Below are 230686 nucleotides of genomic sequence, written 5' to 3' on the forward strand. Positions count from 1 at the left end.
TTTGGCGGTCAGGGCGAAGATCTTGCCGTCCGTGCGGACATAGCCCAGCTCCACGAGGGTGTGCAGGAACCGCCGGGCCGTAGCCCGGGTCAGTTCCGTCCGGGCAGCCACCTCGGTCAGCGTCATCTTGGGGTGTTCCGTGTCGAAGGCACGGATCACCGCGAGCCCACGCGCCAGCGACTGCACGTACTGGTCGCTGGCCGCGGGCGCGCCGCCGCTCCTGGCTGGCTCAATCATTTCTCGCCTTTCGGTCCCGCATCACTTTATCCGGGCGCAGGCCGGCCGGGGGCAGGCTGTCAGCTTCCGTCCGCCGCCGCACGCAGCGGCACCGGGACCATGGCCTGGAGTTCCTCGAGGGTGCAGCCGAAGGTTTCGCGGACCTGGACGCCGTCGGGTCCGGTCAGGAAGACTGCCTTGTCCGTGTAGACCCGGGTCACGCAGCCGATCCCGGTGAGCGGGTAGGTGCAGGCCTCGACGATCTTGGACGCGCCGTCGCGGGTCAGGAGGGTCATCATGACGAAGACGTCCTTGGCGCCGGTGGCGAGGTCCATGGCGCCGCCGACGGCGGGGATCGCGTCCGGGGCGCCGGTGTGCCAGTTGGCGAGGTCTCCCGTGGCGGAGACCTGGAAGGCGCCGAGCACGCAGATGTCCAGGTGCCCGCCGCGCATGATCGCGAAGGAGTCCGCGTGATGGAAGTAGGACGCCCCCGGCAGTTCCGTCACCGGGATCTTGCCGGCGTTGATGAGGTCGCCGTCGATCTGGTCCCCGGCGGCTTCCGGGCCCATGCCGAGCATGCCGTTCTCGGTGTGCAGCGTGATGTTCTGCCCGGGTTCGAGGTAGTTCGAGACTAGGGTGGGCTGGCCGATGCCCAGGTTCACGAAGGATCCGGGCTCGATGTCGCGCGCCACGAGGCGGGCGAGATCGTCACGGCCCAGGGGTTTGTCGGAGGTCTGGATCGTCGTTTGGATGCTCATCTCAGGCCACGCTTTCTGTGTTCACACGGACGATGCTGTTGACGTAGATTCCGGGGGTCACGATGACTTCCGGGTCCAGGCCGCCGGTCGGGACGATCCCGGAGACCTGGGCGATGGTGTGTTTCGCGGCGGCGGCCATGATGGGACCGAAGTTCCGGGCGGTCTTGCGGTAGACGAGGTTGCCCGCCCCGTCGGCCGTGAGGGCCTTGATGAGGGCGACGTCGGCGTGGATGGGGGTTTCGAAGACCTGCCACTTGCCGTCCAGGAAGCGGGTTTCTTTGCCCTCGGCGAGCATGGTGCCGTAGCCGGTGGGCGTGAAGAAACCGCCGATCCCGGCGCCCGCGGCCCGGATCCGCTCGGCCAGGTTGCCTTGCGGGACGAGTTCGAGCTCGATATCCCCGGCCTTGTACTTGGCGTCGAAGTGCCAGGAGTCGGACTGCCGCGGGAAGGAGCAGATCATCTTCCTCACCCGGCCCTCCTTGATCAGCAGGGCCAGGCCCTGGTCGCCCTGGCCGGCGTTGTTGTTCACCACGGTCAGGTCGGTGGCGCCGCACTCCAGCAGCGCGTCGATCAGTTCGAACGGCTGGCCGGCGTTGCCGAACCCGCCGATCATCACGGTGGAGCCGTCCTTGATCCCGGCGACGGCCTCGCCCACGGTGTCGATGAAATTCAGCATCTTTCCTAACCCTTCACGCCGGCAGTGACGTTTTCGAGGACAACGGCCAGGCCCTGGCCCACGCCGATGCAGATCGCGGCAACACCCCAGCGTTCGCCGGAGGCCTGCAGGCTCCGGGCCAGGGTGCCCAGGATCCGCCCGCCGGAGGCGCCGAGCGGGTGGCCCATCGCGATCGCGCCGCCGTGCCGGTTCACGATCGAAGGGTCGATGCCCCAGGCATTGATGCAGGCCAGGGACTGCGCGGCGAACGCCTCGTTCAGTTCGACGGCGCCCACCTGGTCCCAGCCGATGCCGGCCTTCGCGAGGGCCTTGTTCGCGGCCTCCACCGGGGCGTAGCCGAAGTACTGGGGGTCATTGGCGTGTGCGCCGCGGCCCGCGATGCGGGCCAGCGGGTCCAGGCCCAGCAGCCCGGCGGCGGCCTCGGACCCCAGCCAGGCCGCGGAGGCGCCGTCGGAGAGCGGGGAGGCGTTCCCGGCGGTGACGGTGCCGTTCGCGGTCCGGAACACGGTCTTGAGCCCGGCGAGCTTCTCCGCCGAGGAACCGGGCCGGATGCCTTCATCGCGGACCAGGTCCGTGCCCGGGACGGGGGCGACGAGGGTGTCGTAGAACCCCTCGTCCCAGGCTGCGGCGGCGAGGTTGTGCGAGTTCGCGGCGAATTCGTCCTGCGCCGCGCGGGTCACGCCGTACTTCTCCGCCAGCCGTTCGGTGGCCTCGCCCAGGGAAATCGTCCAGTCCTTCGGCATGGCCTTGTTCACCAGGCGCCAGCCCAGCGTGGTGGAGGCCAGGGTCAGGTCCCCGGCCGGGTAGGGCTTCTCGGTCTTGGGCAGCACCCAGGGGGCCCGGGACATGGACTCAGCGCCGCCGATCAGCATGAGTTCGGCGTCGCCGGTGCTGATCTGCCGGGAGCCGATGATCGCCGCGTCCAGCGAGGAGCCGCAGAGCCGGTTGACCGTGGTGCCGGGGATCGAGACGGGCAGCCCGGCCAGCAGGGTGCCCATCCGGGCGATGTTGCGGTTTTCCTCACCCGCGCCGTTGGCGTTGCCGAACACCACCTCGTCGATGCGTTCGGCGTCGAGGTCCGGGGCGCGCTTCACGATTTCGCGGATCACGTGGGCGGCGAGGTCGTCCGGGCGGACGGCGGCGAGGCCGGAACCGAACTTGCCAAAAGGCGTCCTCACGGCGTCGTAGATGAAAGCCTGGTTCATGCGTTTGAATCCATTTCTGTGTTGTCCATGGAATGGAACACCTGCTGGGCGGTCTTGAACGCGGTGTTGGCCGAGGGGACCCCGCAGTAGATGGCGGTCTGGAGCAGGATTTCCTTGATCTCGTCCCGGCTCAGGCCGTTGGTGATGGCGGCGCGAATGTGCATGGCCAGTTCTTCCCAGTGCCCGTGCGCCACCATGGCGGTCAGGGTGACGGCCGAGCGCATCTGGCGGCTGATCCCGGGCCGGGTCCAGATGCCGCCCCAGGCGATCCGGGTGATCATGTCCTGGAAGTCCTCGGTGAAGGAATCCTTGTTGGCGTTGGCGCGGTCCACATGCGCGGCGCCGAGGACCTCGCGGCGGACTTTCATGCCGCCGTCGTAGATCTCCTGGCTTGTGGCGCCGGGCTGGACTACCCCGTTCCGCTCGGGGCCGGTCCGCTCGGGGCCGGTCATTCGCCCGCTCCCTGCGACTCGGTCCAGGTGATGAGGCTCTTCAGCAGTTCGGCGATGTGGCCCGGCGCCTCGAACGGCGCCAGGTGTGCCACGCCCTCCAGGCTGACGGCCGTGGCCGTGCCGCCGCCGGAGGTGATGCCGGCGGCGACCTCCTGGGCCATCGACGGCGGCGCTACGGCGTCCAGGACGCCGGCAACAACCTGGGTGGGGACGCGGATGGTGCCGAGCTGGTCCCGCACGTCGAAGCCGGCCAGGGCCTCGCAGCAGAAGGCGTAGCTGAAGCGGTCGGCGTCCCGGAGCGTGTGGAGCAGCCGGCTGCTGAGCTCCGGCTGGCTGTCCATGAATCCCGGGGCGAACCAGCGCTGCGCGGAGCCCTGGATCATCACGGGGGTTCCCTGGGTGCGCACGGTTTCGGCGCGCTCCAGCCAGCCATCGGGGGTGCCGATCTTCGCGCCGGAGCACTGCACGGAAAGGCTCTTGAGCCGGTCGCCGTGCTTGATGCCGAGCTGCAGGCCGGTTGCGCCGCCGAGGGACACCCCGGCGTAGTGGAAGCGCGCACCCGGGGCGATCGAGTCGACCAGGCCGATCACGGCATCCGCGAGGTCAGCGACCGTGAAGGCCTCCTGGGCCGCCGGCGAGACGCCGTGCCCGGGCAGGTCCCAGGCAACGACGTCGACGTCGCCGCCGAGCGCGGCGCCGGCCTGGCTCCACACCAGGGAGGATGTTCCGAGCGAGGGCCCGACGATGAGGAGGGGCTTCTCTCCCAGCGCGCGCTGGGGCGAGAGCAGGACTGCTTTGACGGTGGGTCTAGCCACGGGAAGCTCCGTTCTGGAGTTGGTGGGCGGCGGCACGGCCGTATTCTGATGAGGCCGGGCCGGCGGTGTATTCCGGATACGCCGCGAGGATGCGGCGGGAGATGTCGGAGGCCTGGCCGAGGTAGTTGGCCGGGTCCAGAAGCTCCTCGAGCCGGGCATCGGTGAGGAGGTCTTCCGGGACGGCCGCGCGGAGCAGTGTCCGGTAGGTGGCCGCCTGCTCCGCGGCCGGGGCCCGGAGCGTTGTGTCCACAACGGCCTGCAGACGCTGTTTCCCGTTCCCGCCCGATCCTGTCCCGGCGCTGTGCTCGTTCAAAATGTGCGTGTCCAAAAGCGGCGCGACGGCGGAGTTGACGGCTTCGGAGAGCAGCAGCGGGCCGGCGAGATCCAGGTTGCGGCGCATCGCCGAGGGGAAGACCTCCAGGCCTTCGGCCAATTCGCGCAGCTGCGCCGCGGCGCCGAGAGCCAGGCGCAGCAGCTCGCGCAGGGCCGCCCATTCGCTGTGCCACGCGCCGTCGGGACGTTCGTCGTTGAAATTGGCGGCCGCGAGGTGCAGCTGTGCGGCCAGCGCCGGGGACTGCAGGGCCGCGCTGCGGATCAGCACGGACAGCACGGGGTTCTGCTTCTGCGGCATGGCCGAGGACACGCCCCGCCCCGCCGCGCGCGGCTCCGCGAGCTCCGCCACTTCCGGCCGGCTCAGGAACAGGACGTCCGCGGCCATCTTGCCGGCCGCGTCCGTCACTGACGCCAGCGCGTCGCCGAGCGAGGTCACGGCCAGCCGGTTGGTGTGCCAGGGGGCCGGGACGGTCGCGAGACCCAGGCGGCTGGCCAGCCGGTCCGCGAGGTCCAGGGGAGTCAGTGCACCGCCGGCAGTCAACCCACCGCCGGCAGTCAACACAGTCCCCGCGGCCAGCGTTCCGGCGGCGCCTCCGGTCTGCACGGGCAGTTCGAGAGCTTCGAGCCGGCGGGCCGCGGCGGCCAGCCCGTTGAACCACTGCGCCGCCCGAAGCCCGAAGCTGTACGGCAGCGAGTGCTGGGTCAGGCTGCGGGCCACACACAGCGTGTGCGCATGGGCTTCGGCAAGACCGGCGAGGGCAAACGTTGCCGCCTTGAGCTCGGCAAGCAGCTTGCGCACAGCCCCGGCAGCCAGCAGCATCAAGGCCGAATCCAGCACGTCCTGGCTGGTCAGCGACGCGTGAACTGCCTGGACCGCGCCCAGCCGCGCGACGTCGAGGTCCCTGACCTGTTCACGGAGGTCCGCAAGCAGCGGGATGACGGGATTGCCGCCGCCCTGGGCGCGGACGGCGATGCCCGCGACGTCGTACCGCCGCACATCCGCGGCGGCCGCCACCACCGCGGCGGACCCGGCCGGGACGAGGCCGGCGTCGTCCAAGACCGCCGCCCAGGCGGCCTCCACCTGGAGGATGGCCGCGAGCACTGCACGATCCCCGGTGAACGCTGCCACAAGGGGCGACGCCGACACGGGACTCAGCAGGCCAACGTCACCGTGCAGGCCGGTGTTGCCGTCGACCTCGCCGTCAGTCTCGAAGGAAGTCACGTCGAGGCACCTGCGGCGTCGCTGAAATCCAGGAACACTGTTTCGCCGTCCCCCTGCAGGCGGATGTCCCAGTTCAGGCCGCCGTCCGGATCCCGCCGCGCGATCAGCGTCCGGCGCCGGTCCGGGTCCAGCGAGCTGAGCAGCCGGTCCTGGGCCAGCGCGGCCTCGTCCTCGGGCAGGTAGACCCTGGTGAACAGGCGGTTCATGAGGCCGCGGGCGAACACGGCCACCGCGATGAACGGCGCCGCCCCGGCCTCGGTGGGTCCGGGGTTGACGGTGGTGAACGTGAACGTGCCGGTGTTCCCCACGGCTGTGCGGCCGAAGCCCGTGAAGGTGTAGCCGTCGCGGACCAGCGAGCCGGTACGCTGCGGGACGTTGCCATCCCCGTCTGCCTGCCAGATTTCCAGGATCGCGTCGGGGATGGGGTGACCGGCGCCGTCGTAAACGGTGCCCTGGAGCCGGATGGAACCGGGGGATCCGGGCGACAGGAGCTCGCGGTCCTTCGCGTAGGGCAGGGCGTAGCCGAAGAACGGGCCGACGGTCTGCCCGGGGGTCGGGGCCAGCTGGGTGGGCTTATTCATGGCGCTCCTATTCATTTTCGTCGCCTCCTGCGCCCAGGGCCTCGTTTTCCGTCCAGGTCCGCTTGGATCCGGTCAGGACGATGTCCCAGTTGTAGGCCATGGCCCATTCAGGTTTGGTCTGCTCGTGGTTGTAGGTGGCCACGAGGCGGTCGCGGGCTTCCTGGTCCACGATCGACTGGTAGATCGGATCCAGCGGGAACAGCTGGTCACCGGGGAAGTACATCTGGGTGATGATCCGCTGGGTGAATTCCGTGCCGAACAGCGAGAAATGGATGTGCGCCGGCCGCCAGGCGTTGAGGTGGTTCTTCCACGGGTAGGCGCCGGGTTTGATGGTGGTAAAGCTGTAGCTGCCGTCCGCCGCGGTGATGCAGCGGCCGACGCCGGTGAAGTTGGGGTCGATCGGCGCCGGGTGCTGGTCGCGCTTGTGGATGTAGCGGCCGGCGGAGTTGGCCTGCCAGATTTCGACGAGCTGGCCCGCGACGGGGCGTCCGTCACCGTCGAGCACGCGGCCGGAGACCACGATGCGTTCGCCCAGGGGCTCGCCGTTGTGCTGGATGGTGAGGTCCGACTCGAGCGCGTGGACGTCCATGTGCCCGAACGCCGGCGAGTACAGCTCAATGGTTTCCGGGTCCGCGTGGTGCAGGCTCTTTGTCGGATGGCGCAGGACGCTGCTGCGGTACGGGGCGTAGTCGAGCCGCGGCTGGACCTCGGCCGGGGCTCCGTCTTTGAGGGCCCGCGCATAGGCCTCGCCGATTGCCTTCATCTCGGCGCTGAGGTCCGCCTGGGACTCCGCAGCGGCGTCGAGCGGCGCGTACGTCTTTGGTGCGGCCTCCGTGGCGGCGTCGGACACGTCCTCGGTGATCGGGTCAGCGTTGAATATCTCGAGGTTGATTTCTTCAGGCACAGCAGCCTCCTTTCGGTGGTGTGATTGTTGTTCGGGTGGGGTTCAGGAACGGCGGGTCAGCTCGTGCTCATGGTCGTACTGGACGGCGTGCCGCACGGGGGCGTTTGGAGCGCCATAGCCGTCGTAACTGCCGCGGCGCTCGACCATTTCGAAGAACACGCTGCCGACGGTGGCGGTGTAGAAATGCAGGAATTCTCCGTCGGCGTCACGGTCATAGAGCAGGTTGAGTTCGCGGAGTGTCGCGAGGAATTCGGGGTCCAGCGCGAACCGGGCATCGAGGTCCTCGTAGTAGTTCGCGGGGATCTGCAGGAAGTCCAGGCCGCGGTCCCGTGCTGCCCGGGCCGTCGCCACGAGGTCATCCACGGCGAACGCCACGTGTTCCTGGTAGGTGCGGCGCTGACCCGTTGCCGCCGTCGTAGTCCCCGACATTCCGGCGGGGGCTTCCTGCTGCAGCAGCGGGGCCAGGTTCAGCACCAGGCGGACGCCCCGGTCCTGCGTCAGCATCACCTGCGACCGGACCAGCCCGGTGGGACTGGCCACCTCGGCATAGGGCTGCGGTTCCAGAGCGAGGGCGCTGGTGTAGAACAGCACGGCCTCGTCAAAGTGCTGCCACGGCTGGGCCAGGTTCACGTGGTCGATCACGGCACCGGCACCGCCCCCGGCAAGATCCGCCGCGGTGGCCTCCAGGCCGTCGCCGAATTCCCGGGTCCACGCGGCGGTGCCGCCGGGGTTGCCCTGGCACAGGAAGATCTCGGTGGAGTCTGGGGCGGCAAAGCCCTGGAATATCTCCTCATTGGCCTGGCTCTTGCGCGGCACGGCCGGGGCCTTGAGCTGCTGGGCGCGGGCGGCGGCAATGACGGGGGAATCGACGTCGAAACCCAATGCGGAAATAGACGCAGAAACAGCAGGCGCGGCGGCGGTTCCGGCGCCGGCCGTCGCTACTGTGCCGGAAGCGGCGGGTTCTTCGTTGATGATCACCCGGGCGTGGCCCATGGTCCACAATTGCACGTTCTTGGTCCGGTGCCGGCCGTTGGACGTGAAACCGAGCTGGCCGAGCAAGGTCTCGAGCGCGGCCGTGTCCGTTGCCCTGACCTCGGCGAAGTTGAAGCCGGCGGGCTCGGCCACCCGGGGAAGCGTGGCGAGTTCCATGGGATAGCGGCGGCGGCCCGGCGTGCCGGCCGCCTGCCCCGCTACGCCGCCGGCGGCGGGGACGGGGTTGGCCTCAAGCCATGCGGCGCTCTGTTCTTCGAGCCAGATCAGCGACCGCATCGCGTCCACGGCGGTGCGTTCGACGTCGGACTGGCGGAAGACGTCGTTGAACACCTCCAGCGACACGGGGCCGGTGTAGCCGGCGCGGACCACGTGGCCCATGAACTGGGCGAGCTCGAACTGGCCCTCGCCGGGAAACACCCGGTAGTGCCTGCTCCAGGACAACACGTCCATCGACAGCTTGGGGGCGTCGGCCACCTGGACGAAGAAGATCTTTTCCGGGTTGAAGGCCTCGATCGGCGCGGTGTCCCAGTCGCGGGAGAGGATGTGGAAGGAGTCCAGGCAGGTGCCAAGGTTGGGGTGGTCCACCAGGTCCACGAGCCGGTGGGAGTGCTCGTAGTCGTTGACGTACTTGCCCCAGGCAAGGGCCTCATAGGCGACCTTGACGCCGTGGTCACCCGCGAGGTGCGCGAGCCGGGAGAGCTGGGCGGCCCGGAGCTCGTCGTCGTCGATCGTGGCCGTGCCCACGTTGGAACAGAGCAGCATGGTGTCCATGCCCAGCCGGGACATGAGCCGGAATTTGGCGTCCGCGCGGCGAAGGTTGGCGGCGAGCAAATCCTCGGGAACACTGTCGAAGTCGCGGAACGGCTGGTAGAGGTCCAGGGTCAGGCCAAGGTCGGCCGCCAGCTTCCGGACGTCCTCCGGGCTCAGCGGGGACGTCACGAGGTCCTGTTCGAAAATTTCTATCCCGTCGAAGCCGGCCGCGGCGCAGGCCTGCATTTTCTCCCGCAGGGTCCCGGCGAGGCAGACGGTGGCGATTCCGGTGCGCATCAGGCGGCCACCCCTTCCGCGGCGACGAGCTCAAGAAAGTGGGAGCGCATCCGCTCGGCGTCGGCCTGGCGCCCAGTGAAGATCCGGAAGGCGTCCGCCGCCTGGCCCACGGCCATCCGGCCGCCGTCGAGCACGTCACAACCCTTGGCGCGGGCCTCCCGGACCAGCTCGGTTTCGATCGGCCGGTACACGATGTCGGCCACCCAGTGCCGGGACTCCACGAGGGACATGTCCAGTGGAACGCCGGGATGGGCGGCCATGCCCACGGGGGTGCAGTGCACCAGGCCGTCGGCCTGAGGCATGAGCCGCGGCAGCTCCGCCGTCGTCCGGGCGGTGACGGTCTGGTCCGGGAAGAGTCCGGCGAGTTCGGCCGCCCGGGCGGCGCAGCGGGCGGCGTCGGTGTCCACGAGGTCCAGCTGGCGGACTCCCGCGGTGAGCAGGGCATAGGCGACGGCGGATCCGGCGCCGCCAGCCCCCAGCTGCACCACTCGGTCCAGGGTGGCGCCGGGGAGGCCGGAGGCCAGCGCCGCCGCGAAGCCGGAAAAGTCGGTGTTATGGCCGATGAAGCGGCCGTCGCGGATGACCACGGTGTTGACGGCGCCGAGGCGCCGGGCGTCGGCTGAGACCTCGTCGAGGTAGTCGAGCACCAGCTGCTTGCAGGGATGCGTGATGTTCAATCCGTTGAATCCGAGGTTCCGGGCGCCTGCCAGCAGCTCCCCCACGGCTTTGCCCGGCAGGCCGAGTTCGGTCAGGTCGATGGGGCGGTAGAGGTACCGGAGGCCCTGGACGTCCCCTTCCCGTTCATGCATGTAGGGCGTGAGGGAGGGCATGACGCCGTCTCCCACGAGGCCTACGAGGAAGGACTCTGCTCGATTGCTCATCCGGTTAGCTCCTTTGACAACGGCACTCGGCGGGCTGGGACGTTTTCGGCGTCTCCGACGGACCGGGTGACAGGGATTACATTACAGACTTTGTTCATATGTTGCACTGTTGTTCGAATCACGAACTTATTATTACGACGACGCCTTTGCCGTCGGCTTGAGCCGGCGGCAGGGTGTCACTGCTGGGGGAGCCTGGCCGACAGCTCGGCGGCGGCCGCCTGAAGCAGCGGCACGAGGGCCACGAGGGCCTCCATGCTGAGCCGGAAGACGGGGACCGCCGTGGCCAGGGAGGCGAAGGCATGCCCCTGGGAGTTGAACACCGGGACGGCGACGGCCCGCATCCCGAGCTCGTTCTCCTCGTCCATCGTGGCGTAGCCCTGGCGCCGGATCTGCTCGATTTCCGCCCGGAATGCCTCCCGGTCCGTAATGGAGAGCGCCGTCAGCGGCTCGAGCGGCAGCTCCTCGACGAGCTGTGCGCGCGTGGCGTCATCGGCGAACGCCACGAGCGCCTTGCCCACCGAGGTGGTGTGCAGCGCGCCGAGATGCCCGGGGTCGCTCGTGACCCGGAAGGTCTGCGGGCCATCCACCTTGTTCACCGTCAGATGGTGGATGCCGTCCCGCACGGAGAGGATGGTCGCCTCGCCCGATTCCTCGGTCACCCGCCGCAGGATGGGCAGCGCTGTGCCCGCGAAGCCATGGTGGTTGGAGACCCGCTGGCCGAGCTGGAAGACCCGCAGTCCCAGGTGGTAGCGGCGGCCGTCCGGCTCATAGTCCACAAAGCCGTCCCGGGTCAGGGAGCCGAGCAGACGGTACGTGGTGCTGAACGGCAGTTCGGCCCGCCGGGAGATCTCCGCGGCGCTGGCGCCGCGCGGCTCGTCGCCCAGGAGGACCAGCAGGCCCAGGGCCTTGCCCACCATGTCCGTCCGCGAGTCCTCCTTCGCGGCCTTGGCAGGCTTTGCGGGGGCTTCCTGGCTTGAAAGGGCCTCGCCCGGGTGTCCGGAAGCGGCCGCCGCATCTGTGGTTTGATTCACACTCATGTATCGATGCTCCCACATAGTGAGAGCTATTTCTAGATGGTGATTATTTTTCTTGACAAGTGACTGCGCTCACAGTCATGATTGCTACATCGCACAAGTAGCTTCCACCATGTGGCTACTAGTCCGGGTCTTTCCACGGACCTCCGGCTGCACCACACTTAAACGAGTGGCAGCCGAGACCTTCCTGATCCATCCGCGACAACGTCGTCACACCAAAGGAACACCATGAGCCACACTGTCCCGTCCACGACGCCGGGTATAACCACAGGAGGGACGCCGAAGAAGGCGGCCCTTGCCAGCTTCCTGGGCAGCGCCGTCGAATATTACGACTTCTTCATCTTCGGCTCCGCGGCGGCGCTGATCTTCCCGCACGTCTTCTTCCCGGACGCGGACACCAACGCGGCCATCATGTCGTTCGCGACCTTCGGCTTCGCGTACGTCGCCCGTCCGATCGGCGCCGTAATCCTTGGCCACTTCGGCGACAGGATTGGACGCCGGAAGGTCCTCATGTTCACCCTGCTGCTGATGGGTGCCGCTACTTTCGTTATCGGCTGCCTTCCGGACTTCAAGACGGTCGGCTGGTGGGCTCCGGCACTGCTGGTGCTGGCACGGCTCTGCCAGGGCCTGTCCGCAGCCGGCGAGCAGGCCGGCGCCTCCTCCATGACGCTCGAGCACGCCCCGGACAACCGCCGCTCCTTCTTCACCTCCTGGACCCTGACCGGAACCCAAGGCGGCCAGATCCTCGCCGCACTCGTCTTCATCCCGGTCCTGGCCCTGCCCGATGAGGTCAAGTACACCATCGGCTGGCGCATCCCCTTCTGGCTCAGCGCCGTGGTTGTGCTGATCGCATTCTTCATCCGCCGCACCCTCCACGAGCCGCCGGCGTTCGAGGAAGCCAAGAAGACTGCGCAGATCTCCAAGCTCCCGGTTGCCGACCTTCTCAAGGACCACTGGCGCGATGTCCTCCGCGTCATCGCCTGCGCCTTCATCGCCGCCGTGTCCACCGTGTTCGGCACCCTGGCCATCAGCTACGCCAAGAACGTCGCCGGCGTGGACGGCACCACCACCCTCTGGCTCGTGGTGGGCGCCAACTTCATGGCCCTGGGCACCCAGCCGCTCTTCGGCAAGCTCGCGGACAAGATCGGCCGCAAGCCCGTCTTCATCTACGGCGCACTCTCCAGCGCGGTCCTGACCCCGGTCTTCCTGCTGAGCCTCGAATCCGGCAGCGTCCCGCTGATGTTCCTGGCAGCCATCGGGTTCTTCTCGTTTGGCTACGCCGCAGCCAACGCCGTCTGGCCCTCCTTCTACGCCGAGATGTTCAGCACCAACGTCCGCTTCTCCGGCCTCGCAATCGGCACCCAGCTGGGCTTCCTGATGGCCGGGTTCGCCCCGGCGATCGTCGCGGCCATGGGCGGCATCCAGGCCGGCGGTTGGGTCCAGATCTCCATCTTCACGGCCGTCATCTGCCTGATCGCCACCGTGGCGGCCCTGACAGCCAAGGAAACCTTCAAGGTCCCCACCCGGGAGCTCGGCCAGCGCTAGCTTCCGGCGCGGCTCAGCCCGCAGTTCCCACCGTCCGACGGCGGCCCGCCCCTTCCCGGGGCGGGTCGCCGTCGTCGTCTTAGGTGCGGCCGTTGGTCCGTCTAGGGTGTCGCGTCCAGCACCGCGGCGAGATCGAACTTCACCGGCTCCTCCAGCTGGCCATAGGTGCAGGAGCTTGGTTCCCGGTCCGGGCGCCAGCGCACGAACTGCGCGGTGTGGCGGAACCGGTCGCCCTCCATGTGGTCGTACTTTACTTCCACCACGCGCTCGGGCCGCAGCGGGGTGAAGGACAGGTCCTTGCCGCCGCTCCACCGGCTCCCCTCAGCATTGCGCGGCGTCCGCGCCCCCTCCTCCTGCCGGCCCCAGGCCCAGGGGTGGTCCTCAAACCCGGTGACCAGCTCCTGCAGTTCGGCAAACAGCTCCTGGCGCCGTGCCATCGGGAAGGCGCCCACCACCCCGACACTCGCCAGCACCCCTGCGTCGTCGTACAGCCCCAGCAGCAGCGAACCGATCCGGTCCGGGCCCGAGGTGTGCAGACGGTAGCCGGCGAGCACGCAGTCTGCGGTGCGTTCGTGCTTGACCTTGACCATTGCGCGCTTGTCCGGCTGGTACGTACCCTCCAGCGTCTTGGCCACAATGCCGTCGAGTCCGGCACCCTCGAACTGCCGGAACCAGCGCTGCGCCGTGTCCCGGTCTGACGTCGCGGCCGTGACGTGGACGGGGGCCCCGCTTGCCGCGAGTGCGCGTTCGAGTTCGCGGCGGCGCTCGGCAAAGGGTTTGCCCGTCAGGTCCTCATCGCCGAGGGCCAGCAGGTCAAAGGCCACGAACCTCGCCGGGGTCTGCTCCGCGAGCAGCTTCACGCGGCTGGCGGCCGGATGGATGCGCTGCTGCAGCGCATCGAAGTCGAGCCGGTCCCCCGAGGCCGCCACCAGGATGATTTCGCCGTCCACCACGCAGCGTTCGGGCAGCTCCGCCTTCAGCGCCTCCACGAGTTCGGGGAAGTAGCGCGTCATCGGCTTGCCGTTCCGGCTGCCGATCTCCACCTCGTCTCCGTCGCGGAAGATGATGGAGCGGAAGCCGTCCCATTTCGGTTCGAACAGCCAGCCCGTTCCGGCGTCCGTCACCGGCAGGGCGGGGAGTGCTTTGGCCAGCATGGGCGCGATGGGAGGCATCAAGGGCAGTCGCATAGCGCCCATTCTTGCGCCGCGGACCCGGTACCGCCACCCCCACGCAGTGGTTCCTCGACGAAGGAGGTTTCCGCACCGGTTTCCTCAACGAAAGGTTCCTCGACACAACCCCGCCCCCGCGGTAGACATGGGTGATGGCCACCATCGGGTTCCACGCCTCGCATGAACAGATCAGCCCCGGCCGTCTGCTGAAGGACGTCCAGATGGCGGAGCAGGCCGGCTTCGATGCGGCCATGTGCTCGGACCATATCGAGCCGTGGTCCGTCCGGCAGGGCCACTCCGGGTTCGCCTGGTCCTGGCTCGGCGCCGCACTGGCCACCACGGGGCTGCGCTTGGGTGTGGTGACGGCGCCGGGCCAGCGTTACCACCCCGCGATCATCGCGCACGCCTCGGCCACCCTGGCAGACATGTTTCCCGGCCGCTTCTGGCTGGCCCCGGGCAGCGGCGAGTACATGAACGAGCACGTCACAGGCGGGGCGTGGCCGCCAAAGGAGACGCGGCAGCGCCGGCTGGAGGAGTGTGTCGACATCATCCGCCGGCTCCACGCCGGGGAAGTGGTCACGCACCATGGGCTCGTCACGGTGGAGCAGGCCCGGCTGTGGGACATTCCGGAGACCAAACCGCAGCTCATTGCCCCGGCCATCAGCGTGGAAACAGCGCGCCGGGCGGCAGCCTGGGCGGACGGGCTCGTCACCGTGAACCAGCCGCCCGGCAGGCTGAAGGACATGCTGGCGGCGTACCGGGACGCCGGCGGCCGCGGGAAGGCTGTCCTTCAGGTCCACCTGTCCTGGGCGCAGACGGAGACCGACGCCGTCGGGATCGCCATGGACCAGTGGCGCACCAACGTCTTCGCGCCGCCGATTCCCTGGGACCTGCCGACGGCGGCCCACTTCGATGGCGTGAGCGCCGGTGTGCACGAGGACCAGGTGCGGGCGGCCGTCAACATCTCCGCCGACACCGGGCAGCATGCCCGGTGGCTCGCCTCCTACCTGGAACTCGGTTTCGAGGAGCTGTACCTGCATTTCGTCGGACAGGAGCAGGCGCCCTTTATCGACGCCTTCGCCGCGCACGTCCTCCCCCAGCTTCGCCCGGCTGGACAAGCCCCGACCGGAACGGAGCGTGCGCTGTGAGAATCGCCGAAACCTCGGACCTCTGGTGGAAAAACGCGGTGATCTACTGCCTGGACCCGGAGACGTTCTTCGACGCCGACGGCGACGGCACCGGGGACTTCGACGGCCTGATCCAACGCGTTGACTACCTGGCCGCGCTCGGAGTGACGTGCATCTGGCTGATGCCGTTCTACCCCTCCCCGGACCGCGACGACGGCTACGACGTCACCGACATGTACGGCGTCGATCCCCGGCTCGGGAACCTGGGCGACCTGGTGGAATTCATCCGCACCGCCAACGACCGGGGCATCAGGGTGATCGCCGACTTTGTCATCAACCACACCTCCGACCGGCACCCCTGGTTCGTCCAGGCCCGGAAGTCCAAGAACAACCCCTACCGCGACTACTACGTCTGGCGGAAGGACACGCCGCCGGACACCTCCGACCAGGTAGTGTTCCCCGGCGAGGAAACGTCCATCTGGACCCAGGACAAGGCCACCGGCGAGTGGTATCTGCACATGTTCTCCAAACACCAGCCGGACCTGAACGTGATGAACTCCAAGGTGCGGGACGAGATCGCAAAGTCGATGGGGTTCTGGCTGCAGCTGGGCCTGGACGGCTTCCGGCTGGACGCCGTGCCGTTTTTCCTGGAGTTGCTCGGCGAGCCCAAGGACGAAGCCGCGAAAATCGATCCGCACCAGTACTTGAGCGCCCTGCGCAGCTTCCTCAACCGCCGCCACGGCAGCGCCGTGCTGCTGGGCGAGGTCAACCTCCCGTACAAGGACCAGTTGAAGTATTTCGGCGGCCCCGCCGGCAACGAACTGAACATGCAGTTTGATTTCCTCTCGATGCAGAACATGTACCTTTCGCTGGCCCGGCAGGACGCCCGGCCGCTCGCCCGGACGCTCAGCAGCCGTCCGAAAATCAATCCCGACAACCAATGGGCCATGTTCGTCCGGAACCACGACGAGCTCACGCTGGACAAACTCAGCGATGCCGAGCGCCAGGAAGTCTTCGCCGCCTTCGGCCCGGATCCGGATATGCAGATGTACGGCCGTGGACTGCGGCGGCGGCTTCCCACCATGCTGGGTGGCGATCCGGCCAGGATCCGCATGGTCTACTCGTTGATGTTCTCGCTGCCGGGCACGCCGGTGCTCTTCTATGGCGAGGAAATCGGGATGGGCGAAGACCTGCGGGCGAAGGGCCGCTCGGCCGTCCGCTCCCCCATGCAATGGGACGACGCCGGGAACGGCGGCTTCTCGACCGCCCCGCCCGGGGACCTCGTCGCCCAACTGGTGGACGGACCCTTTGGACCGGCGCACATCAACGCGGCAGCCGCGAAACGGGATCCCGACTCGCTGTGGAACTTCATCGCTACGTTGATCCAGAGGTACCGGGAGTGCCCGGAGCTCGGCTGGGGCAGGTTCGAACTCATCAAGCACGCCGCACCCGCCGTGCTGCTGCACCGCTGCACATGGGACGGATCCACGGTGATTGCCGCCCACAATTTCGGCGCCGAACCGGCCACGGTGACGGCCACGGCGGCCTCGCCGGAGAAGGGAGACGGCCCGGAACAGGAAGCCGAGCCGGCGGGGACGGACGAAACGCCCGGCCCTGACGCTTCGTACGCCGGGGCGGTGCTCCGGGACCTGCTCGGCGGCGAGGACATCCCGCTCGCCGACGACGGCGTCTTTGAACTGCCGCTGGACCGCTACGGGTATCGGTGGTTCCGGGTCCGGCTGCCCGGGGACCGCCACCTCCCCTGAGCGCATTCGCCCGCAGGAAGTGTGCGGGTAACCGCGGCGCCGTCGAAAACTAACCGGCCCCTTACCGTGCTGAAACGCGGACGCAACATTGCCCCGGCACACTGGAAGTGCAGGCAAGAGCAGGCACCAGCTCCAGTCCAGGAGGCCCCGCCATGTTGAAGGAAGCCAAAGCCCATGTAACCCGTATCCGTGCCCTCGACCAGCTGCACCGCGGCGATGAGATCGAGGCCCGCCTCAGCGTGGGCCCGAATTACGACGACGTCGTCATCCGCCGCGGCAGCGTCCAGGAAACGGCCCCTGGAATCGGCGTCGTCTGGATCATGGACCGCCATACCGGCATGCGCAAGGCCATCAACGCGGACGAATGCACCGTCTGGCGGGTCGCCTGAGGCTCAGCCTCCCGCCACTGACTGGATGATGAGGACTTCCTGGCCCGGTGCCACGGCAGTCACCAGGCCCTGCAGCCGCCGGATCTCATTCCCGTTGACGTATATATTCACGTAACGGCGAACTGTTCCGGTCTCGTCCCGCAAACGCCGCGACAGCGCCGGGTAGTCCCCGGTCACGGTATCCAGCAACCACTCCACCGTCACCGCAGCCTCAGCGGGCGTAGTCAGGATCGACTGCCCGCCGGCGAGCGGTTGGAGAACGCTCGGCAGGACCACACTGATCGCGGACCCGGCCGGCATGGAGCCGCCGTCGGCCATGTCGCCGGTCATGCCGTCGCCGTTCATGCGCCTGGTCCTCCCCTCACGGATGCGCCGGCACCAGGGCCGCGGAAACCACGGCGGCGCGCACGCACAGCACGTCCGGCAGGTGCGAGGCGATTTCGGTGAAGTGTTCCCCCTCGTCAGCGCTGGCGTAGACACTCCCGCCCCGCGTCCCGAAGTAGACGCCCGTGGGTTCGGCGCCGTCGACGCTGGCAGCATCGCGCAGCACGGCGTTGTACTCCGCGCCAGGGAGCCCGGCGTCGAGCCGTTTCCAGCTGGCGCCGGCGTCGTCCGTCCGGTGCACGGCCAGCTTCCCGTCCGGCGGAATACGCTCGCCGTCGGCCTTCAGCGGGATCACCCACGCCGTGCCGGCCCGGCGCGGATGCGTCAGCATCACAAAACCGAAGTCTGCCGGCAGCCCTTCGGCGATCGACTCCCACGACTCGGCGTCGTCGTCGCTGCGGTACACGCCGTGGTGGTTCTGCGCGTACAGGCGGCCATCGACGGCGGCGTCGGCCGCGATCTTGTGGACGCACTGGCCGAATTCCGGGTTGGGATCCGGCATGAAGTAGGCGGAAATCCCTTTGTTGCGCGGCTCCCAGGAGGCGCCGCCGTCGAGCGAGCGGTACACCCCTCCCGTGCTCATGGCCACGTGGACTTTCTCGCCCGTGGGATCCACGACAATCGAGTGCGCCGCGGCGCCGCCGTAGCCTGCACCCCATTCACTGCGGTGCGGATGGTCCCAGAGGCCGCGGTTGAGCTCGAAGTGCTCGCCGCCGTCGGTCGATTTCCAGACGGAGATCGGTTCGCAGCCTGCCCACACGACGCCAGGGCGGGAGTCGGCGTCGGGGTGGATCTGCCAGATCCGTTCCAGGGCGGCGTCGGTGCCGTCGGGGAACGTGATGGCGCCGTTTTCGGGTTCGCTCCAGGTTCCGCCCAGGTCATCCGAGTGGAAAACCGTGGGGCCCCAGTGCTCGGAGCGGACGCCCACCAGGATCCGTGTCCTGCCATCGCGGGTGTCGATGCCGATGCTGGGCACCTCGCTCATGAGGAAATGCGGCCCGGACAGGGACCAATCCTTCCGGTCGGGGCTGGTGGCCAGCCAAAGGCCTTTTTTGGTCCCGATCGCCAGGACATAACTCTCTGCAGTAGCCATGCCACCCATGCAACCATCCAGCCCCGAAGGCCGCAATGGTTTTCTGCCTGCGGCGACCGGCAGCCGGCGGCGCCGGTGTCAGTCGACGAACTCCGACTGCGTCTCGATGAAGTCCCAATCCGCAGCCGTCAAAAGTGCGAGGACCTCCGCGGACGATTCAGCGGGCCGGGGTCCGCCGGCGTCGGCGATACCCTGCAGCACGGACTCGGGCAGTTCGATGGTCCGGAGGTTTTCCCGGAGCCATTCCTTGCTCGCCAAATCCAGATCCAACCACCACATGTAGATCTCCACGGGGACCTCCTCCTCCTGTTTCTTCAACCGTAGGCCCCGGCCCCGGGGTGTTCAAGGGGCGGGGTCAAACGGCGCCTGCACCGTCCCGAACTGCGGGAACGGACAGTAGGCCCCTGTTCAGGGCGGCGCCCCGGCGCCAGAATGAAGTATGCCTGACGACTCCGCCAACGGTCCGGCGCCCCTCGTGGTGGGCGTGGTACCGGGGCAGCATCCCGAGGTGCTGCAGACGGCGGCATTCCTTGCCAAGAGCCTCGCCGCGCCCCTGATCTTCGCCTACGTGGACGAGGCAAGCTACCTCGTGGAGTGGGACCCGGCGCGGTCGGCGCACCGCTTGTCGCTGCACCCGGACACGGACACCGCCCGGATCCGGGAGACAACCCAGGAGTTGCGTTCCGTCCTTGAGGCACGCTGCGCAGACCTGGGGATCGAGTGGAGCCTGCGCACCCTGGCCGGAGACCCCGCGCGGGCGATCGGCAGGCTGGCCGCGGACGCCAACGCGCGCATCATCGTGGTGGGTACCTCCGAACGCGGCTTCGGCCACCGCATTTCCGCGGCGCTCAACGGCTCCGTGGCGGCATGGTTGAGCCACCATCAGGAGCGTCCAATCCTGGTCGTTCCTGCGGCCGCTCCGGCCGAACGAAAATAAAGCGAAAGTACTTATTCGGAGTGCTGGCGCATCCCACTACCGCCAAGTAAGCTCGATGTGTAGGCCGGATGAGCCGCCTACCCCAAAGCTGCTCCGGAGTGCGTATCCCCCAATAACGCACTCCGGAGCTCTTTAATGTGCGCAGCGCCCCGGCTTTCGGCGCAGGCCCGTCCCCGGACGCTTGAATCATACCCCTAGGGGGTATATGTTGGGGGCATGAGCGAGTCAGAAGTTACGCCTTTGGATTCCGCGCCCCTCCATTCCATGGCCCTGGATTCCGCGCCCCACGAGCAGCACGGCTACAGCTCCAACAAAGATGCCTACCTGCGCCGGCTCAAGCGGATCGAAGGGCAGGTCCGCGGTATCGCACGGATGGTTGACGAGGACAAATACTGCATCGACATCCTCACCCAGGTTGCCGCCGTCAACAAGGCCCTGCACGCTGTCAGCCTCGGACTCGTCGAGGAACACATCGGCCATTGCGTCGTCGGTGCGGCGTCCGAGCCGGATCCGGAGCTGCGGGCGGAGGCCATCGATTTCAAAGTCAAAGAGGCCACCGATGCCATCGGGCGCCTCCTGCGCTAAGACCTGCACCACCCACCACACCACCGGGCCGGGGGTCCACCCCCGCCCAGCGACAAGGAGCACGCCATGGCTACCGTTTCCACCACCGTCAACGTTTCCGGCATGACCTGCGGCCACTGCGTGTCCTCCGTCAGTGAAGAACTCGAGGCGCTCTCCGGCGTCGAAAAGGTCGACGTCGAACTCAACGCCGGAGGCATCTCCACCGTCACGATCACCTCCAGCGAATCGCTGTCGAACTCCGAAATCGGCGAGGCCGTCGCCGAGGCCGGCTACCTCGTGGTCGCCAGCGAAGCCTGAGCGCCGCTCCCGGCAGCGGAGGGCACACCCACCGAATCCAGCAGAAACAGGAAGGCGCCGTGAGCAGCGAGCAGTTGTTGGACCAGGCCAGAAGCCGCGTCATTGACCTCGACATCGAGGGCATGACCTGCGCCTCCTGTGTCAACCGGGTCGAGCGCAAGCTCGGAAAGCTCGACGGCGTCGAGGCCAGCGTCAACCTGCCGCTGGAGTCCGCCCGCGTCAGCGTGCCGGCGGATATTTCCGACGAACAAATCACCGCCACGGTCGCGGCCGCGGGCTACAAGGCCACAGTCCGGCCCCCCAGGTTCCCGGACACGGTGATTGGGCCCGCGGAACCCGTCGGCGCCCGTACCGACGCTGGTGCCGAAACTGGTCCCGCGGTTGGCGCCGAAGCTGGCGACCACCCGGCGTCGAACGCGGCGGCCAAGCTCCGCCCGCGGCTCGTCGTGGCAGCTGTGCTCACGGTCCCGGTGTTCGCGATCTCGATGATCCCGGCGTTGCGGTTCCCGGACTGGGGCTGGGTGGCCGCCGCCCTCGCCCTGCCGGTGGTCGCGTGGGCGGCGTGGCCGTTTCACCGGGCTGCGGCCATCAACGCCCGGCACTTGGCCTCGACCATGGACACCCTGGTTTCCATCGGCGTAATTGCCGCCTATGCGTTCTCACTCGGGCAGCTCCTTGCGGACCCAAGCATGACCGCACACCCCGCAGCGGAGGGCATGGGCTCGGGCGGGCTCTACTTCGAGGTCGCCTCCGTGGTCACCACCTTCCTGCTGCTGGGCCGCTACCTGGAGGCCACAGCCAAACTGAAGGCAGGCGACGCCCTCAGGGCCCTGCTCAGCCTCGGCGCCAAGGATGCCACCGTGCTGCGCAACGGCGGCGAGCAGAAGATTCCCGCCGGTCAGCTGATGGCGGGAGACGTGATCGTGGTCCGCCCGGGCGAAAAGATCGGCGCGGACGGCGTGGTCCTGGACGGCTCCTCGGCCGTGGACGCGTCCCTGGTGACCGGAGAATCGGTGCCGGTGGAAGTCGGCCCCGGCAGCCAGGTCACCGGGGCCACCATCAACACCTCCGGCCGCCTCCTGGTCCGTGCCACCCGCGTCGGGTCCGAGACCACCCTGGCCCAAATGGGACGCCTCGTCTCCGCGGCGCAGACCGGGAAGGCACCCATCGCCCGGCTCGCCGACCGCATCAGCGCCGTCTTCGTCCCGGTGGTCCTGGTGATCGCGGCCCTCACCTTCGGGGCCTGGCTCCTTGCCGCCGCGCCCGCCGTGGGCCCCGACGAGGTCCGCGCCGCCTTCACCGCCGCGGTAGCGGTCCTGGTCATCGCGTGCCCCTGCGCCCTGGGACTGGCGACGCCGGTGGGCCTGCTGGCCGGAACCGGACGCGGCGCCCAGCTCGGCATTCTCATCAAGGGGCCGCAGGTCCTCGAGGACACCCGGACCGTGGACACGATCCTGCTGGACAAGACCGGCACCGTCACCACCGGCCGCCTTGCCGTGGACGGCGTCCAGAGCTTCGGAGCGTACACCGAAGCCGAGGTCCTGAACCTTGCGGGAGCGGTGGAAAACGCCTCCGAGCACCCGATCGCCCGCGCCATCGCCGCCGCGGCACTGGCCGCGGAGCCGGGGCACGACGGCGCCGGCCTGGCCGCCGTCGCCGGCTTCCGTTCCGCGCCCGGCGGCGGGGTCCTGGGCACCGTGGAGGGCCGGCTGGTTGCCGCGGGGCGCACCGGCTGGCTGCTGGAAAACGGCATCGTGCCGGACCCGGCGCAGCAGGAGGCACTCGGTGCCGCCGAGGACTCCGGCGCCACGGCCATCTGGGTCGCCGTGGACGGCGAAACCGCCGGAATCATCCGGCTGCGCGACACCCTCAAGCCTGGCTCCCGGGCCGCGGTGGACCGGCTCCGCCGGCTCGGGCTGAGGCCCCTCCTCCTGACCGGAGACAACGCCGCGGTGGCCGCGCAGGTGGCGGCCGCCGTCGGGATTCACCCGGATGACGTGCTTGCCGGCGTGCTGCCGGAAGGCAAGGTCGAGGCTGTAAAGAGGCTGCAGGCCGCGGGCGCCACCGTGGCGATGGCCGGCGACGGCGTCAACGACGCCGCGGCGCTGGCCCAGGCGGATTTGGGGGTCGCCATGGGCTCGGGGGCGGACGTCGCCATCGAAGCGGCGGACCTGACAGTCATGGGCAACGATCTGGGGCACGTGGCGCAGGCGATCGAACTTTCGCGCCGGACGCTGGCCACCATCAAGGCCAACCTCTTCTGGGCCTTCTTCTACAACGCCGTGGGCATTCCCGTGGCGGCCTTGGGGCTCCTGAACCCGATGATCGCCGGGGCAGCCATGGCCGCGAGTTCGGTGCTTGTGGTGGCCAACTCGCTGCGGCTGCGCAGTTTCGGCAGGTAGGCTGCTGGCGCCCCGCCGATCCGCCTCCGTTGGCCCCGCCCCTAATCCGCTCCCTTAGGGCGAACCCTCAGGCCCCGGTCTCAGGCCGCGCCAAAGCGCACGGCAGCCCTGGCCCTGGCCTTGGCGGCTTCCTCGTCGCGGTCCTTGGCCGGGGCGTGCGTGACCAGGGAGTCGAGCAGGTGCTGCGTGGCGTGCGCGATCTCATGCACAGCCCGGTTGAAGGCCTCTTCGTTCGCCTTGGACGGCTTGGTGCTGCCACTGATCTTGCGGACGTATTGCAGCGCGGCGGCCTCCACCTCGGCGGTGGTCGCGTGGGGCTCAAAATTGTGGAGGGTCCGGATATTTCGGCACATATCCCCATGGTAGGTGCCTTCCGGCCCGGGAACGAGGGCCCTGGGCGCAAAAGTGGCACCCGGCAGGTGGGACTGCCGGGTGCCGCCGTGCGTGGCTTAGGGCACGGGCTCGCAGTCGTTCGCGTGGTCCAGCGCCGCCGCATCGGCTCCGGACACGGCGGCGCGCAGCTCGTCCAGGCGGACCAGGACCACGCCGCCAACAATCAGGAGCCCGCCCAGCAGCTGGATGGGTCCGGGCAGCTCGCCGAGCAACAGCCAGGCCCAGATGACGGCGAACAGCACTTCGGTCAGCGATACGAATGACGCCACCTTCGATCCGAGCGCCCGTGCGGCGACGATTCCGGACACGTACGCCAGGACGGTGGCCAGGACCACGAGGCCGCCAAGCGCCACCCACCACGGTGTGACCCACGGTCCCAGCCGGGTGTCGGCCGTGCTGAAGGCCATCGGCAGCAGCCCGGTTGCCGCAGTCAGCCACATGACGATTGCGCCCACCATGAGCCCGCCGGAGGCCAGGACGATTGGCGGGAGGGTGTCGTTTTCCTTGGCCGTGATGAAGAAGTAGATGGCGAGGCAGACGGCGGCCGCGATCCCCCAGAGCACGCCGATGGGGTCGACCTTGACGGCGCCCGTGAGGTCCAGGACCAGGACCAGCCCGCCGAGGGACAGGAGGGTGCCGGCGATGGTCAGCGGCCGCGGCCGCTTCCGGCTGGCCGCCCACAGCCAGAGGACAATGAGGACCGGCGCAAGATACTCCAGCAGGAGCGCGACGCCGACCGAGAGCCGGGACACGGCGTTGAAGTAGAACAGCTGGCAGGCGGCGACACCGATGAATCCGAAAAGCAGCACGGTCAGCCAGTTGTCGCGGAGCTGGTGCCACCGCCCGCGCAGCGCAAAAATGGCGGGGATGGCCAGAATCAGGGCCGCACCGGTGAGTCGGGCAGTGACGGCGGCGCCGGGGGTCCAGCCCGTTTCCAGGAGCGCCTTGGCGAACGATCCGGAGAGTCCGAACACCGCGGACGAAAACAAGGCGACACCCAGGCCCGAGGCCATGAAGCCCGACGAGGCGCCCGCCCGGCCGGCACGCTGCGTGGTGTCCTGCCTGGTCACCTGCGGGGTGCCCTGCCTGCCGTCCCGCGTGGCGCCGAGCGGTTCGGAGGCGGCCCGCTGGGCGGCAAGGTCTCGTACCGGGGCGGCGGCGGAGCGGTGGGGGGCAGACACGGCATTCTCCTGTCAGGAGTAAAGTAGGGTTATGGTCATGACATTACGCCCCGCCGAGGTAAGGAGTCAAGATGGTTTTTGCCCCTGACACGGAGGTTGCCCTGCGGTCTGTGGTCAACCTGATTAACACGGCCGCCAATGAAGAGGAGCATTTGGCCACCGCCATGGATTTGGACGATTTCCTGGAGGCCGAGGGCTTCACCGGGTCCCGGACCCGGGACGATGCCGAGTTGGCAAGCGTGCGGCGCCTGCGCGGCGAACTAGCCGAGCTCTGGCTGGCGGACGAGGCCACGGCCGCAGAGACCGTCAACCGGCTGCTGCGGGAGGCCCGGGCGCTGCCGCAGCTGGTCAAGCATGATCCGTGGGACTGGCACCTGCATGCCACAACGCCGGAGGCGCCCCTGGCCGACCGCATGAGCACGGAGGCCGCCATGGCCATCGTTGACGTGATTCGCAGCAAGGAAATGGACCGCCTCCTGGTGTGCGCGGCGGACGACTGCGACGCCGTCGTGCTGGATCTGAGCCGCAACCGTTCGAAACGCTACTGCGACACCGGAAACTGTGCCAACCGCGCCCACGTCGCCGCGTACCGGGCCCGGAAAGCCGCGTCCTGACGGCGACGGCCGCGGGCCATTTTTGCGGGGTGAGGCCTGCGGCGCTAGACCTGCGCCGCTAGGCCTGCGGCCCGTCGTCGCGGGTATCGGCGGGGCCTGCCTCGGGGCGGGACTGCCCTGACGACCCGCCATGTCCGGAGGGCGTCCGCTTGGAACTGAGGTTGACGCCGGAACCCTTCCCGAGGTCCTCGGGGTTGTCCTTGTGGCTCATGGCGAGCATGGCCGCCACCACCAGGATCACAATGAAGGCGATCCCGGCGCCGATGAGCGCAAGGTCGAAGCGGGGCGAGCGGGCGCTGCCGCCCGAGGCGAAGATCAGGACGCCGAAGAACACCACCACGGCCCAGAACGCGGAGAACATGAGCGGCCCCTTGACCGAGGTCCGCAGGCTGCGGGGCGCTCCGGGTTTCTGCTGTGCCAAGGTGATTTCCTCCTGCAGCCCGCGCGGGGAAGCGTGGCTGTCTTGTTACCGCAATTGTTCTACGCCGGGTAGAACCTGTCGGTACTAGTTTACGGCCTTTGCGGAATCGCCCCGAGCATCGTGCCGCAGGGTCAGGCCGGACAGCACCCAGAGGACGCCGCTGATGATGGCGCCGCCGCCCGCAACGCCGAGGAGGGCGTGCGCGCCGAGGCCGATGAAGAACGGCAGCGCGATCGCGGTGCCCAGTCCGATCACGCCTGAGGTGATCCAGTCGCGGGCCAGCACGGACCGGCCGCGGCCAAGAACGCCCGCGAACAGCTCAGCGGCACCGGCCACACCCAAACCCAGGGCGGCGATTGTTCCGAAGACGTGGGCGGCGGGAATCAGGGCCACGGCCGCTCCCGCGCCCGCCAGGGCTGCCCCTCCCGCGGAGAGGATCCGGCCGGCACCTTCCCTCGGGGAGAACCCCGTCCTGGGCACGGTCCAGATGATGACCACACCGGTGGCCAGCAGGTAGAGTCCGCCGGCCCAGCCCATGCCCGCCTCGGGCGGCGCGGCCCAGAACACGGTTACCGCGCCGAACACGAGCGCCACGGCGGCCCTGACAAGCACGGGTTTCCATAGGTCGGCCGCGGCGCGGATGGCAGGGGTCGCGTCAGGCGCTGCGGGAAGAGTCACGCGTCCAGTTTAGTGCGAAGCCGCCACGGCGCGCGCCGGGCGGCCGGTGCCGGTGGCCCCTCCGGCGGTTCCGGCTCAGCGCACGCCGAGGACCATCCACTTCTCCGTCCTGGCCCGGAGGCCCAGCGTCAGCGCGCGGGCCGCCATGTAACCCAGGGAGAAGGCGGCCCACAGCCAGAGCAGACCCGCGCCGGCACCGGCGCCGGAATACCGCACCGCCAGCAGCAGCGGCAGGTAGGCCGCGAGATTGACGACGCCGGCGATCGCCAGATAGCGGGCGTCGCCGGCCCCGATGAGGACGCCGTCGAGGACGAAGACGTATCCGGCGAGCGGCTGCCCTGCGGCGAGGACCCACAGGGCGAGCGTCAGCGCCGCCCGGACGTCGACGTCGGAGGTGAACAGGGCGCCCGCCCACGGCGCCGCCGCCGCGAGGAGGATCCCGGTCAGGACGCCGAAGCCGATCCCCCACCGGGTCATGGTGCGGGTCAGCGCGCGGGCCGCCCCGGGCCGGGCCGCGCCAAGTTCCTTGCCGATCAGGGCCTGGGCCGCGATCGCGAGGGCGTCCAGGGCGAAGGCGAAGAACGTGAAGATGGTCATGGCCAGCTGGTGCGCCGCAAGGTTGACGGGCCCTTGGGCCGTGACCACCACGACGGTGGCGAGGATCGCGATGCGCAGGCTGAGCGTGCGCAGCATCAGCCAGGAGCCCACCCGGGTCAGGGCGCGGATGCCGCGCCAGTCCGGCCGCAGGGGCACCCCGTGCTGGCGGGCATTGCGCCGGACGATCAGCACGTAGACAGCCGCCATGGCGCATTGCGCGATGCTGGTGCCGATCGCCGAACCGGCGACGGAGAGCTGGAGCCCGTAGACCAGGACGACGTTCAGCGCGATGTTCAGCGTGAACCCGGCGGCGGCGACGATCAGCGGGGTCCTGGTGTCCTGCAGCCCCCGCAACACCCCGGTGCCCGCGAAGATCAGCAGCATCGCGACGAGTCCGGGCATCGAGAAGCGCAGGTAGTCCACCGCGAACGCCAGCACCTCGCCGCGGGCGCCCATCAGTTCCAGGAGCGACCCGGCGGACAGGAACCCGGCCACGGCGAGGGCAATCCCGAGCAGCAGGGCCAGCCAGACGCCGTCGCGGCCGGCCGCGAGGGCCTTGGGCAGCTGGCCGTTGCCGATCGCCCGCGCCACGGCCGGGGTGGTGGAGTAGGCGAGGAAGACCATGAGGCCCACCACCGTATGCAGCACCGCGGAGGCCAGTCCGACGCCGGCGAGCTGGGCCACGCCGAGGTGGCCGACGATCGCCGAATCGGCCAGCAGGAACAGCGGTTCGGCGATCAGGGCGCCGAAGGCGGGGACGGCAAGGCGGAGGATTTCCCGGTTCCGGCGCGCGGCGGCCGGCAGGGTGGCGGAGGTCGGGGACAAGGCGGGCACGGATCCACCCTAGCGGCACTCCCGGCGTCGCACATTTCGATATTACTTGACATTTCAACTAAAAATCGGGAAGACTTGACCTTGAACGCAACCGAAGTCGCGGCGGCACACGGCCGCGACGCCTCCTCTTACGAAACGGTATTTCCCATGAACCAGCCCGCCCTCACCACCTCGGCCCGCACCATCCTGCGCATCGTGACCGGATTCCTCTTCGCCGCCCACGGCTGGCAGAAGTTCTACGAGTTCACCATTCCCGGCACCCAGGCCGCTTTCACCCAGATGGGCGTTCCGGCCGCACAGGTTGCCGCCCCGGTCATCGCGACCCTGGAGCTGGCAGGCGGCATCGCCCTGATCCTGGGCGTCCTGACCCGCGTGTTCGCCGTCCTGCTCGCCGTGGACATGCTGGGCGCCCTGTTCCTGGTCCACGCCTCCGCCGGAGTGTTCGCCGCCACCGGCGGCTACGAACTGGTGCTGCTGCTGGCCGCCGCCGCCCTGGCCGTGGCCCTCGTCGGCGCGGGCAAGGTCTCCGTGGACAAGGTGCTGTTCGGCCGCGCCAATTCCAAGCTCAGCGTCCTGGCCTAATCACCACTTCCTCAAGCGCAACTTTTTCAGCGCACTTGTTCAGCGTGCGACGGCGGGCGGTCACCTTAAGGTGGCCGCCCGCCGTCGTATGCCACCGGGTTATGGCGTCCCGGACAGCGATTGTGTCACCGGCCCGCGGCACCTGCAGGGCCTTTCAGTAAACTCGCAGCATGAGCGAGAACGCGCCCAATGCCGTGACCCTGCGCTTCCTGGCGGCCCCCACCGATGTCGGCCACAGCGGCTCGGTCGACGCCGGCACCGTGCTCGAGTGGGTTGACAAGGCGGCCTATGCCGCCGCCGTCGGCTGGGCAAAGTCCTACTGTGTGACGGCCTATGTGGGCAACATCCACTTCGCGGACCCGGTGAACAGCGGCGACATGGTGGAGGTCGAGGCCACCATCGTCTACACCGGGCGGTCCTCGATGCATATCCGCACGGTCGTGTCCTCCGGCGATCCGAAGGGCGGGCCCGCCACCATGCGCAGCCAGTGCATCGTGATTTTCGTAGCCGTCGGCGCGGACGGCAAACCCATCCCGGTACCGCAGTTTGAACCCGTAACGCCGGAAGAAATCGAACAGCGGGATGACGCACTGGCCCGGATCAAGGTCCGCGAAGACATCGTGGAGGCCATGAGCGGTCAGGAATATACCGACGCCGGCACGGCAGAGAGCGTGGTGCTGCGGTTCATGGCGGCGCCGACGGACGTGAACTGGGGCGGCAAGGTCCACGGCGGCATCGTCATGAAGTGGATCGACGAGGCCGCCTACGTGTGCGCCTCCCGTTACTGCGGGAAGGACACCGTGGCCGTGTTCTCCGGCGGCGTGCGGTTCTACCGGCCGCTGCTGATCGGCCACGTCGTGGAGGTGGAGGCCCGGCTGGTCTACACCGGCACCAAGGGCATGCACATCGCCGTCCATGTCCGCTCCGGGGACCCCAAGGGGCGCGAACTGAACCTCACCACCTACTGCCTGACGGTCATGGTGGCCCGCGACGAGACCGGCACGTCGGTCCCGATCCCGCAGTGGGTGCCGGTCTCCGCCGAGGACGTCCGGCTCCACGCCCACGCCCGCGAACTGCTGGAAATCCGCGGCCGGGCGCCGGGAAACCGGCTGCCCAACCACCTGCTCGCGGCCGGCTAGGGAAGGACTAGGGTCAGGGCGGCTAGAATCCGCCGCCACCGCCGGCGTCCGCCGCCATGTTGGCGAACCGCGAGTAGTGGCCCTGGAAGGCCACAACAATGTCCTTGGTGGGGCCGTTACGGTGCTTGGCGATCAGGATGTCCGCCTCGCCGGCGCGCGGGGACTCCTTGTCGTAGACGTCTTCGCGGTGCAGCAGGATCACCATGTCGGCGTCCTGCTCGATGGAACCGGATTCTCGCAGGTCCGAGACCATGGGCCGCTTGTCCTGGCGCTGCTCGGAGCCACGGTTCAGCTGCGACAGCGCGATCACGGGCACCTGGAGCTCCTTGGCGAGCAGTTTCAGTGCGCGGGAGAACTCCGAGACTTCCTGCTGGCGGGATTCGACCTTCTTGCCCGAGCTCATGAGCTGCAGATAGTCCAGGATCACGAGCTTGAGGTCATGCTGCTGCTTCAGCCGGCGGCACTTGGCCCGGATTTCCATCAGCGACATGTTGGGGCTGTCATCGATGAACAGCGGGGCATCGTTCATGCGGCCCATGGTGGTGGCGATCTTGGACCACTGCTCATCCTTGATGGTGCCCTTGCGGAGGTCCTGGAGGCCGATGGTGGCCTCGGCGGACAGCAGGCGCATCGCGATCTCATTGCGGCCCATTTCGAGCGAAAACATGACCGTGGCGAGGTTGTTCTTGATGGCGGCCGAACGGGCGAAGTCCAGCGCGAACGTGGACTTACCGACGGCCGGTCGGGCGGCGATGACGATCATCTGGCCGGGGTGCAGGCCGTGGGTCAGCTCATCGAGCTCATAGAAGCCGGTGGGGACGCCCACCATGCCCTCCCCGCGGTGCCCCGAGGCCTCGATCTCGTCGACCGTGGACTCCATGACGTCCTTGAGGACCACATAGTCCTCGGCGGTGCGGCGTTCGGCGACGGCGTAGACCTCGGCCTGGGCCTGGTTGACCAGGTCTTCGACCTCGCCGTCCTGTCCGTAGCCGAGCTGGACAATCTTGGTGCCGGCATTGACAAGGCGGCGCAGGACCGCGCGTTCGGCCACGATTTCGGCGTAGTAGCCGGCATTGGCGGCTGTGGGGACGGTCTGGATGAGTTCGTGCAGGTACGCAGGCCCGCCGATCCTGTTGATTTCGCCGCGCTTGGTCAGCTCGTCCGAGACCGTCACTGCGTCCGCGGGCTCGCCACGGCCGTAGAGGTCGATGATGGCCTCGTAGATGGTTTCGTGGGCCGGACGGTAGAAGTCCTGGCCACGCAGGATCTCGACGACGTCGGCAATGGCGTCCTTGGAGAGCATCATGCCGCCCAGGACTGACTGCTCCGCGGGAATGTCCTGCGGGGGCTTGCGGCTGCCCTCGGCTCCCCGCGTACCCTCGACTGAGTCCAGATGCGTAACTGACAAAACTGCCGTCCTCCATTGTGAGCCGCGGCGGATATCCGTTCGCCGCGGCGCGTAAAAACTGTGCCTCGAGGCCCAGCCGCTGTAATGCCAAACTGCCGTGACGCCAAACTGCGGTGACGCCCAGCGGCAAACCCGGCGAATGCCGGCCGCTCAATTCTTATCAGTCGGCTCCGACAGTTCCCGCCGGTCCGCAGCGCTGCCGTTATCCACAGCGTCGGTGCGGGTGTAAAGCCACCGGGATCCGGGGACGGGTTCCTTGCGGGCACCACCCGGCGGCCAGGGGAATTCCGCTTCCAGGGCCCGATACCCTGCAACGTTATCCGTCGATCGGGCAGGCACCAACCCGGCCGTCCCGCTCCCCTGTGGATAACCTGTGCACTAGTGCCTGATGCTTGTGCACAGTCTGTGGGCAGGGCTGTGGATAGAAAAAAACTTGAGTCCGCAATCCACTCTTGACCTGCGGAAACATTGGATTCATGTTGTGGACACAAAAGATTTTCCGCCAAGCTTCATCCACAACCTGCACCTTGCGGCTGGGGATTCAGTGCCGCGCCGGAGGCCACATTTGCCATCCAATGCACGAATTTTGTGGCCGGATTCACGCCGGGGCGCCGAACTGACGCCGAACGCGGGGGCACTGTACGTGAGGTGCGGAATATGCTGTGGATAACCGCAATCTGGCATAAGCTCTAAGCATGGGCGATGTACTGGTAGTCATGTTGCCTGCCATCATTCTTGCGGCGGTGCTCTGGGCGATGACCACGGCCCTGAAACCACGGAATTTCGGCATCTCCGACGCCGAGCGATACCAGCGGGAACTGGCCGTAAAGTCCCAGGCGCACTACGCCGCGCAGGTCCAGGCAGCGGTTGCGGCCCGCGCCAAGATCGAAGCGACCACCCGCCCCAGCCAGAACTCCGCGCAGCAGTCGCAACAGGCCGACCACGCCCGCTCCGCCCTGCTGGCCCACAGCGCCGCGACCTTTGCGGGGAACCGCCCCGGGCACCAGGACGACCTGCTCGCCTTCGGACAGCTCAGTCCCCAACTCTTCCTGCAGCTTCAGTCGATGGCCCGCAGCGGCCACAAGATCAAGGCCACCCGGTTGCTGCAGCAGGTGACCGACTCGGACCACAAGTCCGCCAAGAATTACATAGATCGGCTCTAGCACATGGACTCCCTGCTCATTCCCGTACTGATCCTGGTGCTTGTGGCCGCCGGTGTGCTGATGGTGGTCCGGGCCTGGAGCCGCCGCGGCAAACGCCCCAGGCCGTCGTCCGCGCCGCAGCCGGCCCCCGATTCCGCGGAGCTGGCCCGCACGGCGGCGGCCAGGCTCACCCAGGAGCAGCACCGGCGACTTTACGCACTGATCGCGCAGGGGCAGGCCATGGCGGCCATCAAGGTGTACCTCGAGGCCACCGGGGAGGGCCTCCGGGCGTCCCGCGACGCCGTCGCGGCCCTGGCGGCGCACCCCCAGCCGTTCCGGGCCCCTGAGGCCGCGCCGGAAGCCGTTCCGGACGAGGAGGACGTGCCGCAGCGGTTCCCGTACCGCTACCGCGCGATCGCCAGCAAGGGAGATGTCACGCGAGAGGTGAGCAGCAACATGCTCAATGATGAGATCTACGGGAGGATCCGCACCCTCGCCAGGAGCGGCGACACCGAGGCCGCAGCGACGGCATTGACCCGCCACTCGGATATTTCCATGAAGCAGGCCCGGGAATTCATCGCGTTGCTCGGCGACTGAACACAGAAAACGCGGGCCGGCCGTGGGTTCCGCGGGCGGGGTGCTACCGTGGGCCCGAGATGCCGGCGAGCAGCTGCTCAAACGGCAGGGATTCCAGCGCGGCCGGCTTCTGCTGCGGCCCTGAGTCCTGCAGCAGGCGGACGAACTCCCCTGCCGCCCGGTCCACCCGCGCCGAGAGCGGCGAGCCGCCGTCGTCGTTGTTTCCCCAGTCCTGCGGCCCGGCGAAGACCGCGGTGGCCGCGGTCCGGGTGCGCAGGTAGGTGAAGAGCGGCCGCATCGCAAAGTCCAGCACCATCTGGTGCCGGTCCGTGCCGGCGGTGGCCCCCAGCAGGACGGCCTTGCCCTCCAGCGACTTGGGATCGAGCACGTCGATGAAGGATTTGAAAAGCCCGCTGTAGGAGGCGCTGAACACGGGGCTGACGGCGATGATGCCGTCGGAGGCGTCAACGCCGGCGATCACTTCGGCCAGCCGCGGGGCCGCATAGCCGGTCACGAAGTTGTTGGCGATGTCCACGGCAAGGTCCCGGAGTTCCACCACCTCGACGTCCACGGCGTAGCCGGCCGCGGCAAGCTGCCGCTCTGCGGCCCCCGCCAGCTGGTCGGCCAGCAGGCGGCTCGACGACGGGACGCCGAGTCCGGCGGAAATAACGGTGATACGGCGGGTTTCCACGGAGTGCTCCTAAGTTGAATCCAGTCAGCAAAAACAATACATGCGTTTGCATCTACCTCTTCAAGAAGCGGTGGCGTGGATTTATTCCCGACCCTCCGTTGCTCCACCGGCCGCGCCGCCTGACAGGAAGTCCGCGCTCTGCCAGACTGCCCTCATGGCTGATAACAAAACCCAGGCAACCGGCGCGTCGGTCGAGGAGTTCCTGGCCGCCGTCGAGCCCCCGGTCCGGCGCGGCGACGGGCTGCGGCTGCTCGCGCTGATGTCCGAAATCACGGGGGAACCGGCGGAAATGTGGGGTCCGAGCATTGTGGGCTTCGGCCGATACCACTACAAGTACGCGAGCGGCAGGGAGGGAGATGCCCCTGCGGTCGGATTCTCGCCCAGGAAATCCAGCCTGTCGCTCTACGGGCTCACGTACGGCCCTGAGGCCGCCGATCTGCTTGGCACGCTCGGCAAGCACAAGCTGGGGGCCGGCTGCCTGTACGTCAACAAACTCGACGACGTCGACGAGGCCGTGCTGGCGGAGCTGATCCGGCTCGGCTACCGGCACGTCACCACGGTGCTGCACCACGGCTAGCCACAAGTCCCAAGGTTGGAGTTAACGGCGGAAGGCCCCCGCATCCGGTCCCTCAGAGGGGTCCGGAGGCGGGGGCCTTCCAGCAGTTCAGGACTGCCAGGCCGGTGAGGCCGGGTGTCGAAAGACTACTTGCCTGCGACGACGTCGAGTTCGATCACAGCGGAAACGTCGTCGTGCAGACGGACGTTTGCCTGGTAGGAACCGGTCGACTTGATGTGAGCCGGCAGTTCAACCTTGCGCTTGTCGATGCGGCCCAGGCCTGCGGCCTCAACAGCGTCGGCCACGTCGCCCTGCTTGACGGTGCCGAACAGGCGTCCGGTTGCGCCAGCCTTGACGACCAGCTTGACCGGCTTGGCGGAGAGTGCAGCAGCCTGCTTCTGAGCGTCTTCCAGGGAAGCGTGCTCGCGGGCAACGCGGGCAGCCTTGATGGACTCAACCTGCTTCTCGCCACCCTTGGACCAGGTCAGGGCGAAGTTGCGGGGCAGCAGGTAGTTACGTGCGTAACCGTCCTTGACCTCGACAACATCGCCAGCAGCACCGAGACCGGTTACTTCGTGGGTCAGAATGAGCTTTGCCATTTTAGTTAATCCCTTCCTTAGCCGCGGCCAGCGCCGGAGTAAGGCAGCAGAGCAACTTCGCGGGCGTTCTTGATTGCCTGGGCGATTTTGCGCTGTTCCTGCACCGTGACGCCAGTGACGCGACGGGCGCGGATCTTTCCGCGGTCGGAGATGAACTTGCGCAGCAATGCTACGTCCTTGTAGTCGATGACAGTGATGTCAGCGGCCTTCAAGGGGTTGGACTTTGGTTTGGGCTTACGGAGTTCAGCCTTAGCCATCGTGGAGCTCCTATTCGATGGAGCCCGTGGATATTGATCCACGGGATGGTGGTGATCCGGCGCTGTCTGCCCCCGGGCGCCTTGCGGCATCCTGGCGGTTTTCGTTGCCGGACCTTAGATGTTGTTTAGAAGGGAGGTTCGGAATCCGGGCCATTGCCCCAGCCGCCGCCGGCATTGCTGACCCCGGGCGTGGCCCACGGGTCTTCCTGCGCGGCGGGCTGGTTGCCGCCCCATTGTCCGCCGGTGTTGCCGCCCTGGTTTGCACCCTGGCCGCCACCGAAGCCACCGCTGTTGCCGCCGCCGAAGCCACCCTGTCCACCCTGACCGCCGGAGCGCTGGGTGCGGTTGACCTTGGCATTGGCATACCGCAGGCTCGGGCCGATCTCGTCGACCTCGAGCTCGATAACGGTGCGCTTCTCGCCTTCTTTTGTTTCGTAGGAACGGCTCTTCAGCCGGCCGGAAACGATCACCCGCATGCCCTTGGTCAGGGATTCAGCGACGTTTTCGGCTGCTTCGCGCCAGACCGACGCGCGGAGGAACAGGGTTTCCCCGTCCTTCCACTCATTGGACTGCCGGTCGAAGGTGCGGGGAGTAGAAGCGATGGTGAAATTCGCTACGGCCGAACCGGACGGTGTGAACCTGAGTTCGGGGTCATTGGTGAGGTTACCGACAACCGTGATAGTGGTTTCGCCTGCCATCTACTGCCTCCTTGTGCGTTCCTGCGGGGATGAAGATTGAAAATTTGCCGCTGAATTACTCAGCAACAACTTTCTGCTCTTCGGGGCGGGTGATCTTGGTGCGCATGATGGTCTCGTTGAGACCCAGCTGGCGGTCAAGTTCCTTGGCGGTAGCCGGCTCAGCGGTGAAGTTCACCACGGCGTAGATACCTTCGGACTTCTTCTGGATTTCGTAAGCCAGGCGACGACGGCCCCAGATGTCAACCTTTTCGATGGTTCCACCATCGTTGGTGATGACGTTCAGGAACTTCTGAAGCGACGGCTCAACGGCACGCTCTTCGACCTCGGGGTCGATGATTACCATCAATTCGTAAGGACGCATATGTGAACCCACCTCCTTTGGGCTAAGCGGTTACGGCATTTCCGTAACAGGAGGTTCATTTGCGGTGCCATGCAATGCCCGGCCACCGGATCGGCGGCAGGGCGCAGCACAGACTTCAATATCCTAGTGCATCAGGGCTGGTTTCGACGATTCCTGATGGGCCCACGCTAGCCCCAGGCGGGCCGGCGGCAGAACCTGGCGGGACGCCCATGTGGAAAACCGCCGCGCGGCCGGTGGACGGGTAGCGGACATACGGTCTGTGCCATGATCTGAACGTGGACACCGACACCCCCGCCCTGCCGCCACCGGTCCGCCGCAGCCGGCTCCGCTTCGCCGTCATGGTGCTGGTCGGGCTGTTCGCCGCCGCGGCAACCGGCATGTCCGGGCACTGGGTGGAGGCCCCGGCCGTCGGCTGGGGTTGCGCCGCGGCCTGCTACATCGTCTGGGTCTGGCTGGTTGTGGGCAGCCTGGACCCTGCCGAAACGCAGGCCCACGCCACGGCGGAGGACCCCTCCCGCAGTGTCACCGACCTGCTGATTCTGGCCACGAATGCGGCGAGCCTCGTTGCCGTGGTCGCCGTCGTCATCGATTCGCACAGCAGCGACAACGCCGCCCGCCTCGGCGGCGGGGTGCTGGCGCTGGCCTCGGTGGGCCTGTCCTGGCTGCTGGTCCAGACCCTATTCACGCTGCGGTATGCCGAGCTCTACTACAGCACCGAGGCCCGTGCGGGAGCGGCGGTTGGCGGAATCAACTTCAACCAGTCCGGCCCTCCGCAGTACACGGATTTCGCCTATCTGGCCACGAGCCTCGGCATGACGTACCAGGTCTCGGACACCGCACTGGAAAACCATGTGGTGCGTGCCGAGGCGCTAAAGCACAGCCTGCTCTCGTACATCTTCGGCACCATCATCCTGGCCGCCACGCTCAACCTCGTGGTCGGGCTGACGGTCTAGGGCTGGTCGGGGCACCCAGGGCTTCCGGACTGTTTAGGGCCCCCGGGGCTCCCTGGGTCCCGGGGGCGCCGTCGGCGTCAGGCCGCTGTCCGGAAGAACGTCCGGGTGACGGTGGCCAGGCGGTGCGGGTCCTGGACGCCGCAGAGCTCGCGTGCCGAGTGCATCGAGAGCAGGGGCACGCCGACATCGACCGTCCGGATTCCCAGCCGGGTAGCGGTCAGCGGCCCGATTGTCGAGCCGCACGGCATCACGTTGTTGGAGACGAATTCCTGGTACGGAATACCGGCGTCGGTGCATAGCCGCGCCCAGAGGGCCGCCCCGGGGGCGTCGGTTGCGTAGCGCTGGTTGGCGTTGATCTTCAGCAGCGGCCCGCCATTGAGGACCGGCCGGTTGGCGGGATCATGCCGCTCCGGATAGTTCGGGTGCACGGCATGGCCCGCGTCCGCCGAGACGCAGAACGACGCCGCGAAGGCCTGCCGACGCTGGCTGGCTGAAGCGCCGAGCCCGTCGGAGATCCGCACAAGGACGTCTTCGAGGATGGGCCCGCACGCACCGGATCGGGACGCCGAGCCGATTTCCTCGTGGTCGAACGCGGCCAGCACGGCGATCGGCGCACCGTCCGGCAGCGGCGTACCGGCGTGGGCGATCAGCGCTGTGAGCCCGGCATGCGTCGCGGAGAGGTTGTCCAGCCGGCCGGAGGCGAAGAATTCGCCGCGCGCGCCGAACACGGCCGGGGCCTGGGTGTCCGCAATGACGACGTCGTACCCGCCGATCTGCGCCGGATCAACGCTGGCGCCGGCTACCCGGTCCGCGAGGAGCCCGAGCAGGTCCTCGCCGGCAGGATCGCCCAGGCCATAGACCGGATTCATGTGCTGCTGCTTGTCCAGGGCCAGGCCGTCGTTCACGGCCCGGTCCAGGTGGATGGCGAGCTGCGGGAAGCGCAGCAGCGGGCCCGTGGCCGTCAGGTGCTGCGTGCCGTCGCGCATGACCAGGCGGCCGGCGAGCTGGAGTTCGCGGTCCAGCCAGGAGTTCAGGAGCGGTCCGCCATAGACCTCGACGCCGGCTTGCAGCCAGCCGAACTTGCCCGTGGTGGGCTTCGGCTTGAGTTTGAAGGACGGCGAATCGGTGTGGGCGCCAAGGATGTTGAAGCCCGTGGCCGGCCCGGCGCCGGGCGGCACCACCCAGGCGATCAGGGCGCCGTCGCGGATCACATAGAACTTGCCGGCCGTCGCGGCCGTGGCGGCCCCGGGTTCCGGCCACGACTGCAGTTCGTCCAGCCCCGTGAAGTCCGCTGCATCCAGCCGGCGCGCGGCCTCGTGGACGGTGTGGAAGCTCGACGGCGACGCGCTGACGTACGCGCCGAGGTCCTGGATGTGCTCTGCGGCGGTGCTCGGTGTTGGCATGGCTCCGAGTCTAGCCCGGCGCGCCAGCGGCCCCGGGCGCGCCGGGACTGCGCCGCGGTTCCTCAGGCGCGCCACGGTGCCGATGCTGCGCCGCTGTGCCTAGACAGTGACGTTGAGCCCCGCGGCGTACCCCGCGGCTATCGAGCCGCTCATGGTGGCCAGCTGGTAGATGCCGCCGTCGTCGCCGAAGACGTTGTCGGATTTCAGCGTGGTGCGGGGGAAGTTCTGGGCGCTGGTTTCGTAGCCGGCCGACGCGTAGACCTCTTTGCAGGCCGTCTCGGTCAGCGCGATCTGGGACACGGCCAGGACCTGGCCGGCCGCCGTCGCATTGCTCATGGACTCGAAGACTTCAAAGTGGATGTGCGGCCAGCGACCGCTGTAGGCGCCGGGGTAGATGGTCTTGAACGTGACCTGCCCGTTGGCGTCGGCCTCCTGGACGCCGCGGAGGTAGTTCTCGTTCTGGAGCCCGGAATCGTACATCGAGTATTTGCCGTCGCGGTCGCAGTGCCAGGCGTAGACGGCGGCCCCGGCCAGCGGGGTGCAGCCGTTGGCGTTGTCGAGCAGGGTCAACGTGACGGTCAGCGGCACGCCCTCGGCCGTGCTGCTGGCAGTGCCGAAACTGGAGGTGATGTCCTGGCGGACCACGCCGGAGGTCTCAAGGACGTTGGGGCCGTTGGAACCGTCACCGGGGTAGGGGCCGGCAGTTTCCTGCGGGATTTCTGCGCCGCACTCGGCGATGGCGCGGGTCAGCGTCGGAGTGGCCGAGGACGAAGCCGACGGCGTTGCTGCCGCTGCGGCCGACGTCGCCGGCGCGGTTGCCGCCGGAGTCGGGGAGGACGAGGCCGACGTCGAACCGCCGCTTGTGCCGGCCGGGCTGCAGGCTGCCAGGGCGGCTGCGGTTCCCGCACCGAGGAACATGCCCAGCGAGCGGCGGCTCATGAGCGTGGAGAGATCGAACTCCAGGCCGCGGTCGTGGTTGGGGTGCGGCTCGTGCGGGGGCTGGGGCGTTGTTGTCATGACCCCATGGAACCCGGCGGCACTATGGGCTGGCTAGCCCCTTCCTGTGAAGCGGCTGTGGCTTGGCTGGACATGCCCCTTCGAGAAAGCAGCGACTGGACATGCCCCTTCGAGAAAGCAGCGACTGGACATGCCCCACGGCGCCCCGCGGACATGCCCACGCCTCGGGCCCAAGACCGGACATGTCCCCCGTTCCTCACGGACATGCGCTCCCGACGTGCCAGGGAATGGACATGATGGCATTATGTCCACTCTCGGCAGCCGGGAGAGGGCATGTCCGGATTTCATTGCGCGGAAAATTGATCTCCGGCTGGGGCAAAGACCGGACATGTCCCGCGTCGGTACTGAATTGTTCCCCTGGAGTCGGACCTGAATTTCTCCGACCAACTTCCGGGACCAGTGCATACCGCTGGACATGTGCTCCCCTCCGCCCCGAGAAGGGACATGTTCCGTGGTGTGCACGGACATGCCCTCCCCTGGTGCCGAAGCATGGACATAGTGCCACTATGTCCACTGGTGGGCGCCCGGCGAGGGCATGTCCGGGGGTGCGGTGGTGCGGGGGTGCTGTGGTGCGGGGATCTGATGGTGGGGCTTAGGACCCCGGGCGGGCGCCCACCGCGGCGTCCTCGGCGTCAACCACGGGAGCCTCGGCGGCGCCAGCGCCGGCGATATCGGCGTCACCGGCTGCGGGGACGGTGGCCTGGGCGCCGTTCCTGCGGTAGCGGACGACTCCGATTCCCACCACGACGGCGGCGAGAGCGAGCGAGAGCAGCAGCGATTCCCGCGTGGATTCCAGGAGCACCATGCCGATCAGGAGGGCGACGATGCTGACGATGGACACCCAGGTCAGGTAGGGGAAGAGCCACATTTTCAGCTGGAGGTCCTTGGCGGCGGCGCCCATGCGGCGGCGCAGGATCAGCTGGGAGGAGGCGATCACGAGCCACACGAACAGCGCGATGGCACCGGAGGTGTTGACCAGGAACAGGAAGACCGTGTCCGGAGCGATGTAGTTCAGGCCCACGGTGATGAAGCCGACCACCGTGGAGGCCAGCACTGCGGCAGCAGGCACGCCGCGCTTGGAAATCCGCGTCCATGACTTGGGGGCGTCGCCACGGCGGGAGAGTGAGAACAGCATGCGGCTGGCGGTGTAGAGGCCCGAGTTCAGGCAGGAGAGCACCGAGGTCAGGACCACAACATCCATGATGGTTCCGGCGCCGGGGATGCCGAACAGCTCGATGACAGCAACGTAAGGGCTCTTGGCGACGGACGCGGAGTTCCACGGCAGCAGGGTGACCACAATGGCGATGGAGCCGATGTAGAAGACGAGGATGCGCCAGACGGTGGACTTCACGGCCTTCTTGACGGCGTCGACAGGGTTCTCGGACTCGCCGGCGGCGATGGTGGCGATTTCCGCCCCGAAGAAGGAGAACACGACCACGAGGATGCCGGCCAGGACGGCACCCGGGCCGTTGGGCATGAACCCGCCGTTGCCGATCAGGTTGTCCAGTCCGGGGGCGGGGACTCCGGGGATCAAGCCGAGGATCGCGGCGACACCGAAGAGCAGGAACAGCACGATTGCCGCGACCTTGATGGAAGCGAACCAGAACTCGAACTCGCCGTAGGATTTCACGGACCCGAGGTTGGTCAGTGTCAGCAGCACCATCAGGGCAAGGGCCCACACCCACTGGTCGATGCCCGGGACCCAGCGGTGCATGATGGCCGCGCCGGCCGTGGCCTCGATGCCGAGGACGATGATCCAGAACCAGGCGTAGAGCCAGCCGATGCTAAAGCCTGCCCAGCGGCCCAGTGCCTTGTCAGCGTACGTGGAAAACGAGCCGGTTTCCGGGTTGGCCGCAGCCATTTCGCCCAGCATGCGCATGACGAGAATGACGACGAGTCCCGCCGCGGCGTAGGCAACCAGGATGCCCGGGCCGGCCTGCTGGATCGCCGCACCGGAGCCGACAAACAGTCCGGCGCCGATCACGCCGGCGATGGCAATCATGGACAGATGCCTGGGTTTCAGGGATTTTGAGAGCTGTTGGTCAGCGGGCATGGAAGCGCCGTCCTTCGTGGGGGGTTTAGGCCCGCTCTTTGCCGGCAGGGAAGCGAATCCATGCTGTGCGGCGGACCACAGTGTCGTTTCACACTAGACCGCCCGGCGCACGCTCCGTCTTGTGCACTCCCACAATTCACCCTCAAACAGACCGGGCCATCTCCCAAGAGGAAGGCCTCAAATGCAACTAAAGTTGCCTAATAGGCAATTCGGCAATGTGCCTGAAACCACTGCTTCAGAGACTACCCGCCGGTAGCCCCCCGGTAGCCTCCCGCTCTGGCAGTCGGAATGCTTCCGCCGCGAGGCTTCCGTCAGGTGGCCTCCGTCAGTAGTCCGCGTTGCTCGGCACCACGAGGCCGGACTCGTACGCGTAGACGACGGCCTGGACGCGGTCCCGGAGATGCAGCTTGGTCAGGATCCGGCGCACGTGCGTCTTGACTGTGGCCTCGGACAGGAAGTATCTGTGCGCGATTTCGGCGTTGGAGAGCCCCTCCGCCATCGCTCCGAGCATCTCATTTTCGCGGGGCGTCAGGTCCTCCAACAAGGGATCCCTCGCGGGGCGGGCCGGGCTGCCGGCCGCACAGTCGTCCGAGCCGGCCGGCTGGCCGCCGTCGTCCGCGCCATTAGGCGGACCTCCAGTGTGCTGGCCGCCGGCGCCGCCGGCAGGACCGTCGCCCCCTGCAGGACCACTACCGCCGGCAGGACCGGCACCCCCGTCGGGATGGGTGCCCACGGCTCCGGCACCCCGGACGTAGGTCTCCAGCAGCCGCTGCGTAACGCGCGGCGCCACAACGGCGTCGCCGCTGGCCACGACCCGCACCGCGCTGATCAGTTCCGCCGGCGCCACGTCCTTGAGCAGGAAGGCCGAGGCCCCGGCCCGCAGTCCGGCAAAGGCGTATTCATCGAGGTCAAAGGTGGTCAGGATGATGATCTTGGCGTCGGAACCCGAGTCCGCGATGGCCCGGGTGGCCTCGATCCCGTCCAGGACGGGCATCCGCACGTCCATCAGGACGACGTCGGGCGCGAGCTCCCGGGCGTGCCGGACCGCTTCGGCGCCATTGGACGCCTCGCCCACGATGCACAAATCATCCTCACCCTCCAGGATGAGGCGGAAGCCCATCCGGAGCAGCGGCTGGTCATCCACCAGCAGAACGCGTACCGGTCCTTTGTCGACCATTGTCCCCCCTTGTTTCCGTTGCATTGTCCCCGTTGCAGTTCAGTTCCGCATGCACCCGCCAGCCGCGGTCACCGGTGCGCCCGGCGTGCACTGTGCCTGCGTAGATCCTGGCCCGCTCCCGCATCCCGTCGATTCCGTGCCCGGTGCCGAGGGAATCCGGGGAATCGGTCGTGCCCTGCGGACCGGGCCCGTGACCGCCGAAGTCAACGGTGCCCCTGCCGTCGTCGACCACTTCGATGATCACGCGGGAACCATCGCGGACAATGCTGACGTCCACGCGGCTGAGCGCACGGCCATAGCGCAGCACGTTGGTCAGCGACTCCTGCACGATCCTGTATACGGTCAGCTGGAACGCCGCATCGCCGGGCAGGGACGGGCCGGTGTGCGTGTAATGCAGCGGCAGCCCTGCTGTGCGGAAGCCCTCGAGCAGCTTGGCGAGGTCGCCTCCGGCCACCAGCGGCTCGCGCGGGGCGTTGCCCGCGGCGGAATCGTCGCGCAGCACGCCGAGGACGCGCCGCATGTCGGCCAGCGCGGTGCGTCCTGTCCGGGAGAGTTCCTCGAGGACGCCGGCGGCGCGCGCCGGATCCTTCTTGATGACGACGGCGGCGCCGTCGGACAGGCTGATCATGACCGTCAGGGAGTGCGCCACGACGTCGTGCATTTCGCGCGCGATCCGGTTCCGTTCCGTGACCGAACCCAGCTGCTGGGCCCGGGCGGCCCAGGCGGCAATCTCGTGCTCGTGCTCACGGCGCTGCCGGACCGAAATCCCGATCCCCGTGGCAATAAAGTTGGAGAGCGCGATGCCGAGGCCGGCGGCGATGCTCGTGATCAGCTGGAAATTCTCGGGCGTGCGGACCGCCATGTCCGGGAGCCGCCCGTCCAGCGGACCCACGGCCAGCACGAAGTACAGGAGCACCAGCGGGGCGGTGGTCAGGGCAAGGGCCGTCAGGGCGAACCGCCGCGAGCGGACCACGGCGACCGCGTACAGCGAAAACCAGAGCCCGGCGGAAACATTGGATCCCCAGGGGTGCAGGAACGTGACGGCCAGCTCCAATACCCCCACGGCCACCGCCACCTGCACGGGGTAGGCCCGCCGGAAGAGCAGGACGGGCGCGGCCGCGGCCAGAAGGACGGCAACCGGCCAATCGCCGTGGATGACGGATTCGACCGCGGTGGGCGTGACCAGGACCAGGTAGCAGAGCACCACCAGAACGTCCATGACCCGCGGGTTGGCCAGCAGGTAGCGCCGGAGCCGCCCGCGGCGGCGGGCGGTGAGTTCGGCGAGGGAGGCGTCAGCCGAACCGGCTGACGCCTCCCTTACAGGCACTGCATCGATCATGCTCCGAGCCTAGGCGCTGGGCGCGTGCCGCCGGCCTAGACGTCCCGCTTCTTGAGCAGGAAACCGGCGAGGAGCAGCGGGATGACCACCCAGGCGCCCAGCACCAGGCCGGCCTGCCAGGCTTCCAGGGTGTCCGGGAGATGGTCGACGGCGGTCAGCGGATCCACGGTGTTGCCGGGCAGGTACTTGCGGGCCTCCACGAAAAAGTCGCTCGGAATGAGCTGGAAGGCGATGGGCGCCACGAAGAACAGGCCGACCAGGCTCATGATGCCGCCCGCGGAGTTGCGGACCAGTGTGCCCAGCGCCATGCCGATCGCCGCGACCGCTGCCACGTAGAGGCTGTTGACGACGAGCAGCTTGACCGACTGCGCGCTGCCCAGGTCCAGGCCGAGGCCGTAGTTGTCCAGGATCGGCACGGACACGAATCCGGCGGCCAGGGTGGACGCGGCGGTGATGACGAACGAGGTCACTACCACCACTACGAGCTTGGCCGCGAACGCCGGAAGGCGTTTGGGCACTGCCGCGAACGTGGACCGGGCCATGCCCGTGGTGAACTCCGAGCTCATCAGCAGCACGCCGAGGGAGCCCAGGATCAGCTGGGCGAACACGATGCCGGACGTGGGTACGCTGACGGCGAGGTCACCGCCCTGCGCCGCGATCCTGGCGCCCGCCTCCGGGTCCCGGGCCGCGGCCTCGGAAAACTGTCCGGTCCCCCAGGCGGAGAGCGCCCCGAAACCGACCATGACCACCACCGTGGAGCCGAGCAGGATCAGGGTGGAAAGCAGGGTGCGGTACTTGATGAATTCGGAGTTGAGGACGCGCAGGAAGCCGGGTCCGGGGCCGGAACTGGTGCTGTTCCCGGACCGCTGCGTGAACGTTTGGGCGCCGCGCGGCGAGGGCGTGGATTCAACGGTTGTGGAGCTCATGGCTTAGTTGCCTCCGGCTTCGACGGGAACGGCGCCCGTGGTGATCAGCGAGTGGTATTCGACCTCATCCTTGGTCAGTTCCATGTAGGCCTCCTCGAGGCTGGCCTGCAGCGGGGTGAGTTCGTAGATCATGACGTGGTTCTCCAGCGCAGCGGTGGCGATCTGCCGCGGATCCAGCCCCGTGACTTCGAGGAGTTCCCGCTCCTGGACCTCCACCGAGACGCCGGCGCCGGCCAGCAGCTGCATGAGCCGGTCCGGCTGGTCGGTGCGGACCCGCGCGCGGCTCTGGCCCTTCCCGGCGATGATTTCCTGGATCGGGGCGTCCGCGATGATCTTGCCGCGGCCGATCACGATCAGGTGGTCCGCCGTGACGGCCATTTCGCTCATGAGGTGGCTTGAGAGGAAGACCGTGCGCCCCTCAGAGGCCAGGTACTTCGCCAGATTGCGGACCCACACCACGCCCTCGGGGTCAAGACCGTTGACGGGCTCGTCCAGGATGACGGTCTGCGGGTCGCCCAGGAGGGCGGCAGCGATTCCCAGGCGCTGGCCCATGCCCAGCGAGAAGCCCCGGACCTTCTTCCGGGCCACCTCGGCCAGCCCCGTCATCTCAATGACGTCGTGGACCCGTTTCTTGGGGATGCTGTGCGTCGCGGCCATGGCGAGCAGGTGGTTGTAGGCGGAGCGGCTTGTGTGCACGGCCTTTGCGTCGAGCAGCGCCCCGACGTCGCGCAGCGGCGCTGTGTGGCCGGTCAGCGGCGACCCGTTGACGGTCACCGAGCCCGACGTCGGCCGGTCCAGCCCCATGATCATGCGCATGGTGGTGGATTTTCCGGCCCCGTTCGGCCCCAGGAAGCCGGTGACCCGGCCGGCTTCGACGGTGAAGTTGACACCGGCGACGGCGGTCTTGTCGCCGTATACCTTGGTCAGGCCTCGTGCTTCGATCATGGAAGCGTTTCCTTTGCGTAGCGGGAGATTGTCCGGGGCACCGCGATCACGGGCCCGTCTGCACCCCACGCTACCGACACCGCCAGGGGTTTTCGCCGGTCTCAGGGATGATTCAGGGGTCATTCAGGGTAGTCCGGGAGGATGACGCCCCGGTTCCGCCCTCGCCTCCCGCCGCGTCTGCCCCGGCTCAGCCGAGCGGCGAGTAGTAGGTCAGCGCGCCGCCGCGGACCGTGAACTCGACGCTCCGCACCCCGGGCATGACCTCCCCGTCAACGGCGAGGACCATGGGACCGTTCCCCGGCTCCACGGTGATCCGGTCCGTCTCGCTGAGATGGGTGATCCCGGACGTGGCCACGGTGCCGGTGAGCACGGCCCAGAGCAGACGCAGGCGGGCGAACGGCTCATCGGCGGTGATCATCCGCAGGTCCAGGACTCCGTCCGAGAGCACGGGCCGCACCAGCGGCGCGTGGTCGCGGGGATAGTAGCGGCCGCGGCCGATATAGAGAATCCACAGCCGGTGCCGGACGCCGTTGACGACCAGGCTGGTGGGGGTGCCGGCCGCGAAGGTCCGGAACATCGCCACGATACCGGCCAGGGGCTTTCCGAGTGCCGGCTGGAGCTGTTCGCGCCGGCGGACCAGGTTCGGGTAGAGGCCGATGCTGGCCGTGTTGAGCATGGTCAGTTCGACGTGCTCCGGACTGGCGGGGAGCCCGCGTTCGGCCTTCACGTGGCCGACGTCGGCCACTGCCGCCTCGCCGCGCGAGGCTGCCCGCACCGCCGCCGCCAAGGTAGGCGTCCCGGCGTCGCGGGCGAAGTGGTTGAGCGTCCCGCCGGGCAGCACCAGCAGGGGAAGGGAATGTTCGACGGCGGCGGCCGCCGCGGCTCCCACAGTGCCGTCGCCGCCCCAAACGCCCAGGGCCGCAATGCCCGGCCGGGCCGCGATCCGCGCGATTCCGGCCTCGACGGTCTCCTCCTGCCCGATTTCCGTTATATACGCTTTGGGGAATGTTTTCTGCAGGGCGTCGACGGTCTCGTCCGCGTAGGACCCGCCGAGGGTGTTCACCGCGATGCAGAGTCCCTGGCCGTCCGGGAGTTCCGCGGCCCGGACGGCGCTGCGGCGGGTTTCCGGGAACGGCGGCCGGACAGGCCACCACTTCCGCGTCACCAGGGCCGCCCCGGCGCCGATCGCCGAGCCGAAGAACACATCCGAGGGCCAGTGGGCCCCGGTGTGGACCCGGGAGTAGGCCACCCCGGCTGCGACAGGGGCCAGCGCCGCCCCCAGCGCCGGGCGGACCATGCCAACTCCCAGCGCGAAGGCAACCGCCGAGGCGGAATGCCCCGAGGGCATGGACGAACTGGTCGGCTGGGGGTTGACGAAGCGGAACACCGGAAGATGCTCGGGCAGGGGTCGCCTCCGGGGCAGGAGGGTCTTGAACACCAGGTTTGTCACTGCCGATGCCGCGCCCTGCGCCAGCAGCCCGTGCAGGGCTGCCCGCCGCGTCTTCCCGGGCACCAGCGCCATCACTCCGGCAACGCCGAACCAGAGTTTGCCCTTGTTGGCTGCCGCGGACAGGCGGCGGAAGAACTCATCGTGACCGCCACTTGGGAGATTGGAGACGGCGCGCACCAGTTTCCGGTCGAGTGTCGACAGGCGGCCTGGAGCCTTCCTCAGCATCGTTCGCATCTGACCACCATACTGCCGGACACGGCCTGCCGGAGGCGGGGGACACTGCGGAAACAGAGGCGAGGATGACAGCGGAAACTCGGCGGGGGACACAGGAGGAGCGCAGCGAGGACGAGCGGGCCTCGCCGGGGCTCTTACTTACCTCGAGGGCAGAGGCTTCGCGGCCCCGGCGAGCAGCAGGGCCACGAGGATCGGAATTCCGATCGCCAGCAAGGCGGTCCGGATGCCGGTGAGATCGCCGAGGTAACCCAACAGGGGCGGCCCGGCGAGGAATGCGATGTAGCCCAGGGTGGACACGACGGAAACCCGGGCGGCCGCCTTCCTGGGGTCATCCGCCGCCGCGGACATTCCGATCGGAAAGGCCAGGGCGGCGCCCACGCCCCAGAGCACTGCACCAGCCGCTGCCAGCCAGATGGTTCCCGCGAACACGAAGAGGCAGAGTCCCGCGGTCGCCGCGGCCATGCTGGCGCGGAGCACAGCCACGCGGCCGTAGACGTCGATCGCGCGGCCGCCGAAGAAGCGCATGGCGGTCATGGCCAGCACAAAGGCGGCGAACAGCAGCGCCCCCGTGGAATGTTCGGCGCCCAGGCCGTCAACCGCGGCTTTGGCAATCCAGTCGTTGCCCGCGCCCTCAGTCAGGGTGGCGCCGAGAACGACGACGCCGATCAGCAGCGTGCGGCCGTCCCGCCAGGCCGAACCGCCCTTGCCGGGCTCCGGGTCCCCTGCCGCGGGAGCGTCGGCTGGCACATGGGGCAGGAAGTACCGCGGGGCCACCGTGGTCAGGACGGCAACGACGGCGGCAATGACCAACAGGTGCGCCGGGAGCCCGACGCCCAGGGTGGACAGGCCGGCGCCGATCAGGGCGCCCACGAATGCGCCGCCGCTGAAGGCCGCGTGGAACTGCGGCATGATGGTGCGCCCGAGCTGGTGTTCGACGTCGGCACCTTCAATGTTCTGGGAAACATCCCAAAGCCCGACGCCGATTCCGAAGAAGAACAGGGCAATCGCCGTCCCCGGGACGGAGGCCGCCATCAGGGACAGGGCCACGGCGACGCCGGCCGCCGCAGCCACAAGCCCGGCGCTCCGCACGGTGTTCGCGGTGCCGATCCGGCCGACGACGAATCCGGCCGTGGGCAGGGCGATCAGCGATCCGACCGCCAGGCACAGCAGCAGCGTTCCCATCTGCCCGGCGGTGATCTGCAGGATCTCCGTCACCGCGGGGATCCGGGCGGCCCAGCTGGCGAAGACTAAGCCGTTGATGCCGAAGACAAGGAAGGTGGCCCCGGCGGCAGCCTTCAGTTGCGGGACGGTTGCGGTACTGGTCATACGATCACTGCTTCCACCGAGTGTTGTGCGAGTTGGTCACGTTCTTCAGGACTGAGCTGGCGGTCGGTCACGATTGTGTCCACGGCGTCCAGGGGCGCAACGAGGGCGACGGCGCTGGCGTTCCATTTGGATCCTGCGCAGGCGACGATCACCCTGGCCGCGGATTCCAGACCGGCGCGCTTCACTGCGGCGTCGTCGAGGTCGTGGGCCAGCAGCCCGTCCTTGAGGTTCAGAGCGCAGGGCGTGATGACGGCGGCATCGAAGCGCAGGGATCGGATGTTGGATTCCGTCATCGGTCCGCGGAAGGACAGCTCACCGGGGATGAGGCTGCCGCCGGGCATCAGGATGTCGGGACGCCGGCCTGCTGCCGCATCGTCAGGGGACAGTGCGGTGACGGCCCGCAGCGACATCGGCATGATCGTCATCTCGCGCTGGCGCAACTGCCGGGCGATTTCCGTGGCCGTGGTGCCGCTGTCCAGCCAGAGGTGCCCGCGGTCCGGGAGGAGGGCCGCCACACCGGCGGCGATCCGCGCTTTGGCGGCGTGGTCCTCCAGCTCGCGCTGCCCGTACGCCGGGTTCTCGCCGCCGAAAACCAGGCTCTTGGCTCCGCCGTGGACCCTCCGCAGCACGCCGTGCAGGGCCAGGACGTCCAGGTCGCGCCTGATTGTGGCGCCGGAGGCGCCACAGGCGGCCATCAGCTCGTCCACCGTGACCTCTTCACGGCTGCGAAGCAGTCCGCCGATCAGGCGGTGCCGCTCATCAGTGTTCATGCTCAAATGCTAACGCTTTTTGATCATTTAATCATTTGTTGCGCGGGGGCAACAGCAACGCGGGGTCACTTAGCGCCCATGAAACCCACCGGAAGGGGCCGGATCTGACCCCGCGTTGCTGTGTGGATGACGTCGTGGCTCTAGCGGGCGCGCTCGACGCGCTTTTCGTCCCAGACGGGTTCTGCGGATTCATAGACCCTGCCGTCGGAGCCGAAGACAAGGAAGCGGTCGAAGGTGCGGGCAAACCAGCGGTCGTGCGTGACCGCCAGGACGGTGCCCTCGAAGTGGTCGATCGCCCGTTCCAGCGCCTCGGCCGAGTGCAGGTCCAGGTTGTCCGTGGGCTCATCCAGCAGCAGCAGCGTGGCGCCGGAGAGCTGCAACAGAAGGATCTGGAACCGGGCCTGCTGGCCGCCCGAAAGGGATTCGTACTTCTGCTCCGATTGCGCCGCCAGTCCGTAGCCGTCCAGCGCGCCGGCGGCGGCTTCGCGGCCCAGCCCGGAGCGGTGCTCGTCGCCGCGGTGCAGGATTTCGAGCAGGGTCTTGCCCAGCAGGTCGGGGCGGACGTGGGTCTGGGCGAAGAAGCCGGGCCGGATCCGGGCGCCGAGTTTCACGGTGCCCTCGTGCGGGACTTCGGCGATCTCGACGTCGGACACCGGCAGGTGCTCCCGCTCCGGATCGGTGCCGCCGGTGGCAAGCAGGCGCAGGAAGTGGCTCTTGCCGGAGCCGTTGGATCCCAGCACGCCGACGCGGTCGCCGAACCAGACCTCGGTGGAGAACGGCTTCATCAGGCCCGTCAGTTCCAGCCTCTCCGCCACGATGGCGCGTTTGGCGGTGCGGCCGCCCTTGAGCCGCATCTGCACGTTCTGCTCGATGGGTAGGGCCTCGGGCGGCCCGGCCTCCAAGAACTTCGCCAGCCGGGTCTGCGCGGCGTGGTACCGGTTGGCCATGTCGGAGCGGAACGCTGCCTTGTTCTTGTACATGTTGACTAGTTCCTTGAGCTTCACGTGCTCCTCGTCCCAGCGTTTGCGCAGCTCCTCGAAGCGCGCGTTCCGGTCCGCGCGGGCGTCCACGTAGGAACCGAAGCCGCCGCCGTGGATCCAGGCGCCGGCACCGTTGATGCCCGGCTCCAGGGTGACGATGCGGCCGGCGGCGTTGTTGAGCAGCTCGCGGTCGTGGCTGATGAAGAACACGGTCTTCTTCGACTCGTTCAGCTTGGCCTCGAGCCAGCGCTTGCCCGGCACGTCGAGGTAGTTGTCCGGTTCGTCGAGGAGCAGCAGCTCGTCGGGGCCGGCGAAGAGGGCTTCGAGGACCAGCCGCTTCTGCTCGCCGCCGGAGAGGCTCGACGCCGGGCGGTGCTGCGCCCGGTCGAACGGCAGGCCGAGGGCGGCCATGCAGACCTCGTCCCAGACGGTCTCGACGTCGTACCCGCCGGCGTCGCCCCAGTCCACGATCGCCTGGGCGTAGGCCATCTGGGTGGGCTCGTCGTCGTGCTCCAGCATGGCGAGTTCCGCCTCGTCGACGGCACGCGCGGCGGCGGCCAGCGCCGGGGGAGCCGCGGAAACGAGCAGGTCCCGGACCGTGGAGTCGTCCCGGACCTGGCCCACGAACTGGCGCATGATCCCCATGTTGCCGGAGCGGCCGATCACGCCTTCGTCCGGGACCAGGTCACCGGAAATGATCCGGAACAGTGTGGTCTTGCCGGTTCCGTTGGGCCCGATCAGCGCCGTCTTGGTGCCGTCAGGGACCTTGAAGGTCACGCCGTTGAGCAGCTGGGTGCCGTCGGAGAGGAAGTAATCGATGTTGGAAACGTCAATATGAGCCACGCGTTCAATCTTCCCACGGTCTTTCCGCAGACTCCCCGTGGCCTCCCCACACGCACTTCCCGCCGGCCGGCGGCACAGGTTCCTTCCGGTGGGGCTCACCCGGCCTGGGTGAGGAACTCCTTGAGCAGCGGGCCGGAAGTGGTGGCCCCAAGGCCGCCGTCCTCTACGAAGACCGCGACGGCCAGGTCACCGTGCACGGCCACGATCCAGGCGTGGGTCTTGGGCGGGCTGTCGTTGCCGAACTCGGCCGTTCCGGTCTTCGCGCCCACGGGCTCGCCCGGGACGGACGCCAGGAACCCGGCGTGCCCGCTGGTCACGACGGCACGCATCATGTCAGCCAGCGAGGCGGCCTCCGCTGCCGTTACCGGCGTTTCGGCGGCCGTGGCGGGTGCGGCAGCCGGCGTCGTCGCGTCACCGGACGGCGGGGCTGCCGGTGACGTGCCGTTCGTTTCGGTGCCGGCGGTGGCGGTGCCTGTGGCCGTGCTCCCGGCGTCGGGGGACGTGACGCCCTCGTTCGGATTCAGCACCAGCTGGGCTGCCACCGGGGCTCCCTTGGCCACGGAGCCGGCCATGATGGCGGCGGCCAGCGGGGACAGGAGCACCTTGCCCTGGCCGATCATGGAGGCTGCGTGTTCGGTGCCTTCGGCGTTGCCGGGGACGGAGCCGAGGAACGCGGCGGCACCGAGCGCTGGCGCTTCGACGGCCACGCCGAGGGAGGTCGCGGCTGATTCAAGCTGGGACTGGCTGACGGTGTCCCGGGCGTTGATGAAGGCAGTGTTGCAGGAGTGCGCAAAGGCGTCGCGCAGCGTCACGGAGCCCAGGGACGACGCCGGATATCCCTCGGCATTCTTGAACGTGCGGCCGTCCACGGTGAGGGTGGCCGGGCAGTCCACCTTGGAGTCGGGGGTCATGCCGTTGCGGAACATGGCCAGGGAATCGACCATCTTGAAGATCGATCCGGGGGCGTACTGGCCGAGCATCGCGGTGTCATAGCCGTTGCTGCCCGGTCCGGAGGCGGCGGCCAGGACGGCGCCGCTGGAGGGCCGGAGCGCCACGATGGCCGACGCCGGGCCGACCTTGCCGAGGACGTCCTCCGCGAGTTGCTGCAGCTTCGGGTCCAGGGTGGTCTTCAGCGGGGTTCCGACCTTTAGCTCCGTCTGGAACAGCACGCGGCGTCCCTCGTTGGGCAAAGCCTGCTTTTCTTCGGTTGTGAGGCCTGCCTTCTCGGCGAAGACCTGCATGCCGTCGCTGCCGCGAAGCTGGGCGTCGTATTGCTGCTGGAGCCCGCCGGTGCCCGTGGTGTCGCCGGGTTTGAGGGCCCCGTTCGATTTTTCGATCTGCTCGGCATTCGCCTCGGCTGCGGTCCCGAGCAGGGCGCGGGCGAAGGTGCGGGTGGGTGCCAGCGGGAGGAAATCCCGAATGGCCCGGGCGCCGGAGATCTCGCCGATCTGGCCGTCGGTGATGGTCCGTCCCTCCTCGCGGAGGGTGATGGCGGCAACGAACGCCTCGGGGCCGGACGCCTGGACCTGTTGAGCGTAGGCCGCGGGGTCGACGCCGACCAGTTGGGCAAGCTTGGTGGCGGAGTCAGCAGGGTCCGCGCCGCCGAGTGCCGGTTTGTCGATGCCGACGTTGACCACCTGCCGGTACGTGACCAGGGGGACGCCGCCGGCGCCCAGGATGTCAGCCCGCTGTGGGGTATGGGTGCTCGAGTAGACAATTTCGCCTTCGGCCAGCTCGGGGACCAGGGTGGCCGGGTTCCAGACCGTCAGCCATTGGTCGCCGGACTTCTTGAACTGAGCGAAGGTGGTGTACTTCCACTCGCCGGTGCCGATCTTCCAGCTGTAGTTGAGCGGGACCGTGGCCGTGGAGGATTCCAGCGTCAGCTGCCCGCTGTCGACTGCCGGCTTGACCGGGTCCATTCCCTTGAAGATTTCCTTCAGCTGGTCGTTGGCGGCACCAGACTCCTTGCCCTCAAAGGCGACGGATCCGACGTCGAGCGCGGACACCGCGGAGGCAAGCTGCTTGGCGGCGCTTTCCGCGCCGGCGCGTCCGTCGTCGCAGGCAACCAGCGAGCCGCCAAGGACAAGACCCACCAGGGCCAGTGCAAGTTTTGATTTCCCCATGGCCATATTATGCCCCGGACCACTGACTATCCCGTTGTCACATAACAGCCACCTGACGCAGTCACAGAGCGCAGGTCAGGGCCGCCGGATGATTCTGCGCTGCGCGGCCACGGCGATTGCAGCGGTGCGGTTGTCCACGCCCAGCTTGGCGAAGATGTGCACCAAGTGCGTTTTGACCGTTGCCTCGGAGATGAACAGCTGCTTCGCGATCGCCCGGTTTCCCATACCGGTGGCCAGCAGTTCCAGCAGCTGGATTTCGCGGGCGGACAGGGCAGGCTCGGGGTTCCGGATCCGGCCCATCAGCCGGGCCGCGACCTCCGGTGCCAGCGCCGTTCGGCCGGCCGCGGCGGAGAGCACCGCCTGGCGGATCTGGTCGGGCGGGGCGTCCTTGAGCATGTAGCCGCTGGCGCCGGCCTCGACGGCGGCGAGGATATCGGCGTCGGAGTCGTAGGTGGTCAGGATCAGCACCGGCGGCGCAGGCTGGCCGGCCTCTCCCGCTTTGATCCGCCCGGTGGCGGTGACGCCGTCCATGCCGGCGCCCATCTGCAGATCCATGAGCACCACGTCCGCGGGTTCGCCCAGGGTATGGAGCTTGGCCAGTCCGGCCAGTGCGGCGGCGCCGTCGCCGGCCTCGGCCACCACGGTGATGCCCTGCAGATCGCCCAACATGGCCCGCAACCCGGCGCGGACCACCGGGTGATCGTCCACCAGGAATACCCGGATGTTGTTCATGCCAGTTCCTTGCCGGCTTGGGCCAGCGCGGCGGAGGAACCCGGTTGTTTGCCCAGCGGCAGCCGGATGGCCACCACGGTGCCATCGCCCGGGACAGATTCGATGTCCAGCTGGCCGTTGAGGGCGGCCACGCGTTCGCGCAGCAACGTCAGGCCGTAGCCGGAGCCGTCAGGGCGGGCGGCCACGGCTGCCGGATCGAACCCGCCGCCGTCGTCGTAGATGTCCATGGCCACTTCCGGGCCCAGGAAGGACAGGGTGACGACGGCGGCGCTTGCCTCTGCATGAATCCGGACGTTCGCCAGGCTCGCCTGGGCGGCCCGGAGCAGGGTGCTCTGGTGGACCGCAGGCAGCTCCGCCGGCGGGCCTTCGACGTCGAGCCGGCAGCGCAGCCCGGCGCCGCGCGCGCCGGCTTCCGCTTCGGTTTGTTCGCACAGCCGGTGGAGGCTGGCCACGAGGGAACCGTCCTCGAGGTCGGGGGATTGGAGGGCGCGAACGAAGTTGCGGGCCTCTGCAAGATTGGCGGCCGCCGTGTCCTGGACAATGCGGAGCCTTTCCCGTGCCACGGCGGAGTTGCCGTCGTCCAGGGCCTTCTCGGCCGCGCGGCCCATCAGCACAATGCTGGACAGGCCCTGGGCGAGGGTGTCGTGGATTTCGCGCGCCAGCCGGGTGCGTTCGGCCAGGGTGCCTGCGTTGTGCTGGGTCCGGGCGAGTTCGGCACGGGTCCGGCGGAGCTCAACGGCTGCCAGCCGCTGGTTTTCCGCCTCCAGGAACAGCGCCCGGTAGGCGAGCCCCGTGACAACGGCGAAAGCCGCGCCGAAGACAGGGCCCAGCACCGCGGGCAGCTCCAGCGCCACGCCGGTCAATCCCGCGCCGGCCATACTGCCGCCGTGGAACCAGAGGGCCGCGATGACCAGCAGTGTGCTCAGTGCGATCGCCGGCAGCGCCAGACGCCGCCGCAGCACGTGGAGCTGCAGGAAGAACAGCGGGAAGGCCAGCCAGACGAAGTCTGCGCTGGCCCAAACCAGCAGCAGCCAGAGGAGGCTGACGCCGCCCAGCCACCAGCTGGCGTAGGGCCGCGGATCGAAGCGGGTCCGGTCCGACGCGTGCCGCTTCTCCAGGACAGTGCCAATGAGGTAGACGGCGGCCAGGAGCGGTGCCAGCAACAGGGCGGCCCAGCCAGGGCCGTTGACGCCGCCGGTGAGGAACCGGACGAGCGCCACGAGAAGCAGCACCGCGAAGCCGACATGAAGGCTCACGCGGAGGACGCGCAGAATGACGGCCGCCCCGGTGGGCTCCGTGCCCGTTTGCGGCGTGCGTCGGCGGACCGTACCTCGGTGGACCGTGCCGCCGTGAACTGTTCCGTCGATGACCAAGTTCCCGGCGTCGCCCTCCATGCTTCCAGCCTAGCGCCGGGCAGGACACCGTTTGCGCGGAAATCGGTCCGTTGCACGTGGAATCAACCTATTGGTTGACCGTTCGGACATCCGTCCGGCGGCGGCGGTCCAGCCGGTCGACCGATGCCTCAGAGCCTGGCAGGCGAAAGGCTTGAAGCCAGGCCACCAATGTCACGAAGAAGGACAACCATGTATCTCGCCATCCGCGATATCCGCTTCGCCAAAGGGCGCTTTGCCCTCATGGGAGCGGCCGTCGCCCTCATCACGCTGCTGCTCGTCATGCTCTCCGGGCTCACCGCCGGACTCGGCAACCAGTCGACGTCGGCCCTCGCCGCCCTCCCGGCCGACCAGCTGGTCTTCAGCGCGCCGGCCGGGAGCGCGCCCAAAGCTTCCTTCACTGAGTCCGAAGTCACGCGCGCCCAACAGGCCCAGTGGGCGGCACGCGAGGGCGTCGCCCGGGCCGATGCGCTGGGGATCAGCCAAAGCCGATTCCAGGCGCTGGGCGGCGGAGGCGTCCCGGCACGCACGGCAAGCGTTGCGGTCTTCGGCACTGAGCCCGGCACCGGGCTGGCTCCCGCCCCACTGTCCGAGGGAACGGTCGCAGTCGGGACGGGCCTCGCGGCGGACCTGGACCTCAGCGTTGGCAGCCGAGCCTCGGTTGGCGGTTCGGACCTGGTGGTGACGGCCATCGTTCCGGACCAGTGGTACTCGCACACCGGCGTTGTGTGGACCACCCTGGCCGACTGGCAGCAGCTGGCACACATCCCCGACGCCGGCGTTGCGACGGTGCTCGCCGTGAGTTTTGACGGCGGGAAGTTCGACGGCGACGCCGGCACCGGGGTCGATATCACAGCCGCCAACACCGCCGCGGGAACCGTCAGCACCACCGTCGAGGGATCCTTCCAGGCCCTCGGCTCCTACAAGAGCGAGAACGGCTCGCTGCTGCTCATGCAGGCGTTCCTGTACGGCATCTCAGCCCTCGTTATTGTCGCCTTCCTGACCGTCTGGACGGTCCAGCGCACCCGCGACATCGCCGTCCTCAAGGCCCTGGGCGGGTCTGCCCGCTACGTCCTGCGGGACGCCATGGCGCAGGCAGCCCTGGTCCTTGTGGCCGGCGCTGCGGCGGGCGGGCTGGCCGGCCTGGCCGGCGGAACCCTCGCCTCCCGGGCCGCGCCGTGCCTCCTGACCCCCGGGACAACGCTGCTTCCCATCGCCGGCATTGTGCTCCTGGGCGTGGCCGGCGCAGCCTTGGCGGTCCGCAGCGTCGCGCGCGTCGATCCGCTCATCGCCCTCGGCGGCAACTGATCGGCCCGCCTCCGGCATCCTACATTCCCCGAAAGGCATATCTCATGAACTCCGCACTGAACAAATCCGCCCGAAACCAGTCCGCCCCGCACCAGCCCGCCCTGAACCTCGTCAACGTCACGCTGGAGTACCCGGACGGAGAGGGCACCCTCAAGGCCCTGGACGACGTCAGCCTCAAGGTTCACCGGGGGGAGTTTGTGTCCCTCATCGGCCCCTCGGGGTCGGGAAAGTCCTCCCTGCTGGCCGTCGCCGCCACTCTCGTGCGGCCCTCGTCCGGTCTGGTGATGATCGACGGACAGGACGCGGGCGGGCTGTCCGATGCCGGCCGTACGGCACTGCGCCGTGACGAGATCGGCATCATTTTCCAGCAGCCGAACCTGCTGCCGTCCCTCACCGCCGTGGAACAGCTGGTGATGACCCAGCGCCTCCGCGGCGGGGCCGTCCGGGCCGCAGAGAAGCGCGCCGCGGAACTGCTGGACCTCGTGGGCCTGCGGCAGGTCCTGGCGAAGCGGCCGCACCAGCTGTCCGGCGGGCAGCGCCAGCGCGTCAACATTGCGCGGGCGCTGATGGCGAGCCCTGCCGTGCTGCTCGTGGACGAGCCGACGGCGGCCCTTGACCATGACCGCAGTGAGACGATCGTCCGGCTGCTGCGGCAGGTCACGGACGAGTTCCGCGCCGCTACCGTGATGGTCACGCACGACACCGATTTTGTCCCGTTCACTGATGCCGTGGCGGGCATGCGCGACGGACGGCTCTCGGCCACGGCTGCACCCGCCGCTGCAGCCCCGCGGCTGGGCTAGGTGGCGCCGATCCGGAGATCCGGGACGGCAAGGCCGAATATGTCCCGAAGGGCATATTTCGCGGCATGGAAGCCGGGCATCCCGGTGACACCGGGACCCGGCGGTGTGGACGACGAGCACAAGTACACGCCGGGCAGCGGCGTCCGCCACGGAACCGGGCTCAGTACGGGCCGCCGCAGCATGCCCCAAAGGTCCATGCGCCCGGCACCAAAGTCCCCGCCGACGTAGTTCTCACTGTAGGCCGCCAGCCCTGCGGCCGTGGTCACCTTGAATTCGACCACGACGTCCCGGAACCCTGGGGCGAAGCGCTCCAGCTGGGCGATGACAGCCTCGCCCATGTCCACAGTGGACCCCGCCGGAACGTGGCAGTACGTCCAAAGGATGTGCCGGCCGGCCGGAGCGCGGCCGGCGTCGAAGCGTGAGGGCTGCGAGAGGAGCACGTACGGCCGGTCAGGATGCCGTCCCGCGGCGACCAGCCGCTCCGCTTCGGCGGTCTCGGCCCGGGTGCCGCCCACATGGACGGTCCCGGCGTCGGCAAGGCCCCCTGCCGCCCACGGCACCGGACCGGAGAGGATGAAGTCGACCTTGCAGGCGGCGTTCCCGAAGCGGAAGGACTCCAGCATGTGCCGGTAGCGTGCCGGGAGCCTGGCCTCCGCCAAGTGGAGCAGCGCGGGAGGCGCCACGTCCAGCAGGGTGGCCCGGGCCGCCGGCAGTTCAGCGAGCGACGCGATCCGCCGGCCGGTCTCGATCACCCCGCCATGGGCCTCGATGTCGGCGGTCAACGCCCGGGCAATCGCGGCCGATCCGCCGCGCGGGATAGGCCAGCCGCCGGCGTGCCCCAGGGCGCCCAGCATCAGGCCGGCGCCGGCGGCGGTGACTGAGGGCAGCGGCGCCACGGCATGCGCGGCAACGCCGCTGAGCAGTGCGGGAGCCAGGTCCTGGCTGAACCTCGCGTTCCACAGCGGCGAGCCTTGTTCAAGGGTCCGGAGGCCGAAGGCGGCGGCCGCCGCCGGGTTCCCCGGAATCCGCAGCAGCTGGTTCAGGGTGAGGTCTGCGACGCCCTCGATCCGCCGGACGAGAGGTTCCATGAGCCGGCGGTAGGCGGCGCCGTCGCGCCCGAGTTCCGCGGCAGTGCGGTCCAGGGACCGGTAGGCCAGTGCCGCACGGCCGCCGTCGAGCGGGGATCCGTAGGAGAGATCCGGCACTTCCAGGGGGACGCGCCGGGACAGCTCGAACTGGCGGAAGAAGGGTGAGGCCAGCGCCATGGGGTGCACGGCCGAGCACACGTCGTGGAAGTGCCCCGGTTCCATCAGTTCTGCGGTGCGCAGCCCGCCGCCAACGGTGGCGGCCGCCTCGAACACGTGGACTTTGAGTCCCGCCCGCGCCATAGTCACCGCCGCGGCCAGCGCGTTGGGGCCGGAACCGACGACGGCGACATCGGTCATGCGCGGCGGTCCTCCGCCACAGCACTTCTACGCCACGGCCCAAGGGACGCCGCCGGCCGGCGGAGATCAATCCGCAGCCAGTCCGGGGCGCCGTCGAAGGGCCCGCCGTGCGGATCATCCACGCGGTTGCGGCGGATCACGTCGTAGGACGGATCCCAGATGTCCCAGGCCACGCGCGCCATCAGGTAGGCGGTGGCAAGCATATGGGCCACCACTGCCAGGACGTAGTAGGGCATATCGATGTTGTGCTGGGTGGAACCGCCGCTGGTCGCTTGCCCGAGGTACATCCAAATGGCACCCCAGTGCAGTGCCTCGATGGTCTGCCAAATGAGGAAGTCACGCCAGCGCGGCCGGGCGAGGGCGATCAGGGGGATCAGCCACAGCACAAACTGCGGCGAGTACACCTTGTTGGTCAGAATGAAGGCGGCCACGATCAGGAATGCCAACTGGGCGATCCTCGGCCGCCGGGGTGCCGTCAGCGCGAGGACACCAATCAGGATGCAGGCCAGGAGGAACAGGTCCAAGGCGAGGGAGTTGATGGCCTCGGCCTCAAGCGGGTTCCAGCCCAGCCGGCCAGCCACCAGATTGTAGGCGAACCAGGGTGAGCTGTAGCCCGCGGGCCGCTCCTGCGTGAACTGGTAGAAGTACTTCCAGCCGTCCGGATTCGCCGCGGCTACCGGGACGTTGACCGCCAGCCAGGCCGCCGTGGCGGCACCGGCAGTGATCAGCAGCGCCCGGATCCGCCCGCTCCGGAGCGCCAGCAGCAGGACGGCACCGAGGATCAACAGGGGGTAGAGCTTGGTGGCGGTACCCAGGCCGATGAAAATTCCGGCGAGGACAAGCTTGTTGCGCGAAAAGAAGTACATGCCAAGGGCCAGCAGGCACACGGCCCACATGTCCCAGTTGATGACGCCCGCAAGGACAATACCGGGGGCGAGGGCAACCATCGCCGCGTCCCAGGACCGCCGCCGGTACGTTCGTGCCGTGGCCAGCACGGTGACAATCCAGACGGCGGCGATCAGGGTGGCGTTCACGTCGAAGTAGCCCAGGACGCGGGGGTCCCCGGTGCCGGCGCCGGGCACCAGAAGTGCTGTGGCGCCCGCAATGAATCCCATCAACACGGGGTACTCAAAGAGAGTTCCCTGGGTGATGAAGGGGAACGCGCCATCACCGAGGCCGCGGTTACGGAACAGCTCCGGAAAGTCCGAGTAGCACGTGGCGTAGAACTGTCCGGGGGTTTCCCAGCCGTTGGTGCGGCAGAAATTCTTGAGGAGGATCCCGGCCAGGGCGGCGACGACTGTGAGGATCACCAGAACGCGCTCCACACTAAAGAACCCTGGCGAGACGATCCCGGGCGCGGAGCGCTGGCCCAGGGGACCGCCTATCAGTTCCGTGAAGTTTCGGAGAAAAGGGTCGCTGCGGCTCGGGATGACCAATCGAACCCGTTTGCGGTCCGCCGGCGGCTTTGTCTCCTGCATGATCTCGAGCTTACCGGCGCCATTGCCCGCGCTTAACAAACTGCGGACTTAACGACGGCAGGCTTGACCAACAGCAGGCTAAACAACGGCGGGCTTACCGACTGCGCGGCTTAAACAGGGGAGAGCCCGTGCGTCGCCGCACGGGCTCTCTGGGTTCCAGGGGCAGTCATGAGGTCTCCTTCGCTGTGGACAGTCCTGCCGGCACGGGAATCGTCCCTGCGCCGGTGGCTGAAGTGCCCATGTTTCAGCTCATCGGGGTTCAGCGAATCAGGCCGGCTTGGTGCATGGCGAGGAACGTGTCGTCGCGCTTTTCGTCCAGGAGCCGGCCGTTGAAGCGGGTTGACTCCCTGCGTGCGGACTTCCGGAACAGGACCGTATAGAGCTTGTTCAGCATGGTTGATACCTCCTCTCGGTGACTTGATCGGCGCGGATTGGTGGGATTAGTGGCGGGTGCGGCGGTGCGGCGGGTTGGAGCAGTAGTCACAGGGACCTTTCGTTGGTGGGGATAGCGGGCCGGTCCGGGATCGCCAGGAATGGCCGGGAGAAAGCAAACGGAGCCTTTTAGGCATGACAAATAGAGCCATAAATGCAATGAATTCGAACAACCGATTCCAGGCGCGACAATTAGGCGCGAAATTCCGTGGCTTTCATTAATCAGGAACTCCGGATGCGGAGAGATATTCGATGGCGAATGGCCCCTGGACGCGGTAGCGCCGAAGACCCCAACAAGAAGCTGGGTTCCGAACTATGGGGGAGTCTGCGCAACCGCGTGGTTCCGCCTGTTCAGGCTGCCGTTACCTGGCTTTCCGCGGGGGAAGCCAATTACCGCCGGTCCCGGGTTGAATTACCGGGACGGGAAGAAGGTCAGGAAACAGTCAGCCCAACATTTGGGCGCGGCTCAGCGAACGAGGCCGGGTTGGCGGTGGTGGAATGCATCCATCCGCTAGTCAAAGTAATCATCATCTTCCCAACCTCCTTTTCCGTTCTGCCGTGGCTCCGGCTGACGGGCCGGGCGACGCGCGCCGTGACCCCGGCAAGTCGCTCTGGGGTCAGAAATAAAAATACCCTATGAATGCGTCAGTTGCCTACCGAATTCACAAAATTTTTTTGGACTTTATTTTACAAACCGGATTTAGAGTCCCCAACGCACGATTGCCGGCGTCCTCTTGTCCCATCCCAGGGTGCAGACTTTTGCGGTTCCCAACACGAAATGCCTGCCCTCATGCGGGTCAAGTCCGAGCCATCGGGCGGTGAGGATGCGGGAGAAATGTCCGTGCGCGACGACCAGCACGTTGTCCAGGCCCGACTCCAGCACGCGGGCGACGATCTTGTCCGCCCGGGCGGCGACGTCGTCGAGCGCTTCACCGTTCGGCACGCCGTGCGTCCAGATCAGGTATTCGGGGTTGTCCTTGCGGATGAGGTCCGAGCTGATGCCCTCGTAGTCGCCGTAGTCCCATTCCACGGCCAGCGGCTCCAGCTGGGCGTCGGGGTAGCCGGCGAGTTCGGCGGTCCGGCGGGCGCGGCGCAGGGGCGAGGTCAGCACGAGGTCGAAGTCGACAGTCTCGAGCACCCTGCGCGCCTCCACAGCCTGCTGCTCGCCTTCCACCGTCAGGGGCAGATCGGTGAGACCGGTGTACTGCCCGCTCTTGGACCACTCTGTTTCACCGTGGCGCAGGATCCACAGTTGGGGTCGGGGGCCGTTGGCTGGTGCAATCACTTAGGACTCCTCTGTGGGGGAAGGCTCGACGCCGGCGGGCGCCGCCTCGGGCTGGGCCGCCCACCAGTCCCGCAGGCGGGATTCGGCGACGGCGGGATCGAGCGGACCGTGCTCCATGCGTTCTTCCAGCAGGAACTTGTAGGCGCGTCCGACGACGGGGCCGGGCTTGAGGCCCAGCATGGCCATGATCTGGCCACCGTCCAGGTCCGGGCGCACGGCGTCGAGGGATTCCTGCTCGCGCAGCGCCGCGATCCTTTCCTCGAGGTCGTCGTAGGCGAAGGACAGCCGGTCGGCCTTGCGCTGGTTCCTGGTGGTGACATCGGAGCGGGTGAGCCGGTGCAGGCGCTCAAGGAGCGGCCCGGCGTCCGTGATGTAGCGGCGGACCGCGGAATCGCTCCAGCCGGCCTCGCCGTAGCCGTAGAAGCGCATGTGCAGCTCCACAAGCCTGGCGACAGCCTTGATGGTGTCGTTGTCGAAGCGGAGCGCCTTCATGCGCTTGGCGGTCAGCTTCGCGCCCACCATGTCGTGGTGGCGGAAGCTCACCGCACCGCCGGGTTCGAAGCGGCGCGTGGCCGGCTTGCCGACGTCGTGCATGAGAGCGGCGAACCGCAACACAAAGTCCGGGCCGGGCACCGGGCCGTCCGCCGTGGTTTCCAGGGCGGCGGCCTGTTCCAGGACCTGGAGCGAGTGCTGGTAGACGTCTTTGTGGCGGTGGTGTTCATCGGATTCGAGCCGCAGGGCCGAGACTTCAGGCAGCACCAGATCCGCGAGCCCGGTGTCCACCAGCAGGTCCACGCCCGCGCGCGGATACGCGGCGCAAATGAGCTTGGTGAGTTCATCGCGCACGCGTTCGGCCGAGATGATGCTGATCCGTTCCGCCATCCTCACCATTGCTTCGCGGACGTCGGCATGCAGCGACACTCCGAGCTGGGCCGCGAACCTTGCCGCGCGCATCATGCGGAGGGGATCGTCAGAGAAAGACGTTTCCGGCGGGCCGGGCGTGTTGAGGATCGAGGCGTGCAGGTCGCGGACACCGCCGAATGGATCGACGAGCTCCAGCATGGGCAGCCGCAGCGCCATGGCGTTGATCGTGAAGTCTCGCCGGAGCAGGTCATCCGTGAGCGATGTTCCGAAGGCCACCACCGGCTTGCGGGATTCAGGATCGTAGGCGTCGGCACGGTACGTCGTGATTTCGATCTGGAAGCCGCCCTTGCGCATCCCGATGGTGCCGAAGGCCCGGCCGATTTCCCAGTAGTTGTCCGCCCATTTCTTGATCAGGGCAACCGTCTGGTCCGGATTGGCGTCGGTGGTGAAGTCGAGGTCGGGCGAGTTCCGGCCAAGGAAGAGGTCACGGACGGGGCCGCCCACGAGGGACAGTTCGTGGCCGGCGTCGACAAAGCGCTGCCCAAGCTCCAGAACCACCGGATCCACCTGGAAGGAAACGGTGTGGGAGTCAGTCTTGTGATGTGCGTGCGCCATAGTTACTTAAGCTTGTCAGAAAACCGCGCCAGCACCACACCGGAACCCGCCACGATCCGCCCGGTTCGTCACGATTGCCGACGAACCGCCGCGGTCCTACTTTCCCGGCCGTCCACTTTCCGGCCATGTTTAGGTCATCAACAGCGGGCAAGAGTCGTTAGAGTGGACATCATGGCCCATCCCGTACCGAGCGCTCCCGGCAGGAGGACAAACGCACCGTTGCCGTCGGCAATAGGTGCCAACGTCGCGCCCGTCCAGCACACGGGCCACGCTTCCCTCCCCACCGTCGAGGAAATCTCTGCCGGGGGCGTCGTGGTGGACATGTCCGATTCCGACCTGCGGGTAGCGATCATCGCCCGCCTCAATCGCGGCGGCCGCCTTGAGTGGTGCCTGCCGAAGGGACACCCGGAAGGCAAGGAAAGCAACGAAGAAGCTGCCGTCCGCGAAATCGCCGAGGAAACCGGGATCGAAGGCAAGATCCTTGCGCCCCTGGGAAGCATCGACTACTGGTTCACCGTGAGCGGCCACCGCGTCCACAAGACCGTGCACCACTACTTGTTGCGGGCCACGGGCGGGGAACTCACCATCGAAAATGATCCGGACAAGGAAGCCGTGGATGTCGCCTGGGTTCCCATCCAGGAGCTGGCCCGCAAGCTGTCCTTTCCGAATGAGCGCCGCATAGCGGACTTGGCCAGGGAAGTCCTCCCGGAAGACCGCTGAAGGCCGCCTGAGCGCCCCGTCACGGCCCCCGATAGCGACTTATGCCCCGCCCGGGTGAGACGATGAAGACGATGTCATCAGCCAAACCCGCCCCCGTCCCCTCCGGTCCCGCCGATTCCAAAGCTGTCCAGTCCGGAGAAGCCCGTTCCAGCGCCATCATGGCCGCCGGCACGCTCGTGTCGCGTTTCCTGGGCTTCGCCAAAACCTGGATGCTGGCGGCCGCCCTGGGCCTGGGCTCGACGGTCAACGACACATTCATCAACGCCAACAACCTCCCGAACCTGATCTTCCTGCTGGTGGCGGGCGGGGTGTTCAACGCCGTTCTGGTGCCGCAGATCATCAAGGCCAGCAAGGCGCCGGACAAGGGCGCGGACTACATCAGCCGGCTGCTGACGCTGGCGGTGCTGGTGCTGCTGGCGCTCACGCTGCTGGTCACGCTGATGGCGCCGTCGGTCATTCAACTGACCACCCAGGGCTACTCTCCCCAACAGAAGGCCCTCGCGGTGACGTTCGCCTTCTGGTGCCTTCCGCAGATTTTCTTCTACGGCCTGTATGCCCTGCTGACCCAGGTCCTGAACGCCCATGGAGCCTTTGGGCCAGCTATGTGGGCGCCGATCGTCAACAACATCGTGGCGATTGCCGGGCTGGGCATGTTCATCGCCATCATGGGCGCCAACGCCGTCAATCCCCACACGATCGACAACTGGGGGTCCACCCAGACCATCCTCGTGGCCGGGTTCTCCACGATCGGCGTCATCACCCAGACCGCTGTCCTGCTCATTCCCGTCTTCCGGCTCCGGTTGGGGCTGCGGCCGCGCTTCGGCTGGCGGGGTGTTGGCCTGGGCCACGCCGCCAAGCTGAGCGTCTGGACGCTGGCAACAGCCGCCGTCGGGCAGTTGGCTTTCCTTTATGTCATGCGCATCGCGACGATCCCCGGCGCTGAACGCCTCCGCCTGCAGGAGGCCGGGGACCCGGCAGCCAGCACCATGCCGGGCAACGCCGTGCTGGAGGTGGCCAGCCAGCTGTATCTGCTGCCGCACTCCATCATTGCCCTCTCCCTGGCCACCGTGCTGTTCAACCGGATGACCCGGGCGTCGCAGGAGGGAGACCGGGTTGCACTGCGCAACGCGCTCTCCCACGGGCTGCGGACCATGGCCGTGGCCACAGTCTTCGGCGCGCTGGCGCTGTTCGCACTGGCCGGACCGCTGGGCATGTTTTTCTCCGGCAACGTGCGCCAGGACGGCGTCATGCTGGCCCAAACCCTCACCATCCTGGCCCTCAGCACGCCCTTCATGAGCGCCAACTTCATGATGTCGCGGGTGTTCTACGCCAACGAGGACGCCCGGACGCCGTTCTTCATCCAGCTGGTGCTGGCCCTGGTCAACGTGGTGGCCGCGTTCGCCATCCAGTTCCTGGCGTTCGATCAGATCATCTTCGCGATCGCCATCCTCTACACCGGAGGCAATATCCTCTCCGTGATCGTCAGCGCGTTCTTCCTGCGCCGGCTCCTGGGCCACCTGGACGGACCACGCATCGCCAGCTCCTACATCCGCATGGGGTACGCGGCGCTGGGGTCCGCCTTGGCCGGGGCCGTGGCCCTGTGGCTGCTGGGCAGCTACAACCCGGACGGCTACGCCTGGAGCGACCGGATTGCCGCCTTCGTGACAATCGTCGTCGTCGGCCCGGTGATGCTGGCCGCCTACATCCTGCTGCTGAAGGTCTTCCGGGTGACCGAGCTGCAGGACCTCCTGCAGCCGCTGCTTGGCCGGCTCCGCCGCAGGGCCGCTGAGCCGGTTCCCGAGGACCGTGCCGGCGCACCGGAGGTGCGGCGGGTGCCGGAGCGGGCCACCATCTCGGTGGACACCGGACTGATTCCGCGAATTTCCGGTGGGTTCGACGCCGAGTCGTTCCGCGCCGGTCCCGACATCCGTGAAGAGGACTCGTTCGCCTACGGCCGTCCGGCCGGTCCGGAGGGCGGCTACCTGCCGGCCGAAGACCTGCCAAGCACCGCACAGGGCGGCTTGGGCCGGGGCGATGTCCCCTTGCCGGGACGGCGCACCTACCAGGGTCCGGCCGGCCACAACCCGTATTTCCCGTTTGGCCGGAAGAAGAAAAAATAAGCCCGGCTCCGTTTCGAACAGCCGTGCTCACGCGGCGCGGACAGAGCATCGGCTAGGATCGAAGACTAACAAGGGGAGTTGCAGACCAGCGGTCAACCGGCTTACCGGAGGGCACACGGTCTCTTGCAGAGTGACCACGTCGGCAGGTCCCGGACAGTCTAGGAGGAGCCCGTGTCCCACCCGATCGATGTCGGTTCAGTACTCGGTGGCCGCTACAAGGTCACTGCCACCGTGCTGACCTCACATGACGAGGATCTGGTGCTGGACGGTGTGGACCAGGTTCTCAACCGTCCCGTAAGCATCCTCGTCGCCGGGCCCGGCAATGCCGACCAGGTGGCCCAGAGCGCCCGTGAAGTGGCCACGGGCGAACGGCCGGGAAATGTGCAGATCCTCGACCTTGGCGTCAGCGATTCCACAACCTACCTGATCACGAACCACACTTCCGCGGCAGACCTGCTCGATCTTGTGGTGTCCTCCAACCCGCCGTACGTCGAACCGTTCTTCACCGACACCCTGGGCAGCGAGATCTTCGGACAGGCCCGCTCCCACGAACCCGAAACCTACGACGGTCTCTACGACGACGAGGAAGTCGACGCCGGGTACATCGACTACGGGAAGACCCAGCCCGCAGCCGGCCAGCAGCCCGTGTCCCCGACGGCGCCGCCCGCCGGAGTACCCTCCCGGCCCACGTCCGCACCGACGGCCGTAACGGGTGCGGCGGCAGCAGCAGGTGCCGCAGCCGGGGCCGCCAGGGCCCCCAAAGCGCCTACAACCGCGCCTCAAGAGACCGCGGCACACACAACGGCGCCGCAGCCCGTCCAGGAGGGCACAGCGCCCCGCCAGGCCGAGCCGGCAGCACCGCAGCCTGCGACAGCCGCGGCACCCAAGGTTTCCCTGTGGTCCGAGGACGACTACACCGGTGAGGACTACGCCGACGCCGATCAGCACGGTGGCGGAGACCGCCACGGAGGCGCAGCTGCCGCAGGACTGGCTGGAGCCGGTTACGCCGCAGCGGATCGGGCTCCGGGCCAATTCCCCGCGTCAGCCCGTGCCACGGTCGACGAGGACGAGTATGAGTACGAAGAGGAACCGCCCAAGGAGCCGCGTTCCATGCGCTGGCTGGTGGGCGGCCTGCTCGCCGCCGTCCTGGTGGTGGGACTCATCTTCGCCGTCACCAACCTTGGCAGCCTCTTCAAGAGCAGCTCTCAGACAACCGCCGCGTCCTCCGCGCAGTCCAGCGCGCCGGAACAGTCGACCGGGGAACCGTCGTCGACCGCCAGTGAGGCACCGGCCGCCGGGCCGCCCGTCATCGATGAAGTGACGCGACTGGGCAACTTCGACTTCGCCGGAAACTACGACTCCGACCTCGTCAAGACCTTTGACGGTAACGGCGCGAGCTACTGGTCGGACATGGAATTCGCCACGGACGACTGGGGTGGCCTCGCCTCCGAGGTTCCGCTGGTGGTCAAGCTGAAGGACCCCTCCAAGGTTTCCTCCGTCACCCTGAGCCAGCTGGGGGCCTCCGGCGGCAGCATCAGCGTCTTCACCAACGACAAGCCGTCCCTGGACGGCGCGAAGCAGATTGGCAGCAACAGCTTCACCTCGCCGGACCTGACCATGCCGCTGGCCGAACCGGTCAACGCGGAATACGTGATCGTGTCCATCAAGAAGCTTCCGAAGCTTGCCGCTCCCAAGACCCGCTACGGCTACGGCCTGCGCCTGGCCGAGATCAAGGTTCAATAGCGGACACAGTTCAGTAGCCGCCTGGCGCATTGGCGGACCCGTAACGCGGGTCCGTGTCCGGCTCCTGCGTGTACAAACCGGTACCCTGAGTAGTGGTGTTGCTCCGTGACGCCCATTTCCCACCCGGAATATTCAGTGCCCGGCAAGAGTTGTGCCATGTGGCCGGCCATGAAGGCGGCCGCATCGACAAAGGAAGAGGTTCACCGTTCAGTGAGCAACGCAGAAAACACTGCCTCCGAAGTACGTGATGTCATCATCGTCGGCTCCGGCCCGGCGGGCTACACCGCAGCGGTGTACACGGCTCGCGCGAACCTGAAGCCGCTGCTCCTGGCAGGCTCGGTCACCGCTGGCGGCGAACTGATGAACACCACGGATGTGGAGAACTACCCGGGGTTCCCCGACGGCATCATGGGGCCGGACCTCATGGAGAACTTCGAGAAGCAGGCCGCCCGCTTCGGCACGGAAATCCAGTTTGAGGATGTCACCGAGCTGGACCTCGACGGCGACGTCAAGACTGTCACCATCGGCACGGGAGAGACCTTCAAGGCCCGCTCCATCATCCTCTCCACCGGCTCGGCCTACCGTGAGCTCGGATTGCCGAACGAGAAGCGGCTGTCAGGACACGGCGTCAGCTGGTGTGCAACTTGCGACGGTTTCTTCTTCAAAGACCAGGACATCGCGGTGATCGGTGGCGGCGACTCGGCAATGGAAGAGGCGCTGTTCCTCACCAAGTTCGCCAGGTCCGTCACCGTGGTGCACCGCCGCGACACCCTTCGGGCTTCGAAGATCATGGCTGACCGCGCCCTGGCCCACGAGAAAATCAACTTCGTGTGGAACTCCGGCGTGGAAGACGTGCTGGGACAGGACAAAGTCACCGGATTGCGGTTGAAGAACCTCGTGAATGGCGAGGAGACTGAACTGGCCGTGACCGGTGTGTTCGTCGCAATCGGCAACGATCCCCGCACCGATCTGGTCAAGGGCAAGCTTGAGCTCACCCCAGAGGGAACCATCGCAGTGGACGGCCGCACCTCGAAAACCAGCGTCCAGGGTGTTTTCGCCGCCGGCGACGTCATTGATCCGACGTACCGCCAAGCCATCACCGCGTCGGGTTCCGGATGTGTAGCGGCTCTCGACGTCGAACACTACCTCGCAGATTTCCACGCCTAAACGGGCGCGCAACAAACCACCGAAGAGAGAGACAAGGGTTATGAGCAACGCAAAAGATGTAACTGACGCAAGCTTCAGCACTGACGTGCTGGCCTCCGACAAGCCTGTCATCGTCGATTTCTGGGCCGAATGGTGCGGCCCCTGCCGCAAGCTGGGACCGATCCTTGACGAGATTTCGGTCGAATACAGCGAAAAGGTTGATGTCGTGAAGGTGAACGTTGACGACAACCCGGCAATCGCCGCCGAATACGGCATCACCTCCATCCCGGCCGTTTACTTGTTCCAGGGCGGCGAGGTCAAGAGCACGGTGATCGGCGCCCGGCCCAAGCAATTCTTCGAAAAGGAATTCGCGGACGTCCTGTCCTAATTCCTGCTGGATTCAGTCTGGTTCTGGCTGACTGAAAGTGGCTCCCGCTTCGCGCGGGGGCCACTTTTTTGTTCTGGTCGGTTGCTGGCAGGAGCCCTCAGGGGGCGCATAGGGGCCTCATAGGGGAGTGGCCCGGTACGTGGCCTCACCGAGATCACCTCGCACTAATGTGGATCCGCCCGGCATGCCGCATCGGTTGCCTTTGTGGACGGTTTTCCGTGGGCGGCCTGTTCTTGCTGTTACGTTGGAATCTGGGCTGGGGACGACTTTGGTCTTGAATCGCAAACCGCATGCCCGGAAGGTGCCTACCCTGATTGCGTCACCTGTCGTCGCGTTTCACGTGAAACATGAAGGGCTTCCGAGTTCTCATCACCGGGGACACCGTCGATGATCGGTGTTGGTGACCGTGTTGATGCTCGGTACAGACGATCGTGCTGATATCGGGGGCGCGCTCGCGCCCCTGGCGCTGGCCGTCCGCCAAGGCGAGATCAGGCGGGGTTTAGGAAGTTTGTGATTTTTGGGCGGCGGTGGCATCTTCGCGGAATTCGGGCAGCACCTTGGCCCGCCCCCCTGAGCCGAGTAAGTGAGCCCACCCCCGCCGCGGCTACGGCTCAGGTCACCACGGTCCCCGTTTCACGTGAAACATTCAATTTTTCGGCTCGATCCAATTGAACAGATCAATACAGTTCACTGCTGTTTGTAATGCGGCTGCCGCGGAAGAGGTTACAGGTCCGTGCCGATGTGAAGCACTGCCGCCGATGTTATGCACGCCGGCCGGTTCCGCCATACGCTCCCTTCGGATGATTCCGCCATGCGCTCCGTTTGGATGCGGACGCGGTGTGTATGGGACTGAAGGGCCCGGAGACCGGGCTTTGGCTACCGAATGCGGATTGAACGTTACGACCGCGCGCCTTCGTCCCGTTCGCCCGCAAGTGACTCCCACAGTTTGGGGTTGAGGCCCACGACCCGCGCTGGACAGACCAGGCTACTCTCGGCCGTGCGGGGAAGTTGAGGGCAAATGGACTACATGACGGGAATTCAGGTCGCGTGTCCCACCAAAAATCACTGCCACTATTTCCGACGGCCGGCCCCGACATTCGGCTCAAGTCGCTGACGGCGTTTCACGTGAAACGCTCGGGCGCACGCGTGCAGGCTGGGCGAAGAATCGGGGAGCTCGGGCATTCCATGTTTCACGTGAAACACTGCGGCCGACTACTGCGAATTTCTGTGAACTGCCACACTAATTGACAGTCAACTCTTAGATAACTATCCGGTGATCTTCCATGCGCTGTTGTCCACACGATTTTGGCGGGGGCGGGAAACTCGGAACCCGTCAAATCTTCCCAATCCTCTCCTCTTCCGTGACGGACCAGGGACGACATGCGCGGAAGTGCCCTCGCGGCAACCCTCAGCAGGGAAGCACCAGAGCAGCACGAGTGAAGTCGAAGCGCGACAGCCGATCTCTCACAGGGCAATTTCCTACGCTTCAGTGACACCGATCCTCTCATTCCTGGATCGGGCACACGCTGATCCGCGTCGGAATCGCGCTCTTCCACAAAAGATCCCGTGCGGAAGGTTGGCATTGGTCCGTTTCACGTGAAACATGGCGACCGATTCGGCGCGACCAGATCGTACGCCATGGCGATGCATCCTGCCCGCGCGTCGGGGGTGTCATCGACCTCTGGCCGCTGGTGCCAGGGGTTAGCTTTGCGAGCCCGGGGAGATTTGAGGAACCTTCGGAGTCTCGTCAGGCCACCCGGGGGACCGGTCAGCGAGGACTCAGGCCCTGCGCAAACCGACAGCACCAGCCTCTTCCGCGGCATAGTCGTTGCCAGTCGGTCAGTGCAACTCCGCATCTGAGCTCAGTCCCAATAGGATCGACGTGGATGGGCCGGACCCGCCTGGTAGGACTATATGAGGCCGTCGGGTACTCCAAGGGCATCGTGCTCCGTCCAGCGCTCATGGGCGGCAAACAGCTGGCCTTCCACCATAGTTCACTAGGAACCACCCTTACTCCCCGCCGCATCACACCGTCAGGGTCCAGACACCAGCGCCCGGCGATTCCGCCGATCATGGTGCCGACGACTCCGCGACTTCAAAGCCGGACCAGACCAGTGTGTCGGCATCCGAACGACCGTCATCTAGGGAGCCACATCGCCTGCAATCGTCCCGAGCGAGGTCTGCAGCAGGTCCACCCCCGGCGTCTCGGCAAAGAACTCAGCCAAGCATGCCAGCCAGTTCAACCCCGACTCATCCACCAAGTGCGCGGCCTGAGTTCCCATCCAGTTCGTCAATCATCGGTGTGGCTCACGGTTAGTCCATCCGGGCATCACTTCCCAGAGCTGGGTCACTGGCGGCTCGATCCCCACCCCACTCGAGCTTCCTGTCGATCCACATGAGCTCATGCTCACCTTAGTCGCTAGCAGCGGAGTTGTTGAGGCGACCAGTCCCGTCTGCTGATCCTGCCTCGGTCCGGCGCTTGAAGTTCTTATGCCGAGGTCAGAGGAGACCGGGTCTCGTTTTCAGCTGCCGGGGCACGTCCATGGTTTCCTGCGAAGTGCACTCACTATGTGCTCTTCGACAATACCCCGCGGGATCAGGTCTTACCGCGGCCCTCCAATCTGCAGGGAACGTTGTCTCCCTGGAGGGGAGGTTCCCCATCCCTAAGTGTCCAACCGCGAAGCACCGCGGGCCTTGGAGGCAGCGAGGTCGGGTCCCACAGTCACCGTCTGCGCCACCGCCCCTGTCCACCGGCGTGGAAAGTGCGTGACCCAGAAAGACCCTAACCAGGCTCGCCACACGCGTCCAGACGAGGTCGGTGTCCACGTAGTCGCCGATTTCCACCGCGTTCTCCACAGAAGTTATTCACATGGTTATCCACAGGGCCTGAGAGATTATTCACACCCACTCCTGACTCGGCGGGGGATCAGTGGATCGGCAGTCGGACGCCGCTGTCTGCTCGAACGTCGGCGACGACGAAGAACGGTCCGGAGGGACCGCTAGGCGCCCGAGCGGTTTCGCTGCGGCAACAGGCCCAGTAGAGCTGGTATTTAACCCTAGGACGGCGATTTAATGCGTGCTGTCCAGTGTTTCTCACGCGGCCGCTGCGGTCGAAGACTTTGTTTCACGTGAAACATGTCACCGACATGGAAATCAAACCCTGGCCCACTCGCCTCGCCCTAGGGTCAAGTTCCAGCATGGCAGTCCGCGCGAGTCTGAACATGCCTGGGCCTGTGGGTAATCCACAAAGTTATCCACAGCGATATCCACCGCTGTTTCCACCGCTCAATCTTCCCGCTCCAGACAAAGGCGGACGCCCTGAACTATCCTTCGGCACTCACCTGAAGGCTCCGTCCAAGCACCATGGCACGTTCAAAGAGACACCGCCGAGACACCCCACGTTGGCACCGTCGACTGCAGCACACGCACCTCGTCGCACCAGAAGCCGACATGGGCGGCCGTCTGCCCGACCTGATTCGTGGAGCGGCGCGCACCGAGTTCGCGCAGCGTCCAACGGTGCCCGGCATCAGGGGAGCGAGCAGCTTGGGCCTGAACGCCGAACTCATGTGTACCCAGCTCCTGAACTCAGAAGACCGGGACTCCGCCTTTGGTGACGCAGCGGTCCGACGTAGGTTCAGGCGTCATCCGCGATCTCTCACGCTGAACTACTCCAATACGGTCTCGTCGCTGACGGGCGGGAAGTGCGACGAGACTCCAAGGAGTGGCGGCAGCGCCGTTGGCCACACTGTCGACCGGCCGCAGCGACGGCACGTTGACGTGAGGGGAGTGCCACCCCTGGCAGGGGCGCGGGGAGCCCGTAGCAGTCTGCCTGCCGGTGTCGTCGGGCGCTGGCTCGTAGTCATCTGCGAAGGCTCCCGTAGCCGAGGAGTGCCCGTTGGTGAAAAGCCTGGAATAACCACTTCACCTCTTCATCTCTTCATCTTTGCGCAGAGCCACGGTGGCTCCGTGAAGCGGATGCCCGCACTGACGGCCGGCGAGTCACCCGCCGGACCGATCCACAGCAGTTCCCCGGCGCGGCATCCATCATTGCCGGGCCGGCTCTCCCGCAGGTATGACCCACGCGACACAGTTATGAAGCCTCACGTCAGCGCCCTGCCGGATCTGCGGGGGAACGACGTGCCATGACTCCTCGAGTGTCCTACCTGCTCGGCAGCTCGGCTTCCCATGGAGGAGTCGCCCGTCGACTCGTTGTGTTCAAAGCTGCCAGCACGTAACGAGGGTGGTCCTCCCTGCCGCATCGCCTCACGGATTCTCCTGGCACGCTGATCGTACGAAGTCGCCGGCCGACATCATGGAGTGCCGTGCGCCGACGGCCAACCGACCCTTGTGTCGCGATCGGCCAACTGGACCAGGGCGCCAACTTGAGTGGGCCACGAGCTAAGGACGAGGGCGCGCTCGGCGACCCAGCTGGGGGAGTCCGGCGGCCAGCAATTCCATCCAGGCGTTCCGGTTCAGAGCATCAGGCAAGGCTCAACGCCAGAACCGTCAGGGATGAACATCTCCCGAGACCTCGTAGGCATCGCCTTGGCGTCTCCATCGAGGCTCATATCCAGCTAACCAATACCGGCGTCCCAGACCTACAGTTGGAACCACCCGAAGACTTCAGTAAGAAGATCCGAACCATCACGAAATACCACACCATTGCCGGCCTCAGGCATCTGAGGGTGGCGTGGCGGGCGGGTAGGGCCTCGGCGATGACCAGGTTGGCGAGAGCTCGGTATGGATTGAATCCTCGCTTGTTGGCACGGGGTCGAGGATTGGGATCGTTGGGTGCGCCGAGGGGCCAGAGCAGGGCACGTTGGCGAACACCCAGTGTTCTGCGCCGTTCTCGCGGCTCAGGTCCAGTTGCGACTCTAGGCAAGTGGCAGAGAGTCGTTGACGCGGGGCGCGGCTGCGGACCGGCGTTGGCCACGTTGGGGCGGCAACACGGGGCACATTGGCGAGAGCCTGTGTGTCGGGGAAGGAAGCGTGACCCTTGGGGGGAGCTGTCCCTGGTCCGCCGCACGATCAAGCACATAGCTCCACCACTCCACGGCCCCGAGACTGCCGCACTCCAAGACCCCAAGACCCCAAGACTCCAAGACTCCAAGGGCAGTGTCGGAAAACAACGGAACCCTACTCGCTCAGTCTGCTCGGGACAGTGGGGTTCACATCAATCCAATTGCAGCTCATAGGGGCATTTCCACAAGCATGCATCGGCAGCGGAGAATGCTGGAGGGCTCGGAGGGAAGACCGGCCGGTGCCCGCTCCTGTGCCCTCCAGGCAAACCGTCGTTCCCTGGCCCGCAGGATTGCACAGTATCCCCGCGATTCGCAGCGCGGTCCACAGGCCCAGTGCAGTGCAGTCCCATCCTGTCCCGTCCTGTCCCGTCCTGTTCTTTCCTGTCCTGTCCTGTGCAGTGCAGTGCTGGGCAGTGCAATCCAGTTCGCTACATTGCATTGCTTTGCTTTTGCTTTGCTCTGCCTTGTGACCACGCAAGGGCGAACGATGATGCTGTGGAAGGCACCATGAGAGCATCACTCCGCGCGCCGACTCAGCCTTCCCGAGTTGGTCACTTCTGCAGACGCCCTGCGGCAACTCCATGCATCTATCGTGGCCATTGGACTGCGCGTATCCGTGTCGGCTGGGGTGAAGAAGGACTTGTGTACGAGGGGAGGTAGCTGGAGTCCCGTATGTGCGCGATGTAGTTTGCACGCCGTCCGTCAACCCCACCCTTGTGGGGCCAAAGCTCCTATCTCAGCCAGCAAACGCATGGTTGACGACCCAAAGGATTACATCCCAAAGGCGGTGGATTTCAAGACGTGCCTCGCCCGCCGGAATTGCAGGAAATCATTCAGGTCGGTACGTACCCTCCGAGGCAGGTCGCTGACACTTGGGGGAACTTTCGGAGGCTAACTTACGGCCAGTCACGGACGGACCACCCGGTTATCCAGTCAGGAATTTCTGCGAGCGACGGATTACGTCGGCCGGCCGCCCATCTGGTCCGCGCCGTTCACTAAGGTCTGCGGGAGTGGAGATGCCCGCCCGTTTCACGTGAAACGGCGCCGATCCTTGTTTCACGTGAAACGGCACCGTCATGTTTCACGTGAAACACGGGTTCCAAGACTCCAGAACGCGCGTATCAGACGCCGGATAGGGAAGCCCGGTTACGCCGGCGAAGCCCGACCGTGCCGAAGCGGTCTCCACATATTCGTTCCAGATTCGTTCCAGACAAGCCAACTCCTTGCCTCTCCCGCCCACATCGACGCGCACAAGGACTCCGTGACACCTCGGAGCCGGCTGCGGGTACGCGCAGTGAGCGCCGGGGCCCGAAGCAAGCCCTGGCCCACCTCGTCGAAATGCTGGCGATCAGTCCGGGCGCTTCGCGGCCATTGTTAGCCACCCAGCGCGTCCGTCGACAGGGACGGTCGGCCATTCACGGGAACACGAGCACATTCAGCTTCGATTCCGAACTGCCAACAGGCCTCCACAGCATCGTGGGGGTCAGCGCGCCAACACCATAGGTTCTGCTCCGAACCCCGTAAAGAAATACAGCAAAGCGCTTGCTTCCACAATCGAGACGGGATGCCGCGCGGCGCGGCCAAGAGCAACGCAAAGGCAAAGCCAAAGCCAAAGCCAAAGAGAGAGTGCTCCAAGGAACCCGGAGGCGCCACTAGCACCACCAGCCAGCACATCAACAGCCCGGCTGCACCGGCAAGAGCGTCCGTACTCACAAAAAAAGGAGGGTCTGTTTCACGTGAAACAGACCCTCCCGAAACTACTCAATAATCGATGACCTAGCTGGGCGTCCCGGGCGTCAGGACATCCATGATGCGGTTCAGGTCCTCGACGCTCGCGAACTCAATGCTGACCCGCCCCTTGCGGGCACCGAGGGAGATCTTTACGTTGGTATCAAGGCGATCGGAGAGCGACGATGCCAGGTAGTCCAGTCGCTCGTGGCGGGCACCCGGACGCGGGATGTTGTTCTTGGCCGGAGAGGCGGGGCTCTGATACAAAGTCACGGCCTCTTCGGTCGCCCGGACCGACATGCCCTCCGACACAATCTTCTGCGCCAGCCGTTCCATGGCGGCAGCGTCGGGAAGCGCCAGCAGGGCCCGCGCGTGGCCGGCCGAGATCACGTTTGCGGCAACACGACGCTGGACCAGCGGGGGAAGCTTCAGAAGTCGGAGGGTGTTGGACACCTGGGGCCTCGAACGTCCGATCCGGTCCGCCAGCTGCTCGTGTGTGGTTCCGAAGTCTTCCAGGAGCTGCTGGTACGCGGCTGCTTCTTCGAGGGGATTCAGCTGGCTGCGGTGCAGGTTCTCCAGTAGCGCATCGCGCAGAAGGTCATCATCGGTGGTGTCACGGACAATCGCGGGGATAGTTTCCAGCCCCGCAGCCTGAACGGCCCGCCACCGGCGTTCACCCATGACGAGCTCATAGGGCTCGCCACCTTCTTCGGTTGAGGTACGGACCACAATTGGCTGGAGGACGCCGATTTCCCGTACGGAGTGAACCAGCTCCGCCATGTCGTCCTCATCGAAGACGGAGCGGGGCTGTTTGCGGTTGGGGTGGATGTCCGTGACCGGAATTTCGGCAAACCTGACACCGGGCACGTCCACGAGTTCAACGCCGTCCGTATCGCCCTGCTCGGACGCTGCGTCGGACGGCAACGGCGCGTCGGCGTCGGCCCCTGCAGATTTGGCAGCCGCCGGCGACGACTTCGGCGCAGCCGCCTTGCGTGCAGGTGCCTTCTTGGACGCAGCGGATCCGGCGCCAGCACCGGTCGCGCCAGCGGCTTCAGCCGCGGAAGCGCCCGCGGCACCGTCAGTCACGTCGCCGGCGGCAGCTTCAACGGCAGCACCAGATGAAGCGCCGGCCTTGGCGGCGGACCCGGACTCTGAAACCTCAGGGACTGGAGTGTCCTGGATCGGCTCGGCGTCGGAGGTCTTCTTGCGGGCTTCGGGAAAGAATAGATCCACAGGCCGGGATGGGGCCGCACCGTTTCCGGAGGCGTTGGCCGCGGCGGAACTTGGAATGAGTGCGCCAAGTCCACGGCCGAGGCCGCGTCGCTTATCGCTCATGGATAAATCCCTCCAGTGGAAGAGCCGGGATTCACCTAGCTCTGGTTAGTGCAATTCTTGAAAAGATTCTAACGTTCCGCGATTTCCGCTGCGGCTTCCAGATAGGACAAGGCACCGCTGGAAGAAGGATCATACGTCATGACAGTCTGCTGGTAACTCGGCGCTTCGGAAATGCGAACCGAGCGCGGCACCACGGCACCGAGCACCTGCTGCGGGAAGTGCTCCCGGACCTCAGCGGCCACCTGGGCGGCGAGGTTGGTGCGTCCGTCATACATAGTCAGGAGAATCGTGGAGACAACCAGATCGGCATTCAGGTGCTTCTGGATCATCTCAATGTTCTTCAGAAGCTGGCTAAGCCCCTCGAGGGCGTAGTACTCGCACTGGATCGGGATGAGGACTTCGCCGGCGGCGCAGAAGGCATTCACCGTCAGGAGCCCAAGGCTCGGCGGGCAGTCAATGAAGATGTAGTCCAGCCGCTCCTCGCCATTCTTGGCGCGCTCCTTGGAGTACACATCAATGGCGCGGCGGAGCCGCTGCTCCCGGGCCACCAGGCTGACGAGTTCGATTTCGGCGCCGGCAAGGTGGATGGTGGCCGGAGCACAGATCAGGTTGTCAATGTCGGGGCACGGGGCCACAACGTCCTTCAGCGGGATGTCATTTATCAGGACATCGTAAATGCTGTCGACATCGGCGTGGTGCTCGATTCCCAGGGCAGTCGAGGCGTTGCCCTGCGGATCGATGTCGATCACGAGCACGTTCAGGCCGGCAGCCGCCAAGGCAGCGGCGATGTTGACGGTCGTCGTCGTCTTGCCGACGCCGCCCTTCTGGTTGGAAACAGTGAAGATGCGAGTTTTCTCCGGCTTGGGCAGCTGCCTGCCGAGCAACCGTTCGCGGCGCTTGTTTTCGTGAGCGAGCTCCCGGGCGATCGGGCTGGAATCGTCGATGGAGTCCAGGACGTTCCCCGTGTGGGGAAGGGAGGTTTCACGTGAAACACCGGCCATCCCAGTAGCTTTTGCAACCGAAGACGTGTGATTTCCGCCGAAGTCAAAAGCCATTGAAGGAGCGGTAAACGCCCGCGCGGACCCCAGGGACATAAACGGCGGGATCCGTTGTGTGGAGGCCTCGCTACTGCTCACTATGACACGCTCACTCTCATTCGGCTTTGACTGCCGGTTACTAGCCTAACCTCTTCCCCTCAGACTCCCCGGGCACCGGGGCCGTTGCTAGGCAATCTTTTGAGGCTTGTTCACTACTATTCGGACAACGGTAGTGGGTTCCTCGAGCAAGTCTTCACCCACCACGACCACGGAGGTCTCAATGCCGCCCAGCTTGCGGATAACTTTGGCGGCCTTTTCGATTTCCCCGCCGGCGCTGCGTCCCTTGATGGCGACAACTTCGCCCTTGCCGCCCAGCAGGGGAATGGTCAGTCCTGCCAGATTGGACAGCGCGGATACCGCGCGGGCCGTCACGACGTCGGCATTCACGAGTCCCACGGCAAGTTCCGCGCGGGTGCGCATGATGGTGACGTTCTCGAGGCCGAGATCATCCACAACCTCCTGGAGCCAAATGACACGGCGTTCCAGCGGTTCGATCAGGGTCAGTTCCAGGTCCGGCCGGGCGATGGCCAGGCACAGGCCCGGAAGTCCGGCCCCGCTTCCGACGTCGGCGACATGGCTTCCGTGGGCAATCTGGCTCTCGATGACGGCGCAGTTGAGAACGTGCCGGCTCCACAGCCGCGGAACTTCGCGGGGACCGATCAGTCCCCGCTCGGTGCCGGAGGTCGCCAGGTGCTCGACGTAGCGCTTCGCCAGTTCCAGGCGGTCACCAAAGATGGACTCTGCTGCCGTGAGTTCGGGCGCGGTAATTTCAACCATCAAGCTAGTCAACGGTTCAGTCTGCGGAGACAACGATGTGCCGGTCTGCGCCTTCGCCTTCAGACTCGCTGACCAACCCCAAATCGGCGACGGCGTCGTGAACGATCTTGCGCTCGTAGGCACTCATCGGAGCCAGGGCAACAGCCTCACCGGATTCCTTGACCGCGGCGACGGCGTCTTCCGCGATCTTCTGCAGGTCGCCGGCGCGCTCCGCGCGGTAGCCGTTGATGTCCAGCACCAGCCGGGACCGGTTCTCGGTTGCGGACAGGACGGCGAGCCTCGTCAGCTCCTGGAGTGCCTCAAGGACTTCTCCGTCGCGGCCCACAAGGCCTTCCAGCCCGGCTGATTCCTCTTCGGCGACGATCGAAATGTAGGTGCGGCCGTTGCGGACCTCGATATCGATGTCGCCGTCGATGTCAGCAATGTCCAGCAGTTCTTCGAGGTAGTCCGCGGCGACGTCGCCCTCCTCTTCGAGACGGCTGGCGGTGACGCCCTTGCCGGTGCCGGCCTCCGCACCCTTCGACGAGTCCTGTGACGCGTCCTGGACTGCCTCCTGGGCGTCGTCCCGGTCGTCCTCAAACTCAGCGGAAATAGCGTGTTCGGTGCTCTCGGCGGACATTACTTCCTCTTCCTGTTCTTACGTTGCGGCTGGACGCGCTGGGTCTTGGCTTCCACGGCGGTCGCGGCGGAAGCCTCGGCTGCCTCGGCGTCGGCCTTCTTTCCACCCAAGAGGGGCAGTGCGGGCAGGCCCCTGGCTGCCCGGCGCTCGGCAAGAGCCTTGGCGGCGGGGGAACCCGGCGTAGGCATCCGGCGGATCACGAAGAACTGCTGTCCCATGGTCCAGAGGTTGGTGGTGGTCCAGTAGATCAGGACGCCGATGGGGAAGTTGATGCCACCCACACCGAACACGATCGGCAGGATGTAGAGCATCATCTTCTGCTGGCGCATGAACGGGCTGGCCAAGGCCTCTTCGGACATGTTCTTGGCCATGATCTGCTTCTGCGTGATGAACTGCGAGGCCGTCATGGCCAGGATCATCACGATGGAGAGAATCCACACCGACGTTTGGTTGCCGCCGCCGCCGTGCAGCAGCGATGCCGAAAGCGGTGCGCCGAAAATGGTGGACTCGTCGAACTGCTTGACCTGTTCCGGGCTCATGGCACCGATGCCCTGGCCGCCGGCCTTGGCCGTGCTGATGCCCGACAGCACCTGGAAGAGCGCGAAGAAGAACGGCATCTGGATCAGCATGGGCAGGCAGGCAGAGAACGGGTTGGTGCCGTGCTTCTTGTACAGCGCCATCTGTTCCTGCGCCATGGCCTGGCGGGAGAGCTGGTCGGTCTTGCCCTTGTACTTGTCCTGCATCTTCTTCAGGTCAGGCTGCAGGAGCTGCATGCCGCGCTGGGCCTTGATCTGCTTGACGAAGACGGGGATCAGTGCGGCGCGGATGACCAGCACGAGCCCGATGATGGACAGCGTCCACGTCCAGCCGTTGGCCGCCGGCATGCCGAGGGTGCTGAGTCCGTCATGGAAGCCCACCATGATGGCTGAGACCAGCCATTTGAATGGGGCCATGATTGTTCCAAAGAAGTCCATACGATATCCCTATTCGTCAGGCCGCAGAACGGCCTTCTCCATCAGGCTGAGCAGCCAGGTACTTGTCCGGATTGTTCAGCACAACAATTGTGGGGGTGCGGTCGGCCGGCCATTCCCGGTGACCGGCGGGGACATGGTCCACACCGCCGGCATTCCATGGGTGGCAGCGCAACAGGCGCCTGGCAGCCAGCCAGCTTCCTTTCACGGCACCGTGCACCGTGATCGCCTCAAGGGCATAGGCCGAGCATGAGGGAAAGAAGCGGCAGACCTGGCCGTACAAGGGTGAAATCACCTTGCGGTAAGCCATCAGCAGCAGGATGAGGATGTTGCGGGGCAGGTTCCAGACGGCAGTGGCCAGTCGGCTCAGCACCGACCCGGGCACCGCGAAGAACAGGCGGGGGACGACGGCGGCAGTTGAGTTACGCACGCGGGGTCCCTTCCTGTGTTGTCTCGTTAGAACCTGGTGATGCAGCCTGTGGAAGGCGGTTGCCCAGCCGTTTCATTGTCGTTTCCAACGCGGCGTCATAGTCGGCTAGCAACTGGTCCCAGCTGGCCGCCGCCGAGGCGGGCAGTGCCCGTACCACGATGGCGAACCCGCTGCCGTATTTCTGCAACGACAATGCACCGGCTTCTCTCAGTCTCCTCTTAACGAGGTTCCTGACAACAGCGTTCCCGACACTCTTGGAAACGATGAATCCGATCCGGCTTGGTTCATCGGCAGCGAGAGCTGCCGTATATAACACTACGTTCCGGCGTCCATTGCGGACACCGGAACGTACAGTTGTTGAAAAATCGGTTGATGTCCGCAGACGGTTCCTGGTGGCTAGCACCGTTCAACTCGCACAGGGATACGGACCGACGAGTCAGTTATTTAGGCCGACAGTTCGGTGCGGCCCTTGCCACGACGGGCTGCCAGGATGGCGCGGCCGGCACGGGTACGCATACGAAGGCGGAAGCCGTGCTTCTTGGCTCGACGGCGGTTATTCGGCTGAAAAGTCCGCTTGCTCACGTTAGTTACTCCAGTGGATCAAAGGTGCGCCCACCCGATCAAGGGGAAGAACTGGCCGACGCTAAGTTTTGTATGTGCCACAGCTCCATCTCACACGACGCGGGGCGTCGGGAGGTTCAAATGAAAGCGAAAAGCGGACACAAAGGACTTCACAACGTTAGGCCAAATCAGCCATGGGAGTCAAACCGGCAGGGGTTCGGCAACCTTTCCCCAGCTGTGGCTAACCCATCCGCCAGCCTGTGGATGAGCCCCGTCACAGGCCCCGTTTGAGAACCACAACGGTGTAATTATCCACAGGACAGAACCCAGCTATCTTCTAGCGTTTTCATCCCCTACAGTGTCTCAGTAACCCCTTATCCACGGACTGTGCATAACCCTGTGGATTGAGCCGGGCCGGCGTACAGCTCCGGACCGCGTGGATGCACGTAATGCAGGCCAGCAAGTTTGAGGAACTGATTGATGACAGTAGACGAAGCCAACCAAGCCAACACTGTCGGAAGTTCCTGGCGGCGGGTTGTGAGCCTTCTGGAGAACGACCACCGTGTCTCTCCCCGGCAGCGCGGCTTCGTCATCCTCGCCCAGGCCCAGGGCCTGATCGGTTCCACCCTCCTGGTGGCCGTCCCCAATGAGCTCACCCGCGAAGTGCTGCAGACCCAGGTCAAGGAAGCCCTCGACGACGCGCTCCGCAGCGTGTTCTCCGACGAAATCCGCTGCGCGATCGACGTCGACACCGATCTGGTGCCGCTGCACACGGAGCCTGAACCCGCCGTCGACCTCTCTCTGGCCGCCGACCCGACCGTGGAGCTGAAGCCGCAGCCGATGCTGCCGAGCACATCCCACGAATTCGGCCGGCTCAACCCGAAGTACGTCTTCGACACCTTCGTGATCGGCTCCTCCAACCGGTTCGCCCATGCGGCGGCCGTGGCTGTGGCGGAAGCGCCGGCGAAGGCCTACAACCCTCTGTTCATCTACGGCGACTCCGGACTGGGCAAAACCCACCTGCTGCACGCGATCGGCCACTATGCCCGGCGGCTCTACAGCGGGATCCGGGTCCGCTACGTCAACTCCGAGGAATTCACCAACGACTTCATCAACTCCATCCGCGACGATGAAGGAACCAGCTTCAAGACCACGTACCGCAACGTGGACGTGCTGCTGATCGATGACATCCAGTTCCTGGCCGGCAAGGACCGGACGCTGGAGGAGTTCTTCCACACGTTCAATGCTCTGCACAACAACAACAAGCAGGTGGTCATCACCTCGGACCAGCCGCCAAAGCTGCTCGCCGGCTTTGAAGACCGCATGAAATCGCGTTTCGAGTGGGGCCTGCTGACCGACATCCAGCCGCCCGAACTGGAAACCCGCATCGCGATCCTCCGGAAGAAGGCCCTCAGTGAAGGCCTCTCCGCCCCGGATGATGCCCTCGAGTACATCGCCTCGAAGATCTCCAGCAACATCCGCGAGCTTGAGGGGGCCCTCATCCGCGTCACGGCCTTCGCCAGCCTGAACCGGCAGCCGGTGGATGTGGCCCTGGCCGAGATGGTGCTCAAGGACCTCATCACCGACGACGGTGCCCAGGAGATCACGTCGGCGCAGATCCTCACGCAGACGGCGGACTACTTCAAGCTCAGCATGGAAGAACTCTGCAGCAAGTCGCGCACCCGCACGCTGGTGACGGCGCGGCAGATCGCCATGTACCTGTGCCGGGAACTCACCGACATGTCCCTGCCCAAGATCGGGCAGGAGCTGGGCGGCCGCGACCACACCACCGTGATCCACGCCGACCGCAAGATCCGCGAACTGATGGCCGAGCGCCGGGTCATCTACAACCAGGTGACCGAGCTGACCAACCGGATCAAGCAGCAGCAGCGCAATTCCTGAGCCGTCGCTCGGCGCACTCTTACCTTATTAACAGGGCCCTGTGGACAACCCTGTGGATAGTTAAGGGGACAACCGCGGTTAATGGGCTTAAAACCCTTAAGGCGCCTGTGGATCGCCGAATCGGCCAAAAATCTTGTCCCCATCCACACCCTGTTTAAAACCTGCTCCGCCCACAATCCATGAACAGGGCTTAACCGCGGATTCGCGAGGCCGGAGCGAGTTATCCACAGTTTCCACAGCAGTTATTAACACTACTAATCCCAAGAAAATGAAATTCCCTCAAACAACAATCTCGTTCCCACCCCCGGGCAGCGCCCAGGCCCGTTCCGGACCGGCGCAGGAGAGCGGCCCCGCGAACAACACTGATGTAAGCCGGGGATGGGAGAAACGCTCGCCTTGGGGCTAAGCTGTCTGCAGTGCGTCCGTCCCGGACACTTTTTGTGGTTCCCTTCCGGGCCATGAGACCCGGGGTGGGCGGGCGGTTCCCTTGTTGACGGATTTCGGCATCCCTGCCGGGGTCCGCGGCAGCTTGAGCAGTTCCAGCGATTTTCAGCACTAGCAGCAGCAATGAAAGGCGGCACCCTTCCGTGAAGTTCAGAGTCGAACGGGACGTCCTGGCAGAAGCCGTGACATGGACCGCCCGGTCGTTGTCTCCGCGGCCGCCCGTTCCCGTACTTTCAGGCCTGCTCCTGAAAGCTGAAGCCGGTACCGTCAGCCTCTCGAGCTTCGATTACGAGACCTCTGCACGGCTCGAAATCCCTGCTGACATCAGCACCGAGGGCACCATCCTGGTCTCCGGCCGGCTGCTCGCGGACATCTGCCGCAGCCTGCCCTCTGCCCCCGTCGAGGTCGAAACCGACGGCAACAAGGTGACTCTCACCTGCCGCCGAAGCAGCTTCCACCTGGCCACGATGCCCGAGGCCGAATACCCGCCGCTGCCGGCCCTGCCGACCATCAGCGGCACCGTTCCCGGCGATTCATTCGCCCAGGCGGTATCCCAGGTGATCATCGCGGCCAGCAAGGACGACACCCTGCCGATCCTGACCGGCGTGCGGATGGAAATCGAGGACGATCTCATCACCCTCCTGGCCACCGACCGCTACCGCCTGGCCATGCGCGAAGTCCCCTGGAAGCCGGTGACCCCGGGCATCTCCACGAGCGCCCTGGTCAAGGCCAAAACACTGAACGAAGTAGCCAAAACACTCGGCAGCAGCGGCGACATCAACATCGCCCTCGCCGACGACGACAGCCGGCTGATCGGTTTCGAGAGCGGCGGCAGGACCACCACATCGCTCCTGGTCGACGGGGACTACCCCAAGATCCGCTCGCTCTTCCCGGATTCCACACCCATCCATGCCACCGTGCAGACCCAGGAACTGGTGGAAGCCGTGCGCCGCGTTTCCCTCGTGGCCGAGCGCAACACCCCTGTCCGGCTCGCCTTCACCCAGGGCCAGCTGCACCTGGACGCCGGCACCGGCGAGGACGCCCAGGCCTCCGAAGAGCTCGAAGCCCAGTTGTCCGGTGAGGACATCACAGTGGCCTTCAACCCGCACTACCTGATCGAGGGCCTGAGCGTCATCGAAACCAAGTTCGTGCGCTTCTCCTTCACCACCGCGCCCAAACCGGCCATGATCACGGCCCAGCAGGACGCCGAGGGCGAGGACCAAGGCGACTACCGCTACCTCGTCATGCCCGTCCGGCTGCCCAACTAGCCCGCCACCGCTGCTTTCCGGGGGCTCCCGGATTGCGGCACAAGCGGACCGTTCAGGCGCCGTCACCACAGCGAAGCACCCAGCGCAGAAAAGAGTTCATCCAGTGCACATCGGACTAATCGGCCTTGGAAAAATGGGCTTCAACATGCGCGAACGCCTGCGCAACGGCGGGATCGAAGTCACCGGTTTTGACCGCAACCCCGAGGTCACCGACGTCTCCAGCGTGGACGAACTCATCGCCGCGGTCCCTGCTCCGCGGGTCATCTGGGTCATGGTCCCCTCGGGTGACATCACCGACGCCGTGATCACCGAACTCGGCAACAAGCTCGACGCCGGCGACCTCGTGATCGACGGCGGCAACTCCCGGTTCACCGAGGACCAGAAGCACGGCGCTGCGCTGGCCGATAAGGGAATCCGCTTTGCGGACTGCGGCGTGTCCGGCGGAGTCTGGGGCCTCCAGAACGGCTACGGCCTCATGGCCGGCGGCGATGCCGCGGATATCGAGCGGGCCCTTCCCGTCTTCGATGCACTCCGTCCCGCTGGCGAGCGGGCCGACAGCTTTGTGCACGTGGGCGGCATCGGCGCGGGCCACTACGCCAAGATGGTCCACAACGGGATCGAATACGGCCTCATGCAGGCCTACGCGGAGGGGTACGAACTCCTGGCCGCCAAGGAGATCGTCGCAGATCTTCCCGGGACCTTCCGGGCCTGGCAAAAAGGCACGGTTGTCCGCTCCTGGCTCCTGGACCTCATGGTCAAGGCCCTCGACGAGGATCCCGGCCTGGAATCAATCTCCGACTATGTCGAGGATTCCGGCGAGGGCCGCTGGACCGTCGAGGAGGCGATTGCCAATGCCGTGCCCGCACCGGCGATCACGGCTGCACTGTTCGCCAGGTTCTCCTCCCGCGAGGACAACTCCCCGGCCATGAAGATGGTGTCGGCCCTGCGTCACCAGTTCGGCGGCCACGCGACCCGGCCGGCCAAGTAATCCTGCCCGGCCAATTAATCTTGCCTGCGAAGTCCTGAATCCCGCGTGTACCTAGAAAAACTCTCGCTGACAGATTTCCGCAGCTACGCGCAGGTAGATCTCAGTTTTGAGCCCGGAGTCACCGTCCTGGTGGGCTCCAATGGCATCGGCAAGACCAACCTGATGGAAGCGATCGGCTATCTGGCCACGCTCAACTCGCACCGGGTCAGCACGGACGCACCGCTGCTGCGTTTTGGCGCCGAGCGGGCGATGATCCGGGCCAAGCTGGTCCGTGGCGAGCAATCCACCGTGCTGGAACTGGAAATCAATGCGACGCGGGCCAACCGTGGGCGGATCAACCGGAGCAATCCGGTCCGTGCCCGGGACCTGCTTGGCATCTGCCAGACCGTGCTCTTCGCCCCGGAAGATCTGGCGCTGGTCAAGGGAGATCCCTCCAACCGCCGCCGGTTCCTTGACGAGCTCCTGGTCAGCCTCATGCCGCGCCACGCCGCGACCAGGAGTGACTACGACCGGGTCCTGAAACAGCGCAACGCACTGCTCAAGTCGGCCCGGGCCGGAAAATTCAGCGCCGGGCATGAGGCAACGCTCGATGTCTGGGACCAACACATGGCGCGGGCCGGGGCCGAGCTGCTCCATGCACGCCTCGATCTCGTGGACCGCCTGCAACCGCACCTGAACAAGGCCTATGCCCAGCTCACCGACGGCTCCAAGGAGGCCGCCGCGGTGTACCGTTCCACGCTGCAGGACATCCTGGACGACGACGGCGCCACGGCCAAGCCCGCAGTCGGAGCCGCGCCGGCAGAGTCTGGCGACGGGGCAGGAACGGGCAGCGGCTCCGCGCCGGCAGAGAACCTGCGGCTGCTCTCGGTCGATCAGCTCGCCGACCGCTACATCCAGGCCTTCGCCGCAGCACGCCGCAAGGAACTGGAACGGGGAATCTCGCTGGTGGGCCCGCACCGAGATGAGCTTGAGCTCGTGCTGGGGTCGGCACCGGCCAAGGGCTACGCCTCGCACGGAGAAACGTGGTCCATGTGCCTGTCCTTGCGCCTGGCCTCCTATTACGTCATGCTCGACGACGCCCGTACCGGCGGGTCGCCTCCGATCCTGATCCTGGACGACGTGTTTGCCGAACTGGACGTCCAGCGGCGGCGTAAACTGGCCGCAATAGTATCCGGCGCCGAGCAAGTGCTGGTCACTGCCGCCGTCGAGGCCGACATCCCGGCGGAACTGACCGGACGGCGGGTGAAGGTCATCCCGGGAGGAATCGATGAGCAGGAAAATCGATGAATAAGGATACCGACGGCGGCCTGCAGCCGGGCCGTGATCCCGACGCCATAGACGCCGCGCAGGCCGCCCTGAACAGGATGCGCGACGCTGCCGCCGCCCGCGGCGAAATCCGGCGCGCGGTGCCGCGCTCCGGAACCAGCGCACAGAAACCTGCCCGCGCCGCGCGGGGAACCCGCGGGTTCTCCCAGTTCCATGGCACCGGCAGGGATCCGCTGGGCCTGGGAAAGGTCGTGGGGCGTCTCGTGGCCGAGCGCGGCTGGAGCTCGCCGGTGGCCGTCGGCTCCGTGATGGCGCAGTGGCCTGTCCTGGTGGGCCCGGAAATCTCTGCGCACTGCACGCCGGAGAGTTTTACGGACACCACCTTGCACGTGCGTACCGATTCCACGGCCTGGGCCACCCAGCTGCGGCTGCTCAGCAACAGCCTGCTGGAAAAATTCCGGACCGAGCTCGGCGACGGCGTCGTCACCAGCATCCAGGTCCTCGGACCCGCCGCACCGAGCTGGCGCAAGGGCCTCCGGACCGTCAACGGCCGCGGCCCGCGCGACACCTACGGATAACCATAAGGCCCGGCCCGCGCACCGGATATGAAGCACTTCTTGCAAAAACCCTTGAAATATCCGCAAACGGCGTGTAGGGCGCTTGAACGCCCCGGAGCCGTATAGGAACCCTAGGGCTGGACCCCGAATGCCTTGCAGGGGGAGCCAGCGGCCTCCCAGCGGCACTTTCCCGCCCGTTTGGGACCCTGGAATGCGGGTTTGGGTCCTATAACACGATAGAATCGATGTAGATAACTGGGCGCCGGTGAAGCGTTGACTGAGTCCGTTTCCGACGCAATTTTTGCGTGCGGCGGGCGGGACCCCCAAGTCAGCGGAACAACCGGCGCCATCAGTGACGTGCCTGTTGGCAGGACCCTTTTCCACGGAAGAGGCAAGGGCCGGCCTTCAACGAACATAGAGGAGTCGAAAGCGCCTGTGGCTAACGACAATGCAGAGATCCCGGCAATGGAAGACGTAGCGGAAGTCGCAGTGCAAGCGGCAGCGGCGTCGTCCGGGACCGCGACATCGCGCGAATACGGTGCGAGCGACATCACCGTGCTTGAAGGCCTGGAAGCCGTCCGGAAACGTCCCGGCATGTACATCGGCTCCACCGGGCCCCGCGGCCTGCACCACCTGGTCTACGAGGTGGTGGACAACTCGGTGGACGAGGCCCTGGCCGGGTACTGCGACCACATCGAAATCGTGCTGCAGGCCGACGGCGGGGTCAAAGTGGTCGACAACGGCCGCGGCATCCCCGTGGACATGCACCCCACCGAGCTCAAGCCCACGGTGGAAGTCGTCATGACGATCCTGCACGCAGGCGGCAAATTCGGCGGCGGCGGTTACGCCGTTTCCGGTGGCCTCCACGGCGTCGGCATCTCCGTGGTCAACGCGCTCTCCAGCCGCGTCGACACCGAGGTCCGCCGCCAGGGACACGTCTGGCGGATGTCCTTCGCCGACGGCGGCAAGCCCCAGGGCGACCTGGTCCAGGGTGAAGAGACTTCAGAGACCGGCACCACGCAGACGTTCTACCCCGATGCCAGCATCTTCGAGACCACGGAATTCGACTTCGAAACCCTGCGGGCCCGCTTCCAGCAGATGGCCTTCCTCAACAAGGGGCTGCGCATCACTTTGACGGACGAGCGCCGCGCTCCGGCCGAACCGTCCGGGGACGACGACCTGGACCTGGACACCGTCCCCACCGAAGGCGAAGTCGCCGCAGAATTCCACACCGTTGTGTACCAGTACGACGACGGCCTGCTGGACTATGTCAAGCACCTGAACTCCGGCAAGAAGGTCGATGTGGTCCACGAGGACGTCATCGCCTTCGAGACCGAGGACACGGAACGGCACATTGCGCTGGAAATGGCGATGCAGTGGACCAATGCGTACTCCGAGAGCGTCCACACCTACGCCAACACCATCAACACCCACGAGGGCGGCACCCACGAAGAGGGTTTCCGCGCCGCGATGACCTCGCTCATCAACCGCTATGCGCGGGAGAAGAACATCATCAAGGAAAAGGAAGACAACCTCACGGGCGATGACATCCGTGAAGGCCTGACAGCCGTCATTTCCGTGAAGCTCTCCGAACCGCAGTTCGAGGGCCAGACCAAAACCAAACTCGGCAACTCCGAGGTCAAGGGCTTCGTCCAGCGCGTTGTCACCGACGGCCTGGGCGACTGGCTCGAGCGCAACCCCGGGCCCGCCCGGGACGTTATCCGCAAGGCCATCTCGGCTGCCCAGGCGCGCATGGCCGCGCGGAAGGCCCGGGACAACGCCCGCCGCAAGAGCCCGCTGGAATCCTTCGGCATGCCCGGCAAGCTCTCCGACTGTTCCTCGAAGAACCCGGAGAACTGCGAGGTCTACATCGTGGAGGGTGACTCGGCCGGCGGTTCCGCCAAGCGCGGCCGCAACCCCGAGACCCAGGCCATCCTGCCGCTCCGCGGCAAAATCCTGAACGTGGAACGGGCCCGCCTGGACAAGGCACTGGGCAATGCCGAGGTCCAGTCCATGATCACGGCCTTCGGCACCGGGATCGGTGAGGACTTTGACCTCGCCAAGCTGCGTTACCACAAGATCGTGCTCATGGCCGATGCCGACGTCGACGGCCAGCACATCACGACCCTGCTGATGACGCTGCTGTTCCGCTACATGCGACCGCTGATCGAAAACGGCTACGTCTACCTCGCGCAGCCGCCGCTGTACCGCATCAAGTGGTCCAACGCCCCGCACGACTACGTCTACAGCGACCGGGAACGCGATGCGAAGCTGCTCTCCGGCCAGGCCGCCGGCCGCCGCATCCCCAAGGACAACGGCATCCAGCGCTACAAGGGTCTCGGTGAAATGGACTACACGGAACTGTGGGACACCACCATGGATCCTGACCACCGGACACTCCTGCAGGTCACGATGGACGATGCCCTCGCGGCAGACCAGATCTTCTCCGTCCTGATGGGCGAGGACGTTGAATCGCGCCGAAACTTCATTCAGCAGAACGCCAAGGACGTTCGGTTCCTGGATATCTAGGGGCGAAAGCCCGCCTAATATTCCAGAGCTGATATATACCTGAAACGGAAAATATAGACTATGAGTGACGAAACACCCGAGGTGCCGGCCGGCTCCGAGCCCGTCCTTGAAGGCGCCATCCTCGACGGCGACGTGCTGACCGACCGCGTCGAGCAGGTGGACCTGCAGACCGAAATGCAGCGCTCCTACCTCGACTACGCCATGGCCGTGATCGTGGGCCGCGCCCTGCCGGACGTCCGTGACGGCCTCAAGCCTGTCCACCGCCGCGTGCTCTACGCGATGTTCGACGGCGGCTACCGCCCGGACCGCTCGTTCAATAAATGCGCCCGCGTGGTGGGCGAGGTCATGGGCCAGTACCACCCGCACGGTGACACCGCGATCTACGATGCCCTGGTCCGCCTCATCCAGGACTGGACTATGCGCTACCCACTGGCGCTCGGCCAGGGAAACTTCGGCTCGCCCGGCAACGACGGCGCAGCCGCCCCGCGGTACACCGAAACCAAGATGGCGCCGCTGGCCATGGAGATGGTCAGGGACATCGACGAGGAAACCGTCGACTTCCAGGACAACTACGACGGCAAGAACCAGGAGCCGACCATCCTGCCGGCCCGGTTCCCCAACCTGCTGGTCAACGGTTCCTCGGGCATCGCCGTCGGCATGGCCACCAACATCCCGCCGCATAACCTCCGCGAAGTCGCCGACGGCGTCCAGTGGTATCTGGCGAACCCGACGGCCACCCGGGAGGAACTGCTCGAAGAGCTCCTCCTGCGCATCAAGGGACCCGATTTCCCGACCGGCGCCACCATCCTCGGCCACAAGGGCATCGAGGACGCCTACCGCACCGGCCGCGGTTCCATCACGATGCGCGCGGTGGTCAACGTCGAGGAACTCCAGGGCCGCACGTGCCTGGTGGTCACCGAACTGCCCTACCAGGCCAACCCGGACAACCTGGCCATTAAGATCGCCGAACTGGTCAGGGACGGCAAGATCTCCGGCATCGCCGACCTCCGCGATGAGACGTCGGGCCGCACCGGCCAGCGCCTGGTGATTGTGCTCAAGCGCGACGCCGTGGCCAAGGTGGTGCTGAACAACCTCTACAAGCACACCCAGCTGCAGGACAACTTCGCCGCCAACATGCTGGCCATCGTTGACGGCGTGCCGCGCACGCTCAGTCTCGACGCGTTCATCCGCCACTGGGTCACCCACCAGATGGACGTCATAGCACGCCGCACGCGCTACCGCCTGCGCAAGGCCGAGGAGGAAGCACACATCCTCCGCGCCCTGCTCAAGGCGCTGGACATGCTCGACGAGGTCATCGCCCTCATCCGCGCCTCCAACACCACCGAGGCCGCACGCGACGGGCTCATGGAACTGCTGGACATCGATGAGGGGCAGGCCCGGGCCATCCTGGACATGCAGCTGCGCCGGCTCGCTGCCCTGGAACGCCAGAAGATCCAGGACCGGCATGCCGAGCTTGAGGCCCTGATCGCCGAGTACAACGCGATCCTGGCCTCGGAGGAGCGCCAGCGCGAGATCATCAGCACCGAACTGGCCGAAATCGTGGCCAAGCATGGCGATGACCGCCGCACCAAGGTGCTCATGGGCTTCGACGGCGACATGTCGATGGAGGACCTGATCCCCGAAGAGGAAATGGTGGTCACCATTACCCGCGGCGGCTACGTCAAGCGCACCCGCAGCGACAACTACCGTTCCCAGCAGCGCGGCGGCAAGGGTATCAAGGGTGCCCAGCTGCGCGGCGACGACGTCGTGGAGCATTTCTTCGTCACCACGACGCACCACTGGCTGCTCTTCTTCACGAACCTCGGACGCGTCTACCGGGCCAAGGCCTATGAGCTCGCCGAAGCCGGACGCGACGCCAAGGGCCAGCACGTGGCCAACCTGCTCGCGTTCCAGCCGGATGAGCACATCGCCCAGGTGCTGGACCTGCGGGACTACCAGCACGCCCCTTACCTGGTGCTCGCCACCAAGCGCGGCCTGGTCAAGAAAACCCGGCTGGAAGACTACGACACCAACCGGTCCGCCGGCGTGATCGCGATCAACCTGCGCGACGGCGACGAGCTCGTCTCGGCCCAGCTGGTCTCCGAGACCGACGACCTCATGCTGGTCTCCCGCAAGGGCCAGTCCGTCCGCTTCACCGCGACAGACGACGCGCTGCGCCCGATGGGCCGCGCCACCTCCGGCGTGACCGGAATGAAGTTCCGGGAGGACGACGAACTGCTCGCGGCCGACGTCGTCAAGGACGGCTCATTCGTCTTCATCGTCACCGAAGGCGGCTTCGCCAAGCGGACCGCAGTAGAGGAATACCGGCTCCAGGGCCGCGGCGGGCTAGGCATCAAGGTCGGCAAGTACCAGGAGGAGCGCGGGCACCTCGTGGGTGCCCTCATTGTCCAGGAAGAGGATGAAGTCCTGGTGGTCATGGAGGGCGGCAAAGTGGTCCGCTCCTCGGTCACGGGTGTGCCGGCCAAGGGCCGCGACACCATGGGCGTGATCTTTGCCAAACCGGACAAGAACGACCGCATCATCGCCGTGGCACGCAACAGCGAACGCGGGCTGGAAAGCGACGACTCGGCCGAAGGTGAGGAGGCGGGTGAGGACGCACAAAGTCGGGCTTCCGCGCCGGATGACGTAACGTTGGCTGAAGATGGCGGACAGCAGGATGGGTCCGCAGCGGCAGAATCAGTACCGGCCCCGGAGTCAGATGAGTCATCAGGCAATGCCGAGCTGGACGAAGACAACACCGGAGGTAACGAGTGAGTAATTCCGACTCATATCCCAAGCCGAGCAGCGGCGCGCCGGGCGGCGTGCGGCAGCCCGCCGCCGCTCCGCGCGTGGGCGCCCCCACGCGTCCCCAGCAGCGACCCGGAGTGTCCGGCGCGGCCACAGGAACGTCACAGCGTCCCCCCGCCCCCGGACAGCGCCCCATGGTCCCTGGACAGCGCCCCGCTGCCCCGGGCCAGCGGAGCGCCCAGGCCGGACAGGGCGGCCTGATCAAGCCAGCACCCAAGGCCAAGGTGCGCCGCGCCAGGCTGCTGGTCAGCAAGGTAGACCCGTGGTCCGTGCTGAAGATGGCCTTCCTGCTCTCGGTGGCATTGGGCATCGTCACTGTCGTGGCGGCGATCGTGCTCTGGACCGTCCTGGACCTGACCGGGATCTTTGACCAGGTGGACAGCCTGCTGGGGACCCTCGCCGGCTCCGAGGGCGGCGGCTTTGAATTGAAGAAGGTGGCATCCCTGGGGCAGGTGGCGTCCTTCGCGACTATCATCGCCGTGATCAACGTGGTGCTGCTGACGGCCCTGTCGATGCTTTCCGCGGTGCTGTACAACATTGCCGCGACGCTCGTGGGCGGCATTGGCGTGACCCTCACGGACGACTAAATCCCGTCCTTTTCCCCTGATTTCCGCGGGAAAAAGCCTCGATTTGAGATCGGGCCGGGATGTGCTGTACAGTCATATCTCGGCCCGATGAGGCATCGGGGCGTATAGCTCAGGCGGTTAGAGCGCTTCGCTGATAACGAAGAGGTCCCAGGTTCAAGTCCTGGTACGCCCACGGAACCTGTACTGGTTCTGGCAGAGGTTAGTGAAGGTTCGTCGAAGACTGAACCGGAACGGGGTGCATGTGAAGAAGTTGCTGGTTATCGCAGCCACGGTCGCAGGCGTCCTCCTCTACAGAAAAGTGCAGGAATCCGAAGCCCGGAAAGTGATCTGGAGCAATTCAACCGATACGGTTGACTAGCCCGGAGCCCGGGGATGGAAGCTGGAAATCAGCGCTCCGGTCCTAGGGTATGATTGACGGGTTGCTTCTTATGGGGGCATGGCGCAATTGGTAGCGCACCTGCTTTGCAAGCAGGGGGTTCGGGGTTCGAGTCCCCGTGCCTCCACCATAGGAAAAGCCCCGGATCGCGGAAACGCGGTCCGGGGCTTTTTTGCATGCCCTTCCCTCACTCAATCCTTCGGCTTGGCGTAGTCGGCCATCCCCTGCCAGTCGATAAACACGTACGGCTCGTCGCCGAGCACCCAGGCGTCATGCCCCGGCGGAATGACGCCGAAGTCGCCGGGACCGAATTCGAGTTCTTCGCCGTCGTCCATGACCACTTTGATGCGGCCGGAAATGGTATAGCCGGTGTGGCTGGCCATGCAGCTGTCCGTTTTGGCGATCGGCTTGACGTGATCCGACCACTTCCAGCCCGGAAGGAAAGTGGCCCGCCCAACCGGGCCGGAGTCGAGGTTGACGAGGTCCACCCGGCCCATGCCCTGGGCAACAGGACGTGATTCTTCTGGATCGTCCAGGCTCTTGCGAATCATTGACGCCATGATGGTCTCCTTCTTCGATGATGGCGAGATCGGGATGTGAGACCGCGACTTAAGATTGGCACCGCGCCATAGAACGGTCAAGGCACGGGTAAGGCCCGCGGTAAGTGCCGCCGAGGTTCGTCCCATTAGTGTTGGATGGTGAACTTCTTCCTTGCAGCCGTAGGGGTACTGGGTGTGGCCTCGTCCGGTCCCCTCATCGCCGCCACGCTGGGCGCCACGTCCGTCAGCGCCCTCGCCATCGCCTTCTGGCGCAACGCCATTGGAGCAGTTGTGATGGCCGGCCCGGTGGTGGTCCGCAACCCGCGTCAGTTCACTAGCGTGACCGGAGCAGAATTCCGCTGGTCGCTAGCTGCGGCGGTGGCCCTGGCCCTGCACTTTGCCTGCTTCATTACCTCCCTGCAGCTGACGTCGGTCGCGGCGGCGACGGCACTGGTGTGCCTGCAGTCCGGCTGGATTGCTATCTTCCAGCTCTTCCGGGGAGTCCGGCTCCGCTGGCCGGTCCTAGTGGGCCTGGGGCTCGCATTCGGCGGTGTCGTGACAATCACCGGGTTTGATATGGGCACCTCGCCCGGGGCGCTCCTGGGCGATCTCCTCGCGGTGGCGGGAGGCGCCCTGGCGGGCATCTACACGCTCGCGGGAGGCAAGGCGCGGCAGAGCATGGGCACGGGCGTCTACACCACGCTGTGCTACGGCATGTGCGCCGCGATCGTGGCAGTGCTGGCGCTGTTCGGTGGGGCGCCGCTGGCAGGGTTCGACGCCGCCGGCTGGCTGGGGATCCTCGCCATCACCGTGTGTGCACAGCTCGTGGGGCACACCGCCTTCAACCATCTCCTGGCGACCATGAGCCCGTTGCTCGTGTCCATGATCATCCTGCTGGAAATCCCGGGCGCCGCGCTCCTGGCGGCGGCGTTCCTGGGCGAGACGCTGCCGGCGGGAACCTATGCGGGACTGGCGATGATCCTGGTGGGGCTCGCCGTCGTGCTTCTGGGGCAGCGCGGCTCAGGATCTGCCCCGGGCGCTGCAGAGGGGCGCCCAGCGGAGGGAGCCGGTCCAGAGCGGCTGGCTGAGCTCGGTACCGACTAAGCCGCGCCTGGACGCCGTGTACAGGTGCGGTGACTATTGGCCGCCGCGGCGGGCCGGCTGGGCAGCGTTGACCGTGTGGATGGCGCGTAGAAGCTTCGCCGGGAAATAGACCGAGAAGAAGACAACCATGGGTGCCTTCAGTGCCATCTTCTTGACGTTGTGGGCCTTGTAGGTGCGGTCAAAGCGCGTCACGTAGTACCGGTAGTCCCGCGGCGAGTCCTCCAGCCGCCGGGCCGACATCCCCGAGACCATCTGCGGCCAGTACTGGATCCGCAGCTCGTGCTCGGCCAAATGCAGCGATAGATCGATGTCTTCGTGCATTTCGTCCCGCTCGTCCCGGCAGGCTTCTGCCCGGATGGTTTCCCAGGCGGAGCGGCGGAGCGCCATGTTGGAGCCGAAGAGGAAGTGATACTGGTGCTTTGCCAGCCTAAGCATCAGCTGGCGCATCTTGTCGTCTGCTTTGAGCCCGAACCGGCGCATGGGCATGTCGTAATAGACCACCGGGCCCGTCGCAGCGTGGACGGATTGGTCCGCGAACGCTTCCTGGACTTGTTCCACCCAGTCCGGTTCCAGCACGGAGTCGGCGTCGATCCGGCCGAGGATATCGCCCGTGGCGTGGTCCAGACCGAAATCGCGCGTGGGGATGAGCCCCTGCTCACGGTCCTGGCTGAGCAGGATGATGCGACTGTCCGGGTACTCCAGCTGCATCTGCCGCACGATCTCCGCCGTGCGGTCCTTGGACATGTTGTCCACGACAATGATTTCGTGGGCTGGCACCGACTGGTAGACCGCAGCGATCAGACACTGCCGGATGACGCTTTCCTCGTTGTACGCCGGGATCACAACAGAAACAGCCGGCGGCGGAGCAACGAGCAAGGCATCCTGGGGTGATCTATGGGGTGACATCACCACAAATTTAGCATCAAGCCTCCCGTTTCAAGCCGGACCGCGGCGCGGCCCCGGCCGGTCCAGATGAACAAAAAGGAGGGATCCCGCACCGTGGCGGAATCCCTCCCTGGGAGAGTTGCAGGACACCTGCCGGCGGCCGGCCGGCCTTTGACAGGGCCCGACGCGGCCGGCGGGTGCCAGCCGGAGTTACTTGCCCGGCTTGTCGGTGCCGTTGTTCAGGCTGGCCGCGATGTTGCGGACGGCCGTCTTGGCATCGGTGGCAACCTTGGCGGCGGCGTCGGCGGCGTTGCCGGCAGCGTCCTTGGCCGCTTCCGACGCCTTGTCCGCCGCGTCAGCTACGGAACCGGCTGCGTCCTTGGAAGCATCGGCCGCGGAGTCCGCTGCCGCGACGGCTGCGGAACCGGCCTTGTCGGCGGTGTCCTTCAGCGTCTCGTTGACCGTAGCGGCCGTAGGGGCGGGCGTTACCGGCGTCGGTACCTTCCAGGGGTCCTCCACCGGCCGGGACGCCTTCCAGGCGGCGACGCCGGCGGCAACTGCGGCAGCGATAACGCCGAAGATCAGCAGGCCGCGGTGCTTGGGCTTCTGCTGCTTGGCGAGCTTGACATTAGCCGTCTTGCTGACCTCGCTGGCGGCGGCCTTGATGTTCTTGCCCGCCTTCTTTGCGTGTCCCTTGGCAGTCTCGGCCTGCGCCTGGACGGTGTGCACAACGCCGGAATCAACAAGCTTCTGTGCGACGGCGTCCACGTGGGCCGGGGCATTTTCGAGGGTGCGGTGGACCACCACGGAAGCCTGCCCGATCTGGTCGGACAGCCTGGGAAGGTACTCCACGACCACCCGGTCGCGTGCGTTGAGGATCACCGGGGCTGCCTTGTCCACAGCCTCGTGCAGGCGCGGAGGGGCGCTTTCCGCGACTTCGTGGATCTTCGGCGCAAGCTGGGCCAGGCCATCCTGAAGGCGGGGAGTGACGGTGGCAACGCTACCGGCCAGATTGTGGGCCGCCGACTTGAGCCCCTCCTGGATTTTGGGAGAGGCAGTGTCCAGCCCATGCTGCAGGCGGGGAACAGCCCAATTCACGGCAGCCTCAACCCGCGGGCTGGCCCAATCCTTGGCTGTGTCTACTCCGGCGCTGACTGACTGCTCCAGGTCACGGGCAATACGATCCGTTTTCTTCACAACTACCTCCCGATTAATGTGACGGTTCTGCTGTTAGCCTACGTGTCTAGGAACTCACCGGCTATTCTTCAGACCAATTTCCAGTGGATTTCACCCAGCGCGGAACTGACTGTGCGGCCCTATACGGGAAGAGCCGCCATGGAAGAATAGGCCCTATGACTGCCAACGCAACCGCAAAAGCCACCATCCACACGAGCCTCGGCGACATCGTCGTCAACCTCTACGGCAACCACGCGCCGAAGACCGTCGACAACTTCGTCGGGCTGGCCACCGGTGAGAAGGCCTGGACCCACCCGGAAACGGGTGAGGACAAGACGGGTACCCCGCTCTACAACGGCACCATCTTCCACCGCATCATCAAGGACTTCATGATCCAGGCCGGCGATCCCCTGGGCCGCGGCACGGGCGGACCCGGCTACAAGTTCGACGACGAAATCCACCCGGACCTGACGTTCAACGAGCCCTACAAGCTGGCCATGGCCAACGCCGGCATCCAGATGGGCCGCGGCACCAACGGGTCGCAGTTCTTCATCACCACCATCCCCACCGGCTGGCTGCAGGGCAAGCACAGCATCTTCGGTGAAGTCGCGGACGACGATTCCAAGAAGGTGGTCGACGCGATCGAGGGCGTCCGCACCGGCATGGGCGATCGTCCCGTCGAGGATGTCACCATCAACAGCATTGATATCGAAAAGCTCTAACCCCACACCATGAGCTACGGAATTCCGGCGGCTGAGCCGTCCGCGGAGGTCCCGGTATGCCCCAGGCACCCGGACCGGCCCGCCTATGTGCGCTGCCAGCGGTGCGGGCGCCCGGCGTGCCCCGACTGCCAGCGGGCGGCCGCCGTCGGATTCCAATGCGTTGACTGTGTCAACGAAACCAAACGCACGACGCCGGCCGTCAGGACCGTCTATGGCGGCGCCGTCACTGCCGGCAAGCCCGTGGTCACTTACGTGATCATCGGGCTGTGCGCCCTTGTCTATGCACTGCAATGGATAGTTCCCAATGACGGGATCTACCAGCAACTGGCCTACGCGCCGGCCCTGACGGACAGTGAACCGTGGCGGATGCTCACTTCGGCATTCCTGCACTCTCAGGGATTCCTGCTCCACATTGTCCTGAACATGTATACGTTGTGGATCTTCGGCCAAATCCTGGAGCCATTGCTCGGCCACGCCCGCTTCCTGGCGATCTACCTGCTCTCGGCCGTCGGCGGTTCGGTCGGCTTCCTTCTGCTGACCCCGGTGTATCCCCTTAACGGCCCCGTGGGCCTTGTCGGCGCCTCCGGCGCCATCTTTGGACTGTTCGGCGCCCTGCTGGTGGTGCAGCGTCAACGCGGCGGCGATGTGCGCCAACTCCTGGTCCTGATCGCCATCAACGGCGTCGTCGGCTTCATGGTGCCCCAAATCGCATGGCAGGCCCATCTCGGCGGCCTCGTTACCGGTGCCCTGAGCGCCGCCGTCATTGCCTACACCCCCCGCGGCCCCCGGCAGACCCTGCTGCAGGCCATCGGCCTCGCCGGAGTCCTTGCCGTGGTGATCGCCGTGTCTGTCGTCCGAATGGCCGGCGCCGCCGCTTAACCCGCTCCTGGACAACCTCCCGCGAGATCTTCCCGCCGCAGGCCGCTGCCTGGCAACCCCTCACCCTTCTTCCTTGTTCCCGCGGGGCGTGCTAGCGTCTTGCCTATCGTGACCCGTCGGCAGGAGGTGAGACCCATGAACGCAGTATCCGCAATGGGTGCTCCCCTGCAATCCACGATCGCGCGACTGAAGTAGTCGCCACCGGGAGCGCCCGCCAGGCAACTCGCGAAAGGCGACTCCCATGATCACAACACCTTCTTCAACCCCGCACTCCGCCTCGACGACGGGCTCCGACCGGCCGAGGTCCGGCCAGGATCAGCCGCAGGTCGACCCCACCAAGCCGGTGCGCGCCGCGGCCGGGCGGGCGTTGGTCCTCGGTGGCGGCGGATCGACAGGCAACGCGTGGCTGATCGGCGTCATCGCCGGCCTGTTCGATGCCGGACTGGATGTAACCGAGGCTGATCTTGTCATCGGGACATCGGCCGGATCGACAGCCGCGGCCCAGATAGCTGGCGCGACCCCGACCGAACTGCTTGCCGCCATCCTGGCCGCGGCGCCCCCGCAACGGACCGGCCCGGTCGGATCCGGCGGTGGACGCGCTCCCGTCAGGGCGGCGGCGGACCACATGGAGAGAACCGGCAAGATCATCGCCGCCGCTGTGGATGCGGCCGACATGCGCCGCAGAATGGGCGCGGCGGCCCTCGACATGGATGCGGCGTCGGATGGTTCCGGGCAAGCGAGGTGGCGCGCGACCGTCGCCGCGCGGCTGCCCAGCCAGCGCTGGCCGCAACGAACGGTGTTCGTCACGGCGGTCGATGCCCTCACCGGTGAACCGGTCGTGTTCGATCGCGACAGCGGGGTCGACCTGGTGGACGCCGTCGCCGCCAGCTGTGCCAGCGGCTTCGCCTACAGGATCGGGGACAACCGATATATCGACGGCGGCTACCGACGCAACGAGAACGCCGATCTGGCCGCGGGATTCGGGCGGGTGCTGGTGCTCTCGCCATTTGGTGGCAGAACACGGACGCCGTTGGAGTGGGGCCTGCAGCTGGCAGCACAGGTGGACGAGCTACGCGCAGGCGGAAGCGGAGTCGAAACGATTTTCCCGGACAACAGTTCCGAGCACATGTTCGGCTCCAACGCGATGGATTTGTCGCTGCGTCCGCCCGCCGCTCGGGCTGGTTACAAACAAGGCAGAGCCCTTGCCGGGCAGCTCACCGAATTCTGGCGCTGACGCCTTCGAATTCAGGCGACCCGGTTCCAGAGTTTTCCACAAGGGTTATCCACATTGTTAATAACTTACAAGCGTGTAGTTCACGACCGCCTCCCCGATCTGACGGCCCGAGCTGGCGATTTTGCAGTGAAACGGCGATGCGGCCAGCCTGATCTCCACACCTGTGGAAAACTTCTGTGGGTTGGCCTGTGAGTAAGTGGACAACTTCAAGCGCCGAGTTCGAAGGTGGAATCCGACTGTGGCGTGCGATCGTTGCGCCCGTAACTGAACGTCGTCCTGCCGCTGCAACCCCGACTTCACCGCGAACTTGCGGCTGTCTAGGGCTGGAGTGCGCCCGCAGGGCTGCGCTGGCCGCACGGGAGCGCAGCAGCCGGCCTGGGTTTCAAGCAGCCGGCCTGTGTTTCAACAGGGTTGTTCACAGTGTTAATAACTTGATGGTCCAAGTGTCACCGCGAATTAACCCCGCCCCGGGCGGCACAGCAGGGTTCGCGGCCCAGGGACCTGGGGCGTTATCCCCAGCTGTGGATAACGTGTGGGTAGCGCAGTGTTATTAAGTGGATAACTTCTCCGGCGCCTTTCCTCCCGCGTCGGGCCGCTTCGTTCGTGGGCCGGGCCGGCGCCAGAGCGGCGTTCGGCGCCCAACAGGAGTCCGAGGGCCGCCGTAAAGGACTTGTCCACAGGCAATCCACACTGTTAATAACTTACAGCCCTGTAATTCAAGGCCGGACGGGAGGCTCATCATCGCCCGTGCGCCCCGCTGCGGCCTTTGAACCGGTCCGAATCACGCGTTTGGGCAGAAACTTATGAACAATGTGGATAAGTTTCCCCAGACTTGTGCGCAGCTGTGGATAACGGCGACGGCCCGCGAAGCCGGCGCGCCATGGTGCAGGTGTCAGTGCGGCCAGACGCCAGAAGTGCCGCGCCGGTGGCTGTCCGCCAAATGAGTGTCCACCATTCCGATAGCCTCCATGAGGGCGAACATCGTGGTGGGCCCGACGAATGCGAAGCCCTTCTTGCGCAGCGCCTTGGACAGCGCAACGGACTCGGCCGACGTAGTGGGGACCTCATCCAGGGAGTTGGGCCGCGGTGTGGTGGTCGGCTGGAACGACCACACGAAGTCAACCAGGCCGCCGTCGTCCCTCATCGCCAGCGTGGCCCGGGCGTTGGTGATGGTTGCCTGGATCTTCAGCCGGTTCCGGACGATTCCGGCATCGAGCATGAGCCGTTCCACGTCGGCGTCCGTGAAGCGGGCGACCAGTTCCGGGTCGAAGTTCTGGAAGGCCGCGCGGAAAGCTGGCCGCTTGCGCAGGATAGTCGCCCAGGACAGGCCCGCCTGGAACCCCTCGAGGCTGATCCGCTCGTAGAGGCCCTGCTCGTCGCGGACGGGCATGCCCCATTCCGTGTCGTAGTACTCGCGCAGCATGGGATCCACAGATGCCCACACGGGCCGTGCCAGTCCGTCGTCGCCAATTGTAGAGCCGCTTACTGCCGGGGTCATCTGGATTCCTTCGCTGGGGTAAAGCCTCTCCCAGCATTATCGGTCACATGACCTGGCCGGTCGGCGCAGGACCAGCCGGACGCCGGCGTGCCGGGGATGGGTGCCGGGGTTAACGACGACGGGCCGGCACACCGTGTGTGCCGGCCCGTCAGGGAATAGCTTCGCTGCGACTGGGTTCAGGAACGCCAGCGCGTGGTCATCAGGAAGCCGATAATCGCGATGCCGAATCCGGCGACGATGTTCCACGAGGCCCATGCCTGCACCGGGAAGGCGCCCTCGGTGATGTAGAACGTGATAATCCACAGCAGGCCGATGATCATCAGGCCGAACATGACGGGCTTGAACCAGACCGGGTTGGGCTTGTAGGCCTGCGCAGCAGAAGTCTGCGGGGCCACACGGGCAGTCCTTTTACGCGGCTTCGACTCGGGCACTGATCCTCCTTGGCGGGCTGGAACAAGAGCGGCAGCGTTGCTTGATATCCTGCAGGAACTGAGCCCCGGCGGCCAACACGCTCTTGGTCGAGTTTGAATTCTTTTGTCGCACAATTCTAGCTGTAGTTCAGGCCGCATCGTCGGACCCCGCCTTCGCCCCCGAGGAGAACCCGCAGTGTCGCATGCTGAGCAGGGACCCGGACCGTCCCGCAGCAGCCTGTTCCCGCGCGGCGGGCTGTTCCGGCGCGGCGTCCAGGTCGCGGGTGAGCTGCTGATGAGCGTGGGCGTCATTCTCCTGCTCTTTGTGGCGTGGCAGTTGTGGTGGACGAACGTGGACGCCGATGCCCGGCAGCGCGACGTCGTCGAGGATTTTGCTCGTGGCATCGCTGTGACAGTTACCCCAGGCCAGGCGGCCGTTGCCCCGAAACCGGCCGTTGCTACCGAACCGGCCGAGGGCGCGACAATCGGCATCCTGTATGTCCCCCGGTTCGGCGCCGGATACACGCGTCCGATTGTTCAGGGAACCACCCCGGCCGTGTTGGACACGCTGGGCATCGGACATTATCAGGGCACGGCAATGCCGGGGGCGGCGGGAAACTTCGCCGTGGCCGGGCACCGGCAGACTCACGGCGCCGTCCTGGACAACATCGACGCCTTGGTGCCCGGGGACCGGATCTACGTCCAGACCCGCGAAGGCTATTATGTCTACGTGTTCCGGAACAGCCAGATAGTCCTCCCCTCGCGGACTGATGTGCTGTTGCCGGTGCCGACGCGGCCGGGCGCCGCGCCGACGGAGAGCTACCTGACCATGACGAGCTGTAATCCGCGGTTTGGTTCCCAGGAACGTTTTGTCGCCTACGCCCTGCTGGAGCGATGGCAATCCTCCTCTGCGGGGCCGCCGGCTGAAATCGCATCCCAGGTGGCCCGCGCTGGCGGGGACGGTTAAGGGATGTACGCCTGGCTTTTCCGCCACCTTCCAGGCCCCTTATGGCTCAGGATTGCGACTGCGCTGGTGCTGGCGGTCGGAGCACTGGTATTGATGGTTCAGTTCCTTTTTCCCTGGCTGGCGCAATTCACCCAGTTAACAGATTCAACGATTGGTTCAGCAAGGCACCCATGAGCACAACCAAGATCTTGGTCGTAGACAACTACGACAGCTTCGTCTACACCCTGGTGGGCTATCTCCAGGAGCTCGGTGCGGAAACCACCGTGGTCCGCAACGACGACGTCACGCTCGCCGAGGCGATCGAAATGGCCGAGGCACGGGACGGAGTCCTCATCTCTCCCGGTCCGGGGAATCCGGCCGGGGCCGGCGTCTGCATTGAACTGATCAAGTGGTGCGGCAGCCATGACAAGCCCATGCTGGGGGTGTGCCTGGGCCACCAGGCGCTGGCCGAGGCCTACGGCGGAACGGTCACGCACGCTCCCGAGCTGATGCACGGCAAAACCTCCCTGGTCGAACACCGCGGAACCAGTATGTTTGCCGGGCTCCCCTCGCCCCTCACGGCCACCCGGTACCATTCACTGGCCGCTGTCCGGGAGAGCATCCCGGAGGTCCTGGAGATCACCGCGGAAACGGGCACGGGTGTGGTGATGGGCCTGCAGCACCGCACCGCGCCGCTGTGCGGTGTGCAGTTCCACCCCGAATCCGTCCTGACCGAAGGCGGCTACCAGATGCTGGGCAACTGGCTGGAGTCCCTCGGCATGGCCGGCGCCGCTGAACGGGCAGCGGACCTGAGCCCGCTCATTAAGCACTGACCCTCCTCATCAAGCACTGACCCGCCTGATCAAGCACTGAGCCCGCTCATCAGGCACCGGCCCGGACTGGACTAGGGCAGGAACCCGTCCAGGACCGCGTCCTCCTTGGACGTGGTCTTGCTCGGAGTCGGCGTGGGCGTGGGCGAGGGCGGCGGTGCCGGCGCCTTTGCCACCGTCACGGTGATGGTCTTGCCCTGCTCCACGAGGGAGTCCGCGGCGTCGCCCTGGCCGGTGACCTTTCCCGGTCCGACCTGCGAATTTTCCACCTCGGTGGCGTTGAGCTTCAGCCCCTGCTCGGCCAGCTTTGCCTCCGCCTCCGCCTTCGGCAGGCCGATCAGCTGCGGCACGGCAACCTTTCCGGTGGACACGACGATTTCGACGGCGTCAGCCACGGCCACCACCTGGCCGGGGGCCGGATTCGTGGTGATGACGATGCCGACCGGGACCGTGGGGTTGTTGGACATCTTGGTGGTGAGGGGGCCGGTCAGTCCCGTTTGGTGCAGCAGATCCCTGGCCGCCGCCTCCGTCCGGCCGGGCAGGTCGGTCGGAATGGTGATGGCGCTGGGGCCTTCGGAAATGTTCAGGATGATGTCCGAATTGGCGTCCATCGAGCTTCCCGACGTCGGCACCGTACCAATGGCGGTGCCCTTCGGGATGGTCTGGTGCTGCAGCCGGTTCAGCTGCGGCTTGAATCCGGCGTTGTAGAGCCTTTGCAGGGCCTCAGACTCCGTCAAGGATGTCACGCTGGGCACCAGGACCTTGGCTGCCTGCGGCGGCGCCTGGTTGGTGAGGTTGTACAGCCACAGACCGCCGCCGGCCAGCACCAGCAGTGTGAGGACCACCAGCGTCGCGATCCAGGTGCGGCGGCGCGACTTCTGCCCCGGCGTGTGGTCGCGTTCGGCCGGCAGCGCCAGGGGCAGGCTGCCGGTGTCCGCGGTTCCGTAGAGCTCGGTGTCGGCGGGCAAGAGGAACGGGTCGTCGTCGGGCGTTTCTTCCTCCGCGGGCCGCAGCCGGCCGCCGGGGGTATCGTCGAGGAACTTGGCCCCGGTCAGCGAGAAGACCGACGTAGGTGCCGAGGGGTCATGGCGGGGGACGGCGTTCGTGGGGTCGGTGGGGGCCTCACTGGCGGCCGGTGCGGCCACCGGGACGCCGCTGCGGGCTGCCCGCAGCGCACGGCGGAAGGCAGCCGCGTCCTGGAACCGGTCCGCCCGGTTCTTCTGCAGGGCCTTCATCAGCACGCTGTCCAGCGCCGCCGAGACTTCAGGGTTGAGGCTGCTGGCCGGCTCGGGGATCTCACGGACGTGCTGATATGCCACGGAGACCGGGCTGTCCCCAATGAAGGGGGGCCGTCCGGCGAGCATCTCATACAGGAGGCATCCGGCGGAGTAGAGATCGCTCCGTGCGTCGACGGCCTCGCCCCGCGCCTGTTCCGGGGACAGGTACTGGGCGGTCCCCACCACGGCTTGTGTCTGCGTCATGGTGGCCGAGGAGTCAGCGATGGCACGGGCGATCCCGAAGTCCATGACCTTGACGCTGTTCGAATCCGGGCAGAACATCACGTTGGCGGGCTTGATGTCGCGGTGCACAATCCCGGCCTTGTGGCTGTAATCCAGCGCGGAAAGCACGCCCAGCGTGAAATCGATCGACTGGTCGATCGTGACGTCCTTAGCCCTGACCATGTCGCGGATGGTCTTGCCGGAAACGTATTCCATCACGATATACGGCACCCGGACGCTGTCGTCGTGGTCACCGGGGACCGCGTGGTCCCCGGTGTCGAAGACAGCCACAATCGAGGGATGGTTGAGCGCGGCGACAGCCTGGGCCTCGCGCTTGAACCGGGCCTGGAACTGGGGATCCCTGGCCAGGTCCGGGCGGAGCAGTTTGATGGCTACCGTGCGTCCCAGTCTCGTGTCGACACCGCGGAACACGTCCGCCATGCCGCCTCGGCCGATCAGCTCACCCAGCTCATAGCGCCCGCTGAGGACGCGCTGCGTGTTCACAGGGCGGTCCTCCCTGTGCGAGGGTGTGCGGGGTGTATTGCTCATAATTGCTTAGGGTCCGGACTTGGTAGGGGAAGGAGTTGTGGCCGAAGCCTTGGCGAGATGATAGGTCACGACGCTGCCGGAGGCCACCTTGCTCCCCGAAGAAGGCTCCGAGCTTACGAAAGTGCCCGGATCTTCCTTCTTGTTCGTGGGATTGACATCGGCTCCCTTGGCCCAGCGGAGTCCGGCGTCCTGGATGGCCTGCTGGACCTCACCCTCGCTTGCGCCCGCCTTGATGGACGGAACGGAAACCATTTCCGGCCCCTTGGAGTAGCTCACCGTGATGGTGGTCCCGGGCTGGACCGGACCGGACGGGTCAATGTTGGTGACGGTGCCAGGTGTCGCGTCGTTGACCACCTCGACGCCGGTGACTTGCAACCCCTCGCCGATCAGTTCGTTGCGGACCTCGTTGAATGGGCGCCCAAGGTAGGCATCCGGGATCAGGTTGACGGCTGCCGGCGTGGATTCCGTGGGTGTCGCGGAGCTGGGGCTGGGAGTGGGCGTCTCCGACGGCGACGCGGACGACGCCGTCGGGGTGGCGCTGCTCGGCCTCGCGGAGGTGGACGTGGCACCGGTCGTGGCCGGAGCCTGGGAGGGAAAGAGGTTGCCGGCCTGGCTCAGGACCACACCGGCGAGCACGAACACGACCAGCAGGATCAGGGCAATCAGGGGCCAGGTCCACGGGCTGCGGCCGCGGCGCTTCGGCTCCTCCTCCGGCTCGTCGTAGTCTGCCTCTTCCTCTTCCTGTACCCAGGTGCGCTCGGCCGCCAGGGCATCGGCGCGGTTGAGCGCGTTGCGTGCGCCGTAGCCGCTGGCGGCGGCAGCACCGGCGGCCAGGCCTGCCGCCGCGCCGGCGCCGGCAGCGCCGACGACGGGCAGCGCGGACGTTGCCGACGTCGACCTGTCCTCCGCGGCGCTGGATCCAATGACGCTGGTGGCTGCGGTGGGGACATCCACGGGGGCCGTGATGGGTCCGGTGGCCGCCTCGAAGAGCAGCATGCCCGGCACTGCCGCGTGTGCCGCGGCGATGTCACCGTTGCGGATCGCCTCGGCCGCTTCGGAGAGCTTGATGGCGTCGGCCGGGCGGTTCTTCGGATCCTTGGCGAGCATGGACATCAGCAGGGCGCGGACGGGCCTGGGCAGCGTGTCCGGCAGCGGCGGCGGCGCGTCGTTGACCTGGGCCAGCGCGATGGCGATCTGGGATTCCCCGGAGAACGGCCGGTGGCCGGTGAGGCACTCGTAGCCGATCACGCCGAGGGAGTAGATGTCCGAGGCTCCGGTGGCAGTCTGGCCCGTGGCCTGTTCCGGTGCCAGGTACTGGGCGGTGCCCATCACCTGGCCGGTCTGGGTCAGCGGAACCTGGTCGGCCAGGCGGGCGATGCCGAAGTCGGTGACCTTGACGCGGCCGTCCGGGGTGATGAGCAGGTTTCCGGGTTTGATGTCACGGTGCACGAGGCCCTGGGCGTGGGCGACGGCCAGGGCACGGGCCGTCTGCGCGATCATCGAGAGGGTACGGTCCGGGGAAAGGACCTGCTCGTGCTCGATGATGCTGCTCAGCGGCTGGCCCGGAACCAGTTCCATGACGAGGTAGGCCGAACCCTCTTCCTCGCCGTAGTCGAAGACGTTGGCGATGCCCACGTGGTTCAGGAGGGCGGTATGGCGGGCCTCGGCGCGGAAGCGCTGCAGGAATCCGGGGTCACCCGTGTATTCCTCCTTGAGCACCTTGATGGCGACAATGCGGCCAAGGATCAGGTCTTTGGCTTTCCAGACTTCTCCCATGCCGCCGATCGCAATGCGCGTGGTCAGCTGGAATCTGCCGCCGAGGGTGATTCCCGAAGTAGGCCTCACTTATTCAACACCGCCTCAAAAATCTTCTTCGCGTTCGGACTGGTTAGGTTTGCGCCAGTGGTGATGTCTACGCCTTCCATGACGATCGTGACAGCCACTTGCGGGTCATTTGCCGGGGCAAACCCGGTAAACCATGAGTTGTTCAGGCCGTCGCCGAGTTCCGCGGTACCGGTCTTGCCGGCCACCTGGACCCCGGGCACTGCCGCCCTGCTGGCGATGCCGTCGTCGACGACGCTGACCATCCACTCGTTGATCTGCCGTGCGATCTCCGGACTCGTGGCGGTGCGCAGGGCCTGGGGCTTGGGTTCGCTGATCGTGCGAAGATCGGGGGCGCGGATGGCCTTGATCAGGTTCGGCTGCATCTGCACCCCGTCGTTGGCGATCGCGGCCGTCATCGTGTTGATCTGGAGCGGGGTGGCGCGGACGTCGCGCTGACCGATCGAGGACTGCGCCAGCCCGGCGTCGTCGAGCGGCTCGCTTGGGAAGAAGCTCGGCGCGCTGTCCAGCTTGAGCTGGTCACCGAAGTCCTGCCCGAAGCCGAACTTCTCCGCCTGGTCCCCGACGGCCTTCTGTCCCAGGTCCAGGGCGATGCTGGCGAACGGGGTGTTGCAGGACTGCTGCAGGGCAAACGCGAACGACGCCGAGGTACGCGTGTAGCAGTTGCCTCCAGCGTAGTTGGGAAGCTTGTAGTCGATGCCCGGGAACGACATCTCCGCCGGGTTGGGCAGGACGCTGTCCTTGTTGTACTTGCCCGAGTTGAGGGCGGCAGCCGTGTCGATGAGCTTGAACACCGATCCGGGCGCCAGCAAGGCGCCCGTGGGTCCGCTGACATTCTGGTTCAGGTTGATCCCGGGGATCTGGTTCAGCTCGTTGTAATTGGCCTGTTCGGCGGCTGCATCCTGGGTGGCAATCAGGTTGGGGTCATAGGAGGGTTTGGAGACCATGGCCAGGACCGCGCCGGTCTTCGGGTTGGTCACCACAATGGAACCGCGCTGGCCGTCCGGAATGAGATCGTAGGCAAGCTTCTGGATCTTGGGGTCCAGGGTCAGCTCCACGGACGCACCCTTGGGCTGGTTGCCGAGGAACAACTGGCCCACGCGGTCCAGGAACTGCTGGTCCGAACTGCCGGCCAGCACGTCGTTCATCGACTTCTCGAGTCCGGTCAGGCCGTAGTTCTTGGAGAAGTAGCCGGTAATGCCGGCGTAGAGCTCGGGCTGGGAGTAGGTCCGCTGGAATTTGCAGCTCTCGGTGGCAGGAACGGACTCTGCCACCGGGGTGCCGCCGACGATGATTGCGCCGCGGTCGTTGCAGTAGTTCTGCAGAATGGCGCGTCTGTTCCAGGCGTTGGCTTTGAGCTCGTCGGCGCCGACCACCTGCACGTAGCTGAGCGCGCCGAAGACCAGCACGAACATCGCGATCGCGGCGATCCATGAGTTGCGGATGGCCTGGTTCACAGCTGTTTCACCGCCTCGGTGGGTGCGTCGGGAGTGGTTTGGGGGGCCGGGGCCGGCTTGGACGGAATTGCGGGCAGTTTCCTGCCGGCGCCGGTGCCCTGGCCGGGCGGCAGCGGCGTCGTGTCCACCGGGCCGCGGGCAGTGTGCGAAATCATCAGGAGCAAGCCCACAATGATCCAGTTCGCCAGGAGCGAGGACCCGCCAGCGGCGAGGAACGGCGTCGTGAGTCCGGTCAGCGGGATCAGCCGGGTCACACCGCCGATCACCACAAAGCACTGCAGCGCAATCGCGAAGGAGAGCCCGGTGGCGAGCAGCTTGCCGAACGCGTCGCGCGTGCCCAGCGCGGCGCGGAAGCCGCGGGTGAACAGCAGCAGGTACATCAGCACGATCGCGAAGACGCCGATCAGCCCGAGTTCCTCACCGAATGAGGCGATGATCATGTCGCTGTTGGCGAAGGGGACAAGGTTCGGGCGGCCTTGGCCCAGGCCGGTGCCGACCAGGCCGCCGTTGGCCATGCCGAACAGGCCCTCGACAATTTGAAGGCTGCCGCCGAACTGCCGGCCATAGACCTCATCGGTGAAGGCGTTGAGCCAGCCGTCGATCCGCAGGGCCACGTGCGAGAACACGCGGGCCGCCACGAAGCCGCCCACCACGATCAGGACCAGGCCGATGATCACCCAGCTGATGCGGCTCGTGGCGACGTAGATCATGACCAGGAACAAGCCGAAGAACAGGATCGAGGAGCCGAGGTCGCGCTGGAAGACCAGCACGCCGATGCTCACGAGCCAGGCGGTGATCATGGGGCCCATGTCCTTGAACCGCGGGAACTGCACCGGGCCGATCTTGCGGCCGGCGAGCAGGATCAGGTCCCGGTTCGAGGACAGATACCCGGCGAAGAAGATGGCCAGCGTGATCTTGGCGATTTCACCGGGCTGGAAGGTCATGGAACCGATCTTGATCCAGACGCTGGCGCCCAGGACTTCCCCGGCGGAAATGCCGGGAACGAGGGGCAGGATCAGGAGCACGGCACTGATGGCCAGCGAAATGTAGGTGAAGCGCCGCAGGATCCGATGGTCCTTGAGGAACCAGATGACCGCGATCGCGACCGCCATGGCCACGACTGTCCAGCGCAGTTGGTTGTTGCCGGTGTCCTCGCCCACCCGGTCCAGCCGGTGGATCATGGCCAGGCCCAGCCCGTTGAGGGCCACCACCAGCGGAAGTATTACCGGATCGGCATATTTTGCGCGGATCCGCAGCACCACGTGGAAGGCCAGGGCGGCGGCTGCCAGGAGGCTGGACTGGAACCAGAAGTCGGTATCGAAGGCTTTTTGCCGGTCCACGCCCACGAGGGCCTGGGCGCCAATCCCGACAGCGAGGGCCAGGACCAGAAGGACCAGCTCCACGTTCCGTCGTGGCCTGGGCACGGGGTCGATGGCTGTCATTTGGCCCCCTCGCAATTCGTAGTCGGGGTGGCGGATGGTGACGGCTTGGCCGGTGTGGGGGAGGGTGTGGCACCCGGGCTCGCGGTGGCGCCGGGGGACGGGGTGGCTCCGGCGGCCGTGGCGGTGGGTGATGCCGTGAGGCATTCATCGGCCGGGGCGGTGGTGCCCGTGCGCTCGAGGTTCTTGACGATCCGCTGCGCGTCGTAGAGATCGCGGGCTGGCACCGTCTGGCGCACCCGCTGCTGCGAAAATTCGGGGAGGTCGGACATCTTGATATCGGTCACCGCTTCGAGGGTGGAAAGCTGGATGGGCCCGAGCCGCTGGGAGACGCCGTTAAAGATGGCCACATGCTGATCGTGCTCGCCGATGTAGTAGCGAGTCTGGGTCCAGGCGTAGCCAAGCCACAGCCCGACACCGAGCAGCGCAACAATCGCAGCGGCGATGGACACCGTGAGCCACCGGCGCGGGCGGCCTGTGGGCCGGAAGTCTTCGGTGTCCTCACGGGCCTGTTCCGACTTGTGCGTCAGGACGGTGGCCGCGCGCCGGGCGACGGTGCGTCCGGCGATCGTCGGAATGGACCCTGAATCCGCTGCTGCGGCGGCGGCCCCGACAAGTTCGTGGGGGCGGGTGGAGAGTTCTTCACGCAGGACTTCGGCCGAGAGGTGTTCGCCCAAATGCGGATCGGTGCTGGTCTCGGGTTCTTGGTTTCCGGCCTCCCCGGAGGCAGCGGCCGGCGTGCCGCCGGCCGGAGAGCCCGGGGCAGTGTTGGCGGATGACTGGCCCGCCGCAGCCCCAGAAGAGGCTCCGGTGGCGCTACCGGCGTCGTCCGTCTTTCGTGGCCCGCCGGGGGGCTTCGCGGAACTAACCGTGTTGCCGGTCAGCGCCGCGGCTGACGCGGGCGGCGATGCCGCCGCGGCGGGAGTTGCCGGCGCGGGGACGACGTCGACGGCGGCGGTCCGGACGTCGTCGCGCGTCTCTTCGGCGATGTCGAGGACCACCACAGTGACGTTGTCCGGGGCACCGGCCTCCAGGGTCAGGTCAACGAGCACCTCGGCGCATTCCGCCAGGTCCTTCGTCTCCCGCACTGTGCGTTCCACGACGTGGCCGGCCACATAGTTCAGGCCGTCGGAGCACAGGAGCCAGCGTTCCCCGGCGTGCACAGCCAGCGTGTCGAGATCCAGCTCCGGACTGGCATCCACGTCCCCCAGCACGCGCATGAGGACGTTCTTGTGCGGATGCGTTTCGGCCTCTTCGGGGCGCAGTCGGCCTTCGTCGATGAGCCGTTGGACAAAGGTGTGGTCGATGCTGACCTGTTCGAACTCACCATCGCGCAGGCGGTAGGCCCGTGAGTCGCCGATATGGGCGAAGTGGAGCTTGCCCTCGGCGAGCAGCAGCGCCGTGACCGTGGTGCCCATCCCGGCCAGTTTGGGATTGATGTGCACCAGCTCGGACAGCAGGGAGTTGGCCGTCTGGATTTCGTCCGCGAGGACGGTGCCGGCGTCGCCGTCGTAGTCATCATGATCCAAGTGGATCATGTCCAGAACGGTCGCGGCGGAGGCGACGTCGCCGCCGGCATGGCCACCCATGCCGTCCGCAACGACGGCGAGGTGCCGGCCCACGTAGGCGGAGTCGTCATTCTTGGCACGCACGCGGCCGACGTCCGAGCGTGCGGCATAACGCATGATGAGCGGCCGCTTCGGGGCAGTTGTCTTGCCTTCGGCCCTGTCTGCGGGAATATCCGGGGCAGCCATGGCTACGGCCTCAATTCGATGACCGTCTTGCCGATTCTCACGGGGACGCCCAGCTCCACCGGGAGTGCCCGGGTCAGCTGCTGGTCTGCCAGGTATGTGCCATTAGTCGAGCCGAGGTCCTCGATGAACCAGCGGCTGCCCTGCGGAAACAGGCGGGCGTGGCGGCCCGAGGCGTAGTCGTCCTCCAGGACAAGGGTGGCTTCCTGCGCCCGGCCAAGGAGGATGGGGCTCGCCGCGAGGGGGATTGTGGTGCCCTTGAGCGGACCCTCGGTCACCACCAGCTGGCGGGCCTGCTGTCTGACGGGCGCCGGCGGCGGCTCGGCGAGAGACGGATTCTTACGGACCTGGCGCGCTGTGGGGGCCCCGGCGGCCGCCTTGCGGCCGATCATCAGATCGCGGCGCATGGCGGAGACGATGCTGAAGATCAGCACCCAAAGAAGGATAAGGAACCCGAAACGCAGGGCCGTGATGGTCAGTTCGCTCATGCGCGGCCGCCTGTGTTGGCGGTCAGTAGGCGGAAGATGATTTTGGTCCGTCCCATCGTGATCGTGGCGCCGTCAGTAAGTTCCGAACTGCCCACGATCTTTTGGCCGTTGACGTAGCTGCCGTTCGTGGAGCCGAGATCGATCGCCTGGGCTGTGCCCGGCCCGGTCCGGATTTCCAGATGGCGGCGCGAAACGCCGGTGTCGTCAATGAGGATGTCTGCTTCCGAGGACCGCCCGAGGACGATCGATGGCGCGTTCAGCGAGTAGCGCTGTCCGTCGATGTCCAAAACTGGTTGCAGCTGTGCCGGCTGGCGCGTCGGCGCCGCCGGTACGTTGCCGTGACCTGTCGGCTGGGCCGGGGCGGAAGGGGCGGAGGCTTTCTCGGTCCGCGAGGTGATGTCGAAATCCCCGGCGCGGTGCTCTTCGTCGCGGCGGAAACTGATCCGGACCGGCCCCTGGAGGGTGTAGCCCTGGCTGCGGACGTGGTTGATGACGACGTCGCACAGTTCTTCCGCCAGCGGTGTGCCCCATTCCTGGGCGCGCTGGAAGTCGTCACTGCTAAGGAGTACGTCAAAAACGTTTGGGGCAAGGGTGCGTCCCGCGGCTATGGTGATGGCTTTGTTGTCCACCTCGCTGCGGAGACGGCTCGCGATCTCGACAGGCTCAACCTGGGCGCGAGAACCGGTGGAGAAGACTCCGCGGACGGCCTTTTCGATGCCGCGCTCGACTTTGTCCAGCAATCCCATGGTCCTTCTCCTTTCCTGATGGCTGCGTGGGCAGCGTTCGTTCCGGAACTCGGTTTCCAACTTTTGCGAGCCCGCGATCAGCAGACACTCCTACATCAGATACTACTGGGCGTGTCTGGGAATGGCCTCAACGGGCACCGCCGGGCCGGTGCCGAAATACGGGCAGACCGCGCCCTGACGTGCGCGGACATCCCCTGCGCGGCCGCGTCGCAGGGGCCCGACGTAACGTTCGGCAACCGGGCCCGGCTGGCCGGAAAACTGCCCGGATCCGGGACCCCGCCTGCCCGATTGGTGTTTTCCGGTAATTGTCCGTTATGCTTGATCTCGCTGCTTTTACGAGGTTGGCGGTCCGGGAAACCGGCCCTGTCCGAGTGGAAGAAGTTGCGCGCGAGTGGCGGAACGGCAGACGCGCTGGCTTCAGGTGCCAGTGTCCGAAAGGGCGTGGGGGTTCAAATCCCCCCTCGCGCACGCATATGGAAAGAACCCCGGTCTTCGGACCGGGGTTCTTTTGTTTAACCCAAAATCTTAACCCAGGCTTTTCCCGGGCCGCCGGCAAGCCAAGGCCTCTCAGGCCGCCCGCAGCGCACCCAGCCCGGCGAGGAGTGCCTCCAGTCCCAGGCTGAAGGCGACGTCGGCCGGCTTTTGAGGGCTGTCCTCGGCTAGGCGGTTGACGGCGGAGGTGAAATTCGGCGTCGACGCCGCCATGCTGCCGGAATCGAAGATGTCCGGCGGTGCCGTGACGTCGTAGGCGGAGCCAAAGATGAAGGATTCGAAGGCAACGATGGCCGGGACGATGCGCTCCTGGGGAAAACCGGCGCGGCTAAAGCCGGCACTGACGGCCTCGTACATGGCCAGGGTCTTCGGTGCATCCGCCACGGGGAGGACGGCGATGACGGGGATCAGCGGCGTGTGCTTGGAGAACACATCCCGGTAGCTCCAGGCCCAATCCCGCACGGCTTGCTCCCAGGGTCCGTTCTCGAAGGCGGTGACGTCCACGAACGAGGTCAAGTGGTCCTGGACGAGAACCAAAACGTCCCGCTTGGAGGAGACGTGGTTGTACAGCGCCGACGGCGCCACATTCAGGGTCCGCGCCAGCGCAGCCATGGTGAAACCGTCGTAGCCGCTCTTGCCGATCAGCTGCAGCGCGGCCGCGGTGATGCCGTCCTGGTCCAGCACGGCCGCGGCGGGCCTGCCCACGCGGCGGCGCGGCCCGGCAGCCGGGCTGTGCTGGTCTGCCGGGCTGTGCGGGCCGGCGGGGACGCTGGTTGATGCCGTCATTCCGGGACTTTCTACTAGCTCTGCGGGCGGTTTCTGGGTCTTCCCATTCTGCCCCTACTTTACGGGCCAAATTCCCTGGACGGGGGTCTTCCCCGAAGCGGATGGAGGGTCTATCATTCTAAATGAACGGCATTCATTTAGTGGTTCGCATCACTTCAGCGGCCACGGAGAGGACATCATGCTGGAACTTGAACGCGACGTCGTAATCGTAGGGGCCGGCCCCTCGGGACTGACCGCTGCCCGGCAGCTGAAGAAGGCAGGGCTGAGTGTGTCGGTGCTCGAAGCGCGGGACCGCGTGGGCGGCCGCACTTGGACCGACACGATTGACGGGGCCATGCTCGAAATCGGCGGCCAGTGGGTCTCCCCGGACCAGACGGCGCTCCTGGGGCTCCTGGATGACCTCGGGCTGCAGACATATTCCCGCTACCGCGACGGTGAATCCGTCTACATCGGCGCAGACGGCAAGCGCACCTTGTACACCGGCGACACCTTCCCGGTCAGCGAAACCACCGCGGCCGAGATGGACAAGCTCACGGCCCTGCTCGATGCCCTGGCCGCGGAGATCGGCCCCGAGGAGCCGTGGGCACACCCCAAGGCCCGCGAACTGGACACGATTTCCTTCCACCACTGGCTGCGGCAGAACTCAACAGACGAGCAAGCCTGCAACAACATCGGCCTGTTCATCGCCGGCGGCATGCTGACCAAGCCCGCCCACGCCTTCTCCGCCCTGCAGGCCGTCCTGATGGCCGCCTCCGCCGGGTCCTTCACCAATCTCACGAATGAGGACTTCATCCTGGACAAGCGGGTCGTCGGCGGGATGCAGCAGGTTTCGCTGCTGCAGGCCGCGGAACTGGGCGAGGACGTCGTCCTGGACAGCCCGGTCCGCACCATCAACTGGGCCCAGGACGCCAGCGGGGTATACCGCGTCACCGCAGTCTCCGAACGGGCCACCGTGAACGCCCGCTTCGTCATCATGGCCGTGCCGCCGAACCTGTACTCCCGGGTGTCCTTCAACCCCCCGTTGCCCCGCCGCCAGCACCAGATGCACCAGCACCAGTCCCTTGGCCTGGTCATCAAGGTCCACGCCGTGTACAGCACGCCGTTCTGGCGCGAGGACGGCCTGTCCGGAACCGCCTTCGGCGCCGGCGCCATTGTGCAGGAGGTCTATGACAACACGAACTACGAGGACCCGCGCGGCACGCTGGTGGGTTTCGTCTCGGACGAGAAGGCCGACGCCATGTTCGAGCTCAGTGCAGAGGACCGCCGCCGGGCCATCCTCGAGTCGATCGCGTCCTTCCTCGGCGAAAAGGCCCTGGATCCCGAGGTCTACTACGAGTCCGACTGGGGCTCCGAGGAATGGACCCGTGGAGCCTACGCCGCCAGCTACGACCTCGGCGGGCTGCACCGGTACGGCAAGGACCAGCTGGCGCCGGTAGGCCCCATCTACTGGTCCTGCTCCGATCTCGCGGCCGAGGGCTACCAGCACGTCGACGGCGCCGTGCGGATGGGGCAGGCCACAGCGGCCCGGATCGTCGCCGCTGCGGACCGCGCGTCCGTCGCCTCGTAGATGTAGAAACCCCAGCAGTTCCAGTCAATTCAGTTAGGAGAGCGGCCAGATGCGTTACGTAGTAGGGTACTCAGCCAATGCCAGGGGCCACGATGCCGTCAATCTGGCCGTCTCCCTGGCGCTTGGGCGTGGAGCGAGCCTGGATCTGGTGCTCGTGGTCCCCGAGGTGCAGCAGTTCGGGGCCGCCCACGCACCCAAGGCCGGATTCGAAACCCTTCTCACCGAGCAGGCCCAGGAGTGGCTCGACCAGGCACTCTCGCTCGTTCCGCCCGGTGTCCCGGCCGAGGCCCACATCCGCATTGGTGATTCGGACGCCCACGCGCTGATTGAAGCGGCCGAAGAGCTCGGCGCGGACATGCTCATTATCGGCGCGACCAGCTACGGGATCTTCAAACGCTTCACGATCGGGTCCGTCGCCGGAGCCCTGCTCCACGCCTCGACCGTTCCGGTGGCACTGGCACCTCATGGCTACAGCCGGCAGGAAGCCTTGACCCGGATCAGCTGCGGTCTCGGGACCCGGGCAGGCGCCGAGAAGCTGCTCGATTTTGCCGTCGGCATGGCTGCGAACCGGGAGGTTCCGCTGCGCGTGGTGTCGCTCCTGGCGCTCGACGGCGGCGATGCGGCCGGCGCGGCCGAGGCGGCCCGGGAGTATGCGGCCAGGCACCTTGCCGCGGCCCTGCCGGGAAGCGAACAGGAAGTCCGCGCGGAGGCGAAGGCGGAGGTCGTCGTCGCGCACGGCCGCAGCATCGAGGAAGCGGTGGACCGCCTGGACTGGGAGGCCGGCGAGGTCCTGTTGATCGGTTCCAGCCGGCTTGCCAAGGGCCGGTCCATCTTCCTTGGCAGCACGGCCAACCGCATCCTGCGCGCCCTGCCCGTGCCGATGATCGTGGTCCCCAGCGACTATGAACTCAAGACCCTCAATCATTCAGCGTCGAATGACGTCCCCCGAGAGGCACAACAATGAGTACTGACCATGCGATGTCCCAGGCCTCGCACCCCGGACAGCAGCCCGGCCAGAAGCACGACCAACACGGGCTCAGTGAGAAGGGCCTGAAGGCCGGATCGGTGGGGCTCATTGGCGCCGTCGTCATCGGCATTTCCTGCATCGCCCCGGCGTACACTCTCACGGCGGCGCTGGGCCCCACCGTGGCCGAGGTCGGCGTGCATCTGCCCGCGATCTTCCTGGTGGGTTTTATCCCCATGCTGCTGGTGGCGCTCGGCTACCGTGAACTGAACAACGCCATGCCTGACGCCGGCACCTCCTTCACCTGGTCCTCGCGGGCCTTTGGCCCCTGGATCGGCTGGATGGGCGGATGGGGGCTGATTGCTGCGACCATCATCGTGCTCTCGAACCTGGCCGCCGTCGCGGTGGACTTCTTCTACCTCATGCTGGCGCAGCTCACCGGCAACCCGGACCTCGCAGACCTCACCACGAACCTGCCGCTGAACATCGCCACCACACTGGTGTTCATTGCCCTCGCCTGCTGGATCTCCTACCGCGGCATGGAAACCACCAAGAGCGTCCAGTACGTCCTGGTGGGATTCCAGCTGCTGGTCCTTGGCTGGTTCTCGGTGGCGGCGTTCAGCCACGTCGCCAACGGAACGGCCTTTGACGCCACTGCCATTGCCCCGGACTGGTTCAACCCCTTCGCGGTCGGATCCTTCTCCGCCTTCGCCGCCGGCGTTTCGCTGTCCATCTTCATCTACTGGGGCTGGGACGTCACGCTGACCATGAACGAGGAGACCAAGAACCCGGAGAAAACCCCGGGCCGTGCCGCCACAGTCACTGTGCTGGTCATCGTGATCATCTACATGACCGTTGCGCTGGCCACGCTGTCCTTCGCCGGCGTCGGCGACACCGGCCTGGGGGCCGGCAACCCGGAGAACCAGGGCAGCATTTTCGCGGTCCTTGCCGGGCCGGTGATGGGCCCCTTCGCCATCCTGATGTCGCTGGCCATCCTGAGCAGCTCCGCCGCGTCGCTGCAATCCACGTTCGTGTCGCCGGCGCGCACCCTGCTGTCCATGGGCCATTACAAGGCCCTGCCGCAAAAGTTCGGCAGGATCAGCCCCACGTACAAGTCGCCGAGCTATGCCACGATCGCCTCGGCTGCGGCAGCCGCAGCGTTCTACGTCATTACCCGCACGACGTCGGAGAACGCGCTGTGGGACACCATCACGGCACTGGGCATGATGATCTGCTTCTACTACGGCATCACCGCGTTGGCCTGTGTCTGGTTCTTCCGGGCCGAGGCGTTCAGCGGGGCGAAGGCGTTCTTCTTCAAGTTCCTTGCGCCCCTCCTTGGCGGCGTCATCCTGCTGGTCATGTTCGTCAAGACCGCCTATGACTCCATGGATCCGGCGTACGGTTCCGGTTCTTCAATCGGTGGTGTGGGCCTGGTCTTCATCCTGGGCATGGGCGTCATCCTGCTCGGCGTCGTGCTCATGCTGGTCATGGCCCGGATCCGCCCCGAGTTCTTCAAGGGCAAGGTCCTCTCCCGCGGGGTCTGAGCCCGCCGCCGGGTCCGGGAAGGTCCCCGTCCGGCAGCCATTGGAAAGTCACCACACTTACCAATTGGCTGTCCGGACGGGGACCTTTCTCCGTTGCTGGGCTGGCTCCGCGTGAAGGGCGAGCTCCGCTCCGGAAAGCCCAGTGATTCCAAAGGTCTCCAACCCATCATGAGGGGGTCAGCGGCGGAGGGCTAAGCCAAGCTGAGCCCACAAGGTAGGGAGATTCCTCGTGATCACTTCTCGTTGCAAGGAACGATTCGCAGGGGTTGGCGTCCGAGGGTCGCAGGCCGCCCCCTCGGCCCCACTCGAAGGGGACGGGGACTCGTGATGGATAAGGCTCCAGACACAGGCGGCGTGTCCCGCCGAACGCTTTTGAGGTTGGGGGCGGCCGGGGGTGCAGGCGCCGCGCTGGTTGCCGCGAAGGGCTTGGGGGTGCCGTTTCTCGCCCAGAGGGGCCTGCTCACGGCCGACGGCGCGTTCGCCGCCACGTCGGCCGCGCTAAGTGACGCGTTGTTCTACATTGAAAAGTTCCCGACGAGCCCGCTGATCCTCTCGCCGTTCAGCGACGAGCTGACGATCCCGAAGGCGCTCGCCCCGGTGCCGAAGTCGGTGTACAGCGCCTGGCCGAAACCGCCGGGACCCGGAGTGGGTCAGCAGAACTCGCTGGGCAACGAACGGCATCAGATCTGGCCGAGCCAGATCGGCTATCCGGACCCTATCGTCTACAAGATTGACGTGCTGCTCCGGACCCATTCCTTCACCAAATCGAAAGTGCTGCCGATCGATTCGGAAGGACAGCCGACAGTCTCGTACGACTCATCCGGCAAGACCTTCGCGGCCGGCACGACGCGGACATTGCCGCCCAGCACGATCTACGGCTTCAACGGCACCATACCCGGGCCGATGATCAACGCCGAGTACGGGAAACCGGCGCTCGTCCGCTTCGAGAACCATCTGGACGAGAACCCGCTCCACCTCGATCGCCAGGATTTTGGCTCCCCGGACTGGTCCTTCCTGACCCACCTGCACAACGGCCACACCGCGCCGGAGAGTGACGGCAACCCGCACTACTCGATGGTGTCCGGGCCCAAGCACCCGGGCTTCAGGCCGCAGATGTTCGTCGACAACCTGTACCTGAACTGGCCGGCCGGTGGAGACGACCGGGAGAAGCAGAGCTTCTTCTGGTTCCACGACCACACGATGGACCACACGGGCTCGAACGTCTACAAGGGCATGGTGGGCCTGTACCCGATCTACGACCCCAAGAACGGTCTGGACATGGGAGACGAGCGGCGGGGCCTCCGGCTGCCCGGTGTCCGCAAAAACAACTCGGACGGGTCCTTCGACGTCAAGTACGACATCCCGCTGGCCTTCTCCGACATCCGCCTTGACGACGGCGACACGGTGCACAAGGACATCCACGACGTGCAGGGCGAGTTCCCGGCGGCCAAGAACCCGGCCAAGCACCCCGAGTGGTGGGGCAAGACGTTCTACAAGCACTTCCCCAACCACGGTTTCGTGGGCGATATCTTCGCAGTCAACGGCACGGCCTTCCCGGTACTGGAGGTGAAGCGGCGCAAGTACCGCTTCCGGTTCCTCGACGCCTCGGTCTCGAGGATCTACGAATTCAAGCTGATGAGCTCGACGCAGGGGCCCAAGTCGTCGGCGTCACTCGGCTACATCCAAGACGAACTGGAGGGCCAGTACCGCATCCCGGACGCCCAGCAGTGCATGCAGTTCACCCAGATCGCCTCGGACGGTGGGCTCCTGCCGTTCCCGGTCAAGCGGGACTCGTTCGAACTGTGGCCGGCCAAGCGGCGCGAGGTCATTGTCGATTTCACCAGGTACCAGGACGGCACGCCGACCACCAAGGGTGACGTCATCTACCTCACCAACGTCATGAAGATGCCCAACGGTCGGATGTGGTCAAACTCGTCACGCTTCTTCCCCGATCCGGCCTACAGGGTGCCGGTGCTGAAGTTCGTGATCGGCGACACCGCGCAGGATGACAGCCGGATCCCGGCGCCCCTGACCCCCCTGCGTCCGCTTCCGCCGCTGCCGAGCAACTGGCGGAACCTGTTGGACAACCGCCTGATCTTCGAGGTGAAGCGGGGCGCCCTGGGCGGCGAGATCGAATGGCTCATCAACGGCAAACCCTTCGACCCGACGACCGTGGCGACGAGCCTAAGAAACAAGGCCGGCGCAACGCCGCTGGCCGCGCCCAAGAAGAACAGCTTCAACCTCTGGGAGATCCGCAACGGCGGCGGCGGCTGGGTGCACCCCTTCCACCTCCACATGGAGGAGCACCGCACCGTCATGCGCAACGGCAAGGACGTGACTCTCGCAGGAGACAGCGGGCATCCCGACGACGTCTCAAAAGAAGACCTGGCGGCGCTCGATCCCAACGAGTCGGTGATCCTTTACCGGGGATTCCGGGACTTCGTCGGGCCATACGTAGCGCACTGCCACAACCTTGCGCACGAGGACCACTCCATGATGTTTGGCTGGGAGATCAGGCCATGAGGCAGCGGGAGATGATCGGGAACCCAAAGCCCGCCGGCGCCGACATCGAACACAGCGGCCCGAACCCTGGCCGGGAAGCCGTTCCGTGGCTGACGGTCGCATCCCTCGCTGTTGTGATGGCCTACGCCGACGGCTTCTGGATGATGTCGCTGCGCGGTGCCGTGGGGGCCATTGAACGCACGCAGGAGCCCTTCGTCGGCTGGCTGCGTGAGTCCACCCTGGTTCTGCCGGTTTTCGTTGTCGCGGTGCTGGGGGCCCTGACGCTGGCGCTCCATCTGTTCGGGCCGGAGCCGCGCAAGTGGAGCGCTGTCCTGACGGCGCTGCTGGTTGTCGCCGCCGGAACCGGCGTCGGCATTGCGCTCATCGCGGTCAGCTCGGCCTATGACTACCGGCTGCAGTCCGATCAGCTGCAGCTGATCGGCTCGATGAGCCATACCTGTGCGCAGCACGGGTGCGTGACGCTGCAAGAGCAGGCGTCGCTCGGGCTCCAGATGCGTGCCGTGGGCTATGGCAGCGGGATGCTCCTGGTCACCAACCTCGTCCTCGTCGGCTGGGTGGTGGCGATCCGGGGCGGCCGATTGGACGTCAGCAGCATCCGACGGCGAACTGCCCCCGGCACCGGAAGTGACCACCGGCGGCTTTTCCTGGCTGCAGCGCTGTTCGGCAGCGCGGCCATCCACGCCGCCGTCGTACCGGAGCATCTCAGAGAGTGGGCCGCAGCCGGTGTCTTCTTCGCGATTCTCGCGGCAGCCCAGCTTGCCCTTGGTCTCTTGCTGCTGGGCAGGCGGCGCCGCGCCGTGCTCCTGGCTGTCGCGGCAGCCTCGGTTGTTCCGCTGGCACTGTGGTTGGGCTCCCGGACCGTCGGACTGCCTTTCGGGCCGACCGCCGGTGCCCCCGAACTGGCCGGTCTGGCGGACATTGCTGCAGGCGTCCTGGAGCTGGGCGCACTGGTGGCTGCCGTTGGCCTGCTCCGTGACAAAGGCCAGCACCCCAGACGCCCCCCAGCGTCAGCCCATATCCGTTCGCTCCCGGTTGTGGCCGCGATCGCCGTAGGCGTCCTGGGTCTCGCCGGAACCGCCCCGGCCTGGTTCGGCAACCCGGATGGCTCCGGGAACGCGGCGGTGACGGCCCCCCACGATTGACCTGCGGGGCCGGCCGGTTTGTGAGGCGCGACGCTAGTCGATGATTTTCAGGCCGGTGCCCCAATTAAAGGTCGGATACGCGGGGTTGGCCTGCAGCGCCATGACCAGCAGCTCGAAGCCCTCGAGTTCGCGGGCGTGGCGCAGTCCGCCCACCTGGAGCGGACGCAGCCCTGCGGCTTCGGCGAAGGCGGCGACGTCGTTGCGGGCCTCTTCGGAGTCCGAGGCGATGAAGACATCCACCGGCAGGCCGCCGGCCGCCCCGGCTCCGAGCGGGCCGGCGAAGGTGGTGTTGAAGGCCTTCACCACCCGTGCGCCCGGCAGCAGCGCCGCAATTTCTTCGGCCGCCGACGTTCCCGGGGCGACAACCAGCGAGTCAAAGGTTTCCGTGTCGATCGGATTGCTGATCTCCACCACCGTCTTGCCGCTGAGCGTATCGCCGAAATGCGTGGCAACCTCCTTGGCCGGTCCGAAGTAGAGCGCCAGGACCACGATGTCGCCCTCGGGAACTTCACTCAGGCCGCCGGAGCTGGTGTTGCCGCCAAGGTCAGCCGCGAGCTTGGCGGCATTGTCCGGCGTCCGGTTCAGCACCTGGACGGAACGACCGGCGGCGACTGCTCGGGTGCCGATTGCCCGTGCCATGTTGCCGCTGCCGATGATCGTGATGTCAGTCATGATGGAACCTTTCCGAGGTGGCTGGTAACTGCCGGGATCAGCAATTGCGGGAATCAGCTGTGCGCGTGGCCCGGGCCAGGCAGCGCTGCGGGGTTGACGCCGGCCGCGCGTTCGGCGGCAGCCAGCGCACGTTCAAGCCGGTCCACGGCCGGGGCGTAGGCGGCGTCCGAACACGGCCGCTCCGTTGGGCCGCCGAGACGCTCGGCGGCCTTGATGGCCCGGATCAGTGCGGCCGTTTCCGGCTGCCGGGTATCGCTCATGGCGGGGTAGTCAATCGAGAACCGCGGATCCAGCTCGTACCGTTGCCACCTGGCGAGGGCGTCCCGGTGTCGGGCGGCCGCCGCCGCATTCATGAGCCGGGTCTCCCGGCTGGCCCGGCGGGCTTCCTGCCGGCGGAGCAGCCGGGGTGCCGCCGCCACTGCCGCCAGGGCCGACCCCGCGGCCAGCACTCCGAGGGCCAGTCCTGCCCACGGCCACGTGAAGGACGCCAGGACGATGGCGGGCACAACGACGGCGAGTCCAGCGAACACGTCCCAAAACGCGCCGTCCGCGCCCTCCGAACGTCCGTCCTCGGCCGCCAGATGCTTGCGGGCGAAGTAGACCGAGACGAACGCCGCCCCGGCAACGACGACGGCGAGGGCGAGGAACTGCCAGACCGCAAGGGCACCGGACTCTGAAAGCGACGTCATTGCACACCTCCGGCGGAACCGTCCCCGGGCGGGCGCTGTTCCGCTAGTTCCATTGGAATCCCTGGCGGCGGGGCCGTCAATGCCCTGCGTCGGACGTTCCGTCACGGATCGTCCCGGCGTAGCCTAGGGGCCATGCGACTGAAAATGTGCAGTATCCACGTCAAGGATCCGGCCTCGGCCCATGAGTTCTACACGGGAATTCTGGGTTTCGAGACCCTGATGGCCATGCCGGAGTACAACCTCTTCATCCTCAAGGATCCGGGCAGTGCCGGTGGCGCCGGGCTCCTGCTGGAGCCCAGCGACAACCCGATCGGAGCGGCCTACATGAACGGACTGCACGACGCCGGAATCCCGGCGATCGTGTTTGGCGTGCCGGATGTGCGTGCCGAATATGACCGGCTGGCGGCCAAGGGCGTGATGTTCCAGGGCGAGCCGTCCGAGGGGCCCGGCGGGACGTCCGTGGTGATGGATGACGGCTGCGGGAACTTCGTGCAGCTGCACCAGGACTAGCCGCGGGCCGGGTCGCGCCCGGCGCTAAACGGGCGGGGGCCTAGCGGGTTACTTTGTCCTTGTCCGAAACGAGGACTGCATCACGGCGGTGCCGATGCCGCCGGGGGAGGCGCCGATGATTCCGGTGGGCTTGCGGGCGAAGGAGTTGGTGCCCCAGGGCCGGGATCCCCAGTCGATGGCGTTCTTAAGGGCCCCGGTTGATGGAAGTGCTGGAGAGGCTCCCGACGAAATACCCGATCTTGTAGGCGATGGCCTGTTCCTTCCCGGTGCTCCGCCGGAGGCTGGTGGATTGGGATACGGCGGGATCGGGCCGGCGGCCCCGACTCACCCCGCGAGCATAGCCCTGCGTCCGCGGGATGAGAATAGGGGCCGGTAAGGAGGCTGGCTTCTATTCGGCCTTGGCGCGGGCTTTCTTGGCGTCCTTCTTGGCGGCCTCGTCCTTGACCCGCTGGGCCTCTGCGCGGACGGCGGCGTGGGTGGCGCGCTCGGCGACCAGCCATGCCGGGGGAGCCTGCAGCAGCGCGGTGATTTCCGCCGTCGTGAGCGCTTCCTCAACACCGCCGCGGGCCAGGCCGCTGATGGAGACGTTGAGCTTTTGCGCCACCACGGGCCGGGGGTGCGGGCCGTTGCGGCGCAGTTCCGCGAGCCACTCCGGCGGGTTGGCCTGGAGCTCGGCGAAATCAGCGCGGGTGATGGCCGAATCCTGGAACTCCTGGGGTGTCGCCGGCAGGTAGATGCCAAGCTTCTTGGCAACGGTGGCCGGCTTCATGGACTGGGAGTTTGCAGAGGTCATGGTTCAAGGGTATCCGGCCACAGCGAGGCGGGTCACCATGCAGGCTCCGTGCAACGGAACCGGACGACGGCGGTGGCGGTACTGTGAACGTGTGTCCGCCGCAGAAGAAACACCCCAAAACGCCACACCGTCCGAGCCCGAGGTCCGCGAGCTGCGCTTTGCGTACGCTGCCGGCGTGACGCCCGGAAAATGGATCCGGCGCTGGGAAGAGCGGATGCCGGACGTGCCGCTGCACTCCTTCATGTCCGACGACGGCGCGCAGCTTTCCGTGCTCCGCGACGGGTCCGCGGACCTCAGCTTTGTCCGGCTCCCGGTGGACCGCGAAGGCCTCAGCGTCATCCCGCTCTACGAGGAACAGCCCGTGGTGGTGGCACCCAAGGGGCACGAGGTGTCCCTGTTCGAGGAAGTGGACCTGGCGGACCTGTCCGCGGAGACCTTCCTTGACGTGCAGGAGCTCGGCGGCCCCGCAATGGCCCTGCAGGTGGTGGCGTCCGGGGCCGGGCTTGTGATCCTGCCGATGTCCGTGGCCCGGCACTTCAACGTCAAGGACACCGTGGCCCGGAAACTCACGGGCGCGCCCGGCACGGAGATCGCCCTTGCATGGCCGAGCGAGGCCACGGACGAGGTGATCGAGGAATTCATCGGGATTGTCCGCGGGCGCACCGCGGCGAGCTCGCGCCAGCCCTCCGCGAAGCAGGAGAAACCCAAGCGGGAGCCGAAGCCGGACCGGCGCGGCACCGGATCGGCCACCAAGAAGCCCAAAGTGGCGCAGCGTTACGCGCCGAACCCGGACAAGGGCCGCGGCAAGGGATCCCGAAAAAAGGGCAAACGCTAGGCTTGGGTTTCATGCGAGTAGCCGCTGTGTGGTCACCAACCGCGGGCCGCGCCGTCACGCACGGCAGACTTTCGGCGGCTGTCAGTCCGTACGACGCCGGAAATCCGCCTCAGTGCGTGGATGACTCTGCCAGGACTCTGCTCTGCGTGACGCCGTCCCGCAGAGCACGCCGATTCCATATCCATTGTTGGGCGTAGCCGGTGAGCGCCGGCACGCATAGGCTCGGTTCGTGGACATCGTCGAGTTCTTGACCGCACGCATTACAGAAGACGAAGCCGCCGCCCTGAAGCTGCTCGGCGACCCCACGCTTGCCGTAGCAGGCGAGTGGTACGAACGCCGCCTGCTCCGCGAGTGCGAGGCCAAGCGCCAGCTCATCGGCATCATTGAATCGGCCCGCCAGTCCGTGCTGGCAGCCCTGGTCAGCCAGGAGCCCGCCGACGCCGGATGGGTGCCTGACGTTATCGAGTGGACCACGCAGTCCCTGCACACCCTCGCCCTGCCATACGCCGACCACCCCGAGTTCCAGTCCAGGTGGCGGATCACCGGATAGCAGATAACGGTGAACGCAGCAGCCGTTCACGGACACCGGAAACCTGCAGGAAATCTGCCGGGCCTACGCTGGTCACACCGCAGCGTCTGCGGTCCGCCAGCCGGTGCGGTTCTCGAAGGGATTCCACCATGCACCTCTTGCCCCGCGAGCAGGAAAAGCTCATGATCGTGGTCGCGGCGGACCTCGCCCGCCGGCGCCAGGCCCGCGGACTGAAACTGAACTTTCCCGAGGCCGTCGCAGTCATTAGCTACGAACTGATCGAGGGCGCAAGGGACGGCCGGAGCGTGGCGGAACTCATGAGTTACGGAACCACCCTCCTTGGCCGCGAAGACGTCATGGAGGGCGTGCCGGAAATGATCCACGACGTCCAGGTCGAAGCCACCTTCCCGGACGGCACCAAGCTCGTCACCGTCCACGACCCCATCCGCTAGGGAGTTTCGATGATTCCGGGAGAATACGTCCTTAGTGCCACGCCGCTGGTGATCAACGCCGGCCGTGAGGCAGTGGAGGTCGCCGTGACGAACACCGGCGACCGGCCAGTCCAGGTGGGCTCGCACTATCACTTCGCCGAAGCGAACCCCGCGCTGCACTTTGACCGGCAGGCCGCCTATGGCCGGCGCCTGGACATTCCGGCCGGCACCGCCGCACGGTTCGAACCGGGAGACAGCAGGACTGTCCGGCTGATCGAACTCGCGGGCAGCCGTGAAGTCTACGGACTCAGTAACGCCGTCAACGGAACACTCCACGAGGCTGAACTCCATGGTTCCGATGTCCACGTTTCCGAAGGGAAGGGCGACGCACAGTGAGTTTCGAGCTATCCCGCAGGCAATACGCAGACCTCTACGGCCCGACGACGGGCGACGCCATCCGCCTGGCCGACACGGACCTGTTCCTTGAGATCGAGCACGACTTCACCGTCTACGGCGAGGAAGTGGTGTTCGGCGGCGGCAAAGTGATCCGCGACGGCATGGGCCAGAACGGCCAGTTGACCAGGGACGGGGACGACCAGGGGGAGGCCATCCCGGACACCGTGATCACCAACGTCGTGGTCCTGGACTACACCGGCATCTACAAGGCCGACGTCGCGCTCCGGGACGGCCACATCTTCCGGATCGGCAAGGCCGGCAACCCGCAGATCACCGACGGCGTGGACATCGTGATCGGGGCGAGCACCGAGATCATTGCCGGTGAGCGGAAAATCCTGACGGCCGGCGGCGTGGACTCCCACATCCATTTCATCTCCCCGGACCAGGTCTCCGCCGCCCTGTGCAGCGGCGTGACCACCATGGTGGGCGGCGGCACCGGCCCCGCCGAAGGCACCAAGGCCACCACCGTCACCCCCGGCGCGTGGCACATCCAGCGGATGCTGCAGGCCGCGGAAGGGCTCCCTATTAACATCGGCCTGTTCGGCAAGGGGCACGCCTCGGCCGTCGAACCGCTCGCCGAACAGATCCGCGCCGGCGCAATCGGGCTCAAAGTCCATGAGGACTGGGGATCCACCACGTCCTCGATCGACACCTCCCTGAAGGTCGCGGACGAATACGACGTCCAGGTGGCCATCCACACCGACACCCTGAATGAGTGCGGCTTCGTGGAGGACACCATCCGGGCGATCGATGGCCGCGTGATCCACACCTTCCACACCGAGGGCGCCGGTGGCGGCCACGCCCCGGACATCATCAAAATCGCCGGGCTGCCCAACGTCCTGCCGGCGTCCACCAACCCCACCCTGCCGTACACGCGCAACACGATCGAAGAGCACCTGGACATGCTCATGGTGTGCCACCACCTGAACCCGGACATCCCGGAGGACGTGGCGTTCGCCGACTCCCGAATCCGCGCCGAGACTATCGCGGCCGAAGACGTCCTGCAGGACTTGGGAATTTTCGCGATCACGTCCTCGGACTCCCAGGCCATGGGCCGTGTGGGCGAAGTGATCATCCGCACCTGGCAGGTGGCGGACAAGATGAAGAAGCAGCGCGGCGTGCTCAAAGACCCCCAGAGGGACGGCGCTGGGGACAGCACAGGCGGCCGGGTGCACGGCGCGGCCGACGGTTTGGGCGCGGAGAGCGATAACTTCCGGCTCAAGCGCTACGTGGCGAAATACACCATCAATCCGGCCATCGCGCAGGGGATGGCCGACTCGATCGGTTCGGTGGAAGTCGGAAAATTCGCTGACCTCGTGCTCTGGGATCCGGCGTTCTTCGGCGTGAAGCCGGAGCTGGTGCTCAAGGGCGGCCAGATCGCCTACGCCCTCATGGGCGACGCCAACGCCTCCATTCCCACCCCTCAGCCGCGCACCATGCGGCCGATGTTCGCCGCCTACGGCAAGGCACTGCAGCAGTCCTCCATCACTTTCCTCTCGCAGGCCGCCATCGAGGCCGGGGTCCCGGAAGAGCTCGGGCTGGAGAAGGTCATTCGGCCGGTGTCCGGCATCCGGAGCCTCACGAAGGCTGACCTCAAGTACAACGGCGCCACCCCGCACATTGAGGTGGACCCGGAAACTTATCAGGTGACGGTCGACGGCGAGGACGTGACCTGTGAACCGTCGGACGTGCTGCCCATGGCCCAGCGCTACTTCCTTTTCTAGGCTTCCCGAGGAGACGAACATGATCATCGAAAAGGTTCTCGGCAACACGCACGACGTTCCTCCCGGGCCGGACCCCTATCTCGGGCTCCACCGCGAAAAGGTGGTGCTGCCCAGCGCCCAGCTGGTCAAACGCATCCAGCGGGTCACCACCGATCACGGCAAGGAGCTGGGCATCCGCCTGCCCTCGGGTTCGGCGGACCTGCGCGACGGCGACATCCTGCACGTGGCCGAGAGCAACATGATCGTGGTCTCCGTGCTGCCCACCGACGTCCTGGTGATCGCCCCGCGGTCCATCCACGAGATGGGCGTGGTGGCGCACTCCCTGGGCAACCGGCATTTGCAGGCCCAGTTCTTCGACGCCGCTTCGGAGTATGGGGCCGAGGTGATGGTGTGCCAGTACGACCACACTGTGGAGGACTATCTCAAACACGTCGGAGCGCCGTACGACCGCCAGGAGCGCGTGATGCCCGTCCCCTTCCGCCATGCCGAACATTCGCACTAGTTTTCTCTTCCGCGGCTGGGGCGCCGCCCCGGATTTGGGGCCGTGCCCGTCCCCAGCCGCTCCCAACTCTCGCAAGCTCGAGTCGGGGCCCTCGCGGCAGTGGGCCCACCGCGGTGCCCGCCACGCCGCGGCCCCAAAATCCGGGTCGGCGGCTTGCAAGCTCGCTTCTTGGAGGAAGCCATGACATACCAGTTGGCACTGCAGCAGTTGACGGATTCCGCCTTGCCTACCGGGGCGTTTGCTCACTCGCTGGGGTTTGAGACTTACATTGAGCGCGGGCTGGTGCGGGATGAGGCTAGCTTTGGGGTGTGGCTGGGTGCTTTTATTTCCCAGCAGCTGACGTATTCGGACGCTTTGGCCATCCGCTTTCATTATGAGGGCGTTGCTGTTGGCGAACTGGATGCTCTGTTGACGGCCCAGCTTTTGCCGCGGCAGGTGCGGGAGGCGAGCACCAAGATGGGGAACCGGCTGCTGGAGATCGGGTCCGAGATTTTTCCGTCCCCTGCGCTGGCTGAGTACCGGGAGCTGGTGGCTTCCGGGCATGCCGCCGGGCACCAGCCGCTGGCGTTCGCGGTGATCGCCCGCTCCCTCGATGTGCCGCTGCCCGAGGTCCTGGTTGCCTACTTGTTCGCGACAGTCACGTCCTTGACGCAGAATGCCGTGCGGGCAATTCCGCTGGGACAGAACGCCGGCCAGCGGCTCCTGCGGAAGGCGGCCGACGACGTCGCTGCCGCCGCCGTCCGGGCCGGCCACCTCACGCCTGACGACTTTGGGGCGGTCAGCCCCGGACTCGAAATTTCGCAGATGCGGCACGAACGCCAGCGCGCCCGCATGTTCATGAGCTAAAAGGAGTCATCAAGAAATATGTCTGGAGAAGAATATGTCTGAGCCCGTCATCATCGGCATCGGCGGCCCTGTGGGTGCCGGCAAGACCCAGCTCGTGGAGCGCCTCACCCGCCACATGAGCCGGGACATCTCCATGGCGGCCATCACCAACGACATCTACACGATCGAGGACGCCAAGATCCTCGCCGCCAACGGGATCCTGCCGCTGGACCGGATCATCGGCGTCGAAACCGGTGGCTGCCCGCACACGGCCATCCGCGAAGACACCTCCATGAACACGGCGGCCATCGAGGAGCTGAAGAAGCGGCACCCGGATCTGCAGGTGATCTTTGTGGAATCCGGCGGCGACAACCTCTCCGCGACGTTCAGTCCCGAGCTGGCAGACTTCTCCATCTACATCATCGACGTGGCCCAGGGCGAGAAAATCCCGCGCAAGGCTGGCCAGGGCATGATTAAGTCCGACCTCTTCATCATCAACAAGACCGACCTCGCGCCCCACGTGGGCGCAGACCTCTCCGTCATGGAGCGGGACTCCCGCGAATTCAGGGGCGAGAAGCCGTTCTGCTTCACGAACCTCAAGACCGACGAAGGGCTGGAGCGCGTCATCGAATGGGTGCGGCGCGATGTCCTGATGCTCGACCTGGCGTCATGAGCTCTCTTGGTCTGATTCCTGGTGACTTAACCGCTGAGGCGGCGAGGCCGGATCTTGGGGCCGCGGCGTGGCGGGCACCGCGAAGCGGGCACGGCCCCAAATCCGGCGAAGCCGCCGGAGCCAACCAGAGCGTCCGGGAACCCATGGGGGAGCTCGAACTCGTCGTCACTGACCGTGCGGGAAAATCTGTGGCGTCGCAGCAGTACCATCGCGGGGCTTTGAAGGTTTTGCGGCCGCATTACCTGGATGACTCCGGGCAGGTTTGTTATGTGATCGTGAATCCGGGCGGGGCCTATTTGGGGGCTGACCTTTATGTGATTGACGTGGAGGTGGCGGACGGGGCGAGGCTGCTGCTTGCGACGCAGTCGGCCACCAAGATCTACCGGACTCCGGGGTCCTTCGCTGAGCAGCGGATGCGGCTGCGGCTTGGGGAGGGGGCACGGTTGGAGCTCGCCCCGGACCAGGTGATCGCCTACCGGGAGGCCAGCTACCGGCAGAATACCCACGTGACGGTGCGGCCTTCGTCGAGCCTCATCATGGCCGAAATTGTCACGCCCGGGTGGTCGCCGGACGGGGCCTCGTTCCGCTACGAGGAGCTGCGGCTGCGGACCGAAATACGGGTCGAAACCGGGGAAACGGCCGGGCTGCTGGCCCTGGACAACGTGCTGATCCGCCCGCCGCTGGGCGATGTCACGGGCCTGGCGTTCATGGAGGGCTACAGTCATCTGGGCTCGGTGGTGGTGGTGGACCCGCGGGTGGACCAGGAACTTGCCGATGAACTGCACGAGGTCACGGCCGGTTATGTAGCCCACACCGGCATTTCGCTGACGGCCAGCGTGCGGGGAACGGCCGGGCTGGTGCTGAGGTCGCTCTCCAACAGCACGGAGGAATTGAGGCGGGTTGCGGGAGCCGTCACCACCTTGCTGCGAAAGCGCTGGTACGGCCAGGAGCCGCTGGACTTGAGGAAATACTGATGGCCACGATCGAGCAGGTGGCGGCGCTGAACCGGCTCTACCGCCGCCGGGCGCACCTGCCGCTGCGGACCCGGCTCCTGGTGACTTTCGGTGCTGTGGCCGCGCTGCACGCTGCCGCCGTCGTGCTCCTGGGCGCTGGGGCGGCCGGCGGCGGACAGCCGCTGGGGATCGGGCTGGTCCTGACGGCGTACCTGGCCGGAGTGAAGCACAGCTACGACTGGGACCACCTCGCCGCAATCGATAACTCCACCCGGAAGTTCGCGGCCGAACACCGCGATCCGGTCAGTGTGGGCTTTGCCTTCAGCCTGGGCCACAGCTCCGTGGTGGTCCTCGCCGGGGTGCTCGTGGTGGCGGGGGCCTCGCTGGTGGGCGGCTTCATGGAGGAGGGGACCGCCGGAAACCTGCTGCTGGGGATCATCGGCAGCGGGGTGTCGGGGCTGTTCCTTCTGGCCATGGGCGCCTTCAACGGCTCGGCGTTCCTCCGGACGCTGAAGGTCTACCGCAGTGTGCGGAACGGGGCCGCGATCTCCCACCACGATCTTGCCGCGAGGGGCTTCGTGGCCCGGCTGCTCGCACGTCCTCTGGCCCGGGTCCGGCATCCGCGGAACATCTACGTGATCGGTTTCCTCTTCGGACTGGGTTTCGACACGGCCACCACCATCGGGCTGCTGGTCATGACGACGGCGGCATCCCTGGCCGGGGTCTCACCGCTTGCCCTGCTGGCACTTCCGCTGGCGTTCACCGCCGCCATGACGCTGTGCGACACCGTCAACGGCGTGGCCATGATGCGGATGTACCGCTCGGCCCTGACGGATCCGCGGCGCAAGCTCGGCTTCAACGCGGCCATCACGGGCATTTCAGCGGTGTCCGCCCTCTTCATCTCGCTCATCACCCTGGGCGGGGTCCTTCATGAGGTGTTCGGTCTCGAAGATCCGCTGACCAGTTGGTTCGGGTCCGGGGACCTGGGCGACGCCGGCCTGCTGCTGGTGGCGCTGCTGATGTCCGTCTGGGCCGCGGCCTGGCTGTACGGGCGGCGGAACGCCTCAGTCCGGGGGAGCTAGCCAGCCAGCGGCCCGGACAGGGATCACGACGCAGATACGTGCCCACGATGCGCTGATTTCCTGCCGATGCCGGAATACACGTAGCGGCAGGAAATCAGCGTCGCGGGGGATAGGGCGCGGAGGATAGAAGGCGCGGCGAACCCTCGCGTGTGCGGCTATTCACAGCCGCCGCGCCCCCTCTGCCGGCAGGACGGCGAAGACGTCCGGAGCCGGCAGCCCTCGGGCGGCGAAGCTGGCACGGACCGCGGACCGGGCCCGATCGGCGTCGTCCACCGGAACCAGGGCGATGGCCGAGCCGCCGAACCCGCCGCCAGTCATCCGTGCACCGATCGCCCCGTTGGCGCGGGCGGTCTCAACGGCCAGGTTCAGTTCAGGGCAGGAGATCTCGAAGTCGTCCCGCATGGAGCGGTGGCTGGAGTCCAGCAGTTCCCCGATGGCCAGCGGCCCGCTGGTCCCGAGCAGCTCCGCCGTCCGGGCGACCCGTTCGTTCTCGGTGACGATGTGCCGGACCCGGCGGAAGGTCACGTCGTCGAGGACGCGCTCGGCCCTGGGCAGGTCTTCGGCGCCGAGATCGCGAAGGGCGCCCACGCCCATTGCCCGGGCGCCCCGGACGCATGAGGCCCGGCGCTCGGCATACCCGCCGCTGGCATGGGCGTGCGAGACCTTGGTGTCAATGACCAGGCAGAGAAGCCCGGCCTGCGCCAGGCCCAGGGGCACCGGGCGGGAGCTGAGGTCCCGGCAGTCCAGGTAGACGGCGCAGTCCTTGGTGCCGAGCATCGAGGCCGACTGGTCCATGATGCCCGTGGGGGCGCCGACCACGTTGTTTTCGGCACGCCGCCCGATGTCCGCCAGTTCGGCGCGGCCCAGGCCTGCTCCGGTGAGGTCGGACAGGGCCAGGGCGACGGCGCACTCCAGGGCGGCGGAGGAGGACAGCCCGGCCCCGACCGGCACATCGGAGGACACGAATAGGTCAAAGCCCGGGACCGCGATGCCCGCGCGCTCCAGCTCCCAGGCCACGCCAGCCGGATAGGCGGACCAGCCGGCGGCCTGGTCGGGGGTGAACGTGTCGAGATCGAATTCGACCGGTTCCGCGCCCGGGAATCCCGAGGTGAGCCGGACTGTGCGGTCAGCCCGGGCTGCCAAGGCCACGGTGGTGCTGCGGTTGATGGCGAAGGGCAGGACGAGGCCGGCGTTGTAGTCGGTGTGCTCGCCGATCAGGTTGACCCGACCCGGCGCCTGCCACACGCCGTCGGGGTGGCGGCCGAAGTGGCTGGCGAAGGCTCCGGTCAGCGCTTCGGCCGGGGCCGTCCCTGTGCTGTCGGTGATGGTCATGCCGTTCCTGTTCTGGCGTCCCGGAGCCGTGCGGCGACCTCTTCGGGCGTGGTGTCGTTGATGAAGGCGCCCATGGCGGCCTCTGAGCCGGCCAGGAACTTGAGTTTGTCGGCGGCCCGGCGGGGCGAGGTGAGCTGCAGGTGCAGGTAGCCGGACCGGCGCAGCACCGCGTCAACGGGGGCCTGGTGCCAGGCGCTGATGTACGGTGTCGGGCTGCCGTAGAGCGCGTCAAGGCGGCCCAGCAGGTCCGGGTACAGCACGGAGAGTTCGTCGCGCTCGGCACCGGTCAGCGCTGCCAGGTCCGGCACCTGGCGGTGCGGGACCAGATGGACTTCCAGCGGCCAGCGCGCGGCGAACGGCACGTAGGCGCTGAAGAACTCGCCCTCCACCACCATCCGCGCGCCGTCGGCACGTTCGCTGGCCACGATGCTTCCGGTCAGCGTGGCCGTGCGACCCGATGCCTCGTGGAACCGGCCGGCGGCCGCGGCCATCACCGCGGCCCGCGGCGTGACGTACGGGTAGGCGTAGATCTGGCCGTGCGGGTGGTGCAGGGTCACGCCGATGTCCTGGCCCCGGTTTTCGAAGCAGAACACCTGCGCCACCCCCGGCAGCGCGCTGAGCGCCTCGGTCCGGTGGGCCCAGGCGTCGATCACGGTGCGCACGCGCCGGGTGCTGAGTGCGGCGAACGTGCCCGCGTGCTCGGGCGTGAAGGCGACCACCTCGCACCGGCCGCCGGCCACGCCGCGGCTGCCCCAGCCCGGGCCCGCCGGGGCCGCGGCGGTATCCGGGCCGAGGGAGGGGAAGCGGTTTTCAAACACGGCGACGTCGTAATCCGCCGCCGGGATCTCCGAGGGCCGCGCGCCGCTGCTCGGGCACAGCGGGCACTCGTCCGCCGGGGGCAGGTGGGTCCGGTGCTGCCGGTGGGCGGCGACCGCCACCCATTCTCCGGTCAGGGCGTCGTACCGGATTTCCCCGGCGGGTCCGCGTTCGAGGAGTTCGCGGCGGTCCCTGGACGGGCGCTGCACGGGATGGGCGGCGTCGTCGAAATACAGGAGTTCGCGCCCGTCGGCGAGCCGCGTGCTGGTGACCGCGGACACCGACGCCGGGGCGGCAACGCTGCTAATGATGCTGGTCATGGGTTCCTTCAGGGAGGTGGGGGCCGGCCGTCAGAGGGCCTGGACGTGGAGGAGCAGGGCGTGCTCCGGATTCAGTACCGGCAGGGGCAGGCCGACATGCTGGAGGAAGGCGCCGGTGGCAACGGCCCCGTCTTCCAGCCAGGCCGGCGGCTGGATCTGGGTGAACGTGTGCGCATAGTCGCCGTCGAGGGGCGTGGGCAGTTCGACCCGGACGCGGTAGTTCCGCTTCGGGTCAAGACCCGGCAGCGAGGCCTGCCCGGGGACCTCGGCCGGCGCGGACGCCAGGGACACGGCAGCGAACAGGGCCTCGCCGGCGTCGTGTGCGACCACGCCGTGGACACTCAAGGTGGGCTCCGCCGTGTCCGCGTGGACGCGTTTGCCGGAGTGGATCAATGCGCGGTGGCGCTTGTACAGCGCAATCGCGCGGCGCAGCGTTGCCCGCTCCTCGTCCGTGGCGGCGCGGATGTCCCACTCCATGCCGAAGTGGCCAAAGAGCGCGGTGATGGCGCGGAACGAGATGTCGTGGGTGCGAGCCGTGGTGTGCGAGGTGGTGGGTCCAATATGCGCTCCGACGAGTTCCGGCGGGAGGACCGCCTGCGTCCAGCGCTGGATGGTCTGGCGTTCCAGGGCGTCGTTGCAGTCCGAGGCCCACACGCGGTCGGTCCGCTGCAGGATGCCGAGGTCCACGCGTGCCCCGCCGGAAGAGCAGCTTTCGATCTCCACGTCCGGGTGCGCCGCCTTGAGCGCGTCGAAGAGCCGGTAGGCCGCGAGCGTCTGCTGGTGGACCGACGGGCGGCCGCCGCGGCCGTGCTCGGTGAGGTCGCGGTTCTGGTCCCACTTGAGGTAGGCGATGTCGTTTTCGCGCAGCAGGGCGTCGAGACGGCCGAAGATGTACTGCCAGGCCTCCGGGTTGGCGAGGTCCAGGACGTGCTGGTGGCGCCAAGTGTGCGGAAGCCGGCCGCCGTCCTTGTAGGAAAGCACCGACGGGCCCACCATCCAGTCCGGGTGCTCGCGGGCGACGTCGGAATCCAGGTTGACCATCTCCGGCTCCACCCACAGGCCAAACTCCATGCCGTGCCCGGTGACCGCGTCGATCAGCGGCGTGAGGCCCCCGGGCCACACACCCTCGTCGACGAACCAGTCGCCCAGGCCGGCGTGGTCGTCGCGGCGGCCGCGGAACCAGCCGTCGTCGAGGACGAAGCGTTCGACGCCGATGTCGGCCGCCGATTCGGCGAGCTCCAGCAGCGGCTCGAGGCGGTGGTCAAAGTAGACCGCCTCCCAGGTGTTGAGCACCACGGGGCGCAGCCGCCCGGAGGTGGTGTCCACGTGCTGCGGCCGGGCGCGGAACCAGTCGTAGAAGGCCGCGGTGATGCCGTCCAGGCCTTCGCCGGAATAGGCGGCAAAGAGCGACGGCGTCCGGTAGCTGCCGCCGGGGAGGAGCACCACCTCGCCGGAGCCCAGCAGTTCGGTGGCGCCGAGCATGCGCCGGCCGTCGGCGAGGCTGTCGAGGTACTGCTCGTGGTTGCCGCTCCAGCCCCAGTGCGTGGCCCAGACCTGGCCCCGGCGGTTGGAGAAGCCGGCGGTCCCGGCCGCCACCAGCAGGGACGAATCGTGGCCGGTCCGGCCGTGCCGGCCGGTGCGGACCCAGGTTCCCTGCTGGACGGTGTGCCGCTGCGGGTGGTTTTCGCGGCACCAGCGGCCGGTCAGGTCGAGCAGCTCCGTGGCGGCCCGCGGCACCGGCAGCACCGCGGCGAGTTCCTCGAGCTGGTACTCGGCCGTGCCGCCGTTGGTCAGGGTGTGCGCCAGTTCCAGGAGGCCGCCGGGGTGGAGGGTGAGCTCGGAGCTGACGTCCAGTCCGGCGTCGGGATCCCGGTGGATGATCAGCACCGCGCGGCCGCCGTCCTGCACCTGGGCGGAAACCACGCGCAGGGCCGGCGAGAAGTCCCGGCCGGGGGCGCCGTCGGCGGTCCGGTGCCCGCGCAGCCCCGGCCGTCCGGCCCAGCCGGAGGAGGCCTGGGGGAGCAGCCCGGCGGTGACAGGGATGTCGAGGGCGGAGTTTGTTACGGGCCCGCGGAGGATCGCCAGATCGGGGAGGTGTTCCCCGAGGTCGGCGCCCCAGTGGACGATCTCGGCCTCGCCGGAGTCGAAGGCCAGCAGGAGGCTGGTGCCGGCAGAACGCAGGTGCACGGGGTGCATGGGATTCGCTTTCAGTTGTGCGGAAGTCAGGTGCTGGTGCGCGGGATCCCGGCTGGGGACCCCGCGCACCGGGCGCCGCCGTTGCCGGCGGCGATGGCTTCAGAGGCCTACTTGAACAGGGCGTTGACCTGGTCGTTGGCTTCGGTGAGGGAGCTGGCAGGCTTCTTGCCGGAGAGGACGGCGTCCATGGCCGGCTTCATGATGCCGTCCACCTTGGCTGCCTTATCCGCGATCGGGAACAGGAACGTGGTTCCGTCCTTGACGTGGGTGGTGAAGGCGGAGACGTCGGTGCCCTTGGCCTTGAACGCTTCGGCCGCCTTCTCGGAGGAGGTCGTGAGAGCCGGGAACACGACGGCCTTGGAGGCGACGACGTCCTGGCAGGCGGTGGAGGCGAGGTATTCGACCCACTTGACCGAGGCGGCCGGGTTCTTGGTGCCGGCCCAGACGGAGTCGGCCAGGCCGTTGAACATGCTGGCGCGCTTGCCTTCGGGGCCCTTCGGGGTGGGGGCGAACGCGGTCTTCACGCCCTTGTAGCTCTGGTACTGGCCGATCAGCCAGTCACCGGTGGTGTTGATGGCAGCCTTGCCGGCGCCGAAGTTGTCCGCCAGGCTGGCGCCGACGGTGGTTTCGAGCTTGGGCATGTAGCCCTTCTCGGTCAGTCCGGCCCACCAGGCGATGGTCTCCTGGAACTTGGGGTCGTCGTAGTTGAACTTGGTGCCCCAGGGATTCTTGTCCGTGGCGTTCCAGCCGGTGGTGGCGCTGAGGAAGCTCCACTCGGTCTGGCCCTGCCCGGAGCCGCTGCCGGCCAGGCCGAGGCCGTAGACGGCCACGTTGTTTTTGTCGAAACCGGCCTCGTCGCCGCGCACGCCGTTCTTGTCCACGGTCAGGTGCGCGATTGCCTTCTCGTAGCTGCCGCCGTCCTGCGGGTTCCAGTCCAGGTTGGCCATCTGCTCCGCTGTCAGGCCCGCGGAGTCCGTCATGGCCTTGTTGTAGAAGAGACCCACGGTGTCCCAGTCCTTGGGCAGTCCGTAGCGCTTGCCGTCCTGGCCCACCCAGAGCTCGGGGAGTCCCTTGGTGTAGCTGTCCAGCTTGATGCCGTCCTTGGCCACTGCCTCGTCGAGGGAGAGCAGCTGCTTCTTCGCGGCGTACTCGGGGTACTTCGAGAGGTGGTTGGTGAAGACGTCGGGGGCGGTGCCGGCGACGAAGCCGTTGGTCAGCGTGGTCCAGTAGTCGTCCCAGCCGCGCTGGGTGATCCTGACCTTGATATCCGGGTTGGCCTTGGTGAAATCGTTCGCGCACTGCTGGTAGGCCGGGAGCTGGTTGGCGTCCCAGAGCCAGTAGTTGATTTCGCCCTTGGCCTCGGTGGAGGCCGGGGCGGACCCGCCGCAGGCGGAGAGGGAGATGGCGATGGCTGCAGCGGCAGCGACGGCGCCGAGGGTCTTCTTCATGGTGGACCTTTCATGGAAGGGCTTCATTGAGGGGAACGCTTGTTGAGGGGGAGTGCGTGTTGGGCCGGGGTTACTTGATGCCTGAGAAGCCGATGGAGTTGACCACCCGCTTGCCGAAGGCGATGAAGAGCAGGAGGACGGGCAGGGCCGCGATCAGTGTTGCGGCCATTAGGCCGGACCAGTCGGGGGCGCCCTGCGGGGACTGGGACTTGAAGACGCCCAGGCCCACCGTGAGGACGCGGACGTTCTCGTCCTGGCCCACCAGCAGCGGCCAGAAGTACTCGTTCCACTGGCCGATGATGGTCAGCAGCGCCAAGGTGGCCAGCGGGGCCGCGGCGTTCGGAAGCACGATCTGGAAGAAGATCCGCACGTTCTTGGCGCCGTCGAGCATGGCGGCCTCTTCCACCTCGCGGGACATGGAGAGGAAGAACTGGCGCAGGAAGAAGATGGCGAAGGGGGTCATGAACAGGAACGGCAGGGCCATGCCGGCGAAGGTGTTGAGCAGGCCGAGGTTCTTGATCATCAGGAAGTTGGGCAGGGCTGTGAAGATCGGCGGGACCATCATGGTGGCCAGGAACAGGCCGAACACCACGTTCCGGCCCGGCCAGCGGAGCCGGGAGAAGGCGTAGGCGGCCATCGCGCTGAAGAAGACCTGCCCGGCGGTGGTGACGGTGGCGAAGATGATGGAGTTCCGCAGGTACAGCCAGAAGTTGATGGCGGCGCCGGAGCCGCCCTCGGCGATGGCTTCCTCGGGGCTCTGCAGCCCCAGGACCCGCTTGAAGGCGCCGAGGCTGAAGTCGGCCGGCAGCAGGTTGCTGGCGTTTGAGGCCAGGGAGGCGTTGCTGGACAGTGCGGTGCGGAGCATCCACAGGAACGGCGCGATCGTCACGGCGACGGCGACGGCGACGAGGGTCCAGGCGCCGACGCGGCGCCAGTTGACCGGCTTCCTGGGATCGGAAGCGGTGCTGGCGGGCTTCTTGCGGGAAGGGGCGGAGGTAGTCATGGCTGGGGTTCCTTAGTCCAGATCCGATTCGTTGCCCTTGAGGAACTTCATCTGGACGAAGGCCACAAGAGCGAGAATGACGAAGAGAATGACGGACAGGGCCGAGGCGTAGCCGAAGTCGGATTCACCGAAGGCCTTCTGGTAGATGTACATCTGGATGACGCGGGAGGCATTGATCGGACCGCCGCCGGTGGTCACTGCCACGGTGTCGAAGACCTGGAAGGAGCCGATCACGGTGACCACCAGGACCAGTACCAGCACGGGGCGCAGGAGCGGCATCGTGATGCTCCAGAAGGTCCGGGTCGGGGAGGCGCCGTCGAGCGAGGCGACCTCATACACGTGCTTGGGGATGGACTGCAGGCCGGCGAAGATCAGCAGGGCCGTGTATCCCATGTGGCGCCAGACGTTGACGCCGGCGATGGTGGGGATGGCCCATTGCTCACTGCCGAAGAAGGCGATGCGCGGAAGGCCCATCCAGTTGATGACCTCGTTGACGATGCCGAGCTGGTAGTCGAGCATCCAGAACCACAGCAGTGCGACGATCACGTTCGCCACCAGGAAGGGCAGCAGCAGGGCGCCGCGAATGAAGGTGGACTTGGCGACGTTGTGCATCAGGAGCGCCAGGCCGAGAGCGATCACGGTCTGGAAGCCGATGTTCAGTGCCACGTACTGGACCGTCACGGCCATGGCGTTCCAGAACAGATCGTCCGCGAAGATCGCGGTGTAGTTTTTAGTGCCGATCCAGGTGGGATCCCCCAGGACGCTGTACTCGGTGAAGCTGAGGTAGACGCCGCGAATGCTCGGCACAAGGTAGAAGGCAACGAAGCCCAGCAGGGCCGGTGCGATGAAGAGCAGGGCGACCTTCAGGTCGGTCCGGGGTCGGCGCCGGCGGCGGGGGGCAGCATTGCCCGTTCCCGTACCGGTCGCCTTGCGGGCCGGGGCGGCTCCGCGGGCAGTTGTGGTGGTCATTTGTGGTTCCTCCGCAGTTACGTGGATGCTGTGACGTGGATTACAACTGAGGCATGAATCTACACGAGTAACTTTCCAATGCGCAACCGTTTCCTAAATGTTTCCGGGCAGAAAACATTCCCTCATCACTTGCTATTGACTCGAGTAGAAACTGATGTGAAACTTGCGTGCATGACGTTCTCACTAGGCATTGTTGGCGCCGGCCAGTTCGCAGGCGCCTTCGCCAAACTCTTCGACGCCCACCCCGCAATTTCAGAAGTCCACGTCACCGACGTCCTGCCGGAACGGGCCGGGGCCCTCCGGGAGCGACTCGGCCTGGCCGGGACCTATCCAAGCTTCGAGGCCATGCTCGACGGCGGCGTGGACGCCGTGGCGATCTTCACCCAGCGCTGGACGCACGGGCCGCTGGTGCTGCAGGCGCTCCGCGCCGGCAAGCACGTCTATTCGGCCGTGCCGATGGCCATCAGCGAGGACGAGATCGCACGGATCATCGACGCCGTCCGCGAGACGGGCCTGACCTACATGATGGGCGAGACAAGCTACTACAACCCCGCCACCGTGTACGCCCGCAAGCGCCGGACCGAAGGGGCGTTCGGCCGCATCTTCTACGCCGAGGGCGACTATGTGCACGACATGGACCTGGGCTTCTACGAGGCCTACCAGTACAGCGGCGGGGAGGACTGGAAGCGCACCGCCAGCTACCCGCCCATGCTGTACCCGACCCATTCCACCGGCGGCGTGCTGGGCGCAATCGGCGGCCATGCCGTCAGCGTCAGCTGCATCGGCGTCCCCGACGAGCGCGGCGACGGCGTGTTCGACAAGGACGTCAGCATGTTCGGCAACGACTTCTCCAATGCCACCGCGCTGTTCGAGCTCTCAACCGGCGGGTCCATGCGCATCAACGAGATGCGCCGCGTCGGCTACCCCTCCCACCTGCGCGAAAGCCGCTTCCGGTACTTCGGCACCGAAGCCAGCTTCGAACAGCTGGCCACGGTCAGCGTGTGGCAGGACAGGGAGTCCGTGACCGATGTCAGCGCCGAGCTGGCCACCGCAGCCACGCTCGCGGCGGACGATCCGTCGCTGGCCGACGTCGCGCCGGCCCTGCGGGATGCCTTCACCTCGGGCCTGGCGCCCGTGCACGACGCCGGCCGGCTTCCCGCCGAGTTCCGCGGACTTCACAACGGGCACGAGGGCAGCCACCACTTCCTGGTGGACGACTTCGCCACCGCCGTCGACACCGGGACGCTGCCGCCGGTGAACGCCTGGGAAGCCGCCCGCTACACCCTCCCGGGGATCGTGGCGCACGAGTCCGCCCTCCGCGGCGGAGAGCGGTTGCCCGTGCCGGACCACGGCGATGCCCCGGCGCGGCTGCCTGCCCCGGGATCCGGCCGCGAAGCAGCTGATCGGGAAGGCTTGGCCCGGCAAGTCCGGCGGTAGCATGGTCACTGTGCCACACTCGCCAGCCGCCAACAGGCCCACGATCACCCGCAAAGACGTGGCCCGGCTGGCCGGTGTCAGCACCGCCGTCGTCAGCTATGTGGTGAACGGCGGCCCCAAGCGGGTCTCCCCGGTGACGGCCGCGAAAGTGCGCGAGGCCATCAGCGCCCTGGGGTACCGGCCGAACGCCGCGGCGAGGGCACTGAAACTGGGCTCCAGCGAGATGCTCGGCATGGTGGTTCCGGACACCACCAATCCCTTCTTCGCCACCCTGGCCCGCGCCGTGGAGGAAGCCGCAGCGGCGCGCGGCTACGCGCTGCTGCTGGCCAACTCGGGCGGCTCGGCCGCCAGCGAACGCCGCCAGGTCAGAAACCTTGCGAGCCGCCGCGTGGATGGGGTGTTCCTCTCCAGCGTGCTGTTCGAGCCCGATCTGACCGAGCTTGAGCACTCGGAGATCCCCGCCGTGCTGCTGAACCACAGCAGTGAGGTGCCGGGCTTCAATTCGGTGGGCGTGGAGCTGCTCGAAGGCTCCCGGCGTGCCGTTGAGCACCTGGTGGGCCACGGCCACCGCAGGATCGCGCTGGTCATGGGCATGAACGCCGGCAACGATCTGGACGGGCGCGAGATCGGGTGGCAGCAGGGGCTGGCGGAGGCCGGGCTCCCGGAGGGGCCCATTGTGCGCTGCGACTTCGACCGCCAGGGCGGCTACCGTGCCGGCCAGCGGCTGCTCGCTGCCGCCGACCGGCCCACCGCCGTGTTTGTCAGTTCCGACCTGCAGGCCGTCGGCCTGTTGCGCGCCGTGTATGAGGCCGGCCTGCGGGTACCCGAGGACCTGGCTGTCTTCTCCTTCGACGGCTCGGCCGAGGCGGAGTACAGCTGGCCGCCGCTGAGCACGGTCGCCCAGCCCGTGCAGGCCATGGCCGAGGCCGCCGTCGAGGCACTCATCGACTCCGACAGCGGTTCACCCACCAGGAACAGGACCTTCCCCGTGGACCTGGTCCTGCGGGCGTCCTGCGGTTGCGTGCCGGCGCCCGCCGTGCCGGCAGCGGCCGGACCGTAACGCGGGATAGCGCAAGACTGCTGCGACCCGGGTTGGCCTCCAGAGGCCAACCCGGGTCGTTCTTTATTCCGGGGGTCTTCGCCGCGCTGCTAGCGGACGGCCGCCGGCTGGTCCTCCGCGGCAGCTGCCGGCTTGCCTGCGATGATGGCGTCGACCTCTGCCTTCTCCTTGGCGCCCCAGGTTTCGCGGGTGTTCAGCACGCCGATCAGGCCAATGACGCCCACCAGGACGTAGAGCGAGGCGCCGCCGGCCCACCCGAATATGGAGGCCAGGAGCACGGCCAGGAAGGGCGCGAATCCGGAAATGGAGGCGGCCACCTGGTACCCGATGGAGGCGCCGGATGTCCTGGTGTTGGTCCGGAACAGCTCCGCGAACCAGGCGCCCTGCGTGCCGGTGAACGTGGCGTGGATGATGCCGATGCCGATCACGAACGCCAGGACGATCAGGAACGGGTTGCCAGTGTTGCTGAGCAGGAACATCGGGAAGCCGAAGACAATGACGGCGATGGTTCCGCCGAGGTAGAGCTTGCGGCGGCCGATGCGGTCGGTGAGCGCGCCCGCAACCAGCGTGACCGGGATGGCCAGGAGGCTGGCGATCACAATGCCGGTCAGGCCGATGGCCCGGTCGTCGGGGTTGTTCTTCGTGATGTAGGAGAGCAGGTAGGTGGCCGTGACGTAGTACGCGCAGCTCTCCACGATCCGCAGGGAGATCACCCGCAGGATGTTCCGCCAGTCGTTCTTGACCACGGTGGCCAGCGGGTTCTTGACGATCGCGCCCATGGCCTTGGTGTGTTCGAACTCGGGGGATTCCTCAAGCCTCATCCGGACCACCAGGCCGACGACGATCAGGACGGAGCTGGCCAGGAACGGCAGGCGCCAGGCCCAGTCGGTCTGCAGGGAGGCGGAGAGCAGGAACGCGGCGTTGGCCAGGGTGATGCCCAGCGGGTTGCCCGCCTGCGGGATGGCCGCGAAGCGGCCGCGCTTCTTCCACGGTGCGTGCTCGAACGTCATCATAACGGCGCCGCCCCATTCCGCGCCGAAGGCGAGGCCCTGGATCATCCGGATGATGACCAGCAGGATGGGTGCGGCGATGCCGACCTGCGCGTACGTGGGGAGGCAGCCGATCAGGACGGTGGCGATGCCCATGGTCAGCAGTGCGCCGACCAGCACGGGCTTGCGACCGTACTTGTCGCCGAGGTACCCGCCGACAGCTCCGCCGATGGGCCGCATCAGGAAGCCCACCGCCAGGGTGGCGAAGGCCAAAAGCGTTCCGACCACGGGGTCCGTGTTGGGGAAGAAGACCTTGCCGAAGTACAGGGCCGCGGCCGTGCCATAGGCGACGAAGTCGTAGTTTTCCACGCACGTGCCGGCGGCCGAAGCCATGGCGGTCTTGATCTTTCCGGGTGAACCGTGGGCGGCCTGGCGCGGCCGGTCCGTGATTGCTGCCGTCATGTTCTATATCTCCCTTGATATTGCTGGACAGCCCTGGGCAGTATGCCGAAGGCCAGATAAACGTTTGTGCTGTGGGGGTGGTGCCGGCCGGGTCAGATTTCGGCGGCGAGTTCCCGTGCCCCCTGAAGCTCCATTTCGCGCAGCTTCTGGACCCGCCGGAGGGTGTCCTCGTCGTTGTCGAATTTCGCGTCAAGGAAGGACTGGAGGACTTCCTTGGCCGTGGCCCGGCCGATCAGCCAGGCACCCATGGCGATCGCGTTCGCGTCGTCGTGCTCCACGCTTTGGTGGGCGGAATAGACGTCGTGCCCCAGGGTGCAGCGAATGCCCGGAATCTTGTTGGCCGCCATCACCGCGCCGACCCCGGTGCCGCAGACCAGGACGGCCCGCTCAGCCTCGCCGGTGCGGACCAGGTCGCAGGTGGCCCGGGTGATGTCCGGGAAATCGACCGGAGCCTCGCTGGGCGCCCCGCAGTCGATGACCTCATGGCCGAGGCCCTCCAGGACTGACTGGACAAAGGACTTCAGGGGGAAGCCGGCGTGATCGTTGCCGAGTGCGATTTTCATGGATCTCCTTAGTTCGGGACGACGAGGCTGGACGTTGCGGGGTTCGGAATTGTGGGGTTCGGAATTGTGGGGTTCGGCGCGGGGGCCGCTATTTCGTGCACCCATGGAATCGATTCCATGGCGCCGGTGCGCGTCACTGCGACAGCCGATGCGTGGGTGGCGTGGATCATGGCGGCAGGAAGGTCGCTGGGATTGCGGGCCAGGGACGCGGCGAGGTAGCCCACAAACGTGTCGCCGGCTCCCGTGGTGTCCTTGGCGGCCACCTTGGCCGCCGGCACGTGCACCAGGCTGCCGTGGAGGACAGTGAAGGACCCGTCCGCACCGGCGGTGCACACGATGGCCGGACCCAGGGCTGGCGGGAGCGTCTGGACGAGTTCCCGGTGGTTTCCGGGTATCCCGGCGAGTCCCGCGAGGGCCTGGATTTCCTGTTCGTTCACCACGAGGAGGTCGACGTCGTCGAGCAGGCCGTCGATCTGGCGGGGAGCAGGGGCGGCGTTGAGAATGACGAACGCCCCGCGGCTCCGTGCGGACCTCGCGGCGTGCCGGACCAGCGGTGTCGGCACCTCCAGCTGCAGGACCAGGACATCGCCGGCCTGGACGGCGGCGAGCCCCGCGTCGACGTCGGCGGCGGTCAGCTCGGCGTTTGCGCCCGGGCTGACGATGATCTGGTTTTCGCCCTTATCGTCGACGGCGATGACCGCCGTTCCGGTGGCGGCGGTGCCGCTGACCAGCACGTGGTGGGCGTCGATGCGGGCCTCGGAGAGGATCTCAAGGATCCGCCGGCCGTGGGCGTCGTCGCCGACGGCGCCGGTGAATTTCACCGTGGCGCCGGCCCGGGCCGCCGCGACGGCCTGGTTGCCGCCTTTGCCGCCGGGGCTGAACGACGCGTCCGAGCCCCGGACGGTTTCGCCCGCCCGAGGCAGGGACTGGACGCGGATGTTCTGGTCGATATTGAGGCTTCCGACCACAAAAACCGTGCTCATTGGACCTGCTCCTTCGGTGGTGCGGAACGGTGCCCCAGGCCGCAAAACATGGGGGCGGAATCGAGGGGCGCCGATCTCACGGCTGCCCCAGGCTGGGGTCCGCGGTGCCCGAGGACGAGCGGACAATCAGTTCACTCGGGAGGACAACGGACTCCGGGTTCTGCCCGTCGATGACCTCCAGCAGGAGCCGGACCGCCGTGCGGCCCATCGCCTCCACATCATGGGAGATGACGGTCAGCGGCGGATCAAGCAGGGAAAACCACTCGATGTCGTCGAAGGCAATAAGGGCCATGTCCCCGCCGATGCGCAGGCCCTTCCGGTTCAAGGTGGCCAGCGCCCCGACGGCCATGGGGCTGTCCGCGGCGAGCAGTGCTGTGGGCGGCTGCGCGAGACCCAGCAGGTGGTGCGCGCCGGCAGAGCCGCTGGCGGATTGGAAATCGCCGAAATACGTCAGGGCGGGGTCGGTGCTGAGCCCGAATTCCCGGGCCGCGCGGGAGAACGACTTGAGCCGGTCGCGGCCCGTGGACGTACTCTGCGGCCCGGCGATATAACCGACGCGCTCATGACCCTGCCGGACAAGATGCTCCACGGCCTGGCGGATGCCCGAATCACTGTCAGTGGTCACGCTCGGGACCTCGACGCCGTCGACGGTCCGGTCGACGAACACCGTGGGGATGTCCCGTTCCAGCAGGGCGTGCAGGCTGGAGCTCCCCTCGCCCTGCGGCGCGGCGATCACCCCGTCCACCCGCTGGGAAATGAAGGTGTCCAGATACCGGTCCTGCTGCGCCGGGCTCTCGTTGGCGTTTCCCAGCAGGGTCACAAGCCCCTCCGCGAGGGCCGCCTGCTCGGCGGCGTGGGCCAGATCGGCGAAGAACGGGTTGCGGACGTCCGAAAGCAGAAGTCCGATGACGTTGGTCCTTGTGGAACGGAGTGCGCGCGCCTGGGCGTTGGGGTGAAAATCCAGCTCGGCGACGGCGGCGGCCACCTTCTGCCGGGACTGCGCGGAGGTCGCCGGGTTTCCGGAGAGCACCCTGGACGCCGTCGCGGCGGAGACGCCGGCGAGTGCCGCCACGTCCTTGATGGTGATGGAAGATCCCGTCACTGCTGTGCCTTTCGCCCTCGAACCGCTCCGCCACTGGTCCTGCCCCTGTGGAATCGATTCCATGGAATCGGTTCCACAAGTATGTGACGGTGGCTACATTCTGTCAATACGTGGATCCGAGTGGATGCAGGCCCCGGCCCGCTCAAGCCCCGCCGCGCGGAGCGTCGGGGTGTCTTATGACGCGCAAAATCTCCCCGGATGCTGGAGATTCTTTGCGACGCGGGAATTCCGGCAGCGGGAGGGAATCAGCGCGTCGCGTGGCGGAATGCGGGTCGCTGACCCGCGTCGCGTGGCGGAATGCGGGTCGCGGAGCGTGCGAGACCCGCGGGCTCACTCCCCGTGGACGGCGGCCTGCCGGACCTCTGACCGGTCCAAATAGGCCAGCAGCAGCTCCCCGGCGCGGTCCAGTTCTCCGGCTTCGAGGGCGTTGCAGATTTTCTCGTTGTCCGGCAGCCAGCCCCGGTAGAAGTGCGCATCCAGGGTGGCCTTGTGGAAGAAGAGCCGCATCTCGGCCAGGACCTGGGCCATGATCGTGTCCAGCCGCCGGCTGCCCGCCAGGGCCACGATCGCTCCATGGAAATGCTGGTTGGCGCTGCCCAGAGCCTCCTCGTCGCCGGCGGCGGCCGCGGCCTTGCCCTCTTCGACGGCGGCGCGGACCGCGGCCACGCGCTCGGGGCTGCCGCCTCCACGGATGGCACTGACTTCAATGGCGCGCCGCACTGTGTAGACATCGTGGATGTCGCCGGCCTCCAGGCTGGCCACGAAGACGCCCCGGTTCGGGTGTCGCACCACCAGGCGCTCGGCCGCAAGCTCGGCGAAGGCCTCGCGGACCGTGTTGCGGGAGACGCCCAGGTCTTCGGCGATGGTCGATTCCGTGAGCCGGGTGCCCGGCAGCAGAATCCCCTCCGCCAGCTGCAGCCGCAGTTCGGTCGCCACCCGGTCCGCCACGGAGGGAACAGCCACGCGCAGCCGTGCCGCAGCCGTGCCGAGGGCCGATCCGGCAGCTGCATCGGGAGTCGTCATAGTGCCGAATCTACACGATTGTTCCAATATTGAATCGTCGGATTGTTGAACAATCGGTGAAAGTGGTGCATCCTTAGTAGGGGGCTATCATGAGACGAGGATCACAAATGGCAACCATTGACCTAAACAGCGACGTTGGCGAATCTTTCGGACGCTGGACCTTGGGCGACGACACGGCGATGTTCCGCTCGGTGTCCAGCGCAAACGTGGCCTGCGGATTCCACGCGGGTGACCCCCGTGTCATCCGCCGGACCTGCCGGGAGGCGGTGGCTGCCGGCGTCGTGATCGGCGCCCACGTCGGCTACCGCGATCTCGCCGGCTTCGGCCGCCGGTTCCTGGACATCGATCCGATCGAACTGGCGGACGACGTCGTCTACCAGATCGGCGCGCTGCAGGCGCTGGCCGCCGTCGAGGGCGGCACGGTCCGGTACGTGAAGCCGCACGGCGGGCTCTACAACGCGATTGTCGCGCACACCGGCCAGGCGCAGGCCGTCGTCGACGCCGTGAAGTCCGTTGACCCGCACCTGCCGATCCTGGGCCTGCCGGGCTCCGAAGTGCTGCGTCTCGCCGAGGCCGCCGGCCTGCGCGCCGTCACGGAAGCCTTCGCCGACCGCGCCTACAACCCGGACGGAACTCTTGTGTCCCGTACGCTCCCCGGAGCCGTGCTGGAGGACCCCGCTCTGGTCACCGAGCATGTCCTCCGGATGGCCACCGATTCCGCCGTCCGCACGATCGACGGTTCCATCCTGAAAATCCGCGCCGAAAGCATCTGCGTGCACGGTGACTCCCCGGGCGCGGTCACCATGGCCACCGCAGTACGCGAGGCGCTCAACGCCGCCGGAATCGAAACCGCCGCGTTCGTCTAAGCCGCGTTCGTCTGGGCAGACGCGTCGCCGCTTCACACCCCGGGCCCGCCGGGACCACCCGCACTTACACCCACGCAACAGGCAGCACCCCGCACACCTGGAGGAAAACCATGACTGCACAGCACCAGGCCACCCCGGCCGCCGGCAAGAGGAAGCTGCCGCCCGGCGCCTTCAAGGCCTACATCGCAAGCCTCACCGGCACTTCGCTGGAGTACTACGACTTCGCGATCTACTCGGTGGCCTCCGCCCTGGTGTTCCCCAAGGTCTTCTTCCCCGGCAATGACGAATACGTCGGGCTGCTGCTGTCCTTCTCGACCTTTGCGGTGGGCTACCTCGCCCGTCCAATCGGCGGCGTGATCTTCGGCCGCCTCGGTGACAAGATCGGCCGCAAGCACGTCCTCGTGACCACCCTGCTGCTGATCGGCATCGCAACAGTGGTGATCGGCGCGCTTCCGGGCTACGCCACCATCGGCCTGGCTGCCCCCGTCATCCTGGTGCTGCTGCGCCTGGCGCAGGGCATCGGCGTCGGCGGCGAATGGGGCGGTGCCGTCCTGCTCTCGAGCGAATTCGGTGACGCCAAGCGGCGCGGCTTCTGGTCCTCCGCCGCGCAGATCGGACCGCCCGCCGGCAACCTGATGGCCAACGGCGTCCTGGCGGTGCTCGCCGCGACCCTCAGCAACGAAGACTTCCTCTCCTGGGGCTGGCGTGTGGCCTTCCTCGCCTCGGCCCTCTTGGTGGGCTTCGGCCTGCTGATCCGGCTGAAGCTGGAGGAAACCCCCATCTTCAAGGCCATCCAGGCCCACGGCGAACAGCCCAAGGCCCCCATCAAGGAGGTCTTCACCAAGGAGCCGCGCGCCCTCGTGGCCGCCGCCCTGTCCCGCATCAGCCCGGACGTGCTGTACTCCCTGCTCACCGTCTTCATGGCCGTCTACGCCACCAAGCAACTGGGCATGAGCACCAGCAACGTACTGACCGCCATCCTGATCGGCTCCGCCTTCCAGCTGGTCCTGATCCCCGCGGCGGGCGCCCTCACGGACCGCGTCAACCGCCGCCTCGTCTACGGCATCGCCGCCGTCGGAACCGCCGTTTACATCCCGCTGTTCTTCCTCATGATCCAGGACAAGTCGGTCCTTACGCTCACCGTCGGCATCGTGATCGGACTTGCGTTCCACGCCTTCATGTATGGCCCGCAGGCCGCCTACATCACCGAACAGTTCCCGGCCCGGCTGCGCTACGCAGGCAGCTCTCTGGCCTACACGCTGGCCGGCGTGATCGGCGGCGCCGTCGCGCCTCTGGTCTTCACTGCCCTCTTCGCCGCCAGCGGCAACTGGTTCCTGATCGCCGGCTACCTCGCGGTCGCCTCGATCGTGACGGTGATCGGGCTGGCCATCGGGCGCAACCCGCATACCGACGAAGAAGAGCGGCTCCTGCAGGAAGCCCGCGCCTGAGCCCTTCGGATCCGGTTCAGTGGAACCTGTCCACCGGCACAATTTCACCGGCATTTTTCACCGGCACAATGAGTGAGGCACCTCGTGATTGAGACAGCAGGGGAAACCCAGAAGCTAGAGAACGCAACCGTTCAAAGGAACACGGTTCGCAAGGTCCGCTCCGTGCGGGCCGTGGGAACGCGTGCGGTCCTCGCCGAGCTCTCCGGCACCCCGGACGTGCTTGCCCTGCAGGCGCTGCTGCTGGAGAAGCCGCTGCCGGGCCAGCAGGACGTGCTGGCCGCGGCCGAGACCGTCCTGGTCACGTCCGATTCCCCCGCCTCGGCCCGGCGAATCGCCACCCGTCTGCTGCAGCTGGACCTCACCGCACCGGTGCAGCGCGACGGCGAGCTGGTGGTCATCGACACCGTGTACGACGGCGAGGACCTCGCCGAAGTCGGGCAGCTCACCGGACTGGGAACCGAGGGCGTGATCGCCGCCCATTCCGGCCAGGTCTGGACAGTGGCCTTCGCCGGCTTCGCGCCCGGCTTCGGGTACATGGTGGGGGAGAACCAGCAGCTGGAGGTGCCCCGGCGCAGCTCGCCGCGCACCGCTGTTCCCGCAGGTTCCGTGGCGCTGGCCGGAAACTACTCGGCCGTGTACCCGCGCCGTTCCCCGGGCGGCTGGCAGCTGATCGGGCGCACCAACGCCAGGATGTGGGACCTGGACCGGGCGCAGCCCGCCCTGGCAGCGCCGGGACACCGGGTGCAGTTCCGGCCGGTCCGGGACGCGGTCACGCTCGGTACCGAGCCCGCCGCTGAGACCGTGGCCGCCGGCACTGCGCCGGAACCGGCCGTCGCAAGGGACGTCACCTGCGGTCTCCGGATCCTTGCTCCGGGCCTGCAGAGCCTGGTCCAGGACCTCGGCCGGCACGGCCACTCCGGCCTGGGCGTCTCCGCCGCCGGCGCGCTGGACCGGGCCTCGCTGCGCCGGGCCAACCGCCTCGTCGGCAACGCCCCCGGCGCAGCCGGCATCGAGACTGTCGCCGGCGGGCTCACAGTCCAGGCCGTGGGGGACCAGGTCCTCGCGGTCACCGGGGCGCCGTCAGCACTGAACATCGAATCGGTGCCGGACGACGCCGGCGACACTTGGCAACGCGCAGCGCTGATGGCCACCCCGTTCGCGCTGCTCGACGGCGAAACGCTCAGCCTTGGCGCGCCGCACAGCGGCTTCCGCAGCTATCTCGCGGTCCGCGGCGGCGTGGATGCGGCTCCGGTGCTGGGCAGCCGCTCCACGGACACCATGTCCGGGATCGGCCCTGCACCCCTGGCCGCAGGACAGGTTGTGGCTGCCGGCGGAGAGGCCGAATCCGGCGTCGTCGGGGCCCCCGAACTGCAGCCGGACTACCCGGGCGCCGGGGTGACCGTCCTCGACGTAGTCCCCGGCCCCCGCGCCGACTGGTTCGATCAGGCGGCCCTGGACTCTTTCGCCGCCCAGGACTGGGAGGTGAAAGCCCAGTCCAACCGCGTCGGCATGCGGCTGGACGGGACGCCGCTGCAGCGCAGCCGCCAGGGCGAGCTGGCCAGCGAGGGCACCGTGGCGGGCGCCCTGCAGGTCCCGCCGGAGGGCCTGCCCGTGCTCTTCCTTGCCGACCATCCCATCACCGGCGGCTACCCGGTGATCGGCGTGGTGGTCGACTCCCAGCTGGACCTCGCCGCGCAGGTCCCCATCGGCGGCAAGATCCGCTTCCGCTGGGCCGAACACGGTCCCACTGAACGCACCGCCACTGACCACACCCCTAACGAACACACCACCACCGACGAAGAAGCGAGTAACTGATGCGCAAGGTCCTGATCGCCAACCGTGGAGAAATCGCGGTCCGCATAGCCCGGGCCTGCGACGACGCGCAGCTGGCGTCCGTCGCCGTCTACGCCGACATCGACGCCGACGCCCTGCATGTTTCCGCCGCGGATGAGGCGTTCAGCCTGGACGGCAACTCGCCCGCCGACACCTACCTGAACATCCCCAAGCTCCTGGCAGTGGCGGCCGAGTCCGGAGCGGACGCCGTCCACCCCGGCTACGGCTTCCTCTCCGAGAACGCCGACTTCGCCCAGGCCGTCATCGACGCCGGACTGACCTGGATCGGACCGAGGCCGGATGCGATCCGGCTGCTCGGCAACAAGATCACAGCCCGCGACGCCGCCGTCCGGGCCGGCGCGCCGCTGGTCGCCGGCAGCGACGGACCTGTGGACACCGCCGCCGAGGCCCGGGCCTTCGCCGAACAGCACGGCCTGCCCATCGCCATCAAGGCCGCTTTCGGCGGCGGCGGCCGCGGCATGAAGGTGGTCCGGGTCCTTGACGAGGTTGAGGAAGCCTTCGACTCCGCCGTCCGTGAGGCAGTTGCCGCGTTCGGCCGGGGCGAATGCTTCGTGGAGCGTTACCTGGACCGTCCGCGCCACGTCGAGGCCCAGGTCCTGGCGGACGCGCACGGCAACGTCGTCGTCGTCGGAACCCGCGACTGCTCCCTGCAGCGCCGGCACCAGAAGCTCCTGGAAGAGGCGCCCGCGCCGTTCCTGAGCGAGGAACAGACCACAATGATTTACGACGCCGCCAAGGCGGTCTGCCGGGAAGCCGGCTACACCGGCGCCGGCACGGTGGAGTTCCTGGTCGCGGCGGACGGCACCGTCGCCTTCCTCGAAGTGAACACCCGGCTCCAGGTGGAGCACCCGATCACGGAGGAAACCACGGGGATCGACCTGGTCCAGGAACAGTTCCGGATCGCCGCGGGGGAGCCGCTGCGCCTGGCCGAGGACCCGGCGCCGCGCGGACACGCCTTCGAATTCCGGCTCAACGCCGAGGACGTGGGCCGCGGCTTCCTGCCCTCGCCCGGCACCATCGGAGAATTCGCCGGGCCCACCGGCCCGGGCATTCGGCTCGACACCGGGGTCCGTTCCGGTTCCTTCGTGGCGCCGCAGTTCGATTCCCTGCTCGCGAAGCTGATCGTCACCGGCGCGGACCGCCAGCAGGCCCTGCGCCGCGCACGCCGTGCCCTCGCCGAAATGCGCATCACCGGGGTGGCCACCGTGCTGCCGTTCCACCGGGCCGTCCTGGAGTCTCCGGACTTCACCTCCGAGAACGGGCTCGGGATCCACACCCGCTGGATCGAAACCGACTTCGCGGACAAGATCCCGGCTGACCCCGGCTACAGCACCACCGCTCCCGACGGTGAACGCCGCACCATCACCGTCGACGTGGACGGGCGCCGCCTCGCCGTCGGCCTTCCGGCCGATTTGCTGGACGGCTGGGCACTGTCTGGTCGGACGATGTCCGGAGGCCCGCTGCCTGCTGGCGTGTCCGTGGAAACAGCGTCCGACGGCGCTGCTGCCGCCGCCGATCCGGGCGAGCTGCGCGCCGACATGGCCGGGACCGTGGTGAAGTGGCTCGTCGAGCCGGGCGCCGAGGTGTCGGCCGGGGACCCGGTGGTTGTCCTTGAAGCCATGAAGATGGAAACCCAGATCGCCGCGCACCGGGACGGGACTGTCACCGACGTCCGCACGGGAGCCGGGGGAGTTGTGGCGGCAGGGGCCGTGCTCGCGCTGATCGGCTAGGTTCCCGGAAGGCCGGCTGGGCCGTCTCGCCGGCGCCGGCAGTCACCCCCAGTTCCTAAGAACAGTCGCACGAATGTAGCGTCGCCAGAGCTGAATTGTCCCGTCACCGTCGAGGCAGTTGAGTTGCACCCAACCGTCGTACCCCAGCCGGACACTGATGACGGATCAGGTGTTGCGCCGCGGCCATTCAACGGTGCCAGGTTGAGGTCTAAGAGCGTCTCGAGCAAATGTCAGAGATGATGAAGTCGGACCCTATTCTGACAGCGATTCGGTGGGTGCCTGACGTCAGATTGGGGTGTGGCTCAGGCCGACAGGTATGCGCGGCTACGCACCGTCCAAGTTCACTTTTCTGCTGTGGCACTTCACAACTGCTGAGGAAAGCTGAAAGGACTGGGCACGTGACTTACCGCGCTCAGTCCCTTCAGCCCTGGATCCTCGCCAGCTTGTCGGATCGACGCTACTTATACTCTTGTGGAGAGGAACATAACCTTTTCTAGTCGAGTAACCGTCAGCGTTTTGCGCCGAGTTGTGCCGCCTTCGTGATGACGGTCGTGTCGCTGGTCTCGGTGGCAAATGCTGCTCAAACTGAAAGAGCCAAGGCCTCGTCCAGTTCGGCGGCTGTCGGTGGGTTGGCTCCGTGCCGGGTAACCGTGATTGCTGCGGCTGCCGCGGCCACTGTACCCAGCCGCTCAAGTTGTTGCCTGTCGAAGTCTTGCTCCGGGCATTCCAGAAGGCTGGCAATGATAGAGGCCATGAAGGAGTCGCCAGCACCCACGGTGTCCGCTACCGTGACCGCGGGGGCGGGGACGGACACGTGGTCTAGATCTGAATAGAGGTTTGCGCCCTCAGCACCCGCTGTGACTACGACGGCCTTCACACCGAGCCCCAGGATGTGCCGGGCGACATCCCCAATCGCAAGACCTGGATAGAGCCAGGCGGCATCCTCGTCGCTTAGTTTGACCAGAGTGGCGAGAGAGGCGGTTCGCTCGAATGTCCGTTGTGCCTTGTCGTGGTCTCCGATGATGCCCGGGCGGATGTTGGGATCGTAGGTGATGAGGCACCTGCCGTTGAAGAATGCCAGTAGGGAGCGGACCTGTGTCGCGCCGGGCTCCAGGAAGGTAGCCAGGGAACAGGCATGAAGCACCCGCGGGGCGAACGTTGGCGCAACCGGGGGCAGGTTCCACTCGATGTCGAAGGTGTAGTGTGCCGCACCCCAGCTGTCGAGGGTGGCCTTCGCGGTGGACGTCCGTTTCAGGCGTACGGCACCTGGCAGGAGCTCGACGCCGGCGGAATCGAGGTGCTGCCGTATTGCTTGGCCGCGCTGGTCTGCGCCCAGCACCGTTAGCAGAGCGGTGGCCCTGCCCAGCCGTCCCAGTCCGAACGCCACGTTCAGGCCTGAGCCGCCAGCGTACTCCACCGGCCCGGTTACAGTGCTGATGATGTCGATCAATGATTCGCCCACGACGACGACTTCCGGGTGGACACTTCCCGGAGCTGGTGCCCCGGTCATGGCTGTCCCGACACCACGGCTTGGAGGATCCCATCTGTCCTGCCCTTCGGCGTTGAGATCTTGCGCAGCTGCGGCTTTGACGGCGCGCCCTCAACGGCTAACGTTGCTGGGGAATCGAGGATCGGCAGCGGGACAGCCAAGATGCCCTGCCGGGCGGAGATCTCGAGTACGCCGGAGTCAGTGAGAACCCGGATATCGGCCGCGTTATCTGCCGGGAAGAACACGCCGGCGAAGTCAGGATTCCCCGGTGCGGTGACTTCAAAGCCGTCCCCGTTGTGCCGGAGGCTGACCAGCGGCCCCTCCGGGGCGGCCAGGCTGATGATCGTTCCGTCAGTGACGCTGCAGAGGAGGTCCGCGCCGCCGTCAAGCACGGCTTCAAAAGCTCCGTCCACCTGCTCCAGGCGCCCCGGCTCCATGTACTGATTGAGGTCGGCGTGCGGCGTGGCGACCAGTGTGTCCCCGTCCAGGGTGAGCGTGTGCGGGACGCTAAGTGCGCTGGCCCATTGTCCTTCGGGGCTGATGACGCCTCGGACCCAGAAGATCAGCGACGGTGCGCCGTCCTTGTCGCGGAAGAATGAGGGGGCGTAGTAGCTCTTGCCGTAGCTCAGTTGCCCCCAGGACCTGGCGGTGAACCTGCCGTCCGCGTAGCTGCCCACACCGTAGGCCACGTAGTGCAGCACGTCGTCCTCCCAGATGGACGTGACGAGGACGTGCGAGCCGTCGATGTCGAACAGCTGCGGGCATTCCCACATGGTGCCGGTCCACACCGGTTCCGTTTCGGTGCCGGCGCGCTGTGCGGCAATCCCGTCCAGGGCCCATTGGGTCAGGTCCGGGGAGCTGTAGGAGACGGCCGCTGCGGTGCCGCCTTCCAGCCCGGCACCCACGAACATCCGCCATTGGCCGGCGTCCCGGAACACGAAGGGGTCCCGGTACGCCACCACGCCGAGGTCGGGTGAGGTCATCAGCTTCTGACCCTTGGTCCAGTTGTTCCAGGAGGCGTCGTCCGGGGTTGCTGTGCGTACGGTGCCGATGCCGATGTCCGGTTCGGTGACCGAGGTGTAGAACATGGTGGCGACCTTATCCGTGTCCGTGACGATGGACCCTGACCAGATGCCGTCATCCCCGTCCCCCGGAGCGACGGCGACGCCCTGCTCGGTCCAGGCGATCATATCCGGAGAGGTGGCGTGGCCCCAGTGACAGTTGGGCGCCCAGGTGGTGCGGCCGGGAACGTATTGGTAGAAGAGGTGGTACTGGCCGTCCTTCCAGGTGACGCCCAAGGGGTCGTTGATCCACCCCTCGGCAGCCGTGAAGTGGAAGGCGGGCCGTGAATCGTGTGCGTTCATGCTGGTCCTTTGTTATGGCTGGCTGCGTGGTCAGGAGACGGGGACGGTGTTGGCGGCCAGATAACGTTGGCGGATCTCCCGGGCCTGCTCGGCGTTCGCCTTTTCCCAATGGTCGATCTCGGCGCGTCGTTCGTTCCGGACGGCGTCGCGGGCTTCGGTGAACTTCCGCATCCGTTCGGCGGAGGCGTCCCGGGCGGCCTGCTGGGCCGGTGTCAGGTCCGGCAGCGGGAGTTCTTCCACCTGGTCGCGGGGCCGCAGCGGGAGCCGGTCTTCGACGGCGTCGATGTCCAGGACGGGGGAGGGGAGGGTCTGGTACCAGTAAGCGGTGGAGGACCAGTCATCTGAGAGATGGTTGGCGTGGCCGTGTTCGAACGTGACCTTGATGCGCTTCTGGAAACGGATGGGATCGGTCATGTGGAAGCGGTAACTGTGGTGGAAGCCGGGCACGTTTTCCTCGTGGACCATTGTGCCGTTCATCAGGAAGGCGTTGTGCTGCATGCCCCAGGCGTGGCCGAAGTAGTCTTCCATACCGGTGCCGTGGAGGCTGGGGGGCCACGTGTCGTCGTCGATGAAGATCATGTCGTCACCTTCGCCCCACCAGGAGCCCTGGAAGTGACGGACAGCGAGGTTGCAGCCCACATAGTGGCCCTGGCCCTCGGTTTCCAGGACCACGTAGTTGTCTTCGCCGGTGAGGTTGGGGATGGCCACCTCAATGCTGTTCGTCTGCAGGTCGGGGCCCCAGCCGGCGTTCGGCTTTTGCCGGCGCCAGTGGGCGTGGAAGTAGGCGGTGTCTTCCGGCAGGGGCTCGGTGTAGAGCTCGTAGTCGATGTAGAAGTACTGCAGGTACGGGATGTCGTTCTGGTTTTCGACGACGATGCGGGCCCGGGAGTTGAAGGGCATCTCGAAATAGCTGTTGAACGCCGCGCTGCCGCCGAAGGTGTTCAGTTCCGGTTCCTTGGCCGAAACAGAGAGTGGCAGGGAGTCGTAGGAGCCGGACAGCGAGTTCAGCAGGCCGAAGAAATCGCCCAGGGGCGCAATGACGCTGGGGGTCTCCTGGTCATCCCAGTACATCTTCAAAACAACCTTGCGGTAGTAGTCCGGGTCCACCACCTCCCAGCTGACGCCCAGCGCGTTGTGGATTTCCAGCATGGGGACGCCCACCAGTTCGGGAGAGATCTGGCCCGGGCCGGGCTGGATGCGGCAGGACTGGGTCATCCAGATATGGGTGATGGCCCCGGGTCCCTCAAGGTCTGCCAGGACGCGTTCCTCGCCGGGCATGATGATCCAGTTGTCGCGGTTTCGACCGGTCTGGTCCCAGCTGGAGGCGCGGGCGGTGCGGGCGGTGGAGAGTTTGGTGAGGCTGGAGAGCAGGCCGGAGCGCGGCGATGTTGCCATGGTGGTTGTACCTTTCGGGAAAGAGTTGTTGATTAGCCCTTGACGGCCGACTGCGTGAGGCTGGCGATGATCCATCGCTGGGCCACAAGGAAGACGATCAGTGCCGGGGCGATGGCGATGGTGGTTGCGGCCATCACCTGGGCCACGTTGCCGGCGCCGTACGGGCCGAGCATCAGGACCAGGCCCAGCGGCAGGGTGGCGGTGTCCGTGCTGTTGAGGAAGATGGAGGGGGCGAAGTAGGCGTTCCAGCTGCCCAGGAACGTGATGACGCCCAGGGTGCTGACAGCGTTCTTGGCCAGCGGCAGCGCGATCAGCCGGTAGGTCTGCCAGGCGGTGGCGCCATCCATGCGGGCGGCGTCGATGATTTCCTGCGGCAGGCCCAGGAAGAACTGCCGCAGCAGGAACACACCCAGCGCCCCAGTGATGCCGGGGAGGATCAGGCTGAGCGGGTTGTCCAGCAGGCCGAGGGCCCGCATCAGGAGGAACAGCGGAATGATGGTCACCTGGGCCGGCACCATCAGCGAGGACAGCAGGCCCACAAAGATAAAGTTCCGGCCGGGGAACTGCAGTTTGGCAAACGCGTAGCCGGCCATCGGCGCTGTGATGATCATGCCGACGCTGACGGCGATGGCGATAACCGCGCTGTTGAACATGTTCCGCAGGATGGGTACCGGCCCGTTCACGGCCGCGGCGTAGTTGGACCAGCCCCACTCCGTGGGCAACCACTGCGGCGGCAGGTCGTACGCGTGGCTGGCGTCCCGGAGCGAGGTGGTGAACATCCACAGGAACGGGGCGACCATCCCGATGGCGCCCAGGACCAGCAGCGCCACGGAAACACTCTTCCCGACGCCGGGGCGGGGCCGCCGGCGCTGCACGGAGCTGCGGCTCGCACTGATCGCGGCATTGGTGTTACTCATTGTTCACCCACGACTTCCTGAGGCGGAACTGCACCAGCGTCACCAGCATGATGATCAGGAACAGCGTGACCGCGATGGCAGAGGCGTAGCCCATATCGAACTTGTTGAAGGCCACTTCGGCGATGTACATCACCACGCTGCGGCTGGCATCGCCAGGGCCTCCCCGGGTGAGGACGATGATGGACTCGTAGATCTGGAACGCGCCGATGATGGTGATGGTGACGTTGAAGAACGTTGCCTGGCTGATCATCGGCAGCACGATGCGCCGGAAGATCTGCCACTCGTTGGCACCGTCCACGCGGGCGGCCTCCACCATGTCCTTGGGGACTTCCTGGAGGGCGGCCACGAAGATCAGCATGGCGAACCCGACGTTCCGCCAGGTGTCGACGATGATCACCGATACCCTGGAGAACTCGGAGCTGTTGAGCCAGTCGATCCGTTCCCCGCCCATGGCCGTGAGGTAGTAGTTCAGGATTCCCGTATCCTTCTGGAACAGTGCCTGCCAGATGATGGACACGTACACCAGTGCCACCAGATAGGGGAAGAAGTACGCGGAGCGGAACACGTAGGTCAGGGCCCGGGGGAGCTTTTGGTTGATCAGGACGGCGAACAGGAGTGCGAAGCCGTTGATGAGGACGACGGCCGCCCCGACGTACAGGACAGTGTTGCCGTAGGTGGTGGCCAGGCGTTCGTCCCGGAACATTCTCGCGTAGTTGTCGAGGCCGATGAACTTGGGTGCCGTGAGGATGTTGTACTTGGTCAGGCTCAGGTACAGGGCGGCGACCAGGGGGCCGAGGACGAAGACCAGGAACCCGATGACGGTGGGGGCGGTGAAGAGGTAGCCGGTCAGGGCTTCCCGACGGCGGGCGGTGCTTTGGCGCCCGGGGCGGCCCCCGCGCCCCGACGGGGGCGCGGGGGGCAGCGCGGTTTTGGGGGCGGTCAGGGTCACTTCTGCAACGCCTCCTCTACATCCTTTTGCGCCTTCTGAAGGGAGGAGCCGATGTCCTGGCCGGACATGATCTCATCCATGGCCCGCATGAACGCCGGATCCAGCACGTTGTAGGCGCCGGGGGCCGCTACCGGTTTGGCGTAGGACAGGGAGTTGTAGAACTCGCTGGCATGTTCCGGTGCCGCAAGGAATTCCTTTGAGGAGGCCGCCGTTTTGGTGGACGGAACCGCGGAGCCGGCGTCGGCCCATTTCTTCTGGGTCTGCTGGTCGGTGAGCATCTTGATGAACTCCCAGGACAGCTCCTGGTTCTTGGAGGTCTTGGAGATGGCGAACGCTCCGGCGCCGAAAACGGTGGACTTGGTAGTTCCCTTCGGCCAGGGGAGGATGTCGTAATCGGAGAAGCCGGCCTTGGCGAATCCGCCGGTGACGAAGTGCCCGGCCCCGGTCATGGCTGCCTTGCCGGCGGGGAACAGCTGGTACGGGTCGGAGCCCTTAGGCTGCGGTGACACACCGTATTTGGTGGCCAGATCCCGCACCCATTCCACGGTCTTTTGGACTTTCGGATCGGTCAGTTGGGCCGTCTTGAGGTCCTCACTCATCATGGAGGTGCCGTTGGAGTAGAGCCACGGAGTGATGCCGAAGGAGTAGTACGGCATGGCGAACCCGTAGACCTTGTTAGCGCCGGAACCGGTCGTCAGTTTCTTGGAGATCTCCAGGAAATCGTCCCAAGTCCAGTCATCGCTAGGCCGTTCGATGCCGGCGGCCGCGAACATCTTGGTGTTGTAGTAGATCACCATGGTGTTGAAGGTGTTGGGCATCAGGTACGTGGAGCCGTCCTTGCCAAATCCCGCGAGCAGCTTGGGATCGATGTCCTCGCGCAGGGCCTTGGACTCGGGGTCGTTCTTGAGGAAACCGTCCAGGGGCGAAAACAGTTCGTTGGCCAGGCCCAGCTCCACGCCCTCGGTGGCGATGTTGATGACGTCCGGAGCCTGACCCGCTGCGGCCTGAGTCACCAGCTTGTTGACGTACTCGGTCCACGTGGTGATGGGGGTGAAGTTGTTGTTCACCGTCACGTTCGGGTACTTCTGCTTGAAGCGCTCGGCCACGCCGTCGTACACGGCTTTGTCCCCTGGATCGCCCCAGTTCGAGACGGAGATGGTGGCGGTGATTTCCTTGGCAGGGGCCGCATAGGGCCCGTCCGCCGCGGGCCCGGCGGACTGGGTGGCACTCCCGCAGGCGGTGAGCGCCAGCAGGGCCACGGCGGCCGCCGTGGCGATGGAGGTGCGGACTGCTTTTCTCATGTAATGCTCCTTTGCACGCGGCGCCTGGAGGGGGCCTAATGGGATGCGATGGGGTTGTGTGTAGCTGTTTGGTGGGCAGTTGGTCGGGCTGTTATTCGGTGGAGCGGCGGAATTCGATTTCTGATTCGAGGCGGAGGATCTCGGTGGGAGCATCGGGGCTTTCGATACGCCGCAGGAGCAAACCCACGGCACTCTCACCCAGCCGGAACGCCGGTTGGCGGACGGTGGTGATCTGGGGTTCGAAGAGGTCCGAGTAGGTGAACCCGTCAAACGTCGCAAACGCCATGGTGCCCGGCACCTGCAGGCCTTCATGCTGCATGGCCCGCAAAGCGCCGGCGGCCAGCAGCGTGCTGCAAGCCAGGACCGCCGTGGGACGGTCCTTGGATGTGGTGAGCAGTCTCCGCACCCGGTCGAACGTCGATGCCGCAGTTACCGTCCCCTCACACACCAGTCCGGCGGGCACCTCCAAGCCCCGATCCAACATGGCGGCGTGAAAACCGTCGTAGCGCTCACGGAGCGATGAAACCCGCAAATCCCCGGAGACCAGCAGGATCCGCTGGTGGCCGCGGGCGGCGAGATGTTCAACCAGTGCCGCCATCGCGGACTCGTTATTGACCCCCACCTGATCCACGTCCAGGTCCGCAAGGCGGTCCAGCAGGACCAGCGGCTTCTTTTCCTCACGGATTCTCGTCAGCAGCCCGCCGCTGGAACCGGCCGCCCGTGCAATGATCAGGCCATCCACCCGGCGGTCCAGGAGAGCCTCTACCGCCGCGCGTTCCCGGGCGGGATCTTCCGCCGAGTTCGCCAGCAGCAGGGACAGGCCGTTTTGGGCCGCGGCCTCTTCCACCCCGTGCACCATGTCCGCGAACGCCGGCTCACCGGCATCCGAAACCACCAGGCCGATGGAGTCAGTCCGGGCGCGGCGCATGGAACGGGCCAGTGCGTCCCGCCGGTAGCCCGTGGCCCGCACAGCACTGATAACACGCTCCTTGGTCTCCGGCTCAACATGCCTGGTGTCGTTGAGGACGTGCGACACAGTGGACGTCGAAACGCCGGCAAGGGATGCAACATCGACGATGGTTGCCACTGCGGCTCCTTAGCGAAACGATTGCGCGAACGTTTCGATGGTAGAAGCAAACGTTTCGATGTGCAATGGGTCACGCGAAAGTTTTTATCTGGGTTTCACAGGCCGGCCGGGACGAGGGCCTAGACGACCGGTATAACTCCGGTGGAGGCGCGGTATTCGATGGTCGGTGAGAGGCGTACGGTGGAGGGCTCGCCGGACTTGTCTTCAATGCGCTTGGCAAGGAGTTCCGCAGCCGTGGCTCCCACTTTGAAGGCAGGCTGGCGGACGGTGGTGAGCTGGGGTTCGAAAAGGTCCGCATAGGCGAAGCCGTCGAAGGTGGCAAAGGCAATATCATCCGGCATGGACAGTCCGCGTTGCTGAACCTGGCGGAGGGCAGCCGCCGCGAGGACTGTGCTGCAGGCGATGACCGCGGTTGGCGGCTTCGCGGCGGCCAAAGCCTTGCTGATGCCCGCGTCGATCTTCTTCAGGTTCTCGGCAAGTACCGTCAGTTGCTTCTTGGCGGGGATGCCGGCGGCTTCCATGGCTTCAGTGAAAGCCTCGTGGCGCTCCCGCAGGGTGGTCACGCGGGTATCCCCAACAATCAGCAGGATCCGTTCGTGGCCCTGGTCGTTGAGGTGCTGTACCAGCTCATTGATGGGCTCCCGGTTCTCCACGCCCACCTGGTCGTAGGATTCATCGGAGAGGCGGTCCATCAGCACCAGGGGAGTGTCCTGGTGGGCGAGTTCGGCCAATGCCTCCGGGCCGGACCCGGCGGCCCGGGCAAGGATGATGCCGTCCACCCGGCGCTCCAGGAGGGCCTGGACGGCGCGGGCCTCGCGCTTCGGGTCCTCCGCGGAGTTTGCCAGAAGCAGGGTGACGCCCTGGCGCGCTGTTGTCTGCTCGACGCCGCGGATCATTTCGGCAAAAGCCGGTTCGCCGCCGTCGGACACGATCAGTCCGATGCTGTCCGTCCGTGAGCGGCGCATGGCCCTGGCGAGTGCGTCCTGGCGGTAGGACGTTTCCTCGATGGCTTTGAGGACTTTCTGCCGTGTCTCGTCGTTAACATGGCGGGTGCCGTTGAGGACGTGCGAGACGGTGGAGATGGACACGCCCGCAAGCTTGGCCACTTTTACCATCGTCGTCATCGTCGCCGTCCTCAGGGAATCGTTTACGCGAACGTTTCGCGCAACTTCCGACAGTTTACCGAGCAGCCACCTCGTTGAGTTCCAGGCCAGATGTTGGAGCAGCAGGTGCCGTTCCGGAAGGCCGGAACGGCACCTGCTGCTATTGGTCTTGATTTATGTGATTGGGAACTCGAAGCCTCACCACATGGCCTTGTTTAGCGGTGTGACCGTGAGGCTCTCCAGGGTGGCAGTGCCTCCGTCGGCGAACACGGACAGGGTGGTGGCACCGGACGCAGGAAAGACCTGGTCGGTCAGTGTGGCGAGGCCGTCCTGTGCAAAGACTTCGACAGAGGACCGGTCGACGTAAAGCCTCAGCCGAAGTTTGCCGTTGATGAGCTGGACAGGCACATCGTCCACGGAAGCGAATGCAGGGTGGAAGCTCTCATTTCCCGAGTTCGTCCTGTCAATGAAGGCACGGCCGCTCGTTGCCGTGTAGCCTACGCGGGTCGACTCTGTTCCGTTGCCCAGTACCTTCAGGCCGAAGGCAGATGCGGTGCCCGGCGAGAATTCCGCGTCGATCTGGACAACGTCTCCTGAGATGGGCAAGTTGCTGTTGCCTGGCTGAATGACCTGAGGCTGGCTTATGGAGTAGGCGGCAGTGGTGTTCTTTAATGTGTCAGCCTGGGCTACCGCTTTTTGCCGGAGCCGTGGTCCTTGTGGTGTCTGGGTCAGCGTTACTTCACGTGGCAGTGCCATCGTCCCGCGCCATATTGACGTGGGCGTCGCCTGCCCGTAGTCCCAGTTGTTCATCCAGCCCAGCATGATCCGCTTACCGTCGGGGGCGTTGTTGAAGGAGACGGTTGCATAGTAGTCTCTGCCCCAGTCCAGCCAGTCGTGCTGTTCCAGCCGGGTGACATCGGACTGCACGAACTCGTCGGCAAGGACATGTCCCCAGCCGCCGCGGTTGTTGTCCACGATTTTGATGGTGGCTTGGCTTCCCTTGAACTCGGTGACGTCCCAGGTCTTCCATTCCAGATGCTCGGAGTCGGAACCGGTGGTTGTGCGGACGGCCTGCCCGTTCACCACCAGGTTGACGCTGGTTTCGCTGCTTCGTGGCTTCGCCGGTTCAGAGCCAAGCACCATGTTGTCCAGGGTGAGGTGCCCCCACGGTCCTGTGGCGTTGTCTACGATCCGGATGCGGGCGACCTGGCCGAAGTACTGTGACACGTCCCAGTTCTTCCAGTTCAGGTCGCCCGAGTTGGTGCCTGTGGTGGTACGGACCGGCACGCCGCCAACTAGCAGTTCCACCTGGAGCTGCCCGTCGGTCCGGGCACCGCCGCCCAGCAGGAATCCGATGTTCGTGTTGGTGAGGTAAAACTCTGGGGAAGTGATGGTCCCTATGTTGTCGTCGGCTTTGGAGCCTCCCTCAAAGGTGTTGATGCGTTTGCCGATGGCGAACTCCCCGCCGGTGGTGGATGGGTTGCGTGCAGCCTCGAAGTCGCCGGTCAGCTGCCATCCGGCGTCGGTGAGGGTCCCGGGATAGTCGAATCCGTCGAAAAGCATGTAGCCGGGAGGTGGCTGCGTTCCTGGCTGTTCGTCGGGTAGCCGGGCATGCCTTCCGCCGCCGGCCAGGAAATTGATGTAGTCCTTGCCTACCGTGAACGGGGCGGACTCCATGGTGCCCACGGGAGTGTCCCCGCCATGAAAGCTGTTGACCAAGCCCGTTCCGATGGCACCGGACACTGCCTGCTGCCCCGGAAGCGTCCCGTCAGGTGGCACACTTCCCCAGGGGCCGGAGGGGTTGGCCGCATCGTTCTGGACGTTCCAGCCGCTGTAGCTGCCGTCGTTGAAGCCGGCGATCGCGGTGCCCGGCGGTGCCACGTCTGCAGGGTCAGTGGTTTCCGAGCTGAAGGTGGTCCCGTTGAAAGACCCCACGAAGTACTGCCCGCCGCTGCCGCCGGCCACGGCGCCAGGATTGATGTTCACTGCCAGTACCCACTTGATGTTGTTCGGGTCCCCGTCCACGGCGAGGGGGAACAGGTCCGGGCATTCCCACTGCCCACCGGTGGCATTGGCCGGTTTGAAATCGTCCAGGTAGTCCCAGTTCTTCAGGTTGCTGCTCTTGTAAAAGAGCATGCGGTGTTCGTTGGCCTCCACGGCGGCCATTACCCAATAGGATTCGGTCGGGCCCTGGTACCAGAACACCTTCGGGTCCCGGAAGTCACTGGTGTTGCGGTTCAGGACGGGATTGCCGGCGTACTTGGTCCAGGTTTCTCCGTTGTCCGTGCTGTAGGCGAGTGCCTGGGCCTGCTTGCCGGCAAGCGTGGGGTGGGCGCCGGTGAAGTTGCTCGTGTACACCGCCACTAATGGTGGATTCCCAAGGCTGCCGAATCCGCTGGTGTTCTGGGTGTCTACCACAACGGACCCAGAGAAGATGTCCTCGACGGACTGTCCCGCTCCGTTGAATGTTTGCGGAATGGCGAGCGGTTTTTCCTGCCAGTGGACCAGGTCCGTTGAGGTGGCGTGCCCCCAGCTCATGTTTCCCCACGTGGTTCCGAGGGGGTTGTACTGGTAGTACATGTGGTAAGTCCCGTTGTGGTAGACCAGCCCGTTGGGGTCGTTCATCCAGTTCTTTTGCGGGGTGTAATGCAACAGGGGCCGGTACTGCTGAGTGGCGGGATCGGGGTCCGTGGCCTGGGCCGAGGTTGCTCCCAGCGACAGGCCGGACGCGGCGACCGCTATTGCCGCGATCCAGGACAGCACGGGTTTGGTGCGTCTCATCATCGTTGATAGGTGCCCTTCGTCGGCTTCGCGCACGGCACGGTCCGGTTTCCCATCGGCACGCGTTGTGCGACAAAGCATGGATGTAAGGAATGCGCAGCGGGCCGGGTACCGCCTGCCCGCGCCCCGGCCGTCCTGCTAACGAGAGTGGAACGTCCGGGGTTCAACTGGGCGCGCAAAGACAGGACAACGGAGCCAGGAAACATGGGAAGCCGGGGAAGATGCGTCCGGCAGGCCACGGCATGAGAAAAGAGTCACTGCCAAACATTCGCGCAAACGTACGAAGCGTAGGCCCTGCCGGCGAGGAGACGCAATAGGCGAACCCGGATGGCCCTCCGGGTTGCTGCCCCCGCGGAAAACCTCTTGACAGATATGATCGCTTCCCGCTTTACTCATTCAAACGTTCGCGCAAACGTTTTTCTTATGCCGGTAAATAATTACCCGAACGCACCCTTGAGGAGTGCCGTGCAATTACCAGAACGAAACGTGACCCGTCGGTCCGTGGTCCAGGTCTTGGCCCTCGGGCTCATGGCTCAAGGATTTCTGTTCATATCCCCGCAGTTGGTCCAGCCAGCCGCTGCCTCCCCGCAAATGGAGTACCTGCCGCCCGCAGCACCGGACACCGCCACCATCATCGGCGTCCTTTAGGGCGCTCCAGGTCACAGTTTTTCCATTACCAGACAAGGAAGTCACCCATGCCCCAGACCGTCTATGACGTCACTACCTGGCCGGGCGCCAGCGTTTCACCTTACGTCGACATCGGCAAGGTGATGAACGAGATCATCGCAGACATCAAGGCCACCCAAAACACCCAAACCACCAGGCCGGGCGCCGTCATCTACATCCCGCCGGGGCATTACGATCTCCTGACCCGCGTCACCATAGACATCAGTCACCTGCAGATCAAGGGATCCGGCCACGGATTTCTTTCTGAAGCCATCCGCGATGAAAGCAATGCCTCCCAGTGGGTAGAAACACTGCCCGGAGCAAGCCACATCCGCGTGAAAAATACCGACGGCCAAAGTGAAGCATTCCTCGTGGCGCGAAGTGGCAGCCCGGCCACCGTTGGCCGGCTCAACTCCATCGAGTTCAGGGACTTCTGCATCGACGGTGTCAGCAGCTCCAAACCGTACATCCCCGGCAATGGGAAAACCGGCATTCTCGTAGAGACAGATAATGACTCCTTCCGCATCGAAGGCATGGGCTTTGTATACCTCACGCATGCTCTTGTCATTCGCGGGGCTGACGCGCCTTACATCACCAACAACTTCATCGCTGAGTGTGGCAGTTGCGTTGAACTGCTGGGGGCGTCCCAGGTTGCCCGAATCACCAACAACTTCCTCATCAGCGCATGGGCCGGCTCTGCCGTCTTCGCCGAAAACGCGGAAGGGATGCTGATCTCGGGCAATTCACTGCTCTGGTACGGCTCGATTCGCCTGGTCAACACCAAGCGGTCGTCCATCACCGCCAACAAGTTCGTCAGCTCCTGGCCTGGAATGGTCATTTTGGAACCTGGGAGCGATGAGAACCTGATCTCGAGCAACCAGTTCTTCCGCACAGACACGGAGAGCTCCATCAACAACGGCAAGGACGACTACTTTGGCCTGCTCCACCTCAACGGCAACAACAACACGGTGACTGCGAACCACTTTTCCTATGGCGTCGCCACACAATTCATTCGTCCTGCCGGAGCCGTGCCCACCATCGTGCTGGTAAGAAGCGGAACGCGCAATTACCTGGCTTCGAACAACATCGTCAGCAACGTACCCGCACGGGTCGTCCTTGACGCAAGCACAACCGAAACAAAGATCATCTACTCGGCCCAGGACTCACAGATACAAGCCTTCACCACTAACTACTCCAAGGTGCCAACACCCTAAGGCACCCGGCAGAGACAGATACCACCCGGCCCGGACACTGCCTGACAGCGTCCGGGCCGGTTCTTCAACCAGCTAAAACGAAACGTGATGGGCCGGCATGCAGCCGCTGATAAGCCACCAGGGGTGCAGGCCAAGTAGTTGTGATGCCGCTCATCAGCCAGGGAGAACGAGGATTCCTCGCAGCGACTTCTGCATCCCGCCTTAAATGCCGATAATGGAGATTTCGTCAGCCTGACAATAAATAGTTCGGGATTACTGAAAGCCAGAGCCTTGCCGCCCTGCGGCCGGCTCAGAGATCCGCACGGTGGGTAACGACGCGTCCGGCTGACGTCGGGCTGGCTGACGTCGGGCCTAGCCGCTCATCGCCTGCGCAACCGCCCCGGTTGGGCCAGCGAACAGGCCCGCAGAAATCGAGAACAGATGCGCGATTCTCTCATTAGACGACCGCGTCTTGGAAAGCCGATAGTGGACCTTTTGTCAACCTAAGCCTGTTGACCGACGTAGCTTTTCAGCGCCGACATCTGGCCAGTTGCCCCTTCTGTACAAGTCGCTTCCCCCGCTTGGACTGCATCGTCAACTCCTTATGTCCGGTGGGGCTGACGAGACACCTCGGCAGGACTTAGCGAACGAAGCTGTTTCGGTCGGTTGCTTTCCTGCGCTCTACAATCGGTCGAAGGTCCTTTGAGTGGGTCCACGAGAGGGGAATGCCGTGCCGGCGCAAGTACGTGAGCTCATTGTATTTATGGCCTCGCCAAGTGATCTTGAAGACGAACGAAGTATTATCAGGGTTATCGAAGACCACGTGAACCGTGCCTTCGAAGCATCAGGCGTGCGCGTTAGGGTGCTGGGGTGGGAACTCACGACACCGGGATACGGAAGGCCGCAGGCACAAATCAATCCCATGGTTGAGCAATGCGATGTCTTCATTGGTCTACTCAACCGTAGGTGGGGGTCTGAGACGGGGGAGTTCTCGTCCGGCTTCGAGGAAGAATTCGAAATCGCCCTTGCTCGACGCGAGAACGGAGAGATGCCCGCGATTGCAATGTTCTTTGCCGAGTTGCCCGCAGATCTCATCGCTGATCCTGGCCCTCAGTTGACCAAAGTGTTGGAGTTCAAATCTCGCATACAACGCGAACGGCTAGCTCTGTATCAGGAGTTTCGAAGTACCGATAATCTCGCCACCCTGGTTCTGGCCTTCCTTGCGAACCAGGTCTTTCCGCTGGCCATGAGCATGACGGCGGAACTGAACGCACAGGGGGAAAGCGGCGCAGACCTCCGCGAGACCGACAACCGTGGAGGCCCCGCCGCTGCAACCGCCTCGGACGGTAAGCGTGCGCCGGCGGCATCAGAATCCGATCTGGAGCCTGCCCTGCGCCAATTATCGGAAATGTTTAGGGCGTTCGACTCACTCATTTGGGGACGCCCCGTCGATGGTCATCTCGATTCGGATCGCTTGGCGCTAATTGGAAGATCATTCGAGACCCAACCACACGCGATGGGAGCTCATCTGGTAAATCGCTTATACAGCCGCAGGAAGGACTTGGCCCTTGCCCGCCCGGAAATGGACCTCTGGCTGCGAACCTTCTTCGCGGATGTGGGGACGTCTGATCAGATCTCACAGCGAACGGTTCCGGCGTGGGACATTTTGAGGCGCTACACATCATCGGAAGAATCCTTCGATAAACGACTCGCCGCGTTCGCTGCAGACAGTGACGGGAACGTAGCAAGAGGGGCAATTCGAGTGATGACCCGGCTTGGACGACGGCCCGCTTCCCTTTGGCCTGAACTGTTAGAGGGATCTTCCACCAATGACCAAAAACAAGGCGTAGTCGTCGCCGTAGAGGATGGGGCAGCCGTGGAGGCATGGATCGGAATGTTCAAGGCGCTTCCGGGTGTAGACGCAACCTTTGATTATCTTGTTTCACGCCTCAGCGACAGGACCGGCGCCCTACTTAGCGCGATCGCTGCTAATGAAGACCTGGACAAAACCTCGCGCGACGCTGTGCTGTCGTTGATCGCGGCACGGCAAGGCGACTTCGCCGGGCTGGCAGACTTGGCACCGTCAAGCTACAGTCGAGACGCTGACGGCCTGACCACTTTCCTTGCCCAGCACTTTAGGGACATCCCGGCTCAAGCCCTAGACAGGCTTTCACGATTTGGCAAGCCAGAGCTCAGGAGGCTCGCCATTAAACGGCAGCTTGATGAGGCTGATGTCAGTGAGAAGTTCATCAAGGATGTCCTCGCATGGAAGGACGACGAGGCGCTGCAGCTGCTGCTCGACAAGGTGGGATCTACGCCCGCTCTCGGCGAGGCAACGCTAGCCATAGTGACCAAGGATGCGGCCAAGTACGCCGACGGGATGGAGGCAAGGTTGCTTGCTGCGTTGCGAACGCCCGAAGAGCTCAAGGCGATGCACTCGGCAAGTCCATTCAACGACGACGCCTGGGAAGCCCTCACGATTCTGCTTGGATCTGAAATGCTGGACGAAGCACGGGAAATACTGGACACGGATGCATTGGCAGTCAGAGACAGACTGACAGCCGTCGTAGGCGAGCACTTGAGTCTTATCCCGTACTTTGCCGGAAAATATAGGGCAGCAGCGTGCGCTTTGATTGGAGAACGTTCAACGGGATCCGCTGAGGATCTCGTGCGGGTGGCACGCGAGGTCGAGCGAAAGGACCACGTCAGCCGAGGTCCGGCTCTACTGGCTCTGTCCAGGATCACGACCGCCGATACGGCACCGGTCGTTGATGAAGTTCTGACTACTCTGGACGATTACAGCTTTACCCGGGACTTGCCGAAACTTCTAGAAAGCAGCTTGGCCGGAATTCTGGTCGACAGATGGAGAAGCAGCGAGGTGCTAGCGCTCCGGGAAGCTGCCGATCGATGGTTCCTCGAACAGCCTGAGCGGACGGAATCGGAATTAACCGCAGCTATTTACAGTGCAGATTCCGAATCACGGATCACTGCTCTCGGTAACCTACTTCGTCGGCTCGAGCCGTCCCAAGTGGAGGCGCTCCTAGAAACCTACCCTCAGGGGGAGGGAACTCACTGGTATAACGTGACCGCGGCCCTCGACGAACATCTTTTCGCTCCGAGCCGTCAGCACTCAGACGGTGACCCGCAATTGCCAGACCTAGTCAGCGCTGACACCGCCGCACCTTAGGAACCATTTTTGTACCTCGAACCTGCGCTAAATCTGCGACTTTAGCTGAATGAACAGTCAATAGGTGTTTCACCTTCAGCTCTGCGGTTTACTGTCGCACCGTCGGGAGCGCGCCGTTGGGCGTAGGAGTGGCTACTGGCGTCATCGTTCATGTGCTCGATTCCGCGCCGTGCACGTGGGCTCATCAGTGGAATCAGGTCCGCTCCAGACCGAATGCTGATCGGCACCCTGAACCTCATCGATCGAAAGACCAGATCCGGGCCGGATTTCCTGCTCTAAAGCGTCATTGAACACCTGAGCCGGCCGCGCACATCGGATGCCGCGCCCGCGCGCGTGGCGAACAGTAACCGGGCCTGCGTGCCGGCCTCAGACTCAGCCGTGGTGCGCGACAAGGGAAGGGGTAATACTTGAAAATTCAAGCAATTTACTTGACGTAACGTCCGTTATCGACGTTCGGGCTGGGCTGTCATTAGATGCGAGAATCGCGCATCTAATCTACATTCCTTCACTTTGGCTGGCTGGTGCAGACGAGTTGTGGGATCGGGCAAAATGCTCGCATGCGAGAATGACCGCATGAGCCACGAACCGCAGCAGTCCGCCGCCAAGCCGGAGCCGCAAGCAACCCCTGACACCGCTTTCGAAGCCGCGTATCAAGCCGCCCAAAAGAGCGTCAACGAAGGCGGCATCCCCATCGGAGCAGCACTCGCCCGTAACGGCGTGGTCATCGCGAGCGGACACAACGAACGAGTCCAAAACGGCGACCCTATAGCGCATGGGGAAATGTCCGCGCTGCGTGCAGCCGGCCGGCAGAAGAGTTACCGGGACACAACGCTCTACACCACCTTGGCCCCGTGTGCCATGTGCGCGGGAACCATCATCCAGTTCAAGATCCCCCGGGTCGTGGTGGGTGAAGCGCGCACGTTCGACGGCGAGTTCGAGCTTTTGCGATCTCGCGGCGTTGACGTGGTGGTCTTGGATGACCAGCGGTGCGTGGAGATGATGCGCACCTTCCAGGAAAACAATCCGGACCTGTGGGCGGAGGACATCGCGGAGTAGGACTAAAGGCGTGCGGCCAAGGCCAAAGCCTGCGGCGCGATCCGTCAGGGATTGCAACCGGCATACGTGCGAAGCGAGAAGCGGCCGAACGAAGGTCCTATCCGGACACTCCCCTGCTCGCCGTTTAGTTGACGAAATCACGGTTGTCGGCGTTCTAAATTGGGCGGGGAGTGACCGCAAAGGCGGCTGCGCCGGGCACTAGCCCGGAACTTTGTCCCCCTGAAGGTGTGGACCTCGCGTCCGCCGTGCTCAGCGCCAGCGTGAGTATGGCGACGGCGATCGAGAATCCAACCGGGCAGGTGTCGAAACCTCGGAGATGATTCTTCGGCGCTGCACTCGATCGCGGCAAGGACGGGATCAACGGTCCTGACATTGACCAGCTGCGCCAAGAAACCACCGCGAACGTCACCGGCGCCGGCGACTCCCACTTCAAGGATCCCGAGTTCGTCCAAGCAGCCAAGGACATGCACGAAGCCAAACTCCTGGCCGAGGGCGGCTTCACGGGCTCCGAGCGGACGCCCATGGAGCAGCGGTACGAACAAGCCGAAAGGGAACTCTTCGCCCGACTGGAAAGCGTCGGCCGCGAGATCGCAGACCGCGTCACCGGCAACGACAGCGCCCGTCTGAAAGACCAGGGCTTGAAAACCGAAAGCGCATCGGCCGCCGACTACGGCTCAGCCGAATACCACCAAAAATTCGCAGAAACACTCGCCAACACCGGCGCAACCGAAACCCAGGTTCGTGGACGGCCTGCAGCAGCGCGCAGTGAGGGAACGCACCCCAGCGCAGCGGTCACCAAGGGTAAAGGAGTGGCCAAGGCCAGGAAGACGCGCCTGGGTGCATCACAAGGCGCGGAGAGAACCAAGAGCGGCCCCGCCCGCTAATGAACCTGGTCATCGGCCATCCACTCGCAGATGCTCGGCCCTATCCCGTTCCAACCTCTTCTACATGGCGATGCACTGAGGCCGGGTCAGTTGTGTCAGGTTGGGATCTAAGAGTCTCTCGAGCCATTGTCCGTGCAAGAATCCTGCAAAGTAGCCCCTAGTATGTCGATACTACTGCGCCATACGGTGTGAGGTACCTAACAAACTGCACCGGAGGCAACAGATGAAGGATCAAGGGATGACGTCGTCACTAGACGCCCCTAGGCAAACGTATGAAGGTGGCAGGGCACCTGGTTCCAGCAACAAACGCGCAATATTGGCTGGTTCCGTCGGCAATATGGTCGAGTGGTTCGACTGGTCATTGTACGCAGTGCTCGCGCCTGTCTTCTCCAGCCAGATTTTCGGCAGAGGAGATCCAACGGCTGGCCTGCTCCTAACGTTTTCAGTTTTCGCCGTCGGGTTCTTCATGCGTCCCTTTGGGGGCGCCGTGCTCGGCCTCTATGCCGATCGTCACGGACGCAAAGCGGGCATTACGCTCACAATAGCCATCATGTCCGTGTCCTCCATCGCCATGGCATTGACACCAACGTTCGATGCTGCCGGGGTGCTTGCCCCGATTGTGCTTGTTCTTGCCAGGCTTGCTCAAGGCTTCGCCGCCGGCGGTGAGTTTGCCTCGTCTTCCGCCTTCATGGTCGAGTCAGGAAGCGCCCAGCGCAGGACACTCGCGGGAAGTTGGCAGCAAGTCTCAGTCCTCGCAGGGATCGTGCTTGCAACGGCTACGGGTGCCTTGCTGACCACTGTTCTTCCCACAGATTCCATGGGGGCGTGGGGCTGGCGGCTGGCATTTGTCATTGGTGCCGTACTTGGCTTGGTCGGTGTTTGGCTGCGGCTGACCGTCGGAGAGACAAAGGAGTTCATTGAGGCACAATCCACCGCCCAGCGTACAAGAATGGGGGCTCAGCTTCGCGAGGCGTGGAGCCATTGGCGTGGGATTCTCATCGTGGTCGGATTCAACATTCCAGGATGCCTGGCCTTCTACTTGTTTGTCAGCTACATGCCCTCATACTCTGTCAAAGCGGGAGGAACAGCGCTAAGCGCTGCCCTGTGGGCCAATGCTATGGGTCTCATTGTTGCGATGTGCCTCATTCCGATATTCGGAATTCTCGCCGACCGCGTGGGCCGGTCAAAACTCGTCATCGCCTTCGGGACCGCGTTGCTGATTGTTCCGTGGCCAGCATTCCAGCTCGCGCAATCCCCCTCATTTGTCGCCATACTTATCGCCGACATCCTCGGGCTCACCGTTGTGGCGCTCTACTCGAGCATCTTGGCCGCGGTGCTGTCGGATGCTTTCCCAGCCCACGTACGAACCACTGCAATCGGCACTTCCTACTCGTTGACCGTCGCGATTTTCGGCGGCACCGTTCCGCTAATCGCTACGTGGGCGCAATCGCAGGGACTGGGCGGTCTTCTTTGGCTCTATCCGTCCGTTTCAGCCCTTGCCGCGTTGGCTGTCGTTCCTCTGGTCCGGCGTCAGCGGCAGATGTGACCTTAGGGGAGTTTGCGATGGCACCTAACGCCGCACTGCTGAGCACGGAGCTAGACCGAAAGATTCTGGCATGCCTCGCGCTGGACGGACGGGCAAGCTGGTCCCAAATCAGTGCAGCGCTCGGCATCGCTGAAAGTACCGTCTCCCGACACTTTCAGCGACTTGAGGAACAGGGGTACATCCACATAACGGGAATGCTCGATCCGCAGCGTTGCGGACTCGGGAACTCCTTCTGGATCTTTCTCCGCGCACTTCCCGGCAAGGCTGCCGTCCTCGCCCGCGAGCTCGCAAACCATCCGGAAACGCGGCTGGTCGTGCGCCTGTCAGGGCGCTATGACGTGCTGACCGAAGTGGTGGTCCCCGACCGCGAAGAATTGGTGACATTCCTGGACTCGCCGCCACTACGTGGCCAAATCAGCGAAGCAAGCAGCATAGTTGTGATGCGTAACTTCAAGGCCGGGTGGGAGTGGGCTTCGGACCTACTCACCCCAAGGGAACTCCACCTAATGCGTCCCCTTCGCCGGTTGCCCGAGGAAGCCCGGGGCACCGTCGATCTGGACCAGCTCGACCTGGAGCTCCTGACGATTCTGGCGCTCGATGGCCGCGCCACAAACGTGTCACTGGCCACCCGGGCAAACGTGGACGAGACTACAGTGAGCCGCCGGGTCAATCGACTCCGCAGGCTGGGGGCGGTTGTTTTCAGTCCGCAGCTCGACCCAAGGTCCCTGGGATTCGGAGTCGAGGCATTCGTCAGACTGTCAGTCTCTCCCGCAGAGATCTCCGGAGCTGCCCGCACGTTGGCGGGTCTGCACGCAGTACGTTACGTGTCCGTCACGACAGGCGACGCAGACCTCCTCTGCGAAATAGTCGTCACCTCCATCGATGAGTACTACAACTTCATAACTAGCACGTTGTCAGGAATACCGGGGGTCCAGAGCAGTACCTCGTCGCTTTCCCTGCAGACACTCAAACGAGCATCGCGTTCTTGGCTCAAAGAGAGCGCCACAACGGACAACCTTAGAAAGGACATGAAATGAAAACCGCGACCTATCAAAAATCATTTCCATGGAAAATAGAGGGAAAAGAATACCCAAGCTTCGAATTAGCACCGCAGTTCGGGCGCGTTCCTGAGTATTCATGGGATCTCTCAGACGGCCAGCGGGAGCGCGTTCAGCGACTTCTCCGTAACGAAATCGTGGTCAGTTTGCACGACCATCCGCATGAATACCCCGCTGACATGTCCGACCTCATCCCCTACGTTCGTTCCGCACACACGCGAACGGGTTACGAGGGACTCCGGGCATCGGGAATGACAGCGGTGTTTGACAACCTACTCGACGGCTACGGATGTGTGTGCAGTTCTGCCGGGTGGAAGTGGGAAGAGCTCATCATGGATCTGGGCATGCGGTTATGTGACTTCAGCAAGCAGGACTACGTCACGGTCGCGCGCAACACCTCCGACATCCGAAAGGCGCACGAACGGGGTGGCCTGGCTATCGTCCTCTCCTTGGAAGCTTCCACGGCCATAGAAAACGAAGTAGACCGGATCGACATGCTTTACGGCTTCGGCGTCCGGCAAATGGGCTTGGTTTATAGCGAGTCCAACAACCTGGGCTCTGGGCTCAGGGAACACGGCGATGGTGGCCTGAGCCGCTTCGGTGAACGCTGTGTTAAGAGGATGAATGATCTGGGTATGGTCATTGACATCTCGCACTCAAGCGACCGGACATGCCTAGATGCGATACGCCAGTCGACCGATCCTGTCTTGATCACCCATGCAGGTGCCCGTAGCGTGTGGCCGACGAGGCGGATGAAGCCAGACGAAGTCCTGACTGCATGCGCTGAGCGGGGGGGAGTCCTGGGCATTGAGGCGGCGCCTCACACGACGGTGTCACGAGATCATCGCAAACATTCGCTGGAATCAGTAATGGACCACTTCACATACTGCGTCGACCTCATGGGTATCGAGCACGTGTCATTCGGGCCGGACACACTTTACGGTGATCACGTCGGTCTTCATCATGCCTTTGATTTGGGTGTACACGAGGACATGGCTACTTGGCCAGAATTCGAGCAGGTTGAATACGTCGCAGGGTTGGAGAATCCGACAGAGAACTTCTTCAACATCATCGCTTGGCTAGTTAAACACGACTACAGCGATGACGAAATCCGTCTGGTAGTTGGAGGAAACACCATGCGGGTCCTTGACCAAGTTTGGGACTGACCCGATCTGATTCATGTGGGCCCCCTCCAGCAGGCCACAGCACGCAGGAGGGGGCCACCCTCACGCCAGTCGTATTTCCAACTCGCCATGCTGACATTCGAATAGTCCATCTGTCCTTCACAGTCACCGACCAGCAGCGCGGTGTGCTGGTCCGCATCCTGCTGACATGGTCCGCTTCGGTGCAGGTGAGAGAAGCAAGGCCAAATCTAGAGTGATCCGAGCTGAGCAACAGTCGAGGATATTCACCAACCAGGAAGACATCACAATGACCCACGCAGCGACCGCGCTCGAACTCGGCTCTGCCCTCCAGCTCGATAGCCAACAAACCGCCAGGCTTCATGCTCTGTACCGGCACCTTCATGCACATCCCGAACTTTCCATGCAGGAATATGCCACCGCTTCGCTCATTGAAGAGGTGCTGGACCGCTTGGGCATCGAGCATTTCCGCTGCGGCGGCACGGGTGTGGTGGGAATCCTGCGGAACAGTGAAGGTCCGGTGGTGGCCTTCCGGGCGGATATCGACGGGCTCCCCATAGAGGAAGCCACGGGCCTCGACTATGCCAGCACGGACACTGGAACGATGGATGGGAACCGGGTCCACGTCATGCATGGTTGTGGTCATGACACCCATGTGGCCAGCCTGCTGGGCGCCGCAGAACTCATGAAAGGCAACCTGGATCTCTGGTCTGGAACTTTGGTGCTGATTTTCCAACCGGGCGAAGAGACTGCAGCCGGTGCATTGGCCATGCTCGAGGACGGACTTTGGGACAAGGCACCCCGACCAGAGGTAGTCTTCGGACAGCACGTCATGCCTCGACCCGTCGGTACGGCGTCCATCTCGACCGGATCCGTTGCAGCCATGGCCGACTCACTTCGGGTAACTGTCCATGGCCAGCAATCGCACGGCTCGCAGCCCCATGATTCCATCGATCCCATTGTCATGGCGGCTCACATGGTCACCCGATTGCAGGTGATTGTGTCCCGTGAGCTGAATCCGCAAGAGTCCGCTGTCGTCACCGTAGGAACCTTCCATGCGGGCCTGAAGGAAAACATCATCCCAGCCTCGGCTGAGTTCACCCTCAACATTCGCACCTTCGATGAAGCCGTCCGCGATCAGGTCCTCGCGGCCGTACGCCGCATAATCGCCGCCGAGGCCGCCGCCGCTGGCGCCCCCAAGCCGGTGATTGAGGAGCTTTACCGCTTTCCACAGTGCTTCAATGATCCCGAAACCGTTCCTTCCGTCGCCGATGCACTGCGTGGCGCGTTGGGCAGTAATGCCGTGGAATTCACGAGGCCGATGATGGGCAGCGAGGACTTCGGACATTTGGCGACGGCTATCGGTGTGCCGTCGGTGTACTGGATGTTCGGCGGCACGCCTGCGGAGGCCTTCGAAGGCCCAGGAACCATCCCAGTTAATCATTCCCCACTTTTCGCACCTCAGCTGGAGGGTTCGCTAGCGGGCGGAGTCACTGCCGCCGTCGCCGTTCTCCTGTCCCGGCTGGGCCACTGATACCCCTAAACCTTCAGCGCTTCAACTATGGGCCTGCATCCGGTTTAGCGCTGACGGGCAAGGCCATAAATGTCTTAGGAGACGGACCGCCTTCGTCCAACATCCGGACTTAGGTGACCGCAGTAATTCCGATCAACGCGCGTAATCCCGGAGCGTTAGGGACCGTAGAAGAGAGAAGCTATGAGGCCGCCGTTCTGTAACAAAAGGCCGTCCACAATCTCACGGAAAATCACTGGAATGTGTACGGAGTGTGGGCATTCTGCTCCGATCCGAAGTCTTTATGAATGGACTTGGTTCGCTTCTATGGTTGGAGCAAGTCCTGGAGTCTGGCACTGCGGTGACATTGAAGTCGGCAGCAGTCCGTGCCCATGCACTAGCGTCGCCCATCTGCGCGAAATCCGGGAATGAGATGCTAGCTCATGCCTTCGTTTCAGGAGGCTAGAGCCGATTCGAACCAACCTGCACAGATAATCATTTATATCCGGAGTCTGTGTGTCGGTACCTGCGGGCCGATAGGGGATATTCCGTCAAGCTAGTGAGGTTCCAGCGATGACGGAATGGTCGGGTCGATGGGGAAGGGTTTCAGGAAAGCTTCGCTTGGCGCAGGTACTGGTACACCGTCTCGCGGCTGATCCCGTAGTCACGCGCAAGAACCGCCTTCGGAACACCGCTGACGGCGCGCTGGACAAGCTCGGCTGCCCGTTCCGGCGTGAGGGTCTTTTTTCGCCCTTTATAGGCGCCGCGCTGCTGGGCAAGGGCAATGCCTTCCCGCTGGCGTTCCCTGATGAGGGAGCGTTCGATTTCAGCGAAGGCACCCATGACGGAAAGCATGAGGTTGGCCATGGGGGAGTCCTCGCCGGTGAAGACCAGGCTCTCTTTGGGGTATCCATCATCAAACCGGACGGCGCTCCGGTACCCATCCTGCACAATGTGCTCCGCGGGTTCGAGTCCCGGCCGGTGCGAATCACGGCCGGGTAGAAGTCTCGGTTTCTTGGCGACGGGTTCCACTAGGCGGAAGGGTTCGGTTGCCAGGTCGGAAGGGGTGGAGCAAGGTTGCGGCATGACTAAGTTGCAGGCGGCAGGGAACCATTACGGGCACGATGTCTCGGCCCACGTCGAAGCGGAACCCCAGGGCGTCATCGCCTTGGACCTGGGCCTCGTTGCCGTGTGGGAGCTCGCTGCGCCTTTGCTTCGTGTGCGCGACAATGACGCGCACACGCTGTATGCACTTGGTCTTGCCCATGCCTTGTTGGAATCGCACCCAGAGGCGGACCCTGCCATCGTCCTGCCGGCCATTATGCTCCACGACGTGGGGTGGTCCGAGGTGCCACCGGATGAGGTTCTGCAGGCCATTGCTCCAGGGGGCGGAAGGCCGGATCTGGTCCTTCAACATGAAAGGGAGGGCGCCCGGCTTGCCGCCGACATCTTGGCACAGACACGTTATGACGCCTCGAAGGTGCCTGAGATTCTTGCCATTATCGATGGCCACGACTCCCGGCGTACCGCGCTCTCTATCGAGGACGCGATCGTGAAGGACGCGGACAAGACCTGGCGGCTCAGCCCGCACGGTGTTGACACCGTCATGGACTGGTTCGGACTGGACCGGGACCAGGCCATGCGGCTGTGCAGCCAACGAGTCCACGGTCACCTCTTCACTCAGGAAGCGAAAGTGATGGCCAGCGCGCTGTCCGCACTGGAGTCTGTCACGCTGTGGCCTCAACGGCAGGCGCTCCTGAGCGCAGACTAGACTCTGATCGGAGGCAGCCTGTATAGGACACAGACCGGAGAAGGAGTCGCGATGGCCGGCGGCAGCCGCGAACCAGGCCGGACCGTGACATCCAAGGTTCTGAGTATTTTGGAGGCATTCGAGAAATCCCGCGGGGCCCTGAGCCTGACGGATATAGCGGCCAAGTCGGGCCTGCCCTTGAGCACGGCTCACAGGCTGGTTAATGAACTGACGGATTGGGGCTTCCTTTCCCGGGAGCCAAACGGACGCTACCAGCTGGGTATCCGGCTGTGGGAGCTCGCCCAGAACACCGGGCGGCAGTTGCGCGACGCAGCCCGCCCCTATGTACAGGATCTGTTCTCCCTCACAGGCGAAACCGCACACCTTGCCGTCCGGGCCGGCCATGAGGTGCTCTATATCGACCGCGTCTACAGCTCCAAGAGAGTCCCGCGCGCCTCCCGCGTGGGTGGCCGGCTGCCGATGCACGCGACCGCTGTCGGAAAGGTCATTCTCGCCTTTGACGAGGATTGGGTCCGCGACGCTTACCTGAACCTGCAGCTGGAGCGGCACACCGCCCACACTCATGTTGACCCCAAGCGCCTGGCCGAGGAACTCGCACAAATTCGCGAGCAGGGATACGCCACTACCTTGGAGGAGGTGCGGCTGGGATCCTGCTCCATCGCCGTCCCGGTGTTCCACACCGGAAGGATCGGGGCCTCGATCGGCCTGGTGCTGCCCACCAACCAGGCCGCCACGATGACCCGCCACCTGCCGGTGCTGAAGGGAATTTCAGCCCAGATCGAGCGCGCCACCGCCCGGATCCCGCTGGAGACTCTGCTGGGCAGTCAGAAGGCACCCAAGGACTGACCGGAGAGCTCCTGCCGGGGAGAACCAGCAAAACAACATTGGTTTCCACCCAGTGGAAGTATTCCCTGTCACATGGGGGTGATGGGAGACACACTGGTGAGGAGAAGTTGCCGGCACACCTGACGCTGCCGGCGGAACCAAACCCCCAGGAGTCCAGATGTCATCGTCGACAGAAACGGCCGGCCGTTGTCCCTTCGGCTACGGCGCCGAAGCCCCCGCCGGGCGTCACGGCTACGAGCCGTTCCAGATGAAGGATCCCTTCCCGGCCTACGCCGAACTCCGGGCGGAACAGCCCATCATGTTCGACGAGCGAGTCGGCCTCTACGTTGTCTCGCGCTATGACGACGTCAAGGCTGTCTTCGAGGACTGGGAGACGTTCTCGAGCGAAAACGCCCAGGCGCCGGTCCGGGAACGGGGCCCCGCTGCGAAAAAGATTATGGAAGACGGCGGGTTTACTGCCTACTCGGGCCTTTCCGCCCGCCGCCCCCCCGAACACACGCGGATCCGCGCGGTGGTTCAGAAAGCGTTCACACCCCGACGATACAAAGCCCTGGAACCTTTCATTCGACAGAACGTCGTCACCCTGATCGAACAAATGATCTCCCGGCCAGAACGCCGCGGTGACCTCGTCAAAGACCTCGCCTACGACGTCCCCACGATCACCATCCTTACCCTGATCGGTGCCGACGTTTCCGAGGTGGATACCTTTAAGCGCTGGAGCGATTCCCGGGCGGCCATGACCTGGGGCGACCTGAACGATGAGGAGCAGATCCCGCACGCCCACAACCTCGTGGAGTACTGGCAGGAATGTCTGCGCCTGGTCAAGGTGGCGCACGAGCAGGGCGGCGACAACCTCACAGGTGACCTGGTCAAGGCACAGCAGGAGGGCGCGGAAATCTCCGACCACGAGATCGCGTCAGTTCTTTACAGCCTGCTCTTCGCCGGACACGAGACCACCACCACCCTGATCTCCAACGCCCTGCGCGAACTCCTCGCCCGCCCCGACCAATGGCGGCAACTGGTTGAGGAGCCCAAGAAGATCCCCGGGGCTATTGACGAGGTCCTGCGCTACGCAGGGTCAATCGTCGGCTGGCGCCGCAAGGCTCTCAAGGACACCACGGTCGACGGGGTAAAGATCCCCGAAGGCTCCCAGCTGCTGCTCCTGATGGGCTCCGCCAACCGCGACGAGGCCAAGTTCGAAGCCGGCGAGGACTTCGACATCACCCGCCCCAACGCCCGGGAACACCTCTCCTTCGGGTTCGGAATCCACTACTGCCTGGGCAACATGCTCGCCAAGCTCCAGGCCAAAATCGCGCTCGAGGAAGTCGCCCGGCTCGCCCCGGAGCTGCAGCTCGAGGATCCGGACGGGATCGCCTTCCGCGAAAACCTCTCCTTCCGTGTCCCCGAGACCGTTCCTGTCAGCTGGAAGGCCTAACCACCATGCAAAGCAACGAATACATCCAGTTCTTCGACGGCGGCATCGAGCCCAAGCTTGAAAACCTCGGCGGCAAGGGCGCGTCGCTTGTCACCATGACCTCCGCGGGCATGCCCGTACCACCCGGCTTTGTGGTCACCACCGCGCAGTTCGATGCATTTATGCACGAAGCCGGCATCACGGCCAAGATCAACCAGCTGCTCGAGGACCTCGACGCAACGGACATGAACCAGGTGGACGAGGTTTCCGCGGCCATCCGCGAGGACATCTGCTCCCGGCCTGTCCCGCAGGCCATGCGCGAACTCACCGTGGACGCCTACGAGTCTCTGATAAACCGCTTCGATACCCCGGTTCCGGTGGCGGTACGGTCCAGCGCCACCGCGGAAGACCTGCCGGACGCCTCCTTCGCCGGCCAGCAGGACACCTACCTCTGGCTCGACGGCGTCAAGGCAGTCACCGAGCACATACGCCAATGCTGGGCCTCGCTCTACACCTCCCGAGCCATCATTTACCGGCTCAAGAACAGCATTCCGGACGAGGGCCTGTCGATGGCCGTGGTGGTCCAGAAGATGGTCAACTCCCGCGTCTCCGGCGTCGCCATCACCATGGACCCCACCAACGGGGACCGCTCCAAAATCACCATCGACTCCTCCTACGGCGTGGGCGAAATGGTGGTCTCGGGCCAAGTCACCCCTGACAACATCGTCCTGGACAAGGTCACGCTCGCCGTTGTCACCGAACACCTCGGCGACAAGCACGCCGAACTGGTTCCGGACGCCGGCGCCAAGCGCCTCATTGAACGCGAGGTCGACGCCGAACGCCGCAGCCGCCGCAGCCTCACCGACGCGGAACTCACCGCCGTCGCACAGATGGCAAAGCGGGCTGAGAAGCACTACAAGTGCCCGCAGGACATCGAATGGGCCCTCGACGGCGACCTGCCGGACGGCGGTAACCTGCTGCTGCTTCAGTCCCGCCCGGAAACCGTCCACTCCTCCAAGCCGGCCGCACAGGCCACGGCCACTACCGGCGGCTACTTCGGCGGGTTGTCCGCACCGGCGCCCTCCGGTTCCGCATCAGGATCCGCCCCGTCACCCGGCGGTTTCAGCCTCGGAAGTATCACGGCCTCGCTGCTCAAACCCTCCGTCTAAGCCGTCTCAGCACAAGAACACCAGCAAGGCTCCGCACACCAAGGCTCACCGCTGAGCCCTATCGAAAGGACCGCCATGTCCCTGAAGTCCTTCCCTAAACCCTCCGAGCTCGCGGTCCCCGCCGGCGCCGAGGGCTGGGAAAAGGTCTACCCCTATTATCTGGTCTTCCAGGACAAGCTCAAGGAGCAGGAAGACGCCAAGTTCTGGTTCTGCGACAGTCAGCACTGGCCCACGGTCTTCAAGCCTTTCGAAACCATTGGCGGCGAGTTTGCGGTCAAGTGCCTGGGCCAGTACAACGCCCGGCACCTGATGATCCCCAACGCCAACGGCATCGAGTTCCGTATCCACCTGGGCTACCTCTACATGTCGCCCATCCCGGTGCCGGAGGACCGGATCGCCGCGCGTGTTCCCGAGTTCGAGCAGCGCGTGGGCCACTATTTCCAGAACTGGGAGCAGCTGCTCAAGGACTGGCACGTCAAGGTCAAGGGCACGATCGCCGAGATGGAGACCATCTCCTTTCCGAAGCTCCCGGAGATGGTCCCCATGGAGGACATCACCTCCGGCAAGGGCATGGACGGTTCCGAGAGGCTGCTGGAAAGCTACGACCGGCTCATCCAGCTCGCGTATCAGAACTGGCAGTACCACTTCGAATTCCTCAATTTGGGCTACATCGCCTACCTGGACTTCTTTAACTTCTGCAAGCAGGTTTTCCCCAACGTTCCGGATCAGTCCATCGCCACCATGGTGCAGGGTGTAGACATGGAGCTCTTCCGCCCGGACGACGAGCTGAAGCAGCTCGCCAAACTCGCCGTGGAACTGGGGCTTCAGCCTCACTTCGCAAATGCGGACGATGTTGATGCCGCCCTGGGTGCCATCGCCGCGGCTCCCGGCGGGGACAAGTGGATGGCCCAATACGAGGATGCGAAGGACCCGTGGTTTAACTTCACCGTGGGCAACGGCTTCTATGGCCACGACAAGTACTGGAACGAGCATCAGGAAATCCCGCTGGGCTACATCGCGGACTACATCCGCCGCGTGGACGAGGGCCAGGAAATCATGCGCCCGGTCGAGGCCCTCATCGCCGAACGCGACCGAATCATCGAGGAATACCGCGACCTGCTCGAAGGAGAAAACCAGGCCGTCTTCGACGCGAAGCGCGGTCTCGCCGCTACCGCCTACCCCTACGTTGAAAACCACAATTTCTACATCGAGCACTGGACCATGGGCGTTTTCTGGCGCAAGGTCCGCGAACTGTCCCGCATGCTTCAGGCGGAGGGATTCTGGACCGAACCTGACGACCTGCTCTATCTTGGCCGCAACGAAGTCCGGGACGCCCTCTTTGACCTGGTCACCGGCTGGGGCGTAGGCGCCAAGCCCATCGGCCCGGACTTCTGGCCGGAGGAAATCGAGCGCCGCCGCGGCATAGTGGACGCGCTGAAGACCGCCCGGCCGGCCCCGGCCCTGAACACCCCGCCGGAGTCCATCACCGAACCCTTCACCCGGATGCTCTGGGGTATCACCACCGAGCAGGTCCAGCAGTGGCTCGGCGCCGGCGAAGAAGTGGAAGGCGGCGGACTGCGCGGGATGGCCGCATCCCCCGGAGTGGTGGAAGGCCTGGCCCGGGTGATCACCGATGCCGACCAGCTCTCCGAAATTCAGCAGGGCGAAATTTTGGTGGCAACGGTGACGGCACCGTCCTGGGGGCCGATTTTCGGCAAAATCAAGGCCACCGTCACGGACATCGGCGGCATGATGAGTCACGCTGCCATCGTGTGCCGGGAATATGGCCTGCCCGCCGTCACCGGCACCGGTTCCGCGTCCACCACCATCAAGACCGGCCAGCGGCTGCGTGTGGACGGCACCAAGGGCACGGTGCAGATCCTGGACACCGAGGACGAATTGCTCGTGTCCCGCCCCGGCGCCCACAGCCACAGCCATGTCTGAGGCGACCATGCCTGCAACAGGACAAGAAACAGGAAAGACCGTCCTGATCACCGGTGCCGCCGGCGGGCTGGGCCGGGCGTTCGCGCTCGGTTTTGCGGGCCGCGGTTACCGCGTGGCGGTAGCGGACATCAACTTCGAGGGTGCCGAGCAAACCGCCAAGCTGGTCCGCGAAATTGGTGCCGAGGCGGCAGCATTCTCCGTGGACGTCACCAGTGTGGACTCGACCGAGGACCTTGCGCGAAGCTGCGCGGACTTCGGGAACGGGAGCATCGACGTCGTCCTTAACAACGCTGCGGTGTACGCGACGGTGACCCGCACCCCGTTTGAGGACATTGACCCGGCCGAATGGGACCTGGTGATGAACGTAAACCTCAAGGGCCCCTGGCTCGTCAGCCGCGCTGCTAGTCCGTACCTGCCGGAGGGCGGCCGGGTCATCAACCTCTCCAGTGCCACGATATTCAGCGGGTCCGAGCAGTGGCTTCACTACGTCGCATCCAAGGGCGGCGTGGTGGCCCTGACCCGGGTGATGGCCAAGGAACTCGGCCGCAGGGGGATCACGGTCAACGCGATCGCCCCCGGCTTTACCCTCACCGAAGCCAGCTACGGGCTCATGGAAAATGCCGAGAACTACGGCGTGGACCGCGGCGCCATTAAACGCGCCAGCCAGCCGGCGGACATCGTCGGAGCCGCGCTCTTCCTCGCCGGACCGGACAGTTCGTACTACACCGGCCAAACCATGGTGGTGGACGGCGGCCGGCAGTTCATCTGATCAGCCTGCTCAACGGACCAGCCATTCCACCACCAACCAAGGAGGACCAATGCCAACGGTTCACTTCACCGACGCAGAAGGCGCCGTCCGCGACGTCGACGGCAACGTAGGAGACTCAGTCATGGAAATCGCGGTGCGCAACGGCGTTCCCGGAATCGTGGCCGAATGCGGCGGCTCGCTGTCCTGCGCCACCTGCCACGTCTTCGTCCGCGAGGACTGCGTTCCGCAACTCCCGCCCATGGAGGACATGGAGGACGAGATGCTCTACGGCACCGCAGTGGACCGCGAAGACACCTCCCGGCTGTCCTGCCAGCTGCGTCTGACGGACGGGACCGAACTATTCGTCACCACCCCGGAAACCCAGGTGTAGCCGTGGGCACCCACGCAGTGGAGCATACAGCCCGTTCTGCCACCGGCGCCGGAACCGCTCCCAACCGAACGGGACTCCTCATCATCGGCGCGAGCCAGTCGGGCGTCCAGCTTGCGGTGTCCCTCAGGGCGCTGGGCTTCGACGAACACATCACGCTCCTCGGGGACGAGGACCACCGGCCGTACCAGCGGCCGGCGCTGTCCAAGGAGTTCCTTCAGGGCACCGTGGAAAGCGAATCCCTGATCTTCCGCTCCAACGAGTACTGGGCCGAGCACAACGTGGACCTGGTCAAGGGCGAGTACATCATTCGGATCGACAAGGAGGCGGACGGCTCAGGGGTGGCGCATGCGTCCTCCGGCCGGGAGTTCCCCTTCAAACGGCTGGCCCTCACCGTTGGTGCCCGCGCCCGGAAGCTGGACATTGACGGCGGCGAGCTCGACGGCGTGCTGTACCTGCGCAACGCCGACGACGCCCTGGCGCTCAAGGCCCGGGTAGGCGACGCCACGGACGTGGTGGTCATCGGCGGCGGCTTCATCGGCCTTGAAGCCGCGTCAAGCCTGCAGAAAATGGGCAAGAATGTCACCGTCCTGGAATTCGGGCCGCGGCTGGTGGGCAGGGCCGTGGGGGAAGAGACTGCCGACTACTTCCTGCAAGCGCACCGCTCCCGTGGTTTGGATATCAGGCTCAACACGAGTGCTGCGCGCTTCCAGGCAAACGAAAGCGGGAACCGCGTCGCCGCCGTCGAGCTCCAGGACGGCACAGTGCTGCCCGCCCAGATTGTGCTGATCGGCATCGGCGTCATCCCCAATACCCAGCTGGCCGAACAGCTGGGCCTGGCCGTGGACAACGGCGTGGTGGTTGACCGGTTCGCACTCGCTTCGGATGGAACCACTGTTGCCGTGGGCGACGTGGCCAACATGCCCAACCCCGTCCCAGGCTCGGAGCCGGGCGAGCGGATCCGGCTGGAAAGTGTCAACAACGCCATCGAGCACGCCAAGGTGGCCGCCTACTCGCTCACCGGCCGGCGCGAGGAATACGCCGGCATCCCATGGTTTTGGTCCAACCAAGCCGACCTCAAGCTGCAAATCGCGGGCCTCTGCAGCGGCTACGACCACACTGTGCTCCGGCGCGACGAGGAACGCGGAAAGTTCAGCGTCCTCTACTACCGCCAGGGCCGGATCATCGCCGCCGACTGCGTCAACGCGCCGCTGGACTTCATGGCCGTGAAGAACGCCCTGGCTAAGGGCCAGAACATCCCGGCCGACGCCGCGGCGGACCCCGCCACACAACTCAAAACCATCATCACGGACAGCTAGCCGCAAGGCGGCCCACCCGAAGGAGCATCATGAGCACCCCCAAGACTCCGGTCGCCCCAGCGGGCCCCGCCGCGGAACCGGCGGACTTTCCGGCCAACGCCTTCGCCGCGGAATTCAGCGTCCGCCCCGTTCCCGCCGCCGGCCCGGTGGACACCACCCCCATCTGCAACACCCCCGCTGCCCTTGAGGAGCTCGACGCTCTGTGGAAGGCCGTTGTCCAGGAAACCCGGACGCGCGGCAACGACATCCACCTGCCAATCTCCCTGGCATACGCCGAACGGCTGTGCCGGGCATACCCGGACGCCGACGCCGAACTGGTACGCGTGGCCACCCTGCTGCACGACACAGGCTGGGCGCACGTCGATGAGTCCCGCATCATCTCCGAGGGGTTCACCGGTGACTGGCGCAAGGCCACCATCCGCTACGAGCACGAACAACAGGGCTGCAACGTCGCGCGCCGGGTACTCCCTGGCCTGGGTTACTCCGCGGAGTTCGTGGAACGTGTCTGTGAAATCATCGACGGTCACGATACCCGGCAGGTGGCCCGGTCCCTGGAGGACGCTCTGATGCGCGACGCCGACCGGCTGTGGCGTTTCGACCGCGCCGGCATCTCGCTCGCGTCCTCGTGGTTCGCCATGGACCCGGCCACCTACACCGACAGGCTGGCTACCGAAATCGTGCCCGAACTCATCACCCAGGCCGCAGTAGACATGGCGACGGCTGACCTCAACCGTTCCAACGCCCTGCTCAAGACGGGAGTAATCCGATGACCTCCGCCACCCATGATGCTCCTGCCCTGCTGGCCCGCACGGAGCTGTCCCTGCCGCACACACATGTGGACACAATCTTCGTCGACGGCGCCTGGCAGCCTTCGCGGGGCACCGGCCGGAACCCGGTGACCGACCCCGCCACCGGCGAAGTCTGGGGCTCGGTACCGGACGGAACTCCCGAAGACGTCGACGCCGCCGTCGGCTCCGCCCAGCGGGCGTTTCAGGGGGAGTGGTCCCGCCTGTCACCGTCCGAACGCGCCGCGTACCTGCTCAGGATCGCCGACGAGGTGGAGAAGCGGGCCGAGGCGCTGTCCCTCACCAACTCCCGCGAGAACGGCTCTCCCGTGGCCGAATCCGCCGGCGCGGCGGCCAACGCGGCAGGCATCTTCCGTTACTTCGCCACCCTCGCCGACTACCTCGAACGGGAGGACGTCCGACCGTTTCCCCGCGGAGGTGGTGAGTCCGTGGTCCGGCGGGAACCCCTCGGAGTCTGCGCGCTGATCGCGCCGTGGAACTTCCCCATCAACCTGGTGATCATTAAGCTGGCACCGGCACTACTCGCCGGCTGCACCGTGGTGATCAAACCGGCATCGCCCACCCCGCTGTCCATCCGCGTGATCATCGATGCGATCGCCGCGGCCGGTGTGCCGGCCGGGGTGGTCAATCTTGTCACCGGATCCGGCAGGCTCGGGGATGTGTTGGTGAAGCACCACGACGTGGCTAAGGTGGCGTTCACGGGTTCGACGCCGGTGGGCCGGAAAATTGCCGCGGCCTGCGGTGAGCTGTTGCGGCCGGTCACGCTGGAGCTGGGCGGAAAGTCCAGCGCCATTGTGCTGCCCGACGCTGACCTGGATGCCATGTCCGAGGTCCTCATCAAGTCCTCCATGCGCAACACCGGCCAGACCTGCTACATTTCCACCCGCATCCTCGCCCCGGCAAGCCGCTATGACGAGGTGGTTGACATGGTCACGGCCACCATCGCCGCCGGGAAGCAGGGTGATCCGCTCGATCCGGACACCGTTTTCGGCCCCTGCGCCACGGCGTCCCAGTACCGGACCGTGCTGGAGTACGTGAACTCGGGGTTGGCCGAAGGAGCCCGAGCCACCACCGGCGGCCGCGCCGCGACACTATCCGGTGGCCTGGAACACGGCTACTTCGTGGAACCGACGGTGTTCGCCGACGTTACCCCGGACATGCGGATCTCCCGCGAGGAGATCTTCGGGCCGGTGATCTGCATTCTTAAATACAACGACGTCGACGAGGCAGTGGCCTTGGCTAACAACACCGAGTTCGGTTTAGGCGGGATCGTGTTCGGCTCTGACCCGGACGCTTCACTGAGCGTTGCGGATCGCATGGACACCGGCTCTGTGGGCCTGAACTTTTTCGCCTCCAACCACGCCGCACCGTTCGGCGGCAGGCACGACTCCGGACTCGGGACGGAATACGGAATTGAGGGGCTCAATGCCTACCTGAGCTACAAGTCCATCCACCGCCGTGCATAGATAGGGTCAACCCTGACGGCCCCGCGCCATTGGTCCGCTCGGGGGTCTTCTATCGAACGCGGTGGCCAGCCGCCCATACTTTCTTAACGCCAAGACCGGCGTCCAGGAGGACCGCATCCGCGGCGAACCCGGGATCCAACCGTCCCAGATCACGAGACCGGCCGACAGCCCGGGCCGGAGTCTCAGTCAACGCCTGGACGGCCGCGGGCAGAGCGATCCCGAGCTGCTGGACAGCGCGGCGAAGAGAGGCGTCCAGAGTGAGGGTTGAACCCGCGATGGCACCACCATTGGTGAGGCGCGCAACTCCTCCGCTCACCGTTACCGCCAACGACCCAAGCCGGTAGTCGCCATCCCCAGCACCGGCAGCGGCCATCGCATCAGTGACTAAGGCAATCCGACCCGGAGCGGCATCAAAGGCAATTCGCACCACGTCGGAGTGTACATGGACCCCGTCGTTAACTACTTCCAACGTCACATGCGGCGTACCCATTGCAGCCCCAACCGGACCAGGTTCCCGGTGGTGTAATCCGTTCATTGCGTTGAAGGCATGCGTCAGAATGCTAGCACCGGCATCGAATGCTTCGCGGGCCGTGGCATAGTCCGCATCGGTATGTCCGACAGCGACGGCGATTCCCTCCTCTACAAACGAAGACACCGCGCGGATTCCCCCCGGCAGTTCCGGTGCCAGCGTGATTTGGCAGATAGTGCCCCGGCCCGCTTCCAGAAGTGCCTCCACGGCCGCGCAATCGGCGTTGCGCAGTAGCGAGGGGTCGTGTGCGCCCTTATGCCGCGGATTGAGAAACGGGCCCTCTAAATGACTGCCTAGGATCGTCTCATCCTCAGCCGTCAGATCGGCAACGGCTCCCAGGCGCCGCTTCAACTGTTCCAGGTCCGCCGTGACAAGGGACAAAACAGAGCGGGTAGTCCCGTGGTAACGGTGCATTGCCAAGGCCGCGGCAACAGAATCAGGACCGTCCTCAAAGGACGCGCCTCCTCCACCGTGAGAATGAATATCGATCAACCCCGGGGTAAGCCACCCTTCCCCGCCGTCAACCACTTCTGCTGCTTCCAGCCCGGCGAGAACGCGCCAGGAGCCACCTGATCCTGTGGCAATGATTCGGCCGTCGTCGAACTCGACCCAACCATCATCCAGTACCGTGCCGCCACTGACGACGGACACCGAATGGATCACGCACCTTCCGGACTTCATTTCATCTCCAATCTTTACTGCAAGCACCGGCCTCCTCCGGCTGGAGGGTTAGAGGCCTTGCCAGTCGGGCTTGTTCGCCTGAACGTGGCGATAGTAGTCCGCGTCACGAAGTTGTTCCGCGGCTGCTTCGTCGACGACGACAGTGACGTGCGGATGCAGCTGGATCGCTGTGGCTGGCCTGTTCGCGCCTAGCGGTCCCTCCACGGCCGCAGCAACGGCGGTTGCCTTCCCGCTTCCGAAGGCGAGCAAGACCAGGTGTTTGGCACGCAGGATGGTACCCAGTCCCTGGGTGATGCAGTGGATCGGCACGTCTTCGTGGGAACCAAAGAACCGGGCGTTGTCCCGCCGGGTCTGCTCCGTGAGGGTCTTGACCCGGGTCAGGGAACCGAAAGAGGAACCGGGTTCGTTGAAGCCGATGTGCCCGTCGGTTCCGATGCCGAGGATCTGGACGTCGATTCCGCCTGCTTCATTGATAGCCGCCTCATACCGCGCGCCGGCTGTCTCAATGTCCTCCATTCCCCCGTCCGGCACATGGACACGGTCAGGGTTAAGGCCCAGCGGCACAGTCACTTCCCGGGTCACAACTGACCGGTAGCTCTCCGGATGATTCGGGGACAAGCCGACATATTCGTCGAGGGCGAAAGCTTGGACACGGTCCATGCCCAGAGGCTGACGAACCACCTCGTCCGCCAAGGCGCGGTAGGTGGACAGCGGTGTTGAGCCAGTCGCTACCCCCAGAACCGTCTCGGGGGTGCGGCGGATGAGAGCAGCAAGATGCGCTGCGACAAGCTGACCTGCCTCGTCCTGGTCTTCGGCAATGATTACTTCAGCCATAGGCCCTCTCCATTCAATTGAAATGCACACCGCATGATGCACGTAAGCATCACTGCGCCCCGGGGCGGCCGGGATCTCCCTGTCCGATATATGCGGCGCCCAGAGCCGCAACAGGAGTGCCATCAGGTACCAGCTGGACACGGTCAGCCAGATTGAGCGAGGCGATGAACGCGGAGGAAGCGCTCCAGTCGGCGAACGTCCGCCCCATCCCGGAGAGCAGTCGCTCACCGAGTGAGCTGAGGCCGCCGCCCAGGACCACCGTGTCGACGTCGAACGCCGCGACAAGCAGGCGAACAGCTGATGCCGCGCCTGTTAGGAACCCGTCGCGGGCGGCCATCGCAGCGGATTCGCCGGCGTCTGCGGCGCAAAACAGGGCAACTGCTGGCGCCGGGTCAGCGGACGGCCATCGCTGGGACAGCCCGTACCCGGAGGCGACGGCCTCAAGGCAGCCGCGTTGTCCGCACCGACAGAGGGGACCGTTCGGATCCGATGGAATATGGCCGATTTCTCCGGCGACTCCGCTCGAGCCCCGCCATAGCCGTCCGTTTAACACGATGCCGCTGGCCAGCCCTGTCCCAAGGTTGAGGTAGGCCAACGCATCGGTCGTGCTCCCGGCCTCCCGGCCCAGAAGCCGGTGGGCGCCGATGGCGGCGGCGTTGACATCATTCTCGACCCGGACGCCGGTGCCGAGTCGCCCGGACAGTTCGGCCCGGACGTCGAGCTCTTTGATGCCCAGATTGACGGCGTGGCCGACCAGGCCGTCGGCGTCGACCAAACCGGGGATTCCGACACCAACTGATGCCAGCTGGTCGACCCGGATGCCGTTGCGTTCCGCAAGCCGGGTGGCCGCGCCCACGGCTGTCGTGAGCACGGCCTCTCGTCCAAATCCACTGGCCAGGCGCTCCCGATCGACGATGGTACCGTTACCGTCGATCAGTACGGCGTCCGTCTTGGTCCCGCCGATATCGATCCCGGCATGAAGCAGCCGGAGCCGCGTGCTAGCAGCTGGCTGCATACAGGTAAGTGCTGACTGCCTTGTCGTCGATGTTGTCGCGCGTCAGCCACTGGTAGCCGACCTCGGTGTGCTGCGGGTACTCCGATTTACCTTTGCCACGCTCGATCGCCGCCAGGGTCTTCACGGCTTCGTAACCCATGTTGTAGGGGTCCTGCGCGATGAGGGCGTCGAAAGTGCCCGAACGCAGTCCGGCAACGAGCTCGGGGCCGGCGTCGAAGGTGATGTTGAGAATTTTGCCGACCTTACCCGCCGTCTTGATCGCCGACGCCGCACCGCTGCCGCCGGCATCCGCGACGGAGTACACCGCGGACAGCCCCGGGTTGGCCTGAATGAGACCGGACACGACGTCAGCGGCCTTGGCGGTATCGGCTTCTTCGTACTGGGTCGGGAGGATCTTTATGCCGGGGTACGCTTTCAGACCTTCGATGAACCCGTTGGTGCGGGCGACGGCGCTCGAGCCGGTCGGCGTCATGCCAAGGATCGCGACCGTGCCTTTGCCTTCGAGCATTTCGCCGACGCGCTTACCGGCGTCGGCGGCCGCAGCAAACCCGTCGGTGCGGATGTTGGTGACATCGACATGCTCCGCCAGCGCATTGTCGACGGCGATGACCTTGGTGCCCTTCTCCATGAGCGCGCCCACAGGCCGCACGAAGGCGACGGGGTCGAACGGATCAATGAGGATGCCATCGGGCTGAGCCACAGCAACCGCGTTGAGGGCATTCAGAAGGTCAGCCGTGTCCGCCGTGGACGTTCCCGTCCATTTGAGCTCGACGCCTTCTTCTTTTGCAGCGAGCGTTGCCCCCCGACACATGGACTTGAAGTACGGGTTGTCCTGCAGCGGCATAACGCCGGTGATTTTCACGTTGGTGCCGCCGTTGCCTGTTGCGGCGGTTCCGCTGCCCGAGCAGCCGGCGAGGACGAGCATGGATGCTGCCAGGAGCATGCTGCCGCTGATTTTGGCCGTGCGTGTAAGCATTGGGATTCCTCTCTTGGGGGTGTTACTGCGGGGGGTGGGGTGTTCAAACGGTAAAGGGGTGCAGTTTTCCGCTGCGTCGCTATGTCGTCCGGCGCGTACTGCGCTGATCGATGTATACGGCGATGATCAGTACCGCGCCGACGGCGACCTGCTGATAGAAAACGGGCAGCCCGACGATGACTAGACCGTTCTGAAGGAGGACGGCGAGCAAAGCCCCGAGAACGGCGCCGGGGATAGAGGCCCGGCCGCCCCATAGGCTCGCGCCACCGATGACGGCCCCCGCGATCGCGGCAAGCGCGGTTCCCTCGTGGCCGCCGAGGTTCGTTGTGGCGAAACGGCTGATGTCAATGACTCCGGCGAGGCCGGCGAGTGCGCCGACAAGGATGAAGAGTCCCAGAACGTAACGGTCCGCCTTGATGCCGACGCGGAGCGCAGCTTCACGCGAGGATCCGATCGCGAGGGTCCGAAGGCCAAAACGTGTCTTGGACAGCGCGAACCAGAGCACGGCGGCGATCGCGGCAACGAGGATGGCTGACGCGGGAATGCCCAGATAGGTCTTGATTCCGAAGTCCTCCTGGATGGCCGGAGGGATATTCGCGACGTTGGTTCCGTTCGAGATGACCCGGGCGATGCCGGTCCCCATGCCTAGCATGCCGAGCGTGGTGATGAAGGAACTGATCTTGAATTTGGTGACAAGGATGCCGTTCACGGCGCCAAAGACCGCTCCGGTGAGGATGGCGGCAACGACGCCGATGGCGATGGCGTTGCCGGCGTTCGGGTACACGCCGGCAAGCACCTGTTCCGGCGTTCCGGCAAGTGCGACCATGACCTTCGCGCTGACGACAGATGACACGATGACGTTGGCACCGATGGAGATGTCAAACTCACCCGCGGCGAGCAGGAGAGTCATGCCAACGGTCAGGAGCAGGATTTGCGCACCGCTGAAGAGGATGTTTTGGACATTGCTGACCTGCAGAAAGTTCGGTGAGGTGACCGCAAAGACTGCGATCACGAGCACGTTGACGACGGCGACCCAGAAGGTCGTTGAACCGAGCAGCGTCCCGAGCCGGCCGAGCTCGCGGACCTGCGGTCCGTCGACCAGTTCGTTCGATTGGGCTGGGGAAGGCGCGGTCTTAAGCACTGAATTCATGGATATTTCTCCTGGGAGGGTCGGGGCAGCGGGCTACGCCTGAGCCGGCTGGGACGAGCGGTCGGCTGGGGCCTCTTCGCCGAGCATGGCAGCGAGGATGCGCGGCATTGTCGCTTCTTCGCGGGTGAGGTTTGCCGCCACACGGCCGTGCCGCATGATGAGGAAGCGGTCCGCGAGTGTCAGCATTCGAGGAAGGTCGTGGGAGATGATCAGGATGCCGAGTCCCCGCTTCGAGTAGTCACGGATGGTGTCGCAGACGATCTCGGTCTGGCGGGCCCCGAGCGCCGCTGTCGGTTCGTCCATGAAGATGGCGTGCTTGGCCCACATGACACTTCGGGCAATGGCCACGGCCTGGCGCTGGCCGCCGGACAGACCAGCTACGGAGGAACGCGGGGATGGCAGCTTGACAGAGAGCTGGGAGAAGGCAGCCCCTGCATCCTGCACCATGGTCCTGCGGTCGAGGACGCCGAGTTTTCCGAGGAGACCGGGACGCACGCTTTCACGGCCGAGGTAAATGTTCTCCGCGAGGGACAGATCCGGTGCGAGGGCCAGGTCCTGGTAGACCGTGTCGATCCCGTAGTCCTGTGCCCTGTAGCCGGACTCGAGGTCGACCGGCTGGCCCAACACCTCGATCTTCCCTCCGTCGGGTTTGATCGCGCCGGAGAGCGCCTTGATGAAGGTTGACTTGCCCGCGCCGTTGTCGCCGAGCAGGGCTACGACTTCGCCCGCGTGCAATTCGAGGCTTGCACCTCTCAGTGCGACGACATGTCCGTAGGACTTGGTGATGTCCTTTGCGAGAAGTACCGGAGTACTCATGTGGTGGTCCTTTCAGGCTGTGGTGCGCGGAACTAAATGTTGAGGAGTTCGGAGCTGAGTGGGGCGGCGGTCTGGCCGGGCCGTGCGGGAGCCAGGATCCGGTCTGCGGTGAGCGCGACCGGACGGCCGGTGGCGGCGGACTCCAGGGCCGCGAGGGCGACGCCGGTGGCAGCGAGTCCGTCCAGGCCTGTGACGAGCGGTTCACGATCTTCGCGGATGCTGGCGAGGAACTCGTCAATCATCAGCTGGTTGGTATCAAGCCCGAACGGCACCCAACTCAGGTCCCGGGTGCCGCCAAACTGCGTGAGCTGCTGGCGGAAGACATCGGTTTCGAGAGTTCCGGCGTCGGCGACGACGGAAAATGCCATGCCGCCCCAGCTCGGATAGTTGAGCGGCCGGTTCCAGCTGCAGTCGATCGTGGCGAACACGCCGTTTGGATAGTTCAGGACGGCCAGGCCCGAGGTTTCGACAGTGACCGCGTGATTGTGGACGATGCGATTGTTCACGGCGTAGACCTCGTGCGGCGGCGCACCGAGGATCCAGCTGTAGACGTCGGCGAGGTGGACGATGTGATCCATCATGGCGCCTCCGCCCGCAAGGCGCCCGTCTGCGAACCAGGAGCGCTCCCGCATAGGCATGACGCTTTGGTTCGTGCCGGTGAAGGCATGAACAGCGCCCATGTCACCGCGCCGGATCACGTCCCGGATGCGGGTGACGGAGCGGTCGAAGCGGATAGGGAAAGCTGTCATGAGTCTGACGCCGGCTTCAGAGCACGCCTGGACAATCGCCTTGGAGTCTTCGAAGCCCACTCCGAGCGGCTTCTCACACAACACGGCAGCCCCAGCGGAAGCGGCCAGTTCGACCAGTTCTCGGTGATGGACGGTCTCGGAACAGATTATGACTCCGTCGATGCCTTCGGCCAGCAGCACCTGCGGGTCGGCGTAGTGCGGGACGGCGTGCGCAGCGGCCCAGGCGGAGCCGCGCTCGGCGTCCCAGTCGTAGACGCCGATGACTTCTGCGGATGATGCGCGCAGGTTCGCGATGTATGCATCGACGTGAAGGTGGGCGACGCCCAGGATTGCGATGCGTTCCATTCCTTACCGCACCTCTCTGATCGGGGTGAGATCGACCGGCTTGCCGGTCCTGGCCGACGTGATGACGGCTGCCGCAAGCTGCACGGCGGCCACTGCGTCAGCGCTGGTGAGTACCGGCTCTGCCGTGCCGTCGAGCACGTTGAGGAAGCTGCGCATTTCCGCTTCGAACGGGTTCGCGGCCAGCTCGGTGTCGCCTAGCCCGGTGTTACCCACGCTCGGCTCCTCATGCAGGCGGACCTTCAACGTCGTGGTGTCCTCAGAGGCGAAGCTGAGGATGCCGGCTGCGCCGGCGATCTCGAACCTGGTTTTGAATTCGGGTGCCGGCAGCGACCAGGAGCTTTCGATATGGCTGATGGTTCCGCTCGTGTGCTTGAGAACGGCGACGACGTGACCCAGGGAGTTGAATGCCGATTTGGCGTAGACGCTGGCGACGTCGCCGGCGACCCAGCGGGCGTAATCGAGGTCGTGGATCATCAGGTCAAACGGAATACCGCCGGACTTGTTCTCGTCCTCGAACCAGCTGCCGCCCTCGCGCCGCGGCGCGAACGACAAGCGGGACAGCCTGACGACGGCGGGATGACCTATGGCCCCTGCCGCTACCTGGTTGCGCGCCACGACATACTCCGCTGTGAAGCGCAGAATGTGCCCCACCTGCAGCGGGATGCCGGCGCTTTCGAATGCGTCAACAACCCTGCGGCCCTCCCCGACGCTCAGCGAGAGTGGCTTTTCGCACAGCGTCGGTTTGCGGGCGGCCGCAGCGGCGAGAGCGAACTCCGCATGCAGGTGCGTCGGCGTGCAGATGTCGACAATGTCGACGGCGTGCATGAATGCGTCCAGGTCCGTGAAAGGCGCCGCACCGAATTCGGCGGCGAGTCGGGCCGCGGAATCTGCGGTACGGCCGAGTATCGCCGCCGGTGTGTGTCCGACGGCCGTCCACGCGGCGGCGTGCACGCCAGCCATGAAGCCGGCGCCGATGATGCCGACCCTGCGGGTGCTCATACTGTTTTCTCCTCACGTGCGGACGGGATGGGGTCGGGCCGGAAATCGAACCAGGCGGGGTGCGCATCCAACCGCGCTTCGATGTCACGGAAGGCCGTGATCGAGTGGCGGAGTTTTGCATAGACGTCGCCGCCCATGGAGAAGCCTTGAATGCCGACCGGACCGTCGAAGCCGGTGCTCTTGAGCAATCCGAGCATGTGGAAGTTGTCCAGTTCGCCCTGGTCGATGAGTTCGATCGTGGCGTTGGTGCCGGTGTCGTTTGGCACGCGCCGGCTGCCGCAGAAATTGGCCGACGACAGTCTCGGGGCGGTGTCCGTGAGGGACTTACGCGGATTCCTGCCGTCGGTCACGTACCAGTGGTGGGTAGAGAATGTGAGCCGGAGGCTGGGGTGATCCACCGTATTGCACAGCCTCAGGGCGTCGTCGAGGCGTTCCATCCAGGTGTTGATGTGGTGATAGAGCGAGAGGGTGACGCCGCGCTCCTCCGCGACGGGGACCATGCCGGCGAGCACGTCGGCGATCCGGGCGTCACCGGCCCGGTCCGAATTCGTGGCAGCTTCCGTGCTCCCCAAGATGGCGAGATCGACAATCGTTCCTGCCGGGACGGACTCCAGCAGTTCGTGAATCCGTCGAATGCCGGCCGAGTCCTGCTCAGTCTCGATCGACGTGTAGACGCCGGTAACGTCAATGCCGTAGCGGTCACGGACGCCAGCGATGGCGGGTACGTCCGCCCACGATTGTTCACTCCACAGCGTGATGTTGACGCCGTCGTAGCCCAACTCGGAAAGCATCTCGCACCTAGCCTCCAACGAGTAGGAGCCGAGTGAGTTGTAGAACCAGGTATCGAGCGCGAACACGCTGCTCGCTGTCATCTGTCGACGTCGCTATTCGCGGCCGCCGCGAGACGTTCCGCCACCATGATGACGGGGAGCATGGGATTGGCCGCAGGAATGGTCGGCATCACCGAAGCGTCTATCACGCGCAGTCCGTTGCAGCCGTACACGAGTCCGGCCTGGTTAACGACACCGCCCTGGGCGGGCTCCGCCATCTTGACGCTGCCCGTGAAGTGGTAGCCCGAGGCCACCATCCGCATGATCGCGGCGTCAAGCGCGTCGTCGTCGGCAATGGTCTCCGCATCGATGCCAAGGGGGGTTTCGAGCATGCCGGCAAGGGGTTCGCTCGTGATGACCTTCCAGCCGAGGCGGATGGTTTCCCGCATGACGGCTAGGTCGATCGGTTCGGCCATGTAGTTGGGTTCGACGTAGGGCAGTTCGGAGGGGTCGGTCGAGCGGATGCGGACCCAGCCGGTCGAACGCGGTTTGTTAATGACGCAGCCGACGCCGGCAACGTTGGCGATGTCGGCTCCGCCGCTTCCGGCCATGCCGCGGCCTCCCTCGTCGTTGGTCCGGGCATCCAGGTAGCTGAACATCGTCAACTGCGCGTCGAGGGTACCTGGCTGGACCTCGGTGGAGAATCGCCAGGCCGTCTGCAGGCTGTAGTCCTCCAGTTTCCAGGCACCCTGGCGGGGCTGGGCCAGCAGGGGAACACAGCAGTGATCGGCGAGATTATCGCCGACCGGCAGGGCGGAGATCACGTCAATGTTGAGCGAGTCCAGCAGGTCTGCCGGTCCGATACCGGAGCGCTGCAGAAGTGCCGGCGTGACGATGGCGCCGGCTGCTAGGACTACCTCTCCCGCCTCGATGAAGGTTCCGTCGACCAGTTCAACGCCGACCGCGCGGCTGCCGTCGAATCGCACGCGTGCGACGTGCGTGTTGCCGCGGACCGTGAGGTTTGAACGGCCGCGTACCGGGTTGAGGTAGGCAATGGCGGTGGACACGCGCACGGCGCCCTCACGGGCCTGGGGAACGAAGCCGACGCCCTCGGCGTCCGGCGCATTGAAGTCGAGGGCATCCTGGGCTCCGACGCTGCGGGCGGCATGGACGAACGCTTTCTGCAGCGGCGCCAGCTCGTCCTCGGTTGCGCGCGTGAGCGGGAAGGGCCCATCGGTGCCGTGGATATCGGCACCGGCGGCCTCGTCGTTCTCAAGAGCGCGGAAAGCAACAAGCACATTCGACCAGTCCCAGTCGGGGTTTCCAGCCTCGGCCCATTCACGGTAGTCGGCGGTGGCGCCGCGGAGCGAAATGGCGCCGTTGATCGCGGAGCCGCCGCCGATGAGCCTGGCCTGCGGCACCACAATGGACGCGCCGTTCATCTCGATGGTGAGGCCCCAGTCGTGGGTGGCATCGATAGCGGGAGAGTGGCCCCGCATCGGGACATACTTGGCGTCGAGGACTCCAGCCGGTGTTTCCTCCAGTGTGCCGTAGTCGGGTCCGGCCTCCAGCACGAGGACGGATACCCGGGGATTCCCGGACAGCCGGGCGGCGGCCACACAACCTGCGGTACCTCCGCCGACGATGACGTAGTCGAAGCGTTCAGACATCCATGTTTCCTTAATCGTGTTACCGGCCCGCGGCCCGGCGAATGCACCGGACCCGCCCGTGCTGTAGCTTCTGAGGAAGCGGTTTTCCGGCCTGCTGTCGTCGTTCGGAGCTGAGCGCCATCTGGTGCCTGCCCCTGCCGATGAGGCCTTTCAAGTGGTAGTTTGTTCTTGTGAGAACAAACTACGGGACGAGGTGCAGATTGGCAATACCCATTCTGAGATCAACGGCTGCCGGACGCTTGTTGGGGGCCCTGTACGCGAGCGGACCCATGACGCGTTCCCACGCCACCGAGGTCGCAGGCCTTGCCCGGAGCGCTGCCGGTAAGGCTGTCGAGGACCTGGAACGACTCGGCCTGCTCAGGACACACACCCCCTTCGCCCCCGGCACTCCGGGCCGCCCGTCGCCTAAGCTCGTGCTCTGCGATTCCGGCGCCGTGGTGATTTCGGTCGTTCTCGGGCGCGAAGGCGTCGATCTGGCTGTGGTCGACCTGGGCCGACGCATCCTCCAGCGGAGATCGGAATCATTCGACACCGGCGCCCTCGACCCTGAGGAAACGCTGGGACGAATGTCCGATGCCATCAGCCGCCTGGCAGGGGACATTTCCGAACCATGTGTCGGCATCGGGATTTCGGTGCCCGGTCTCTACAACCAGCACAGCGGAGTGGCGCAGGCGTTCCTTCCCATCGGGTGGCGCGATGTGCCGATGGGGGCCATCATGGCACGCTCGCTCCCGCTGGACATTCCGCAGGTGATCGCCCACGACGCGACGCTGGGGGCTCTCGCTGAACTTCACACGGGTGCGGGACGGGGGGCGCAGCGGCTGCTGTTCCTGACCGGGCAGCGAATCGGCGTCGGCTCCGCACTCATCGTCGCCGACGAGCACGCGGGCCGTTCCGATCATTCCCTCCAAGCGGGTCACCTGATCGTCGACCCGACGGGCCCCCGTTGTGCCTGCGGAGCGAGGGGATGCCTGGAGCTTTTTGTGGACGGCAGGGCTCTGGCCCGGGCGCTCGATCTCCCGGAGGCGCATCCGACAGCGGAGCTCCACCGCTCCCTTCAGAACCCGTCCTCCGCCGCGAGGGCACGCCTGGATGGCGTGGTGGACCACCTTGAAGTGGGACTGATCAGCCTGGTGAACACTCTCGCGCCGGACCGTGTCATCCTGTCGGGGCTGCTGTCGGACCTCGCGGGGCTGTATCCCGAACGGCTGTCCGAGACTCTCAAACTTTCGGTTATCGCCCAGATCTCACCGGTCACCCTCGCCCGCTCGACGATGAAGAATCACCGCCTGCTGGGCGCATCCGAACTGGCATTCGAGCCTCTTCTCCGCGATCCGGAAGGTCTGCTCGGAGCCTGCAGTTGAGTAACGCCCCCGGCCAAAGCCCGCAATATATGGCCGCGGGTAGAGCCGGATTCGGAACCCCTGACGGATGAATCGCGACCCTCCGTAATGGAGGAGGACGTGGACCCCAGTCCGCCGGCTGGGGTCCGGTCGTACGTTTGAGCCCGGCCCCGTAAGGGACCCTTCTGACGTCGGTAAGTGGCACGATCTCTTCAAAGATAGATCTGGCCTCAGCATGGCTGCCCAGCAGCGCGGGCCGGATGTTCGGGTCGTAGGTGACCATGCATTCGCGGTGGGCCTGTTCCAGTAATGCTTTGACGGCGGCTGCGCCCGGGGCAAGGAAGGTCGCGATCGAGCCCGTGTGGAGCACCTTGGGAAAGCAGGCCGGGGCTACGGGCGGCAGTCCCCAGTGGATGTCGAAGTCATAGCGGGCGGAGCCGTCGGCGGCGAGGGTGGCGGTGGCCGTGCGGCCCTGGGACTTGGAGCCGGGAACGAGCATGACGCCGGCGTTTTCGAGGTGTGCCTCTATTGCCCGGCCGCGTTCGTCGTTGCCGATCGCCGTCAGAAGGGCGGTGTTGACGCCGAGGCCTCCGAGTTCGTAGGCGACGTTGGCCGGTGATCCGCCCGGGTGCTCAACGGTACCTTGGGCGGAAGTAACGATGTCGACTAAGGATTCGCCGACGACGATGACGTCCGGGTTCGCCTCGAATGAGTCGCTGGGATGGGTTCTAAGCATGGAGGGCCTTTCTGGAGCCGCCTGCGGACCTTCTTAAGGCACTTGGACGGGAGGCTGGGAGGAGACGAGGGGTTCCGCGGCGGGCCAGGTCTGGCGGTGTGCCCGTCGAACAAGGAGGGGCAATGCTGCCTGAAATGAGCAGCGTGCTTACAGCCGGTACGCCATGCAACGGCTCAGACTGGGCTACCTTCGAGACCGTTGCAGGCGGCAAGGCATCGATATCGCTGGTACTCACGCCGATTGGACTGTGGGTGGGGTCTCGAGTTGGTCTGCCATGTGCTGCCAGGTGTCGGCGAACGCGCCATAGGCAGTTTTGATCTGCACGCCGACGGGGAGTTCGGGGCACTCGTTCTCACCGTTGGTTCCCCAGTTGACCCAGCCGGATTGGCGCCGTTGCACGATTTGGAAGGCTCCCGCTGGTTGGGAGGTCCACCAGATCATGGCCCTGCCGAGTGTCGAATGGAATTCTGCCGTTTTAGAGGCCGGTCCGGGGAAGATGGTTTCGTGCGCCACGCTGGAGACATCGACGGGTTCACGCGCGATGGTCCATTGGCGGTCCGGCAGATCCGCAAGTACGTGTGAGCTGGCCCGCACCCGGGCCAGCCGTTGGCTGATCTCGTTGTTGTCGAGGGCGCCTTCCCAGCTGCAGAACAGCCGCCAGTAGAGATCCCAGTGAGCTGCTTCAATATTGCCACTGAGCTGGCGGCGGAATTCTTCGAACTTCGCGGTGTCTGCCGTGGAGGCAGCGATGGTTTCGTCCACCATTGTGGCAAGTTCAGCCGCATACGGATCCCCGGACCGGTAGCGGGTGCCGCCGTATGCTTCGAAGCGGTCGAAGACCACGTCGCCCTGGCCGGCCTCAAATTCATCGCCGACAGTGATCTTGTTCGTTATTGAGCGGCCGTTGATGACGGTCTGGAAGTCATCGATCCGGTAGCTGCGCGTGAAGTGGGGCGTGCCGTAGGTGAATTTCCAGTCAATGGAAAACGTCTTGCCTTTGAGTTCGTCGAGCAAGCCGTCCGGGATTGTCCCGTTCATCCGGTAATGATGCAGAACGGGGCCGTATTCGAGCGTTTCGATTTTGACGGTGGTGTGCTCGGGCGGGTTGATGAGGCCGTTTTCCGGGGTGAAGAAGGGGCCGTAAAAGCCCCCGATGGCGTTGTTGCCTGAGGGGAGAAGGTCGATGCCTTCTTTCAGGGTGGCGAAGTGGCGCAGTCCCCACTTCGAGGATCCGGTGCCCTCGGCTGTGCCCGAGCACATTTCGAGGTCGAAGTATCCGGTGTCGAGCCGTACAAAGGCGTCAGGTTCGACGGGTTCCCGTTCGGTGATTCCTTCGACGCGTCCTGTTGCCGGCGCGTCCAAGGCGAGTTCGAGGCTTCCCTCGAAAGACACGACGGTGATGAAGCTGGTCTTACCCGCCACGGGCTGCGCGTGTAGCCGCTGGCAAATCAGGGTCTCCCCGGCGTTGGTAGTCGCCGTCCAGAGGTTTCCCGTTAGTTCGGCGTCGACGGTGAAGGTTACCGGCTCGTTAATCCGGCGTCCGGGAAGCGTGTCCTTCAGGACAATGGTGGGCAATGCCACGGGATTTCCTCTCGATTGGGGGCGTGCTGCCTGTCCGGCTCTTCCGGGTTCTTGGCCGGGGTGGTCGGGTCGGGCAGGCTTCGGCAGTATGTTTACGCGGGCGTCTGGGCAGCGACGGCCCGGGACCACGGCAGGCGGAGCGTGCGTTGCTTCAGGCTGTCGATGATCACTGCCAGGATGATGACGAGGCCTTTGATCAGCAGTTGGGTGAAGAACTGGACGTTCATCAGGATCAGCCCCGTGCTCAGGACGCCGAGAATGACGGAACCAATGAGGGTGCCGTAGATCCGGCCCCGCCCGCCGACGAGACTGGTGCCACCCAGGACGACCGCCGCGATGGCATCCAGTTCGTAGCCGGTGCCGGCTGTGGGCTGGGCCGAGACCACTCGGGCGGAGAAGATGACGCCTGCCAGTCCGGCGCAGGCCCCGGAGATGACGTATACGGACGTGAGGACTCGCTTGACGTTGATGCCGGCGAGCCTGGCGGCCTCTGCGTTGCCGCCGACGGCGTATACGTGCCGGCCGTACCGGGTGCGTTCCAGGACGTACCACGCCACGACGTAGACGATGACCATGATCACCACGGGGACCGGTATGCCGGCCATGTACCCGTTGCCGACATCCCGGAAACTAAGCGTGTTGGAGACGATGGGCTGCCCGTCGGTCATGGTGAATGCCGCGCCGCGCAGGAATGTCATGGTGCCGAGGGTGACGATGAAGGCGGCCAGCGACACGTACGCGATGAGCATGCCGTTGATCAGTCCGGCGGCCGCCCCGGTGAGGATGCCGACGAGGATTGCGACGGGTGCAGGCAGTCCCGCGAGGCCGGTCATGACCGATGCGACCCCGGCCACGGCCAGGATGGAGCCGACGGAGAGGTCGATGCCGGCGGCGAGGATTACGAATGTCATTCCGGCAGCCAGGATCGCGTTGATCGAGATGGACCGGGCGATGTTGAGCAGGTTGTTGACGCTCGCGAAATTTGGCGCGATGACGACCATCATGGCCACGAGTGCGACCAGGACGACGAGGATGCCGACGCGGTCCCACCAGTACGCGAAGTCGAAGCCACGGCTGGGCGGCGGTGCCGCTGCTGGCCGGACGGCCGCGTCCTGTGGGTTGAGAGCCTTGTTAGTCATGGAATTCTCCGTTTGTCTGTGCTGCGGTACCGGTTGCGTGGGACATAACGTCCTCTTCGCTTGCGGTGCGGGAATCAAGTTCGTGGACGATCCGGCCGGAACGCATCACGAGGAGGCGGTCGCTGATGCCGATCGCTTCAGGCAGGTCAGATGAGATGACCAGGATTGCCTTGCCGGCTCTGGCCAGGTCATTGATGACTTCGTAGATTTCGCTCTTCGCCCCGATGTCCACACCCCTGGTGGGCTCGTCGAGTATGAGCACGTTGGATTCGCGCATCAACCAGCGGGCCAGGACCGCTTTTTGTTGGTTTCCGCCCGAAAGTGCGCTGACCGGCAGCCGCAGCGCGTTCTGTCGCAAATGGAGGCGTTCCATCTGCTTTTTCACCGCCGCCCGGATTCTGGCACGCCTGAGCACCCCGGCGTTGACGTGGCTGCCCAAGGAGCTCACCGCGATGTTGTCCTCGACAGTATGGGACACGAACAATGCCTGGCCTTTGCGGTCCTCGGGGACCATGGCGATTCCCCGGGCAATTGCCTGGCCAGGGCTCGACGCCGATGCCAGCTTGCCTTGGACGGTGACCGTTCCGCCGCGGGGCCGGTCCGCGCCGAAGATCATCCGTGCCGTTTCGGTCCGACCAGCCCCGATCAGCCCGGAAAGAGCGACCACTTCACCTGAGCGTACGTGGAAGCTGACCGGCCCGATGCCGGCTCCGTCGGTGAGCTCCTTAACGTCCAGCATTACGTCCCCCGGGCTGTGCCGGTCGTGGTGATACAGGTCCTGGAGGTCTCGTCCGACCATCATCCGTACGACATCGGGCGGGCTGATCTCGTTCTTCTCCCGTGTACCGACGTATGTCCCGTCGCGGAAGACGGTGACCCGGTCGGCAAGTTCCCAGACCTCTTCCATGCGGTGCGAGATGTAGACGAGGCCGACTCCGGAGGCGCGCAGTTCATTGATGATCGCGAAAAGGTGGAGGGTTTCCGTGCGTGAGAGAGCTGCCGTTGGTTCATCGAGGACGAGGATTCTGGCGTTTTCGCTGACGGCCCGGGCGATTTCGACCATCTGTTGCATGCCGATGCTGAGCTCGCCGAGCTCTCTGCGCGGGTCGATCCGTGCACCGACCCGGGCGAGCTTTTCCCGCGCCTGGGCGATCATGGCGCGTCGGTCCAGGGCTCCGAATCGGGTGGCCGGTTCACGTCCGAGTGCCAGGTTTTCGGCTACTGTCATCGCCGGAACGGTGTTCAGCTCCTGGTGGATGATGGCGATGCCGTGGGAAACGGCTTCGTGCGGGGAGCGGATGTCGATTTCGGTGCCGTCCATCAGGATGCGGCCGGCATCGCGGGCGACGTTCCCGGCCAGGATCTTCATCAGGGTGGATTTTCCGGCGCCGTTCTCGCCCATCAGGGCATGGACCTCGCCGGCATGCAGGTCGAATTGGACGTTGTTCAGTGCGAGCGTGGCGGCGAACCGCTTGGTGATGCCTTCCAGCTGCAGCAGCGGCTGGGGTACGGATGTTGTGGTCATGGTGGCCTATTTTCGGTCCGGCTGTGTGGGGCCGCTGCAGGAGTTGAGCGACCCCGCACAGGGGTGGTGGAGCGGTTACCAGCCTTTGTATTGGCTGACGCTGTCCCGGGTCACGAGCTCACTCGGGATCAGGACCGTGGTGTCCGTCGGGGGCTTGTTGTCGACGATGTTCTGCGCGATCTCGACGGCCTTGCGGACCATCTCGGCGGGATTCTGCGTCGCAGTTCCGATAAAGGGGGATCCGGCTTGTTTGAGTTCGGCCACGGACTCCGGGCTTCCGTCCACGCCGGTGACTTTTACGGTGCCGGCCTTGTGGGCCTGTTGGACTGCCAGCACGGCGCCGAGGGCCGAAGGATCATTCATGCCGAAAACTCCCTGGACGTCCGGGGTGGCGGTAAGCATGTCGGTGGTTACGGCCAGGCCGGAGGCACGGTCGTTCTTTGAGGCCTGCTGACCGACAACTTTGATGTCGGGGAATTTCTTCACGATGTTCTTGCATCCGGTGATCCGGTCCCGGATCGTCTGAAGCGGGGTGCCGTCCACCAGGAGGACGTTGCCTTTTCCACCCATCTGCTCGAACAGGTACTGGCAGGACTTCTCGCCGGCCTGGACAGCGTCGGTCATCACCACTGCATCGGCGCTCTTGGCCGGCGTGTCCACGGCAATGACTATGATCCCGGCCTGCTTCGCCCGTTCGATCGCCGGCTGGATGCCGTTTTCATCCACGGCGCTGATGACGATCAGGTTCACGCCCTGCTGGATGAACGTATCGATCTGCGAATTCTGGTTCGCCAGGTCAAGCTGTGCGTCCTGGGTGTTGGAGGTGGCGCCGATCTTCGCCGCGGCTTCCTTGACCCCTTTGTCCATGGCCGAGAAGAACGGGTTTGACATGTCCTGGACCATGAGACCGATCTTCTCGATCTTCTGCGGCTTACTGGCAGCGGGCTGCGCGTCGCCCGAGCTGCAGGCCGATAGGCTGAGCGCGGCAAGTGCGGCGCTGGCGGCGAAGATTGCTGACTTCTTTGCGAGTTGATTCATTGTCGGATCTCCTTTGAACCGGAACCTGTTGGCCGTCGTGGCCGGTCAGGTCGGTGAAATAGATGGATGGTGTTGTGGTGGCTCCCATTGGGGCCGGGACTTTCGGGTCGGTCCGGTTGTTGGCGGATCCGGAACCTGTTCTTGCTTCCTCCGCTCTGGCGGAGCTGGGGTCAGCAGCCGCAGGACCGCCGCACAATCAGGTCGGCGCTCACCTCCCGGCGGTCCTCGGGACGATAGTCGGGCACAGGAGGCACACCCCTCCGTTCTGCGTCGATCTGGCTGTCCAGGATCCGGGTCAACGTCTGCGCCGCGAGAACCCCGATTGATTCACTGTCCTCGTCCACCACGGTCAGCGGCGGATCCAGCAAAGGAGCCCAGGCGAACTCATCAAACGCAATGAGTGCCACCTGACCGGGGACATCTATTCCGCGCTCCTGGAGCACGGTGAGGACACCGTGGAGCAGTGGGTTATTTCCTGCAATGATCGCCCTCGGCAGGGTCTGCTCGGGTGCGTCAAGGTAAGCAGACAGCGTGCGGTGCGCTGAATTGGAGTCGTTTTCGGTCTCCAGCACTCGAAGTCGAGCCCCGTGCTGGATGGCAGCTTCCTTCAGGCCCCGCTCCCGCTCCGCACGGGTGGACCAGCGGCCAGGGTAGGCCAGGAATAGCCAGTCCGTGTGCCCGTGCTGAGCCAGATGGGCTCCAGCCTTCATGCTCGCCGCATAGTTGTCCGTGAGGATGCTCGGAACACGCGTCGCATCCTCCGGGGGGGCCGAGTCGACGAACACCACCGGGATGTCCCAGCTTTCGAGGAGTTTGATGTTTTCAGTACTCAGCGTCAGCGTTGTGATGATGCCCGCGGTCCGCGACTGGATCAGATTCTGAACCGTGGCGTCTTCCACCTCGGCGGTGTATATGCCCTCCGCGGCGATGTCGGCCACGACCGCATTGCGGTTGGAACTACGCAGGACCCGCTGGATGCCCTTCATCAGATCGAGGTAGTAGTAATTCGAGGTACTCGCCGTGATAACAGCGATCGTGCTCCGTGTTTTCTTGCGTAGTTCCTGCGCGGCACGGTTCGGGACGTAACCAAGCTCCCTGGCGGCCTTCAATACGAGCTTCCTGCTCGCATCGGAGACATCAGCACCGTTGCTCAGTGCCCGGGAAACCGTGTATGAGGACAGCCCTGTTACTTCGCTCAGATCCCGCAGCGTTGGCTTTTTGGACATTTCGGCGGTTCTTCCTAATCGTTTAGGACTAGGTTTCGCAACTTTCTGGTCGCGTTACCTAAAGGATTAGGGTCAACGGTACTGTGATGGTGCTAACACGTCAAGGGGGCGCGTTGATTCTCTAATGGGTGGCCGGGCTGGTGCCTGGCTGGCAGGATGGCTGCCAGTCCTGCTGGACGTGACTCAGACCCGGCCCCGTGTCTTTTTTATGCCTGTGGTTCGGCGGGGGCTTGCGCTGGCCTGTCCTCTTCCGATCCCTTGATAGAAGGTCGTCCAGGTGCTGCGCTCACACAGCAATGCCGTGGCGATGTTCTGCTCCTACATGATGCATCCTTGCTGCTTATTTGATGCCGGCATGTGGGCCAGTCGTTTTGTTCCATGCCGGTGGCGTCGGACAGCGCGAACTCGTCGGCCAGGATGTGCCCCCAGCCGGCACGGTTATTGGCCACGATCCTGATAGTGGTCTTCTTTGCGCGTTGTCCGATCGTTCGCCGTCGTCCGCCGGTGCTTTCAGCAAGCCAGCCTCGCCTGGCAAAACGGTTTTTCAATTTCAATGTGACTCTTGACACGTGAAATTCTCGCGCCTTATGGTGAGTGCCAAGTCGTTTTAGCAAAACGATTTTTCACGCCAAGCACAGTCTCGCCATGTCCGTTCGAGAGAAAGTGAGTCGACAGCGATGTCCACTCGTAAAACCATCAACAGGCTCGCCACCATCGGCGGCATCTGCACCGCCGTCGCGCTGGCAGCAACCGCCTGCGGCGCAGGGGGCCCGGCCTCATCGCCCGGGGGGGCCGGCGCGAGCACCGTCAACGTCCTCGTCGAGGCCGGTGGCCACGCCGAACTGACCGGCGTCGCCGAACAGTGCAAGAAAGATACAGGCGTTAACGTCAACTTCGTCGAACTGCCCTACGACGGCATGTTCAACCGGCTTTCCAGCGAATTCTCCTCCGGCAACGTCTCGTTCGACGTGGCCGCCCTGGACTCCGTGTGGCTTCCCAGCTTCAAGGACGCCGTGCAGCCCATTGACGAGCTCTTCACCGACGAGGCCAAGAAGGACATCTTCCCCGCGCTCGTGAAGGAAGCGAACGTGGACGGGCACTTTATCGGCATGCCGGCCTGGACTAACTCCGAAATCATCCTGTACCGCAAGGACCTGTTCGAGGACGCCAAGAACAAAACCGACTTCAAGGCCAAGTACGGTTACGACCTCGCCGCTCCGACCACGTGGAAGCAATACCAGGACATCTCCGAGTTCTTTACGAAGGACGGCATGTACGGCACTGACGTGAAGGGCGGCGTCGAAACCGAATGGCTGGCCCATGTCCTTCAGGCCGGTTCCCCGATGGTCCTCGATGCGAACAACAACGTCGTGATCGACAACGCCGCGCACAAGGAAGCCCTGGACTTTTACACCAGCCTGGCCAAGTCCGCCCCTCCCGGCGCCGCCCAGGTGGACTGGGCAGCAGCGCAGAACCTGTTCAACCAGGGCAAGACCGCGATGACCCGGTTCTGGGCCCACGCCTACCGGCAGATCCCCAAGGATTCCCCGGTCGCGGGCAAGGTCGGCGCCGCTCCGATGATCGGCGGCTCCGCCGGTGTCGCCGGTGTTCCCGGCCCCTGGTACCTCTCCGTGCCCAAGGCAACCAAGAACAGCGACGCAGCCAAGAAGTTCGTCAAGTGCGCCTATGACCATAACGACCTGGGCATCGAATCCAGCCTCGGCCTGGCTTCCCGCATCTCGGCCTTCGAGAAGTACCAGGACCAGCCCGGCTACGAAAGCTTCAAGCCGCTCATCGAGACCCTCAAGGGCCAGGCAACCGCCACGCGCCCTGCCACGGCCAAATGGCAGCAGATCGTGGACACCGTCCTGGTCCCCACCCTCCAAAAAGCTGTAGCCGGCGGCGACTCCGCCGCACTCCTGGCCGACGCGAAAAAGCAGATCCAGGACCTCCTCAAGTAAAGACTCCGCGGCCGGCACCCTACCAGTGCGGCACCGTCAGCAACGGCGGTGCCGGCCGCGGCCCCAACCAGCGGAAGAGAAAACCGTGCGTATCTCCGATCGCCGCTTCGCCCTGTACCTCATGGCCCCAGCGGCCGTGTTCCTGGCAGTCTTTGTGGCCTACCCGCTGTTCCGCCTCGTGGCAGACAGCTTCTTCAAGATCTCCCCGATCGCCGGCGGTCCCCGCGACTTCGTCGGCCTGGACAACTACGTCCGTGCCTTCGCCTCGGAGGCTTTCATGGGCGCCGGCTGGCGCACGCTGGCCTACACGCTGGTGGTGGTCACTCTCGAGTTTGCGCTGGGCCTGGGCATGGCCCTGCTGTTCACCACCTTGGGGCGCAAGTCCGAGATCTGGCGGACGGTGTTCCTGTACCCGCTGATGATCGCGCCCATTGTCGCCGGCCTGCTGTGGAAATTCCTGATGATTGATAACTTCGGGCTCATCGGCACCCTCCTTCACCAGGCGGGAATCCTGCAGAACCCCAACCAGATCGGCTGGCTCTCCGACCCGGGAATCGTCCTCTTCTCCGTGGCTGTCCCGGATATCTGGCTGACCACTTCCTTCATGTGCCTCGTGTTGTTTGCCGGCCTCCAGAACATCCCCGGCGACCTCATCGAGGCGGCCCGGCTTGACGGCGCCAAGGCCCCAACCCTCCTCTTCAGCATTATCCTGCCGCTCCTGCGCCCCGTCATCGCCGTGGCATTGGTGGTGCGGGGTATCGACGCAGCCCGCGCCTTCGACACCATCCTGATCCAGACCAACGGCGGCCCGCAGTCGGCCTCCGAAACCATGAGCCTGCTGATCTACCGGACCATGATCCGCTTCGGCGATCCGGGACTGGCCAGCGCCATGGGCACTATCTACCTGCTGGCCATGCTCGGCGTCGCGTTCTTCGCTGTCGCGACCATCTGGCGCCCAGGGAAGGACAACTGATGAGCACCGCCGACACCCCCATCAACAACGGCTTTACCGCCGAGACGCTGGCCTACCGCCCCCGTGAAGCAGGCGTCGTCTCGACCATGCTGGCCACCGGTACCAAGGCGTCCGGCGCCACTGCCGGTGCTGCCCCCACCGGGGTCCTGCCGGTCGAGCCGGCGATGCCCACCCCGGCAGCCTCGGGCACGGGCCGTCCCCGCCGCAGGAATCACCACGCCGAAGGCCTGGAAGCCGGCAAACGCAGCACCCGCATCCTGCTGTGGATCATCCTTGCAGCGGCGATGGTCCTGTACGGTTTCCCGTTCCTCTACCTGCTGTTCACGTCCTTCAAGACGCCGATTGACACCATCGCGGTGCCGCCCACGATCCTTCCCAAGGAATGGACGCTGGAGAACTACGCCAACGCCCTGGGCCGCAGCGGAGTTCTGGCCTCGTTTATCAACAGCGTCCAGACGGCCGTCATCAGCACGGTCCTGTCCCTCGGACTGGCCGTTCCGGCCGCTTACGGCATCACCCGCTACAAGACCCCGAGCGGCCGCGTGTTTATCATGGCAGCGCTCGTAACCCGTATGGTGCCGCCGGTGGCCATCGGCATCCCGCTCGCGTCCATGATGGCGACGGCGGGACTCGCGGATACCCCGATCGCCCTGTCCATCGCTCACACAACCATCTCGCTGCCGCTGTCGATCTGGCTGATGTCCAGCTTCTTCGAAGCCGTTCCCAATGACCTCGAAGAGGCCGCAACGGTGGACGGGTGCAGCCGGCTGGGCGCGCTCTGGCGCGTCGTGATCCCGGTGGTTTCCGGCGGGATCGCGGTCACCGCGATCTTCGCCTTCCTGGCCTCCTGGAACGAATTCCTGTTCGCACTCCTAATGACAGCGATCCGCTCCCAGACCACCCCAGTCGTGATCGCAAACTTCCAGACCCAGTTCGGCCTGGACTGGGGATCCATGACGGCGCTGGCTGCCGTGTACTCCATCCCGGTCATCCTCCTGACCCTTCTCTTGCAGCGCAAGATCGTCGCAGGCATGACGCTCGGCGCTGTCAAGGGCTGACCACCAACAACGAAACGAACAACAACCTCCGGGACGAATAGGCCGCGCGCAAGAATCACCCGGACGTAGAATCAGCATCAACATAAGGACGTGGGAGACCAATGAACAAGTCGGTTGGCATCAAAGACGTGGCCGCCGCGGCCGGCGTCTCTGTCACAACGGTCTCCCACGTCCTCAATGACGTCGTCTACGCACGGGTTGGAACGGAGACGAGGGAACGGGTCCACGAAGCGGCCCAGCGGCTCGGCTACGGCCCGAACCGGCTGGCGCAGGCCCTTCGCACGCAACGTTCGGGCATGATCGGGTTCATCAGCGAGGATATCGCCACCACGCCGCACGCCGGCCGGATCATCCTCGGCGCGGACGAGGCCGCCAAAGCCCGCGGGTACAACCTCATGATCATCAACACCTCCGGCTCAGCCAGCCTCGAATCCCGGCAGGCCGACGTCGAGGCCCTCCTGGAACGCCGGGTGGACGGAATCCTCTACGCCACCATGTACCACCGCAACGTGGAGTTGCCGGCCAACCTCGGCAGCGTGCCCTCCGTACTGGTCGACTCGGTGGCCACCGGCGGGAACATCACAGCCGTGATCCCGGACGAAGAAGGTGGTGCACGCGCCGCCGTGGGCGCGCTCCTTGAAGCGGGCCACACCCGGGTGGGCTTCATCAACAACACCGATGATGTCCCCGCAACCCGTCAGCGGCTCCAGGCCTTCCGGGCCACGCTGACTGAAGCAGGGCTCGACGGCGGTGCGGCACCTGTCGAGTCCGACGTCTCCGAGGTGCAAGGCGGCTATGAAGCGGCCCGGCGGATCCTGGCACGCGAGGAACCGCCCACCGGCCTGTTCTGCTACAACGACCGGATGGCGATGGGCGCCTACCGCGCCGCTGCTGAATTGGGACTGGCCATCCCCGCGGACCTTTCCGTGGTGGGCTTCGATGACCAGGAACTGATCGCCGCCAACCTTCACCCGGGTCTCACCACCGTGGCCCTGCCTCACCACGAGATGGGTGCTTGGGCCACCGAGCACCTGATTGACGCCGTCGAGGGGAAGACCGACCTTACCCTCATGGCACTTCACCCGACCATTCTGAGCTGCCCCTTGGTGCGCCGCGATTCCATCTCGGCTCCCCGGCAATAGGCAGCCAGCCCCTTCCACTTCTCTAGAGGAACGCCAGACATGTCCAGTTGCCTTGATACCGCACGCCCGGAAACAGCCCCGGCAGAAACCTCCAGGTTCCGGCCTGCCATCCACTTCACGGCAAGGGATACCTGGCTGAACGATCCCAACGGCCTGGTTTTCTACGAGGGCCTGTACCACCTCTTCTTCCAGAACAACCCGTATGGCAACGTCTGGGGCAACATGTCCTGGGGCCACGCCACCTCCCGTGATCTATTGCAGTGGACAGAACACGCCGTTGCCCTTGCCTGCGACGAGACAGAAGACATCTTCTCAGGCAGTGTGGTCGTCGACCACGGCAACACGTCCGGTCTCGGCACGCCGGACTCACCCGCCCTCGTAGCCATTTACACCAGTGCCTACAAAGTCGGGTCCGAACACAGCGGCACACAGGCTCAGTCCCTGGCCTACAGCACAGACGCAGGAATGACGTGGCGAAAGTACGGAGGCAACCCTGTCCTCACAAGAAACTCCGCAAACTTCCGTGATCCCAAGGTCTTCCGCTACGAGGGGGAGCAGGGTGCCTGCTGGGTCATGGTCGCGGTCGAAGCCCAGCACCAGAAGGTGGTCTTTTACCGTTCGGACGACCTTAAGTCCTGGGACTTTCTGAGCGAGTTCGGCCCGGCCAACGCCGACGCCGGCGAATGGGAATGCCCCGATCTCTTTCCCCTGGCAGTGGACGGGGACCCGGACAACATCAAATGGGTACTGATCGTCAACGTCAACCCAGGCGCCGTGGCAGGAGGCTCTGGCGGCCAGTACTTCATCGGACACTTCAACGGCGTCAGCTTCACCCCCGATCCCGGCTCCATCGTGGCGCCCGAAGGGCTGGCCTCCCTCCCCGATCCCAAGGCTGGCTCTGCAACCTTGCAGCAATGCCTGTGGCTGGACTGGGGACGCGACTGCTACGCCTCCGTATCCTTTAGCAACGCCCCGGATGACCGGCGCATCATCATCGGCTGGATGAACAACTGGGACTACGCCAACGAACTGCCCACCGCCCCCTGGCGGTCCTCGATGACCGTCGCCCGCGAAGTGCGCCTCACAGCAGTCAATGGCTCCGCCCGTTTGATCCAGCAACCGGTCCTGACCGGCCCCTGCGCAGGAGAAGAGCCGGCGGCAGCCCATAATCTCATGGACGCAGGCACCTTTGAGCTGCAGGACTCAGTCTTTCGGCTGCCCGATGCGGTACCCGGCAGCGCCCAAGTCATCGAGGCGGAGATACTGCCCGGAGACGCCGAACAAGTGGCCTACCACCTGTTCGGAAATGGTGACGGCAGTGCCGGGACCGTGCTGAGCTACAACGCCGCTACGGCCCAACTCGTGCTGGACCGCAGGCGGTCAGGCGACATCGGTTTTCACGAGAAGTTTCCCTCCGTGGAGTCAGCCCCGCTGGTCCTCGAGGACGGCGCACTCAAGCTGCACATCGTCGTCGACCATTGCTCCGTGGAGGTGTTTGCGCAGGGCGGCAAAGTGGTCATGACCGACCTTGTTTTTCCCGCTCAGGGACATGCGGAGAACCGGCTAGCGGTTAAGGGCGGGCGCGCAACCATCCGGACGCTCACTGTCACAGCGCTCAGCTAGAACGCACCAACGGATGCACAGGAAAGGTCCAAAAATGCCAACAATCCAGCAAACCGACAATGACCTCAAACCGAGCATTGATGTCCTTGTGGTCGGCGAAGCCCTCGTGGACATAGTTGTATCTCCCCGAGGCACCGAGGAGCACCCCGGCGGATCACCCGCAAACGTCGCCTACGGACTCGGACGGCTGGGAGTGGACACCGCATTGCTGACCTCGATCGGCGACGACCTCCATGCCGCCGCCATCGAAAAGCACCTTCGGGGCGCCGGTGTTCATCTCTTGCCCGGTTCCAAGGGCCGTGGCGAAACAGCTACGGCGACCGCGATTCTGGCTTCCGATGGGTCAGCACACTATGACTTCGACATCCGATGGGACCTCCCGCGCGTAGCTCCGGCCACGCTTCCCAAAATTCTGCACACCGGCTCGATAGCTACCTTCCTGGCGCCGGGAGCGGCAGCAGTAAGAGAGCTTCTCGAGCAATCCCATACGCGCTGTGTCGTCACCTACGATCCCAACATCCGCCCTGGACTGCTCGGAAGCCAATTTGAGGCACAAACCATCTTCGAGGAACTCGTCCCGTTCACAGAGGTAGTCAAACTCAGCGACGAGGATGCACTGTGGCTCTATCCGCGGCTATCCCTGGAAGCCATCCCAAAACGTATCCTCGAACTGGGCGCCGGACTCGTCGCCGTCACAATGGGAGCGGAGGGATCCCTGCTCACAACGAGAGGCACGCAGGTAATCGTTCCCTCGGTTAAGTCTGCCGTGGCCGACACCATTGGAGCCGGCGACTCGTATATGGCTGCCCTGATCTACGGACTCCTCATGCGCGGAGCAGATGGGCTAGCGCCGTCGGTGCTGGAGTCGCTGGGCCGCATGGCATCAAAAGCAGCGGCCATCACAGTACGCCGTCCCGGCGCTCACCCTCCAACGTCAGAAGAACTACTGGAGGAACTCCCGGAGCATCAACCGATGGCTACGTGAAATCCTGTGCACTGAAATAACGGCTGAGGAACCACAACATCAAGGGAAGAAGCTATGTCAAGCAACAACTACTACGACGTGACGGCCTGGTCCGTCGGCAACCCAGCCAAGGACGTCGGTGAAGTCATCAACAGCATCATCGCCGACATCAAGGAACGGCAGTACGCCGCCGATGTGAACAACGGAGGAAGGCCCGGCGCTGTTATCTACATTCCGCCGGGGGACTACCACCTCCGCACGCAGGTGGTGATCGACGTCAGCTTCCTTCGGATCGAAGGCTCGGGACACGGGTTTACGTCGTCGAGCATCCGATTCAACGTTCCCGAAGACGAATGGCCCGACCTGCATGAGCTCTGGCCCGGGGGGAGCCGCATCATCGTCGACCTTCCCTCCGCCGGCGACGGGGAGGAATCCAAGGGAGCCGCCTTCCTTGTTGAGAGAAGCGGAAGCCCGCGGATCAGCTCGGTGGAGTTCTCCAACTTCTGCATCGACGGCCTGCATTTCATTGCGGACGGTTCCGGGATGCCTCCCGAGAACACCTACGTCAACGGCAAGACCGGCATATATGTAGCCAGCGCCAATGACTCGTTCCGGGTCACCGATATGGGGTTCGTCTATTTGGAGAACGCACTCACCATCCACAACGCGGACGCGCTTTCCATCCACCACAACTTCATCGCTGAATGCGGAAGCTGCATCGAACTGCGCGGGTGGGGGCAGGCATCAAAGATCACCGATAATTTGGTCGGGGCAGGCCCCAAGGGGCATTCGATCTACGCCGAGAACCATGGCGGGCTCCTGATAACCGCGAACAACGTCTTCCCCCGTGGTGCGAGCAGCGTCCATCTCAACGGCGTCACGCGTTCAAGCGTCACAAACAACCGTCTGCATTCGTTCTACCCCGGGATGGTGATTCTCGCGGCGAACAGTTCGGAAAACCTCGTGGCCACGAACCACTTCCTGCGTGACCATGAGCCCTGGACGCCCTTCCTTGGAGTCGACAACGGACTGGACGACCTCAACGGCCTTCTCTGTGTCAGCGGCAGCAACAACTCTGTCATCGGCAACCACTTCTCCCAGATCATCGACTCACAGAGCATCCGGCCCACAGGTGCGATGCCTGTCATCATCCGGATGATGGCCGGGGTTGGCAACTTCGTCTCCAACAACCATGTGGTAGCGAAGGACGTTGACTCCAAGACAAGTGACTCCTGCTTCGAGTCCCAGGTGGACGCCCTGTTGACCACCGGGGCCTCCGACAGTCTCGCCGTTACCGCTGTCAAGGTCGATTCCGAATCAGCTCGGAATACGATCCTTGATTCCGGAAGTGACGCCCAAGTTATCGCAGATAGGGCTGTCAACGCCTTTAGGGCCACACCCACGGTGGGTTTCTAGGCGGGCGCATATGCACTTGTGCGACCAGCAACTCGGTCGGAAAAGGCATCGGCACCCAGACCGCTGGTCGAATCCCGATCGGACTCCCGTAGCCCCGGCGCCCCCAGCCAGAGGTTCAGAACGCCGATAGTGCAGATTCCGTCAATCTGTACTCTGCGTATCTCATCAGATGAATCATTCAGGCCCTCTGCCGGGGAGTTCCCGCCACGCGTTCGAGGCGCCTTGCGACGCGGCGTTCAGGGGTTTCCCGGAAACCGACGAGAGGGGTCAGCGGTGTCGCTTCCCCGGTCTCAAGGTCCGGCTTCTGGCTTCCCTCGTCTTCGATCCGGTAGTGGGTCAGCTCGAGTCCGGACAGGTCCACGGAGATCGCCGACGGCGGTGCCGCAAGGATCCGGCCGAGCCGACAGGCCTATCGATCGCTTCTCCAGTTCAGGGTCCTTGGAGTCGATCTGGGAGAGAAAGCCGGTAGGGGACGTAATTCCCCGGATCAGCGCGGAAGGCCGCCAGAACGTCTGCTACTGCACCTGGCCCCGCGCCAAGCAGATCAAACCCGCCAACTACAGGCCACTACGCCGAGTGTGATGATCACGAGCAGCCACTAGCGTTCGGCGATGTGGTGCGGATACAGGCTCTCGTCCCGCCGCTCCGGGGCGACAACTGCATGCGTTCCAGGTCTCCAGGTCATAGCGTTGGGGTCTTCAGGACGCAGCTTGTACCCCCGGATGCTCAAGACTGATGCCGGTCAGCTCGTTTCCCGGGTTCCCGACACGACCAAGAACGCCCGCCCGGGTAACCCGGGCGGGCGTTTTTCGTCTCACGCAGCGGGGCGCGGCTACAGCAGGCTTGTCCCGATGTCCTTGCCGATCCGGCGGAGCAGCGCGGCGGACAGCTCCGGGTCTTTGGACGAGTCCTGGTCCGTGTACTCGGCCAGCGTGTACACCCGGGTGAGGTCCATCTCGGCCCACCGTTCTTGGGCCAAAAGGGAGCGGCCGGCGACGGCGATGATCGGACGGGACCCGGACCGGCGGGCGACGGCGGCGGGCAATTTCCCGGCGAGGGTTTGCTCGTCGAGGCTGCCCTCGCCGGTGATGACGATGTCGCAGTTGTCCTTGCGGGCGTTGAAGTCCAGCAGGTCCAGGAAGTAGTCGGCGCCGGAGACCTGCCGTGCCCCGAGCAGCAGGCAGGCGTAGCCGATTCCGCCGGCGCTTCCGGCGCCTGGGTGCGCAGCCAGCTGCGCCGCATCGGCGAATCCCGCTGCCGCCAGTTTGGTTACGAAATGTTCGAGGCCTGTATCGAGGGCCGCGATCTCTTCCGGTCCGGCGCCCTTTTGCGGGCCGAAGACGGCCGGTGCGCCCTGGGCTCCGAGCAGCGGGTTGTGGACGTCGCTGGCGACGAGGAGCTCGGTGCCGGCCAGCTCCGGGAGGGCGGTCCGCTGGATGCTGTGGATCTGGGCCAGCGCCCCGCCGCTGCCGTAGAGCTGGCGGCCGTCGGCGTCGCGGAAGCTGTACCCGAGGGCGGTAAGCATTCCCATGCCGCCGTCGGTGCTGGCGCTGCCGCCCAGGGCCAGAACAATCCTGGCCGGCCCCAGGCTGAGCGAGAACAGGACGGCTTCGCCGAAGCCGCGGCTGGAGGCACCCAGCGGCTCCAGGATGCCGCCCGGCAGGAGCCCGAGCCCGCACGTGTTGGCCACCTCGACGACGGCTGTGACGCCGTCGAACGCGATGCTGGCCTGGACGGGCTGGCCGGTGGGTCCCGCGACGGTGTGGCTGTGCCGGGTGAAGCCGGAGGCGACGGCGGCATCGACGCTGCCGTCACCCCCGTCCGCCAGGGGAAGCAGTTCGCAGTGGACGGATCCGGTTCCGGAACCGGCGGCGGAGCGGAGTCCTGCCGCCAGGGCATAGGCCACTTCGCCGGCCGTGAGGCTCCCTTTGAACTTGTCCGGTGCGATCAGGGCTCGTACGCATTTCGGGGCGGGTGCTGTGGACATGTCAGTTGCTTTTCGAGTAGGCGGGGCGGCGGTCTCCACTCGATGCGAGGTCGACGTCGGCAGGCTCCGTGCGCTGGGGACTGGTCCTGGGCGTGTGTTCTGCGGGCGCGTGGGAGTCGTGGCCGGTCAGGCCGGCAGCGATGTCCGTGAACTCGTCAAGCGGTGTCGGATCCTCGCTGGGCAGCGGCTCGACCACTTCGCCGTTGAAGACGCGGCGGACACGGTCCGCGTCCAGCGTCCGGTCCCACCAGGCGATGAAGAGTGTGGCGACGGCGTTGCCGGTGAAGTTCACCAGGGCCCGGCATTCGGACATGAACTTGTCGATGCCGAAGATGAGCATGATGCCGGCGGCCGGGATGGTGCCGATGGTGGCCAGCGTGGCGGTCAGGGCGATGAAACCGCCGCCGGCGACGCCCGCCGCGCCCTTGGAGGTGAGCAGCATGACCGCGATCAGGCCCAGCTGCTGGCCGATGGTCAGGGAGGTGTTGGTGGCCTGGGCGATGTAGACGGCGGCCAGCGAAAGGTAGATGGCGGCGCCGTCGAGGTTGAAGCTGTACCCCGTGGGGACGACGAGTCCGACCGTTTCCTTCTTGACCCCGGCGTGCTCAAGCTTGCGCATCAGGCCCGGCAGCGCCGGTTCGGCGGTGGAGGTGCCCAGGATGAGCAGGTATTCCTCTTTGAGATGGCGGATCATCTTGAAGATGTTCAGCTTCAGGAAGGCCATGACGGATCCGAGGACCACGACGACGAACAAGATCGAGGTGGCGTAGAAGAGGGCGATCAGCCCGCCCATGCTCGAGAGGGACGAGACCCCGTACTTGCCGACGGCGAAGGCCATCGCACCGAACGCGCCCACGGGGGCGGCCTTCATGATGAAGCCCAGGATCTTGAACATGACGCCGGTGAGGCGCTGGACCCCGTCCAGGACGGGCGCCCCGACTTTGCCCATGGCGTTCAGGGCGATGCCGAACACCACGGCGATGAAGATGATCTGGAGGATGTCGCCCTCCACGAAGGGAGCGGCGATGCTGGTGGGGATGATGTGGGTCAGGAACTGCCACCACTCCTGGTGGGCGCCGGTTTCGATCAGCTTGGCCGCGGAGTCCGTGGTCTTGATGGTGCTGGCATCGGCGTTGACGCCCTCGCCGAGGCGGAAGATGTTGATGGCGACCAGGCCGAAGAGCAGGGCGAAGATCGTGCCGATCTGGAAATACGTCAGGGCCTTCAGGCCGGTCATGCCGACCTTTTTCAGGTCCGCGACGCTGGCGATGCCCCCCACGATGGTCAGGAACACGATCGGACCGATCAGCATTCTCATGGAATTGACGAAGGTGGTGCCGATCGGTTCCAGGGCGATGCCGGCGGAGGGCGCGAGCCAGCCGACGAGGATGCCGAGGACAATGCCGGTCAAGACCCAGAAGTACAGCTGCCGGTACCAGCGTGTCTTGGGGGCTGATTTCTTAGCTGCCGCGGGTGCGCCCGCAGTGGTGATTGGTCCCATGATTCCTACCTCATTGTGGAATGTGAATGCCAGTGGTGCTTGAAGAACGGTGCTTGAAGAATGAAGAGCTGGGTCGGGCGGGCGGCGGCGACGGTGCGCGGTGCCGCCCGCCCCGAACGGGGTCCGGCTAGACGGCAGCCAGAGTGTGGGTGAGGGCCTTGATGATGGCCTCGGTGACGTCACCGGTGTTGGCTTCGCCGCCGACGTCGCGGGTCAGGTAGCCGGCGGCCGTGGTCTGCTCGATCGCGGCCTCGACGCGGCGGGCTTCCTCGTGCAGGCCGAAGTGGTCCAGCATCAGGGCGGCGCTGGCGATCGCGCCGATCGGGTTGCTGATGCCCTTGCCGGCAATGTCCGGTGCGGAGCCGTGGACCGGTTCGAACATGGATGGGAAGCGGCGTTCCGGGTTCAGGTTCGCGCTGGCCGCCAGGCCGAGGCTTCCGGCCAGGGCCGAGCCGAGGTCCGAGAGGATGTCCGCGTTCAGGTTCGAGGCGACGACGACGGACAGGTCTTCGGGGTGCAGGATGAACTTGGCGCTCATGGCGTCGACCAGGACGCTTTCGGTGGCGACGTCCGGGTAGTCCAGGGCCACGCGCTGGAAGGTTTCGTCCCACAGGACCATGCCGTACTGCTGGGCGTTGGACTTGGTGACGGAGGAGACCTTCTTCACGGTACGGGTCCGGGCGAGGTCGAAGGCGAAGCGCATGATCCGCTCGCAGCCCTTTTCCGTGAAGAGGGCGGTCTGGAGGGCCACCTCGTTGCCGGGGCCGCGGCCGCTGAGGTTCCGTCCGCCCAGGCCGGCGTACTCGCCTTCGCTGTTTTCGCGGACGACGATCCAGTCGAGCTCGGTGTGATCGGCCTTGCGCAGCGGGGACTGGATGCCGGGGAGGAACTTCACCGGGCGGATGTTGGCCCACTGGTCGAAGTTCTGCGTGATGTTCAGGCGCAGGCCCCACAGGCTGATGTGGTCCGGGACGTTTTCCCAGCCGACGGCGCCAAAGTAGATGGCGTCAAAGTTCTTCAGGACCTCAAGGCCCTCAGCGTCCATCATCTGGCCGGTCTTTTCGTAGTAGCCGCAGCCCCAGGGGAACTCGGTCCAGTCGAAGGCGAACTTGCCGCCGGAATTCTGGGCGAGGGCGTCCAGGACGCGGCGCCCGGCGGAGACAACTTCCTTGCCCACGCCGTCGGCGGGAATCGAAGCGATGCTGAATTTCTGGGTGGCGCTCATGTGCCTACCTCCTCGTTGAGTTTGTTAGCAGCGTCACACTGCCTGTCCTCTTCAAGTAGACGGCCCGGCGCCATCCGCCGTCCAAGACCAAGATTCGATAGGGTAAATAGGCTTAGCCTATGGGTCCGTCGCCTGCGGCCTCCGGCGCCGCTGCCACATGCAGTTCTGCGACGGCCAGGAAGGCTTTGGCGGCAGGCGTCAGGTCTTCCTTCCGGCTCAGGATGGCGACGTCCAGGTGGGACACCGGTTCGATCAACAGGGTCCGCAACCCTGACTTGTGCGCCAGCGGCGCCCAGGATGACGGCATGACGGCATGGCCCACGCCCGCCAGGACCAGCGGCAGGATGGAGGTCCGGTGCGCGACCTCCACCACGATTTCCGTGTTGACGCCGCGGGCCAGTGCATCATCGACCAGCCAGCGCATCAGGGATCCGCGCTGGCTTGCGATCAGCCGGTGGCCGCCAAGATCCTCACGCTGAATCGCCGTCCCGGGGCCGAACGTATCCGCCTGCGGGTTGACGATCAGGATCAGCGGCTGGCGTTCCAGCTCCAGGACCTGGACGCCCGGGACGCGGATGGTGTTGGGGGATCCGGCCAGCCCGATTTCCGTGCTGCCGCTGCGGACGGATTCAATGACTTCCTCGGGCGTGAACGCCGCGCTGACGTTGAGCCGCACCGAGGGATGCGTCCGCGTGTACTCGGCGATCATCGAGGTCAGCGGCTCGATGCCGGGGGAGGGCATGGTGATAATGTCCAGCCGCCCGCTCCGCACGCCCCGCAGGGCCTGCACCGCGGACTGCGCGGCATCAAGGTCCCGCATCACGAGCCGGGCCGGGCCGACCAGTTCCTTGCCCGCTTCGCTGAGGACCGCGCGGCGGCCGATGCGGTGAAAGAGCGGTACACCCAGGTCCTTTTCCAGTCCCGCGATGGTCTGGGAGAGGGACGGCTGGGCGATCAGCAGGTGCTCCGCGGCGCGGTTGAAGCCGTCGTGGTCGACGACGGCCAGAAAATACTTCAGCTTCCGGGTGTCCACGCCAGCTCCTTCACCGATCCGTTCCTGGGGCTCCTGCGCCCCCGGAATGCACGCCCGGGGGCGGCGCAGGGTGCGGGGTTGAAGCATAGATAGCCTACGCCTATCAGGCCGGCGCGGCTCAGCGTGACCTGCGCCGTCAACGGTCTGGTCGGGCGGTTCCCCGGAGGCCTAGAATCGGGCTGGGCGGAACGGGCCAAGGCACCGGCCGGACACGCCCACGGAAGGATCACGTCCATGTTCCAGCGGTGCCAGTTGAGGGGGCCTGCCATGGACACGACCGGGAAACTTGAAACGGAACAAAAGTACGACGCCGAGGCCTCCACAACGCTTCCGGACTTGCTGCAAATCGAGGGCGTGGACCACATCGGGGAACCGGTGACGGACCAGCTTGAGGCTGTGTACTTCGATACCCGGACCCTGACCCTCGCCGCGCGCCGCCTGACCCTGCGGCGCCGCACGGGGGGCACGGATGAGGGCTGGCACCTGAAGCTGCCCGCAGGCACGGACCAGCGCAAGGAAATCCACGCTCCGCTGGGCCAGCCGGACACGGTTCCGGATGAATTAAAGGACCACCTGCTGGTGTTCACGCGCGGCGAAGAGCTCAGGCCGGTGGTCCGGCTCAGCACGCAGCGCACCACGCACCGGCTCTACGGGCCCGGCGGTGAGCACCTGGCAGACATGGCCGATGACCTGGTTCATGCCGAGGTCCTGCACCCGCCCGGGCCGGCCCGGGACTGGCGTGAGTGGGAAATCGAACTGGTGCACGGGAACGAGCGGCTCTTCGATGCGGCCGCCACGGCCCTGACGTCCACGGGAGCGGGCCACTCCGCGTACGCCTCCAAAGTCGCCCGTGCCCTGGGCGATGCCTGGCCTGCTGAGTTCAGCCCGGGGACTAAAAAACCCCGGAAGAAAGGACCTGCAGCCGACGTCGTGACGGCCTATCTGGGCGCGCAGATCGAAGAGTTCATCGCCCATGATCCGGGCGTACGCCTGGGGACACCGGATGCCGTTCACCAGATGCGGTCCGGGGCGCGCCGGGCCCGCTCCGCCCTGGCCACTTACCGGAAGCTCTTTGACGAATCGGCGGTCCGGGACCTGCAGGCTGAACTGAAGTGGCTCGGCCAGATCCTGGGCAAGGCGCGCGACGCGGAAGTGATGCTCGCGCGGCTGCGGCTGCGCATCCAGGAGCTTCCCGAGGAACAGAGATCGGGCCCCTGCCAGGATCTGGTCGAACAGGAGCTGGTCGAAGCCCACAACGCCGGGTACCGAAACGTCTTGAAGGCCCTCGGGACCACGCGCTACTACCGGCTCCTGGGCGCGCTCGAGGACTTCCGCGACCACCCGCCTGCCAGTCCGGGCGCTTTCCGCCCTGCCCGCAAGGTGACGGCCAAACTCGTGGACAAGGCGGCGAAGCGGGTGGACCGCTCCTGGAAGGACGTCAAACGTTCCGCCGGCAGGGCCTCCCGCGACGAAGCCCTGCATGAGGTCCGCAAAGACGCCAAGCGCCTGCGCCACGCGGCGGAATCGGTGACGGAAATCCACGGCAAACGCGCCCGGAAACTCACCAAGGCGGCAGGGCGGCTCCAAAAGGTGCTCGGCGACCACCAGGACAGTGTCATGGCGATCGCCCTGCTGCGCAGGCTGGCTGCGACCCCGGACCTGCCCGCCGGCACGGACCTCGCCTTCCACCGGCTGGAGGTGGAGGAAAAACGTCTCGCCCGCAAGTCCGACAAGAAGGCCCGCAAGGTTGGAAAGAAGCTTCACGGCATGCGGCTGCCCCGTTGATCCGGGCCGCGGCGCTGGCTCAGCCCCGGACGCCCGCCAGGACCCGCTGGCCGTTGAAGTATTCGAGTTCCCAGCCGTCAACGGCATGGTGGTGGGCCAGGTTGAGCGCGGCGTTGTCGATGCTTTGCAGGGTGTGGCCGACGGCGCGGCTGAGGCTCAGCCGGATGAGCGTGGCGTGGGCGACCACCACGACGCGGCGGCCGCAGAACTCCTCGGCCAGCTCTTCCAGCGCCGCCAATCCGCGGCAGGCGGCCTCATTCCTGCTTTCTGCGCCGCGGAAGCCGCCCCGGATGCGCAGCGCATCCAGTGCGGGTCCGGCCTGCAGCCCCTCTGCGGGTCCGAAGCTTCGCTCCGCGAGTTCCGGCACGCGCCGGGCCACGCCGAGCCCCAGCCCGTCGGCAATCAGGTCGGCCGTTTCGGCGGCACGGCTCAGCGGCGAGCACACGATCGCATCCCACTCGTAGCCGGACAGGACAGCGACGGCGTCGCGCGCCTGGCAGCGGCCGACGTCGTTGAGCGGAACGTCGGTGGAACCCTGCAGACGGCGCTGGGCATTCCAGTCCGTCTGGCCATGGCGGACAAGGGCAAACGTCGTCAGGGTTGTATTTTCCATGATTGCGACGATTCCTCCGGCCGGATGCGAAATTCATGCAGCACGTTGCACTACCAGCGTTACCCGGTACTGCTGAGAAATCTCTGAGACAGGGAGCCTGGCGGGGAAGAGGCGGGGAACCCGGGGTCTTTTCTCAGGGTTTGCTCAACCCTCTGCCACATACTGCCTGTATCAAGGAGGGGGGTTCCGTGCGGATTTTGGTCGTCGATGATGAGAAAGGTCTGGCCGAAACGGTCCGCCGCGGGCTGACGAATGAGGGTTTCGTCGTCGACGTCATGTACGACGGCGTCAGCGGCCTGTGGGCGTCGACGGAAAACTCATATGACGTGATCTTGCTCGATCTGATGCTGCCGCTAAAGAACGGCTACGACGTGCTGAAGGAGCTCCGGGAGCACAAGGTCTGGACTCCGGTGCTGATGCTCACGGCGAAGGACGGCGAGTACGACCAGACAGACGCTTTTGATCTCGGGGCTGATGACTATCTGACGAAGCCCTTTAGCTTTCCGGTGCTGGTGGCACGGATCCGGGCACTCATCCGCCGCGGGGCGCCCGAGCGCCCTGTGGTGTTGACGGCGGGCACCCTGACGCTGGACCCGCTCAACCGCAAGGTCCGTCGGGGGAACACGGCGATCAGGCTGACGCCCCGTGAATACGGGCTCCTGGAGTACCTCATCCGGCGTCACGACCAAATCGTGACGAAGGCGGAGATACTCGATAACGTGTGGGACCCCGCCTTTGAGGGCGGGGACAACGTGGTGGAGGTCTATGTCGGCTACCTCCGGCGCAAGATCGACGTCCCCTTCGGCGTCCAGTCACTGACCACGGTGTGGGGGATGGGCTACATGCTCAGCGCCGACCCGGGTCCGCGGGAGGACTCCCCCCGAATTGCCGGGACGTGAGGGCTCGGGTTCCCACGCCTCACTCCTTGTCCTCACGGCGGTTTTCACTGCGGGGGCGCGGGGAACGCCATCTCGAAGCGGCAGTCGCCCAGCGGGCTCTCGGTGGCACGGATGGACCCGTGGTGGGCTGTCATGATTCCGGCCGCAATGGCCAGCCCCAGCCCGCTTCCGCCGCCTTCCCGGGACCTGCTCTCGTCGAGCCGGACGAATCGCTCAAAGACCCGTTGCCGGTCCGCTTCGGGTACCGGTCCGCCGTCGTTGTCCACGGTAATGACCGCTCCGGCTCCGCCCTCTCCTGGGTTCAGGCTGATCTGGATCCGCGAGACGGCGTGCCGGTCTGCGTTGTCCAGGACGTTCCGAAGAACCTGTCCCACCCGGCGCGCGTCTCCGGTGATCCGGACGGGGGTCAGCTCTGCTGTGATGAGGTGGGTGCTTGTCGAGCGGAGCCTGCGGGTTTCGCGGTCCACGACGTCGTCGAGGTCAACGTCCTCCTCCCTGAGTCGGAAGCCCCCGTCGTGGGCCTTGGCGAGGGTCAGAAGATCTTCGACGAGGTAGTGCATGCGGGAGGTCTCTTCGGAGAGGATGTCCGTCAGCTCGTGCCAGGACTGCCCCGACGGGTCCGCGGCAGCGACCTCCACCCCGGCGCGAAGGGTTGCCACGGGGCTGCGGAGTTCGTGGCTGGCGTCCGAGAGGAACCGGCGCTGCGCGCTGTCCGAAGCCTGCAACCGTTCCAGCATCTTGTTCATCGTCAGCGCCAGGGACTGAATTTCGTCGTTGGTCTGCGGAACGT

General features: G+C 65.7%; 201 protein-coding genes, 3 tRNA genes and 2 pseudogenes (2 of these 206 running past the window's edge). 91 read left to right on the top strand and 115 right to left on the bottom strand.

Annotated features, from left to right (window positions below; genetic code table 11):
- The 12 genes from ACFVTM_RS00280 to ACFVTM_RS00335 all read right to left on the bottom strand — a co-directional run.
- Window positions 1-237, bottom strand: the 5' end (the start) of a protein-coding gene (locus ACFVTM_RS00280) for an IclR family transcriptional regulator C-terminal domain-containing protein (protein ID WP_390201326.1). Its footprint begins 570 nt before the window's first position; the window shows 237 of its 807 coding nt (coding positions 1-237); it begins with the start codon at window positions 235-237; its stop codon lies off the left edge, out of view.
- 59 nt (window positions 238-296) lie between these two features.
- Window positions 297-974, bottom strand: a complete 678-nt coding sequence (locus tag ACFVTM_RS00285; RefSeq protein ID WP_390201327.1) for a 3-oxoacid CoA-transferase subunit B — start codon at window positions 972-974, stop codon at window positions 297-299.
- Window position 975: 1 nt separating this feature from the next.
- A complete protein-coding gene (locus ACFVTM_RS00290; RefSeq protein WP_390201328.1) occupies window positions 976-1650 on the bottom strand; it encodes a 3-oxoacid CoA-transferase subunit A in 675 nt (224 codons plus the stop codon).
- 5 nt (window positions 1651-1655) lie between these two features.
- Window positions 1656-2855, bottom strand: a complete 1200-nt coding sequence (locus tag ACFVTM_RS00295) for a thiolase family protein (RefSeq protein WP_390201329.1) — start codon at window positions 2853-2855, stop codon at window positions 1656-1658.
- Entirely contained in the window at window positions 2852-3307 is a 456-nt protein-coding gene (gene pcaC, locus ACFVTM_RS00300) for a 4-carboxymuconolactone decarboxylase (RefSeq protein ID WP_390201330.1), read from the bottom strand. The genes ACFVTM_RS00295 and pcaC overlap by 4 nt, the downstream gene beginning before the upstream one ends.
- Window positions 3304-4122, bottom strand: coding sequence for an alpha/beta fold hydrolase (locus ACFVTM_RS00305; RefSeq protein WP_390201331.1), 819 nt, complete (start codon window positions 4120-4122; stop codon window positions 3304-3306). Before ACFVTM_RS00305 ends, pcaC begins: the two co-directional genes overlap by 4 nt.
- On the bottom strand, window positions 4115-5677 hold the full coding sequence (locus ACFVTM_RS00310) for a lyase family protein (RefSeq protein ID WP_390201332.1): 1563 nt from the start codon (window positions 5675-5677) through the stop codon (window positions 4115-4117). Before ACFVTM_RS00310 ends, ACFVTM_RS00305 begins: the two co-directional genes overlap by 8 nt.
- Entirely contained in the window at window positions 5674-6258 is a 585-nt protein-coding gene (pcaG, locus tag ACFVTM_RS00315) for a protocatechuate 3,4-dioxygenase subunit alpha (RefSeq protein WP_390201333.1), read from the bottom strand. Before pcaG ends, ACFVTM_RS00310 begins: the two co-directional genes overlap by 4 nt.
- 7 nt (window positions 6259-6265) lie before the next feature.
- Entirely contained in the window at window positions 6266-7162 is an 897-nt protein-coding gene (pcaH, locus tag ACFVTM_RS00320; protein WP_390201334.1) for a protocatechuate 3,4-dioxygenase subunit beta, read from the bottom strand.
- A 42-nt stretch (window positions 7163-7204) separates the two neighbouring features.
- On the bottom strand, window positions 7205-9202 hold the full coding sequence (locus ACFVTM_RS00325; protein WP_390201335.1) for a bifunctional sugar phosphate isomerase/epimerase/4-hydroxyphenylpyruvate dioxygenase family protein: 1998 nt from the start codon (window positions 9200-9202) through the stop codon (window positions 7205-7207).
- A complete protein-coding gene (locus ACFVTM_RS00330) occupies window positions 9202-10083 on the bottom strand; it encodes a shikimate dehydrogenase (protein WP_390201336.1) in 882 nt (293 codons plus the stop codon). Before ACFVTM_RS00330 ends, ACFVTM_RS00325 begins: the two co-directional genes overlap by 1 nt.
- A gap of 176 nt (window positions 10084-10259) precedes the next feature.
- Window positions 10260-11120, bottom strand: a complete 861-nt coding sequence (locus tag ACFVTM_RS00335; protein WP_390201337.1) for an IclR family transcriptional regulator — start codon at window positions 11118-11120, stop codon at window positions 10260-10262.
- A 225-nt stretch (window positions 11121-11345) separates the two neighbouring features.
- On the opposite strand from ACFVTM_RS00335, the gene ACFVTM_RS00340 reads away from it, so the two are divergent.
- Window positions 11346-12662 (top strand): MFS transporter, encoded by a 1317-nt coding sequence (locus ACFVTM_RS00340; protein WP_390201338.1) that lies wholly within the window; start codon window positions 11346-11348, stop codon window positions 12660-12662.
- 101 nt (window positions 12663-12763) lie between these two features.
- On the opposite strand, the gene ACFVTM_RS00345 is transcribed toward ACFVTM_RS00340, so the two are convergent.
- Window positions 12764-13849, bottom strand: coding sequence for an ATP-dependent DNA ligase (locus ACFVTM_RS00345; protein ID WP_390201339.1), 1086 nt, complete (start codon window positions 13847-13849; stop codon window positions 12764-12766).
- A gap of 134 nt (window positions 13850-13983) precedes the next feature.
- Between ACFVTM_RS00345 and ACFVTM_RS00350 the strand changes: the two genes are divergently transcribed.
- The 3 genes from ACFVTM_RS00350 to ACFVTM_RS00360 all read left to right on the top strand — a co-directional run bounded on the left by ACFVTM_RS00350 (window position 13984) and on the right by ACFVTM_RS00360 (window position 17113).
- Entirely contained in the window at window positions 13984-14979 is a 996-nt protein-coding gene (locus ACFVTM_RS00350) for a TIGR03885 family FMN-dependent LLM class oxidoreductase (protein ID WP_390201340.1), read from the top strand.
- Window positions 14976-16724, top strand: a complete 1749-nt coding sequence (locus tag ACFVTM_RS00355) for an alpha-amylase family protein (protein ID WP_390201341.1) — start codon at window positions 14976-14978, stop codon at window positions 16722-16724. The genes ACFVTM_RS00350 and ACFVTM_RS00355 overlap by 4 nt, the downstream gene beginning before the upstream one ends.
- Window positions 16725-16876: 152 nt before the next feature.
- Window positions 16877-17113: a hypothetical protein gene (locus ACFVTM_RS00360; protein WP_208750484.1), complete on the top strand. Its 237-nt coding sequence runs from the start codon at window positions 16877-16879 to the stop codon at window positions 17111-17113.
- Between the two features lie 3 nt (window positions 17114-17116).
- Here ACFVTM_RS00360 and ACFVTM_RS00365 read toward each other — a convergent pair whose 3' ends face one another.
- From ACFVTM_RS00365 to ACFVTM_RS00375, 3 genes are all read right to left on the bottom strand, one after another.
- Window positions 17117-17413 (bottom strand): MoaD/ThiS family protein, encoded by a 297-nt coding sequence (locus ACFVTM_RS00365; protein WP_390202078.1) that lies wholly within the window; start codon window positions 17411-17413, stop codon window positions 17117-17119.
- Window positions 17414-17474: 61 nt separating this feature from the next.
- Window positions 17475-18599, bottom strand: coding sequence for a WD40/YVTN/BNR-like repeat-containing protein (locus ACFVTM_RS00370; RefSeq protein WP_390201342.1), 1125 nt, complete (start codon window positions 18597-18599; stop codon window positions 17475-17477).
- Between the two features lie 69 nt (window positions 18600-18668).
- Window positions 18669-18881, bottom strand: a complete 213-nt coding sequence (locus tag ACFVTM_RS00375) for a hypothetical protein (RefSeq protein WP_390201343.1) — start codon at window positions 18879-18881, stop codon at window positions 18669-18671.
- 148 nt (window positions 18882-19029) lie between these two features.
- On the opposite strand from ACFVTM_RS00375, the gene ACFVTM_RS00380 reads away from it, so the two are divergent.
- The 4 genes from ACFVTM_RS00380 to ACFVTM_RS00395 all read left to right on the top strand — a co-directional run bounded on the left by ACFVTM_RS00380 (window position 19030) and on the right by ACFVTM_RS00395 (window position 22811).
- Window positions 19030-19527 (top strand): universal stress protein, encoded by a 498-nt coding sequence (locus ACFVTM_RS00380; protein ID WP_390201344.1) that lies wholly within the window; start codon window positions 19030-19032, stop codon window positions 19525-19527.
- Between the two features lie 264 nt (window positions 19528-19791).
- Complete coding sequence (locus ACFVTM_RS00385) at window positions 19792-20112, top strand: metal-sensitive transcriptional regulator (protein WP_390202079.1); 321 nt, start codon at window positions 19792-19794, stop codon at window positions 20110-20112.
- 66 nt (window positions 20113-20178) lie between these two features.
- The gene (locus ACFVTM_RS00390; RefSeq protein WP_390201345.1) at window positions 20179-20409 is read left to right on the top strand and encodes a heavy-metal-associated domain-containing protein; all 231 of its coding nucleotides are present in this window, start codon (window positions 20179-20181) and stop codon (window positions 20407-20409) included.
- Between the two features lie 59 nt (window positions 20410-20468).
- Window positions 20469-22811, top strand: coding sequence for a heavy metal translocating P-type ATPase (locus tag ACFVTM_RS00395; RefSeq protein WP_390201346.1), 2343 nt, complete (start codon window positions 20469-20471; stop codon window positions 22809-22811).
- A gap of 80 nt (window positions 22812-22891) precedes the next feature.
- Here the strand turns inward: ACFVTM_RS00395 and ACFVTM_RS00400 are convergent, their stop codons facing one another.
- Together ACFVTM_RS00400 and ACFVTM_RS00405 are read right to left on the bottom strand one after the other, a co-directional pair.
- A complete protein-coding gene (locus tag ACFVTM_RS00400) occupies window positions 22892-23164 on the bottom strand; it encodes a DUF2277 domain-containing protein (RefSeq protein WP_390201347.1) in 273 nt (90 codons plus the stop codon).
- A 96-nt stretch (window positions 23165-23260) separates the two neighbouring features.
- A complete protein-coding gene (locus ACFVTM_RS00405; protein ID WP_390202080.1) occupies window positions 23261-24217 on the bottom strand; it encodes a DMT family transporter in 957 nt (318 codons plus the stop codon).
- Between the two features lie 239 nt (window positions 24218-24456).
- Here ACFVTM_RS00405 and ACFVTM_RS00410 point away from each other — a divergent pair, with 239 nt between their 5' ends.
- Window positions 24457-24999, top strand: coding sequence for a CGNR zinc finger domain-containing protein (locus tag ACFVTM_RS00410; RefSeq protein WP_390201349.1), 543 nt, complete (start codon window positions 24457-24459; stop codon window positions 24997-24999).
- 58 nt (window positions 25000-25057) lie between these two features.
- Here ACFVTM_RS00410 and ACFVTM_RS00415 read toward each other — a convergent pair whose 3' ends face one another.
- The 3 genes from ACFVTM_RS00415 to ACFVTM_RS00425 form a co-directional block, all read right to left on the bottom strand.
- A complete protein-coding gene (locus tag ACFVTM_RS00415) occupies window positions 25058-25420 on the bottom strand; it encodes a hypothetical protein (RefSeq protein WP_390201350.1) in 363 nt (120 codons plus the stop codon).
- Between the two features lie 84 nt (window positions 25421-25504).
- The gene (locus tag ACFVTM_RS00420; protein ID WP_390201351.1) at window positions 25505-26098 is read right to left on the bottom strand and encodes a hypothetical protein; all 594 of its coding nucleotides are present in this window, start codon (window positions 26096-26098) and stop codon (window positions 25505-25507) included.
- A gap of 75 nt (window positions 26099-26173) precedes the next feature.
- Entirely contained in the window at window positions 26174-27529 is a 1356-nt protein-coding gene (locus tag ACFVTM_RS00425) for an MATE family efflux transporter (protein ID WP_390201352.1), read from the bottom strand.
- Between the two features lie 147 nt (window positions 27530-27676).
- Here ACFVTM_RS00425 and ACFVTM_RS00430 point away from each other — a divergent pair, with 147 nt between their 5' ends.
- Together ACFVTM_RS00430 and ACFVTM_RS00435 are read left to right on the top strand one after the other, a co-directional pair.
- Entirely contained in the window at window positions 27677-28111 is a 435-nt protein-coding gene (locus tag ACFVTM_RS00430) for a DoxX family protein (protein WP_390202081.1), read from the top strand.
- Between the two features lie 170 nt (window positions 28112-28281).
- Window positions 28282-29250: an acyl-CoA thioesterase gene (locus tag ACFVTM_RS00435; protein WP_390201353.1), complete on the top strand. Its 969-nt coding sequence runs from the start codon at window positions 28282-28284 to the stop codon at window positions 29248-29250.
- A gap of 22 nt (window positions 29251-29272) precedes the next feature.
- On the opposite strand, the gene dnaB is transcribed toward ACFVTM_RS00435, so the two are convergent.
- A complete protein-coding gene (gene dnaB / locus ACFVTM_RS00440) occupies window positions 29273-30658 on the bottom strand; it encodes a replicative DNA helicase (protein WP_390201354.1) in 1386 nt (461 codons plus the stop codon).
- 695 nt (window positions 30659-31353) lie between these two features.
- Between dnaB and ACFVTM_RS00445 the strand changes: the two genes are divergently transcribed.
- On the top strand, window positions 31354-31821 hold the full coding sequence (locus tag ACFVTM_RS00445; protein WP_390201355.1) for a hypothetical protein: 468 nt from the start codon (window positions 31354-31356) through the stop codon (window positions 31819-31821).
- A 3-nt stretch (window positions 31822-31824) separates the two neighbouring features.
- Window positions 31825-32397, top strand: a complete 573-nt coding sequence (locus tag ACFVTM_RS00450) for a hypothetical protein (RefSeq protein ID WP_390201356.1) — start codon at window positions 31825-31827, stop codon at window positions 32395-32397.
- Between the two features lie 43 nt (window positions 32398-32440).
- On the opposite strand, the gene ACFVTM_RS00455 is transcribed toward ACFVTM_RS00450, so the two are convergent.
- A complete protein-coding gene (locus tag ACFVTM_RS00455; protein WP_390201357.1) occupies window positions 32441-33067 on the bottom strand; it encodes an FMN reductase in 627 nt (208 codons plus the stop codon).
- 154 nt (window positions 33068-33221) lie between these two features.
- Here ACFVTM_RS00455 and ACFVTM_RS00460 point away from each other — a divergent pair, with 154 nt between their 5' ends.
- Window positions 33222-33644, top strand: coding sequence for a DUF1801 domain-containing protein (locus ACFVTM_RS00460; RefSeq protein WP_390201358.1), 423 nt, complete (start codon window positions 33222-33224; stop codon window positions 33642-33644).
- 125 nt (window positions 33645-33769) lie between these two features.
- On the opposite strand, the gene rplI is transcribed toward ACFVTM_RS00460, so the two are convergent.
- The 4 genes from rplI to rpsF all read right to left on the bottom strand — a co-directional run bounded on the left by rplI (window position 33770) and on the right by rpsF (window position 35538).
- Window positions 33770-34222 carry a 50S ribosomal protein L9 gene (rplI, locus tag ACFVTM_RS00465; protein WP_018775331.1) on the bottom strand — a complete coding sequence of 151 codons (453 nt, stop codon included), beginning with the start codon at window positions 34220-34222 and terminating at the stop codon, window positions 33770-33772.
- 17 nt (window positions 34223-34239) lie between these two features.
- Window positions 34240-34479, bottom strand: a complete 240-nt coding sequence (gene rpsR, locus ACFVTM_RS00470; RefSeq protein WP_003800144.1) for a 30S ribosomal protein S18 — start codon at window positions 34477-34479, stop codon at window positions 34240-34242.
- Between the two features lie 125 nt (window positions 34480-34604).
- Entirely contained in the window at window positions 34605-35177 is a 573-nt protein-coding gene (locus ACFVTM_RS00475) for a single-stranded DNA-binding protein (protein ID WP_390201359.1), read from the bottom strand.
- Between the two features lie 55 nt (window positions 35178-35232).
- The gene (gene rpsF, locus ACFVTM_RS00480) at window positions 35233-35538 is read right to left on the bottom strand and encodes a 30S ribosomal protein S6 (protein ID WP_390201360.1); all 306 of its coding nucleotides are present in this window, start codon (window positions 35536-35538) and stop codon (window positions 35233-35235) included.
- Between the two features lie 275 nt (window positions 35539-35813).
- Here rpsF and ACFVTM_RS00485 point away from each other — a divergent pair, with 275 nt between their 5' ends.
- Entirely contained in the window at window positions 35814-36491 is a 678-nt protein-coding gene (locus ACFVTM_RS00485) for a DUF1345 domain-containing protein (RefSeq protein WP_390201361.1), read from the top strand.
- 77 nt (window positions 36492-36568) lie between these two features.
- Here the strand turns inward: ACFVTM_RS00485 and ACFVTM_RS00490 are convergent, their stop codons facing one another.
- From ACFVTM_RS00490 to ACFVTM_RS00555, 14 genes are all read right to left on the bottom strand, one after another.
- On the bottom strand, window positions 36569-37894 hold the full coding sequence (locus ACFVTM_RS00490) for a M18 family aminopeptidase (RefSeq protein ID WP_390201362.1): 1326 nt from the start codon (window positions 37892-37894) through the stop codon (window positions 36569-36571).
- A 99-nt stretch (window positions 37895-37993) separates the two neighbouring features.
- The gene (locus ACFVTM_RS00495) at window positions 37994-38911 is read right to left on the bottom strand and encodes an intradiol ring-cleavage dioxygenase (protein ID WP_390201364.1); all 918 of its coding nucleotides are present in this window, start codon (window positions 38909-38911) and stop codon (window positions 37994-37996) included.
- Window positions 38912-39503: 592 nt separating this feature from the next.
- A complete protein-coding gene (locus ACFVTM_RS00500; protein WP_390201365.1) occupies window positions 39504-40964 on the bottom strand; it encodes an amino acid permease in 1461 nt (486 codons plus the stop codon).
- Between the two features lie 325 nt (window positions 40965-41289).
- Window positions 41290-42141: a response regulator gene (locus ACFVTM_RS00505; RefSeq protein WP_390201366.1), complete on the bottom strand. Its 852-nt coding sequence runs from the start codon at window positions 42139-42141 to the stop codon at window positions 41290-41292.
- Window positions 42101-43480 carry a sensor histidine kinase gene (locus tag ACFVTM_RS00510; RefSeq protein ID WP_390201367.1) on the bottom strand — a complete coding sequence of 460 codons (1380 nt, stop codon included), beginning with the start codon at window positions 43478-43480 and terminating at the stop codon, window positions 42101-42103. The genes ACFVTM_RS00505 and ACFVTM_RS00510 overlap by 41 nt, the downstream gene beginning before the upstream one ends.
- Before the next feature lie 35 nt (window positions 43481-43515).
- Complete coding sequence (locus tag ACFVTM_RS00515) at window positions 43516-44406, bottom strand: ABC transporter permease (protein ID WP_390201368.1); 891 nt, start codon at window positions 44404-44406, stop codon at window positions 43516-43518.
- Window positions 44407-44409: 3 nt separating this feature from the next.
- Window positions 44410-45351 carry an ABC transporter ATP-binding protein gene (locus ACFVTM_RS00520; protein ID WP_390201369.1) on the bottom strand — a complete coding sequence of 314 codons (942 nt, stop codon included), beginning with the start codon at window positions 45349-45351 and terminating at the stop codon, window positions 44410-44412.
- A 187-nt stretch (window positions 45352-45538) separates the two neighbouring features.
- Entirely contained in the window at window positions 45539-47035 is a 1497-nt protein-coding gene (locus tag ACFVTM_RS00525; RefSeq protein ID WP_390201370.1) for a bifunctional phosphatase PAP2/diacylglycerol kinase family protein, read from the bottom strand.
- 138 nt (window positions 47036-47173) lie between these two features.
- Window positions 47174-48361 (bottom strand): MFS transporter, encoded by a 1188-nt coding sequence (locus ACFVTM_RS00530; protein WP_390201371.1) that lies wholly within the window; start codon window positions 48359-48361, stop codon window positions 47174-47176.
- On the bottom strand, window positions 48358-49131 hold the full coding sequence (locus ACFVTM_RS00535) for a DeoR/GlpR family DNA-binding transcription regulator (protein WP_390201372.1): 774 nt from the start codon (window positions 49129-49131) through the stop codon (window positions 48358-48360). The genes ACFVTM_RS00530 and ACFVTM_RS00535 overlap by 4 nt, the downstream gene beginning before the upstream one ends.
- A gap of 140 nt (window positions 49132-49271) precedes the next feature.
- Entirely contained in the window at window positions 49272-50954 is a 1683-nt protein-coding gene (locus ACFVTM_RS00540; protein WP_390201373.1) for an ABC-F family ATP-binding cassette domain-containing protein, read from the bottom strand.
- A gap of 95 nt (window positions 50955-51049) precedes the next feature.
- Complete coding sequence (locus ACFVTM_RS00545) at window positions 51050-53077, bottom strand: penicillin-binding transpeptidase domain-containing protein (RefSeq protein WP_390201374.1); 2028 nt, start codon at window positions 53075-53077, stop codon at window positions 51050-51052.
- 75 nt (window positions 53078-53152) lie between these two features.
- Complete coding sequence (locus tag ACFVTM_RS00550) at window positions 53153-53809, bottom strand: response regulator (RefSeq protein ID WP_390201375.1); 657 nt, start codon at window positions 53807-53809, stop codon at window positions 53153-53155.
- Window positions 53806-55203 carry a sensor histidine kinase gene (locus ACFVTM_RS00555; RefSeq protein WP_390201376.1) on the bottom strand — a complete coding sequence of 466 codons (1398 nt, stop codon included), beginning with the start codon at window positions 55201-55203 and terminating at the stop codon, window positions 53806-53808. The genes ACFVTM_RS00550 and ACFVTM_RS00555 overlap by 4 nt, the downstream gene beginning before the upstream one ends.
- Window positions 55204-55392: 189 nt before the next feature.
- On the opposite strand from ACFVTM_RS00555, the gene ACFVTM_RS00560 reads away from it, so the two are divergent.
- Together ACFVTM_RS00560 and ACFVTM_RS00565 are read left to right on the top strand one after the other, a co-directional pair.
- On the top strand, window positions 55393-56508 hold the full coding sequence (locus ACFVTM_RS00560) for an ABC transporter permease (protein ID WP_390201377.1): 1116 nt from the start codon (window positions 55393-55395) through the stop codon (window positions 56506-56508).
- Between the two features lie 44 nt (window positions 56509-56552).
- Window positions 56553-57308 carry an ABC transporter ATP-binding protein gene (locus tag ACFVTM_RS00565; protein ID WP_390201378.1) on the top strand — a complete coding sequence of 252 codons (756 nt, stop codon included), beginning with the start codon at window positions 56553-56555 and terminating at the stop codon, window positions 57306-57308.
- On the opposite strand, the gene ACFVTM_RS00570 is transcribed toward ACFVTM_RS00565, so the two are convergent.
- The 5 genes from ACFVTM_RS00570 to ACFVTM_RS00590 all read right to left on the bottom strand — a co-directional run bounded on the left by ACFVTM_RS00570 (window position 57305) and on the right by ACFVTM_RS00590 (window position 63427).
- Complete coding sequence (locus ACFVTM_RS00570) at window positions 57305-58753, bottom strand: phytoene desaturase family protein (RefSeq protein ID WP_390201379.1); 1449 nt, start codon at window positions 58751-58753, stop codon at window positions 57305-57307. The genes ACFVTM_RS00565 and ACFVTM_RS00570 overlap by 4 nt on opposite strands.
- Window positions 58750-60231 (bottom strand): glycosyltransferase family 87 protein, encoded by a 1482-nt coding sequence (locus ACFVTM_RS00575; RefSeq protein WP_390201380.1) that lies wholly within the window; start codon window positions 60229-60231, stop codon window positions 58750-58752. Before ACFVTM_RS00575 ends, ACFVTM_RS00570 begins: the two co-directional genes overlap by 4 nt.
- A 259-nt stretch (window positions 60232-60490) precedes the next feature.
- On the bottom strand, window positions 60491-60625 hold the full coding sequence (locus ACFVTM_RS00580; protein WP_390201381.1) for a hypothetical protein: 135 nt from the start codon (window positions 60623-60625) through the stop codon (window positions 60491-60493).
- 738 nt (window positions 60626-61363) lie between these two features.
- Window positions 61364-61948 carry a histidine phosphatase family protein gene (locus ACFVTM_RS00585; RefSeq protein WP_390201382.1) on the bottom strand — a complete coding sequence of 195 codons (585 nt, stop codon included), beginning with the start codon at window positions 61946-61948 and terminating at the stop codon, window positions 61364-61366.
- The gene (locus ACFVTM_RS00590) at window positions 61949-63427 is read right to left on the bottom strand and encodes a CCA tRNA nucleotidyltransferase (protein ID WP_390201383.1); all 1479 of its coding nucleotides are present in this window, start codon (window positions 63425-63427) and stop codon (window positions 61949-61951) included.
- Window positions 63428-63598: 171 nt separating this feature from the next.
- Here ACFVTM_RS00590 and ACFVTM_RS00595 point away from each other — a divergent pair, with 171 nt between their 5' ends.
- The 5 genes from ACFVTM_RS00595 to trxA all read left to right on the top strand — a co-directional run bounded on the left by ACFVTM_RS00595 (window position 63599) and on the right by trxA (window position 69544).
- Window positions 63599-64147: an NUDIX hydrolase gene (locus tag ACFVTM_RS00595; RefSeq protein WP_390201384.1), complete on the top strand. Its 549-nt coding sequence runs from the start codon at window positions 63599-63601 to the stop codon at window positions 64145-64147.
- A gap of 62 nt (window positions 64148-64209) precedes the next feature.
- A complete protein-coding gene (murJ, locus tag ACFVTM_RS00600; RefSeq protein ID WP_390201386.1) occupies window positions 64210-66267 on the top strand; it encodes a murein biosynthesis integral membrane protein MurJ in 2058 nt (685 codons plus the stop codon).
- A gap of 171 nt (window positions 66268-66438) precedes the next feature.
- Window positions 66439-68010 (top strand): ABC transporter substrate-binding protein, encoded by a 1572-nt coding sequence (locus ACFVTM_RS00605; protein WP_390201387.1) that lies wholly within the window; start codon window positions 66439-66441, stop codon window positions 68008-68010.
- Between the two features lie 210 nt (window positions 68011-68220).
- The gene (gene trxB / locus ACFVTM_RS00610; RefSeq protein WP_390201388.1) at window positions 68221-69177 is read left to right on the top strand and encodes a thioredoxin-disulfide reductase; all 957 of its coding nucleotides are present in this window, start codon (window positions 68221-68223) and stop codon (window positions 69175-69177) included.
- 40 nt (window positions 69178-69217) lie between these two features.
- Complete coding sequence (gene trxA / locus ACFVTM_RS00615; protein ID WP_091248528.1) at window positions 69218-69544, top strand: thioredoxin; 327 nt, start codon at window positions 69218-69220, stop codon at window positions 69542-69544.
- Between the two features lie 6797 nt (window positions 69545-76341).
- Here trxA and ACFVTM_RS00620 read toward each other — a convergent pair.
- The 8 genes from ACFVTM_RS00620 to rpmH all read right to left on the bottom strand — a co-directional run bounded on the left by ACFVTM_RS00620 (window position 76342) and on the right by rpmH (window position 82104).
- A complete protein-coding gene (locus ACFVTM_RS00620) occupies window positions 76342-77628 on the bottom strand; it encodes a ParB/RepB/Spo0J family partition protein (RefSeq protein ID WP_390201389.1) in 1287 nt (428 codons plus the stop codon).
- Window positions 77629-77696: 68 nt separating this feature from the next.
- Entirely contained in the window at window positions 77697-78764 is a 1068-nt protein-coding gene (locus tag ACFVTM_RS00625) for a ParA family protein (protein ID WP_390201390.1), read from the bottom strand.
- Window positions 78765-78851: 87 nt separating this feature from the next.
- The gene (gene rsmG, locus ACFVTM_RS00630) at window positions 78852-79502 is read right to left on the bottom strand and encodes a 16S rRNA (guanine(527)-N(7))-methyltransferase RsmG (protein ID WP_390201391.1); all 651 of its coding nucleotides are present in this window, start codon (window positions 79500-79502) and stop codon (window positions 78852-78854) included.
- A 16-nt stretch (window positions 79503-79518) separates the two neighbouring features.
- On the bottom strand, window positions 79519-80121 hold the full coding sequence (locus ACFVTM_RS00635; protein WP_390201392.1) for a protein jag: 603 nt from the start codon (window positions 80119-80121) through the stop codon (window positions 79519-79521).
- Window positions 80121-81095, bottom strand: coding sequence for a membrane protein insertase YidC (gene yidC, locus ACFVTM_RS00640; RefSeq protein WP_390201393.1), 975 nt, complete (start codon window positions 81093-81095; stop codon window positions 80121-80123). The genes ACFVTM_RS00635 and yidC overlap by 1 nt, the downstream gene beginning before the upstream one ends.
- A 16-nt stretch (window positions 81096-81111) precedes the next feature.
- On the bottom strand, window positions 81112-81522 hold the full coding sequence (gene yidD, locus ACFVTM_RS00645) for a membrane protein insertion efficiency factor YidD (protein ID WP_390201394.1): 411 nt from the start codon (window positions 81520-81522) through the stop codon (window positions 81112-81114).
- Window positions 81515-81925: a ribonuclease P protein component gene (rnpA, locus tag ACFVTM_RS00650; protein ID WP_390201395.1), complete on the bottom strand. Its 411-nt coding sequence runs from the start codon at window positions 81923-81925 to the stop codon at window positions 81515-81517. The genes yidD and rnpA overlap by 8 nt, the downstream gene beginning before the upstream one ends.
- 41 nt (window positions 81926-81966) lie before the next feature.
- Window positions 81967-82104 (bottom strand): 50S ribosomal protein L34, encoded by a 138-nt coding sequence (rpmH, locus tag ACFVTM_RS00655; protein ID WP_003800212.1) that lies wholly within the window; start codon window positions 82102-82104, stop codon window positions 81967-81969.
- Window positions 82105-82563: 459 nt separating this feature from the next.
- Here rpmH and dnaA point away from each other — a divergent pair, with 459 nt between their 5' ends.
- The 11 genes from dnaA to ACFVTM_RS00710 all read left to right on the top strand — a co-directional run bounded on the left by dnaA (window position 82564) and on the right by ACFVTM_RS00710 (window position 94938).
- Window positions 82564-83985, top strand: coding sequence for a chromosomal replication initiator protein DnaA (dnaA, locus tag ACFVTM_RS00660; protein WP_390201396.1), 1422 nt, complete (start codon window positions 82564-82566; stop codon window positions 83983-83985).
- A gap of 587 nt (window positions 83986-84572) precedes the next feature.
- Window positions 84573-85697, top strand: a complete 1125-nt coding sequence (dnaN, locus tag ACFVTM_RS00665) for a DNA polymerase III subunit beta (protein WP_091560743.1) — start codon at window positions 84573-84575, stop codon at window positions 85695-85697.
- 103 nt (window positions 85698-85800) lie between these two features.
- Window positions 85801-86685: a phosphogluconate dehydrogenase (NAD(+)-dependent, decarboxylating) gene (gene gnd, locus ACFVTM_RS00670; protein ID WP_390201397.1), complete on the top strand. Its 885-nt coding sequence runs from the start codon at window positions 85801-85803 to the stop codon at window positions 86683-86685.
- Window positions 86686-86730: 45 nt separating this feature from the next.
- On the top strand, window positions 86731-87972 hold the full coding sequence (recF, locus tag ACFVTM_RS00675) for a DNA replication/repair protein RecF (RefSeq protein ID WP_390201398.1): 1242 nt from the start codon (window positions 86731-86733) through the stop codon (window positions 87970-87972).
- Window positions 87969-88529 carry a DUF721 domain-containing protein gene (locus ACFVTM_RS00680; protein WP_390201399.1) on the top strand — a complete coding sequence of 187 codons (561 nt, stop codon included), beginning with the start codon at window positions 87969-87971 and terminating at the stop codon, window positions 88527-88529. The genes recF and ACFVTM_RS00680 overlap by 4 nt, the downstream gene beginning before the upstream one ends.
- A 414-nt stretch (window positions 88530-88943) precedes the next feature.
- Entirely contained in the window at window positions 88944-91037 is a 2094-nt protein-coding gene (gene gyrB / locus ACFVTM_RS00685; RefSeq protein ID WP_390201400.1) for a DNA topoisomerase (ATP-hydrolyzing) subunit B, read from the top strand.
- 60 nt (window positions 91038-91097) lie between these two features.
- The gene (gene gyrA, locus ACFVTM_RS00690; protein ID WP_390201401.1) at window positions 91098-93812 is read left to right on the top strand and encodes a DNA gyrase subunit A; all 2715 of its coding nucleotides are present in this window, start codon (window positions 91098-91100) and stop codon (window positions 93810-93812) included.
- Window positions 93809-94432: a DUF3566 domain-containing protein gene (locus ACFVTM_RS00695; RefSeq protein ID WP_390201403.1), complete on the top strand. Its 624-nt coding sequence runs from the start codon at window positions 93809-93811 to the stop codon at window positions 94430-94432. The genes gyrA and ACFVTM_RS00695 overlap by 4 nt, the downstream gene beginning before the upstream one ends.
- A 98-nt stretch (window positions 94433-94530) precedes the next feature.
- Window positions 94531-94604: transfer RNA gene (locus ACFVTM_RS00700), tRNA-Ile, on the top strand.
- Between the two features lie 69 nt (window positions 94605-94673).
- Window positions 94674-94790: a DLW-39 family protein gene (locus ACFVTM_RS00705; RefSeq protein ID WP_216699097.1), complete on the top strand. Its 117-nt coding sequence runs from the start codon at window positions 94674-94676 to the stop codon at window positions 94788-94790.
- 72 nt (window positions 94791-94862) lie between these two features.
- Window positions 94863-94938: transfer RNA gene (locus ACFVTM_RS00710), tRNA-Ala, on the top strand.
- A 61-nt stretch (window positions 94939-94999) separates the two neighbouring features.
- On the opposite strand, the gene ACFVTM_RS00715 is transcribed toward ACFVTM_RS00710, so the two are convergent.
- Window positions 95000-95368 (bottom strand): cupin domain-containing protein, encoded by a 369-nt coding sequence (locus tag ACFVTM_RS00715; protein WP_390201404.1) that lies wholly within the window; start codon window positions 95366-95368, stop codon window positions 95000-95002.
- Between the two features lie 138 nt (window positions 95369-95506).
- On the opposite strand from ACFVTM_RS00715, the gene ACFVTM_RS00720 reads away from it, so the two are divergent.
- The gene (locus ACFVTM_RS00720; protein WP_390202082.1) at window positions 95507-96451 is read left to right on the top strand and encodes a DMT family transporter; all 945 of its coding nucleotides are present in this window, start codon (window positions 95507-95509) and stop codon (window positions 96449-96451) included.
- A gap of 33 nt (window positions 96452-96484) precedes the next feature.
- Here ACFVTM_RS00720 and ACFVTM_RS00725 read toward each other — a convergent pair whose 3' ends face one another.
- Window positions 96485-97357 carry a glycosyltransferase gene (locus ACFVTM_RS00725; protein WP_390201405.1) on the bottom strand — a complete coding sequence of 291 codons (873 nt, stop codon included), beginning with the start codon at window positions 97355-97357 and terminating at the stop codon, window positions 96485-96487.
- 189 nt (window positions 97358-97546) lie between these two features.
- Complete coding sequence (locus ACFVTM_RS00730) at window positions 97547-98533, bottom strand: hypothetical protein (RefSeq protein WP_390201406.1); 987 nt, start codon at window positions 98531-98533, stop codon at window positions 97547-97549.
- 155 nt (window positions 98534-98688) lie between these two features.
- Between ACFVTM_RS00730 and ACFVTM_RS00735 the strand changes: the two genes are divergently transcribed.
- The 3 genes from ACFVTM_RS00735 (at window position 98689) to ACFVTM_RS00745 (ending at window position 101347) form a co-directional block, all read left to right on the top strand.
- A complete protein-coding gene (locus ACFVTM_RS00735) occupies window positions 98689-99234 on the top strand; it encodes a peptidylprolyl isomerase (protein WP_390201407.1) in 546 nt (181 codons plus the stop codon).
- A gap of 9 nt (window positions 99235-99243) precedes the next feature.
- Window positions 99244-100113, top strand: a complete 870-nt coding sequence (locus ACFVTM_RS00740; protein ID WP_390201408.1) for a rhomboid family intramembrane serine protease — start codon at window positions 99244-99246, stop codon at window positions 100111-100113.
- Window positions 100114-100354: 241 nt separating this feature from the next.
- On the top strand, window positions 100355-101347 hold the full coding sequence (locus ACFVTM_RS00745; RefSeq protein ID WP_390201409.1) for a patatin-like phospholipase family protein: 993 nt from the start codon (window positions 100355-100357) through the stop codon (window positions 101345-101347).
- Window positions 101348-102239: 892 nt separating this feature from the next.
- On the opposite strand, the gene ACFVTM_RS00750 is transcribed toward ACFVTM_RS00745, so the two are convergent.
- Window positions 102240-102845, bottom strand: a complete 606-nt coding sequence (locus ACFVTM_RS00750) for a DNA-3-methyladenine glycosylase I (RefSeq protein WP_390201410.1) — start codon at window positions 102843-102845, stop codon at window positions 102240-102242.
- A gap of 176 nt (window positions 102846-103021) precedes the next feature.
- Window positions 103022-103276, bottom strand: coding sequence for a cell division protein CrgA (locus ACFVTM_RS00755; RefSeq protein ID WP_390201411.1), 255 nt, complete (start codon window positions 103274-103276; stop codon window positions 103022-103024).
- Between the two features lie 175 nt (window positions 103277-103451).
- On the opposite strand from ACFVTM_RS00755, the gene ACFVTM_RS00760 reads away from it, so the two are divergent.
- Window positions 103452-104222 carry a class E sortase gene (locus ACFVTM_RS00760; RefSeq protein ID WP_390201412.1) on the top strand — a complete coding sequence of 257 codons (771 nt, stop codon included), beginning with the start codon at window positions 103452-103454 and terminating at the stop codon, window positions 104220-104222.
- 170 nt (window positions 104223-104392) lie between these two features.
- Window positions 104393-105034, top strand: a complete 642-nt coding sequence (locus ACFVTM_RS00765) for an anthranilate synthase component II (protein ID WP_390201413.1) — start codon at window positions 104393-104395, stop codon at window positions 105032-105034.
- A 71-nt stretch (window positions 105035-105105) separates the two neighbouring features.
- Here ACFVTM_RS00765 and pknB read toward each other — a convergent pair whose 3' ends face one another.
- The 7 genes from pknB to ACFVTM_RS00800 are packed head-to-tail and all read right to left on the bottom strand — an operon-like array spanning window position 105106 to window position 114802.
- Window positions 105106-107079, bottom strand: a complete 1974-nt coding sequence (pknB, locus tag ACFVTM_RS00770) for a Stk1 family PASTA domain-containing Ser/Thr kinase (RefSeq protein ID WP_390201415.1) — start codon at window positions 107077-107079, stop codon at window positions 105106-105108.
- A gap of 6 nt (window positions 107080-107085) precedes the next feature.
- Entirely contained in the window at window positions 107086-108924 is a 1839-nt protein-coding gene (locus ACFVTM_RS00775; protein WP_390201416.1) for a protein kinase, read from the bottom strand.
- Window positions 108921-110378: a peptidoglycan D,D-transpeptidase FtsI family protein gene (locus ACFVTM_RS00780; RefSeq protein WP_390201417.1), complete on the bottom strand. Its 1458-nt coding sequence runs from the start codon at window positions 110376-110378 to the stop codon at window positions 108921-108923. The genes ACFVTM_RS00775 and ACFVTM_RS00780 overlap by 4 nt, the downstream gene beginning before the upstream one ends.
- Window positions 110375-111820: an FtsW/RodA/SpoVE family cell cycle protein gene (locus ACFVTM_RS00785; protein WP_390201418.1), complete on the bottom strand. Its 1446-nt coding sequence runs from the start codon at window positions 111818-111820 to the stop codon at window positions 110375-110377. Before ACFVTM_RS00785 ends, ACFVTM_RS00780 begins: the two co-directional genes overlap by 4 nt.
- Complete coding sequence (locus ACFVTM_RS00790) at window positions 111817-113571, bottom strand: protein phosphatase 2C domain-containing protein (RefSeq protein ID WP_390201419.1); 1755 nt, start codon at window positions 113569-113571, stop codon at window positions 111817-111819. The genes ACFVTM_RS00785 and ACFVTM_RS00790 overlap by 4 nt, the downstream gene beginning before the upstream one ends.
- A gap of 2 nt (window positions 113572-113573) precedes the next feature.
- Complete coding sequence (locus ACFVTM_RS00795; RefSeq protein ID WP_390201420.1) at window positions 113574-114056, bottom strand: FHA domain-containing protein; 483 nt, start codon at window positions 114054-114056, stop codon at window positions 113574-113576.
- Window positions 114053-114802, bottom strand: a complete 750-nt coding sequence (locus ACFVTM_RS00800) for an FhaA domain-containing protein (protein ID WP_390201421.1) — start codon at window positions 114800-114802, stop codon at window positions 114053-114055. The genes ACFVTM_RS00795 and ACFVTM_RS00800 overlap by 4 nt, the downstream gene beginning before the upstream one ends.
- Window positions 114803-115187: 385 nt before the next feature.
- Here ACFVTM_RS00800 and ACFVTM_RS00805 point away from each other — a divergent pair.
- A tRNA-Leu gene (locus ACFVTM_RS00805) sits at window positions 115188-115270 on the top strand.
- Window positions 115271-115369: 99 nt separating this feature from the next.
- Here ACFVTM_RS00805 and ACFVTM_RS00810 read toward each other — a convergent pair.
- Entirely contained in the window at window positions 115370-116080 is a 711-nt protein-coding gene (locus ACFVTM_RS00810) for a TetR/AcrR family transcriptional regulator (RefSeq protein WP_390201422.1), read from the bottom strand.
- Window positions 116081-116258: 178 nt separating this feature from the next.
- Here ACFVTM_RS00810 and ACFVTM_RS00815 point away from each other — a divergent pair, with 178 nt between their 5' ends.
- The 5 genes from ACFVTM_RS00815 to ACFVTM_RS00835 all read left to right on the top strand — a co-directional run bounded on the left by ACFVTM_RS00815 (window position 116259) and on the right by ACFVTM_RS00835 (window position 123820).
- Window positions 116259-117647 carry a flavin monoamine oxidase family protein gene (locus tag ACFVTM_RS00815; protein ID WP_390201423.1) on the top strand — a complete coding sequence of 463 codons (1389 nt, stop codon included), beginning with the start codon at window positions 116259-116261 and terminating at the stop codon, window positions 117645-117647.
- A 49-nt stretch (window positions 117648-117696) separates the two neighbouring features.
- Window positions 117697-118611, top strand: coding sequence for a universal stress protein (locus ACFVTM_RS00820; RefSeq protein ID WP_390201425.1), 915 nt, complete (start codon window positions 117697-117699; stop codon window positions 118609-118611).
- A gap of 14 nt (window positions 118612-118625) precedes the next feature.
- Window positions 118626-120155, top strand: a complete 1530-nt coding sequence (locus ACFVTM_RS00825) for an APC family permease (RefSeq protein ID WP_390202083.1) — start codon at window positions 118626-118628, stop codon at window positions 120153-120155.
- Between the two features lie 432 nt (window positions 120156-120587).
- Complete coding sequence (locus ACFVTM_RS00830) at window positions 120588-122678, top strand: multicopper oxidase family protein (RefSeq protein ID WP_390201426.1); 2091 nt, start codon at window positions 120588-120590, stop codon at window positions 122676-122678.
- A gap of 11 nt (window positions 122679-122689) precedes the next feature.
- On the top strand, window positions 122690-123820 hold the full coding sequence (locus ACFVTM_RS00835) for a hypothetical protein (protein ID WP_390201427.1): 1131 nt from the start codon (window positions 122690-122692) through the stop codon (window positions 123818-123820).
- A gap of 33 nt (window positions 123821-123853) precedes the next feature.
- Here the strand turns inward: ACFVTM_RS00835 and ACFVTM_RS00840 are convergent, their stop codons facing one another.
- Complete coding sequence (locus ACFVTM_RS00840; protein ID WP_390201428.1) at window positions 123854-124492, bottom strand: NADPH-dependent F420 reductase; 639 nt, start codon at window positions 124490-124492, stop codon at window positions 123854-123856.
- Window positions 124493-124545: 53 nt separating this feature from the next.
- Window positions 124546-125181 carry a hypothetical protein gene (locus ACFVTM_RS00845; protein ID WP_390201429.1) on the bottom strand — a complete coding sequence of 212 codons (636 nt, stop codon included), beginning with the start codon at window positions 125179-125181 and terminating at the stop codon, window positions 124546-124548.
- A 132-nt stretch (window positions 125182-125313) separates the two neighbouring features.
- Here ACFVTM_RS00845 and ACFVTM_RS00850 point away from each other — a divergent pair, with 132 nt between their 5' ends.
- A complete protein-coding gene (locus ACFVTM_RS00850; RefSeq protein WP_390201430.1) occupies window positions 125314-125691 on the top strand; it encodes a VOC family protein in 378 nt (125 codons plus the stop codon).
- A gap of 60 nt (window positions 125692-125751) precedes the next feature.
- On the opposite strand, the pseudogene ACFVTM_RS00855 reads toward ACFVTM_RS00850, so the two are convergent.
- Together ACFVTM_RS00855 and ACFVTM_RS00860 are read right to left on the bottom strand one after the other, a co-directional pair.
- Window positions 125752-125886, bottom strand: a pseudogene (locus ACFVTM_RS00855) (NADPH-dependent FMN reductase); the annotation flags it as partial.
- 193 nt (window positions 125887-126079) lie between these two features.
- Window positions 126080-126484, bottom strand: a complete 405-nt coding sequence (locus ACFVTM_RS00860) for a DUF5997 family protein (protein WP_390201431.1) — start codon at window positions 126482-126484, stop codon at window positions 126080-126082.
- Window positions 126485-126575: 91 nt separating this feature from the next.
- Between ACFVTM_RS00860 and ACFVTM_RS00865 the strand changes: the two genes are divergently transcribed.
- From ACFVTM_RS00865 to ACFVTM_RS00910, 10 genes are all read left to right on the top strand, one after another.
- Entirely contained in the window at window positions 126576-127319 is a 744-nt protein-coding gene (locus ACFVTM_RS00865; protein WP_390201432.1) for a LysR family substrate-binding domain-containing protein, read from the top strand.
- Window positions 127320-127548: 229 nt separating this feature from the next.
- Complete coding sequence (locus tag ACFVTM_RS00870; protein ID WP_390201433.1) at window positions 127549-127869, top strand: DUF6221 family protein; 321 nt, start codon at window positions 127549-127551, stop codon at window positions 127867-127869.
- Between the two features lie 128 nt (window positions 127870-127997).
- Window positions 127998-128300, top strand: a complete 303-nt coding sequence (locus ACFVTM_RS00875; protein ID WP_390201434.1) for an urease subunit gamma — start codon at window positions 127998-128000, stop codon at window positions 128298-128300.
- A 9-nt stretch (window positions 128301-128309) separates the two neighbouring features.
- Entirely contained in the window at window positions 128310-128675 is a 366-nt protein-coding gene (locus tag ACFVTM_RS00880) for an urease subunit beta (protein ID WP_390201435.1), read from the top strand.
- Entirely contained in the window at window positions 128672-130459 is a 1788-nt protein-coding gene (gene ureC / locus ACFVTM_RS00885; RefSeq protein WP_390201436.1) for an urease subunit alpha, read from the top strand. Before ACFVTM_RS00880 ends, ureC begins: the two co-directional genes overlap by 4 nt.
- Before the next feature lie 19 nt (window positions 130460-130478).
- Entirely contained in the window at window positions 130479-130961 is a 483-nt protein-coding gene (ureE, locus tag ACFVTM_RS00890) for an urease accessory protein UreE (RefSeq protein ID WP_390201437.1), read from the top strand.
- Between the two features lie 180 nt (window positions 130962-131141).
- Window positions 131142-131807, top strand: a complete 666-nt coding sequence (locus tag ACFVTM_RS00895) for an urease accessory protein UreF (RefSeq protein WP_390201438.1) — start codon at window positions 131142-131144, stop codon at window positions 131805-131807.
- Window positions 131808-131841: 34 nt separating this feature from the next.
- The gene (gene ureG, locus ACFVTM_RS00900) at window positions 131842-132459 is read left to right on the top strand and encodes an urease accessory protein UreG (RefSeq protein WP_390201439.1); all 618 of its coding nucleotides are present in this window, start codon (window positions 131842-131844) and stop codon (window positions 132457-132459) included.
- Between the two features lie 143 nt (window positions 132460-132602).
- On the top strand, window positions 132603-133433 hold the full coding sequence (locus ACFVTM_RS00905; RefSeq protein ID WP_390202084.1) for an urease accessory protein UreD: 831 nt from the start codon (window positions 132603-132605) through the stop codon (window positions 133431-133433).
- The gene (locus ACFVTM_RS00910; RefSeq protein WP_390201440.1) at window positions 133433-134494 is read left to right on the top strand and encodes a HoxN/HupN/NixA family nickel/cobalt transporter; all 1062 of its coding nucleotides are present in this window, start codon (window positions 133433-133435) and stop codon (window positions 134492-134494) included. Before ACFVTM_RS00905 ends, ACFVTM_RS00910 begins: the two co-directional genes overlap by 1 nt.
- 159 nt (window positions 134495-134653) lie before the next feature.
- On the opposite strand, the gene galK is transcribed toward ACFVTM_RS00910, so the two are convergent.
- The 6 genes from galK to ACFVTM_RS00940 all read right to left on the bottom strand — a co-directional run bounded on the left by galK (window position 134654) and on the right by ACFVTM_RS00940 (window position 142578).
- On the bottom strand, window positions 134654-135826 hold the full coding sequence (gene galK / locus ACFVTM_RS00915; protein WP_390201441.1) for a galactokinase: 1173 nt from the start codon (window positions 135824-135826) through the stop codon (window positions 134654-134656).
- Window positions 135823-136962, bottom strand: a complete 1140-nt coding sequence (gene galT / locus ACFVTM_RS00920) for a galactose-1-phosphate uridylyltransferase (protein ID WP_390201442.1) — start codon at window positions 136960-136962, stop codon at window positions 135823-135825. Before galT ends, galK begins: the two co-directional genes overlap by 4 nt.
- 30 nt (window positions 136963-136992) lie before the next feature.
- Window positions 136993-139158, bottom strand: a complete 2166-nt coding sequence (locus ACFVTM_RS00925; protein WP_390201443.1) for an alpha-galactosidase — start codon at window positions 139156-139158, stop codon at window positions 136993-136995.
- Between the two features lie 107 nt (window positions 139159-139265).
- Window positions 139266-140606, bottom strand: coding sequence for an ABC transporter substrate-binding protein (locus ACFVTM_RS00930; protein ID WP_390201444.1), 1341 nt, complete (start codon window positions 140604-140606; stop codon window positions 139266-139268).
- 70 nt (window positions 140607-140676) lie between these two features.
- Window positions 140677-141609, bottom strand: coding sequence for a carbohydrate ABC transporter permease (locus ACFVTM_RS00935; protein ID WP_390201445.1), 933 nt, complete (start codon window positions 141607-141609; stop codon window positions 140677-140679).
- A gap of 12 nt (window positions 141610-141621) precedes the next feature.
- The gene (locus ACFVTM_RS00940) at window positions 141622-142578 is read right to left on the bottom strand and encodes a carbohydrate ABC transporter permease (RefSeq protein WP_390201446.1); all 957 of its coding nucleotides are present in this window, start codon (window positions 142576-142578) and stop codon (window positions 141622-141624) included.
- A gap of 171 nt (window positions 142579-142749) precedes the next feature.
- On the opposite strand from ACFVTM_RS00940, the gene ACFVTM_RS00945 reads away from it, so the two are divergent.
- Together ACFVTM_RS00945 and ACFVTM_RS00950 are read left to right on the top strand one after the other, a co-directional pair.
- Entirely contained in the window at window positions 142750-144015 is a 1266-nt protein-coding gene (locus ACFVTM_RS00945; RefSeq protein WP_390201447.1) for a Gfo/Idh/MocA family protein, read from the top strand.
- Window position 144016: 1 nt separating this feature from the next.
- Complete coding sequence (locus ACFVTM_RS00950; RefSeq protein ID WP_390201448.1) at window positions 144017-145075, top strand: LacI family DNA-binding transcriptional regulator; 1059 nt, start codon at window positions 144017-144019, stop codon at window positions 145073-145075.
- An 89-nt stretch (window positions 145076-145164) separates the two neighbouring features.
- On the opposite strand, the gene ACFVTM_RS00955 is transcribed toward ACFVTM_RS00950, so the two are convergent.
- The 5 genes from ACFVTM_RS00955 to ACFVTM_RS00975 form a co-directional block, all read right to left on the bottom strand.
- Window positions 145165-146526, bottom strand: a complete 1362-nt coding sequence (locus ACFVTM_RS00955) for an MFS transporter (RefSeq protein WP_390201449.1) — start codon at window positions 146524-146526, stop codon at window positions 145165-145167.
- Window positions 146527-146618: 92 nt separating this feature from the next.
- A complete protein-coding gene (locus tag ACFVTM_RS00960) occupies window positions 146619-147089 on the bottom strand; it encodes an RpiB/LacA/LacB family sugar-phosphate isomerase (RefSeq protein ID WP_390201450.1) in 471 nt (156 codons plus the stop codon).
- A gap of 8 nt (window positions 147090-147097) precedes the next feature.
- Window positions 147098-148072, bottom strand: a complete 975-nt coding sequence (locus ACFVTM_RS00965) for a ribokinase (RefSeq protein ID WP_390201451.1) — start codon at window positions 148070-148072, stop codon at window positions 147098-147100.
- A 76-nt stretch (window positions 148073-148148) separates the two neighbouring features.
- The gene (locus ACFVTM_RS00970) at window positions 148149-149174 is read right to left on the bottom strand and encodes a LacI family DNA-binding transcriptional regulator (RefSeq protein ID WP_390201452.1); all 1026 of its coding nucleotides are present in this window, start codon (window positions 149172-149174) and stop codon (window positions 148149-148151) included.
- A 330-nt stretch (window positions 149175-149504) separates the two neighbouring features.
- The gene (locus ACFVTM_RS00975; protein ID WP_390201453.1) at window positions 149505-150197 is read right to left on the bottom strand and encodes a GntR family transcriptional regulator; all 693 of its coding nucleotides are present in this window, start codon (window positions 150195-150197) and stop codon (window positions 149505-149507) included.
- Between the two features lie 107 nt (window positions 150198-150304).
- On the opposite strand from ACFVTM_RS00975, the gene ACFVTM_RS00980 reads away from it, so the two are divergent.
- The 4 genes from ACFVTM_RS00980 (at window position 150305) to ACFVTM_RS00995 (ending at window position 156095) form a co-directional block, all read left to right on the top strand.
- Entirely contained in the window at window positions 150305-151063 is a 759-nt protein-coding gene (locus ACFVTM_RS00980; protein ID WP_390201454.1) for a LamB/YcsF family protein, read from the top strand.
- A gap of 110 nt (window positions 151064-151173) precedes the next feature.
- Window positions 151174-152511 (top strand): MFS transporter, encoded by a 1338-nt coding sequence (locus tag ACFVTM_RS00985; RefSeq protein WP_390201455.1) that lies wholly within the window; start codon window positions 151174-151176, stop codon window positions 152509-152511.
- Between the two features lie 84 nt (window positions 152512-152595).
- Window positions 152596-154326: a 5-oxoprolinase/urea amidolyase family protein gene (locus tag ACFVTM_RS00990; protein ID WP_390201456.1), complete on the top strand. Its 1731-nt coding sequence runs from the start codon at window positions 152596-152598 to the stop codon at window positions 154324-154326.
- Window positions 154326-156095 carry a biotin carboxylase N-terminal domain-containing protein gene (locus ACFVTM_RS00995; protein WP_390201457.1) on the top strand — a complete coding sequence of 590 codons (1770 nt, stop codon included), beginning with the start codon at window positions 154326-154328 and terminating at the stop codon, window positions 156093-156095. Before ACFVTM_RS00990 ends, ACFVTM_RS00995 begins: the two co-directional genes overlap by 1 nt.
- A 580-nt stretch (window positions 156096-156675) precedes the next feature.
- Here ACFVTM_RS00995 and ACFVTM_RS01000 read toward each other — a convergent pair.
- The 9 genes from ACFVTM_RS01000 to ACFVTM_RS01040 all read right to left on the bottom strand — a co-directional run bounded on the left by ACFVTM_RS01000 (window position 156676) and on the right by ACFVTM_RS01040 (window position 168484).
- Window positions 156676-157605: a carbohydrate kinase gene (locus ACFVTM_RS01000; protein WP_390201458.1), complete on the bottom strand. Its 930-nt coding sequence runs from the start codon at window positions 157603-157605 to the stop codon at window positions 156676-156678.
- Window positions 157602-158948, bottom strand: coding sequence for a glycoside hydrolase family 32 protein (locus tag ACFVTM_RS01005; RefSeq protein WP_390201459.1), 1347 nt, complete (start codon window positions 158946-158948; stop codon window positions 157602-157604). The genes ACFVTM_RS01000 and ACFVTM_RS01005 overlap by 4 nt, the downstream gene beginning before the upstream one ends.
- A gap of 30 nt (window positions 158949-158978) precedes the next feature.
- Window positions 158979-160343 (bottom strand): glycoside hydrolase family 172 protein, encoded by a 1365-nt coding sequence (locus ACFVTM_RS01010; RefSeq protein WP_390201460.1) that lies wholly within the window; start codon window positions 160341-160343, stop codon window positions 158979-158981.
- A 32-nt stretch (window positions 160344-160375) separates the two neighbouring features.
- Window positions 160376-161260 (bottom strand): carbohydrate ABC transporter permease, encoded by an 885-nt coding sequence (locus tag ACFVTM_RS01015; protein ID WP_390201461.1) that lies wholly within the window; start codon window positions 161258-161260, stop codon window positions 160376-160378.
- On the bottom strand, window positions 161253-162209 hold the full coding sequence (locus ACFVTM_RS01020) for a carbohydrate ABC transporter permease (RefSeq protein WP_390201462.1): 957 nt from the start codon (window positions 162207-162209) through the stop codon (window positions 161253-161255). The genes ACFVTM_RS01015 and ACFVTM_RS01020 overlap by 8 nt, the downstream gene beginning before the upstream one ends.
- On the bottom strand, window positions 162206-163510 hold the full coding sequence (locus ACFVTM_RS01025; RefSeq protein ID WP_390201463.1) for an ABC transporter substrate-binding protein: 1305 nt from the start codon (window positions 163508-163510) through the stop codon (window positions 162206-162208). Before ACFVTM_RS01025 ends, ACFVTM_RS01020 begins: the two co-directional genes overlap by 4 nt.
- Window positions 163511-163601: 91 nt before the next feature.
- Window positions 163602-164597: a LacI family DNA-binding transcriptional regulator gene (locus ACFVTM_RS01030; RefSeq protein WP_390201464.1), complete on the bottom strand. Its 996-nt coding sequence runs from the start codon at window positions 164595-164597 to the stop codon at window positions 163602-163604.
- A gap of 119 nt (window positions 164598-164716) precedes the next feature.
- A complete protein-coding gene (locus ACFVTM_RS01035) occupies window positions 164717-165721 on the bottom strand; it encodes a LacI family DNA-binding transcriptional regulator (RefSeq protein WP_390201465.1) in 1005 nt (334 codons plus the stop codon).
- 177 nt (window positions 165722-165898) lie between these two features.
- Complete coding sequence (locus ACFVTM_RS01040) at window positions 165899-168484, bottom strand: GH32 C-terminal domain-containing protein (RefSeq protein WP_390201466.1); 2586 nt, start codon at window positions 168482-168484, stop codon at window positions 165899-165901.
- A gap of 483 nt (window positions 168485-168967) precedes the next feature.
- Here ACFVTM_RS01040 and ACFVTM_RS01045 point away from each other — a divergent pair, with 483 nt between their 5' ends.
- The 9 genes from ACFVTM_RS01045 to ACFVTM_RS01085 all read left to right on the top strand — a co-directional run bounded on the left by ACFVTM_RS01045 (window position 168968) and on the right by ACFVTM_RS01085 (window position 180747).
- Window positions 168968-169129 carry a hypothetical protein gene (locus ACFVTM_RS01045; protein WP_390201467.1) on the top strand — a complete coding sequence of 54 codons (162 nt, stop codon included), beginning with the start codon at window positions 168968-168970 and terminating at the stop codon, window positions 169127-169129.
- A gap of 47 nt (window positions 169130-169176) precedes the next feature.
- A complete protein-coding gene (locus tag ACFVTM_RS01050; RefSeq protein WP_390201468.1) occupies window positions 169177-170361 on the top strand; it encodes a NosD domain-containing protein in 1185 nt (394 codons plus the stop codon).
- Between the two features lie 709 nt (window positions 170362-171070).
- On the top strand, window positions 171071-173527 hold the full coding sequence (locus ACFVTM_RS01055) for a DUF4062 domain-containing protein (protein ID WP_390201469.1): 2457 nt from the start codon (window positions 171071-171073) through the stop codon (window positions 173525-173527).
- A 573-nt stretch (window positions 173528-174100) separates the two neighbouring features.
- A complete protein-coding gene (locus tag ACFVTM_RS01060; protein ID WP_390201471.1) occupies window positions 174101-174583 on the top strand; it encodes a nucleoside deaminase in 483 nt (160 codons plus the stop codon).
- 464 nt (window positions 174584-175047) lie between these two features.
- On the top strand, window positions 175048-175467 hold the full coding sequence (locus tag ACFVTM_RS01065) for a hypothetical protein (protein WP_390201472.1): 420 nt from the start codon (window positions 175048-175050) through the stop codon (window positions 175465-175467).
- A gap of 238 nt (window positions 175468-175705) precedes the next feature.
- Entirely contained in the window at window positions 175706-177013 is a 1308-nt protein-coding gene (locus tag ACFVTM_RS01070; RefSeq protein WP_390201473.1) for an MFS transporter, read from the top strand.
- A gap of 17 nt (window positions 177014-177030) precedes the next feature.
- Window positions 177031-178050, top strand: a complete 1020-nt coding sequence (locus ACFVTM_RS01075; protein WP_390201474.1) for an Lrp/AsnC family transcriptional regulator — start codon at window positions 177031-177033, stop codon at window positions 178048-178050.
- Entirely contained in the window at window positions 178047-179237 is a 1191-nt protein-coding gene (locus ACFVTM_RS01080; RefSeq protein ID WP_390201475.1) for a dipeptidase, read from the top strand. Before ACFVTM_RS01075 ends, ACFVTM_RS01080 begins: the two co-directional genes overlap by 4 nt.
- A 265-nt stretch (window positions 179238-179502) precedes the next feature.
- Entirely contained in the window at window positions 179503-180747 is a 1245-nt protein-coding gene (locus tag ACFVTM_RS01085; RefSeq protein ID WP_390201476.1) for an amidohydrolase, read from the top strand.
- 582 nt (window positions 180748-181329) lie between these two features.
- Here the strand turns inward: ACFVTM_RS01085 and ACFVTM_RS01090 are convergent.
- Complete coding sequence (locus ACFVTM_RS01090) at window positions 181330-181809, bottom strand: helix-turn-helix domain-containing protein (protein WP_390201477.1); 480 nt, start codon at window positions 181807-181809, stop codon at window positions 181330-181332.
- On the opposite strand from ACFVTM_RS01090, the gene ACFVTM_RS01095 reads away from it, so the two are divergent.
- From ACFVTM_RS01095 to ACFVTM_RS01140, 10 genes are all read left to right on the top strand, one after another.
- Entirely contained in the window at window positions 181808-182494 is a 687-nt protein-coding gene (locus tag ACFVTM_RS01095) for an HD domain-containing protein (RefSeq protein ID WP_390201478.1), read from the top strand. The genes ACFVTM_RS01090 and ACFVTM_RS01095 overlap by 2 nt on opposite strands.
- Window positions 182495-182545: 51 nt before the next feature.
- Window positions 182546-183340 (top strand): IclR family transcriptional regulator, encoded by a 795-nt coding sequence (locus ACFVTM_RS01100; protein WP_390201479.1) that lies wholly within the window; start codon window positions 182546-182548, stop codon window positions 183338-183340.
- 157 nt (window positions 183341-183497) lie between these two features.
- Window positions 183498-184775, top strand: a complete 1278-nt coding sequence (locus tag ACFVTM_RS01105; protein WP_390201480.1) for a cytochrome P450 — start codon at window positions 183498-183500, stop codon at window positions 184773-184775.
- A 5-nt stretch (window positions 184776-184780) separates the two neighbouring features.
- On the top strand, window positions 184781-185923 hold the full coding sequence (locus ACFVTM_RS01110) for a PEP/pyruvate-binding domain-containing protein (protein ID WP_390201481.1): 1143 nt from the start codon (window positions 184781-184783) through the stop codon (window positions 185921-185923).
- Between the two features lie 75 nt (window positions 185924-185998).
- On the top strand, window positions 185999-187867 hold the full coding sequence (locus tag ACFVTM_RS01115) for a PEP-utilizing enzyme (protein ID WP_390201482.1): 1869 nt from the start codon (window positions 185999-186001) through the stop codon (window positions 187865-187867).
- Window positions 187860-188636, top strand: a complete 777-nt coding sequence (locus ACFVTM_RS01120; RefSeq protein ID WP_390201483.1) for an SDR family NAD(P)-dependent oxidoreductase — start codon at window positions 187860-187862, stop codon at window positions 188634-188636. The genes ACFVTM_RS01115 and ACFVTM_RS01120 overlap by 8 nt, the downstream gene beginning before the upstream one ends.
- Window positions 188637-188685: 49 nt before the next feature.
- Complete coding sequence (locus tag ACFVTM_RS01125) at window positions 188686-189006, top strand: 2Fe-2S iron-sulfur cluster-binding protein (RefSeq protein WP_390201484.1); 321 nt, start codon at window positions 188686-188688, stop codon at window positions 189004-189006.
- A gap of 2 nt (window positions 189007-189008) precedes the next feature.
- Window positions 189009-190322, top strand: coding sequence for an NAD(P)/FAD-dependent oxidoreductase (locus ACFVTM_RS01130; protein WP_390201485.1), 1314 nt, complete (start codon window positions 189009-189011; stop codon window positions 190320-190322).
- 29 nt (window positions 190323-190351) lie between these two features.
- The gene (locus tag ACFVTM_RS01135) at window positions 190352-191092 is read left to right on the top strand and encodes an HD domain-containing protein (RefSeq protein WP_390201486.1); all 741 of its coding nucleotides are present in this window, start codon (window positions 190352-190354) and stop codon (window positions 191090-191092) included.
- Window positions 191089-192594, top strand: a complete 1506-nt coding sequence (locus ACFVTM_RS01140; RefSeq protein ID WP_390201487.1) for an aldehyde dehydrogenase family protein — start codon at window positions 191089-191091, stop codon at window positions 192592-192594. The genes ACFVTM_RS01135 and ACFVTM_RS01140 overlap by 4 nt, the downstream gene beginning before the upstream one ends.
- A 49-nt stretch (window positions 192595-192643) precedes the next feature.
- On the opposite strand, the gene nagA is transcribed toward ACFVTM_RS01140, so the two are convergent.
- The 10 genes from nagA to ACFVTM_RS01190 all read right to left on the bottom strand — a co-directional run bounded on the left by nagA (window position 192644) and on the right by ACFVTM_RS01190 (window position 203128).
- Window positions 192644-193804: an N-acetylglucosamine-6-phosphate deacetylase gene (gene nagA, locus ACFVTM_RS01145; RefSeq protein ID WP_390202085.1), complete on the bottom strand. Its 1161-nt coding sequence runs from the start codon at window positions 193802-193804 to the stop codon at window positions 192644-192646.
- A gap of 48 nt (window positions 193805-193852) precedes the next feature.
- A complete protein-coding gene (gene nagB / locus ACFVTM_RS01150; RefSeq protein ID WP_390201488.1) occupies window positions 193853-194638 on the bottom strand; it encodes a glucosamine-6-phosphate deaminase in 786 nt (261 codons plus the stop codon).
- Window positions 194639-194687: 49 nt separating this feature from the next.
- Window positions 194688-195653 (bottom strand): ROK family protein, encoded by a 966-nt coding sequence (locus tag ACFVTM_RS01155; protein ID WP_390201489.1) that lies wholly within the window; start codon window positions 195651-195653, stop codon window positions 194688-194690.
- Entirely contained in the window at window positions 195637-196629 is a 993-nt protein-coding gene (locus tag ACFVTM_RS01160) for a substrate-binding domain-containing protein (RefSeq protein WP_390201490.1), read from the bottom strand. Before ACFVTM_RS01160 ends, ACFVTM_RS01155 begins: the two co-directional genes overlap by 17 nt.
- Before the next feature lie 79 nt (window positions 196630-196708).
- The gene (locus tag ACFVTM_RS01165) at window positions 196709-197779 is read right to left on the bottom strand and encodes an ABC transporter permease (protein WP_390201491.1); all 1071 of its coding nucleotides are present in this window, start codon (window positions 197777-197779) and stop codon (window positions 196709-196711) included.
- A 33-nt stretch (window positions 197780-197812) separates the two neighbouring features.
- The gene (locus ACFVTM_RS01170) at window positions 197813-198595 is read right to left on the bottom strand and encodes an ATP-binding cassette domain-containing protein (RefSeq protein WP_390201492.1); all 783 of its coding nucleotides are present in this window, start codon (window positions 198593-198595) and stop codon (window positions 197813-197815) included.
- A 32-nt stretch (window positions 198596-198627) separates the two neighbouring features.
- Window positions 198628-199689, bottom strand: coding sequence for a Gfo/Idh/MocA family protein (locus tag ACFVTM_RS01175; RefSeq protein ID WP_390201493.1), 1062 nt, complete (start codon window positions 199687-199689; stop codon window positions 198628-198630).
- A gap of 3 nt (window positions 199690-199692) precedes the next feature.
- Window positions 199693-200688 carry a Gfo/Idh/MocA family protein gene (locus ACFVTM_RS01180; RefSeq protein ID WP_390201494.1) on the bottom strand — a complete coding sequence of 332 codons (996 nt, stop codon included), beginning with the start codon at window positions 200686-200688 and terminating at the stop codon, window positions 199693-199695.
- Window positions 200685-201560 (bottom strand): sugar phosphate isomerase/epimerase family protein, encoded by an 876-nt coding sequence (locus tag ACFVTM_RS01185; protein ID WP_390201495.1) that lies wholly within the window; start codon window positions 201558-201560, stop codon window positions 200685-200687. Before ACFVTM_RS01185 ends, ACFVTM_RS01180 begins: the two co-directional genes overlap by 4 nt.
- Window positions 201557-203128, bottom strand: coding sequence for a GMC family oxidoreductase (locus ACFVTM_RS01190; RefSeq protein ID WP_390201497.1), 1572 nt, complete (start codon window positions 203126-203128; stop codon window positions 201557-201559). Before ACFVTM_RS01190 ends, ACFVTM_RS01185 begins: the two co-directional genes overlap by 4 nt.
- A 269-nt stretch (window positions 203129-203397) precedes the next feature.
- On the opposite strand from ACFVTM_RS01190, the gene ACFVTM_RS01195 reads away from it, so the two are divergent.
- Window positions 203398-204492 carry an ROK family protein gene (locus ACFVTM_RS01195; protein ID WP_390201498.1) on the top strand — a complete coding sequence of 365 codons (1095 nt, stop codon included), beginning with the start codon at window positions 203398-203400 and terminating at the stop codon, window positions 204490-204492.
- A gap of 166 nt (window positions 204493-204658) precedes the next feature.
- Here the strand turns inward: ACFVTM_RS01195 and ACFVTM_RS01200 are convergent.
- From ACFVTM_RS01200 to ACFVTM_RS01225, 6 genes and pseudogenes are all read right to left on the bottom strand, one after another.
- Window positions 204659-205207: pseudogene (locus tag ACFVTM_RS01200) on the bottom strand (PfkB family carbohydrate kinase); the annotation flags it as partial.
- Window positions 205208-205438: 231 nt separating this feature from the next.
- Entirely contained in the window at window positions 205439-206788 is a 1350-nt protein-coding gene (locus ACFVTM_RS01205; protein WP_390201499.1) for a hypothetical protein, read from the bottom strand.
- A gap of 92 nt (window positions 206789-206880) precedes the next feature.
- Window positions 206881-207927, bottom strand: a complete 1047-nt coding sequence (locus ACFVTM_RS01210) for a ribose ABC transporter permease (protein ID WP_390201501.1) — start codon at window positions 207925-207927, stop codon at window positions 206881-206883.
- A complete protein-coding gene (locus tag ACFVTM_RS01215) occupies window positions 207920-209452 on the bottom strand; it encodes a sugar ABC transporter ATP-binding protein (RefSeq protein ID WP_390201502.1) in 1533 nt (510 codons plus the stop codon). The genes ACFVTM_RS01210 and ACFVTM_RS01215 overlap by 8 nt, the downstream gene beginning before the upstream one ends.
- 75 nt (window positions 209453-209527) lie before the next feature.
- Window positions 209528-210490, bottom strand: coding sequence for an ABC transporter substrate-binding protein (locus tag ACFVTM_RS01220; protein WP_390201503.1), 963 nt, complete (start codon window positions 210488-210490; stop codon window positions 209528-209530).
- 170 nt (window positions 210491-210660) lie between these two features.
- Window positions 210661-211716, bottom strand: coding sequence for a LacI family DNA-binding transcriptional regulator (locus ACFVTM_RS01225; protein ID WP_390201504.1), 1056 nt, complete (start codon window positions 211714-211716; stop codon window positions 210661-210663).
- Between the two features lie 677 nt (window positions 211717-212393).
- On the opposite strand from ACFVTM_RS01225, the gene ACFVTM_RS01230 reads away from it, so the two are divergent.
- The 7 genes from ACFVTM_RS01230 (at window position 212394) to ACFVTM_RS01260 (ending at window position 220853) form a co-directional block, all read left to right on the top strand.
- Entirely contained in the window at window positions 212394-213677 is a 1284-nt protein-coding gene (locus tag ACFVTM_RS01230; protein ID WP_390201505.1) for an ABC transporter substrate-binding protein, read from the top strand.
- Between the two features lie 85 nt (window positions 213678-213762).
- Window positions 213763-214650 (top strand): carbohydrate ABC transporter permease, encoded by an 888-nt coding sequence (locus ACFVTM_RS01235; protein ID WP_390201506.1) that lies wholly within the window; start codon window positions 213763-213765, stop codon window positions 214648-214650.
- Window positions 214651-214814: 164 nt separating this feature from the next.
- The gene (locus ACFVTM_RS01240) at window positions 214815-215708 is read left to right on the top strand and encodes a carbohydrate ABC transporter permease (RefSeq protein ID WP_390202086.1); all 894 of its coding nucleotides are present in this window, start codon (window positions 214815-214817) and stop codon (window positions 215706-215708) included.
- A 101-nt stretch (window positions 215709-215809) separates the two neighbouring features.
- The gene (locus ACFVTM_RS01245; RefSeq protein WP_390201507.1) at window positions 215810-216850 is read left to right on the top strand and encodes a LacI family DNA-binding transcriptional regulator; all 1041 of its coding nucleotides are present in this window, start codon (window positions 215810-215812) and stop codon (window positions 216848-216850) included.
- A gap of 39 nt (window positions 216851-216889) precedes the next feature.
- Complete coding sequence (locus ACFVTM_RS01250; RefSeq protein ID WP_390201508.1) at window positions 216890-218473, top strand: glycoside hydrolase family 32 protein; 1584 nt, start codon at window positions 216890-216892, stop codon at window positions 218471-218473.
- Window positions 218474-218507: 34 nt separating this feature from the next.
- The gene (locus ACFVTM_RS01255; protein WP_390201509.1) at window positions 218508-219458 is read left to right on the top strand and encodes a carbohydrate kinase; all 951 of its coding nucleotides are present in this window, start codon (window positions 218508-218510) and stop codon (window positions 219456-219458) included.
- A 54-nt stretch (window positions 219459-219512) separates the two neighbouring features.
- On the top strand, window positions 219513-220853 hold the full coding sequence (locus ACFVTM_RS01260; protein ID WP_390201510.1) for a right-handed parallel beta-helix repeat-containing protein: 1341 nt from the start codon (window positions 219513-219515) through the stop codon (window positions 220851-220853).
- A gap of 178 nt (window positions 220854-221031) precedes the next feature.
- Here ACFVTM_RS01260 and ACFVTM_RS01265 read toward each other — a convergent pair whose 3' ends face one another.
- From ACFVTM_RS01265 to ACFVTM_RS01285, 5 genes are all read right to left on the bottom strand, one after another.
- Complete coding sequence (locus tag ACFVTM_RS01265; protein WP_390201511.1) at window positions 221032-221214, bottom strand: hypothetical protein; 183 nt, start codon at window positions 221212-221214, stop codon at window positions 221032-221034.
- Window positions 221215-221685: 471 nt separating this feature from the next.
- Window positions 221686-222840 (bottom strand): glycerate kinase, encoded by a 1155-nt coding sequence (locus tag ACFVTM_RS01270; protein ID WP_390201512.1) that lies wholly within the window; start codon window positions 222838-222840, stop codon window positions 221686-221688.
- 1 nt (window position 222841) lies between these two features.
- A complete protein-coding gene (gene dctA, locus ACFVTM_RS01275; protein ID WP_390201513.1) occupies window positions 222842-224341 on the bottom strand; it encodes a C4-dicarboxylate transporter DctA in 1500 nt (499 codons plus the stop codon).
- A 127-nt stretch (window positions 224342-224468) separates the two neighbouring features.
- Window positions 224469-225566 (bottom strand): tartrate dehydrogenase, encoded by a 1098-nt coding sequence (locus ACFVTM_RS01280; protein WP_390201514.1) that lies wholly within the window; start codon window positions 225564-225566, stop codon window positions 224469-224471.
- A 112-nt stretch (window positions 225567-225678) separates the two neighbouring features.
- The gene (locus ACFVTM_RS01285; protein WP_390202087.1) at window positions 225679-226599 is read right to left on the bottom strand and encodes a LysR family transcriptional regulator; all 921 of its coding nucleotides are present in this window, start codon (window positions 226597-226599) and stop codon (window positions 225679-225681) included.
- Window positions 226600-226866: 267 nt separating this feature from the next.
- Between ACFVTM_RS01285 and ACFVTM_RS01290 the strand changes: the two genes are divergently transcribed.
- A complete protein-coding gene (locus tag ACFVTM_RS01290) occupies window positions 226867-228384 on the top strand; it encodes a CHAD domain-containing protein (RefSeq protein ID WP_390201515.1) in 1518 nt (505 codons plus the stop codon).
- Window positions 228385-228403: 19 nt separating this feature from the next.
- Here ACFVTM_RS01290 and ACFVTM_RS01295 read toward each other — a convergent pair whose 3' ends face one another.
- On the bottom strand, window positions 228404-228997 hold the full coding sequence (locus ACFVTM_RS01295) for a histidine phosphatase family protein (protein ID WP_390201516.1): 594 nt from the start codon (window positions 228995-228997) through the stop codon (window positions 228404-228406).
- Window positions 228998-229185: 188 nt separating this feature from the next.
- Here ACFVTM_RS01295 and ACFVTM_RS01300 point away from each other — a divergent pair, with 188 nt between their 5' ends.
- A complete protein-coding gene (locus tag ACFVTM_RS01300; protein WP_390201517.1) occupies window positions 229186-229896 on the top strand; it encodes a response regulator transcription factor in 711 nt (236 codons plus the stop codon).
- A gap of 44 nt (window positions 229897-229940) precedes the next feature.
- On the opposite strand, the gene ACFVTM_RS01305 is transcribed toward ACFVTM_RS01300, so the two are convergent.
- A protein-coding gene (locus ACFVTM_RS01305) for a sensor histidine kinase (RefSeq protein ID WP_390201519.1) crosses the window boundary here: on the bottom strand, window positions 229941-230686 show its 3' portion. The gene runs 661 nt beyond the window's last position; only the last 746 of its 1407 coding nucleotides appear in the window; its start codon lies beyond the right edge, outside the window; its stop codon occupies window positions 229941-229943.

The sequence above is a fragment of the Arthrobacter sp. NPDC058130 genome, from assembly GCF_042884475.1.
Lineage (GTDB): Bacteria > Actinomycetota > Actinomycetes > Actinomycetales > Micrococcaceae > Arthrobacter.

What these genes read in the sequence shown, in the direction of transcription:
- ACFVTM_RS00860 (WP_390201431.1), bottom strand. Translation starts at nt 126,484, where the DNA reads ATGACCTCTGCAAACTCCCAGTCCATGAAGCCGGCCACCGTTGCCAAG.
- ACFVTM_RS01120 (WP_390201483.1), top strand. Translation starts at nt 187,860, where the DNA reads ATGTCTGAGGCGACCATGCCTGCAACAGGACAAGAAACAGGAAAGACC.
- ACFVTM_RS01000 (WP_390201458.1), bottom strand. Translation starts at nt 157,605, where the DNA reads ATGACCGGGGCACCAGCTCCGGGAAGTGTCCACCCGGAAGTCGTCGTC.
- ACFVTM_RS00910 (WP_390201440.1), top strand. Translation starts at nt 133,433, where the DNA reads ATGGCCACGATCGAGCAGGTGGCGGCGCTGAACCGGCTCTACCGCCGC.
- ACFVTM_RS01260 (WP_390201510.1), top strand. Translation starts at nt 219,513, where the DNA reads ATGTCAAGCAACAACTACTACGACGTGACGGCCTGGTCCGTCGGCAAC.
- ACFVTM_RS00765 (WP_390201413.1), top strand. Translation starts at nt 104,393, where the DNA reads ATGAGCACAACCAAGATCTTGGTCGTAGACAACTACGACAGCTTCGTC.
- ACFVTM_RS00825 (WP_390202083.1), top strand. Translation starts at nt 118,626, where the DNA reads ATGTCCCAGGCCTCGCACCCCGGACAGCAGCCCGGCCAGAAGCACGAC.
- rsmG (WP_390201391.1), bottom strand. Translation starts at nt 79,502, where the DNA reads ATGGTTGAAATTACCGCGCCCGAACTCACGGCAGCAGAGTCCATCTTT.
- ACFVTM_RS00430 (WP_390202081.1), top strand. Translation starts at nt 27,677, where the DNA reads ATGAACCAGCCCGCCCTCACCACCTCGGCCCGCACCATCCTGCGCATC.
- rpsF (WP_390201360.1), bottom strand. Translation starts at nt 35,538, where the DNA reads ATGCGTCCTTACGAATTGATGGTAATCATCGACCCCGAGGTCGAAGAG.
- ACFVTM_RS00905 (WP_390202084.1), top strand. Translation starts at nt 132,603, where the DNA reads ATGGGGGAGCTCGAACTCGTCGTCACTGACCGTGCGGGAAAATCTGTG.
- ACFVTM_RS00515 (WP_390201368.1), bottom strand. Translation starts at nt 44,406, where the DNA reads ATGAGCTCCACAACCGTTGAATCCACGCCCTCGCCGCGCGGCGCCCAA.
- ACFVTM_RS00365 (WP_390202078.1), bottom strand. Translation starts at nt 17,413, where the DNA reads ATGCCGGCCGGGTCCGCGATCAGTGTGGTCCTGCCGAGCGTTCTCCAA.
- ACFVTM_RS00955 (WP_390201449.1), bottom strand. Translation starts at nt 146,526, where the DNA reads ATGACGGCAGCAATCACGGACCGGCCGCGCCAGGCCGCCCACGGTTCA.
- ACFVTM_RS00500 (WP_390201365.1), bottom strand. Translation starts at nt 40,964, where the DNA reads ATGCCCGCTGACCAACAGCTCTCAAAATCCCTGAAACCCAGGCATCTG.
- ACFVTM_RS00445 (WP_390201355.1), top strand. Translation starts at nt 31,354, where the DNA reads ATGGGCGATGTACTGGTAGTCATGTTGCCTGCCATCATTCTTGCGGCG.
- ACFVTM_RS01100 (WP_390201479.1), top strand. Translation starts at nt 182,546, where the DNA reads ATGGCCGGCGGCAGCCGCGAACCAGGCCGGACCGTGACATCCAAGGTT.
- ACFVTM_RS00725 (WP_390201405.1), bottom strand. Translation starts at nt 97,357, where the DNA reads ATGTCACCCCATAGATCACCCCAGGATGCCTTGCTCGTTGCTCCGCCG.
- ACFVTM_RS00965 (WP_390201451.1), bottom strand. Translation starts at nt 148,072, where the DNA reads ATGAGCACGGTTTTTGTGGTCGGAAGCCTCAATATCGACCAGAACATC.
- galK (WP_390201441.1), bottom strand. Translation starts at nt 135,826, where the DNA reads ATGACCATCACCGACAGCACAGGGACGGCCCCGGCCGAAGCGCTGACC.
- ACFVTM_RS00845 (WP_390201429.1), bottom strand. Translation starts at nt 125,181, where the DNA reads ATGACGTCGCTTTCAGAGTCCGGTGCCCTTGCGGTCTGGCAGTTCCTC.
- pcaC (WP_390201330.1), bottom strand. Translation starts at nt 3,307, where the DNA reads ATGACCGGCCCCGAGCGGACCGGCCCCGAGCGGAACGGGGTAGTCCAG.
- ACFVTM_RS00925 (WP_390201443.1), bottom strand. Translation starts at nt 139,158, where the DNA reads ATGCACCCCGTGCACCTGCGTTCTGCCGGCACCAGCCTCCTGCTGGCC.
- ACFVTM_RS00620 (WP_390201389.1), bottom strand. Translation starts at nt 77,628, where the DNA reads ATGAGCGATAAGCGACGCGGCCTCGGCCGTGGACTTGGCGCACTCATT.
- ACFVTM_RS00815 (WP_390201423.1), top strand. Translation starts at nt 116,259, where the DNA reads ATGCTGGAACTTGAACGCGACGTCGTAATCGTAGGGGCCGGCCCCTCG.
- ACFVTM_RS00435 (WP_390201353.1), top strand. Translation starts at nt 28,282, where the DNA reads ATGAGCGAGAACGCGCCCAATGCCGTGACCCTGCGCTTCCTGGCGGCC.
- ACFVTM_RS00295 (WP_390201329.1), bottom strand. Translation starts at nt 2,855, where the DNA reads ATGAACCAGGCTTTCATCTACGACGCCGTGAGGACGCCTTTTGGCAAG.
- ACFVTM_RS00985 (WP_390201455.1), top strand. Translation starts at nt 151,174, where the DNA reads ATGACTGCACAGCACCAGGCCACCCCGGCCGCCGGCAAGAGGAAGCTG.
- ACFVTM_RS01225 (WP_390201504.1), bottom strand. Translation starts at nt 211,716, where the DNA reads ATGTCCAAAAAGCCAACGCTGCGGGATCTGAGCGAAGTAACAGGGCTG.
- ACFVTM_RS01085 (WP_390201476.1), top strand. Translation starts at nt 179,503, where the DNA reads ATGACCCACGCAGCGACCGCGCTCGAACTCGGCTCTGCCCTCCAGCTC.
- ACFVTM_RS00835 (WP_390201427.1), top strand. Translation starts at nt 122,690, where the DNA reads ATGATCGGGAACCCAAAGCCCGCCGGCGCCGACATCGAACACAGCGGC.
- ACFVTM_RS00525 (WP_390201370.1), bottom strand. Translation starts at nt 47,035, where the DNA reads ATGCGAACGATGCTGAGGAAGGCTCCAGGCCGCCTGTCGACACTCGAC.
- ACFVTM_RS00360 (WP_208750484.1), top strand. Translation starts at nt 16,877, where the DNA reads ATGTTGAAGGAAGCCAAAGCCCATGTAACCCGTATCCGTGCCCTCGAC.
- ACFVTM_RS00550 (WP_390201375.1), bottom strand. Translation starts at nt 53,809, where the DNA reads ATGAACAACATCCGGGTATTCCTGGTGGACGATCACCCGGTGGTCCGC.
- ACFVTM_RS01215 (WP_390201502.1), bottom strand. Translation starts at nt 209,452, where the DNA reads ATGACCACAACATCCGTACCCCAGCCGCTGCTGCAGCTGGAAGGCATC.
- ACFVTM_RS00565 (WP_390201378.1), top strand. Translation starts at nt 56,553, where the DNA reads ATGAACTCCGCACTGAACAAATCCGCCCGAAACCAGTCCGCCCCGCAC.
- ACFVTM_RS01060 (WP_390201471.1), top strand. Translation starts at nt 174,101, where the DNA reads ATGAGCCACGAACCGCAGCAGTCCGCCGCCAAGCCGGAGCCGCAAGCA.
- ACFVTM_RS00680 (WP_390201399.1), top strand. Translation starts at nt 87,969, where the DNA reads ATGAATAAGGATACCGACGGCGGCCTGCAGCCGGGCCGTGATCCCGAC.
- ACFVTM_RS01250 (WP_390201508.1), top strand. Translation starts at nt 216,890, where the DNA reads ATGTCCAGTTGCCTTGATACCGCACGCCCGGAAACAGCCCCGGCAGAA.
- ACFVTM_RS00385 (WP_390202079.1), top strand. Translation starts at nt 19,792, where the DNA reads ATGGCCCTGGATTCCGCGCCCCACGAGCAGCACGGCTACAGCTCCAAC.
- ACFVTM_RS01095 (WP_390201478.1), top strand. Translation starts at nt 181,808, where the DNA reads ATGACTAAGTTGCAGGCGGCAGGGAACCATTACGGGCACGATGTCTCG.
- ACFVTM_RS01090 (WP_390201477.1), bottom strand. Translation starts at nt 181,809, where the DNA reads ATGCCGCAACCTTGCTCCACCCCTTCCGACCTGGCAACCGAACCCTTC.
- ACFVTM_RS00400 (WP_390201347.1), bottom strand. Translation starts at nt 23,164, where the DNA reads ATGTGCCGAAATATCCGGACCCTCCACAATTTTGAGCCCCACGCGACC.
- ACFVTM_RS00880 (WP_390201435.1), top strand. Translation starts at nt 128,310, where the DNA reads ATGATTCCGGGAGAATACGTCCTTAGTGCCACGCCGCTGGTGATCAAC.
- ACFVTM_RS00285 (WP_390201327.1), bottom strand. Translation starts at nt 974, where the DNA reads ATGAGCATCCAAACGACGATCCAGACCTCCGACAAACCCCTGGGCCGT.
- ACFVTM_RS00740 (WP_390201408.1), top strand. Translation starts at nt 99,244, where the DNA reads ATGAGCTACGGAATTCCGGCGGCTGAGCCGTCCGCGGAGGTCCCGGTA.
- ACFVTM_RS01270 (WP_390201512.1), bottom strand. Translation starts at nt 222,840, where the DNA reads ATGTCCACAGCACCCGCCCCGAAATGCGTACGAGCCCTGATCGCACCG.
- ACFVTM_RS00405 (WP_390202080.1), bottom strand. Translation starts at nt 24,217, where the DNA reads ATGGCCTCGGGCCTGGGTGTCGCCTTGTTTTCGTCCGCGGTGTTCGGA.
- ACFVTM_RS00570 (WP_390201379.1), bottom strand. Translation starts at nt 58,753, where the DNA reads ATGACCGATGTCGCCGTCGTCGGTTCCGGCCCCAACGCGCTGGCCGCG.
- ACFVTM_RS00340 (WP_390201338.1), top strand. Translation starts at nt 11,346, where the DNA reads ATGAGCCACACTGTCCCGTCCACGACGCCGGGTATAACCACAGGAGGG.
- ACFVTM_RS01230 (WP_390201505.1), top strand. Translation starts at nt 212,394, where the DNA reads ATGTCCACTCGTAAAACCATCAACAGGCTCGCCACCATCGGCGGCATC.
- ACFVTM_RS00450 (WP_390201356.1), top strand. Translation starts at nt 31,825, where the DNA reads ATGGACTCCCTGCTCATTCCCGTACTGATCCTGGTGCTTGTGGCCGCC.
- ACFVTM_RS00595 (WP_390201384.1), top strand. Translation starts at nt 63,599, where the DNA reads ATGGCCCATCCCGTACCGAGCGCTCCCGGCAGGAGGACAAACGCACCG.
- rplI (WP_018775331.1), bottom strand. Translation starts at nt 34,222, where the DNA reads ATGGCAAAGCTCATTCTGACCCACGAAGTAACCGGTCTCGGTGCTGCT.
- ACFVTM_RS01180 (WP_390201494.1), bottom strand. Translation starts at nt 200,688, where the DNA reads ATGAGCACCCGCAGGGTCGGCATCATCGGCGCCGGCTTCATGGCTGGC.
- ACFVTM_RS00800 (WP_390201421.1), bottom strand. Translation starts at nt 114,802, where the DNA reads ATGGGATTGCTGGACAAAGTCGAGCGCGGCATCGAAAAGGCCGTCCGC.
- ACFVTM_RS00505 (WP_390201366.1), bottom strand. Translation starts at nt 42,141, where the DNA reads ATGGTCGACAAAGGACCGGTACGCGTTCTGCTGGTGGATGACCAGCCG.
- ACFVTM_RS01135 (WP_390201486.1), top strand. Translation starts at nt 190,352, where the DNA reads ATGAGCACCCCCAAGACTCCGGTCGCCCCAGCGGGCCCCGCCGCGGAA.
- ACFVTM_RS00995 (WP_390201457.1), top strand. Translation starts at nt 154,326, where the DNA reads ATGCGCAAGGTCCTGATCGCCAACCGTGGAGAAATCGCGGTCCGCATA.
- ACFVTM_RS00975 (WP_390201453.1), bottom strand. Translation starts at nt 150,197, where the DNA reads ATGACGACTCCCGATGCAGCTGCCGGATCGGCCCTCGGCACGGCTGCG.
- ACFVTM_RS00590 (WP_390201383.1), bottom strand. Translation starts at nt 63,427, where the DNA reads ATGGCGCACGCACATCACAAGACTGACTCCCACACCGTTTCCTTCCAG.
- ACFVTM_RS00945 (WP_390201447.1), top strand. Translation starts at nt 142,750, where the DNA reads ATGACGTTCTCACTAGGCATTGTTGGCGCCGGCCAGTTCGCAGGCGCC.
- ACFVTM_RS01220 (WP_390201503.1), bottom strand. Translation starts at nt 210,490, where the DNA reads ATGAATCAACTCGCAAAGAAGTCAGCAATCTTCGCCGCCAGCGCCGCA.
- ACFVTM_RS01165 (WP_390201491.1), bottom strand. Translation starts at nt 197,779, where the DNA reads ATGAATTCAGTGCTTAAGACCGCGCCTTCCCCAGCCCAATCGAACGAA.
- ACFVTM_RS00370 (WP_390201342.1), bottom strand. Translation starts at nt 18,599, where the DNA reads ATGGGTGGCATGGCTACTGCAGAGAGTTATGTCCTGGCGATCGGGACC.
- ACFVTM_RS00545 (WP_390201374.1), bottom strand. Translation starts at nt 53,077, where the DNA reads ATGGGGAAATCAAAACTTGCACTGGCCCTGGTGGGTCTTGTCCTTGGC.
- ACFVTM_RS00810 (WP_390201422.1), bottom strand. Translation starts at nt 116,080, where the DNA reads ATGACGGCATCAACCAGCGTCCCCGCCGGCCCGCACAGCCCGGCAGAC.
- ACFVTM_RS00840 (WP_390201428.1), bottom strand. Translation starts at nt 124,492, where the DNA reads ATGACTGACATCACGATCATCGGCAGCGGCAACATGGCACGGGCAATC.
- ACFVTM_RS01070 (WP_390201473.1), top strand. Translation starts at nt 175,706, where the DNA reads ATGACGTCGTCACTAGACGCCCCTAGGCAAACGTATGAAGGTGGCAGG.
- dnaA (WP_390201396.1), top strand. Translation starts at nt 82,564, where the DNA reads ATGACAGTAGACGAAGCCAACCAAGCCAACACTGTCGGAAGTTCCTGG.
- ACFVTM_RS01210 (WP_390201501.1), bottom strand. Translation starts at nt 207,927, where the DNA reads ATGACTAACAAGGCTCTCAACCCACAGGACGCGGCCGTCCGGCCAGCA.
- ACFVTM_RS00715 (WP_390201404.1), bottom strand. Translation starts at nt 95,368, where the DNA reads ATGGCGTCAATGATTCGCAAGAGCCTGGACGATCCAGAAGAATCACGT.
- ACFVTM_RS01155 (WP_390201489.1), bottom strand. Translation starts at nt 195,653, where the DNA reads ATGCAGCCAGCTGCTAGCACGCGGCTCCGGCTGCTTCATGCCGGGATC.
- ACFVTM_RS01195 (WP_390201498.1), top strand. Translation starts at nt 203,398, where the DNA reads ATGACGCGTTCCCACGCCACCGAGGTCGCAGGCCTTGCCCGGAGCGCT.
- pknB (WP_390201415.1), bottom strand. Translation starts at nt 107,079, where the DNA reads ATGAGCAATACACCCCGCACACCCTCGCACAGGGAGGACCGCCCTGTG.
- ACFVTM_RS00350 (WP_390201340.1), top strand. Translation starts at nt 13,984, where the DNA reads ATGGCCACCATCGGGTTCCACGCCTCGCATGAACAGATCAGCCCCGGC.
- ACFVTM_RS00575 (WP_390201380.1), bottom strand. Translation starts at nt 60,231, where the DNA reads ATGCAGGAGACAAAGCCGCCGGCGGACCGCAAACGGGTTCGATTGGTC.
- rpsR (WP_003800144.1), bottom strand. Translation starts at nt 34,479, where the DNA reads ATGGCTAAGGCTGAACTCCGTAAGCCCAAACCAAAGTCCAACCCCTTG.
- yidC (WP_390201393.1), bottom strand. Translation starts at nt 81,095, where the DNA reads ATGGACTTCTTTGGAACAATCATGGCCCCATTCAAATGGCTGGTCTCA.
- ACFVTM_RS00290 (WP_390201328.1), bottom strand. Translation starts at nt 1,650, where the DNA reads ATGCTGAATTTCATCGACACCGTGGGCGAGGCCGTCGCCGGGATCAAG.
- ACFVTM_RS00330 (WP_390201336.1), bottom strand. Translation starts at nt 10,083, where the DNA reads ATGAGCAATCGAGCAGAGTCCTTCCTCGTAGGCCTCGTGGGAGACGGC.
- ACFVTM_RS00935 (WP_390201445.1), bottom strand. Translation starts at nt 141,609, where the DNA reads ATGACTACCTCCGCCCCTTCCCGCAAGAAGCCCGCCAGCACCGCTTCC.
- ACFVTM_RS00460 (WP_390201358.1), top strand. Translation starts at nt 33,222, where the DNA reads ATGGCTGATAACAAAACCCAGGCAACCGGCGCGTCGGTCGAGGAGTTC.
- ACFVTM_RS01105 (WP_390201480.1), top strand. Translation starts at nt 183,498, where the DNA reads ATGTCATCGTCGACAGAAACGGCCGGCCGTTGTCCCTTCGGCTACGGC.
- ACFVTM_RS01280 (WP_390201514.1), bottom strand. Translation starts at nt 225,566, where the DNA reads ATGAGCGCCACCCAGAAATTCAGCATCGCTTCGATTCCCGCCGACGGC.
- ACFVTM_RS00750 (WP_390201410.1), bottom strand. Translation starts at nt 102,845, where the DNA reads ATGACCCCGGCAGTAAGCGGCTCTACAATTGGCGACGACGGACTGGCA.
- ACFVTM_RS00790 (WP_390201419.1), bottom strand. Translation starts at nt 113,571, where the DNA reads ATGGCTGCCCCGGATATTCCCGCAGACAGGGCCGAAGGCAAGACAACT.
- ACFVTM_RS00495 (WP_390201364.1), bottom strand. Translation starts at nt 38,911, where the DNA reads ATGACAACAACGCCCCAGCCCCCGCACGAGCCGCACCCCAACCACGAC.
- ACFVTM_RS00735 (WP_390201407.1), top strand. Translation starts at nt 98,689, where the DNA reads ATGACTGCCAACGCAACCGCAAAAGCCACCATCCACACGAGCCTCGGC.
- ACFVTM_RS01110 (WP_390201481.1), top strand. Translation starts at nt 184,781, where the DNA reads ATGCAAAGCAACGAATACATCCAGTTCTTCGACGGCGGCATCGAGCCC.
- pcaG (WP_390201333.1), bottom strand. Translation starts at nt 6,258, where the DNA reads ATGAATAAGCCCACCCAGCTGGCCCCGACCCCCGGGCAGACCGTCGGC.
- ACFVTM_RS01185 (WP_390201495.1), bottom strand. Translation starts at nt 201,560, where the DNA reads ATGACAGCGAGCAGCGTGTTCGCGCTCGATACCTGGTTCTACAACTCA.
- ACFVTM_RS00530 (WP_390201371.1), bottom strand. Translation starts at nt 48,361, where the DNA reads ATGACCAGTACCGCAACCGTCCCGCAACTGAAGGCTGCCGCCGGGGCC.
- ACFVTM_RS00390 (WP_390201345.1), top strand. Translation starts at nt 20,179, where the DNA reads ATGGCTACCGTTTCCACCACCGTCAACGTTTCCGGCATGACCTGCGGC.
- ACFVTM_RS00560 (WP_390201377.1), top strand. Translation starts at nt 55,393, where the DNA reads ATGTATCTCGCCATCCGCGATATCCGCTTCGCCAAAGGGCGCTTTGCC.
- ACFVTM_RS01025 (WP_390201463.1), bottom strand. Translation starts at nt 163,510, where the DNA reads ATGAGAAAAGCAGTCCGCACCTCCATCGCCACGGCGGCCGCCGTGGCC.
- ACFVTM_RS00850 (WP_390201430.1), top strand. Translation starts at nt 125,314, where the DNA reads ATGCGACTGAAAATGTGCAGTATCCACGTCAAGGATCCGGCCTCGGCC.
- ACFVTM_RS00785 (WP_390201418.1), bottom strand. Translation starts at nt 111,820, where the DNA reads ATGACAGCCATCGACCCCGTGCCCAGGCCACGACGGAACGTGGAGCTG.
- ACFVTM_RS00930 (WP_390201444.1), bottom strand. Translation starts at nt 140,606, where the DNA reads ATGAAGAAGACCCTCGGCGCCGTCGCTGCCGCTGCAGCCATCGCCATC.
- gyrA (WP_390201401.1), top strand. Translation starts at nt 91,098, where the DNA reads ATGAGTGACGAAACACCCGAGGTGCCGGCCGGCTCCGAGCCCGTCCTT.
- murJ (WP_390201386.1), top strand. Translation starts at nt 64,210, where the DNA reads ATGAAGACGATGTCATCAGCCAAACCCGCCCCCGTCCCCTCCGGTCCC.
- ACFVTM_RS01005 (WP_390201459.1), bottom strand. Translation starts at nt 158,948, where the DNA reads ATGAACGCACACGATTCACGGCCCGCCTTCCACTTCACGGCTGCCGAG.
- ACFVTM_RS01245 (WP_390201507.1), top strand. Translation starts at nt 215,810, where the DNA reads ATGAACAAGTCGGTTGGCATCAAAGACGTGGCCGCCGCGGCCGGCGTC.
- ACFVTM_RS01080 (WP_390201475.1), top strand. Translation starts at nt 178,047, where the DNA reads ATGAAAACCGCGACCTATCAAAAATCATTTCCATGGAAAATAGAGGGA.
- ACFVTM_RS01035 (WP_390201465.1), bottom strand. Translation starts at nt 165,721, where the DNA reads ATGACGACGATGGTAAAAGTGGCCAAGCTTGCGGGCGTGTCCATCTCC.
- ACFVTM_RS00820 (WP_390201425.1), top strand. Translation starts at nt 117,697, where the DNA reads ATGCGTTACGTAGTAGGGTACTCAGCCAATGCCAGGGGCCACGATGCC.
- ureE (WP_390201437.1), top strand. Translation starts at nt 130,479, where the DNA reads ATGATCATCGAAAAGGTTCTCGGCAACACGCACGACGTTCCTCCCGGG.
- nagB (WP_390201488.1), bottom strand. Translation starts at nt 194,638, where the DNA reads ATGGCTGAAGTAATCATTGCCGAAGACCAGGACGAGGCAGGTCAGCTT.
- ACFVTM_RS00895 (WP_390201438.1), top strand. Translation starts at nt 131,142, where the DNA reads ATGACATACCAGTTGGCACTGCAGCAGTTGACGGATTCCGCCTTGCCT.
- galT (WP_390201442.1), bottom strand. Translation starts at nt 136,962, where the DNA reads ATGACCAGCATCATTAGCAGCGTTGCCGCCCCGGCGTCGGTGTCCGCG.
- ACFVTM_RS01040 (WP_390201466.1), bottom strand. Translation starts at nt 168,484, where the DNA reads ATGATGAGACGCACCAAACCCGTGCTGTCCTGGATCGCGGCAATAGCG.
- ACFVTM_RS01160 (WP_390201490.1), bottom strand. Translation starts at nt 196,629, where the DNA reads ATGCTTACACGCACGGCCAAAATCAGCGGCAGCATGCTCCTGGCAGCA.
- ACFVTM_RS01240 (WP_390202086.1), top strand. Translation starts at nt 214,815, where the DNA reads ATGCCCACCCCGGCAGCCTCGGGCACGGGCCGTCCCCGCCGCAGGAAT.
- ACFVTM_RS00795 (WP_390201420.1), bottom strand. Translation starts at nt 114,056, where the DNA reads ATGAGCGAACTGACCATCACGGCCCTGCGTTTCGGGTTCCTTATCCTT.
- ACFVTM_RS00940 (WP_390201446.1), bottom strand. Translation starts at nt 142,578, where the DNA reads ATGACCACCACAACTGCCCGCGGAGCCGCCCCGGCCCGCAAGGCGACC.
- ACFVTM_RS00555 (WP_390201376.1), bottom strand. Translation starts at nt 55,203, where the DNA reads ATGGAGGGCGACGCCGGGAACTTGGTCATCGACGGAACAGTTCACGGC.
- trxA (WP_091248528.1), top strand. Translation starts at nt 69,218, where the DNA reads ATGAGCAACGCAAAAGATGTAACTGACGCAAGCTTCAGCACTGACGTG.
- ACFVTM_RS00490 (WP_390201362.1), bottom strand. Translation starts at nt 37,894, where the DNA reads ATGCCAACACCGAGCACCGCCGCAGAGCACATCCAGGACCTCGGCGCG.
- ACFVTM_RS01255 (WP_390201509.1), top strand. Translation starts at nt 218,508, where the DNA reads ATGCCAACAATCCAGCAAACCGACAATGACCTCAAACCGAGCATTGAT.
- ACFVTM_RS00345 (WP_390201339.1), bottom strand. Translation starts at nt 13,849, where the DNA reads ATGCGACTGCCCTTGATGCCTCCCATCGCGCCCATGCTGGCCAAAGCA.
- ACFVTM_RS01295 (WP_390201516.1), bottom strand. Translation starts at nt 228,997, where the DNA reads ATGGAAAATACAACCCTGACGACGTTTGCCCTTGTCCGCCATGGCCAG.
- ACFVTM_RS01065 (WP_390201472.1), top strand. Translation starts at nt 175,048, where the DNA reads ATGCACGAAGCCAAACTCCTGGCCGAGGGCGGCTTCACGGGCTCCGAG.
- ACFVTM_RS00580 (WP_390201381.1), bottom strand. Translation starts at nt 60,625, where the DNA reads ATGCTGAACAAGCTCTATACGGTCCTGTTCCGGAAGTCCGCACGCAGG.
- ACFVTM_RS01115 (WP_390201482.1), top strand. Translation starts at nt 185,999, where the DNA reads ATGTCCCTGAAGTCCTTCCCTAAACCCTCCGAGCTCGCGGTCCCCGCC.
- ACFVTM_RS01175 (WP_390201493.1), bottom strand. Translation starts at nt 199,689, where the DNA reads ATGGAACGCATCGCAATCCTGGGCGTCGCCCACCTTCACGTCGATGCA.
- ureG (WP_390201439.1), top strand. Translation starts at nt 131,842, where the DNA reads ATGTCTGAGCCCGTCATCATCGGCATCGGCGGCCCTGTGGGTGCCGGC.
- ACFVTM_RS00475 (WP_390201359.1), bottom strand. Translation starts at nt 35,177, where the DNA reads ATGGCAGGCGAAACCACTATCACGGTTGTCGGTAACCTCACCAATGAC.
- ACFVTM_RS01290 (WP_390201515.1), top strand. Translation starts at nt 226,867, where the DNA reads ATGGACACGACCGGGAAACTTGAAACGGAACAAAAGTACGACGCCGAG.
- ACFVTM_RS01170 (WP_390201492.1), bottom strand. Translation starts at nt 198,595, where the DNA reads ATGAGTACTCCGGTACTTCTCGCAAAGGACATCACCAAGTCCTACGGA.
- dctA (WP_390201513.1), bottom strand. Translation starts at nt 224,341, where the DNA reads ATGGGACCAATCACCACTGCGGGCGCACCCGCGGCAGCTAAGAAATCA.
- ACFVTM_RS00335 (WP_390201337.1), bottom strand. Translation starts at nt 11,120, where the DNA reads ATGAGTGTGAATCAAACCACAGATGCGGCGGCCGCTTCCGGACACCCG.
- ACFVTM_RS01190 (WP_390201497.1), bottom strand. Translation starts at nt 203,128, where the DNA reads ATGTCTGAACGCTTCGACTACGTCATCGTCGGCGGAGGTACCGCAGGT.
- ACFVTM_RS01015 (WP_390201461.1), bottom strand. Translation starts at nt 161,260, where the DNA reads ATGAGTAACACCAATGCCGCGATCAGTGCGAGCCGCAGCTCCGTGCAG.
- ACFVTM_RS00380 (WP_390201344.1), top strand. Translation starts at nt 19,030, where the DNA reads ATGCCTGACGACTCCGCCAACGGTCCGGCGCCCCTCGTGGTGGGCGTG.
- ACFVTM_RS00510 (WP_390201367.1), bottom strand. Translation starts at nt 43,480, where the DNA reads ATGATCGATGCAGTGCCTGTAAGGGAGGCGTCAGCCGGTTCGGCTGAC.
- ACFVTM_RS00960 (WP_390201450.1), bottom strand. Translation starts at nt 147,089, where the DNA reads ATGAAAATCGCACTCGGCAACGATCACGCCGGCTTCCCCCTGAAGTCC.
- ACFVTM_RS01140 (WP_390201487.1), top strand. Translation starts at nt 191,089, where the DNA reads ATGACCTCCGCCACCCATGATGCTCCTGCCCTGCTGGCCCGCACGGAG.
- ACFVTM_RS01010 (WP_390201460.1), bottom strand. Translation starts at nt 160,343, where the DNA reads ATGGCAACATCGCCGCGCTCCGGCCTGCTCTCCAGCCTCACCAAACTC.
- ACFVTM_RS01050 (WP_390201468.1), top strand. Translation starts at nt 169,177, where the DNA reads ATGCCCCAGACCGTCTATGACGTCACTACCTGGCCGGGCGCCAGCGTT.
- nagA (WP_390202085.1), bottom strand. Translation starts at nt 193,804, where the DNA reads ATGAAGTCCGGAAGGTGCGTGATCCATTCGGTGTCCGTCGTCAGTGGC.
- ACFVTM_RS00635 (WP_390201392.1), bottom strand. Translation starts at nt 80,121, where the DNA reads ATGTCCGCCGAGAGCACCGAACACGCTATTTCCGCTGAGTTTGAGGAC.
- ACFVTM_RS00745 (WP_390201409.1), top strand. Translation starts at nt 100,355, where the DNA reads ATGATCACAACACCTTCTTCAACCCCGCACTCCGCCTCGACGACGGGC.
- ACFVTM_RS00325 (WP_390201335.1), bottom strand. Translation starts at nt 9,202, where the DNA reads ATGCGCACCGGAATCGCCACCGTCTGCCTCGCCGGGACCCTGCGGGAG.
- ACFVTM_RS00950 (WP_390201448.1), top strand. Translation starts at nt 144,017, where the DNA reads ATGGTCACTGTGCCACACTCGCCAGCCGCCAACAGGCCCACGATCACC.
- ACFVTM_RS00980 (WP_390201454.1), top strand. Translation starts at nt 150,305, where the DNA reads ATGGCAACCATTGACCTAAACAGCGACGTTGGCGAATCTTTCGGACGC.
- ACFVTM_RS01125 (WP_390201484.1), top strand. Translation starts at nt 188,686, where the DNA reads ATGCCAACGGTTCACTTCACCGACGCAGAAGGCGCCGTCCGCGACGTC.
- ACFVTM_RS00520 (WP_390201369.1), bottom strand. Translation starts at nt 45,351, where the DNA reads ATGATCGAAGCACGAGGCCTGACCAAGGTATACGGCGACAAGACCGCC.
- ACFVTM_RS00875 (WP_390201434.1), top strand. Translation starts at nt 127,998, where the DNA reads ATGCACCTCTTGCCCCGCGAGCAGGAAAAGCTCATGATCGTGGTCGCG.
- ACFVTM_RS01075 (WP_390201474.1), top strand. Translation starts at nt 177,031, where the DNA reads ATGGCACCTAACGCCGCACTGCTGAGCACGGAGCTAGACCGAAAGATT.
- ACFVTM_RS00535 (WP_390201372.1), bottom strand. Translation starts at nt 49,131, where the DNA reads ATGAACACTGATGAGCGGCACCGCCTGATCGGCGGACTGCTTCGCAGC.
- ACFVTM_RS00410 (WP_390201349.1), top strand. Translation starts at nt 24,457, where the DNA reads ATGGTTTTTGCCCCTGACACGGAGGTTGCCCTGCGGTCTGTGGTCAAC.